The sequence below is a fragment of the Rickettsiales bacterium genome (genome assembly GCA_035765535.1).
Classification (GTDB): Bacteria; Pseudomonadota; Alphaproteobacteria; order Rickettsiales; family JABCZZ01; genus JABCZZ01.
This window is the reverse complement of sequence record DASTXE010000003.1, coordinates 114,172-344,857: the sequence shown is the minus strand read 5'-3', so window position 1 is coordinate 344,857 and position 230,686 is coordinate 114,172. Positions and strand designations below refer to the sequence as shown.

Genomic DNA, 230,686 nt, shown 5'->3' with positions numbered 1-230,686 from the left:
TGCGGCACCCCACTGCTCCAGCTGCTTTTTCAGGTTGATGTCCTCATGAACATCCGTGGAGTTGAAATCCGACTGGTTGTAAATATTCTCATCCAGCCGTGTATCGGCGCTGATGGAGGCAATCGGGGTCGTACTGCGCAGAATGAGCTCCGGCGAGGTCACCGAACCGAACAATGATTTCGCTCCGGTTGCAAGCATCAACGGGTTGGAATCCCACGATACGGTTTCCTTGCCTTTGATTTCGATATCCGGCAGCGGCGCGGGAGTAACCGCTACGGTATCCTGGTCGGAGGAATCGTCTGCATAAGAAGGAACAGAAGCAAGCAATGCCACGCCTGCGCATATGCCTGGCAGCATCATGGCTTTATGAAGGCGTTTGCCCTGCGCCGCACGGCGCTTATTGTGATGTATCGTCATAATTAAAACAATCCTGCTGTGGGCACGACAATGACGTCGCCCGGATAAAGGGTAATATCCTGGTTTAGTTTATGACCGGAAGTCACATCGCTGTAATCGAAGGGGATAACCATTTCCTTGCCGTTGCTGCGGCGAAGGATCTTGATATCATGTTCATCCGCATAAGGCGTAAGACCGCCTGCCTGGCTGATTGCCTGCATGACGGAGGTACCGTGTCCCATTACGATTTCGCCCGGCTTGGTCACCTGCCCCGTTACGTTAACCGTATGCCCCAGAGCCGCCTTTACCATGACGGAGACAGATGCGTGCGGGATAGAGTCCCGCAGTCTTTGTTTAATCGTTTCCTGTACCTGCTCCGGCGTCATGCCTCTGACGGTCAGAGAACCCACCAGCGGAAATGTGATCGTGCCGTCCGGCAGGACGAGCGTTTCCTTATCCATTCCCTCTTCTTTCCATACGGTGATCTGCAATACATCACCCGGTTCGATGCCATAGACATAACGGGGAGCCGTTTCGGCTTTATGCTCCGCAGTACAAGCGGAAACCAGCAGGACCACCGGTATAGCGGCCAGAAGCATTTTGCGTAGACCTTTTTTCATATCGTCCTCAATTCCTGTTGCCTTCGTTTGATGAAGGATGTTCTTCGTTTAGGGATATACACTGCTCCCCACTCGCTTACTCTGCGTCTCCATGAGGGACGCAATAGCGAGCTGACCAGCCCGTTTATAATTAAGAAAGATCGCTTTGCAAAAGCAATTGACTGCGTGTATTATTTTGGGATTTTATTCTGTTTTCTTTTATTTATTAATATATTACGCGGTGTTTCAGAGCTGGAATTTATGGCTTGCTTATACGCCTGTCGCAAAACATAATGCCTCTCTGATTAATGCTCTTATACCGATAGTTATGGCTTCTTATACAACCGGTCGTTACCTTGCCGACGCTTATGTGATTAACACCATAGGCCAACCCAATGCTCAGGGCACACCGCTACTGCTCGATAATGGAACAACCGTCACCGCTTCCCGCCTGCTGATCAGCCGTTTCTCCCCGCGACCCGGCGATTACTGGGTCATCCAGGAAGATGGCCGTATCAGTATTATTGCAAAATCGGTTTTTGAGAAAAACTACAAGCCGTCACACTGATTACTTTGTTGCACCAGGTGTATAATGCACCCAATCCACCCTGGCTTTAACCGGCGTAGTGTAATTAAACGCTCCCAGCCATGCGTTTTCATTCGCCGCTCCCGACCAGAGGCTCAGGTAAATATGCCCTGGGGTCTTGGGAATTTTGGCTCCGGCCGGAGTCTGATGCACCAGGCGTCCATCCACATACCAGCGTATGTAATTTGCTTCCCAGTCAAAACTGTAGATATGTTCGCTTTTGGATGCATCGAATCCTAACTGGATAACAGTTCCGTCCTGCGGCTTGCCATTGGTAAAGTAATTGAGCTGCACGGTTTGCGGATTTTTACCGAGAAACTCGAAATCGATTTCATCCCAGACAGGTGAGCCGGTAGACGGCCCATTATAGGTAAAGAAAGCTGTATTCAGACCGGCCCCTGTGACTGTTTGCATACGGGCTTCATAGATGCCATAGCCATACAGCGCCGTCGTGTTCACCTGCGCGCAACCGATGGGACGTACCTTTACACCGTTATTTTGCAATGTAAGCTGCAGCCCCTGATTTCCGGTAGCAGTTATGTTACGCCCCTGCCATTCGCAGGACTGGTAATTCCCGTTCGCCCAACCGTCCGATACATACCAGCTCCTTGTGTCCAGTTGCGGATATTGCGTAAAGAAATTAATATTCCGCGCCTGTGCACCCGCTGCCATGCCCACAGCCGCCAGCATGGCCAGAGCGTTTATCAGCCTGCGCCTCATGATATCCTCCATCGCTTGATTATCGCCGCGTATTTACGACAGCGCCCTATAATCCTTAGCCATGCATAAGAAATCCATTATGCACTTTCGTGTGTGTTATGAGAGTGACAACCCTCATCCAAAATGTGATCCTTTTCAAACGTTAGTAGACCCTCGCAGCAACCAATGATAGCGTTTGCCTGATAATCATTCACCTCTGAGATATGTATGAAATTTGCCTGTTACTCTCTTGTGCTTGCTCTATCCGCCGGATGCGCTTTTAGCGCTGCAACGGCATCTGCGGATAACTCTCCGACTGCTCCCACACCGGGTGCTCCCAAACATTATACCCTCACCGATTTTGCCGGAAGCACTGCACCGGAGCCGGGTAGTATGGCCGCCGCCATCATGAACGGCACCCCTTGGCTGGAAGCGCGTTACCGGCTGGAAGACGACTCGCAGGATCGGATCCATCGCCATGCGGTTGCCTCTACGCTGCGCACGCGCATCGGCTATCAGACCGCTGATTTCAATCATTTCAAGGCCGGATTTGAAATGCAGAATGTGCATGATATCGGCGCCGAACACTTCAATAACGGCATCAACGGCAAGACTGCATACCCGACCGTGACAGATCCCGAACAAACCTCGCTACGCCAGGGCTATCTGGATTATGACGGTGCTGCTTTGTATAAAACGGAAATCAAGGCAGGAAGGCAAATTATCAACCTCGATAACCAACGCTGGATCGGCCAATCCGACTGGCGCGATCTGGGCAATAATTTCGACGGCGTCAGTCTCTATAATACCTTCTTTAAAAACGCCGATCTCTTTTATGCCTATATCCGCCAGGCTAACCGCGGCGTTGGTATTCATAGTCCGACTGGCACGCTGGTGGGTAACACTCAGCTCTTTCACGCATCTTACACTGTTGCACCTGAGTTAAAAGTTGCCGGATATACTTACCTGATCGATGCACAAAGCAATAACCCTGCCGTGAATCTTTTTTCCACTGCTACTTACGGCGTTCGCCTCACGGGTGCGCATAAAACTACGGATGCACTCACGCTTTCCTATGCGCTGGAAGGTGCAAAACAGCGCAATTATGACAATAACCCCAACCATGAAAACAATAATTACTACCTGGTTGAACCGGGTGCGAGCGCTTACGGCTTTACCACCACGCTCGGTTACGCCATGATGGAAGGCGATGGGATCACGTCCATCCAGTCTCCGCTTAATACCAATCATTCGGTCAACGGCTGGGCGGATAAGTTCACCACCGTGCCTCTGAACGGCCTTCTGCACCGCTATGCCACCCTGACCTATAAACTGCCATGCGGCTCCGAATGGATTAAGGGCACGGAATTAACCGGTGCGTACCGCAAATTCGATTCCGATAAAGGTAGCCTGAATTACGGTCATGAGTGGGACGGTTTGATTTCCAAGACCTTCTTCGAGCACTACTCCGCTAATCTCGAAGTTGCCGATTACCGGGCAAGTAACATCGCTTACACTAACACTTATAAGTTTTACGCCTTCTTCGGAGTCAAATTCTAGCAGCCGTGCAAAGTAAGGTATCCATATGGCATTAGACAATGTTTCCATATCCCGAAAGGTTCAGCTTTCATTCCTGCTGATGTTCTGCATTATCAGCGGCGTGGGCGGTTTCAGTATCGATCGTCTGGGAACGGTTTATAAAAGCGCCGAAGAATTACATGCACAGTGGATACCGAGCATGTCAGCGGCCGGCGCGCTTCGCACCCAGCTTAAGAACTATACGATTGCCAAAACGCGTCTTATCATTGCAAACCTGCTGGCCAAAGATAATGCTGAGCTGATCAAATCAGCCGAAGCGCAGTTTGCCCAGGAGACGGAGGCGCTCAAGAAGAACCGGGACGCTTATACACGTTATATTGTTTCCGGCACGGCTTCAGAAAAACTTATGAATGATTTCGATATTGCACGTGCAACGTTTGAAAGCAGCAGTGTTGCCATTGTGAATGCCGCCAAAGCGGGAGATGTGAAAACTCTACTTAGCCTTTATCTGGCTGGGGAAGATGGCAAAGCTTTCTCCGATGCGGTGAGCGCTATGAACGGCATTGTCGATTTCGATAAAAATATGGCCAAGGCTACCGCTGAGCGGGGCGACAAGATCTATGAACAAACACGTCTGCTGCTTATCTGCACTGTCATCTGCGCTGCACTTGTGTGCGCCCTGCTCGGAGTGCTGATTATCAACAGCACTTCTAAACCCGTTACTATCATATCAGGCCTCATGAGCCGCCTGGCGCGCAATGATTTCAATATCACGTTGTTCGGCACTCAGCGGGGCGATGAGATCGGTGAAATGGCCAGGTCCGTTGAAGTATTCTATAATAACGGCAAAGAGAAGATCCGTCTCGAACAGGAGATCAAGGAGCGTGAACGCATCGCAGAGCAGGAGAAAAAGGCATTCCTGCGCAAGCTTGTCAATGAATTCGAGTCCAGTATCCAGGGCATTATCACTATCGTCGCTTCCGCTTCCACGGAGCTATACCAGACGGCCGAAAATATGCGTGACATTACCGACAAGGTCAGCACGCAGTCCGGCAAGGTTTCTTCTGCTTCATCGCAAGCATATTCCAACGTGCAAGGTGTAGCCGCCGCGGTTGAAGAGATGTCGACTTCGGTTAAGGAAATTTCCAGCCAGGTTTCCAAGACTTCTTCACTGATGCTGGAAGCTGTCTCCAAAACAGATCAGGCCGATAGATCCGCCCGCCTGCTTTCCTCTGCCGTTGTGCAGATCAGCGATATTCTGACCATGATCGAGACCATTGCCGGGCAGATCAACCTGCTTGCACTCAATGCCACGATCGAATCCGCCCGCGCGGGCGATGCGGGTAAAGGGTTTGCGGTAGTTGCCAGTGAAGTCAAAAACCTCGCGAACCAGACCTCGAAAGCGACGGAAACCATCGCGGGACAGATCGGAAATATTCGTTCGGTTTCGGAAGACGTCACCAAAATACTTGCTGAAATCCATGAGGCGGTTAATCACGTCAACCAGTATGCGGGTGGAATGGCCGCCGCCGTGGAAGAACAGTCCGCGACAACGGGAGAAATATCTACCAATATGCAGAGTGCTTCGCACGGTGTACAGGAGATTGCTTCCAATATCGTGCATGTGTCGGAAGGGATTCGCAATGCCGATCATGCCGCCAAGGATGTACTGGATGCTGCGCAGACGTTATCGAAACAGGCCGAGATTCTCAATACGCAGGTTAAACTGTTCCTTGAAAAGCTTATGGCCTAGGCCGCAACAGGAAGCGCTTTCAGCTCTTCCACAAGCCTCTTGCAATCCTCTGCACCAAAGGACCAGACTTCCTGCGGCACTTTTTCCACAGCCTGCGCCATGAATCGATATTGTTGCGGCGTCAGGTTGGCAAAGAATCCCTTCAGGAGATCAAGCCTTATGCCAGGCATGATGACTCCTATGCCGAGCGCATCCAGGAACCGGCCTGTCTCCACCCTGGCATCGGCAATCGGCACGGCGCCGTAAGCTCCGCCTTCATATATCCGGTTCGGCAGCAGCCAGGAAGAGTTCTGGCCTTCTTCAAACATATCTACAGCCCAGGTGAAATGCACATCACCATAAATTGCCGCAAGATCGTTCGGATTCTTATAAGGTCCATGAAAAGTAAGGCCCGGCACTTCATTCACGCTGCGGTCAAAGTCTTTAAACTGGTCATACGCAGGGCGGCCACGGATCACCACTTCAATCCGCCCGTCGCTCTGCTTTACCAATTCGGATAGAATCTGCAGACTTTTGCGGCAGCGTATTGCACCGAACCAGCCGATTCTCCATGGCGGTCCTGCCATGCGCGTGCCAGCGGGGCCCGGTGCAGGAGCGGCTGCATTCATCCGGTAAAGTTTATTTTCCAGCATCATGACCGGCAAGCGCACTTTCGACAGCGGTTTAAAATACGCACGCGTAAAAGCAGGCGAGCTTGTAATCAGCGCGGAAGCCTTGCGAGACAGCCAGCCTTCCAGCCACCGAAGGCTTCGGGCTGCAACGCCTGTACCCAGCAACAGCCTGTGGATATCCAGGCATTCATATATCACTTTCTTGCCGTCAAGCTGATTGCCACGCACCGCAAGCGCCAGCATTTCCAGATTGCGTGCGATCACAATATCGGCCTGAGCGCAAAGCGTACGCAGCTTTTCCGGCTGCGCTACTTCACGCAGCACCGACCAGACACGCTGGGCAAATTTTCCATTATATGTTTTTCCGAGGCTGACCGCCGGACACCGGGTTACATTATAGCCCGGCACTTCAGCGCGGCAAAACCCTGCCAACACTACTGACGCGCCGCCATCTCTCAACATCGCGACACGCTTGTGCACGGACGGATCCGCCAGATCATGCACAAGATACAGTATGTTCGGCGTACGAGAACGAAGCTGCATTACTTCGTTGCCAGGGGTGTGTAACGCACCCACTCGATCTGCGCATGTTCCGGCTGCTTGTAGCTGAACGTTCCCATATCCGCGGCGCTGCCGGACCACAGGCCCAGATAAATATGTCCCGGTGTTTGGGGTACAACGGCATCATCCGTGGATTCATACTGGCCAACGCCGTCAATAAACCACTGGACGCGAGCGGGCCTCCAGTAGATGGCGTAAGTATGGAAACCTTGCGATGCATCGAATCCAAGCTTCACCACATCCTTATCCCTGAGTTTGCCGTTCGTATAATAGGACAGAATTGCAGACTGCGTATTATTCCCCGGAATCTGGATGCTGATTTCATCATGCGTGGACGAACCCGACATGGGACCGGCATAGGTAGAAAACACCGTCTTCACGCCCGAACCCGATACTGCTTTCAGATGGGCTTCATACCTGCCATAGCTATAGGAATCGACAGAACTTACCTGGGCACAGCCTATGAATTTTTGCGCGTCCTGCCCTTCTCCCTCTTGATCCTCTACCAGCGCGAGTTGCAGCTCGTTACCATCAAGCGTTGCGTTCTTCGCCTGCCAGCGGCAGGATTGTCCGTCATAGCTCGCGCCATTGCTTGCAATAGACCAGTTCTTGGTATCAATATCATGATGTTTGGAAGCAAATGTCAGGTTTGCAGCTCCAGCGGCCCCGGCGCACCCGACGGCTATAAGTGCTGCGGCCAGCACTGGCATATAGCGGGATATTTGATAACTCATACTGTTTCTCCTATAGTCCGGGTTGAACTGGGGCTATGCGTAGCCATGCGCATATAAGGTTTCTATTATGCTCTAATTTGGATCCGGTGACAAGGGCTTATCCTTCTCTTTGATAACGCATTGTTGCCTGCAAAAGTCATGCAAAGAGCCGTGTTTCTGGCAAGCCACCAGACAAGTATAATCTTCCCTTTCAGGCTTTTTTGCCACTTTCGGTTGAGAAAGCACTATTTTTCCCTTCTCCACAGGCACCAATGTGCTGAATGGTTTTATACTGGGAGTTACCGAAGGCGGCGGCGGATCGTAAGCGCATTGCTTCATGCATTTGTGCGAGTCTTTTCCTTTATGAATACAGTCCGTTAGACATCTGTAATCCGTCTCGGCGCGGGCCTGACCGGAAGCACCGAATACGATCAGCGCCGCAAGCCCCATAAGCATAGCAATATGTTGGAGTTTATGCACTTTCTCTGAGCTCTCTGATTTCATTCATAATTCCCCTGAACTGAGCCAGCAACTGGTCTTCCGTCTGCCCTTTTACTTTGTTACAGAATGCGCTCAGTCCGGCGCTATCGCGATCGGCCACTACTTCGATCACCGTCTGGAACCTCACCTGTTCCATATCCTCGGCAAAGGCGTAAGCTAAGGAATGATCGCAGAGGAGATTAATCAGCCTCGGCACCCCACCGGTAAAGAAATATACTGCTGCACAGGCCGTATCGTCAAATAATTCGGGTGCCCCCCCTACCACGCCAAGACGATGGCGTATGTAGTTTGCCGTTTCGCGCGCTGAAAGCGGCGTCAGATGGCAATGGATAGCCACGCGCTGTACAAGCTGATGCAGATCCGGATGCTTAAGCGTATTCAGCAGTGAAGGCTGACCCGACAGCACAATCTGCAGCAGCTGGTCCTTATCGTTATTCACGTTGGACAACATGCGCAGATCTTCCATCATCGGGACCGTCAGATTCTGCGCCTCATCCATAATCAGGACCGTGCGCTTGCCTTTGGCATATTGCGCAACCAGGAAATCCACGAAGCGATTATAGAGTTTGACATCGTCTCCTGTATCGTCGAGCGCGAATGCCGTCACCACCCATTGCAGCATGGAGCCGAAGGACTGACTCGTATTTGTGATAAGACCGACCGCTACATCCTGGCCGAGTCCCTTGAGGTAGTAACGAATGGCAGTGGTTTTTCCTGCGCCGATCTCGCCACTGATCACAATAATACCCGCCTGTGTGACGGAGCCATATTCCAACAGGCTGATGACACGCTTGTGGCGTGCGCTCGGATACAGGAATGCTGCATCCGGCAACAATGAAAACGGCCTTCCCGAAAGGCCATAGAAACTTTCGTACATTGCGCTCAACCTCTTTACGTTCAGATTTCCCTGAGGCTATTCTTATACTCAGGGTCTCGTAATGACGCATATAAAGCCATGAGGGGATAAATAGGCCATACGGAAAATCTTGCATAAACCGTAATGGTGCGTTATGAGAATAAACGTATTTCACTTCCGGCAATATAATTTGCGTCCGCTTCCTGCTGCCTAGAGCGCAGGAATTTTCGGTGTTTTTCAATTTTTTAACTTTTTATTTTTTTCAGGATGCAGCGGGATGACCGGAGACGGCCTTGCTATTGATATCTGTATTTGCACGTTCCGCCGCCCCGGCGTGGTGGAGACGTTGCGCTCGCTTTCCCGGCTGCACCTGCTGCCGCAATGGGAAGTGCGTGTTCTGGTGGCCGATAATGACGACTGGCCGAGCGCGCGCGACTGGGTAATGGAGATTGCGGCAGAAACGGGACTGCAGATTGTGTATATTCATGCGCCTGCACGCAATATATCCACCGCACGCAATGCCTGCCTCGATGCGGCAACCGCACATCTGGTCGCATTTCTCGATGACGATGAACTTGCGACCGAGCAATGGCTGGTCTCTCTGGTGAATATAATGCAGCGCGAGAATGCCGATGTTGTGCTGGGTCCTGTGCTTGCCGTCTATCCGGATGAATGCCCGGCCTGGATGCGGCAGGGTGACTTTCATTCCACCCGCCCGACATATCAGGGCAGCGCAATCACTACCGGCTATTGCGGCAATGCTTTGTTGCGCCGTGAAGCTCCTGCCGTCTTTGGCAAACGGTTCCGCGCGGATCTCGGACGCAGCGGCGGCGAGGATACTGCATTTTTTGCGGATATTCACACCAGCGGCGGCGTGATCGCTTATGCGCCGGAAGCACTGGTCACGGAAGCCGTTCCGCGTGAACGCGCCCAGCTTGCATGGCTGCTGGCAAGGCGTTTCCGGTACGGCCAGACTTATGCCACGCTCTGGCTGGATACGACCGGAGCCGGAACAATGGCACGCTGCATGGCCGCGCTTAAAGCCGCAGCCAAAGCCCTGTTCTGTTTTGCTGCCGCTCCTTCCGGCGTCGCGGATGTTACCCGTGGCGCCTTCTGGCTGCTGCGCGGCTCCATGCATACAGGAGCCGTACTTTCCTTCCTTTCTTTTTCACGGATAGAGCCCTATGGACACAACGCATAACCCTACCATAGATGTTTCCGTCATCATCGCCGCTTATAATGTGGAAAATTATATACGGCATGCCATACGCAGCGCTCTGGATCAGGAGCATGTGCGCGTGGAAGTGATTGTCGTTGACGACTGCTCGCGCGACCGCACGGGGCAGATCGTCCAGAATATGCGCGACCCGCGCGTCCGCTACATCCGGCTTACACGCAATGCAGGGGCCGGAGCCGCTCGCAATGCCGCCATTGCAGCTGCGCAAGGCAAATGGATTGCCATACTGGACGGAGACGACCGCATGCTTCCCGGTCGGCTGGCGCGCTGCATTGAGCACGCCGCCTTACACCATGCCGATATCGTCGTAGATAATATTGTAGTACAGCGCGAGCAGGACGGGCGTGAATTCCTCATGTTCCCCACGGAACGTTTTACCAAGATGCCCTACATCACGCTGGCGGATTTTATCGCAGGCAACCAATCTTTCCTCGGAGGTTATTGCCTTGGATATCTCAAACCGATTTTTTCGGCGCATTTCCTGCAAAGGATGCAGCTGGCTTACCGCCCGGAAATTCGTATCGGGGAAGATTACATGCTCATGGCTGAGGCACTGGCAAACCAGGCCGTATGCGTGACCGAACCTACTGCAGGCTACGCCTATACTGCACGCGCCGGTTCCACCTCACACCGGCTGCGCCTTGAAGACGTCAACCGCATTGCCACTGCCGACCGTTTATTTCTTACCCATCACACGCTCGATCCACGCGCAGCGGCAGCGCAACAGCGGCGTGAGCGCCACCTGCAGCAGGCTTATCGTTTCACGCAGCTTGTGGATGCGCTGAAATGCCGCGACCTGAAGGCGGCACTCAAAATTGTCCTTTCTTCTCCCCAGGCCGCGTGGCCTTTGTGGCGCCCCGCCTGCGTACGCATACAACGGCTCTGGAGTTTTTCATGACCTCGCAAAGCGATACTCTCTCGCCTCCCCCTACCTCATTATCCGTGATTTTCGCGCAGCGGGAAGCAGAGCGCGCCGCGAAACGAGCGCATACACAGCACGATCATTTTGAAATCGCCTGTGTGGCAGCATCCGTCATTATCATGGCGTATTCGAGCCTGTTCAGCATTGTTCCCATTCTGGTGTTTTACGGACTCTGGCTGCCGCGCGTCCTGCATAAAGGCGTGGCCATATTGCTGCCGCCGCGTCGCTCTTCCCTTGGTATTCTGTTGCCGCTGCTTGCCTGTTTTTCGGCGTTCTGGTCCGGCTATCGCGGCATTACCCTGCATCACGGCGTCGAACTGCTTTCCATGTTACTGTGCGTCATTGTCATCGCACGCCATGTAGACGCAGAACATTTCGCTAAGGGCGTTTGTATCGGCGCAACATTGTCTCTGCTGGCCAGCCTTGCGAGTCGCCGTTACGGATTCGATTCTTTCAGTGGCACTTATTCACTCATCGGCCTGTTCGGCTCCAAGAACCAGGTCGGGTTCATGGCAGAAATCGGCATTGTTGCTACGCTTGCGCTGCTGCCCTCTGTCCGTGGCATTATCCCTGTCACTCTTTTCTGCGTCATTCCGTTCGCTGTTTATCTGGTATCGCTCTATCTGTGTAAATCCGCTACGGCGGTGCTGTCGCTCGCGCTTACCGTTGCCGTCATATCCTGTGTATATGCCGTTACGCGCTTCACGAAACAGTCGCGCCTGCCCATTATCGGCATCAGCGTCATTGCCATCGCTGCCGTTGTGCTGGCGGCGCTGAATCTGGATCTGGAAGATACGGTGCTGCATAAATTCGGTAAAGATACAACGCTCACCGGACGTACTTACCTGTGGCAAGAAGGCACGCGTATTGGCATGGAGCATCCTGTGCTCGGCCATGGCTATACTGCATTTTGGGTACAAGGCCAGAAGCAAGCGGAACGTTACTGGTTTGAATTCGGCATCCCCAGCAAATCGGGCTTCCATTTTCATAATCTGTTCGTGCAGACTTTTGTGGATCTGGGTGCTCTGGGCTGCCTGCTGATGGCGCTGCTGCTGCTCAGCGCATGCCGCAAATCCCTGCGCAATACACTGCAAAAGGGTCTTACGACCGAATGTATCCTGGCGCTTGGAATTGCGTTCATGTTCCTGGCACGTGCGTTCGTGGAAGTCGATCTGCTGGGACCGTTCGGTATCGGCCTGCTGATGTTTTTCTACCCTCTCTTCCGCCCCGCACGTTAGCAGGAATTTTTCGTTTCTCAATCCCATAGCCAGACTCTTTATGAGGGGTTTATAAATCGTCTCGATTAATCTTATCGAGAAAAAATCAAATTTCCCTGACTTTGCTTGGCACCTTATCCCTTTCTGGGGCATCTGCTTCAGAAATGTTTTTTATCCCCTACGGAGAGTCTTTATGCCTATTCATTCTTCAGTACAGTCTCTTCCCTCGCCCATACATTACGAGGAGCGCGATACGTCTTCCCGCACGCTTCATAACCCTTCCCGCCTGCTGCGCTGGTATGGCCTTACCGATGCGCTTGCGCTCGCGGCAGGTTTTCTGTGCGCCTGGGCGCTTTCGGCCATGATCAGTCATTTCTTCCTGCACCGCGCATTTGAGGACCGCTCCGTCAAGCTTATGCTGAGCGCCGCTATTGCAGGAGGCGTTCTGTTGTGGTTCCTGCATACCGGCCATTACCGTATGCGCATGCCTTTCTGGCTGGAATGCCGCCGCGTTGCAGGGGCACTGGCGCTTGCCATGATGGTGGACGGTTTTGTGCTACTCGCCCTGAAACATGAAGTCTCACGTCTCTGGCTCACGCTCGGCTGGGCTATTGCCGCCGTGTTTATCATCGGGCTGCGCAATCTCATGCGCGCATACTGGCGCAAGCGCAATCTTTACCAGATTCCTACGCTTCTGATTGGCGGTGGCGACACGGCTGCTTATGCAAAGGCAGCGCTGCGTTCCGAGCCTGATTTCGGTTACGAAATCGCCGCACAGGTTCATAACTTACCCATCGCTTTTCTGCAGGCAGGCGCTTCCTGGACAAATCTGTGCGCCCAGTATAATGCCGATCATATCATCATCGCACTGGACGGAGCCGATCTGGAAAAAGCCACCCGCCCGCTGGCGCAGCTCGCTCGCGACAGTGTTCCCTTCTCCCTTTGCCCACCACTCGGTCCACTTCCGGTGCACGGCATGCAGCAGCAATATTTCTTCAATCACGACACTCTCCTGCTGACGCGCAGCAGCGCATTGGAGCAGCCGGTGCACCGCTTCCTGAAACGCCTGCTCGATATTGCCGCTTCAGGAACCGCCTTGGTGCTGCTGAGCCCTTTCATGTTCGCGCTTGCATTCCTGGTGCGTCGTGACGGCGGCCCTGCCTTTTACCGCCACACGCGCATCGGCCAGAACGGCAAAGCATTTGGATGCCTGAAATTCCGTTCCATGCGCATTGATGGCGATGCCGTTCTGCGCACCTATCTTGCGCAGCATCCGGAAGCCCAGCATGAATGGCAGACGACGCGCAAGTTGCAGAACGATCCGCGCATTACCAAAGTGGGCAGGTTCCTGCGCCGCAGCAGCCTTGACGAATTACCGCAGCTTTTCAATGTGCTGCGCGGGGATATGAGCCTTGTCGGACCGCGCCCCATCGTCACGGATGAAGTCCACCATTATGACGGCGATATCGCGCATTATTACCGCGTACGCCCCGGGATCACCGGACTCTGGCAGGTCAGCGGCCGCAATGATGTCAGTTACCAGCAGCGCGTTCATATGGATAGCTGGTATGTGCGTAACTGGTCGCTGTGGCACGACATCGCTATTCTTTGCAAAACCTTTCCCGCTCTGCTTTCACGCAGCGGTGCTTATTAAATTTTTGAGATAGTGAGATAAAACAGACATGATGTACAAACAGGAAATCAGCGGTACGTTCGAAACGGTGATTGGCATAGGTGGCGCGAGCAAGGAAGATTTTGAATCCGCACTCGATCAGACCAAGGCAGCTGTTGAATTGCTGCGCGGGCATCACAAAGGCTTCACCTGGCCCGTGCTTACCGTACCGGAACGCATAGATGACCTGGAAGCTATTGAAGCCACTGCCAAGCACATCCGCGAGAATTTCGACACGATGGTCATCCTCGGCATGGGGGCTTCCAGCCATAGCGGCAGCTCGCTTGCAGCACTCGCACGCAATCCCTATAGTGGGCATACGGGAAGCATGAAGATGCACTTTGTCGACAATGTCGACCCGCATAGCTTCCTGCAGCTGCTGAACTCCATCACCCTCAAAACAACCATCTTTGTGGCCATCAGCAAGTCCGGCGATACGGCGGAGACCATTGCGCAGCTGCTGATATTACTGCGTCTCGTCAAGGCCAAGCTCGGAGGCTATTCCATCAAGAAGCATTTCCTTTTCATCACCGAACCGCGCGAGAATCCGCTGCGTCATTTCGGCAATGAATTTAACATCGCCATGCTCGACCAGGACCCGGATATTGAAGGACGCTTTGCCGTGTTCACGGCTGCCGGATTGCTGCCTGCACGCGTGGCAGGGCTTGATATTCATGCCATCCGCCACAGTGCGGCGGATGTCGTGCAGCATACGCTTATGGACAAAACGCCGGAGCCCGCTATTGGCGCTGCGCTGCATCACGCATTACGGCGCAAGGGTAAAACCGTTTCGGTCATGATGCCGTACAGCGATCGGCTTGACGCGTTCACCACCTGGCACCAGCAATTATGGTCGGGCAGCCTTGGTAAAGACGGGCAAGGCACCACAGCATTGCGTGCACTAGGCGCATGCGACCAGTACAGCCAGCTCCAGCTTTACCTTGAAGGTCCCCGCGATAAGTTTGTCACCATGATTGCGCCGAACAATAAACATTCGGGCACGGCCATACCGTTCTCGCGTCTGCCGTCCATTGATTACCTGAACGGCCATACGCTAGGCGATCTCATGGCCGCCGAACAGCTTGCCACCACGCAGACGCTTGTGAGCAACCACTGTCCGTTACGTATCTTCGCGGTTAATAAGCTGGATGAGGCCGCGCTTGGCGCGCTGATGATGCATTTCATGCTGGAGACCATCATTACGGCACAATTGTGGAATGTGGACGCTTTCGACCAGCCAGCGCTTGGAACCGGCAGACAACTGATGAAGAAATACCTTTCGCATTTCAGCCTGCTGCATAAAGAAGTGGCTGCATAATACGGGGTCGGGCCGGAGACGTATAGCCTTCCTTAAGAAGACACGTCTCCGGCCAGTCAATAATGAGGATTGGTATTACATATCCCCCGTGACGCGACAGATACTCAGCAAGGCGGAGTTCCGTGGGATCCGTTCGCTACCCATGCGGCATATACCTGATCCGCATACAAGCGATCTCCCGCCAGTGCCTGCTCACGCTGTGCATCTTCTCCCTCGCGCGTTTCCTTAGGTTCCTTGGAAGCTGCGTTTTCGGAAGAACTCGCGTCGGCCACTACATCACCTCCTCTCGAGAAACGAAACGTGACCGGGCTCTCTTTGAGCCGCAACCGCCAAACAACGGTCAATTACCAGAGACCTCCTTCAGGAATCTCTTTACGCTGTACTGCGTTAGACCGTCAACATACCACAACCTGCGATATATAAAAAGATGGAATTATCAACTCAAGCTTTCGGCGCTGTAGCGAGCGATGAGACCGGAGCGCACTGCGAGTTTATATACGCGCAGGAATCCCCAGCAGGCGAGCAGTATATACCCTACTGCAAGCGCTCCTGCTCCAATGAGTCCACTCGTTGAGACGGCATGACCTGCAACAATTGCGCGCATATTTTCAAACACGTATGAAGGTGGCAGCAGATGCGAAATTGCCTGCATCCAAGTGGGTAGCGTGCTCATCGGATAGAACACGCAGGCGAAGGGCGAGATCAGTGCAGGGATCGGCCAGATAAACCATTCCGCCGCCGGCCCCAGCCGCAGAACGATGGCACTGCCCAGAATGCCAAGCGCAATGCCGCAGAGAAATAATATAAACAGGAATGGTGCGAACATTACTCCGTATGCAAAACCTGAGAACCCGAACACAAGCCCGGCCATCAGCAGCATCACCGCAAGCCCTATCGCGCTGGTGACAATGCTGGAAAGCACCAGCCCGGCCAGATATTCCGCGATGGAAATCGGGCTTGCGAACATATTGAGAAAGTTGCGCGACCAGACATCTTCAAAGAACGCCATCGTCACGCCCTGCATCACGCGGCTTAAGAAATCCCACATCAGAATCGCGCCTAAAAATACCGGCACGGCGTGAAAGCCCGGCTCAACAATCTGGCCCAGATATTTCGTGATGAATCCCCACAGCACCATGTCGATCGCCACCCAGATGAAGAGTGAGAATAATCGCGCCTTGCTTTCCTGCAGGAGATAAAATTGACGCAATAAAATAGCGTATATGCGCGCAGCATTCATACCAGCTCTCCCCGTTGCAATTCCAGCGCTCCATTTGCCGCCGCAATGAATAACTCCTCAAGCGTTGCATGCCCATGCTCACGCGGCAACGCTTTAGGATCACCCGAAAGCAGTATTTTTCCCTTCAGCAGGAACAATACACGGTCGCACATCGTTTCCACTTCCACCATATTGTGCGATGTCCATAAGACGCCGCAACCTTCATTTTCCACCAGATCGCGAATCCTGAGGCGGATGTCGTGCGCCTTAGAGGGATCGAGCGAGCCGGTAGGCTCATCCAGCAGCAGAAGGCGCGGGCGGTTCAACATGGCTTTCGCGAGGCACACACGCGTCTGCTCACCGGAAGAAAGCACACCGCATTTGGTATTACGGAAACGCTCCAGATCGAATTGCCCGATCACTTCTTCGATCCGCTGCGAGAGCTGTTTTACCTCGTACAGCATGCCGAAGATGCGCAAATTCTGCACCACCGTCAGATTGCCTGGCAGCGGTGCATAAACGGCGGCAAAGTTTGTGCGCAGCAAGGCCTGGCTTCGATGCGTGGCAATATCAAGCCCATCAATGTGAATCGTTCCCGCGCTTGGCTCCAGCACGTTCATGACCATATTGATTGTTGTGGTCTTTCCTGCACCATTAGGCCCAAGCAGCCCCACGATCTCACCCGCTTTTACCTCGAACGAAATACCGTCCACGGCATGCGTAGCACTATATTGCTTGCGCAGATCTGTTACTGAAAGCACTGTCGACATGATAATCCCAATATAGCAGTTCCTTTTTCCGGGTATCTGCTATATTTGCTGCAATTACAACCCTAAACCTTACGAGGCATATAAATTATGGTGACTGTTCACATTACCTATCAGGGCGATCTGCATTGCGAAGCCGTTCATGAGCCTTCCGGTGCCGTTCTTGCGACCGATCCGCCGAAAGACAATCACGGCAAGGGCGAGCAGTTTTCTCCTACGGATCTCGTTGCCGCAGCGCTTGGCACCTGCATCCTGACGGTCATGGGAATTGCCGCGCGCACTCTCAATGTTGACCTGCGCGGCGCGAAAGCCACCGCAGTGAAGGAAATGACGGCTGTGCCGCTGCGGCGGATCGGCAAGATCGCCGTAACCGTCCGCATTCCCGCCACGGTCAGCGAAGAGCAGAAACAGAAACTCGAACGTGCGGCCCTCACCTGCCCCGTACACCAGAGCCTGCACCCGGATATTGAAATGCCGATTGAGTTTATCTGGGGATAAAATATATTAGGGGGCGAGTTTATCGCCCCCTACGCGCTAAAGCGCTACCCCCTCTAAAGGGGTCGTCGCTTCGCTCCTCCGCCTACTAACGTGAAGTCAACCTAACTTAAGGAGATCATTATGAAACCCAGCAAAGTTATCTTGATCATTGCCGTCATCGTGGCCATATGCGGTGTTGGCTATGCGCTGCTTACCATGCCTGATCAGCGCACGACAGGCCAGCGCATCGGCGATGCTATTGATGCGCTACCGCAAGGTGTCGATAAGGCAGGCCAACAGCTTGAAAAACGTACTCCCGGTGAGCGCCTGGGGGATGCAATGAAAGATGCTGGCGATAGCGTGAAAAAGAATACATCCAGACCGTAAATATTTGTTGCGAGCTGATGGCTGAAGCAGTGGCCCAGCCTTATGGATCGCTGTGGCGGCTTGTGATTACATGCTTTAAAACCTTGTTTCGGGATGAGTAAGATGAAAGCATTTCCCTGCCTTTTGATGATAGGAGTATTATTTATGTGGCCATTCACCAAATCCGTCGCTGCCGAAAAGGATAATGCGCCGGGTGCAGCCTATGAATACAGCTTCCATACGCTCATGGGTGACAAGCCACTGCCGCTTTCAGAATTTAAGGGTAAGGTGCTGCTTGTCGTCAACACGGCTTCGCATTGCGGGTTTACTCCTCAATATGACGGGCTCGAAAAGCTTTATAATACCTACAAAGACAAAGGGCTCGTCATTATCGGGGTGCCGAGCAATGATTTCGGTCAGCAGGAGCCCGGTTCGAGTGAAGAAATCGCTACATTCTGCAAGACTAATTACGGTGTAACGTTCCCACTCGCGCATAAGGAAACGGTGGTGGGCGACAAGGCGCATCCGTTTTATCTCTGGGCGCGCAAAGTGCTGGGCTTCGGCTCCGCGCCGAAGTGGAATTTCCATAAATACCTGATTAACCGCAAAGGCCAGGCTGTAGATTATTATTTCTCGACCGCCAAGCCGGATTCGCCGAAACTGACCAAGGAAATCGAGAAGTTGTTAGCTGAGTGATACTGCACGGCGTCTCCCCTCCTCCTTCCCGCTGGGGTTGGTGGTAGGGGAGACGCCGCCGACGGATGTCCGTCAGTCGCAGTAGCTTGCGACCGGGAACTCCGTCAGGTCGCACCAGTTGCCGTCGATGAGCACCTTGACGATCTTCGTGTGCGCCGGCGCTTCCATGATCGCCTCACCGTGGGCGAGGATGGAGAGTTCGACCTTGCCGAACTTCACCGTGACGGGGTTGTCGCCGTTGTTGTAGACGGTGGCAACCGCGATCTGGCTCGTCTCGCCTTCCCCCCTGGGCTCCAGGCGGTTGACCTGGGGGGTGATGTTGGCGAAGAGATCCAGCGGTGCGTGCAGTGCGTTCACGGGGCCACGTGCTCGTCCTTGGCCGTCGCGAAGCAGATAGACAGGACCGGGCATACCCTTCCTCCTGCTCGATGTGATCACCCGGAACCGGATGACCGCTTCGCCCAAGTGGCGGATAATGAAAACCTTCCTGCTCAACCTTTCATGAGGTGGTAGTGGAGTGAATGAATGGGCTTTCACTATACGTCAATACAGGACGAAACCATTATATTTTATCATGAAGCGCTGTTTTTAGCGAATGAAGCTTTTGTGACTTAAATGTTTTATATTCCATAATAGTGTTAATTTACAAAACATTAACTTGTGCATTGCAAAAAATTAACATTTACCTAACGTCCCGATGAGAGATTTTGTGGTATTATTCCTGAATATCCTTCAGGGAGAGTCCCATGCGCGCCGTTCTTGCCGGTTTTATCAGTTTTGCCCTGCTATTCTCCGTTTCGCAGACACAAGCCGCTGAAGTAAATCGCGCACAGGCATTGCACCTGCTGAATCGCATCACTTACGGTCCGACACCGGCGCTTATGCAAGAAGTAGAACGTATTGGGCTCGGACCGTTTATCGAACAGCAGCTTCACCCGGAGCAGATCCCTCCCTACACACAGCTTAACCAGTTGCTTGCGCCGATGGTCACCACGAACAGCACGCTTACGCAATTGACCGAGGCCTATATGCCGCCGGAGCATAAAGGCGTAAAGCTTACGCCGGAAGAAAAGAAAGCCGCTCGCAGACGCATGGCAATCATTACCGATGAGCTGCGCGAAGCCAAATTGCTGCGTGCGATTTACGGGCCTGCGCAATTGCAGGAACTCATGGTGGATTTCTGGTTCAACCATTTTAACGTGTTTGAAGATAAAGGCGCGGACCGCATCCTGATCGGCACGTATGAGCGCGATGCCATCCGGCCTTATGCGATGGGCAAATTCCGTGACCTGCTGCAAGCCACCGCCAAGCACCCGGCCATGCTGTTCTATCTCGATAACTGGCTTAACACCGCGCCGGACAGCCGCTTCGCCAAAGGCAAATTCAAGGGCCTGAATGAAAACTATGCGCGCGAGATCATGGAGCTGCACACAATGGGCGTAGATGGCGGCTATACGCAGCAAGATGTTACGACGCTGGCGCGTATTCTCACGGGCTGGGGATTTGGCGTTGGCAAAGGTAAGGATAAAGCTGAAAGGGTTGCGGAATTCGAATTCGATCCGCGCCGCCATGATTACAGCACCAAGGAGTTTCTGGGACATACGATTCGCGGCACCGGTGCGGATGAAGTCGAACAGGCGATTGATATCCTCACCCACCACCCTTCCACCGCGCATCACATTGCGTATGAAATCGCGCAGTATTTCGTTGCCGATGAGCCACCGGAAAGCCTCGTACAGCAAATGGCCGCCACTTTCACCCGCACGGATGGCGACATAAGAGCAGTGCTTTCCACCATGCTTTATTCCAAGGAGTTCTGGGACCCGCAATATGCGCAGAATAAATTCAAGCCGCCGCTGCGTTTCGTCGTCTCTGCCGTCCGCCTGAGCACCGTACCGCTGCGCGATATGGAGGGTGTGGAAAAAAGCATCAGCACGATGGGAGAGCCGCTCTATCACTACCTGACGCCGGACGGCTATCCGGCTACCAACGAACGCTGGATGAATTCAGACGCGCTGCTGCGTAGAATCGGTTTCGCCAAAGAGCTGGTGAACGGGCGTTTCTCGCGCAAAGATTCTTCGGGCATGAAACAGGTGCCGGATATTTCCGCCGATGCGATGCTGAGCGTCTTCGGCAGCCAATTCTCACCCCAGAGCCGCAGCGCCGTGGATAAGGCAGACGGCAAGCTTAAGCCTGTCATGATCCTGTCCAGCCCGGAAGTTCTTTACTATTAAAGGATTGCATTATGCTGACCCGCAGACATTTCATTAAATCGCTCGCCGCTGCTGCAGGCTGTTCACTGCTGCCGATGCGCGGCAATGCTTTCGCCCTCTATGGGCCCGATGTGGCGCAGCACCGACTCGTCGTGCTGCTGCTACGCGGCGCAGTGGACGGTTTGAGCGTCGTGGTGCCTTATCACGAGCGTGAATATTATAATGTGCGCCATAACATCGCGCTGCAGCCTCCAGGAACGCAAGATGGTGTGGTCGATCTGGATGGTTTTTTCGGCCTTCACCCTTCGCTCTCCAACCTGATGCCACTATGGCAGGATAAAAGCCTTGCATTCGTACATGCGAGCGGGTTCCCGACGAATGTGCGCTCGCATTTTGAAGCACAGGATATTATTGAAACGGCCTGTCTTAATCCCACCTCGCGCGGCTGGATGAACTCGCTCATCGGCCTGCTGCCGGATACGCGTTCCCCCATGCGCGCCGTGACGTTCAGCCGTACATTGCCGAAGATTTTTACAGGCCGTTATAACGTTGCCGTGGCGCCGCCGAATATGAATGCCAAGAGCAAGGAAATCTTTACGAACCCGCAAGTGGAAGGCGCATTCGACTCGCTTTACGCCAGCAACCCACAACTCAGCACATTGTTTAAGGAGGGCAAGGATTCGCATAACCAGATGGTGGGCGATCTGCAGAAAGAAATGGCTTCTTCAGGCCGCAACGCCCCTTTCCCCAATGGTTTCCCCGGCGAAGCGGCACGGCTTGCGGCGATGATCAAGCAGGACCCGAATATCGAACTCGCTTTCATGGATGTGGGCGGCTGGGACACGCATGTCGGCCAGGGCAATGCCAAAGGACAGCTTTCCGAGCATCTGCGGCATCTGGCGGAAGGGCTTGCGGCTCTCATTAACGGGCTTGGGCCGCAATACGGCAACACGACAATTATGGTGATGTCCGAGTTCGGCCGCACGGTTGCCGAGAACGGCAATAACGGCACCGATCACGGGCACGGTAACGTGATCTGGCTCATGGGTGGCGGCGTGCAGGGCGGCAAAGTGCATGGGCGCTGGCCGGGACTCGCGCGCAACCAGCTTTTCGAGCAGCGCGACCTTGCCGTGACGACCGACTTCCGCAGCGTGATCGGCTCCGTGCTTACAAGCCGCTTCGGCCTGGACACGGCCCGTATCGCACAGGCGATACCGGATTACCAGCCGGATAATGGGCTGAGCTTGTTTACATGAACTAAAGAGCAATTCATCTCATACCATGAGGGAGAATTATATTTGACAGCCTCAGCACGAAATGTGACTTAAGAAACATGAAAGTCATTTCTGATATAATAGCGTTTATAGCTTTATTATTCTTCGTAGCACTGCTCACGGTATTCCTTTCAACCGGCTCTCTCTCTCAGAGGAACTTTGTCTCTATGTTTGCAATGGCCGGCATCTGCGGCAGGTGGACAATAGAAAGAAAAAGGGAAAAGAAAACACTCTTAGCCCCCTCCCCTAAAAGAGGGTTACTGTATAACTTTCTAGTAACGCTATTCTTTATTGTTACTTTGCCTATATTGCTAGTTTTAGTGCTCGGCATCTTTCCAATTCACCGCTAATAGCGTTGGACTTAGCAAATATACAAATCCTCTTGTGCTGATGTCGCCCCATGCCCCTACGCACGCGTCATTGCGAGGAGGCTCGCCGACGAAGCAATCCAGCCTGGCTGGATCGCCACGCTACCTGCGGTAGCTAGCGATGATGGAATAACCTAAATCTCGCCAGCAAATCTTGTACCGCTACGCGTGAGTTCTTTCAGCACGCTGATGAATGCGCGCAGCTTCGGCATTTCGGATGCGCGGCGCGGGAAGTACAAGAACAATCCGGGTTCGTCCATGCTCGCATCCGGCAGCAGCCATATTAATTTACGCTCCCGGATTTCCTTACGCGCCAGCGGCTCGAACAAATAGGCGATACCGATTCCGGCAAGCGCCAGTTCCTTCGCATAGACGGAATCGCTGATGCGCGCGGAGCCGCTGACTTCAATATTCACATCCTTGCCGCCATCTTTTACATCCCAGGCATAGGCTGCGCCGCTTGCCAGCAGACGAAAGCCGATGCAGTTATGGTGTTGCAGATCGGCAAGCTTGCGCGGCTTTCCCCTTGTCTTCAGATATTCAGGCGAAGCGACCATGATCGCTTGAAACGGCGGCGTGATGCGCACAGCGACCATATCGGCTGCAATCATCTCCCCCAACCGCACGCCAGCATCAAACCCGCCTGCGATAATATCCACGCTTCTGTCGTCGGAAACCACTTCCACCGTCAGGTCAGGATGGCGCTGTGCCATGACCGCAAGCGCGGGTGTAATCGCCAGCGATAATGCCACATGCGGCACATTTAGACGCAGCACGCCGGTGACTTTACCTTTTGCTGCACGCACACGCTCTATGGTTTCTTCAATGGCGGTTAAGGCAGGCTCAATCCCGGCTAAGAAATCATTTCCCGCTTCGGTCAGCGCGACGCTGCGTGTCGTGCGGGCGAAAAGCGGCATTCCGATTCTGTCTTCTACCGTTTTCACCGCATGGCTCACTGCCGAAGCACCCATGCCGAGCCGCGCAGCCGCGGCGGCAAAACTGCCGCTGCGCGCAACCGCCAGCACTACCGGTAAATGGGATAACAGGTCACGATCCATTCATGAATTATATCGCATAACTAATGTTAATTAAACCATATTATCAAATAACCTGTTTGGTGCCATGATCCAAGACAAGCCGGGCAGCAAGGCACGGCGCTCACAAAAACCAAGGAGAATACACATGTCACAATCCACACAAACCTGGTTCATCACCGGCACTTCTTCCGGCTTCGGCCACGCTTTCGCAGAATATGCGCTCGCTCAGGGCCACAATGTGGTCGCCACGGCGCGCAATACCGCCAGCCTGGACAAGCTCGTGCAGAAAGCTTCTGAGCGCGTGCTGGCCGTTAAGCTGGATGTTACCAAGCCGCAGGATGCGAACGCCGCAGTAAAAGCCGCCATTGCGAAGTTTGGGCGTATTGATGTACTCATCAACAATGCCGGTTACGCCATTGTCGGCGCAGTGGAAGAAACACCGGATAATGAACTGCGCGCCCTGATGGATACGAACTTTTTCGGTGCGATGAATGTTATCCGTGCGGCGCTGCCGACCTTACGCGCGCAGAAATCCGGTGCTATCGTGAATATCTCGAGCATGGGCGGGCAGATGTCCTATGCCGGATACGGTGCTTATTCGGCTTCCAAATTCGCGCTGGAAGGCGCCAGCGAGGCGCTTGCGCTGGAACTTGCGCCGTTTGGCATTAAGGTCATGATCGTGGAGCCGGGTGCTTTCCGCACAGAACTCGTGGGCAAAGCCCTGCACGAAATGCCTGCCCTGGACGCGTATGAAGAGACGGTTGGCCAGACACGTGCTTTCACCCGCCAGATGCATCGCACGCAGGAAGGCGATCCGCGTAAGGCGGCAGAAGCCATCGCTCAGGCCATTGCATCGGATAACACCCCGCTCAGGCTGCAATTGGGATCTGATTCGGTGGAAGCAGTGCGCAATCATTCCGAAAAGCTGCTTTCTGATCTGAAACAGTGGGAAAAGATAGCCAGCGCTACCGCGTTCACTACACAGGCAGCCTGATATGTTGCATAAAAAAAGGGCGATACCGACACCGGTATCGCCCTTTCGCACTGATATATAGCTGTTTACTCTTTTTTACCCGGTTCCGCGCTGAAGAACTGGTCAAACTTATTGGCCACGCCCTTGAATTCATCGGCATCGGCCGGAGCGGGTTTCTTGGAGGTCAGGTTCGGCCACTGGGAAGCATATTCCCTGTTTAATTCCATCCACTTAACATTCTTGTCGCTTTCGGGCTGGATGGCTTCCGCCGGGCATTCCGGCTCGCATACGCCGCAATCGATGCACTCGTCAGGGTTGATGACGAGCATATTTTCGCCCTCATAGAAACAATCGACCGGGCAAACTTCCACGCAATCGGTATATTTGCACTTAATGCAGGCTTCGGTTACAACAAAAGTCATGGATTTTTCTCTTTAATTAGTTTAACTGCCATTTTACATATAACCAACGCGAACTTTTTTCAACCTTGTAAATGCTATGAAACCAATTGAACAATTGCTGGAACTGATGGCGCGCCTGCGCGACAAGGAGAAAGGCTGCCCGTGGGACGTAGCGCAGAATTTCGCCTCTATCGCGCCGCACACGCTGGAAGAAGCCTATGAGGTCGTGGATGCGATCGAGCGCAAGGACATGCAGGGCTTACGTGAAGAGCTGGGCGATCTGCTGCTGCAGGTTGTGTTTTATGCCCAGATGGCCAATGAACAGGGCTCGTTCGATTTCGACGCCGTGGTCAAAGGCATCTGCGACAAGCTCGTTAACCGCCACCCGCATGTTTTCGGTGATGCAAAGATCGGCAGTGCTGCCGAACAGAGCGAAGCGTGGGAGAAACATAAGGAAAAAGAAAAAACCCTTGCCGGGTTTAATCCCAATGACGATATCCTCGCCGGGGTAGCAACTACCCTGCCCGCCATGACGCGCGCGGTCAAGCTGCAGAAACGTGCGGCCCGCGTCGGATTTGACTGGCCGGATGTCAGCCTGATTTTCGATAAGCTGCAAGAAGAAGTCGGCGAACTTAACCATGTGCTGGCCTGCGACGGCCCGAAGGAAGCCATCCTGGAAGAAGTGGGCGACATGATTTTCACCTGCGTGAATATCGCGCGATTCCTGGACGTGGACCCGGAAGAAGCTGTGCGTTACTGCAACAGGAAGTTCGAGACACGCCTGCACTATATGCAGTCGGAGCTGAACCTGCAGCGCCAGAATATTAAGGATTCATCCTTTCAGGAACTGAACGATTTGTGGGATCAGGCCAAAATCGCGGAACATACGGACGGGAAGGACGAAGACGCATGAGAATCGGCGTATATCCGGGAACATTCGATCCCATTACGTTCGGCCATATGGACATCGTGCGCAGAGCGTTGCGCGTCGTGGATAAGCTCATTATCGGCGTGGCGCTGGATACCAACAAAGCCCCGATGTTCGACCTCGAGATGCGCGCTCGCATGGCGGAAAGCGAGATCAAGGCACTGGGCAGCGAAGCAGATGGGCGCGTGGTCGTGAAAACCTTCTCAGGTTTGCTGGTCAATTTCGCAGACGAAAACAAAGCGACTGTGCTTGTCAGGGGACTGCGCGCTGTATCAGACTTTGAATATGAATTTCAGATGGCGGCGATCAATTCCAAACTCAACCCTGCCACGGAAACCGTGTTCCTGACCGCATCGGAATCCACGCATTTCATTTCCTCGCGCTTCGTCAAACAGATCGCAAGGCTCGGGGGCGATATTTCAGGCTTCGTTTCACCGAGCGTCGCGGCGCATATCAAGCAGTATTTCAACCGATAACATGTCTTACGTCATCGCCGCCCTCTATCACTTCTTCGACTTCCCGAACTTTCAGGAAGCACGCGAGCCGCTGCTTGAAGAATTGAAGCGCAGAGACATCAAGGGCACGATTCTCGTGACGCCAGAAGGTATTAACGGCACGATTGCAGGCACCCGTGAAGCAATCGACAGCATGTTGCAGCACTTAAGAGAGCATATTACAGGCGGCGAGTTCGAACATAAGGAAAGCCTATGCGACACGCAGCCTTTCCAGCGCACCAAGGTGCGCCTTAAGAAGGAAACGATCTCCATTGGCGAGCCTACTTCCATCCACAAGACCGGCACGTATGTGGATGCCGAGCAGTGGAACGCACTACTGGATGACCCGGAAACGGTGGTTATCGATTCGCGCAATGCGTACGAAGTGCATCTGGGCACATTCGACCGTGCTATTGACCCCGATATCGCCACGTTCAAGGAATTGCCTGCCTTTGTACGCGCGAATCTCGATCCTGGCAAACACAAGAAGATCGCCACGTTCTGTACGGGCGGCATACGCTGCGAGAAATTCACGTCCTGGCTTCTGGATCAGGGCTTTCCTGAAGTGTATCACCTTAAAGGCGGTATCCTGAAATATCTGGAAGATATGCCGCAGGCGCAGAGCAAGTGGCAGGGCGATTGCTATGTGTTTGATGAACGCATCGCCGTTAATCATCAGCTTGAAGCCTCGGAAAGCTGCGGCCAATGCTCGCAATGCGATCACACTTTGACGGCAGAAGACATGCAAAGCCCGCTCTATATTAAAGGCGAGCGCTGCCCTTATTGTTAGTTATTTAATTGCTCCTGCTTCGGCCTGCTGACCTCCGCAATAAGCCTAACGCTACGCGACTAAAGGGCGCGATCTACTGACCGCGCCCTTTCATTCTTTCTAACGGCCTATTTCCTTCACCTTCTTCTCGGCGATCACAAGCTTCGGCAGGTTGGCCGCTTCGCCGGTTTTCAGGTCGTCCATAAAGGCGATGAAGCGTTCGATATCGCCTGCGCGTTCCTGCTGCCAGTCTTCCAGCGCCCCTTTGTCCAGCACGGAGAGCGTCAGGCGGCGCTGTTCGTCGAACAGGCTGCCGATGATCGACGCCACGGCCAGCCGATCCCAGTGCGAAGCGGCCACAATTTTTCCTGCCTGCTGACGCAGCCAATCCAGACGCAATGCCGCACCGACGCGGAAATACAGCTCGCCGACGGTCGCCAGCTTGCCCTTGCTTTCATTGCTGACCAGTACCACGTCCGGCGCGGAAGAAAGAATATCCAGCCTTGCGATTTCCGCCGCGAGTTCGGCAGGCACCTGTGCAGCAAGGAAGCTTTCCTGCCTTTCCTTGTAGCTTTCTGCAATCGGCTCGGAAATAATAGATTCACAGGAAGACGCGTATGACTTGATGCCAGCCGCAAATTCCTTAGTCGCCGCAACAACATCCAACGGATGTACGGTATTACGCAGGAACCACTGCGCCACCTGTTCCGTAAAGGCTGTGATCTGGCGGAACAGTTCCACCTGAGCGGCCACGCCGATTTTGCCGTCGAGTGCTTCCACCTTCTGCCACAGCGCACGCAGGCCGAATACTTCGTCCGTCACGGCCAGTGCTCTTGCTACATCTGCAAACTCCAGGCCGCTTTCTTCCGAAAGCCTGTGCACCAGCGTGATGCCGGTACGGTTGATGATGTCATTCGTCACGACGGTTGCGATGATCTCGCGGCGTAGCGGGTGACGTTTGATTTCAGCTGCAAATTCCTTGCGCATCGCTTCCGGGAAGTAGCTGATCAGGTCATTCGCAAAATACGGATCATCCGGTAATGAGGATTTAAGCAGTTCCGGATACAGTGCCATCTTGCTGTATGCCAGCAGCACCGCCAGTTCAGGACGCACCAGCCCTCTGCCCTCGTTCTTGCGCTCAACCAGTTGTTTGTCCGATGGCAGGAATTCCACCACGCGGTCCAGTTCGCCCCTGCTTTCAAACGTATGCATCAGGCGGATATGCTCGTCCAGCAGCTGCGGAGCCTGCATCTGCGCAATGGTGAGTGCCTGCGTCTGCAGCTGGTTATCCTTCAGCACGAGCATGCCTACTTCATCGGTCATGCTGGCAAGCAGCGTATCGCGCTTGTCCATTGCAAGTTTGCCGGATGCCACCACACCGCCGAAGCCGATCTTGATATTGACTTCATGGTCGGAGCAGTCCACGCCAGCAGAGTTGTCGATCGCGTCCGTATTGATGCGGCCGCCTGCCTGGGCATACTCGATACGGCCTTTCTGGGTCAGGCCCAGGTTGCCGCCTTCGCCGACCACCTTGCAGTTCAGATCCCTGCCGTTCACGCGCAACGCATTATTTGTGCGGTCGCCCACCTGTTCATTGGTTTCGTCTTCGGCTTTCACATACGTGCCGATACCGCCGTTCCACAACAGGTCCACCGGAGCCACCAGCATCGCACGGATCAATTCATCCGGTGAAAGCGCGTTCTTTTCGATGCCAAAGCATTTCTTCACTTCCGGGCTCAGCTTGATGGATTTGGCGCTGCGCTCGAAGATACCGCCGCCCTGAGAAATCAAAGACGCGTCGTAATCCTTCCAGCTGGAACGCGGCAGGTTGAACATGCGCTTGCGCTCTTTAAAGCTGCTGGCTGCATCCGGATTCGGATCGAGGAAAATATGCATATGGTTGAATGCGCCAACCAAGCGGATATGCTTGGAAAGCAGCATACCGTTACCGAACACGTCGCCCGCCATATCGCCGATACCGACGACGGTGAAATCTTCCTTATGGATATCGATGCCCATTTCACGGAAATGGCGTTCCACGGAGATGAATCCGCCGCGTGCCGTGATTCCCATTTTCTTGTGGTCATAGCCCACGGAGCCGCCAGATGCAAATGCATCGTCCAGCCAGAAACCATAATCCTTAGAAACGGAATTGGCATAGTCGGAGAATGTCGCCGTACCCTTGTCCGCCGCAACAACCAGATAGGGATCATCATCGTCATGGCGCACCACGTGCTTAGGCGGCACAACCTTGCCGTCCACGATGTTATCCGTGAGATCCAGCAGGCCGGACAGGAAGATCTTGTAGCAGGCCACGCCTTCTTCCATCATCGCATCTCGTGCCGTCGGCGCCTGCTTCAGTACAAAGCCGCCTTTGGAGCCCACCGGCACGATGACCGAGTTCTTGACCATCTGTGCTTTCATGAGTCCCAGAATTTCGGTGCGGAAATCGTCACGACGATCCGACCAGCGCAAACCACCGCGAGCTACTTTGCCGCCACGCAAGTGGATGCCTTCCACGCGCGCGGAGTAGACGAAAATTTCCGCATAAGGACGCGGCAGCGGCAGCTCCGGCACTTTCGACGAATCAAATTTGAATGAAATATACGGCTTATGCTTTCCATCCTTGCCGGGCTGGTAATAGTTCGTACGCAGCGTTGCCATGATGATATCCACATAGCGGCGCAGAATACGATCATCAGCGATATTGCTGACATCCGCCAGCAGGGCCTCGATCTCTGCCTGCAATTTGGCGATATCTTTCCCCTTCGCAGACGGATTGAATCGCGCGTCAAACAGCGTGAAAATAGCGCGTGCAATGGCCGGGTTGTTATTCAGCGCTTCGGCGATCGCACCGAAACCATATGCGAAATTTACCTGCTTGAGGTACTTCGCATAAGCACGCAGCACCTGCACTTCGCGCCATGCGAAACGCGCAGACAGCACCAGCGCGCCGAGCTTGTCGTTCTCCACCTCATGCTGCCAGACTTTAGACAAGGCTGCTTCAAACAGCGGTTTGAGGCCGTCAATATCCGCCAGCAGCTTCGCATCCGCCGAGAGAATGAAATCGCGGATCCAGACTTCTTTCAACGCAGCGCCCGCCGGTTTTACCTGATAAGGCTGCTCGTCAATGACTTTGAATCCAATATTTTCCAGGATTGGCATCACATCAGACAGCGGCACCTGAGCATTGGGATTATACCATTTCAGATGCACGATATTGGCGGGATCGCTATCCGAGCGGAACAGCTCGAGTGCAGCCGCGCCGGACTGCATCACATCGTTGATCTTGTTGATGTCATATACACAGGAACGTATGTCATGGCTGTGAACATATGCCTTGGGGAATGCATTGGCATAGACACGCATCATTTCTTCCGCCGCATCTTCTCCGAAATGCTCCTTCAAGCCCTCCGACAGCGCATCGCTCCAACGGTGGGTGGCTTTGGCAATACGTGCTTCCAACGCTTCAATATTGACTTTCGGAATATGGGCCGGGCGCGTGTTGATGATCAGCTGCAGGCGCACCAGCGGCGAATCCGTCATCTGCGTGTAGTAAGCACTCACCTTTCCGTCATAGCTGTGAGCAAGCATGTTCTGCACTTCCTCGCGCAGGTCGCTGCTATAGCGGTCGCGCGGCAGGAAGACCGTGCAGCTTACAAAACGTTCAAAAATATCCTTACGCGCGAACAGGCGGACGCGTGGGCGCGTTTCCAGCGAAAGCACACCCATTGCGTATTCATAGAGATCATCCTCGGAAAACTGGAACAATTCGTCGCAGGGTGTGAATTCCAGAATCGTTCGCAGGCTCTTGCCGTCATGGCTGGCGGGGTCAAAATTAGCATGGGACAGCACACGCGCAATCTTGCGGCGCAGGAATGGGATCCCCCCTGCGCCCTGCTTGTAGACGTTGGACGTAAACAGCCCCAAAAACCGGCGTTCGCCGATGACTTTACCCTGCGAATCAAAGCGCTTCAGGCCGATATAATCCATATGCACGGGACGATGCACCACCGCCTTGCGCATGGATTTGGTGATTTCGATCAATTGCGGAATAAGTGCAAAATGCAGCACTTCCGGCGGCAGCCCTTCCAGACCCTTCGGTTTCAGCTCGTCATCATCCATGCGGAAGATGCCCAGTTCCGAATCCGGCACGACACGCAGCGATTTGTTGCCTTTTTCATCGTAGAAATCATATTCGATATAACCGAGGAAAACGAAATTCCTCGCAGCAAGCCAGTCCAGAAAGTCAGATACTTCCGTAATTTCCTCGCTTTTGAAAGCAGGAGTGGTTTTCTGGATATCCTGGACGCTTTCAGCAATCTTGCCGCGCATAGCGGCCCAGTCGTGCACGGCAAGGCGAACATTATCCAGCACACGCGTCAGGCTTGCCTCCAGTTCATCGGCACTCATTTCTCCCAGACGGGATGCTTCAATGTAAATAAAAGATTCGCTGGTATAGCCGCTGCTTTTATTATCCACCGGTGCAACCGCCGTCAGTTCGCCTTTTTTACCGCGCTTGACACTAACGATCGGGTGAATGATACGGGTGATGGTCATCCCAAGACGCGCCAGTTCCACCGCTACGGAGTCCACAAGGAAGGGCATGTCGTCATTCAGCATTTCTATGACGGTCTGTGCCTTCTGCGATGAAATACGCACTTTAGGCCGATCCTGCTTACGTTCGCCCAGAAATTCGTAAGCTGTGGCAGCAATCTTTGCCGCGCGTTTCGGCTCCAGCCCAGCAAGATCAATCGCCGGCAATTTATCGAAAAATTGTTGGGCAAACGATTTTGCATCCGCAGACGCACCGGACGGAAGAAATCCCACTAATTCTTTTATATAACGATCAAAATCCTGTTTGTGATTCACCTGTTGCATGGGAAAGCCTTTTTGTGAGTGTAATTCTCTGAAGCGACCGAATGGTATAATTGATTTCCAAAGGGACTTATAAATCCAACGCCCGGAAAATTCCAACATTTTCCTGAGGTTTGTGCAGCCTGCCCGGGAAGGCCAAGCACACCATGAATAATATTATTCAATATCAATTGATTGCATTGCTCGAAGGCGGCATAATCATTGCCCGGTCGAGTAAAGAAGTGGCCGTTACCGGCTCTTTGCGCTGGCGCTCCTGAATTACATCCGCCGGGCTGAAGGGGCCGGACTTGGCAACGCGCGAGACGTGATCCTGTTTGGCGGCTGGTGTATCGCTGCCGTTTTTCTGCGTATCTCCCTGCTTCTGGGCAACCGTATTTTCAGGAGAAGCAATCGGATGCAGGGAACCGGCGATGGAGGTCTTTCCTGCAATATCGGCATAACCCGGTGCGGCTGCGTTATTTTCGCTCCCTGCCCCATTGGCAGCCGTCTGAGCTGCCGGTGCGGCAGATGCATTCGCATCCAAGCGGGCAAAGGTCGGACGCGCGATAGCAGCAGCCCCTAATTCTTCCTTGGCTGTATGATGCTCCTCATGGTGCAACCTTCTGCGCTCATATTGCCCCTGATACAAGCTGTAACCTTCGTTGGAAAGCTTATACCCTTCGTCATTCATCTCTCTTTGAATGATTCGCTCATATTTGGGAGAAGGCTGCTTCAGCATTGCAAGCCCTACTTCATTCATCCATTCGCGCGTATCGCCGAACGACGCTTTTATTCTCTCGGGATTGAATGAGCCTACCGCTTTCATGGAATCCCAGACGGAGCTAAAGAACCCGCTGAGCACAAAGTCGGAACGATGTGTATCCAGGAACGGCGACATGACGTCCGACTTCAATCCGAAATACAGGAAGTATGGAATACCGTTGATTGCCCACCTATGTGAAAAATCTCCCAGGGTGCTCTCATCCTGGTGTTCTTTCCCCAGTACCTTTTCCAATCCTACCTGATACTTATCCCCTAATTTGTGGAATCCTGCACCGATAGGATTCAAGATATGATTATACCATGGCTGTTTATTATCGCCTATATAGACAGAATGCGATTTCTCCGTCGCAAATACATCCTGCCCGGACAGGCTGAACCCTGACAAATGGGAGTCATCCTTTATCACTTCGCCGGTTTTATGATTAATTGCCACTCGCCTCTTTTTACTGCTAGGCACGCGTAGCGTTGCAAATAAGAACGCTGACGGCAGCATTGTAAATATGGTCTTGCTTGCATTCGTCAGAATATAGTTCACCGATCTGCCAACAACATTCCCCTTCTGCTCCTCCGTTTTTGGCGGTGGCGTTATGCCGTGCCTCCAGTCCAGAATCTTACCTTCGGTACTCGCATATAAATTACGGAAGAATTTGGTGCCGATATTATAAGCCGTAAACCTGCCGGTAATATCGATAATACCTTCGAGATTATAATTTCCGACCGCTTCCCCTTTGTCGTTCACCTTAATGCTGGTGCCGATCTTCCCCAGGTCAAAATCCTTTTTGAAGCCGGGGCTGGCTTTATCGATGATCCGGCTTTGCAATTCCGAATAATACGCATAAGGCAATGCAACAAACATATCTTCGCCTGCGGCGTAGGTAACGCCTTTAAATAACGCACCGCCCAGTTCCTTTAACCCTGCGGGCAAGTCCAGATGGCCTTTTTCATTCAGCCACTTTGTGTGCGCATGAGGATCAAAAACTCCGATCAGGTAACGCGTCATATAATCGGCAAAGCTCATGGAAGCGAAGTTAAATGTTACGTCTACCACTTCATGCCCGAGCGAGCGACCAAACACCGTACCGCCCATTGTTTCCCTGTATCTGAGGCGGTCATTTGTATCCCTGAATCTTACCGCTTTCAACCCCTTCACCGGGTCTTTGGTAATAGCCGTGACGCCTCCCTGAATCGCTTTACCGATGGTATTATCAAGCGCTCTGGCTGCATATTGTAAGGGATTCGTCGGAGTATGCTCTTTGGATGAATCGTATCCTTTCAGGGCATTCTCTGCGACTATACCCATTCCGGCAAATACGGCAGAACCGGTAATTATGCGCGATACGGAACGCATCGCCAGACGGCCCTTATAGGTTTCACCCCAGCTACGGGCTTCGTAATGGCGCTCGAAGCTCGGCGACCAGATACGCTTCATTTCGATAGGATCGGATGTAATACCGATTTCGCGGAACCAGGGTATCTTTCCCTGCTCTGCTTCAGCAGCCGCAATTTTGCTGGATGACAGCGACGCAGGGGCGGGTTTTTCATGCCCCCCTATGGGATGCTCTTCTGCCGTTTTTTCTGCTGCAGCCGCGATTCCCTGCTTATGCAACCAGTCTACGTCCTTTTCGGAAAATCCACGCTGTGCGGGTGAAGTACCTGAAGCGCTGTGCTGAAGCTGCTGCTGCCGTTCCGCAGGCGCATAAGACGCGCGGCTATAGGAACCGATCGGCTGGGCATCGGATGCTTTGGCGTCCTGCTTATTCTGCACGAGCACTTCTGGCACGAAAATCCTCTATATTTAATACGTTCAGCCTGTAGACAGACTTCTACAGCTTATACTTTAAAATATACCATCTCATGGTGTGGATTACATATTAAACTTTTGTTACAAATAGCCACTCACTTCTTTTTACTCTAATCCTTCAATTTCCTATAAAACGCCTTATTATATAATCACATACATGGCCAGGGACTATTAACGCTGGCGGGGGACAGGTTGTCGCTTGTGCTCTTTATCGACCGCAATCATCTTGATAAAATTCTCCGCTATTGTGGGTATTACCTCACCGAAATAGCGCTCGAAGCTTGCAAACCCCGGAGCAGAATTAGTTTCCAGAACACATAGACAGCTCATATCTACTTTGCCATCTGGACCGTCCACCAGCATTGCGTCAATGCCCGCCAACCCCTGCAGACAGGATTTGGCCGTATTCACTGCTATCTGTTTCTGCTCGTCACTTAACTCGAATACCGTCGCCTCTGCGCCCGTAAACTTCCCCTTGCGCATGGGCAGTACAGTATCCCCAACTTCCCCTAACCATTTTATGGCCCCCACCACTTCGCCATTCTGCACAATAATTCTTAGCAAGTGCGGACGGCCTTTATCCTCAACCAATGGAGGAATTTTCTCCTGAATATCTATCGAATGATATGAATCATATAGCCGCCGCACCTCCTGCATTGCCTCTTCCAGATCTTCGAAAGCGTTGACTCCATTCGCACCGCTTCCCAAAGCATCCTTAACCATCACAGGAAATTGAAGATCTGCAAAAAGACTTCTAATGTGCTCTTCATTAAACGGGCTATTCCTCTCAACTTCGAACCCTTTGGGAATCGGAATATCAGATGACCTGAAACATTTTGTAGAGCGCACTTTGTCCTTGGATATATTCATTGCGTTGGCAGACGTCAAAGGAAAGACCCCCATGTCTTCCATCTCTTTTTGCAGTCTTATTCCTGCATTCAGCTTGCCTGGATCTTCAGGGCGATCGCACATCAGGTTGACTCCGTCAACTCGCCTAATGTCCTGGTCAACTTCCGGATAGACTATATAAACGCCGTCTTCGCGCGTTTGCACCTGAATGCCGCTAAGTTCCCCGACCTCTTCTTTCGATGCACCGGCATCAAGGGCTTGCTTTTTATCGGCTTCACGCGCCTGATGTTCCATCAGCAATGCCATGAATTCCGGGTAGTCGCCAAAGCCCGGCAGACCCGTTACCTTGATTTCACAGCCATCTGCTTTAAGATGCGCACCGCCTCGCATTCCCTCTCTGTCAATGTGAGGATTGCCGCTTTGCCAGTGCACTGTATGCACCCTGTGGCCCTGGCTTTCAAGTTCCAATTGGAACTTTATTGCGGATATGTTAGGAAAATCTTCTATCGATTGATTAAGAATGACGATGTTATAACCGCTTGCTGGCTCATGCTTATTCGCCCTTAATCTACGCCTAAGATCGACGGCTCTCTCACCGATTATTTGTCGCCATCTCAAGCCTTGATCTACGAATTGTGCTGGCACAGGTACGCGTCGCCTTATATCATCCGCATGTATGCCCATACCCTACCCGAAACCTTCCATACAACATTAAGAGGGCGGCCTTGCTACAGAATTTGATAGTCATTTGCAACCGAATATGCTGTATAACTAGTTAAAATATACCAGCTAAGTGTTAAGATTTTATGAATGTGTTTTTTTTAATAAAATCCAATATATTGGAAATCCTCAAGCAATTGCAGGCGGAAGATGCGATTCCGGCAGGGGTTGCATTTGATGCCGTGGATGTCATGCCGCCGCGAGAGGCGGAACATGGGGATATGGCGACAAATGCCGCGATGATTCTTGCAGGCAAAGCCGGTAAGAAACCGCGCGAACTGGCCGAGTTGCTTTCGGAGCGTATTCGTACACTTCCGGGTGTCGCTTCAGTCGAGATTGCAGGGCCGGGTTTCATTAATATACGGTTTACCCCTTCCTTCTGGCATCAGGTCGTTGCTGCCATCCTGCGCGAAGGCGAACGCTACGGTGATTCGACGCTCGGCGGGAAACGTAAAGTCAATGTGGAATATGTTTCTGCCAACCCTACCGGGCCGATGCATGTAGGGCATGGGCGCGGCGCAGTATACGGGGACGCGCTGGCGAGCCTGCTTGCAAAGGTCGGTTTCGATGTCACACGCGAATATTATATCAATGACGCTGGCGCACAGGTGGATAAACTTGCCTATGCTGCGGGTCTGCGTTATCTGCAGGCGCTTGGCGAGACCATTACGGATGAAATGCTCGCAGGCTACTATCCGGGTGATTACCTGGTTTCCGTGGGGGAAGCGCTGAAAGCCAAATTCGGCGATTCTCTTGCTGTTAAGGAAAACGGGAAATACGTTTTGGCCAAGGACGAGAAATGGCTGCCTACCATCCGCGCCTTCGCTATAGAAGCCATGATGGAACTGATTAAAGGCGATCTTGCCGCACTCGGCATTGCGCACAACGTGTTCACGTCTGAACGCGGGCTGACGGAAGCGGGCCGGATCGAAGAGACGCTTGCCATGCTGGATGCCAAAGGGCTTATTTACCGCGGCATCCTGGAACCGCCGAAAGGCAAGACACCAGACGACTGGGAGCCGCGCGAGCAAACGCTGTTCAAGGCAACCGACTTTGGCGACGATGTAGATCGCGCACTCAAGAAGTCCGATGGAAGCTGGACGTATTTTGCACCTGACACCGCCTATCATTACGACAAGTTCAAGCGTGGCTTTCACCTGATGGTGGATGTGCTCGGGGCCGATCATGGCGGCTATGCCAAGCGCATACAGGCTGCCGTAAAAGCTCTAAGCGGCGGCGAAGCACAACTGACCGTCAAGCTCTGCCAGATGGTAAGCCTGTCGCGCGGCGGCGAACAGGTTAAAATGTCCAAGCGCAAGGGTACGATCATCACCGCACGTGAAGTGGTGGATGAAGTCGGCAAAGGCGTGTTCCGCTTTATCATGCTCACCCGCAAGAACGACGCGATGCTCGATTTCGATTTCGAGAAAGTCATGGAGCAATCGAAAGACAATCCTGTATTCTATGTACAGTATGCGCATGCGCGCGCCAAATCCGCGCTGCGCCTGGCAGCGGAAGAAATCGGCGTGGCGCTTGCTTTCTCTGAAAGCCCGACGAACGATCAGCTTGCGCGTCTCACCCATCCCGCGGAACTTTCGCTCATCCGCATGATGGCTTCCTTCCCCCGCCTGCTGGAGTCGGCGGCGCTGGGATACGAGCCGCATCGCGTTGCGTTTTTCCTGCATGAACTGGCCGCTGAGTTTCACGGTTTGTGGAATATGGGCAACAGCGATTTAACGCTTCGTTTTATCCAAAAAGATGATATAGATTTGACTGCAGCACGCTTGGCGATGGTAAGGGCTTGCGCCGCCGTAATCGCTTGCGGATTGGGCGTGCTGGGGGTTGAACCGTTGGAGGAGATGCGTTAATGGCCAGGGACGACGACGAACTCGAATACGATGAAGATGACGAAGACGAAAATGGCGGATTTTTTCGCTGGCTTCAGGCTGTAGTCGTGTTGTTCGCACTGGGCGGATTTTTCGGTCTCGCCTGGTATGCCTATAAGAGCGGCGGCGAAGTCGATGAGAAAGATATCGAAGTTGTCAAACCCGACAAAAATCCGATCAAGGAAGCCCCGGCTGATCCCGGCGGCATGCAGATCCCCAATCAGGATAAGACCGTCTATAATCTCGTCAATGGTGATAACCGCGAAAAGCAGGCGGCTGAGCGTATCGTTCCGCCGACCGAAGAGCCGGTGCAGAAGCATCCAGCTACTGAAACCTGGATGGATGAGAAGCTGAAGAGCCGTTCGGCAGATGGCACGAAAACGAGGCAGTTCTCACCGCCTTCCAGCGCTCCGCTGATCCACGAAGACGCGAAAGAATCGGCCAAGAACGAAGATAATAGTGCACAGGCCGCCTCTCCTAACAAGCCCGTGCTGGCTGCTCCGACTGCACCCGTAGCAGCTGCTCCTGCTGCGCAAACTGCAAAACCGTCTCAGACTGCTAAATCGGCCCCGGTAAAAGCCGCCGCTGCCGAACAGGCACCTGCGGATGATGACGCTGCGGATAACGATACCACCGAACAGGCCGCGCCACCGCCGAAAAAAGCGGCAGCCGCTCCGGCCGCACAGAATCAGGACCTTCCGAAAGTGCGCGTTCAGCTCGGCGCATATCAGTCCCAGGCCGAAGCGGATAAGGAATGGAAGCGCATTTCCGGCACCTATTCCGATGAGCTTAGCGGCAAGCAGCATTACGTCATTCATGTCACGGTGAACGGCAAGCATTATTACCGTCTGCAGGCAGGCCCCTTTGCCTCCTCCAAGGCAGCGTCCTCTGCTTGCGTTTCGCTAATGGGTGACGGTCAGGGATGTTTTCTGGCAAAGAACAAATGACGCCAAAAGCTGGTATATTCGGTCTTGAAGGCCTTACGCTGACTGAAGACGAAAAGCGTTTCTTTGCACAGGTTAATCCGCTTGGCTTCATCCTGTTCGCACGCAATTGCGACACTCCTCAGCAGGTTAAAAAGCTGACGCATGATTTGCGCGAGCTTCTGCAGCGCGAAGATGTGCTGATCCTGATCGATCAGGAAGGCGGTCGCGTTGCACGGCTTAGGCCCCCGCACTGGCGTAAGGCTCCTCCGGCAGCGTTTTTTGCGCGAATTGCGGATTCCTCCATTGCGGCGGCGAAGGCGGCCGTTTATGCCAATGCACGCCTGATCGCGCGTGAGCTTTATGAACTTGGTATCAATGTCGATTGTGCGCCGCTTGCGGATGTGCCGGTGAAAAACGCGCACGATATCATCGGCGACCGCGCTTATGGGGACGATCCCCATCAGGTCAGCATTCTGGCAGCTACGATGGCAAATGGCCTGATAGACGGCGGTGTGCTTCCCGTGCTCAAGCATATCCCGGGTCATGGCCGCGCACGCGCGGACAGCCATGAGCAATTGCCTGTCGTCAGTGAATCGCTGGAAGTACTGCAGCGCAGCGACTTCATTCCCTTCAAAGCGCTTTCCTTCCTGCCACTGGGCATGACGGCGCATATTCTTTATACCGCGCTTGATCCTGATAATACTGCGACGCTTTCCTCCAAGGCCATCAGCTATATCCGCAGCGAAATCGGCTTCGACGGAATGCTGATGTCGGATGATTTATCCATGAAGGCGCTCAAAGGCAGCTTCAGCGAACTGACCGAACGTACACTGCATGCAGGATGCGACCTGATTCTGCATTGCAACGGCAAGATGGATGAAATGCAGCAGATCGCAAGCGTCCTGGCACCACTTAGCGAGCAGGCCGAGTTGCGTTTCGAACGTGCCCTGGCGCAGCTTAAGATCCCGGCCGAGTATGATTACACCACGGCAGAAAAACTGGCTTCCAGCGAAATATAAACGCGGGGCGTATTATAGCCCCTTCAGGAACGCTCTATGATTAACTTTTTTGAAGTATCCTCTTTTGTTATCCCGCTTATTCTTGCTATCACACTGCATGAAGCGGCGCATGGTTTCGCCGCCAATATGCTGGGCGACGACACCGCCAAGCGACTGGGACGCGTCACCCTTAATCCATTGCGGCATATCGACCGGTTCGGCACCATTATCCTTCCGGGACTGCTGATCTTCACCGGCTCGCCGTTTATCATCGGCTGGGCGAAGCCTGTGCCCGTGCTGTTCAACAGACTGCGCCATCCACGCTCAGGCACATTGTGGGTATCGCTGGCAGGGCCCGGAACCAATCTCGTACTGGCCTTCTTAAGCGCGCTCGCGCTGCATCTGGAATCATTTGTCACTCCCGAGCAGGCTCCATGGCTTTACATGAATCTGTACCATTCCATCAATATCAATATCGTGCTCGCCATTTTCAACATGATTCCCGTGCTGCCGCTGGATGGCGGGCGCGTACTGGGTTCCCTGCTGCCACCCCGCATCGCCGCCGTATATGCACGTGGTGAACGTTTTGGCCTTATGGCAGTGTTCTTATTATTCCTGGCGGCAGGCTTTCTTTATAACCACCAGATCATTCCTTTCGATCTCATGCAGACGCTGGTTTATGGACCAGCCGACTGGCTGCGCATGGTCCTGCTGCACCTGGCCGGTATCGGAAATTCCGCGCAATAAAAAAGGGCAGCACCTTTCGGTGCTGCCCTAAAAGAGTTTTTATATAAGGGGAATAAGAATTCCCCTTCGCTTACGCTTACCCCCTCGCGCTTGCGCGCGGGGTCGTCGTATAGAACTCCTCCGCGTATCCACGCAAGTGGTCGAAGTTAATGTATCATGAACACGCCTTTAGCTGTGCTTTTAGCTCCTCAATGTAGGCTTTGCTCGTATCCATATCCACAAGCAGGGCTTTGAGTCGCTCTGTATCGCTGGCGTTATTTTCGAGATGCACCACGTTCCAGTAAGGCTCTGCGATTGGCGGTGGGCTGCATGGAATGGCAACCGGCACTTTCACCACTACCGGTTCCGGCACTGGCTGCGCATGCGTGCAGGCTGTCAGCAGAGATACTGCCAGCGGAATAATGCTTCTTCTCATGAGGATGCTCACTTAAAATAGGCTTCTATCAGTGCTTTTATATCGCGGCATTCATCACCGCTTTGCTGCAATGCCTGTAGACTCTTTATGTTTTTTTCGTTCCCGCTTCGGCCTGCTGGCCTGCGCGATGAACCTAACGCCTAACGGCGACTGAAGGGCGCGGTCTTCTGACCGCGTTTCTTGCTCTGCCGGCAAGTGGATGAGTTGTCATGCCAGCGAAAGCTGGCATCCAGAAACTACCAAGAAATTGGTTTCCTGCCTGCGCAGGAATGACAATAACAGGGCAGTTACAAGAATACCGAACTCATTCCGTCTGCAATATGGCCGCTCATTTCATCCAGCGAGGAGCGCAGGTAGGAATGTTCCGGAATAACGGAGCCGGGATGGTTGACCTGCGGCGCGAACATCAGCTTTCCGTCCATGCTGAAGGCCAGCATCTTGCCGTTCAGGGCCGTGATGATATGCGCTTTCGTCGTGCCGCCATATTCCTGAATCGCCGCGTAAGGCACATCACCATTTACAAACACGCTCGTGCTGACACCTGCATCCGTTTCCTGCACCTCGCTCATAACGCTGTTGCTCAGTAGGCCGGTCTTGCTTTGCAGCACGTCACCGCTCAGCTTTTCACCCACTTTCTGCTGCAGGCTATCCGCCAGTTCCTGCGATTTCATCAACAATGCCGCATGCAGCACATCCGGAATTCCGGCAAGGTGAGATTGCACCTCATCCAGATTGGGAAAGGAAAGAATAAACATAGTGAGCCGGTAAAAACTATTTGGGAAGCTTTGCCAGATTCTCAAGCTGCTTTCTGGGATTCCAACTCTGTGAAGGCTCTGAGTTTCCTTCATCCCATATCATACCACTCTTAATCCATCTTTCGCGCCATTGCGAGTAGCTGATATGTTCATCATCATCCGTCACACCGAACTGAAAGTTACAGCAGGGACATATCTCATAAGACCCTCCGCCCTCATCAGTACGAGGATGCTCATCCAGTTCAGGATAGCCACATACAGGACAAATCGCCATATGATTTACCTATGTAATATACCATACATCTCATTTATCACGTACGGTTTGTATTAAAAACTCTGCTCTTTTTTGAGTCAAAGGCTCTGTCAGAAACGGGTTTGCCAGCTCATGCATGATAGCACCGACAGTATCCTCATTACCGGGCTCGAATTTAATATCATCGCGCCCTTCAACGAGATTGGCCCACTCTTCAACATCTGCCGATGTAAGCTCAGAATGCACATAACGGCTCAATATACTTTCAATAAGCGGACGTGTCAGCGTTACAAGCGGCTCATTGCAATCCCAAGGGAATTGTTGGAGTGCAGCAGTAACATCCCGTAATCGTCCATGATCAGGGCATAGTAATAATTGTTCTAATACTGCTTTACGGTTTTGCATAATCTGTGCTTCTTATTTTATCTTAAGATGTACGATACTACCATCAGGCGCATAAGTAGTTTTAGTATAGCGTACCGTATTTCCCATTGAATCTATAGTTTTTTCATATCTTGCAAAAGAACCCGGAATATTATTGGCAGGGACATCCGCTTGAAATATTTTCCCTCCATCCGGCAATTGTGTAATTTTAGTCGGCTTTGCTTTCGCAGGCAATTTTGATTCAAATCTAGCAAGATTTTCTGCCTGTGCTGCGGTATTTTCTTCTACCGTAAGACTTGCTTCCGCTACCTCACCTCCCGAAAACAAACTTCTGATACGCGTTCCAACAGCAGCAACCCCTTCTATACCAATCGTTTCCATTGCAGCAAATGCTCCTATTGCCGGAATGACAATTCCACCAATCAGATCAGAACTAGCGGACTCATTATCAACTGGCAGATCAGGGCGCGGGTCTATCGCTCCACCTCCACTCGCACCTTTCGCATCGGTAAACTGCCCTCCTGTGCTATTGGGTGAGCCTGCAGGTTTATGATACGGGTTCTCCTTCGCAAGCATTTTATAAAGTGCCAGCGCGTTCGGATCATCAAGCACACGCTCGATACCGCAATGTTTCAGCAGCTCTAGTTCCGTGCCGCCTGTATTCAGGAATTCCTCGGCCGCAAACAGCTCATGCGCCTGCTCGATCTGTGTGAATCCATGCACGCCCGTCAGTGCGAGCGCCATGCTGCACATCAGCGCGTCGCCTTGCTGATAATGCTTTTCGGCATTGCGGATGTAGTTCAGCGTTTTCTGTGCAGGCACCCGACCATGGGCGACTGAAAGCAGAGTCATGACGCGTTTCTCATCCAACCGGAGTTCATCGCCTCCCCTTTTTGCCAGTATTGTTACACCCATCATCAGCCCGACATCATTAAGCACAAGATGGCGCTGCACAGCCTGCACAGCTTGGCGCGCGGCGAATTTTGCAAGCGACATGGGAATCATAAAATCAGGGCAATAAAAAACCCGCTCCGGCATGTCTGCTGGGCGGGGTGTGTCAGGCGCAATTACTCACCTTATGAATTACTATAAATTCTCTTCACGCTACAGTCAACAGGAAAAATCCCGCGAAGCGTATTTTTATTTTTCGACGATGCTGTCGAGCCCGATATCGACGTTCTTCACCGAGTTCGTCAGGCGGCCGATGGAGACGAAATCCACCCCGGTTTCTGCCACCTCGCGCACATTGTCGATATCCACGTTGCCAGAAGCTTCCAGCTTCGCGCGGCCTGCATTAATCCGCACGGCTTCGCGCATCATGGCGGGGGACATATTATCCAGCATGATAAGCGTGGCACCTGCCGCCAGCGCTTCCTCCATCTGCTGGAGCGTGTCGCATTCCACTTCGATCGGCAGGTTGTTCTTATTGCCCGCCTGCGCGCGCTGCAGCGCTAGAGCTACGCTGCCGCAAACGGCGATATGATTGTCTTTGATCAGGATGCCGTCATCCAGCCGCATGCGGTGATTGGTTGCACCGCCTGCGCACACGGCGTATTTATCCAGCACACGCAGGCCCGGCATCGTTTTGCGCGTATCGAGAATCACGGCCTTTGTGCCGCGCACGGCTTCCACATATGCCGCTGCGACCGTTGCCACCGACGCCATGCGCTGCAGCAGGTTCAGCGCCACGCGTTCTGCCGTCAGGATTGCGCGCGCATTGCCTTCCACACGGATCAGTTCCGTGCGCGCTTCTACTTTTACGCCTTCAGCCACATTGACGGTGGTTTTAATGGCCTTATCAACCTGCGCAAATACGCGCGGCACAAGGAAGCCACCGGCCATGACCATCGGCTCGCGATTGATGAATGACAGGCGCGCCGTAGCCGTTTCGGGGATCAGCAACTGCGCCGTCGCATCGCCCGTGCCGACATCTTCGGCCAGCGAAGCTGCAATGATACGCTCGACTTCCGCGAAATTTGGTTCCATAATGGCCTCTCTTACCACGTAATACGTATTATGGAAATCGTAAAACATCATTTCGACGTCGTGATCATCGGCGCGGGCGGAGCGGGTTTGCGGGCCGCCCTTGCCGCTGCCAGTAAGGAAGCAAGCGTCGCCGTCGTCACCAAAGTCCCGCCCACGCGTAGCCATACGGTCGCAGCACAGGGCGGCATTAACGCGGCGCTTGGCAACCGGGGCGAGGATGACTGGCGCTGGCATATGTATGACACGATCCGCGGCTCGGACTGGCTAGGCGACCAGGATGCCATTGCCGTCATGTGCCGTGAAGCGCCGCAGGCCATTCGCGAGCTGGAGCATATGGGCGTGGTGTTTACGCGCGATGAAGACGGCAAAATATACCAGCGCGCTTATGGCGGCCAATCCACGGAATACGGTAAAGGTGCCATTGCCTATCGCGCCTGCGCTGCCGCCGACCGCACAGGCCATGCTATCCTCCATACGCTCTACCAGCAGAATTTACGCTGCGGCACACGCTTCTTTGTGGAGTTCATTGCGCTCGATCTGATGTTCGACCGCGAAGGCGCCTGCGTGGGCGTATTGGCCCTTGAACTGGAAACGGGAGCGCTGCATCTTTTCCAGTCCAAGCAGCTTATCATCGCCACAGGCGGCTACGGCCAGGTTTACGCGCAGACCACAGCATCCACCATCTGCACAGGCGATGGCAACGGCATGGCGCTGCGCGCAGGGCTGCCGCTGCAGGATATGGAATTCATTCAGTTCCACCCGACCGGGCTTTATGGCGCGGGCGTGCTGATTACCGAGGGCGCACGCGGCGAAGGCGGTTTCCTGCTTAACGGCAACGGCGAGCGCTTCATGGAGCGTTATGCGCCATCTTACAAAGACCTTGCCTCGCGTGATGTTATCAGCCGCGCCATCATTCAGGAAATCCGCGAAGGACGCGGCTGCGGCAAACGGCGCGACCATGTGGAGCTGCAGCTTTCGCATATCGGATCGGATATTATTCAGGAAAAACTGCCCTCTATTAAAGATATCGCAAAGACCTTCGCAGGAATCGATATCACAAAATCCCCTATTCCGGTGCTGCCTTCCGTACATTACACGATGGGCGGTATTCCCGCGCTTGCCAACGGCCAAGTGCTCAATGCACATAACGCGCCGGTGGCGGGGCTTTATGTAATCGGCGAAGCAGCCTGCAATTCCGTGCACGGGGCTAATCGCCTGGGCTGTAACTCTCTGCTGGACCTTATGGTGTTCGGCAAGATCGCAGGTGAAGAAGCCGCTCAGCATCATAGTGCCACTTATTCTGCAGTTGACCCCGCTTCCCTTGATAAAGCGCTTGGCCGCCTGCAGCGTTTACGCACCAGTGCGGGGGAATTTACGCCCGCTTCTTTGCGCAAGGAGACGCAAAACATCGTGCAGCATCATGCCGGCATTTTCCGCGATGCGCATTTGCTGACTGCGGGCTTGAGTGCATTGCAGGCAGTGCGGGACAAAGCCGCTAATTCACTGCTGGTGCGTGATAAAAGCATGATCTGGAATACCGATCTTGTGGAAGCGGCTGAGCTGGATAATCTGTTGCGGCAAGCGCTGGCAACCATCGCTTCCGCACTTCACCGCACAGAAAGCCGAGGCGCACATTACCGGTCGGATTATCCCGCCCGAAACGACGCGCAGTGGCTTCAGCATACGACTTTTACCATGGGTGAAAACGGTGATTATACACTTGGTAAAAATGCTGTCAGGAAAGCCGGAGAAGATGCTCCCTCTTTTGAACCGGAAATGCGCCACTACTAAATATATTTAGCGGAATGCGGCAGGCGGACCATTCATGGCACTGGCCGCGCGTTGCAGCGCAATCCTCTCTGCAAACGAGATATTCTGCGCTTCCTGCTTTACTGCCTGATTAAGCCCTTTGATATGCACCGCCGCTCCCCCAAAGAAAGACAGAAAAGTAGTTGCATACAACGCTTGGGTTAGGCGAGAAAGCGGCCGGTTGCGTATACTGTCATTTATATCCGATACCCACGATCCCGTAAAACTTGCCAAATTAATATTTGAGAGATTGTGCTCCAGCTTAGTCGGAGTGTAGTGAAAATCCGGCGCACCGGTCTGAGCAAGTATATCGTATTGGATCAACGGAGAAGATTCGTAGCGGTTCAGCGTTTCCGCCTTGTAATTGTCGATGCGTGTTTTTTGGTACTTGTTATAACCGTAATATCCGCCAATCAGCGTTCCCGCCGCCATACTTCCCGGCAACGCTCCCCTTATCCCTGCCACCCTTGTGAGCGCATAGAGCAAAGCAGTGCTGATCGTTCCCGCTAACGCGACCGATTTCGTCGTCTGAAAGGCGACATTTTTTGTGGCGAAGTGATTTACGCTGGAATTGCCATATGGATTGTCCATAGGCCATTTATAGCATGAAGCTGTTACAGTATGATGACAATTGGGGATTTATTCGATCAGTCCGTCGTGTCGTCGTCATTATCGTCCTTGGGCGGCTCCGGCATGGGCGGCCCCTGCTCGCCTGCATCAAGCGATTGGATTTTCAGCAGCAGATCGCTCACCACCGGCGCTGCCGCAGACGCACCGCCGCCGCCATGCTCCACAATCACAGCCGCTGCATATTTTGGCGCATGCACGGGCGCAAAACCGATAAACCATGCGTGGTGGCGGTCTTCCCATGGAAGTTTGTTCTGGTCCATGCCGTGCCGGATGAGTTTCCTCACCTGCGACGTTCCGGTCTTGCCTGCCATTAGGAAGCGTTCATCCTTGATACGGTGCGCATAGGCCGTTCCGCCCTGTTCATTCACTACGGCATTCATGCCGTCGCATACCGCAGCGATATAGTCTTCCGCAATCCCGAGCGGCTTAATTTCCGGCTCCGTCTCCGGTACGATCAGGCGCGGGCTTACGGCAAACCCGCCATTAGCAATACGCGCCGTCATCGTCGCCAGCTGCAGCGGCGTGGCAATGACATAGCCCTGCCCGATGCCGACGTTGATCGTATCGCCCCCCTGCCATGCCTGGCCGTAGCGCGCTTCTTTCCAGTTATTATCCGGCACGATGCCTGGTTTTTCTCCGCTGAGACCGATTCCGGTCGTCTTGCCGAGCCCAAGCCTGCGAGCCATAGCAGCGATCTTGTCGATGCCGAGGCGCTGCGCCATCGTGTAAAAATAAACGTCACAAGAATTTTTCAGTGCGCCATGCAGATTCATCGGTCCGTGTCCGGCCGGTTTCCAGCAGGTAAAACGGTGATTGCCCAGCATGAAACTGCCATTGCAGTACACGACACTTTCCTGATCAACCACTTTGGCTTCAAGCGCTGCAAGGCCCATGCTCGCCTTGAAGGTCGAACCCGGCGGATATTGTCCGGAGATTGCTTTATTCAGCAAAGGATTCCGTGGATTCGCGCGCAGCTCACCCCAATAGCTGTTGGTAATGCCGTGGCTGAAACTGTTGGGATCGTATCCCGGAACGGAAGCCAATGCCAGGACGTTTCCATTATGCACGTCCATCACTACAGCAGCGGCGCTCTGCCCCGCCATCCGCGCCGCAGCATATTCCTGCAGGCGGCTGTCGACAGTGAGTTTCGTATTCTTACCGGGCTTGCCTTCCTTGCGGCTCAACTCACGCACTGCCACACCGTGCACGTTCACTTCGGTCTGCTTGACGCCTGCGGAACCTCGCAAGTCACTCTCCAGCATTTTCTCCACGCCATTCTTGCCAACCTTGAAATCCGGGAGATATTCCAGCGCGTTTTCATCCTCCTCGCTGGTTTCGTCTTTGGCGATCGCGCCGACATACCCGATCAGGTGGGACGCGCTTTCATTGAAAGGATAGTATCGCACCTGGCCGATATCCAGAAATATTCCGGGATAGTTCAGCTTGAAGAATTCAAACTGTGCGAGCTCATCCTGCGACAAATGTTCCTTGATCAGCACGGGCGGCGCATAGCGGGATGACTTAGCCTGGGTAAGCACCTGGTCGATTTTGTCCTGACTGATATCCAGCAGTCCGGCAAGATTGTGCAATGTCTGCTTGCGGTTGATGTTGGCTTCCGTGTCCAGAAACAGACGGAAGTTCTTTTTGTTCACAGCAAAGGGCACGCCGCTGCGGTCCAATAGCAGACCGCGGATGGGCGCGATAAGCTGCAACTTTATGCGGTTGCCTTCCGCCAGGGTCTTATATTCCGCAGCGCGCACGAACTGCAGGTAATATAACCGCCCGAGCACTACGCTGATAGCGGACAGATTAGCCGCACCGAACACGAAGGCCCGGCGGGTCAGCATTTTCTTATGGTCTGTGATATTGCTCATGAATTTCCGATCTTATCGTCGAGCCTGGCAAGCAGGAAATGGATAACCGGATAAGCAAGACATGAGCTTCCCCATTTCAGTAACGGAAACATAATTGGCAATAACCTGCTATAATAGAGCGACATGATGCACCACCCCATGGCAAGCAATAGCGCCGCCACGATCATAAACCTGAGCCAGACGGAGGCAAACGAGACGTTTCCCATCGTATGGAAACGATTTATGACCACCCAGGCCAGCACGATATCCATGAATGAAGACAGGCCCAGCGGCGTTCCGGCCAGCGTATCCTGCGCAATGCCTAAGAAAAAAAGGAATAAATACGGTAGGGAACCCGGCGCAACCATGCACCAGTAATAGATATTTATCATACAGAACAGCGGCATAACCCGTTCACCGCCCGGAATACGTTCCAAAGCGCTTCCCACCAGCAGCATTAAAAATGTAACTGCCGCCGGGGCAACTCTTGCCGCCCAATGCTCCGAAGACTGCCGAAAAGAAGGCGTTACCACTTGACTGAATCCTCCATCATAACTCCTTGATTAGCAGTCATTTAACATACCGGCAAGTCTCTATTGCATCTGTCGCTTTTCCTTGAGATAAGCGCCATTTCCTGCTACTTACGGCAATTGTGTCAACCCAATTATTGACATAAGTTTAAATTTGCCTTATTGGTACGCGCCTTGTCGTTATTCCAGATATAATGTCAGTATATAAATAAATTGAGAGAAAGAAACTGTCATGGCAGTACCTAAAGCGAAAACCAGCCGTTCGGCCCGCGGGATGCGCCGTTCGCACAACAGCCTGAAACCCACCAACGTGGTTGAAGACAAAACTTCGGGCGAACTCAAGCGTCCGCACCACGTATCGCCGGATGGCAATTACAATGGCCGTCAGGTAACGAAGTCCCGGGTAAACAAGTAACCTCCTTTACAGTAGAGGTTGGAATTGTCGGAAAAACTTACTATTGCGCTGGACGCTATGGGAGGGGACAATGCCCCCCATTGTGTCGTCCAGGGCGTAGAAATCGCTCTGCAGCGCTATAGTAATGTCCGCTTCCTTTTCTTCGGCAATAAAGCCGCCATCGAACCGCTTTTCAAACAGCATCCTGCCGTAGAGCGCGCATCCGAGATCGTCCATACGGAAGTCTCCATTGCTGCGCATGAAAAACCGTCCGTCGCTCTGCGGCGCGGTGCAGGCTCCAGCATGCGCCTTGCTATCGATGCAGTGAAAGAGGGCAAAGCCCATTGCGTTGTTTCCGCAGGCAATACCGGCGCATTGATGGCCATGTCCAAGCTGGTTTTCAGAACCCTTCCCGGCATATCCCGCCCTGCAATCGCAGCACTCGTTCCCACTATTAAGGGCGATGCCGTCATGCTCGATCTTGGCGCCAACATTGAAAGCAATGCCGCCGAACTCGTGCAGTTCGCCATTATGGGCGATGCCTTTGCCCGTATCATGCTTTCACGCCCCTCCCCTAAAATCGGCCTGCTGAATGTCGGCTCGGAGGAAATGAAAGGACATGACGAAATTAAGGAAGCATATACGCTCCTGCGCAATAATGCCGGCATTGATTTCCATGGTTTTGTGGAAGGCAATGATATTGCAGAAGGCACGGTCGACGTTGTCGTAACGGACGGATTCACTGGCAATGTAGCACTAAAGACTGCCGAAGGCGTAGGCCGGATGGTTAGCCATTATGTCAACAGCACGTTCAGAAGCTCCTGGCGTTCCAAGCTCGGCTACCTGCTGGCGCGTCCCGCAATTGCACGGCTGCGCAAATCCCTCGATCCGCGCCGCCGTAATGGAGCCATGTTCCTTGGACTGGGAGGCGTCGCCATTAAAAGCCACGGTTCGGCGGATGGGTATGGTTATTACCGTGCATTGCGCGTCGCCATCGAACTGGTTTCCAGCGATATTAATACGAAAATTCTTGAAGAGCTAAAAATTTCCAACCCGGCAGAAAGCAAATGATCTCCGTAATCAAAGGCTATGGCAGTTATCTTCCCGAGCGCATCGTCACCAATGACGAACTGGCGCAGCGGCTTGATACGAATGACGCCTGGATCACGGAGCGCACGGGCATCAAGCAGCGCCATATTGCAGCAGATACTGAGATGACCTCCCATCTGGGAGCGGAAGCAGCGCGGCGCGCACTCAAACAAGCCGGGCTTGCCGCAAACGATATCGATCTTGTTCTTGTCGCCACCTCCACGCCTGACAGCACGCTTCCCTCCACCGCTACAAAAATACAGCATCAGCTCGGTATGACGCGCGGAGCGGCTTTCGATCTCAATGCAGCCTGCTCCGGCTTCGTCTATGCGCTCATGACGGCAGATAGCTTCATCCGCAGCGGGCAGGCAAAACGTGTGCTCGTTATCGGCGCGGAAATCTTCTCACGCATTGTAGACTGGCAGGACCGTTCCACCTGTATTCTTTTCGGCGATGGCGCCGGAGCTTTTATTCTGGAAGCCTCTCCTGCTCCTGAAGGCAGTGGCGGCGTCCTGTTCGCCAGGATTTATTCCGATGGCGCTTATGAGGGTATCCTTCACTCTACGGGGGGTGTTTCTTCCACCCAGAATGCCGGAACTGTGGCTATGAATGGCAAAGAAGTGTTCCGCCATGCGGTCGCCAAAATGTCGGAAGCAGTCGAGGAAGGTCTGACCGCCCTGAAGATTAACGCTTCAGATGTTGACTGGGTCATACCGCATCAGGCGAATGTGCGCATTTTGCAGTCGGTGGCAAAAAAGCTTAATATCCAAGAGGATAAACTAATCTCTACCGTCTCTATCCATGCCAATACCTCCGCCGCCTCTATCCCGCTTGCCGCCTGCCAGGCGGTTGCAGAGGGCAAAATAAAGCCTGGCCAAATGCTTGTTCTTCCTGCACTTGGCGCCGGACTTACATGGGGGGCTTGCATTATCCGTTGGTAAATGTTAAATATTATAACGTATTAACCTATTAAAGAAGCAGAACAATGAGCAACAAAACCCTGACCCGTGCCGATTTAAGCGCCGCTGTATATCAGGCCGTAGGCATTCCGTTATCCTCAGCAACCACTATGGTGGATGCTGTTATTGACGAAGTTATCGACGCGCTGGCTGCCGGCGAAGCTGTTAAGCTTTCTTCATTCGGCACCTTCAATATGAACCGGAAGAAGCAGCGTATCGGACGCAACCCGAAAACCGGCGTTGAAGTTCCGATCAAGCCGCGCACGGTGCTTTCCTTCACTGCCTCCAATATCGTTAAGAAGGCTGTTAACAAAGCGCTGTCCGAGCAGAAATAATCTGCTGACTTTCGGCCGTAAAAACCGCTTGCGAGAGAAAAGCGCGCCGGTAGCATAATTGCTGCTGCCGGCCGGCATTGGATTACGTGATTTATTCCTCTCTCATCCACCTCCAATAACGGAACTCATCTGATGCAGGAAGCGGCACGGCTTAGCGCCAGTATCGAGCTATTGACGCAATGCGAATCGGCATGGAAAAGCGAACGCCCGCTCCCTTCCGATATTATCATCAGCCGCTATTTCAAAGAACGGCGTTTTATCGGCTCCAAAGATCGCGGCGCCATTGCTGCGTTCTGTTATCTTGTCATTCGCAATTTCGCTGCACTGGAATGGCATGCCGAACAGCATAATCTGTCAGGCATGCAGGCGCTCTCCATCGCGGCCTTGCTTCTGATTCAGCAGAAATCGCTGGGCGAACTGCACCTGCTCTTCAATGGCGAACGATTCTCTCCCGACAAGCTTTATCCCAAAGAAGCCGCGTTTGCCAAAGCCATTGCCGGGCATGCACTGCTTCATCGCGATATGCCCCACCATGTGCGCTATAATTATCCCGCCTGGCTGGAGGGCACATTGCAGTCCTCGCTCGGAGAATCATGGCGCGATGCTATCACTGCCCTGAATCAGGAAGCTCCTGTCGATTTACGCACCAATACGCTGCATGTCACGCGCGACGATTTACTGATTGCTCTGCGGAAGGAGGGCTTCAAGGTCGAGCCCACCCGCCTTTCTCCTCTTGGCATCCGCATGCAGACCCGCGCGCCTATTTTCACCAGTGAATATTTCAAGCGCGGATGGTTTGAAATGCAGGATGAAGGATCGCAGCTCGTCATCCAGATGCTGGATGCAAAGCCGGGCCAGAAAGTGATCGACTTCTGTGCGGGGGCTGGGGGCAAAACACTTGCGCTTGCAGCCATGATGCAGAACAAGGGGCGCATTCTCGCATGGGATACTTCTGAGAAGCGACTCGGCCAGATGGCGGAGCGTTTGCGGCGCGCGAAAGTGGACAATGTGCAGACGCATGTACTCGCTTCCGAGAACGATCCTTTCCTTAAACGCCACAAAGCTACCGCCGATGCGGTTGTCGTCGACGCTCCCTGCAGCGGAAGCGGGACATGGCGCAGGAATCCGGATCTGAAATGGCGCTTCCGTCCGCAGGATTTGCAGGAACTCATCGATGTGCAAAAACGCATTCTCGAAAGCGCATCGCGACTCGTTAAACAAGGCGGTCATCTGCTGTACATTACATGCAGTTTTCTTGAAGCCGAGAATGAGAGCCAGTTAGAGACATTTCTATCACAGAATAAAAATTTCAGGGTTGTCACGGCAAATAATTTATGCTCTAAGATTATTCACAGGACGATAGAGGACGGCATCATCAGACTAACACCGCACCAAGATGGGACTGATGGATTTTTTGCTTCCCTGCTACAGCGCCTGGAGTAGACGGATTTTGGTGGAAAGCGGCATTAGGCACCAAATGCTGCGTAGCAACAAAAGGCGAGGAATATGCAAAAAAAGGCAGGCGTTGTAAAAGCATTCGTACAAACTGCCAAACGTGTGTTCCATTCGCGAAGCGTCATCATCATCTCAGAGCATAAAGTCGATCACATCCCTCTCAGCAGCGTCATGCAGATTCTGCTGGCAGTGGGTATTGTAGGCTTCGTATCCGGCACCTCCTATCTCACCGGCAGCTATGTCACCGCGCGCTCGGCCATCAAGGAAAAGGACAAGAAACTTTTCAGCAGCACAATGGAAAAGAGCCGCATCAGCATGGAAGTCAATGCGCTGAAGCGCGATCTTGTGCGCCTGGACAAAAACGGCACCGAACTTGACGCTTATACCAAATTCCTTATCAGCCAGCACAGCAATGTATTGCCGGAACCTGCAGAGCTGAATGCTGCATCCGGCTCCATTGTCGGCGGCAACCTTTTCGGGCAAAACACTGCCCAATTGCTCGACAGGATTTCCTTTCTCGAAATGCGCGTGAACGAGGTTAAGAACGAGAACCTGCACCTTGTCAGCGCGATCCGCGAACGCACCGACAAGAAGCTTAACTATCTTGAAGACATCATCTCCATGACGGGCCTCAGTGAAGACCGTCTGGAGCGCATGGCAGAGGCCGACAGCAAAGCGGATGGTAAGAAACTTCGCGGTGCAGCGCTTAAAGTTAATTACACTCCCGATGAATCCGCACAGCAGGAACAGAATAAAACTGCTACAGGCGCCGACAATGAAGGTGGTCCCTACATTCCTTATGATGAGACGAGTTTCAATAGCACAGAACAATCCTTGCTTGCCGATGTGGATCGTCTGGTTACGCTTAACAGCATTGTAGGCGCATTGCCGCTTGCCAGGCCTATTCAGGGAGCTCATGAAGCAAGCCCCTTTGGAAAGCGTATGGACCCATTCAACCACCGCTGGGCTTTTCATCCGGGCCTGGATCTGGCAGGGCCATCGGGTTCCAGAATTTACTCCTCCAATGACGGAGTGGTCGTGAACGCGGAGCGCAAACCCGCTTACGGCAATATGATTGATATCGAACATAAGTTCGGCATCGTTACCCGTTATGGTCACTTGAGCAAAATCCTTGTTCATCCGGGCGACCACATCAAGAAGGGCCAGCTTATCGGCATTCAGGGCAGCACCGGCAGAAGCACGGGACCGCACCTGCATTATGAAGTGCGCGTTAACGATCGCCCTATCAATCCCCTCAACTTTTTACACGCAGGTGAATATGTTTTCCAGGAATAAAAAATCCGGTGCAGCCGATGCTGCAAATACCCCGTCACAAAGCAAAAGGGCTATTCCTTCGGTCATATCAAGCGGCACCCATATTCTGGGCAATATCGTAAGTGAGCTTACGGTGGATATCGACGGTACCGTGGAGGGTAATGTGCGCGCTGAACAGGCAACCGTGCGTGAGAATGGTAAAATCACCGGCGACATCGTAGCGAATTCTGTGCATATTTACGGTGAAGTGCGCGGCCTGATCCGTGCACATGCGGTTCATCTCTATTCTTCCGCTCATGTGACGGGTGTTATCGTGCATCAGTCGCTGACAGTCGAGGATGGTGCATTTATCGACGCGAAGTTCAAACGCATGCACGATGTATCCGATTATACGCCGGAAACCTCCGATAGCGAGAGCGATGATGACGGCCTGATCGAATCCGCTCCTGCTTTCGGCACCGGCACTCTGCGCCTGATCGGATAAAACGATCAGCCATACCACCTTCAAGAGAGCGTGATGCGGCAGTATCGCGCTCTTTTATTTTGCGCGCCCTTTCGCTTATTTTCGTTGCTGCTGCAGCATATCAAAGCTGTTGACGAATCACGGTACGCATTCTACCCTCCCTTGTCCTTTTATGAGAAAGAAGTGCAATGCTGATTCTGAGCGTCTTTATTACCTGCATGGTCATCACGGCGATGATGACGGATATATCGCGCTTTATCATTCCTAATCTACTTGTTGTTATTATTCTGCTAACCTACCCAACGCTGCTGTTCATTGCCCCTGTCATGCCTGACTGGAAGATCGCCATTGCCATCGGTCTGGCAACCTTCTTTGCTGGCTTCGTTCTTTTCGCCTTGAAAATCATGGGAGGCGGTGACGTAAAACTCATGGCAGTGATGGCGATTTTTGTCGGCAAAACCGCCTTCATTCAGTTCCTTACACTTATCGCTATTTTCGGTGGTGTGCTCTCCGTATTGTTACTCCTGCTGCGCCCCTTTACCGCATATGTCTTCTCTAAGCTGAACAAACCCGCGGCCTCCATTCCACAGATTCTTACAACTGACGCACCGGTTCCTTATGGCGTCGCTATCGGCCTCTCTTTTCTAGCCCTTTTGTGGGGCGGACAGATTCCCGGTATTGCGTTATAGTCACACGCTTTAGCGATGCGGCGTATCGTCGCGGAATGATATTTTTTAGTTTGAATATTTATTATAACTGCTATAGCTAAAGAATATGTTTTCTATTTGCGGTTAATTGGCAAATTATTGGGGCTACGGATTTATGCGTTTGATCATAATGTTTATTGCTATTGCCCTCTCTGCTGGCGCATTTTTCATTACGATGCATTTCACTTCCAACTCTCCGGCTCCCACGCAGCAAGCCATGCCGATCGTGGAAACCAAAACGGTGATGCAGACCGAGCCTACGGTTGACGTGTATACTGCCAAGCAGGATATTCCCATCGGCACTGTTGTCACACAAGATATGCTTGACTTGCGCCCCTGGCCCAAGAATCTCGTACTGCCAGATATGAATCTGGTTGACCCCTCCAAGCCGAGCGAAGCTGTTAACATGATTGCCCGTACGCCATTCCAGAAAGGTGAGCCGATCATCATGAATCGCCTCGCCAATGCCAACGATCCGAGCTTCCTCGCTGCGTCTTTGATGCCTGGCATGCGCCTGATCACCCTGGCAGTCGATACTATTTCCGGTGGCGGCGGCTTCATCTATCCGGGTGACCGGGTCGATGTATTGATTACTCACGATGTCTCTTCCGAGATTCGTTATGACACCAGCACCACAGGTATTACCCAGAAAACCATTGATAAGCAGCCGACCACTGAAATATTGATTGGCGATGTCCGTGTTATGGCCACTAACCAGAAAAGCACCGCCCATGGTGGCGATGCCCCGGTACCGCCGACGGATATTTCTCTTGAAGTGGCTCCGGAAGATGCCCAGAAGATTCGCCTTGCAGAAAACGGCAACGGTCGTCTGTCACTGGTATTGCGTTCGCTGAAAGACCAGCAGACTAAATCCGGTCCGGTTGCTCCGAGCGAACTTTCCAATCTATCCGCTGTAAGGTCGCTGCCCGCTCCGGATGATAACTCCATTCTTGTTGTGCGCAATGTGAAGGCTCAATCTGTAGGGATACCAACGCCATGATTTTTACACGTACCTTGAGTCATACACGCAGCCTTCGTTTGCTTGGTGCTTTTGTCTGTGCACTGACATTGACTGCGGCGCCTCAAATCACTAAAGCCGCTTCCATGGACAATCTTGTCGGCGGTCTGTTCGTTCCCGTCAGTCGTTCGGAGCTTGTGGTGGTGCCCACGGATATCTCCGAAGTGCTTATTGCCGACCCCAGCATTGCCGATGTGCATGTTATCGGCGAGCGTCGCCTCGCCATTATCGGCAACCAGATCGGCCGCACGAATGCCAAGATCTTCGATAAACAAAAACATGTCATTCGCCAGTTTGACGTAGTGGTGGGATATGATTTGCCTGCCATACGACGGGCGCTTCATTTCTTCCTGCCGCATGAGCATATTCACGTCGATCTCGTGAACACCAATATCGCCCTGACCGGTGAAGTAAGCGACGCCACTGTGGTCGATAAAGCCATGCGTATTGTCGGCCAGTTCGTCTACCAGGCCGTTAATGGGGGCGCTAATACCTTCAGCGGTGGCACCACTACCGCTGCCACACAATCCGGCGCAGCGGCATCACGTCCGGTCAGTCAAAACGTGAATAACGGTCTCAACCAATATTGGACCGGCGATACTCCAACAGTGTTGAACCTGCTTAAGGTTACCTCCGGCCAGCAGGTCATGTTACGCGTCCGCGTCGGTGAAGTTCAGCGCGATGCTCTTAAGAATCTCGGCATCAGCCTTAGTCATCTTGCTGATAATGGGCGCATCATTGGTGCCACCCAGAACAAGCTTAACATTTTCGATGGCAGCCTCACTAACAGCAGCGGCTCCACAACCACGTCTGCGCTCGGTGTGGGCGGTCTGTATCACAACTCTAACGATGCCGGCTTCCTGATGGGAACACTCACCAGCGGTGGTTTTGCATTAAGTGCTGCCATTGAAGCACTGGAAACAGACGGCTTGCTCAAGATTCTGGCCGAGCCTGACCTTGTGGCCATGTCCGGTGAAAAAGCCGAATTTCTTGCCGGTGGCGAATTCCCGATCATCGTTCCGCAGGTAGGCGGAACGGCAGGCGCCATCAATACAGTGCAGTTCCAGTCTTACGGTGTTGCCGTGCAGTTCGTACCGTATGTATTGACCGATGATCGTGTCCGTATTTCAGTGCAGCCAGAAGTTTCCGAAATCGACCAGTCTTCGCTGTCGATCACCAATGTCGCCCCTGCCCTGGTAACCCGTCGCGCAAAAACGACTGTAGAGCTGGCCCCGGGTGAGAGCTTCATGATCGCCGGTCTCATGAGCGACCGTCTCAACTCCAACATCAACCAGATTCCAGGTGCTTCCTCTATTCCGGTACTGGGTGCACTGCTTCGCAGCACAGCCTATCAACGCCACGAAACAGAGCTGGTCATCGCGGTTACACCGTATATTGTTGACCCGATGAAGAATAGCGATGTGCGCCTTCCTACGGATGATTTCCGCCCGGCCAGCGTTATGGAACAGTTTTTTTACGGCTCTCTCGGCGCCATGTCCGGCGAAGAATACAAGCAGGATCAGACTCCGAGCCTCGAAGGCCCGGTCGGTTTCATTACGGATTAATAGTTAGTATTGGTTTAAATTCTCAAGTCGTGTGAGCAAGGTGCAAAGATGATGAAAAAGATTGCATATATGATTCTGGTGCCTGGCACGTTGCTTTTTGCATGTACGCCTGCCCCACAGGAAGCATACTTCAACCGTGGCGAGCCTGAAAGCCTGCTGGATCTTGCCACCAAGGCTGTCAATCTGGATATTAAGTCTCCGGCATCCATTCAGCAGATGACTGAGGTTATCAGCAAAGAGCAACCGAATCACGCCAAGCTCAGCTGTGAGAAATCTTCGCCACTGTGCCGGGAAGCAAAACACGTACTGACGCAGTTTGATGTACCGGTGGAATATACAGATTCACTGCATAGCAAAGTTTCGCTGTATTATGAATCCATGAAAGTACGCAATTGTCAGAACCGCTATATCGATAATACAGCCGATCTCAACAGCATGAATTCCCCTACTTTCGGATGTTCCACGGCTTCCAACATGGTGCAGATGATAACCGACAAGCGTCAGATTCTTAGCCCAGCAATGACGGGGACGGCAGATGCCATAAAACCGCTGCAGGTGATGTCTGGATACGAAATGCCTAACTATACGGCAACTAATAATGCTTCAACAGAGCAAAGCACGCAGCTGCTTACTACCAACGCTGGCAGCAGCAGGTAACCTACTATTTTATGGTGACATTCTCCGTCGCAAATGTTATTTTACGCGTGCTTGGAAGCTGTTGAAAACTAATATAAAGGCTGAAGGAAGTTTTTCTCTATGAATACGCAAAGCCAGGTCATGTTGATTGTGCTGCACGAAGCAGACACGGAATTTGCATGCCAGATTGCCGACCGGGGAGACGGGATCGCACCGCATTTGGTTATCGGCACACCGATAGATGCCATAGAAGAGTTTACCAAGCGCCCTTTTTCACCTGATTACCTGCTGATTGATGTCGGAGAACGTTCCCATGACGTGCTACCCGAAATCGACACTATTGCGGAATATTGCGAAGTCGGAACGCGTGTAGTCGTGTTAGGCACTGTGAATGACGTCAGCTTCTACCGCGAATTGAAATCCCGCGGCGTCAGTGAGTATTTTACTAAACCCGCCAATCCTTCCGAAGTCAGAACCATCCTCTACTTCCGCCAGCCTGCCAAGAGCGGAGCGAAAGGGCAGGTTATTTCCTTCATGAGCGCTGCCTCCGGAGACGGTGCGAGCACCATCGCCCTCAATACGGCCTATGCGCTAGCCACAGAATATAACAAGTCGGTCGTGCTGGTGGATATGGATTACCAGTTCGGCATGATTGCCAAGAACCTCGATCTGGCCACGCAATTCGGCATCAAGGAACTGTTTGATAATCCGGCGCGCGGGATCGACTCCACGCTCATCGAGCATATGATTCTGGCCTATAAAAACAGTAAGCTGAAGATTATCGCTGCACCGAACCAGTTGCACCATATTCCGGATGTACCGGAGGAGCTGATTTCCAGCCTGATTTCCACTTTAAGCAGCGATTATGACTTCGTGCTGCTAGACCTGCCGCATATCTGGAATAACCTCACGCATGCTGCGTTAACGCAATCCTCCCATACCGTCATGGTGGCCCAGCTTTGGCTGCGCTCCATTACTCACTCTTCGCGCCTGCTGACCGCATGGCGCAAGGCGGGCATGAAAGACAGCCAGATATCCTTAGTGGCTAATCGCAGCGGGGCAAAGTTCAAGGAAGCGGTCAGTTTCGGCGATTTCGAGCGTATCTGCGGCCTTCCCTTCAAATGCCATTTCGATAACGACACAAAAAGCGTCATCGCTGCAGAAAATAACGGACGTACGATTCTGGAAGGCGGTGCCTCGGATTTGAGCCGTCAGTTCAAGCGTTTTGCGGGATTATTAGGTGGCGAGTCCAATCAGCCGCAACAAAGCGCAACGGCGGAACCTGCCGCCAGCGGAAGCGTTAAATCACGCCTCGCCGGAATCATGGGTAAGAAATAAGGCCTGTTTTCTTCCTTATATGTTTGCAAGGCGATAGCTGTGCCTGCTTTGTGAAGGAAGATGGTTATGCAAGTACTTCGACGGAAAATAATCTAAATATTAAGTTTAGAGCGATCTATACAGCCATGGAGCGTCCCTCCAGGTGCAATAACCTTTTCAAGCAGATCTTTCTTGGGAATAATGAGCATAGCTGCCGGAATACCAATGCCATCCAGGGAAATATTATTCTCGAGATAAGGGTAGAAGGGAAAGGAAATAAGTTGTTTCTTGAGCTGAGCACAGCCTATCAGATCGAAGATCGGATTTGTCGGATAGGCAAATATAAACACCAGTTGATCACTACCGTCCATAAGATGGCTTTGTTGTGCCTCGCTTATCGTATAGCTTAGCATATCCCAGGTTTTAAATCGCCGATAATACGGGTTAACAACAATACCTCCTGTATGGGCATAGGGTGCTTTCACAGGAGCCGCATTTTCTATAAAAGCGCCTTTCCCCTCGTAAGGGTGGATGTTCATTATTCGTGATATGTCGTCCCTTCCCCCCACCAGGACATAGTCGCTATTTAATGATTTCAGCTTTTCTTCGAAGATTGCCATGTTCTGCAATGTTATCTCGTATTCTGTTATTTCTGAAAAACGGTGTTTGCTGTCATATGTCATTATGCCGGCAAGCATTATAAAGACGGTAAGGACAGGCATCCAGGAGAACCGGGTTTTATTCTCTAATATCTCAGCTAACAAATGGATGAAATCAGAGAAAATTAACGCCGCAAGTGGCACGACGAACGGTATAACCCATAAGTCATACCGGGTCACTACAAAGGGATAATGATCCGTCAGGATCAAACATACAGGCACCATTAATGCGATTCCTGTTAACTGGAGCAGCATCCGTAATGTCTGATACCGCTGCCCGTTGATACAAAAAAGCCCTGCCAGCAATAACGGAGTGCTAAAATGTGGAAACACGTAATGCGATAACGAAAGCGGATATATCAGTGCCTTTAGAAAGCTAATGCGCCAGTCAGGATCAAAATGGACAAAATATATCGCTCCTTGAAAGGCCGGTCGCCAGAAGCTGAGCATATAAAGAAAGATAATGGCTATAACAATATTCAGCGTTATCCAATGAATGAGAGTCCTGTTCCTTTGCTTCCCATACCAAAGGGCAAGAGTTTCATATGCGGCTATTGAAAAGACAGCGCATATGGCTAAAAAATGCGTGCAACAACTTAGCAGTGCAAAAAGAGTGTATAAAAAGAGATTCTTGTATGAATAGCTTATCCGCCACTTACAAAAAAAATAAAAACAAAGTGAGAGAAGCAATAAAAGTAAACTGTAATTACGGGCGGTGTAAGATTGAATAATGCAGCCAAAGCTAAATGCAATCAATGTGGCCGCACATAAGCCAGTCATCTGATCTTTAAGCAAAGTCCCAATTCGGTAATACAGAGGTATAAGCAGTATTCCAAATATCAATGAAAGACTGCGCACGAAACCGATGTCGTCGGAAATCCTCATCCAATAATGGCGCAGTATGTTTCCTAAAGGGGGGTGGGTTTCATGAAGGGAGTAATGCAAAACTTCTGTTAGCGACTTCCCCTGCGAAATTCCGATAAAATATAATTCGTCCTGGCTATAGTAATAGTTACCTACGCCATAAACGCGAATAAAGAGTGCGATGATTATTAGAAGACCAAGCCATGCCAGAATAAAAAATGTGGAAAATGGCTTAAAGGATGACGTATTCATAAGATTCCGTTACTGCGGAAAGAATAATATTTATTTCCAGCAATGATCAAATGGTCGTGCACGTTTATACCAAGCGCTGCTGCAGCGGCTGCCACCTGTTTGGTGATCTCGATATCCTCGCGGCTTGGAGCCGGATCGCCGCTAGGATGGAAGTGGGTAAGTTCAATCTGCATAAGTTCGTTATTACCTATTATTTTTAGGTGACACTTCCTATTTAATCGTTATATTCCTTCAATGAAACACTGCACAACCAGTGATTGGCACACATTATGGCATAGGAGAGAGGCTTTGGCAAACCTGACTGATCCTTCAATTGCACTACGATCCTTCCAGGAAGAGCTTCTACGCGGCACTGTAGCCCTGAAACGCGGGGTTGTTGTCCCAGACCTTTATATCCATTGGGACGAACCAAATGGAGAAATCAGGCTTACTTACGTAAGACTAAAAGATAGAACCGTAACCGCAATTGTTATCTTCGCAAGGTGTGAGCCTATTGGAGGAGCGCCATGCTTCAATATTGGTTATGCTGTTCCTGAAGCATACCGCAACGAAGGCCGCGCCAAGGAAGTTGTCGAGGCTGCCATATCAGAAATGCGATATGAAGCTAAACAAAACGGAATCTCAACTTTTTATGTGGAAGCAATCATTGGGATAGATAACAAACCCTCTCAGCGTGTAGCTGAACAAGTCATCTCAGCTACACCCACTGCTGTAACAGACCACATATCAAAATTGCCTGCGTTTCAGTACATCCGAAAAATCGATATAAGCTAATCTGAGGAATAAAATGGTTGATAGCAATATAGAGCCAGGAACAGTCTGCTATAAGATTATCAAAACCTTTCTCGACGAGATTGCTGGAACGACTGGATTTGAAAAGGTTGCCGGTAAGCTTGAAGAAGCGATACTGGACCAGAAGCCGACCGAAGCATTGATACGTGCCGCTCTTTTTGATGAGGAAATATCGTGATCCGTATTCAGAAAGTCATTATCAACGAGTTCCGAGGTATCCGTAATTTCTCCTTCGATCTGAAAGGAGATAACTTTGCCGTCTGCGGGCCGAATGGGACGGGCAAGAGCGGAATCGTCGATGCCGTAGAATTCGCCTTCACAGGGAATATTTCGCGGCTTTCAGGGGAAGGTACTGGGGATCTATCGGTAACTAAACACGGCCCACATGTAGACAGTCGAGAGAAACCGGATCAAGCTTATGTTGAAGTGGCTTTCACCATTGTCTCTAGCGGCAAACAGGCCACCGTTCAGCGCACTATCAAGAACGTCACCAAACCCAAGATCACACCAAATGATGATGATGTGAAAGCTGTCCTCTCGCATATAGAGGAGCATCCAGAATTCGTGTTGTCTCGAAGGGAACTCATCCGGTACGTCATTTCTAAGCCGGGGGACCGCTCCAAGGAAGTGCAGGCTTTGCTCCGACTTGATAAACTAGAAACGCTTCGTACTCTCTTTCAGAAAATCTGGAATGCCTGTGAAAAAGAGATAAAACCGCTCGATAGCAATAAAAACATCGCACGGAATGAACTTGTGCAGGCACTGGGAGTTGCCCAGCTCTCAACCGCTGAGATACTAAGTGAAATCAACAAGCGTCGTACCTTGTTGTCTCTGCCGGAAATTCAGAAATTGGAGGCAAATACATCAATTAAAGACGGTCTTGCTACGATGGGCGGTGTCGGCGCAGCCTCTAAGATATCGAAACCGCAGGCGTTGGAGGACATCAAAAATTTGAATGCGGCTCTCAATGCAATCGCCGCACCGGAATTTCAGACATCTCGGAAATCAGTTCTGGATCAGGTAGTGGAATTAAATGCTAATGCCGCCACCTTGGAAAGCCTGTCCAGAGAAAGCCTGTTCAGAACGGCCCTAAACCTTTTCGATGAAAGCAGTTGCCCTGTTTGCGATACGGAGTGGGAGCCAAAAGAATTTCGTAATCTTCTCAATGGTAAGCTGGCACACTTGGCCTCAATCAAGAAAAAGAGAGGGGAATTAGAAAAAGCACTTGAGCCGATTACTGCAAAGATCGATGGCTTGCGTTCCGCTATGGTAGCCGTATCGAAATACGGTCCGCTGTTTACGGAGCCAGTCGATGTGCAGCCGCTCAAATCATATGAAGTCATGCTTTTAGAAAATACCCGACAATTGCGTGCTTTTCTGCCTCTGCAAAAGACTCTCGACGCTCTCCAGTCCGACTTAATAGTGCCGGACGCCGCGAAGATCATACTGGCCGCTATTAAAAATGCAGTCGAAATAATACCGGAACCTTCACAACAGGATGCCGCACGCGATTATCTGATTGTCGGACAAGAAAAGCTGGATGCCTACCGCAAGACCTCTCTTCAACTGGAGGCGGGTAACAAACGCACTACTACCGCCAAGCAGGTTCTTGATAAATATGTTGATGTAATGAATACGGAGTTGGAAAAAATTTATCAAAACGTCGAACATACCTTCCGTAATTTTTATCGTATTATTAACAATGATGATGAAAGCGCTTTTGAAGCGAAGCTCACACCGTCAATGGGCAAACTTGGTTTTGACGTAGATTTTTATGGACGCGGTTTTTTCCCACCGGGAGCTTATCATAGCGAAGGCCATCAAGATGGCATGGGCCTGTGTCTCTATCTTGCGCTCATGGAACATCTGCTAGGTAATAATTTTACATTCGCTGTATTGGATGACGTACTGATGTCAGTGGATTCCGGACATCGGCGCGAAGTTTGTACGCTTCTAAAACAGAAATTCCCGAATACGCAATTCATACTGACCACACATGATGACATTTGGCTGAAACACATGAAAACAGCAGGAATGGTCAAGAACAATAAATTCGTTCATTTTCGTACCTGGAACGTTGATACAGGACCGACTGAATGGAATGATCGGGACATCTGGAAGGAAATAAGTGATCACCTTAGTAAGAACGAAATTAAACAGGCGGCAAGTCTGCTGCGGAATTTCCTTGAATATTTCTCCAAAGAAGCCTGCCACCGCCTGCGCGCGCCTGTTCAGTTCCGGGGCGATGCCCAATTCACGCTGGGGGATTTATTACCACCAGCAATCAAGCGTTTCCGCGAACTACTTAAAGAAGGTCGAAAGGCTGCGGAATCGTGGGGACAGCAAGATAAAGTAGCACAGATCGAAGCACTTCAGGCAAAACTGGAGGCATCGGCGAAGAAATCCGAGGCGGAGCAATGGCAGGTAAACACGGCCATTCACTACAACGAATGGGCTAATTTTAGTAAGAATGATTTTATTCCTGTAGTAGAGGCGTTCAAAGCATTACTACAAGTGTTTGAGTGCGTTAAATGCAGCGAGGTGCTACGTGTGCTGCCGGAACGCGGCAAGAAAGAGGCCCTGAAATGCAGTTGTAACGAGGCAAGCATTAACTTAGTTACTAAACCTCAATAAGCTTAGGATTTAATATGCCATCCATTCACTACTTTCTCACATTGGGCGTCTTCTACGTCTTTATTGCATTTGCATTCAATGTTTATGTGGGCGTCAATGGTATGAATAATATACGTCGCAAAAATGCATTGATCCTCTATGCATTTGGTGCCCTACTCGCGTTTGGAGCCATGATTCAGATGGCTAATCAAGCACGAGAGGCTGATGAACAAAAAAATCAATATGAGTATATAAGAGGGCAATTCAAAACGATCTCTGACAAAATACAAAACATCCAAATCAGCGGAGTTCCGGTTAGCGGGGGATACGGTGAGGCTATTGCAAAGCTCGATGAAATAAAAACACAGATAGATAATCTCCTGATTCCGAAACCACCTCGCCATCTTACAGACGTTGAAAAAACATGCCTGAGCCATTCTCCTGTAGTGGACACTTTAAAAACATTAAAAATAAGTGCTCCTAGTGATGGAGAGGCTCAGTCTTACGCAAGCGAATTCATGGAGATGTTTAATACAATAGGTATAAAAGTAGATAGAGTTGGATTTATCATTCCTACAAGCGTTGAATCTTACGGGGTAATGATTGCTGTGCATGACCTGAAAGCAGTTCCACCGCTGGCAAATACATTGGCAGAATCCCTCCAAAATTGCGGTATAGATGTAAAAGGAAGTATCATGACTACACTGGGTAATAATGATTTTCAGCTTGTGATCGGCACAAAGAAATAATTGATAGTCACAATCCAAAACAATATAGCCATATATTGTCAAGCTGGCCTTTTTCTATTGCCCATTTGGCCTTGCAACATGGTTAAGTCTTTGTATGATCTTAATCATGATGGAAGATAAAATAGAGATAAGCATATCCGTTCAGGATCATAAAGACAGTTTGGAACACCGCAGTTCCACAAAAATCCAGGAGACGGAATGTAGCAAGGTTAGGGCCGCACGAAAGGCTTTTGCCCAGCTTCCACCTTCTGACAGATTACTTTCAGAAGAGCTGATCCGCGAGCGCAGAGAAGAGGCAACACATGAATAGTGCTCTTCAGCTAACTGCGCTAATAATGATAGTAAGTGCAATTCTTTATTCCTGTCCAGCAATCTCTTCGGAGAATAAAGCAAATGACTATCTTTTATCTCTATCACCGACAGGCCAAGCCCAAATGCTGGGAAGAGTAGTCGGTGAGGGATGTAAGGGTAGAAAGGCTTTTTACATGGGAAGCGCATATCTTCATACGCCAAAATCAGGGGAACTTCCGATACCGCCAGAAGACGAATATACTGCTTCTTGGAGCGTGAAGTGCGCTAATGGTAAGAACTATGTAGTGGGAGTTGATCCAACAGGTAAGGGAAAAGTTCTTGAATGCGCTATGCTCGAAAAAATGCACGCCGGAAAATGCTTTAAGAAATTTCCAACTGCTAAATAGTAATGAGTAAGTTTACGGTGAACCCCGCTTACATTAGATCTTAGAGCAGGATAGAGATTTACGAAGCAGAAATACTTACTGGGGTAAGCATTGAGGGAATTCGCTAAGTGCGTCGAACTGCAATAGAGCAGTATTATTAATCGTTAGGAGGGGCTGGAATTGCATGTAACCTTCCATATACATTCATAACTGCTTCATAGTAATCTGCTAATGGATGATCATGGCAATATTCGCGAATGTTTTTTCTTTGCTCATCCATAGGCATAGATTTAAAGTCTCTCACTTTAAAAGGATGTTCCGGCGTAGACAGTCCGGCAATAGCCAAATTCATGCCTGTCATAAACCCTTGCGCCCAATTAAAATATGAACTTTCAGCCCTTTGTTGGTTTATACGATAGGCATTAGCAAAATCTGTACAGTTACTAGCGCCGAGTCCCATCATAGTCGCTGGCTCGTCCTTTGCTAAAGCAAGAGCAGAGGATTGCCATAAGCATATAAGAAGAGAGCCAGCTAGAAATCGAAAAATCATTTCTTCCCCTTTTACTTTTTTATGGGCTTCAGCTTCACATTAGGGCTGGATTGATTACGCATTGGAATTAAGTTCTGGAATAGTCCTCAGCTTGCAGGATCAGAGCCGCAATTGCATTGAACTGACTGTCAAAGGTTTGCGTGGTACAATTAAACCGGATTTCAGAGGTTCCTCTAGCAGATGCATCTATTCCTTTTTCACTTAAGTTGTTTAGGATATTTTCTCGTTCCTCACTTCCTACTCGTAATCCAATTCGGCAGTGATCTTTAATTTTGCGGGGAGATAACCAGCAAAAATTATTCCCGCTTGTACCTAAAGCAATATAACGTCTTGTATAGGTAAGACGAGGTTCATAACCATACTTTGTTAAAGTTCCAATTATTTTATCAACGATGCTCAGGAAAGCGGGAACACCTTGCTTTTCCCAGTATTGCCGGTCAGCGCGTTCGGCCTGGTCAACATCATCGGGTTCAATGCTCTCTTCGACAACATCAAGCACCGTGACGGGATGCAACACTATCTTGTCGTCAACCTTAAATGCACTCAATTTTATTGCTATTAATGGGACAGCCCGATTTAGTAGCCGCAGTACATTAAAGAAACGTGAGGTAATATGTTCTGCAATACTAACAGCTCGATGTTCGGCAGTTGGTCGATGCTGCCTCTCTTTATCCCAATACTCAATAATATGTATAATGTGTTTTTCATCTAAACCGCCTAGCATGACTTCAACTTCATAATAGGTTTGGTCTTCGTCCCGATTCACCATCAGGAAATCAATTCTACCGCCATTTGGCTGTCGATATTCTCTCCCTACGATAACCAGCTCACCTAAACCCAAAATACTGGGATCAGCACTAATTTGGTCTTGCAGCCATCTTTCATCTTTGCCCAATGACCGCAAATCGACCGGCATGGCTTTCAAAATTTCCGAGGACATCTGGGATTCCTAATTATTTGTACTATCGGACAGCCCCGTTATAGTACAACGCCTAGTAGTGGTAAAACATTTTTATGACTTACATGCCCAACGCTATTAAATCCGCTTTATAGGGGCGACTATCATACAGAGGGTAGATATGGTAAGTCAGCGCCAGACAAGCAATTATTTTGGAAAAGCGGAAAAGTACCTACACATATGCAAAAAGAATCAGAACACAAACACGACCGGAGCATTGCCGAACTGGAGCGGGCATTGGGCCGAAAGACGCTGGAGAATGATATTCTGTGTGAAGTAATTGAGAAAAAGGATAAACAAACTGACCTTGCGACTGCCATTGTTGCCGAGGAAGGTGGGCAGTGGGAAAGAGGGAGTAGAATCTATCAGACGTTAAAATAATGGCTACCGCACATTGGGCTGTTAATCAACTGGTCAACTATCGGATTCATCGCTTCTTACTTTAGATATTTGCATTGAGAATTCATCACGCTGATGTTGCACCTCCTCTCCGATTAAGAAAGTCCTCATATTGCCGTAGTTCCATGCATGTGTTACTGACACACCAAATGCTTTTGGTAAATAATCAGCACCATTTCGCTCTGCTTGTGCAGCCAGACACGTTATTCTGAGTTGTCTGGCAGAGTAACCAGGTAACTAATCTTATATATGTATACAGATCGTTTATTATCGTTCTAACGGCAAGAGGACGGGAGGCATTCTGTTTTAAATGCCATTTCCTTAGGGAAAGCTTATGCTCACAGTATATTTTTAATAACTGCTTATATTTTTCTGGCGCTTCCTCAATCTTATCGTAAAGGACTTTTAGTTCTTTTTGTTCTTCTATTAATTCAATATTAAGAATTTTCTTGTTTATTAAAAAATTGCGGAAAAAACCTCTAGGAAAATGCTCCTTAAACCTTTTAACAGATTTTCGTACCCATTCATCCTGAATTTCTTTTGGAGAGGAAAATTGCTTCTCCATTTCCTGAAATATTCTCGTTCCATATACTACACCACTCATTTTAGTGGACCAGCGAACATCGTGTTGTACTAGGAACTCTATCCAATCCCTATATAGCTTCTTAATCCAACTTATTGTAAAGGCAGCTTCAATATGCTGATCTGATGAGAAGCAGTTAAATCGATGCTTAAAATAACAAATATAACAACTTTTTAATTTGTGCTTTTGCTCTGTAGGAGTCAGAGGAGTTTCGCAGCTTGCACAGTATTTGTGCCTTTTCTGCTCCTTTATTAGGTCTATGTTCAGAATTTTTTTATCTATTAAAAAAGCGCGAAAAGCTCCATGGGGAAAATGGTGTCCCAAACTTAGTGGGGGCTTCTGTAACCATGTTTGATGGATTTCCTCTAAAGAAGAGAATTCTCTCTCCATTTCTTGAAATAAGATTATTCCGTACCCTGCCCCATTCTTTTTAGTATTCCATGAATAATCATGTTGTAATAGAAAATCTGTCCATTCTTTATATAATTTTTTAATCCATGATGTTGCGAATGTAGCTCCAATATGCTCGGTTGATGCCAGAAGACCAAATCTATTTTTAGAACGACAAATGTAACAGTGCTTTGGCCTGTGCCTTTGCTCAGTAAGAGCCAAAGAAGTTTCACTGCATGCACAAAGTTTAGGAGACATAAATTATATTGGTGGTGGAACTCTTTTAGATATTTTCTTATTTGCCGTCTTCTTCAGCTCTATCTTCTCTGACTCTATTGACGGAGTTTTAATAATAGATGGTGTATGTTCCCATAAGTCCGAAGGACCACAATCTAATGCGGTACATAATGCATCCATAGTTAAACCTTTCACTTGTTTTGGTTCCTCTGTGAGGAGTGCACTGATTGCAGGAGAGGAAAGTTTATAACCCGCTTTGTGCTCCATTAGCCTTCCTAATTCGGCCCCAGACCAAATTTCTCTACTAGCCATCACTTGCCGTAGTTTCCATTTTAATGCCATAAAATGCCTTTATTCTTGCAAACTATTTCTCCAGTGATCCTGTGATAATCTTACACGCATTTCAAGATAATCTGTGCTCGCTTTCACATAATTTAATGTTGTAGTTGGAGATACGTGTCCCAACAATTCTTTCAGCGTGTACAGGTCCACCCCTTTTTGTGTAAGCCTAGAAGCATATGCATGTCTAAATTGATGAGGACTAAATATTTCATCTTCCGAAAATCCCCAAGCTCTCTGCCTTCTTCTGAGAGTGCCCCTCACAGTGTCACGTTTTATCCTTTTACCATCCTCAGCAAGAAATAATGGCCCATCTTTAGAATGAGGAAACAATACTCTGATGTGTTCTATATACCACTGCAACAGTTGTTCCAGTTCATCCATGATGGGGACCCAGCGTTTTTTTGGTCCTGCTCCCATTGACCCTTTTCCAAAACGCACATGGATCTTTCCCTTTGTTCCTAAATCAAACCGGCAATCCTTCATATCTAACTGGACCGCTTCATTTACTCTTAACCCCGCCAACTCTAGAACCCTGTAAAGTGCATAGTCGCGTGCTATAGTTGCAGGTTTTCTAGCAGTAGACATTTCCTGCTTCATATATGCCCAGAATTTGTCCAGTACCTCTGGGCGCGGAGGAGTAACAACCTCGTTTCCATCATCCTTGCGATGTACATATCTATTAAATTTATCAAGAACATTAGGAACGGCAATCTGATAACGTTGCCATATTTCGGTTCCATGTCTTGAGCGTAAATAATCCAGAAAGATTGCTATAGCAGACTGATATTTTCTTCTGCTTGAGTGGGACAATCTTTTTCCTATCAGGGTCTCATAAAAGAGATCAAGATCGACCTTTGTAATCTTCCAGATAAATACTCCAGATATTTTTAGAAATTCCTGTACACTTCTGATGTTGAGGGTAATGGATGCCTCAGCATATCCCAGTATTCGTTGTTGTCGTTCCCAAGCACCTAGTAATTGGGCCTGGAAATCCAATGATTCCTCCAAGCCAATATACTTATTGGCAGGCTCAATGCTTTTAACAAGATTAAGATAAGGAGTTTTATCCATTCTCAGCTCTCAGATTATTAAGTGCTACCTAATATATTTAGGTATTACTTATCTAAATCGAGCCTTTTGTCAATACGAACTTGCGCAATCCCCGGTGATTATGGGCGAGGATAATGGATGATGCCGCCAGATCCAGCGCGCGTTTCATTACTTCTCTGGGGTAAACCGATGCATGGTTCACCGTGCCTGCCTGCTGCACCTCATCCGCAATCAACACATTCTTATGGTTCATGAACAACACCCGGAATTCCTCGACCGGTTTATGCCCGAAACTCAGACGGCAATAATCGAGCAGCGCGGTCCATGACTGAATTACGGTTCCCTGCGACGCTTCCGCCTTCAGCATTCTTTCTGCTGCCGCATGAATTACGCGAATGCTGGCAATAGCCGCCTCCCCCACACCTTCCACTTTTGCCAATTCCACGGGCGTCGCATGCATGATTCTCGCAAGATTACCGAAATGCTTGATAAGGCGCTTCGCCAGCGGCTTAGTGTCGGAACGGGGGCTCGCCGCATATAACACCATTTCCAGCAGCTCATAATCCGCCAATGCCTGCGGTCCGCCTTTTAAGAAGCGCTCACGTAGCCGCTGACGATGCCCCGCATGCAGCGATGCTTCCGCTTCCTGATTATTGTCCGGATGGGTTTCCTGCAATGCGGGACCGGTCACTGTCTGCCTGTTATTTGTACGGCGGGTGGTTACGTCCCGTCGGCGAAAGCGTGAATATCTCGCAACCGTCTTTCGTTACCGCCAGCGTATGTTCGAACTGCGCGGAAAGCGAACGGTCACGTGTTGTCACCGTCCAGCCATCCTTTTCATTCAGGCGCGTTTCATAGCCGCCTGCGTTGATCATAGGCTCCACGGTGATAAACATGCCTTCTTCAAGCACCGGCCCGGTCCCCGGCTCGCCGTAATGCATGATGTTCGGCGCTGTATGAAACACACGCCCCGTGCCGTGGCCACAATAGTCCCGCACAACTGAGAAGTTATGCTTTTCCGCATAAGTCTGAATAGCATGTCCGATATCACCGACGCGCTTGCCTGCTTTCACCTGGTCGATCCCCAGCATCATGCAGTCATAGGCAACCTGCGTCAGGCGCTGAGCTTTAATCGAAACATCTCCCACCCAGAACATACGACTGGAATCACCATGCCAGCCATCGACAATCGGAGTGACGTCGATATTCACGATGTCGCCATCTTTCAGCTTACGGTCATCCGGCACACCATGGCAGATCACGTGGTTGACGGAAGTGCAGATGGACTTTGGAAAACCGCGGTAATTCAATGGCGCAGGAATCGCTCCCGCCTCAATGGTCAGCTTATGGCAGATGTTGTTCAGTTCGTTTGTGGTGATACCCGGCTTCACATAGTCCGCCATTGCGTCCAGCAGTCTGGCCGCCAGCCCTCCTGCTCTACGCATCCCCTCAAAATCGGATGGTTCCGTGTGTATAACGATATTACGTTTTTGTGCTGACATTCAAAACCCGCTGGAATAAAGTTACCGCGTAATTTATATGCAAGGCTCTGTTATGTCTACTGCTTGTGTGATTGTGATCGGCAACGAAATCCTTTCGGGCCGTACCCAGGATGTGAATCTGAACTGGCTGGCAAGCCAGCTCAATACCGCTGGCATTCGTCTGCGGGAAGCACGTGTTATCCCCGATGTTCCTGAAATTATTATCAAAACCGTTAATGAATGTCGGGCAGCCTATGATTATGTTTTCACGACCGGCGGTATCGGCCCTACTCATGACGATATCACCTCGGAATGTGTTTCCCAGGCTTTTGGCGTGCCTTATGAGCGCCATAAAGAGGCTGAAGCCCTTCTCGTGCAGCATTATAGCCCCGATATGCTCAATGAAGCCCGCCTAAGGATGGCCGATATGCCGCGTGGGGCCACGCTCATCCCCAATCCGGTAAGCACCGCTCCAGGCTATATTATCGGCAATGTATATGTCATGGCTGGCGTGCCCAGAATCATGCAGGCCATGTTTGACGGCATCAAGCATACGCTGAAAGGCGGAAAACCGGTTTTATCCACCACAATCAGTATCTTCCTTACTGAAGGCACGATTGCCAAAGGGCTTACCGAGATACAGAATCGCTTTCCCGATGTGGAGATTGGCAGCTATCCCTTTGTACGCAATAATAAACTAGGCACCAGTCTGGTCTCAAGACACACGGATCCTTCCCGCCTCGAGCAAGTTAAAAGCGAGCTGGTTTCTTTTCTTACATCCCTAGGTGGCGAGCCGCTTATAGAAGATGCCGCCTAACGATTTTTTCCATCTTATTTCTGTAAAATTCCTGCCTTTGTAACCATTTCGAAACAATTCTGTGCTATAGATTAGAGTGGGGATTACTCTGTGCAGGAAATGGAATGGCGCACACCAGCGAGATAACCAGCTACAAATGGCGCGAGACCGGCGATGTCGTGCAGGCGGATGTACGCAAGGATGATAAAGGGATTATAGCCTATCTCCATGCCTCGCCTAATGCCGCCCATCTGCATGAACTCCAGGAGATATTCCAAGGCAAAGGCTGGACGGGCTCACCGGACATCCATAATGGCAGGCCTGTTCTGCGCCTGGCCGGCCTACAAAATTCAGACGATCTGATCAATTTCCTGCAGCAGGCCGGTTACGCGCAAGGCCAGGCCGCTATTAGCGAGCCTACTCCGCCCGAAGAAGGCGAAAAGTCACTTTCCTCTGTTAAGCGCAACAGCCTTCACGCCTCCAGCGCCCTGTATCTCCTGGGCGACGTGCTGGCAGTTATCAGCGGCATCAAGCGTAACGACAAGGAGCAGATCGGCATTGGGGTTTCTTTTGCTGCTGGCGATGCGGGTTTTATGGCGTTCGGCGGGCATAACGAGCACAGAACGTTTAACGCGACGCTGAAGTCTCTCAGAAAGCATCTGGAAAAAAATAATATCGCCATTCCTCAGGATTCCGCAATTGACGCTGAACTACTGACCACACGCGGCGGCTTTCTGGAACAGGTTCATGATTATGTCAGCGAGCATATCAATCCGTTCAAGCTGCTGGCAGAAGTAGTTGGCGGCGTTTTTACCTTTCGTGCGGGCCTCAATCAGCACAATCCCGGTAAAACGGCTGCAGGCGCCGTACTGGTTGCCGGATGGCTTTCCGCATTGCTGATCAAGGAAAAGAAGATCGACCCGGAGGCTTATAGCCACGCAGGCGCAGCACAGAAACTCGCCATGAAAGTTCAGGCGCAGCCCCTGCTGCTTGCCGGCGGTTCCGGTCTCACCAATAACGCTTTTAATTATTATGGCGCCTGGGATGAGCGGCGCAGGCTGAAAGCAGGCGACCCAACCGCGACACCGCATTATGTGTGGGATCTTGCCATGCAGACTGCCATGGTAGGGGCAAACGTGCTGTTCTCCATCTCCAAGAAGAACGGCAAAGCCGTTTCACATGAAGATCCCCTGATTGACGATGTTTACGGGCTTGCTGCCAAAACCTTCAGCAGCCTGCCGGAAAATGTCCGTGAGCGCGCGCTGGAGCATACAGCGGAGTTTCTGGCAGAACGCCATAGCATCCCTGAGAATAAGACACAGGCCGTGGAAAAGCTGCGCAAGCACATGGAACTGATGGCGCATAATCCCTGGCAGAGCCCTGCTCCTGCGCAAATTGTCGCTGGCAGTCACCAAGATAAGCTGAATGCTGCGCGGGATGCCGCTACGCTGAGCGGCGCTCCCACGCGCTGAGCTTTACGAATTCTCGAGATACTGACGCGCCAGCTGCTTGCTCTGTTCCACCGCGGGCTGGCCAAACGCCTCAATATCCCACAGATGCGCCGTGATCATCGTCTCCAGCATAAAATGCATCATCAGTGCGCCAATCGCAGCCTCATCCAGCTTTTCGATCTTGAATACGCGGGTCGGGCAATTATTCGCGATCAGGGTCTTGCAGGTTGCATCCTGTTCCGCTTCCATCAGGTCGCCTACCGTATGGTTCTTGAGATAGCCCAGTGCCGTATCCTGCGACGGGGGAATCGGCGCTCCGGTGCCTTTCTGCGCCAGCAGGAGAAGCGTTACGAATTTATCACGCGGGCCGTCCAGGTAAAGCTGCAGCTGGCTGTGCTGGTCGACAGCACCGAGCGCACGCAACAGTGTTGTGCCGCGACCGCTTTTGCCCAGACTTTCTTCCCACAGCTGCTGGTGCCATGCACCCAGCGCATCCAGACGGTCGCAATAGGGCATGAATACGGAAACCGTTTTGCCTTTTTTCAGCAGCACATCATGTAGGGCCGCGCCGATAACCGGTGCAGAAGCCTGCGGCGCATTGAACATATCGCGGATCACTTCCGCTGCACCCTGCCTGACCGCGCGTATATCAAGTCCTGCGACTTTGGCAGGCAACAGACCGACTACTGTCAGCGCGGAAAAACGCCCACCGACATTGGGATCATGCTCGATCATTTCGATGCCGCGTTCCTCACCGATGCGGCGCATTGAGTTTTTGCCGGGTTCGGTCACAAACAAGAAATGCTTCTTGACCGCAGCTGCCCCCAGACGATCTTCCACTTCCTTCAGCAGCACAAGCAACTGTGCCATCGTTTCCGCCGTACCGCCGGATTTGCTGATCGCGAGGAACAAGGTCGTCTTCAGGTCCAGAGCCGCCCGCAGATTTTCGAATGTGAAGGGGTCGATATTTTCAATGAAATGAATCTTCTTACCGCCTGCACGTCCGGTGAATGCATTCTGCGCAAGCGCTACCAGCGTATTACCGCCGCGGCTGGAAGCTCCCATGCCAAGCACCACCAGCGTCTCGAATTCGTCGCAGATACGCTTTGCCGTGCTTTCAATGAGCGGCAGGTCTGCATCCCATTCCGCGCAATTGAGCACCGGCCAGCTATTATCTTTCTTATGGCCCTGCAATACGCCTACTGCCTTAGCGGCAGCTTCCAGCGCGGCAGAAAATTCTTTAGCGCCCGCGCCTTCCTTGCCTATCGCAAGTTCGAGCGTGCCGTCGATCGTTTGTGTAAATCTCATTTATGTACTCCTTCTGAAATAGGGCCGACCATTACCAACAGTGGTTTATGCGCCAGCAATTCTTTTGCTAATGTGTTTACCTGCTGAAGCGTCACAGCTTCCAGCAATTGGTTGCGTTTGGTCAGGTAATCAATGCCAAGGTGATAGCGTTGCATGGAATCCAGGTATTCGGCAAGCGAATTCTGGCTGTCCAGTCCCAGCGGAAACGAGCCGGTGAGGTAGCGTTTGGCCTCATCCAGTTCATCCTGCGTTACACCCTTATCACGCAGTTGCTGCAATATCGTTGTAAATACATCTATCGCGGTCTGCGCTTCAGATGCCCGCGTCGCGAAATTCATGGCCATGAAAGCGCCGTGCTCGAAACCGCCTGCTTCACTGTATGCGTAATAGGCCAGACCGCGCTTATCGCGTATTTCCTGCCCCATGCGCGAGGTCATCAGATTGCCGCCAAGAATATTATTGAGCACCACGAACGCATAATAACGCGGATCGTTGCGCATGACTCCCGGTACGCTGGCGCGGATAACCGCCTGCGGCACGTCATGGCTAACGGCAACAGGTTTTCCATCGCCGTCTGCGATCTGCACTTGCGGCACAGCGGTCTGCACGGCACCGCATTCACGTGACGGAAACAGCTTTGTGAGTAGTGTTTTGACCTCTGCAGGTTTGATATCACCCACTACTGCAATATCCTTTGCACCGCACAGCAAATGCGACTCCTGGAATGCTTGTAAATCGTCACGCTTGATAGCAGTGATGGATTCCTGCGTACCGATCTTGGCCCGGTGATAAGGATGGCCGGGGAATGCCCGCTCCTTCCAGTTCAGCGACGCCAGATAACCGGGATCTTCCTGCGCCTGCCGCAATGCTGTGAACAGTTCTGCGCGCACACGCTCCACGGCAGCTGCATCAAAGCGCGGTTTATTCAGCGCAAGCGCCAGCAGGTCGAAAGACGCATCCTTGAACTCCGAAAGCGTCTGCATGCTCACCGTCATCGTGTCTTCGCCCGCTTCCGCGGCAAAACGCACGGCGTGATCCTCCAGCTTGCGATTGAATGCGAGGGAGTCCATATCCCCTGCCCCTTCATTCATCATGCTGGCGGTGAAATACGCAACTCCCGGCAGAGCTTGCGGATCATAGACAGCCCCGCCGCGTTCAAACACGATCCTGAGCGTAACGAACGGCAGTTTGTGATCTTCGATCAGCCACGCTTTGCGATCGCCTTCCGCTGTTATTTCCTGAATCTGCGGCGCGGCATGCACCGGCTGGTTCCAAAACAATAATGCCGCACATGCGCAAATGAGCCTGCCTTTCCAGCTATGCATCATTTGCCCTCCTGCGGCAGCAAATATCCCGTCACGGAGTCATCAGGATTGAAGATCGCTTTTGCCGTCTTCATGACTTCTGCGTCTTTCACATTTGCCACAATGTCCGGCCACTGGTTAAAATATTCCACTGGCAGCCCTTCCATCACCAGCGTGCCTAAGAGCCGCGCCATGCCTTCTGAACCGTCACGTGCGAAAACCGTATCGGCTTTGAGCAATATTTTTGCACGCGTCAGATCGGCCGCATCATTGCCGTGTTCAAGGTACGCCTCGATTTCTTTATCCACCGCCGTTTCCAGCTGCTGCAGCGTTATGCCCGGTGCAGGCGTCGCATGAATGGTAAAAATACCGGGCCCCTGGCTCAGCCCGTCATAGCTTGCATCGATCCCGGTCGCGAGTTTCTGCTTCACCACCAATTGCTGGTACAGCAGGCTCGTCTGGCCGCCGCCTACGATCTGGCCTACCAGGAAAGAAGGTATCAGCAACTGCTTCTCTTCTCCACTTACAGAAGGAGCCATATACATTCTGACCAGCTCCGGCTGCTTTACATTTCTGTGATGCATGACCATATGGCGCGCGCCGCGCTGCGGCGGTTCCGTACGCCAGTGACGGATATTCTCTTCACCTCTGGGCAGGCTGCCATAATATTGCTGCGCCAGCGGCTCCAGATCTTTGCGCGTGACGTCGCCCGATACGACCAGCAGCGCATCCGCCGGATTATAAAAACGCTTATGGAATGCCAGCACGTCTTCGCGCGTCAGGCTCTGCATTTCATGCATCCAGCCGATCACAGGATTATGGTAGGGGCTGTTGCGAAACAGCATGGCGGTGAGCGCCTCCCCGAGCAGCGCTTCCGGCTGGTTTTCCACCGACATGCGGCGCTCTTCGATAATGACTTCGCGTTCCTTGGCAAAATTCGCAGGCGTTGGCGCGAGATGCAGCATACGGTCTGCTTCCAGCTTCATCACCAGCGGCAAATGCTCTTTTGCGATGCTGACATAATACGCAGTGAAGTCGCGTTCGGTAAACGCATTGAACTCGCCACCATTGCCGGTCATGGTGCGTGCGAACACACCTGCAGGCACCTGCTGCGTTCCCTGGAACATCATATGTTCATTATAATGGGCGAGGCCCGACTTGCCTGTAAAATCATCGGCTGAGCCTACACGATAGAACAGCATATGCGTTACGATGGGCAGGCGATGATTCGGGATCAGTATGACGTGCATTCCGTTTTTTAAAGCAAATGTCTCTACCGGCTGCCCTTCCGCATGCGCCGTCTGCGCAAAGCAGCTCAGCGTCACTGCGGCCAGCAGTATACGTGCAGCACGACTCAGCCTAGAAAAGATCACCGAAAATGCCTCTGCTTTGCGGCTGAAGAGTCGGCGTGTCGCCCCCTGCCGTTGGTGGCAGGTTTTGCTGCTTATCCTTCTTCAGGCGTTCTTTCTCCTTGGAAGGATCAACCACCGAATCGCTATTTGCTCCCGGCATGATCAGGTATTTGGTGTCCTGAGGAGGTGTCGCTGACGGATCGTTCAGCAGAGTGCGAATATTGGGGTTGCCCTTGTCCGCACCGGCATTGGCAAGAAAGCGCGAGTCGGCGCTGCTCGGCAGATCACCCGATGACACAGGCTGCACTGCAGTCGGCGCAATGCCTCCCGGCATGGGCTGGGATGTTCCCAAAATTGTGTCATGCGCCTGCTGCCGCATAGAAGTGCCCGGCACAAAGTTGGGGCTTTCGCCCTCTCTCGGCGGACGCAGGCTATAATCCGGCGGCAAAGTCAGCGGCGGCCTTGAAACCACCTGAAACTCATCCGGACCGTGGCGGTTCAGCCCCAGCGTTTCCCGCAAACCATCCCCGTTGCCGCAGGCTGCGAGCAACAGGCAGGTGAGGATCACCATATTCTGTTTTATCTTCATATTGTGCTATTGTCCTTCACCGCAATTTTTTCACCGATTATATTGGTAAATATGAATATCACAACCCCTATGAATATCGCACTGTCAGCAATATTAAATGCGGGCCAGTGATAATGCCCGATATGGAAATCCAGAAAGTCCGTCACCATGCCTGCGCGCGCGCGGTCGATCAGGTTGCCTGCCGCCCCGCCGATGATCAACCCCAGCGCCAATGACACGCCAATCGTTTCCGCCTGCACCAGCCAGACTACCAGCGCCAGCACAATTGCACTCAGTACCAGCGGCAGGAGCAGCGCGCCCCATGCATGGGTCTGCGATAACATTCCAAAACTGATGCCGCGATTGAAAACCAGCGCAATATTAAAGACCGGCAGCACCGTCACAGGGAACGAAGTCGTTTTGGCGGCTGCTATTATCAGCGCCTTGCTCCATTGGTCGAGGTACGCCGTGATGACCGCGAGCCCAAATCCGGCCAGACGCAATTGCAGAGGAGAAAATTTCATTCAGCCGACTTTAAAATGGTTATAGCCACGCTTCGATACATAAATCTCCTTGCCGCTTTTATCAACGACTTTTACCTCTTTTCCTTCCTTTACGACGCCAATGCGCGTCACCGGAACGCCGGCAGTAAGCGCCAGAGTATCGATTGCTTCCCGTTGCGTGACTGGCGCGGTAAAGAGTAATTCGTAATCATCTCCGCCTGCAAGCACGGTTTCATATGGCAGCGCTATCCGCGACAGAATTTGTTTTGCTGCCGCAGAAAGCGGTATGGCATCCCAGTTAATTTCCGCTCCATTCCCAGAAGACTGTGCAATATGCCCCAGATCCTGCAAAAGCCCATCGGAAACATCCATGCAGGCAGTGGCAATACCATGTAGCTTGGTGCCTATCTCCAAGCGCGGCTGAGGTAGACGATAACGCTCAAGCAGATATTCATCAATCGGCAATTCTGCGAGCGCAACCTGCAGCCCCAACGAAGCATCTCCGATGGTGCCAGTGACATAGATATCGTCCCCTACGTGCGCACCACTTCGCCGCAAAGCCTGCCCCGCAAGGACCGTGCCAAGCGCTGTAAGCGATAGACTGAGTGTAGGAGAGCGCACTGTATCTCCCCCTGCCAGTATGATTCCGAATTCTTTCTGATCGGCTGCCAGCCCCGCTGTGAATTCAGCGATCCAGGCTTCGTCTATGGTTTCAGGCAGCATCAGGGCCAGAAAGTAACTCTGCGGTTTTGCGCCCATGGAAGCCAGGTCTGAAAGATTGGTACGCAGCAGTTTCTGCGCTATCTGGTAGGGAGGCTCGTTGCCGATGAAATGCACGCCCTGCACGATAGCATCTTTCGTTACGACCAGTTCATACCCAAGCGGCACACTCAGTATGGCCGCATCATCTGTAAGACCAAACGCTCCCGGCTCTGCTGCCGAAAGCGGAGCGAGATAGCGTTTTATCAGGTCGAATTCATTCATGTTTTGTCCGGGTATTCACACCACTGCCGGATGATGCACCTGCCGCATTCGGGCTTACGCGCCTTGCATACGTAACGCCCATGCAGGATAAGCCAGTGATGGGCATGTTCCTTATACGCCTCCGGAATAGCTTTTTCCAGCTGCTTCTCGCACATCTCCGGCGTTTTGGCATTGACAAGGCCGATGCGGTTGGAAACGCGCAGCACATGTGTATCCACGGCAATAGTCGGTTCACCAAGCGCGCAGTTCAGCCAGACATTTGCTGTCTTGCGACCTACACCCGGCAGGGTCTGCAGCGTATTGCGATCATGCGGTACCTTGCCGCCGTATTCTTCCTGCAGCCGCGCAGACAGTGCAATAATATGTTTCGCCTTGGAGTTAAATAGTCCGATTGTCTTGATGTAATGTTTGAGCCCGTTCTCGCCAAGCGCCGCCATTTTCTTCGGCGTATCTGCTATCTCAAACAAGGCAGGTGTTGCTTTATTTACGCCTGCGTCAGTTGCCTGTGCGGACAGTACAATGGCAACGAGCAGCGTAAATTCATTGGTGTAATACAGCTCCGTTTTCGGAGCCGGATCCGCTGCTTTGAACGTTTCAAAAATGGCTTTGATACTAGTGCTTTTCATAAGCGTTTTCGACCTTATAGCGCCATACTCTGGCAGGTGGAAAATTGCGCCATACTCTTTTCGCGACCTGCCCTCGGATTCCGATAAGCCGCTGGTTCTGTTCCGACACCGGAGAAATCAGGCCGTAAGTATAGAGGATAAATGCCCCTTCCGGTTTTAATACTTCAAATGCCGCATTGACGATGGAAAGACGGACATTATCCGGCATGGCCAGCAGCGGCAGGCAGCAGACAACGCTGGAAACCTGCTTAATGTTATGCCGTTCCAGCAGTTCCTTGACGTGCCTTGCATCGCCTTGCAGAATCAGGGCCTGCGGAAAATCGTGCTTTAATTGTTCGACAAAGCGATGATCGCGCTCAATGACGATCAGTTTGCTGGGATCAATGCCGGAGTCGCACAGGGCACGGGTAATGACACCCGTCCCCGGTCCAAGTTCCACTACGTAGTCGTCTTTGGTAAGTGTGGCAAGCTGCGATGCCATCGCACCTGCAAGATGCCTGCTGCTTGGCACCGGAACTCCGACATGATGCGGGTTCCTCAACCAGCGCAGAAAAAAGAGCCGCTTTTCGCGGGACAGCACTTATTAGCCCTGACGTGCCTTGAAACGCGGATTTTCTTTGTTTATCACGTATACGCGGCCTTTGCGGCGAACAACGCGGCAGTTTTTATCACGCTTTTTAGCGGACTTAAGAGAGCTGAGTACTTTCATAACGTCTTTCCTATTCTATCGGAGTCGGTTTTTCTAACCGTAAGCGCAGTCTGTGTCAACTGGAAACTGCGAAACGGCTTGGTTTAGTGCAGTTTGCGCTCCAGTTCGGCAGCCGCCTGCTTAACAACATCGCTGTTGCCGCTACGCGCCAGATGTTCGGAGAGAATGGTGCGAGCCACCGAAACCGCAATATCCACCACATTGGCCTGCACATCCTGCAATGCCTTAGTTTCCGCCTGGGCAATCTTATCCATCGCCAGCTTCATGCGCTTTTCCAGCATTTTATTCAGTTCAGCTTCCGACTGCTGGACCATGTGCTCAGCTTCCTTGGCTGCAGCCGCCATCATCTGTTCGGCTTCACGGGCAGATTCCGCCTGCTTTTTCTGGTAGGCCTGCAGTGCTTCCTGCGCTTCCTCACGCAGTCTGCGAGCTTCTGCCAGTTCATGCGCTATCTGTGCAGAACGCTTATCCAGGCCTTTTGCCATTGCCTTAAACAAAGGAACGGCAGAAAACACAACCAGCGTACCGAATGCTACCGTTACCCAGCCTTCAGCTTCCAATGCGAACATTATGCAGCCTCCTTCTTAGCCAGCCCTGCGACTACGGATTCCAGATCCTTCGCTGCAGGTTTATAGCTTGCCAGCGCTTCAACAATCTGTCCGGCCAGTTCAGTGGCCACCGGCTTCAGCTGCTCCGTAACGCTCTGCTTTGCCTTCTGTATCCCGGCTTCGGAATCGGAAAGCTTCTTTTCAATTTCCGCGTCGAGTTCGGCCTGCTTTTTGCTGATCGTCGCAGCAATACGCGCCGCCGCTTCCGCCACTGCCGCCTGGGACTTTGCCTTGGCATCCGCCAGCGCATATTCGTAGATATCGCGCACACGCTCGGCTTCCGACTGCAGACGCTCAGCCTGCTCCACGTCGCTGCCGATCGTGCTCGCACGCACCTCAATCACCGACTGAACGCGCGGCAGGAGGAAGCGTGCAAGCACGATGTACAAAGACACGAAGAAAACCGTCAGCCAGAAAAGCTGCGACGGAAAACTGGACGGATCAAGTTGCGGCATCTGCCTTACCTAAATGATAAGCGGTTATTTTACAACGTAGAGGATCAGGATCGCTACAACGAAGGAGAGCAGACCCATGAATTCTGCCAGCGCCATGCCCATCAGTGCAAAACCTTTGATTTTGCCTTCCTGAGCCGGGTTGCGAGCGATGCCGTTCAGAGCAGCGGCGAAGATCAGGCCGATACCGACGGCTGCGCCAAGCATACCGATGGTGGTGAAACCAGCGCCGATGTATTTTCCAAGAAGTTTAAGTGCTTCTGCGTCCATGATGATAGTCCTTTCGTAGTTTAAGTTAGTTATGGATTAATGATGCAAATTCAGCGAATCATTCAGATAAATGCTGCACAGCATTGCAAAGATATAGGCTTGCAGGCAGGCAACAAATACTTCAAACCCCGCGAACAGCACGAGGAATGCGAACGGGAATACCCCGAGCAATCCGATTCCGACGAATGACGCCATGATCTGCGTCAGCGTGTGGCCTGCCGTCATGTTTGCGGCAAGACGGATGGAGAGGCTCACAGGGCGCGCCATGTAGGAAAAGAACTCAATGACCACCATGAAAAATCCAAGGAACAGGCCGCCGATTCCGCCCGGAAGACCTTTGGGCAGGAAGAAATGCAGAAAATGCAGGCCATGCTTGTAGAAACCGATGCAGGTCACGCCGATAAATACGAACGCCGCGAAAGCAAAGGTTACGATGATATGGCTCGTTACCGTAAAGGAATAAGGAACCATTCCCAGCAGGTTGCAGAACAGGATGAAGATAAACAACGCAAAAATGATCGGGAAATAGCGCGCGCCTTCCGGTCCTGCGCTTTCACGCACCATATCGTATACAAACTGGTAAAAGACTTCGACCATCGACTGGAAGCGCCCCGGCACCAGTTCGCGCTTACGCGTTCCAAGTCCCATGAAAAGGCACACCAGCAGCACCGCGATGCCCATAAACAAAGACGCGTTGGTGAAGGCGATATTATACCCTGCAACATGCGGCAGGTGGTACATCTCCCTTACGGAGAACTGCTCAATGGGGTTTATCACTTCTTCGGTCACGACTTTACTTACCCTTCAATACCTTACAATTCTTTATCCGCTCCCAGCGTCCGGTAGAGGGTCATAAACCCGCCGGCGCAGCCGAGGAAGAAACAAAGGATGAACAGAAACGGGGATGTTCCCAGCCATTTATCCAGAAAATAGCCGCAGCCACCACCGACCAGAGCGCCAGATACCAGCTCCAGCCCCGTGCGGAAGGCCAAGGCCAGACCCTGCGGAGGAGCTTTAGGCTTAGGGGCCAAGTGCTCCCGCATCCGGTGGATGTCCTTCTCGAGGTTTTCCAGTGAAGGCAGTTTTTCCTGTTCCGTCATCAGCCCCAGTTACCTAACATCAAACATTGCTGTGTCAAGTATTTTGCTGTTTTTGGCTTATTATTTTTTTACCGACGGGGAAAGTGCGCCCTCGATTGCCTTGCCCATACCGTCGATATTGCGGTCTCCCTGATACTCTTTCCCGTTAATAAAGAAAGTCGGGGTTGAGTTGACCTTGTATTCGTCCGCAGCCTGCTTTTCAATGGCAATAAGGGCATTTTCCGTTGCCGTGTCGCTCGTACACTGGTCAAATTTTGCCTTTTCCACCCCTCCGAGCGCCGCAATATTGGCAAGTGCATCCATATAATCCATATTATACGCCCACTTAGACTGCATCTTGAACAGCACTTCCACGAATTCATGACGGCGGTCGGGCTCTACGCAATGCACCAGCTGCGCTGCTTTCAGAGCCGGGGCATTCAGCGGGTAGTCGCGGTAGACCAGCCTGGCTTTGCCGGTATCAATATATTTTTCTTTCAGAGCGGGATAGGTATCTGTAAAGAAATGCGCGCAATGCGGGCAGGACAGCGATGCATATTCCACAATCGTGACCGGGGCGTTCTTCTTTCCGATGGTAATGTCGTATTCTCCCGGCACATAGACAAACGGCTTGGCAGGGGTAGCGGGGACCGGAGCCGGATTCGCCGAAGCCGAAGCTGGTGCGGAAGTATTCGCTGAAGGAGGTGACGGAGGAATTTCCTGCGCGCAGGCAGAAGCGGCGGTAAACATACAAGCCAGGGCAAGGCACAGTTTCTTCATAGCTACTTCCTTCTTTTTGATAGATTTTCTATCCTGATCCTGTGCTACTATACTGGGCGGTTTTATTTTTTCAACCGCCAGATGAGGGCAAGGCAAATTTTAAGCATTTGATTTTTCTATTATTTCTTCAAAATATTGTTTTACCGTTGCGATAGAATCCAACAATGCAGTACGAACCGCGGTAAAATCCTCCAGTTCAAGCCGGGCTGCAATGAGATGCTTTAAACCGTCTGGCGCTGTCGCTTCATCTAAAACACCGCCGCCGCATAGCCTGAGCAGGGCGAACAAAGACGTAAAGAACTCATGCGCCTCCCGCAGGGCACGCCCCATCTTTTCTTCTATGAGCTTACGCCCCATCAGGTTGCGCAGCACTACTCCGGTCGAACCGGCAATGACTTCCGGATTCTTTTCGGCATGTAGCAGCACGAAATATTGCGCAAGGAAGTCCAGATCCATCAGGCCGCCATGCACATATTTCAGATTCCAGATATTATCGCTGCCAAATTCCCGCGTTATTTTCGCACGCAGCGTCTTAATATCCTGCGCAAGCGCGGGGGCCGTGTGCGGGCGGCGGATATTTTCCGTGATGATCCGCTGCACCTGCTCCCTGAGCATGGGATGGCCGGTAATGACGCGCGCGCGGGTGAATGCCATCAGCTCGAATGTCCAGGCCGACTCGCGGAAATATTTTTCAAATGCGCCTACCCCAACAGCCAATGCTCCGTCACCGCCGGAAGGCCGCAGCCGTGTATCGATTTCATATAACCTGCCCTCGCGTGTGAGCGACGTCACGCTGCTGATGAAACGCTGGCTGAGCTTATTGTAAATACTGTGCTGTGGCGGCAGGAGCGGATTTTGCACTTCGGAATCGTAGACGAACACCATATCGATATCGGAACCGAAGGTCAGCTCGCGGGCGCCCAGCCTTCCCAGTGCGATAACCGCCAGACTGTTTTCCTGAAGGTCGGGTTGTTTGGCTGCGAAATTACGCTCCGTACAAAGCAGCATCGCTTCCAAACATACTTCCGCAATAGCGCTTAAATGACGGCTAGCGGTGAATGCATCCACGTGCCCCCCGATAAGCTGCACTCCCGCCTGAAATTGCTTTTCCTGCTTGAAGCGGCGGAGTATATCCATTTCTTCTTCAAAATCCCGGGCCAGGCGCAATGTTTCGGAGAGCTCCGCCGCTAACCTCTTTCCGCTTGCAAGCGCATTATAGAATCCCGTCGTGAGCACCGTATCCAGCAATCCCGGATTCTTGCTTAGCGATTCAGCCATAGCCGGTGCGGAGCCCATAATAAGCGCAATCAATTTCAGCAGGTGCGGATTGTTGCTGAATAGTGAGAAAAGCTGCACGCCCGCGGGAAGACGCGCCAGAAATTCGTCGAAATAAATAAATGCCTGATCCGGTGCCGTGGTTGCAGCAAGTTCTTTTAGCAAAGTAGGGGTCAGCTCCGTAATCAGCTCACGCGCTCTTTTGGTGCGTGTAGCCCGGCGCGAGCCGCGATGCCAGCCTTGGATGACTTCGGACACCGATGCAGGGTTGCGGTATCCCATCTTGCGCAGAGTTTCCAGCGTCTGGGGATCGTTTTCTACACCGGTAAATGATAATTTTCCTTCCTCACCGCTCAGACTGTATTGGCCGCGGAACGCACCGGCGAAATTATCGTGTACGAATTCCAGGTGCGCGAGCAGCTCTTTCTCAAACGCTGCGACATCGGCATACTCCATAAACCGGGCGAGCCGTACTCTGGCTTCCTGCTCCACAGGCATAGTGTGGGTCTGGTGATCATCCACCATCTGCAGGCGATGCTCCACACTGCGAAAAAAGCGATAGCTTGTAATCAACCTCTGCGCCAGTTCACTTTCAATCAGTCGGTTTGCGCTCAGCGCTTCAAGCGTTTTACATGTCGCCTGCTGTCTCAGTGCCTGTATACGCCCCCCCCAGATCAGCTGATGTATCTGTGCAAAAAACTCGATCTCGCGAATACCGCCAAGCCCTGTCTTGATATTGTGGCCCGCCACATTAATCTGCCTGCCCGTGCGCTCATCCATCTGGCGTTTGATGGACTGGATATCCGCAATCGCTGCAAAGTCCAGATGCTTGCGCCAGACGAACGGGGTAAGTTGTTTCAGGAAGCCTTCGCCGAGTACGGTATCACCTGCAATAACGCGCGCCTTGATGAACGCCGCACGCTCCCAGTTCTGCCCTACGGTTTCGTAGTAGGTCATCGCTCCGGCAACGGACATGGCCGGCGGCGTCGAAGCGGGATCGGGACGCAGGCGAAGGTCGACGCGGAATACATAGCCTTCCGCCGTGCGTTCCTGCAGCAGGCGCACCAGCTCGTGCGCTATTTTGGACAGGCAATGCTGTACGTCATTATTTCCGGTATAGGTGACACCATCGCGGTCAAAGAATACGATCAGGTCGATATCGCTGGAGTAATTGAGTTCATATGCGCCGAGCTTGCCCATCGCCAGCACGAATACACCCGATTCCCTTTCGGGATCGTCCGCGTATTTCAGCCGTATGTCACCTTTCGTCGCCGCAGCCTGCAGCAAATGCGCCAAGGTCAGCCGGATGCAAAGGCCTGCGAATTCCGACATTGCAAGCGTAACTTTTTCGAGCGGCCAGACACCGCCAATATCCGCCAGCGCAATGAGCAGAGAGGCCCTGCTTTTAGCAATGCGCATGGCCTTCATGAGAGAAGCCTGCGATGCCTGCGCTTGATTCTCCAGTTCCTGCCTCAGCATTGCGAACCCTGCATCTGCCCCTTGCGCGGCTACATGCAGCAGGAACTCCAATTCGTTCACAATGATTTTGGATAGAAACGGGGAATGTGCAAACACCTGCGCAAGCAATGCATCCATCTGCGGATGCTGCAATATCGCAGCTTCTGCCGGCTGCGGCAATTTCACCGCTTGCGCCGCGAGCGTTTCAAACCAGCGCAGCACTTGCGGTGTACGCTCCACTTGCAGGAGAGGTTTTATTTCATCCGTAAATGCAGTGGTTTCTGCCATCAGACCTCTTTCTGGCGGCCCGGTCCGGCAACACCTTAGCTCTTACGTGCAATCACGAATTCGGCCAGGCTGCGCAGTTCGTCGCCTTTTTTGCCGAATACTTCCAGATGGCCGATTGCCTGGTTCGCCAGGATACGTGCCTGTTCGCGCGCGCGGTCAATGCCAAGCACGGAAACCAGCGTCGCCTTGCCTGCCTGCTTATCCTTGTTGACTTCCTTGCCCACTTCCGAACGCGTGCCTTCGGCATCGAGCAGATCATCCGTGATCTGGAATGCGAGACCGATATCATGCGCGTAACCACGCAACGCACTACGCAGCGGACGCGCTGCCTTGCCAAGAATCGCACCGGCTTCGCAGGACATAGCAAATAGCTCGCCGGTCTTCAGGCGTTGCAGACGGATAATTTCGTCAATGCTGAGCTGTTTGTTTTCTGCTTCCAGATCCATCATCTGACCGCCTGCCATCCCACGATAGCCCGATGCGACGGAGAGGGTCTTAATCAGCTCGCAGCGCACTGCCGGATCCGGGTGAACGCGTTCATCGGCCAGCACCTGGAATGCGAAGGTAAGCAATGCGTCGCCCGCCAGAATTGCTGCCGCTTCACCGAATGCGATATGGCAGCTTGGTTTGCCGCGGCGCATGGCGTCATCGTCCATCGCAGGAAGATCGTCATGAATCAACGAATAAGTGTGGATGAATTCGATTGCAGCCGCCGTGCACAGGGATGCCTCGCGGCTGACACCGAAGAGTTTTGCACAGGCCACCGTCATAAACGGACGCAGGCGCTTACCGCCGGAAAGAGCGGAGTAGCGCATCGCCTGCACCAGCGTATTTTCACCGCCGATCGGCTGATAATCGCTGGGAGTATTGTCGTTATGGGGCTTGAACGCCACAACCGTATTGCCGCTGAACTCGTCACCATCCGACGGCAGCAGCTTTTCCATTTTCTCTTCAAGGCCTTCAGATACTTCCTGCAGCGCGCGCTGTAATTCTTCCATGATTCCGTTTCCTTATTTATCGCCGTCAAACGCGGCAGTGGCTAATTTTCCATCCGCCGCGCTGATGATCTTCTCAACCTTCATTTTGGCGTCGCTCAATTTTTTCTGGCAGTGATTTTTCAGCAGCGTCCCGCGCTCATAGTCACGGATCGAACTTTCCAGCTCCCCCTGCCCGGTTTCCAGCTTGCGCACGATTGTTTCCAACTCGCGCAGTGCCTGCTCAAAACTCATTGCTTCAATATTATTTTGTTGTTCCATTTTTACCCTTTTTGTCTTCTAAGGGGTGCTCCCCTTCGCTTACGCTACCCCTCGCTTCGCGGGGTCGTCGTATAGGACTCCTCCGCGTGCCACGATGGGTTTATTTTCTATTTCTTACTCCGCCGACCGCAATGCTTCAATCTCTTCTTCCGTCAGGTTTTCCCCGCGCTTTCCCGCCGGACCCGGCACAAGCACGAGTTCCAGCTTCTTGGCATCGCGGACATAAAGCCGTTCGCCCTGGATCATGCCCATCTGCGCCGGAATGTTGTTTTTTGCCAACCCCGCCACCGTGTGGATCCCCTCGCGATACATACCGATCACCACGCGCGGACGGTCAATAAATACCTGCGAACCGCGCAGAAGATCGTATATCTCCGAGACATGTTTCGGGCGTGCGCCCTTGGCAAGATGGTGCACGACCACCATTGCCGCGTGTTTCTGTATAGCAAATTCTTCGATAGCTTCAAAGAACTCACTGACGACACCCGCATCATTTTCATCGCCGGTCAGGTATTTTCGTGCTGGGTCGATCACCACCAGCGGGACTTCAGGTAACTTTCTCAGACGTTTAAGGAACGTTCCGAGATTGCCGCCTTCGCCAAAATCCGTACGCTGGAACATGATGCGCTCAGCGCGACCTTCCGGGTCGAATACTTTGGCGCGACTGTGAACGATAGCCGGGCCGTCTTCGCCGGAGAAATAAACGCAGATGCCTTTGCAGTTATTGACATCGATTTCCGAGCCGAGCCAGAGCGGCGGCTCTTCTCCCGCTTGGTAATCGATTGCCGCTTTGACGGCCAGATTATGCGCCAGCGAAGATTTACCTGTACCGCCAGATGCGCCGATAACCGTCACCGCGCCGCGCGGAATCCAGCCCTTAACAAGGAAATCGAAATTAACCGTAGTGGCTGCGTCCACATGCTTGGCGCCCACCGCGTCAAACAGCACAATATCACGTGCACACAGATTGTAAAATTTCAGGTTATCTTCCACATCCTGGGGATTAACTCCGAACTTGGTAAACAGCGAGTGATGGCGATCATAGGCATTGAAACAGAAAGCCGCGTCCGCGAGCAATTGCGGCGCGACCTGCTTTTTTGCCACGGCCTGCGGACCTTCCGGCACCAGTGTGGAAAAACCCTCGCTCTGGAACGCCCCATGCTTGCCGAGATAAGAAAGACCTGAAAGCAAATAAAACGCGGCATATTCATCGCTGCGGAAATTAGCGAGCTGGCATATTTCACTGCAGCCCTTGACGGTCTTTCCATCTTCCAGCGGCGGCAATGCTTCCGTAGAGAAAGCCAGCATTTTCATGCCTGCGCTCATCACCGGCCCGCGCTCCATGAGGCCCACCACCACGCCGAGCCCTTCTACGCGCTCTTTCTGTTCGGCATGCATCACGTCGATGCCGAGCGCAAGCCCGGTTCCCCACATAACGCCACTGCCGATCGGCTTATGATTTTCATCATGCACCAGGGGATTAAGCAGCAGAGGGGAGTTCGGCAGGTGGCCGTTATTATAATGTTTGCGGATTTCTTCAATGGCGCTGTCTATGTCATTCTCGCCAAACCAGAATGTCACTCCGGCATCCTTCGTACGCCAGGGCTCCTGCACCGCCATGGTATAAAGCGCCATCTGGCCGGATAACCCTACGGCGCGATGCGCGGCCCAGATTGTCTCCAGTTCGAGTTTAAGGCTGCTTACCGTCTTTTCATTAAATTCCGACATAGGGCCAGGGGCTTATTGTTCCTTACGATTCAGGCTGTAAACCCTAATTCACTCTACGCCCTCCTGCAAGTGTAAAGTCGTTAGCACACATGCCTGTGTAACCATTTCGGCTGACGCACCGAATATCCCGGTATGAACATTCTTGAAACATCCTCCGCCTTCCTGGAAGGCCTTGCCCTTATCGCTTCCCCCTGCATTCTGCCGGTGCTGCCGCTTGTGCTCGGCGCTTCCGCCGGGGGAGGTAAAAAACAACCTTTCGGTGTCATTGCAGGTTTTATCCTTACCTTTTCCCTATTTGCGCTGTTTTCACGCAAGCTAGTAGCGGTATTTGGCATCGATCTTGATATCATTAAACATATTTCTCTGGCGCTGCTGGCGGTATTCGGCCTTGTGCTGCTGTCCGGAAAGCTTTCGTCGCTATTCAGCAGCTGGACACAGAAAGCCGCTGCTATAGGCAATCTCGTACCTTCCGGCAAAGGTGACACATTGCTGGGCGGGCTGATGATCGGCGCGCTGATAGGACTGGTCTGGACACCCTGCGCAGGCCCTATACTGGCTGTGGTGCTCGTGCAGGTAATCCGGCAACAGACCGATGCAAGCGGTATGGCTATTCTTTTTGCTTTTGCCCTGGGAGCAGGCCTGCCGATGCTTGCGATTGCGCTTACGGGCCGCAAACTTATGGAACGGCTTGGTTTCCTGCACAGGCATGCCGAGACGATTCGTAAAGGTTGCGGGCTGGCTATATTGCTTGCTGCCATTTATATCGCCTCGGGAGTTGATTTCAGCACGCATTCGACTGCCTCATCTACGCCGATTTCTGAGCAGGCCGGGTTGGTAGATGCACTCTCCTCTCCCTATGAAGCACCGGAAATCGCAGGTATTACGGACTGGCTGAACTCTCCCCCGCTCACGCTTGCGTCGCTTAAGGGAAAGGTCGTGCTGGTGGATTTCTGGACCTACTCCTGCATCAACTGCATTCGCACGCTGCCTTACATCACGCAATGGGATAAATTGTACCGCGATAAGGGACTTGTAATCATTGGTGTTCACTCACCGGAATTCGAGTTCGAGAAGAAGCCTGAGAATGTCAAAGCCGCACTGGCACAATATGGCATTCACTATCCAGTCGCCCTGGACAGCCATCTCTCCACCTGGAGCAATTTTAACAATCTCTACTGGCCAGCCCATTACCTGATCGACCAGCAGGGGCGCGTGGTCTACACGCATTTCGGCGAAGGCGGATATGATGTAACCGAGCATAATATCCGCACCCTTCTGGGGGTGAGTAACAGCACCCCCAAATCTGCTGAGCAGGAAGCTGCGGATTTCAATCGTCCGCAAACACCGGAGACTTATCTGGGCTATGCACGGGCAGATCGATTTGGGGGCGAAAGCGAGTTGAAGGCCAACAGCATTTCCAGTTTCCACTTTCCCGCAACGCTGGATGCGGATCACTGGGCGCTGCAGGGACAATGGGATGTAAGCGCAGAGCGTATCACAGCGCAAGAAAACGGTGCGGCCATCCGGATGCATTTTCGGGCAGGGAATGTATTTCTGGTACTGGGTAATGAAGGCAGCACACCTGCCAGTGCGACTATTCTAGTGAATGGAAAACCTTATAAGACCCTTACCGTCGATCGCCATATGCTTTATACCATTATCTCACAGGATAAAGCGGGCGAAGGAATCGTGGATATTATCGCCGGGAATGCAGGACTGGAAGCGTACGCGTTCACGTTCGGCTGGTAAATTAGTGGCTCACCCCTGCACCGCTTTTGGGAGCGCCAACCCCTTCGCTGGGAAGGCCGTGCCCGGTGAAGACATCTCCGGATACGGACATATGCTGCGCGCGTATATTCCATGCTTCCTGATTGGCTCGCTGCATGTCTTCATGCATGCGCGCCATCACCATTTCGATCTTATTGGGCATCTGTTCACTGCCGAATAACCCGAGTATCCCGCCGGGAATTCTCTTAATCAGGCACCATACCCTGCTGCCGATGCCCCAAATCGCATCGCCTGCGCTATCAGGTACTCTGGGAAGCAGGTTCAGCAGAAAGCCGTTTTTTTTCGTGCCCTGGTCACCGGCGGCGTTACGCTGCGCCTGCCCTTCCATCATCATTCTTTGCATGTGGTCCATAACACTGCTCCGCTGATTCCTTAACGTTATGATTAATATAGCATAGAATTGTTACAGAATGATGACGATCAGGGTTGTTCGGTATAGCCAAAGAAGTAGCTTTTATTTTGCTGCTGTGCTTCCAGCTCTCTGGCTTTCACCAAGTCTGCCTGGTACTGCGCATTGCGTTTGGCGAGTTCCATCGCCTGTTTTTCTTTTTTCTTCTGTTTTTCAACCGCTAAGGCCTGAGCCTTTTCTTTCTTGATCTCTTTCTGCAGCTTCTGGCCGGCCAGGATCTTCAGCATCGTCTTGGTATTCTTGGAAATTTCGGGAGTATAGTTTTTCTCACCCCGCGCGGCGGCTGAAGCGCTTCTCGCCTTCAGATAATCACCGATATCTTTTTCCACCTTTGAATCGAGCCGCTGCTGGAAAGTCTGCTCTTTGCCGAGTTTGGCGCCCATTTTCTGTTTAAATGCTTCACTGGCCGGAGAGGACTTCTTGCCTCCGCTTTTATTGCCACCGAACAGGCTTGGAATAAGTGCCATAATCTGTCTCCCTTTCGCTATTATTATAGCAATAAAGGCACGCGGCTTCAGCAGCAATCTTACTGATTTACTTAAACTTCATGGAACTGTCATAAAGGGAATGCAAAAAAAAGGGGGCGAGTATAGATCGCCCCCTTTGCTTACGCTGTTACTTATAATCAGGCGTTTAGTATACCCTGGCTTTGGGCGGAACGGGCTGCACTTCGTTGGACAGCGTGTTCATATGTACAGGACGGTAGTCAATCGTGCTCTGGCCCTTATTATCCAGCCAGATCAGCGAGTGCTTCATCCACTTGACGTCATCACGCTCGCTAAAGTCTTCGCGTGCATGCGCGCCACGGCTTTCTTCGCGGTTCAGCGCGCCATCCATCGTAATGACGGCCTGAGAACGCAGGTTATCCAGCTCCAGCGCCTCTACCAGGTCGCTGTTCCAGACAAGGTTGCGGTCGCTGACATGCAGATCGTCATAGCTCTGCCAGACCTGTTTGATCTTGGTTGCGCCTTCCTGCAGATTTTTCTTGTCACGGAATACCGCCGCATGATTCTGCATCGTACGCTGCATGGCCTTGCGGATTTCCGCCGTGCGCGATTTGCCGGAAGCATGACGGATCTTATCGAAGCGCGTAAGGATGCTTTCCGAAACCGATTCCGCCAGCGGCTTATGCGGCGTATTCGGGCGGATCAGTTCTTTCGCACGCAGCGCGGCGGCACGGCCGAACACGACCAGATCCAGCAGCGAGTTGGAGCCCAGACGGTTTGCACCGTGCACGGAAACGCAAGCTGCTTCACCGATGGCCATGAGGCCCGGCACAACGCTATCCGGATTGCCGTTCTTCAGCGTTACCACTTCACCATGATAGTTGGTGGGGATACCACCCATATTGTAATGCACGGTCGGCAGTACGGGAATCGGTTGCTTGGTTACGTCCACACCGGCAAAAATCCTTGCCGTTTCTGCAATACCCGGCAGGCGTTCATGGATGATAGATGGATCAAGGTGATCCAGGTGCAGATAGATATGATCCTTTTCCGGACCAACGCCGCGGCCTTCGCGGATTTCAATCGTCATTGCGCGACTGACTACGTCACGCGACGCAAGGTCTTTCGCATGCGGCGCATAGCGTTCCATGAAGCGCTCGCCTTCCGAATTCACGAGATAGCCGCCTTCACCGCGCACGCCTTCAGTGATCAGGCAGCCTGCGCCGTATACGCCGGTCGGGTGGAACTGCACGAACTCCATATCCTGCAACGGCAAACCAGCGCGCACGACCATACCGCCGCCATCGCCTGTGCAGGTATGCGCGGAGGTGCAGGAGAAATACGCACGACCGTAGCCACCCGTAGCAAGCACCGTCGTGTGTGCATGGAAACGATGCATGGTACCGTCATCCAGATTCCAGGCGACAACGCCGCGGCATGCGCCTTCATCATCCATCAGCAGATCGACCGCAAAATATTCGATGAAGAATTTCGCGTTATGCTTCAGCGCCTGCTGATACAGTGTATGCAGGATCGCGTGACCGGTACGGTCGGCAGCCGCACAGGTGCGTTGCGCCGTGCCTTTGCCGTAATGCGTGGTCATACCGCCGAACGGGCGCTGGTAAATCTTGCCTTCCGACGTACGCGAGAACGGCACGCCGTAATGTTCGAGCTCGATGATCGCTTCGGGCGCGTTCTTGCACATATATTCGATTGCATCCTGGTCGCCCAGCCAGTCCGATCCCTTGATGGTGTCATACATGTGCCAGCGCCAGTCATCCTCGCCCATATTGCCGAGCGCGGCGGAAATACCGCCCTGCGCCGCGACCGTGTGGCTGCGCGTGGGAAATACTTTGGTTACGCATGCTGTGGAAAGCCCTGCCTGCGCCATGCCGAACGTTGCGCGCAAACCTGCGCCGCCCGCCCCCACGACTACTACATCATAATAATGATCGACGATTTTGTATGACTGTGCCATCAGGCGGTACCTCAGATATGGAAATGGAGTTTCAATACGGCAAGAATGCTGACCACGCCGAACGCGATCATGACGAAATAATTGATCAGCAGCGCCGCTATTTTGATGCAATGGCAATGGACGTAATCTTCAATAATCGTCTGCAGCCCGAGCTTCATGTGGTAAAACAGCGCGCCCAGCATAACGACCATCGCCGCCGCGTTGAAACCGGAGGAGAGCCACTGCGCCGGTGTCTGCCCGCCGGGCTGGATTGCCATGCGCAACATGCAGGAGATGAACCACCAGGTCAGCGGCATCAGCATCAACGCCGTGACGCGCTGGCCGATGAAGTGACCTGTGCCTGCTTTAGCGGAGCCTAACCCACGCACTTTGGCAAGCGGAGAACGAAGTTCGGATTTTTTCATTGTTTAACTCCCGAAAACACCGTAGCCCAGGTACAGGTGGTGAAAAATGCGGTGGCAAGAAATACAAGCCACGCGGTGCGGCGAGCGGTGGTCAGTTCAAAGCCTTTGCCCGCATCCCAGAACAAATGGCGAATACCGTTGCAGAAATGGAAGTAAAAAGCCGCCGACCAGCCCATCAGCAGCAATTTGCCTACCGTGCCTGCCAGGAATGACTGAATGGCAGCAAAACAATGCGCATCATAAGCCGCAGCCCACAGCCAGCCGACCAGCAGCACGGTACCTACGGCCAGCGCCACCCCGGTCACACGATGCAGGATGGAAACGACCATTGTAATATACCACCTGTAAATCTGCAGGTGCGGGGAAAGCGGGCGCGCAATGGCCGGTGCGGTTTTCTCAGTCATAATACCAATGATGCTATTAATAATAGTGCCTGGACTTATTACACAAATTTCCGCCTGCATGACAATGGGAAATTTTCTTTATAGGGGGATTTGGGGTATAAGGAATGCATTATTCTATTGCAATAGATATAAATATTCCATAAAATTGGGTTTATCTGCCGGTCTTTCCGGTAGATGAAATAAATGGAAAAGATGAGAGATTTATTTCTGCTGTTAATACTTTGTTAACACTTTCTTGTTATAAAAGTATCTGAAGCCTGCGATTCCTTAAAGATTTTCAGGTTATCTTATTCCCGGGCAAGTAGCCCTTCATCTTAACAACGTCCAAGTAGGAGTTATATACCATGTCTATTTCATCACTTAGCAATAACATTGCAGCACTTGTTGCCCAGCTTAATATCGGCACAGCAACCACCAACGTGCAAAACAATGTTACTGCACTTTCCAGCGGTAGCCGTATCGTAAGCGCCGCAACCGACGTGGCGGCATTGTCCACCGGTACTGCTCTTTCCGCTCAGGTGAACTCGATCAACACCGCACTGTCCGTATCCAGCCAGGCTTCGAGCCTGCTGCAGGTGGCTGACGGCGCACTGTCCCAGATCCAGACGATCATTCAGCGTCAGCAGACGATTGCTGCTTCCGCTCAGTCCGGTTCTTTGACCGACACGCAGCGCGGCTTCCTCGACCAGGAATTCCAGAACCTTAGCTCGCAGATCGACCAGCTGGCAAATTCCACCACGTTCAACGGTGTAAACCTGATCAACGGTAATATCTCCGGTAAAATCGGCTTCAACACCAATACCACAGACAGCACTGCAGCTGCTAACGCTTCTGCTGGTATCATGACGCTGAACGGCTCCGTTGCCAACGGCGACACAGTAACCATCGACGGCGTTACCGTAACCTTCTCCTCTTCTGCCCAGGGTACCACGGCAGCTGCTGGTAAAGTGGTTATCGGCAACAACGCTACGGGCTCTGCTGCAAACCTTGTTGCTTACCTCAACAACCTGAATGCTCCGCAGTTCGCCAACCTGACGTTCCATAACACCGCAGGCGTAATCACCGCTAACTACACCGGTGGTACATTGCTCGGTACGCAGAAGATCACATCCAGCACGAGCGACACGACCAACATTACCGGTACAGGTTCAGCTAACGTTTCCGCTACCACGACCCCGACAACGACCAACGCAGACGGCCTCAGCGTTGACCGTTATACGACCTTCGGCTCGGTCACCGGTTCGCTCCTCGTTAATGGTGATAAGACAGCTACCAACTACGGTGCAGCTATCGACGTCAGCTCGCTGAAGAACAACGCAAGCTTCATCGGCAATTTCGGCGGCGACAATATCAGCAGCATCTCGGCCACCTACAGCGGCACAGCAGGCAAAGCCTCGTTCACCGTTTCGGCCGGCGGCATCACCTATACGACGGGTGTTGTCGACCTTACCACAACGGCTGCGCCGATTGTCGCTACCTTCACCGGTGCGGACAGCACGGGTACAGCCAAAGGCGGTAGCTTTACGCTGAGCTTCAATGCGACCACTGCCCAGACTTTCGCCAGCCAATCCCAGCTTGATGGCATCACATCTCAGCTGAACCAGGCTCTGGCTGGAGTATCTGTTCAGCAGAACCGTACGGTCAGCGGTATCACCACCGGCAACGTTGTTACCGTCGGCGGCGTACAGGTGGCTAACCTGCAGGGTATCTCGGCTCAGTTCAAGAGCTCGGATTTCTCGAACCCGACCATTTCGTCCATCACGGTTGCCGCTCCGGGTACGGGCAGCACGGATGCCAAGATTACCGCTGTAATCAATGGCCATACGTTCACCAGCGTATCGGGTATCGGTACCAGCATCGGTCTGAATACGGTTATCGCGCTGCAGGATACCTCGGATCCGTCACAGACGTTCTCCCTGGTTACCGGCAACACGGCAATCGCTACTTCGACCACGACCGCTCTGGATATCAGCAGCTCCGATAAAGCTTCTGCCATCCAGGACGCTCTGCAAAAAGCGTTCGGTATCGACAAAGCCGGTGCTTCACTGAAGTTCCAGGCAGGTGCAGCTTCCACCGACACGATCGGCGTATCGATCGGCAGCGCGACCACTTCCTCGCTGTTCGGCGGCAAGTCTCTGGACGTGAAGACCCTGACGGATGCAACCAACGCTGCAGGCGTACTGGATACGGCTCTTAACACCGTAACCTCGCTGCGTGCAACGGTGGGTGCTCTGGAAGAAAGGTTCAGCTACGCTTCCAACGCTCTGCAGAGCGCAGCGCAGAACGAAGGTGCAGCTAAGAGCAACCTGCTCGATACCGACGTGGCCGCTACTTCGACCTCGTTCGCTACCTCGCAGGTACAGCTCCAGGCCGGTATCGCGGTTCTGGCAAATGCCAACCAGCTCCAGCAGTCCCTGCTGAAACTGATTCAGTAATCTAAGGACCAAACGCTGCAAGGGTGGAAACACCCTTGCAGCATTCTTTTTAGATAGAGAACGGCTATGGACGGCATCACAGATACAACGTCAGTAACAGCCCAGCTCTATAAAGCGCCGGCAGCCCCGGCTCCCCAAACTCAGAGCGCGGCTCCTGTCATCGGACAGCATGTTAAATCCGCACCTGTTTCCCCTGTACAGACTGATGCTCTCACCAAATACGCGGAAGCGGTTCACGAGCTTTCGCTTTCCTACAAAGATTTCTACGCGCTCGGCGATCAGACGTTTTCAATCTTCAAAGACGCTACCGGGCAATTTATCACACGCTATGTCAGCCTCCGGGATGGCAGCGTCACTTATGTTCCCGCCCCTGTTCTGGTGAAGCATTTAAGCCCGCCGGGGGGAATGCAGCTAACGATTAACGCATAAAAACCACATGGCATAATTATTGCTTTCTGTGGTATAATAGAAAATTATAGAGGCAGTTATGACCATACCGCTTATTAACCTCGGCAGCACTACCCAAAACGCCAACGGACAGACCGTGCTCAACGGTGTTTCCTCCGGGATGGATACTACCAGCATTATCAATGCCATGGTTGCAGGCCAGACGAAGCAGGTCAAAACCCTCACGGATCAGATTACGACCAATAACAGCCAGGCTACCGCCCTCACCTCTTTGAACCAGCTGCTCACCCAGCTTCAGAAAGACACTAAGGCGCTCAGCCAGCCCCAGAGCCCGGACTCTACCCTCAACGTCTTTGCGTCCGCCACCAGTCAGATCACTTCCAATACTTCGCTGTCGGCCACGAATTACCTGACAGCCAATGTCGCTCCCGGCACGGCCAGCGGAACCTATACGATTTCCGACATATCCTCGATTGCCAAGTCCGAAATTCAGGAAACGGGTGGTTTCACCCTGACCGACACCAGCGGCTCCGTGGTCGCTGCAACCCCCACCGCGGGCATGTTTTCCGCAGGCACCATCACTTTTGCGAGCGGCGCTACGGTGACGCTGACGGCAGGTGAAAGCCTCGCAGATGTCGCCGCCGCCTTCAACGCCGTTACATCCGGCACGAACGGAACCGGCATCAGCGCCAGCATCGTGCAGACCGCCACCGGTTCCGGCACAAATACCTATAAGCTGGTTTTCAACAGCACGAAAACAGGGCTCGCCAATGCTTTTGACTTCAGCACTACCGGCGCAGGTCATACCGTCACGAGCGACCCCAGCGGCGTTCTTTCCAGTGTGACCTATACTGTGGATCAGCCTGCGCAGGATGCCCAGTTCAAATTTAATGGCGTTACCGTTACGCGCTCTACCAATTCCGTCAGTGACCTTGTGAGCGGCGTAACCTTTAACGTATTGCAGGATACCACCAGTCAGGCAGGCGCAAGCTTCACCGTTTCCGTCAGCGCGGATGAGAGCAAGGTGGCAGGTGCCATTCAAAGCTTCGTTAATGACTATAACAGTTTCCTGACCTTTTATGCACAGCAGACGCAGATTGACAGTACAACAAATGCGCCTGCCAGTACGGCGGTTCTGTATTCCGATACGACGCTGCGCAATATCTATAACCAGCTCAGCGCTTATGCCTCTTCCATTGTGTCCGGTCTTTCCAGCGGCAGCCCGGCAAGCCTTAGCGATGTCGGCCTGAATTTTACCGACCAGCCAGCTTCCGGCACGACTCCCGCCATCCCTAACATACTCACCATCGACAGCACGAAGCTCGCTACTGCGATCGATACTAATATGAGCGGCTTGGAAGCGGTTTTTGGCTATGTGGCCACGACTTCCTCGAGCAATCTGGCGGTTTATTCCGAACCGACCGATCCCACCATGAAGAATTTCACGGTGAACGTGGATCAGACAAACGGAGTCTATACAGCTGTTTATACGGACTCCAACAACGTGCAACAGACGGTCAATCTTACCGCCACCACATTGGGTAGCGGCCTGTCACTTAAGGCCCCGTCCGGCAGCGCTTTGAGTGGGCTTGTGTTGATTTATGGCGGCACGGGCGACCAAAGCGGCATTACCGTCAGTGCCACGAATGGCATTGCCAACCAGATGGATAGCCTGCTTACCAGCGCCACCACTGTCAACACCGGCCTGGTTGCGCTGGCTCAAAAGGCCCTTCAGACTAAGAACACATCCACGCAGACGCAGATCACAACGATCAACACACAGATTGACAATACCAAGCAAGCTCTTTTAACTAAATTCAGTGCCCTTGAAGCTGCGATTGCCAGCGCCAACAGTATGTTAAGCTATCTGAACGCGCAGCAATTATCCAACAGCTCAGGCGGTTAACCGGAAGGAGGAGTTTACTATGTCATCATACACGCCGGCGCAGTACCGGGCCTATACAGCTGCTACAGGCACCGTTGCTAAGACGAGACAGCTCGTCATGCTGTATGATGGGATTATCAAATGCCTCAAATATGCGGAAATCGCCGCCCGCGAGAACCGCATTGAAGACCGGTATAATCAACTTATCAAGGCTTCTGAAATTGTGATGGCACTGCAGAGCAGCATCGATTTCGACAAAGGCGGTGATATTGCCGGTATTCTCCATGAATTTTACACGCAGATCGCACGGCGTATCATTTCCGTTAATTTTTTAAAAGATGCGGAAAAAGCGGGGCAGCTCTGTCTGGAGTTGCTCGAAGAAGTAAAACAAATGCGTAATGTATGGGATGATATAGACCGTTCCCTGACGCAAGGAACGCAGCCGAAGCAAGGGGAATCACAGCCTGTTCAACAATCCGCCCCCGCAAAGCCGGAAAGCAAGGACGGCAGCGGCATTACCATCTCCGCCTGAGCGGAACCACTGCCGTACCCCCATTATTGTACTGGTTTGCCCTCTGCCAGGGATTTAACGAGTTCAAATACTCTGCTGCGAACGTTCGGATCGCTTATGCGGTAGTAAGCCCTCATCATTTCCAGCGTTTCGCGACTTGCCATTTTATCGTGCTCAAGCGCTCCTGATTCTTCCGCCCCACCCGCAGCCTGCTGCGGAATATCCAATCCTTCGAAGAAATAAGATACGGGCGTCGTAAGGTATTTAGCAAACTCGTATAAACGGCTTGCCCCCATGCGGTTGATACCGCGCTCATATTTTTGTACCTGCTGGAAGGTGACACCGATTGCCTTACCGATAGTTTCCTGGCTCAGTCCAAGAATGACACGACGCATACGTAATTGTTTTCCTACATGTACATCAACTGGATGGGGCATATCTCACTCTCTCTTAAAATTCATTAATCTTTACAAGGTTCCCTTACGGCATCCCCTGTATAATACCACTAAGGCAGTTAGCAATAAAATTATAGAAATATTTGCTGTTTTCAGCAGAATTCGTATACAAAACGCTTTGGTCGCAACCCAAGCTAGAATGCACATTATACCACACTATCCAAGGTTTGACCAGAGGCAATTAGAAATAGAACATACCGTATAGTATGCAATTCCCTTAGCGGGAAAAAGCCTCATTGTTTCCCTCTTTTGAATTTTTACAAAATTCAGGCGTACTATATGATACGCCGCAATGCCTTTTTGGCACAACCCAAACTGGTTCTCTTTCTGCTTTCTACTATTGCGAGAATAAAAAGTAAATAAATGTTTATTATTTTAATGTATCTTTTTCGGTAAAAACGAATCGATCACACCGCTTTTATCTAACGGCAACGTCATTATGACACGCCCGTAGGCATCGATGACCGCTGAAATGCCCGTATTTGCCGCGCGTATCAACGGCATTTCGTTCTCCACAGCGCGCATTCGCGCCATTTCCAAACTTTGGTAAGGCCCCGAACTGCGGCCAAACCAAGCATCATTCGTAACATTCAGCAACCAGTCCGGTTTATGCGCTTTATCGACCGCCTCGTCAGGAAAAATGCTTTCATAACAAATAAGCGGGCTGAAGGGCGGCACTTTCCCTGCAGCAAGCGTTGCAGGCCCTTTTCCAGCTGAGAAATCCCCATGACCGCCGGAAATATTCTCCAGCGGCAAAATATGGCGCAGCGGAATAAATTCCCCGAACGGCACCAGATGGTGCTTGTCGTACTGCGTCACCACCTGTCCGCTGTGATCTATCACGAAGACGCTATTCCAGGCCAGCCACTCCCCGCCTGCATGCTCCTGCGCGCGAAGTCCTCCCGCCAGAAGCAGCGTTTTTGCGGGCACCAGTTCACCCAGCGTCTGCAGCAGCGGTGTTCCGGGCGTAATATAATCGGGAATAGCAGCTTCCGGCCAGACGACCAGATCAATCCCCTCCAAGCCCGGCGAGCGTGTAAGCTCAGCGTATTTCATGAGAATACCCACTGCTTCCTGCGGGTCCCATTTAGCGCTTTGTGCAATATTTCCCTGTACGATGCGCATACGCACATTGCTGTATTCCGTCGGATGGCGTTCCAGGCGCACTTCGCCCCAGAGAGTGAGTCCCACCACAAGCATAAGCGCTATCAGGTTTGGCAGCAGAGGTTTCTCTTTTTCCACAAATAACGCCGGCACCGAGGCCGCAAATACCGTCAGCCAGCTCAGGCCATACACCCCCATGAGCGATGCCGCCTGCAAAGGTGCTTCCGCTACCGTCCAGACATAGCCGATAAGATTCCAGGGGAAGCCCGTAAACAGATGCGCGCGCGCATATTCACTCAGTATGAACAATGTGGCGAAGACAAGCAAAGCGATATGCGGTTTTTTCAGCTTTGTATCCACCGCTTTAAAGGCGCATGTCACGATGGCGATATAGATCCCCAATACCGAAGGCAGGCCGAAGAGCGTAAAGGGCAAAAGCCAGGCGAATTTATCCGGCTCTACAAAAAGGGAGATGCATATCCAGTAAAGCCCCAGCGTGAAATAGCCCAGCCCCCACCACCAGCCATCCCAGAATGCCCTGCGCAGGCTAACTGCCTTTCTTACCATGAGAAACAGCCCAGCAAAGGAGGGAATCAGCAATGGCAGTGCGTAAACAGGCGGCAACGCAGCGGCTGAAAATGCTCCCAGCACCATCAGAGTTAGATTTCTGCGCCACCCGGTATATGCAGCTATATTCTCCCACATATCACTTCACCAGATTGAGGAATGTGGCCATACGGCCTTCTGCTTCCGCTTTGGCCTGATAACGGGTTCTTACCCAATCTGCAGGCGGTGTATCCCAGTCGGTATGATTATTTGCTTCCCATGTGAATTTCTTGAATGCCAGCAGGTTTTCCAGCATCCATATACCGTAATCCACATGGTCGGTTGCAATGCGCAGACGCCCGCCCGGTTTCAGTTTACGATAAAACAACTCCAGCGAGCCTTGCGAAATGATACGTTTCTTATGGTGACGCGCTTTGGGCCACGGGTCGGGAAACAGCACGAACATACGTTCGATGGATGCATCCGGAAGCTTTTCCAGCAGCAGGCGGGCATCTCCGTCAAAGAGTCGGATATTGGCAATCTTTTCCTTGTCGACCGATGCCAGTAAACTGGCCATGCCGTTGATATAGGGTTCACAGCCGATGAAATTGACATTCGGATTCCATCTTGCCTGCTGTGCCATATGCTCGCCACCGCCAAAACCGATTTCAAACCATAGCGGCTTTTCAGGCTCTGCAAAGAGCTCTGCGGGCGTCAGCGAGGAAGCCGGTTCAGGGATCAGCAGTTTCGGCAATAACGTTTCGAACAGGATGCTGCGGCTTGCACGCAATTTGCGGCCGCGCCGTCTTCCAAACGAGGGCAGTAGCGAATGGGATGATTCCATAGACCTTATACTGCCATGCCGTGCAAGGCTCAGGCAATGCTAAATTATTTCTTGTCCACCATCATGTTGCGGGTCGCAGAAGGCAGCGCTACGCGCAGGCCGTCCAGTTCGTCGCTCATGATAATCTGGCAGCCCAGACGGGAAGTATGGGTCAGGCCGAAAGCGAGATCCAGCATATCTTCTTCGTCCTCGGAAGCTTCTTTCAGCTTATCGTAATAAGCTTTATCCACGACCACGTGGCAGGTGGAACAGGCAAGCGATCCTTCGCATGCGCCTTCCAGCGGAATCTTGTTCTTGTGAGCGATTTCCAGTACGGAAACCCCGTTCGGCGCATCTACCGTCTTCTCGCTTCCGTCCGGGTATACAAACGTCATTTTAGGCATTCAATATCTCCTTGGTTACGCTCTGTTAACAGTAGTTAGGTGATATTGTCAACCTTTACGCCTTTGAGCGCCGAACGGATGGCCCTGTCCATGCGTTTTTCCGCGAATGGACGGCTGACATGGTGCAATTGCTCGCATTCGTAATCGATCCGGTCGCGGTCTTTGCTTTCCATGGCCTGCTCCAGAATGGAAATCTGGCGATTGATATCTGCAACCTCCTGTTCTTCCAGAAGTTCTCCGTCCACGGCAAAGGCTGAGTGTATTTCCTCTATAGAGCGCTTTGCCTCTACTTCCGCTTCGCGCAGCAGGCGTGAGGTTATATCCTCTTTCGCAAACTGCATGCTTTCCAGCAGCATTCTTTCGATTTCCTCTTCCTCCAGCCCATAGGAGGGCTTCACCTGCACGGACTGCTCCACGCCCGTGTTTTCTTCCACCGCGCTTACACTCAGCAGCCCATCCGCATCCACGTTGAAGGTGACTTTCACACGCGCAATGCCAGCAGGCAGATTCGGAATTCCGCTCAGTTCAAACCGGGCTAGCGAGCGATTATGTTCGACCATCTCGCGCTCGCCCTGCACCACATGGATGATCATGCCGGTCTGCCCGTCCTGGTAAGTCGTAAATTCCTGCGAGGCTGATACGGGAATGGCCGTATTGCGGAAAATAACTTTTTCCGTAATCCCGCCCATCGTCTCAAGCCCCAGCGACAGGGGCACCACGTCCAGCAGCAGGTTATCCGAGCCGGAAGTCAGCCCTTCCGCCTGAATTGCCGCGCCGACGGCCACGACTTCATCCGGATTGATATCACTCAGCGGTTCCTGGCCGAATAATTTCTCAATCCGCGCACGCACGTAAGGAATACGCGTCGAACCTCCCACGAGCACCACACCTTTGACATCCTGAGCTTCCAGGCCGGCATCTTCCAGTGCCTGTTCGCAGATATCCAGCGTCTTTTTCACGAAAGGGGCAATCAATGTATTGAATGTCTCTCTTGTGACCGTATGCGTCTTGCCTTCATGCTCCAGCACAGCTTCCTGCGCTTCGCTTAAGCGCTCTTTTGTAGCGCGCGCTTTGGCTAATAAAATTTGCGATGGGACCGCTTGATTGCCAATATTTTCTGCAATTGCCCGGTCGAAATCATCCCCGCCCAACGCAATATCGCCACCGGTCGCCAGCACCTGGAAAATGCCTTTTTCCAGTTTCAGTATTGAAATGTCAAACGTGCCTCCGCCCAGATCGTATACCGCGTAGATACCTTCCGCACCTTTATCGAGCCCGTAAGCGAGCGCGGCAGCGGTCGGTTCATTAATCAGACGTAATACCTCAAGCCCTGCAAGCCTTGCTGCATCCTTCGTGGCCTGGCGCGCCGCATCGTCAAAGTAAGCAGGTACGGTAATCACGGCCTGCGTAACGTCCTGCCCCAGCGCAGTTTCCGCCAGCTTTTTCATATGACGCAGGATATCGGCGGAAACCTCCACGGGCGTAAGCGTCCGGGAATCAACGGTAAAGCGGAACACCCCCTCACCCTGATCGGCCTGAGGATAGGGAAATGCTATTTTTCTGGCATCTGCGGCGCTACGCCCCATCAGGCGCTTAATGGAAGCAACGACGTTGTCTGCACCCTCATGCAGTCGCCCGACGGCTTCCTTGCCGACTTTTACTTCTCCATTGCTGCCATAATGCACGACAGAGGGCACCAGCGCACCGCCGCACAGATCACGCAGCACGGTCGCCTGCCCTTCGCTTGCCATAGCAACAACGGAATGGGTAGTTCCAAGGTCAATACCAACCGCAGCGCCTTGCGCATGCGGATCAGGCGTCTGACCGGGTTCGTGGATTTGCAACAGGCTCATTACAGGTGGCTACGCAGAAACCAGGCGGCTTTTTCATGTTCCTGCAAGCGGCGGATCAGCAGATCTGCAGTGCCTTCGTCCCCTGCCTTCTGGACGATTGCAAGCTTCTCACGCACTGCGCGGGTTACGGCCTCATGCGCAGCCGCAAGATTATACACCATCCCCTGCCAGCCATCCGGAAGGTACTTGTCTTCCTTCAGCGAGGTAAGGTCGAGGAAACCGGCCAGCGTGCCAGGCGTATTATGGCCCAGGGCGCGGATACGCTCTGCCACTTCATCCACGGCAGCAGCCAGTTCGTCATATTGCGTACCGAACAGCGTATGCAGCGCCTGGAAGTTTTCACCCGTAACATTCCAATGATAATACTGCGTCTTAACCTGCAGGGTGTAAGTATCGGCCAGCACCTGCGCAAGTGCCGCTGCCACGTCTTTACGCGCTTTGGTTCCCAGTCCGATATCGATATCGAGACTGGCCTGCTTCTGTTTTATCTTGGCAACTGCCATAAAATACCTCCTGCATGCCCTCGTTAATAATTTGACAAACTATATAACAAACCATAGCGTTTGACAATTGCCATTGCTTGCACCAATTTGATAAGAAATCCATATGTCTAAGGCATATCATACCCATAGCGGCACCAGCTTCGTCGAGGCTCTCAAAGAGTATTCCTCTTCCATTCTCTATGAACCGAGCATGGAAATTCAGATTTTCCTGTCGCTGCTTTCGATCGTGCTGGCATTTCCCGCCTCCATGCTGATCCGCCGCATTGCACGACGCAAGCTGCAGAACAGCGTTAAATACGGCAATCTGGTCAACAATATCCTGGCCTATATTACCCTGCCCAGCGTGGTTATATTCAACCTGGTCGCGTCCGGCTGGATTATGCAGGTCGTCATTCCTGCAGCTCAGACCCACCATATTATCACGAGCGTCACCCGTATCGCGCTGGTCTGGTTTATCGCGCGTGTATTACTGCTGCTCGCGCATGAGCATTTTATCGCCTACTTTGTCAGCTTCATCATGCTGATGCTGACGCTGCTCAGCGTAACCGGGTTGCTGGCCCCAACGCTGGAATCGCTCGGTGATGTCTCATTCGAGATGGGCAAAATCCAGATTACCCTGCTCGATATTATTAAGGGACTTTTCACACTGGTTATCCTGTTCTGGGGTGCCGGTGTCGTCTCCAAAACGGGTGAGAACTGGCTGCGGCGCTCCCATTTAAGTTTCAATGCACGCGAACTTGCCATCAAGTTCCTGCGCATCACGCTTTATTTCCTTGCCTTCGTATTCACCCTGACCCAGATGGGGGTCGACCTGACGGCGCTTACCGTATTCGGCGGCGCGGTTGCCGTAGGTCTGGGTTTCGGCTTGCAGAAAATCACTTCCAACTTCTTAAGCGGACTGGTTCTATTGTTTGAAAAAGCCATTGAAGCAGGCGACCTTATCGAGATCGGGCAGGAAAAAGGCTGGGTGCGCGAAATGGCTATCCGCCATACTTTGATCGAAACGTTCGACGGCCGTGAAGTGCTTATTCCGAATGAAGACCTTGTCATCGGTAAGGTAACAAACTGGACTTACACCAATACCCGCGCACGTATCGAAATACTTCTCACTGTTACCTATGATACAGATGTAGACCTGGCGCGTAAAATTCTAGTCGAAGCCGCCAAGGAACATCGCATGTGCATATCTGAGCCGCCGCCGCAGGCTAACTTACGCGAATTTAACGAACGCGGTATTCAGATCGTGCTCGTATTCTGGATCCCCGATGTCACGCAAGGTATGGTTTCCACCCGCAGCGATGTGATGATTAACATCGTACGCGCCTTCCGTGACGTAGGTATCAAATTTGCTGAAGGTGTATCGCTTCATAAATAGCAGCCGCTATTCTTTGCGCTCTTTAACTGCGGCCGGGCTCACCGGGAGTCGCACCGCTTTTACCTGCCAGAACGCTTTCTCTATGGCCCATCTGCTGTTGCTCTGCAGCTTTGTCAAACCACGGATTCTTACTGTTCAGTGTCTCTATTTCGTGATGCAGGCGTTCGATAATCTGCGTCTTCGTTTCCTTTATTTCCGGGCGATGCCCCAGAAATTCCGCTGTATCCTGCAATACCGCTTCACGGACTTTTTCCGGCTGATGGCTCAATACCTGTGCGGCCATTCCATATACATCATTAATCAGCGCATCATCTTGCGCATTGCTCCTGCCGGTTTTCTTGGAAATGGAGAAAAGTGAGTTGGCCAGTACCATCGCGCTGATTCCCGCCAGATCCCATTTGTAATTCGGCGTACCGCCTTCCAGCCCTTTATGGTATTTATTGCGTTCCTCAAACGCGCCGACAGTGCTGAGCGCATTATGGATCAGACCGGCACCGCCCGCCAGCAGCAAGGGCTGCGACTGAATCTTCATGGATATTTTCTTCAGCACACCCGCGTCCTGCTGTTCTTCTTCACTGAATTTCTTTTCGCGAACCAGCAGGGATGCCAGCCACCCCGTTACAATTACGGCACCTGCCGCCTGCTTGCGGGGATTCTGCTGCTTCCGGCCCGCATTAAAATAAAATGCTCCTCCGACCACTTCCGCCAGGATTTTAAAAGTATTGATATGTTCATGTGCGAATTCATTGATGCGCTCCAGAAATCCACCCGGCCTTGCCATAGTTTCTGCATTCAAAGCACTTTCCGCCGGAACCTCAACGCCGTGACGGTCGAGATGTTTCCTGAGCTTCTTCAGCATTCCATCAAACTGCCTGCGATCGCTATGACCACCCAACGCCATAAAGGCGGCGTCACCGGCACCGAACGCAATCCCCGTTCCCATCTGCGAGAGATCATTGCCGCGTTTAACACCCGACATCATGAACAACACGTCGCCAATCAGGTATAGCACCCCGGACAGGCGCATACTGTCATGCTTGATAGAGGCGGCGGAAAAGGAGCGCTCCGTTTCAGGCGGCGCATTCGAACTCATTGCTGGCTGGCCCTGTGCGTAACCACCGCGCTGCAGCAGGTTCAGCAAGTCATCTTCATTCTGGAGTCCGGCCAGGCGTAATACGGGTTTATCCTGCCTGGTATCAGGCGAGAGGGACCAGCCCTGTCCCCGGAATATCTGGCGCAATTGATGGAGGTTACCGGCATTTTCATTGGCGTAAATATAGGCGGTTACCCCACCGTGATCCTTGCGAATATCCACCTGCGCAATATCGCCGCTTTCAGCCCATTTATAGCTTGTGATATTACCCTGCTGCGCCATGTCTATTCTATCTTCCGGATTCTTCTTTGTTATAGCACATATTTATTGCAGAATTATTACAAATCCCGCCAAAACGCCGTTTTTCGTGATTCATGCCCGCGGATGGGCCTTATTGTAAGCTGAAAGCAGCCGTTCATGGTCTACTTTGGTATAACGCTGCGTGGTGGAAAGATCGGCATGGCCGAGCAGTTCCTGAATCGTACGCAGGTCGCCGCCGCCTGCCAGCAGATGGGTCGCAAAACTATGGCGGAAGGCATGCGGACTGGCGGAATCCGGCAGCCCAAGACTTGCGCGCAAGGAGCGGATTTCTTTCTGGAACAATTCCGGCCTGAGCGCACCGCCGCGAACACCGCGGAATAACGGCTCGTCATTTGCCAGCATGTGCGGGCATGTTTTCTTATATTCCGCAATAGCCTGATGTATCTGCGGCAGCACCGGCACGAGCCGCTGCTTTTTGCCTTTTCCGGTGACCGTCATGGTGGATACCCCTGCCGGAATATCCGCCGGGGTGAGCGAAAGCGCCTCGCTGATACGCAGCCCGCAGCCATAGATCAGTGTCAGCAATGCAACATCCCGCATCTGCACCCAGTGCTCTTTGTGATCCCCCCCCACTGCATCCAGCGCTTCCATTGCCTGTTCCTGAGGCAGCGCCTTGGGCAGCGATTTGGGCAGTTTGGGGGTACGCACATGGAAGATTGCCGGGTTCTCAAGGATTGCCTGCTTTTCCAGATAGCGGAAGAAGCTGCGAACGACCGATAAAGCCCGTGCCGTGGAGGTATTAGTGTATTTCTCGCCATGGCGGGCTGCCAGCCAGCTGCGCATATCGCGCAATCCCAATGATGACAGGGTGGCCATGCTGACTTCACCGCCTGTGTGGCGGCTGAAAAACGCCATGAATTGCCGCAGATCGGTTTCATAGGCGACAATCGTATGCGCGGAATACGCCTTATTATGCGCAAGCCATTCCAGCCATTTCGCCACTTCACCGCGCACGTTTTCGTCGGCAAGCAGAAGGCTATGCTGCGCCTGTTCTTCCATCAGCGCACTACCTGAACTTTTTTACGGTCCTTATCGACAGCAACGTAAACCAGCCTGCCTTCCGTTACCTTAAGACGTTCACCGCTTTCCCTGCGGTCTACGAAAATATCCACCTTGATGGTAATGCTTGTATTGCCCACTTTTTCAACGTCGGCGATACATTCAAGGCAATCGCCAATAAAAACTGGCAGATGGAATTTCACATTATCCATGGCAACCGTGACCACGCGCGTCTTTGCAATCCGGCGGGCAGGCACAGCGCCCGCAATATCCATCATGCTTAATATCCAGCCGCCGAATACATCCCCGTCCGGGTTGGCGTCTTTAGGCATAGCCACGATACGAATAACCGATTCCGTCATATAAAACAGCCTATTATTTATGGATTTATTGTTAGTATAAGCTCGCAATTCCCCTGTTGCAAGGTGCGGATTTAGGTGTTGCATATATTACAATATAAGATAGTATAATACAAAATTGTACATCCTTCTATGAGCAAATCTATTCTCTTAATTATCACGGGCAGCATCGCCGCATACAAGGCGCTCGACGTGATCCGACGGTTACGCGAGCACAATGTACGTGTGACCTGTATCCTGACCAAAGGCGGAGCGGAATTCGTCACTCCGCTTTCCGTTGCTGCACTATCGGGCGAGGCCGTTTATAGCGATCTGTTCTCGCTGAAGGATGAGCATGAAATGGGTCATATCCGTCTTTCGCGTGAACACGACCTTGTTGCCGTGCTGCCTGCGAGTGCGGACATTATTGCTAAAATGGCGAACGGCTTGGCGGACGATCTGGCAACCACCACCCTGCTTGCTACGGACAAGCCTGTCGTTATCGCTCCGGCCATGAACAGCCGTATGTGGGAACACCCCGCAACGAAGCGCAATCTTACGCAGCTACGCAAGGACGGTATCAGTATCATTGAACCGGCGAGCGGCAATCTCGCCTGCGGTGAAGTAGGCGAAGGAAGACTGGCTGATCCTGAAGTTATCGCACAGCGTCTTATCACTTTGCTGGAAGGTAAAAAGCCGCTGCAAGGTTTGCGTGCTTTTGTTACCAGCGGCCCTACTTATGAACCGATCGATCCGGTGCGTTTCATCGGCAACCGTTCTTCCGGCAAGCAGGGTAACGCTATTGCAAAAGCGCTGCATGAAGCTGGCGCGACAGTCACGCTTATCAGCGGTCCGGCTTCGGAGCATCTGCCGAAAGAATTCGACGTCGTGCGCGTGCAGACGGCGCAGGAAATGCTGGATGCCTGCAAAGCAGCATTACCTTCCGATATTGCCGTGTTCTGCGCAGCGGTCGCAGACTGGCATGTTGCGAAGCCGTTTGAGCAGAAGCTTAAAAAGCGTGCCAATGGCACGGCGCCTGCGATCGAGTTAGCACTGAATCCGGATCTGCTGCAGCATTTCTCCACGCTTAAGCGCCAGCGTCCGAAGCTGGTTGTGGGATTCGCCGCTGAAACGGAAGCGCTGGAAAAGCACGCGCGAGAAAAACTCAAGCGCAAGGGTTGCGACTGGATCATCGCGAACGATGTCTCGGAAGGCAAAGTCTTCGGCTGCGAGGAAACCAGCGCGCTGTTCCTTAACGCAAAACAGAAAGAAATATGGGACGCTGTCAGCAAGCAGGAGCTTGCAAGGCGTCTGGTACAGAAAATCACCCAGCATTTTGGAGAACGCAAAGCATGAATATCGACATTACCTTACTGCCGCACGCACAAGACCTGCCGCTGCCGCATTACGCTACGGAACACAGCGCCGGAATGGATTTGCTCGCCGCTGTTGATGCGGATGTAACGATTGCTCCGCAGCGTTATACCCTCATCAAAACCGGCATCGCCATTGCCCTGCCGGAAGGATATGAAGCACAAGTAAGACCGCGTTCCGGCCTCGCGCTGAAACACGGCGTTACGGTGCTCAATTCTCCCGGCACGGTCGATGCGGATTACCGCGGCGAAGTCGGCGTCATCCTTATCAATCACGGCAGCGAACCGTTTGTAGTCACGCGCGGCATGCGCATCGCACAGATGATTATCGCGCCCTACACACGCGCCACATGGCAGCAGGTGGAAACGCTTGCGGAAAGTGCACGCGGCACGGGCGGGTTTGGCTCCACAGGCACGAAGGTGAAACAGAGCGCATGATCCAGTTACCTAAAAAACTTTTCTACGCATTGGAAGCCGTGCTCTATATCGCCTATAATGGTGCGCATACCTGCGTCAGCAGCAAAGAGATCGCGCAGAAGCAGAATATGCCGCCACGCTATCTCGAACAGATCATGCAACGCCTGGTGCGCGAAGGCGTACTGAAAGGTGTGCGCGGCCCGAACGGTGGCTATCTGCTCGCACGCGAAAAACGCAGGATTACACTGGCAGACATCGCTAAGGCTGTCGGTGAGGAAGAAGATATTCCGTCTTCCACTCCACTGGGTGACAAGGTGATCTTGCCCGTTGTCAAATCGCTGCAGCAGCATATTGCCGAGCAGATGGCTGAGATCACCATCAACGATCTCTATCAGCAGGCCGGAACGCTTAATATCCGCAAAGCCAGCGATGAGAGAAACGATTTTGAGATTTGAGTTTTTGTTGCCAGGGGGCGAGTGCATCGCCCCCTACGGCTTCGCCTACCCCCTCTAAAGGGGTCGTCGCTTCGCTCCTCCGCGTATCCTCGTGAGATAGAGCGTAGCTTTTACACTAACAAGCAAAGGAGTATGTTATGACTGCCACCGCACTGAAAAACGAACCGGCTAAGCTCGACGAACCGGGCCGCGGCCGTATATATGAAAACATCGTCGCCACTGTCGGCAACACACCGCTGGTGCGCCTGAACCGCCTGGCGAAGGAAGAAGGCGTAGTTGCCGATATCGCCGTGAAGCTTGAATTCTTCAATCCGCTTTCCTCCGTGAAAGACCGTATTGCGCTTTCGATGGTGGAAGCAGCGGAAGCTTCCGGCAAGCTCAAGGCTGATTCCGTACTCGTGGAGCCGACCTCGGGCAATACCGGTATCGCGCTGGCATTTGTCTGCGCTGCCAAAGGTTACAAGCTGATTCTCACGATGCCGGAAAGCATGTCAATGGAGCGCCGCAAGATGCTTAAATTCCTCGGCGCTGAGGTAGAGCTTACGCCTGCCGCAAAAGGTATGCGCGGTTCCATTGAACGCGCGGAAGAGATCGTCGCGAATAATCCCAACGCGCTGATGCTCCAGCAGTTCAAGAACCCGGCCAACCCGGAAATCCACCGCCGCACCACGGCGCTCGAAGTCTGGAACGATACGGACGGCAAAGTGGATGTGTTTGTCAGTGGCGTAGGCACGGGCGGAACCATCACAGGCACCGCGCAGGTGTTGAAGCAGAAAAAACCGGGTATAAAAATCATTGCGGTTGAACCTGAGGACAGCCCTGTACTCTCCGGCGGAAAACCCGGCCCGCATAAAATTCAGGGTATAGGTGCCGGTTTCATCCCGGATATTCTGGATAAGAGCCTGATCGACGAAGTACTCACCATCGGCAATGAAACCTCGTTCGCCACTTCCCGCAAAGTGGCCAAGTATGAAGGTATTCCGGTCGGCATTTCTTCCGGCGCGACCATCGCCGCTGCGATTGAAGTCGGCAAACGTCCGGAGATGAAAGGCAAGCTGATTGTCGTCATCGCCGCATCAAGCGCAGAACGTTACCTCTCGACGGATCTGTTTGCAGAATAATTTGTATAATCGCTCCCGCAAAGGTCTCCTGGCCTTTGCGATGAGCCTAACACCTTCGGTGACTAAAGGGCGCGGCCTGCTGACCGCGCTCTTTTTCTATTGCTTCTATAGAGTGGGTAGCAGCTATCCCAACATCTTCTTTATAGCCAGCAGGTCCTGCCAGGTAATGCGTTTGGTCGCGGGCTGGCGAAGCAGGTAGGACGGATGATAGATGATCGAGACCTTATATTCCTTATCCGCGTAAGGCGTTCTGTAGGTATAATTCTTGCCGCGCAGGCGTGTAATACCCTGCTCTGTCCCAAGCACTGCCTTTGCCGCCACACCGCCTACCAGCACGATTAATTCCGGGTCGATCAGCGCCACGTGTTTTTCCAGGAACGGTTTGCACGTTGCGAGTTCTTCCACACTTGGCTGGCGATTGCCCGGCGGACGCCAGAACAGCGTGTTTGTAATGTAGTAGTTCGTACGGTCATAACCGATCGCAGCGAGCATCTTATCGAGCAATTTGCCGCTCACGCCGCAGAACGGAATGCCCTGCCTGTCCTCATCCGCTCCGGGCGCTTCGCCTATCAGCATCAGTTTCGATTCGGGATTGCCGTCGCCGAAAACCGTTTTATTCGCGGTCTTCTTGATCGAGCAGCCTTCAAAGGCCGTCACGGCTGCTCTCAACTCTTCCAGCGTCTGCGCACCGTCCGCCAGCGTGCGCGCTTCAGCAATGCTTGCCGCCTGCGAATGATGCACGGCTGATGCGGGAGCGGGCGCTTCCATCTGCTGCCGCCAGTCCGGCATGACAGGAGCATCTTCATGGGCAGATGCCGCCGCGGACGGCGCAGGCATCGTGAATGTTTCTGCTGCTGCAACAGCGGTGAAATAATTGCGTGGTTCATCTTCCGAGAGGTCTTCCACCCCTGCGTCAATGTACCATTGCAATATTTCAATCGGCTGCTGTTGCATCATACGATAAACGACGCTTCCGTTCTTTTTCTAATCTCATCCACATTCACATCCGGCGCCACTTCCACCAGTCTTAAGCCATCCTTGTCGATCACAAAGACGCCTAATTCGGTGATGATCATATCCACCACATTCACGCCCGTCAGCGGCAGAGAGCATTTCTTGACAAGTTTTGCGCTGCCGTCCTTCGCATTATGCTCCATCAATACGATAATCTTTTTTACGCCGGCGACAAGATCCATCGCGCCGCCCATGCCTTTGACCATTTTGCCCGGCACCATCCAGTTCGCCAAGTCGCCATCTTCGGAAACCTGCAGCGCGCCCAGAATACTCAGATCGATATGCCCGCCGCGAATCATGCTGAACGAAGTGGCACTGTCGAAATAGCTGCTGTCCGGCAGTTCACTCACTGTCTGCTTGCCCGCATTGATCAGGTCGGGGTCGACTTCAGCTTCCGTCGGAAACGGGCCCATGCCGAGCATGCCGTTTTCGCTTTGCAGGATGACCTTCATCCCCGCAGGCACGAAGTTCGCCACGAGCGTGGGCATGCCGATACCCAGATTCACATAAGCGCCGTCATAAAGTTCTTTGGACGCCCGTTTGCACATTTCATCGCGTGACCACATATCAGCTCCTCACCGTCCTGTTTTCGATGCGTTTTTCATAATGCGTGCCGACGAAAATACGCTGCACGAAAATGCCCGGCGTATGGATGTTGTCGGAGTCCAATTCACCATCTTCCACCAGTTCTTCCACCTCGGCCACGGTGATCTTGCCTGCCATCGCCATGATGGGGTTGAAGTTGCGCGCGGTCTTGCGGAAGATGAGATTGCCGGAACGGTCCGATTTCCAGGCTTTCACAATCGCAAGTTCAGCCCTCAGACCCGTTTCCATTACATAATGCTCGCCGTTGAATTCGCGCGTTTCTTTACCTTCCGCAACCACGGTGCCATAGCCCGTCTTCGTGTAGAAAGCCGGAATGCCTGCACCGCCAGCGCGGATGCGCTCCGCCAGCGTGCCCTGCGGATTGAACTCCAATTCCAGCTCGCCGGAGAGAAACTGCTTTTCAAATGTTTTATTTTCGCCGACATAAGACGAGACCATTTTCGAGATCTGGCGCGTCTTGAGCAACAGGCCGAGACCGAAATCGTCTACACCGCAATTGTTGCTGATGATTTTCAGGTCTTTGACGCCCGATTCACGGATCGCCAGGATACAATGTTCGGGAATGCCGCATAGGCCGAATCCGCCGGACATAATCGTCATGCCGTCTGACAGCAGACCGTCCAGCGCAGATTTCGCATCAGGATACAGTTTGTTCACAGTATTTTCTCCACTCAGAGCGTATAAAAAAGTCGCGCCAGAATACTATCGGATCGGCCTTTTTCGCAAGCAGAGATTGTCATGTAACCAGGGGGCGAGTGCTGTTGCTAGAACCCTGCCGGGCGTTCCATATTGGTCGTGATGGCCATGACCTTGAACAAGGTGCCCATCTTGGTGGGTGAAACGAGGCGCTCCACTCCGGCAAGCACGTTCTTCTGTTGCTCCGGATTAAGATGGCGGCATAAAGCGGCTGCACGCAATTCCGCACCCAGTCTTTTGAGAAATTGCCCCTGCCCTGTTATTTCGCTAACGCAGGCTCCCGTTTCCATTGCTGCGTTACGTAGCGCTGTAAAATCGACATGCGCCGTCAGGTCTGCTTCCCCCGGAGTTTCGAGCGCAGAGATATACTGATGATTCTTCACAGCCTGCAATGTATCCGCGTGCGTTGTGCCTGTGTACCCGTAATCAACGATCAGCGCAGCACCGCCGAAACGCGCTATATGGCTTGCAATATGACGAATGATATCGAGTGAGAGCGGGGAATCTTCGTATGTCACTTCACCTTCCGGTGTGAAGCGCAAGCCTTCTTCCGTATATTCCACCATGCGCTCCTGTTCGCCTACAAACTGGCGGATCGGCAGCGCGTCGAAAAACTCGTTTGCGACAAAGAACAGCGGCAGTTCAGGCAGGTTATCAAGATTGTCCTGCCAGCGTATGCGCTTGTGTGCATGACGCAGCGTGCGCTCCTGTATCTCACGCAGTACAGGGCTTGCTTCCACCATCATCACGTCCGTGCATTCGTGCAGGCCGGAATGACGCGTGACGCGCAATATATCTTTCATCAGCGTTCCGCGGCCCGGCCCTGCTTCGCAGATAATGGATTGCGAGGCACTTTCATTCTGCCACATATCCTGCAACCATGCGCCGATCAGCTCACCGAACACCTGACTGATTTCCGGTGCGGTGATAAAGTCCCCGTCTTTGCCGAAGGGATCACGCGAGCTATAGTAATGCGACACGCACAGCTCCATATAGCGCTCGACCGTGAGTGCGCCTTCCGACCTTATGAAATCAAAGAGCGTTTCGCTTGCTTCCATAGAAAAAGACAAGGTAAAGGCCAAGAAGAAGCATGGGCAGGCTGAGCAACTGGCCCATGGTGATAAAGCTCGGCAGAAAATGGATGAAAGAGTCCGGCTCACGGAACAACTCGCAGGTGCTGCGGGCAATGCTGTAGCCGATCAGAAACAGGCCGCTCAGCAACCCGGTGCGTTTGGGTGCTTTTGTGCAGAATGCCGCAAAGCATAAGATGAGGAATAATACGATTCCTTCAAGCGTCGCTTCGTATAACTGACTCGGGTGGCGCGGCAGGCCATCACTGTCGGGGAAGATCATTCCAAACTGGCTATTCGTCACACGTCCATAAAGTTCGCCGTTGACGAAATTTGCGATGCGCCCGAAGAACAGGCCAATAGGCGCTACGACCGCCAGCATGTCCATCAGCCGCATATAGGAGACCTTGAAGCTGCGGCAGAACAGGTACATCGCGACCAGCATGCCGATCAGCCCGCCATGGAACGACATCCCGCCATGCCATACCATGAACGCTTCCAGCGGATTCTGGAAATAATAATCGGGTTTGTAGAACAGCACATAGCCGAGCCTGCCGCCCAGGATAATGCCCATGACCGCCCAGATCATGATATCGTCATAAGCCGCCGTATTCAGCACGCGTGGCTCCGAACGCTGGTTCAGCCTGCCCACCAGTCCCCAGCCGAGCAGCACCCCCGCCAGATAGGCCAGCGCGTACCATCTGATCACAAGCGGTCCAAGCTGCAGCGCCACCGGGGAAATATGCGGGTAAGCCAGCATTACAGGTACGGGTCCTCTTTCATCAGGTAATTCTGCACATAGTCGCGGATACCGTCTTCAAGCGACGTGAACGGCGCATTATATCCGGCCTGGCGCAGGCGATCCATTTTCGCTTCAGTGAAATACTGGTATTTACCGCGCAGTATTTCCGGCATGTCGATATATTCGATCTGCGGCTCGCGCCCCAGTGCTGCAAAGATACCGCGTGCAAGATCGTCGAAGCTGCGCGCCTTGCCTGTGCCGACATTGAAAAGCCCGGACACTTTGGGGTTATCCAGCAGCCATGTCACTACGTCCACGCAATCGCGCACGTAAATAAAGTCACGCATCTGGCCGCCGTCGCGGTAATCAGGGTGGTATGACTTGAACAATGTTGCGGATTTCCCGGCCTGCACGCCCGGAAATTTTGTTGCAACGACGCTTTTCTGGCCTTCTTTATGGTATTCGTTAGGGCCGTAGACATTGAAGAATTTCAGCCCTGCATATTGCGGCGGCAGATTCTCGCCCATTTCGACGGACTGCGCGATATAGCGGTCCACCAAATGCTTGCTCCAGCCATACGGATTGAGCGGGCGGAGTTTATTCAGATGCGCGAGCGAGAAATCATCGTCGAAACCCAAAGTACCGTCGCCATATGTCGCAGCGGAGGAGGCATAAATGAAGCGCTTGGAGTTTTCAGCACACCAGCGGAACAAAAGCGTGGAAAGGGTCTGATTGTTTTCCAGAATGAGATCGACATTGGTTTCCGTGGTAGAGGAAATCGCGCCCATATGGATCACGGCGTCAAGCGATCCGGCATACATTTCCAGCCAGTAGAACAGATTGCCCGGCGGGATGATTTCATACACGCTTGCATTGCGCAGATTGCGCCATTTATCGTCACTGCCTAGCGCGTCGCATATCACAACACGGTGCGTACCGCGCGCGCAGAGTTTTGCGGCAATATTGGAGCCGATGAACCCTGCACCGCCGGTTATCAATATGGTCTGCATGATCATGACCGTTTCCGATTCGTTAAAACTTTTCTTTCTTCACCCTGCCAGGCTTGAATAGCCACTTGACATTGTTTTCGTACGCTTCACGGCTGCGCTTGCGTAATTTATAGATCCGCTCATTATCCTCCACGGAAAGCTCGCCGTGGGCCAGGATTTCATTAATTTCTTCGTCCGCCTTGGGATTGTACTGAATGCGTATCGGCAACCAGAGCAGAAAAATATAAAGCGCATTGAATGAGGTGAGGAATAAAGCCGCTTCGGATACCAGGCGCATTTCCTTCTGGAAGCGCATCGGCGCGGCGATTGCAAAGAATATGATGGCAGCCCCCAGATTTGCCAGTATCCGTATGCCGGGCCTGCGCTCAAACACACTGAGCGTTATCATACGTATGACGAATACGATGAATATCCAAAACAGGATTTTGTTGTAGCTGACATTGCTGAGTAAACCTAAAGACGTGGAACTGCCATACAGGAAAGTATGTATGCTGGCGATAATCCAGTCTATGAAGTCCCTCATCCGAGCTTCTCCACCCGGCGCTCATGCCGCCCGCCTTCAAATGCGGTCGTAAAGAATTGCTGCACGCATTCTTTTGCCACTTCCGTTGATAACAGGCGCGCGCCAAGGCAGAGCACATTCGCATTGTTATGCTGACGCGAAAGCGCCGCTGAAATACCGCTATGGCACAAGGCAGCACGGATGCCTTTATGGCGGTTAGCAGCGATGCTGATACCGATACCGGAACCGCAAATGGCAACGCCAAACTGCGCCTTGCCTGCAAGCACCGTTTCCGCCAGTTTATTGCCGTAATCGCTGTAATCCACGGAAACACCCGCGTCATCCGGCCCCAGATCGATTACGGTATCGGCATATTCTTTCAGCCATTGCTTCACCGCGGATTTCAATTCGACCCCGGCATGATCGGATGCTATTGCTATTACAGGTTTAGTCATTATAACTAATTGTTTCTGATATGGTTATATGTTCTTAGAGCTTATTGCCACCAATTGCGGATTTTTGCAACAAAATTAGGCTACAGACCGTTTATGACCTTTGCCGGATACAGCCCTTACCTTCTCCTTTCGCTGGTTTTTCTGCTCGGCATCTGCATCGGAAGCTTTGTGACCATGGCCAGCCACCGCCTTCCTCTCTCACAGGAAATCGTTTTCAAACCGTCCTATTGCCCGCACTGCCATACAAAACTTGGTCTGCTTGATTTATTCCCGCTTCTGTCCTGGCTGTGGAACAAAGGAAAATGCCGCCATTGCGGCGCGCCTGTCAGTATTCGCTATCCGCTGATCGAGCTGGCACTAGGCCTTGCGTTCTGCGGTATCGCGTTTTTTCACGGGCTTGATATTAATGCGCTGCTGCTCATGCTGCTGGCCACGGAACTTGCGATCCTCATCGTCACGGATCTGGAGCATTATATTATTCCTGACGGCGTGCAGATTGCCCTGCTGCTGACGGGTCTTGCCTACCGTTTTTATAACGGCGGAAGCAATGAAACCCTGGTTTCCGATCTTGTTGTGGGCATAGTATCCGGCCTTGCGATAGGGCTGGCGCTGCATTACGGCTATCTGTATTTGCGCAAAAAAGATGCGCTGGGGTTCGGGGATGTCAAATTCCTGGCCGTGGCTGGGTGCTGGCTGCCGCTCACGGCTTTTGTGCCTTTCCTGTTTTTCTCGGGGCTTATCGGTATTTTCACGGGATTACTCTGGCGGCTGGCCGGGCGCGGCGCTATTTTCCCGTTCGGGCCTGCCCTTGCTGTTTCTTTGTTTATCAATGTCCTGTTTCCTGATATGATGGAATTGCTACAGCGGGTTATACATCATGCTTCTTAGTTTGCCTGTTATGAAAGACTCCCTTTCCCGGTCACGTCAACGTGCCGGTTTCTCCCTCGTAGAACTTTCCGTGGTGCTGCTGATTATCGCGCTGATTACCGGCATGGCCGTTTCCAGCGGTATTTCCGTTATCGCCAGCGCCCGTCTCACCGCTACTTACAAAAAGATGGACGCGATCGAGCAGGCGCTGCTCGCATTCCGCAAAGCGAACGACCGTCTTCCCTGCCCGGCGAGTTTGACGCTGCTTCCTAGTGATTTGAAATACGGCTATGAAGCAGGCAGCACTTCCGGCACGGTAGGTAATGGTGCTTGTACGGGCGGTACCCCGGCAGCCAATGCCGTCGGGTATGGCACTGTCAATACGGGAGTTCAAGGCGCAGAAGGTGCCGTCCCCACTGCAACGCTCGGTATTCCCAGTGATTTCATGTATGACGGATGGGGACGCAGATTCCGTTACGCCGTCGACGTCAATATGACCATGACGCATGCTTTCAGCGGCACTCAGACCGGAGCTGTATGCGGCGCGATTAAAATACTTACCGGACCGCCTGCTGCCGCGGGTGCCAGCACTGTTAAAAGCTCGGGCGCTATCTATGCTTTGATTAGCCAGGGAGCTAACGGCCATGGCGGCTTCACACAGAACGGCACGGTTTATAATGCCGGAGCTCTCAATCTCGATGAACTCACCAACTGCCATTGCAGCAGTACCGGTACTTATAATAGCGGTTCTTATACGCCAGTCTACGTGCAGCAAACGCCTTTCACCTATAACGCCATCAGCAAAACCAGTTCGCTGTGGGATTTTAACGATATCGTAGAATATAGGGAACGCTGGCAGATGCAGGCCGACTGGGATCCTGCCGGACAAACCTGTCCCGGTATTTATGGTTTTCAAGCTAATCCTGGTATACAAAATGTCAAAAAGTTTGATTTTCAGCCCTATTCGCAAGGCACTCTCGGTACCGCCAATGCCGGAACCACGAACGGATATCTCAATGGTGTCACCAGCGTGGCTTTCGACAGCAGAGGGAATGTATATGTCGTAGACATAAACCACAACCGTGTGCAGGTATTCGATAAAACCGGCGCTTATGTCAGCGGTATCGGCGCGAGCTACAACGGCGTCAGCGGCGCGGTTGGCAGCAGCGGCAGCGGTAACGGCCAGTTCAATTCTCCCGTAGGCATTACTATCGATCCCAGCGGCAATATATGGGTTGTGGATACAGGCAATCACCGCGTACAGAAGTTTGACAGTAACGGCAATTACCTGCTTTCCCTAGGCTGCGGTTATACCGCGAGCAGCTGTTCGATAGGCGCAAGCAGTTACGCCAATGGCGCTTTTAAATATCCCCAAGGTATAGCGGCGGATGCTTCCGGCAATGTCTGGGTGGTAGACCGCAATAATAACCGGCTTGAGAAGTTCAGTAGCTCCGGAACATTCCTGATGGGCATCGGCTGCGGCTATAACGGCGTCACCGGCTGTTCTACCGGGGACGGCGGCGGAAGCACTATCGGCGGGTATGGCAGCGGCAACGGCATGCTGAACTGGCCGCAATTTATCGCTATCGACAAAGGCGGCAACATCTGGGTCACGGAAAGCAACTGGAGCATCCGTTACGGCAGCGGCTTCAGCATACAGTCTCCTGATAATGCGCGCGTACAAGAATTCAGCGCAGCGGGCGCTTATCTTGCCAAATTCTCTGTGGCTGCCGGCCCGGAAGGCATCGGGTTCGATCCGCGCGGCAATATCTGGCTGGGGACGGATGCCGTGCAGCTGCAGCAATGCACGACTTCGGGATCTTGCACCACCTATAGTTCCCTCGCTGCGGACGGGCTCGCGATCACTTTCCGTTAATACCGCCTCTTTCGTAAAAACATTGCCACAGCCGTAAGAATATAATACGCATTGCTTCCATGCGTCTTTTTCTTCGCCATACACGCCATTTCTGGACTGCACTGCATGACATGCTCATGGCAGGCCTGAGCTTTTATCTGGCGCTGACGCTCCGGCTCGGTAACGGACTCAGCCATTACACCAGCCTGAGGCAAGTCATTTTCGGCGTTGTGCTCTGCGCATTCGTGTCGTTCGGCGTATTTTATGTCATGCGTCTTTACCGAGGCCTGTGGCGCTATACTTCCATACCGGACCTCATCGCCATTGTTAAATCCGTTACCATCGCACTTTTGCTGTTTTATCTTGCATTGTTCATCTGCAACCGCCTGGAAGAAATGCCGCGTTCGGTTCCTTTCATCCAATGGCTCCTGCTGATTGCATTGCTGGGTGCGCCGCGTTTTGCTTACCGGATCTGGCGTGACAGAAGGCTTGGGCTGCACACCAGCCTGCGCGCGGAAAACCGCATCCCCGTGCTATTAATCGGATCGGGTGAACGGGCGGAGCTTTTCCTGCGCGATACGCGCTCCGGCGCTTCCGCGCAATATGTTGTGGTCGGCATGATCGACGATAAGGAAAACCGCATCGGCCGCACCATTCACAATGTGCGTATTTACGGCAATACCGACAACATGCCGCAGATTGTGGAAGAGCTGGCCGCCAAGGGCATGAGGCCACAGCGCGCCATCCTGACTTATGACACGCTGGACGGCGCTAAGGTTCGTCACTTGCTGGCGGTGACGGAAAAAATCGGGCTGCCTCTTGCACGACTGCCGCGCCTGAGTGAGTTCAAGCAGGGCATGGTAGAAAAGATGGATATTCGCCCTATCGCCGTGGAAGACCTGCTCGGCCGCGCGCAGAATGTGCATGATAAGGAACCGGTACGGGCCTTTATTACCGGCAAAGTCGTGCTGGTAACAGGCAGCGGCGGCACGATCGGCAGCGAACTGACCCGCCAGATCGCGGATCTTTCTCCGTCCCGCCTGATTATGTATGAGTTGTCCGAATATGCGCTCTACCAGATCGATATGGAACTCAGCACGCGTTTCCCGCATGTGCCGCGCACAGCCATTATCGGCGATGTAAAGGATCGCGCGCATCTGGACAGCGTATTCGCGCAGGAAAAACCGGAAGTGGTCTTCCATGCGGCAGCAATTAAGCACGTCCCTCTGGCCGAAGCCAATCCCGAAGAAGCTGTGCTCACCAACCTGTTCGGCACGCAATGCGTCGCGGAGGCTTGCGCCAAACATCATGCACTCGTCATGGTCATGATCTCTACCGATAAGGCCGTCAATCCCTCAAGCCTCATGGGTGCAACCAAGCGTGCTGCGGAGAGTTACTGCCAAGCGCTCGGAAGCGATCCTTCGTACAAAGGCAAGACGCGCTTTGTCACCGTACGGTTCGGCAATGTGCTGGGCTCTACCGGCTCCGTCATTCCGCTTTTCCAGCAGCAGCTGGCGCGTGGCGGTCCGCTGACCGTAACGCATCCGGAAATGGTACGTTACTTTATGACCGTGCGCGAGGCCGTGGAACTCGTCATGCAGTCCGCTACGCTCAGTTCACGCAGCGGCGAAATTTACGTGCTGGATATGGGGCAACCTGTGCGCATCCTCGATCTGGCGGAGCAGATGGTCCGGCTGGCAGGGCTCAAGCCGCATCAGGATATTAAAATCGAATTTACGGGGTTGCGTCCCGGTGAGAAAATGTTCGAGGAGCTTTTTCATTTCTCTGAAGAACACACTAAGACTGCACATGAAAGCATCTGGCTCGCCAATCCTCGCCATGCTTCACTTAAAGAAATCAATGTCTTGTTGAGCAAACTGCAGGATGCCTGCCTGAAACGGGATACTTCCTCCGCCATCGCGCTGGTTCAGCAGCTTGTACCGGAATATACCCGTACGGCCTAAGAAGTGCATTTGCTGTTGCCTGTAAGCACCGTCTCCTTTACAGATAAGCTGACCGAAAACAAGAAACCGGCTTGAATGCGCAATCTGTTTATTAAGAAATCCATCCTGCATATCCAGGAAGATGCGGAAAGCTGTACCCTGCATCGCTCGCTTTCGGTATTCAATCTTATCAGCCTTGGCATCGGCTGCATTATCGGCGCAGGTATTTTCTCGCTTACCGGCGAGCAGACCGCCGTCTATGCCGGACCTGCTATCATGATCTCCTTCGTGCTTGCCGCTGTCGCCTGCGCATTTGCCGCGCTGTGCTATGCGGAGCTGGCCTCCACCCTGCCCGTCAGCGGCAGCGCCTATACTTATGCCTATGCGACGCTCGGCGAACTTGCTGCATGGATTATGGGCTGGCTGCTCATCCTGGAATACGGTGTCGCTGCCGCTACGGTCGCGGTGAGCTGGGCGGGATATTTTGTAAGCCTAATGAAGGATTTTGGGGTTGTAATCCCAGAGATTTTTATGACCCCCACCATTTTATACGACCCCAATATCGGCGGCTGGCATGCTGTTGGTTTTCATGGCGCCTTTAACCTTCCTGCCGCCGCTTCCGTTGCGGTGCTTACTGTGTTACTGGTCATCGGCATCAAGGAATCGGCCACAGTCAATAATATCGTCGTGATGCTGAAGATCACCGTGCTGGTGCTGCTGGTAGTCGTGGGGCTGCCGCATATCAATACCGCGTTGTGGCATCCTTTCATTCCCCCGGCTATGGTTATCCACGACCCACAAACCGGCAGCAGTGTTACGCATTACGGCTGGCCGGGCATTCTGCATGCGGCGGCGGTCATTTCCTTTGCATTTGTCGGCTTTGAAGCCGTTTCCACCGCGGCGCAGGAAGCAAAGAATCCGCAGCGTGATATGCCGATCGGCATCCTGGCTTCACTCGCCATCTGCACGGTGCTTTATATTCTCGTAGGCGCAGTGCTTACGGGCCTCGTGCATTACAGCGATCTCAACGTTCCCGATCCGCTGGCACTCGCTGTGGACACGCTTGGAGTGGGATGGCTCAAATGGGTGGTGAAGGTCGGCGCGGTGATCGGCATGTTTTCCGTCACGCTTGTGCTGCTTTACGGCCAGACACGTATCTTCTTCAGCATGGGGCGCGACCGCTTGCTGCCCGCTTTTTTCAGCACGACGCATCCTCGCTTCAAAACGCCGCACTGGAACACGATCATTGTCGGCACGGTGACTGCGCTTATTGCAGGCCTCACCCCGATCGATATTCTGGGGGACCTAGTCAGCCTTGGCACCCTTCTCGCCTTTGCGATTGTTTGCTTCAGCGTTATTTACCTGCGATATAAGCGTCCGGACATGAAGCGGGTTTTCAGCGTACCGTTTTTCCCCTATACCCCGATTATCGGTATCGGCACCTGTATCTGGCTGATGGCTGGAATCATCAACATGATGATATTGCTGTTTATTTTTTATATCCCTATCGGGCTTCTCATTTATTTCCTGTATAGCCGCCATCGCAGCGTCGTACGCATCATGGCAAGAGATGCCGCAGCATAAATAGCTGTTTTTCCTTGATATAAGGATCCCCATCATACTGAATCGTCTTATTTTTCGCGTTTGTCATCATATTGACATATAATTCCTGTATACTTCAAATTGACGTAGTGTTTTTTGGAATAGAGCAGCGTAGCGCATGACTATATACAGTTTCCGCAATGACTCTTTGATAGACGAGGTGGCCGTCACCCATACTCGCGGCGGCGGAGTACGCGCTTATCTTCACGCCCGCGATGACGCCCCCCCGCAGAAGCTGGAAATGCTGCAGGAAGCGCTTACCGGCGCCGCCATGCGATGGACGCCTATTACCCATAACGGAAAAGCTGCTCTGGAAGTGCGCCATATCGGCAAGAATGGACAAAAACTCCTGAGCCTGCTGGAGCGCGAAGGCGTTACTTCCGGCCAGCCTGAACGCAAGGTAAATCCGGAAAATCAAATCTCGTTCAAGGATAAACTGCGTAGCAATACCCTGCGACTAAGCGGCCTTTCCTATACGGCCGGAGATATCGGCTTCGTGGTCTATGGCTATAAAGATTCGATAACGAAGGGGCCAGACGGCAAGACCAGAATAAAAGACCCGCAAAACCTGCTGGCCGGCATTTTTTATGCGCTGGGAAGCCCGATTATTACTTTCTTCGGCAAGGGTGACAAATCTGATATCCAGCTTCGTCACATGTCCTATAACACGATGAAGCTGCTTGAGCAGAAGGGCTTCAATGTTCCGCACGATGCTGCGCTACGTTCCATTACCGACCAACATAATTCTACAATCGGCCGCCGTATATTGAGCATGTGCAAGCGTTACCCGGCAGAGATCGGCAACTCCCTTTTCGGCGTTGCAGGAAGTATGGTGCTATGGGCGGGCATCCGGGATTACGGAAAGATAAAAGCAGGCACCTCTGCTAAAAGCCCCGTGACCGCTATCAGCGATATGTCGCTTGGTGTCGTGACCATGCTTGCAGGTGCGGCTTCCTTAATACCGGAAGAAGTCCCTAAGCCAGGTGAGCCCAAGAAAACCGGGATTGCTGGAGCATGGGAATGGGTGAAAGAAAAACCGCTCAGGACGGCCGGACTGCTGCTCGGACTCAGCACGATCGGACATACTACCAGTACCCTTGTTGAACAACGCAACTCTGCGCGCCAAGTGGCAAATGGCGCATCGGAAAGCCTGAAAGCAGACGCACAGAAGAATATAGGCGCGCTTCTCGGGCGCTGGGGATTCGTAGTCACAAACCTGCTTGCAGAAGTACTGATGTCGCTTTCCTCCAAAGGACACGGTGAAGGCGTGGAAAGCGATACCAGCCTGCATCCTTCCCTTTACTCCGCCATGGGCGATCTGATCCAACGCAGCCCTCCGGAAAAACGCGCTTCCATGCTGGAAACTATTGCCAGCTATCTTTCCGACAAAGATAATCTGAATCTGGACGAGGATACGATCAAGGAAGGCATACAGCGCCACATGAAAGACCTCACTAATAACCCATGGCTGATTAAACCAGCTGAACCGCAGCAGAATGCACAGCAGGCAGATGCCGCTCCGCGCAAAGCCTGGCGCGATGTGGTCACGCAACAGGCTCAAGCTGCCCCGGCCATGTCCGGTTCCCCTGCTCTTTAATATTCTATTTCAGTGAACGGTAAACTTGCGGCAGCATATCCGCAATGTCCTCCGCGATAAGCCCCGGTCCGAACTCCGAAGCCGCTGCACCATGCAGCCAGACCGCAGCCGCAGCCGCGAAAAATGCATCCATTCCCTGTGCCAGCAACCCTAGCACCATACCTGCCAATACATCCCCCGCCCCTGCGGTTGCAAGCTCTGCCGGAGCATTGCTGTTGATCACAACACGGCCATCCGGCGCCGCAATTACCGTGTCGCTTCCTTTGAGCACTATGACCGCACCGTAAGCTTTTGCTGCTGCGCGCGCACGGGTCAGTTTGTCACCTTGTATATCGCATATCCTTTTAAATTCGCCTTCGTGCGGCGTCATCACGCATGGATGTTTAATCGCATGCCGCAGGTTTTCATGCCTGCCTTCAAATAAAGTCAATGCGTCAGCATCCAGTACTGTGGCAACACCGCTTTCCAAAACCGTCAGCACTTCGTGGCGCATTTTATCTGTCACTCCTGCTCCCGGTCCCAGTAATGCAGCAGTGAAGCGTTTATCTTTTAATACTGCGCTGAATCCTTCCTCTGCTGCCAGCGGACGCACCAGAATGCTGGTAAGCGTTTCCGCATAGATGGAGAATGCTTCCTGCGGGCAAACGACCGTCACCAGCCCTGCGCCTGTGCGCGCGGCAGCGTGGGCAGCAAGACGCGCCGCTCCGGTCATCGGGTAACCGCCATAGACAAGCGCAGCCCCTCGCGTATATTTGTGATCCTCCACTTGCGGATGCGGAAAATGCGGCAGCCAATATTGCGGCCCGTTCTCGAATATATCCGGATGCAATTCTTCCAATGCGCGCTCGGGAATGCCGATATCGGCCACTACGATTTCACCGCACAGTTTCCGCCCGGGATGCAGCAGGTGTGCCGGTTTCTTGCAGAAGAACGTGACGGTGAGCGCTGCCTGAATCGCTCCGAAAGCCTCTCCTGTATCTCCCATCACGCCGCTTGGCACGTCGATAGCGATTACGGGCACGGCGCGGGATGCAATTTCTTCCAGCATCGCTTTCGCCGCCCCTTCCAAGGGCCGCGTCAGCCCCGCGCCGAATAAAGCATCCACTACCAGTTCCGCTCCTTCCAGAAGCGCAGGCGAAAGAGGTTCCGCCTTGCCTTGCCACTGCACTGCATGATGCGCTGCATCCCCGCGTAACTGCTCGCGGGCACATATCAGCCCCAGCCGCACAGGCCACCCTGCCTGCGCCAGCAACCGCGCCACGACAAAACCATCTCCGCCATTATTACCGGGCCCGCACAGCACACAAACCTGCCTTGGTGTCCAGCGCCGCTGGATTTCCTGTGCTATGGCAGCGCCAGCATTCTCCATCAGTGTAACTCCCGGCACACCCGCCGCAGAAGCCAGCCTGTCAGCCTCATACATGCGGCGATTATCGAGCACGGCCTGTGTGTACATGGTTCCATCTCCGGATGCTGAAAATATGCCGCCATCATCCCATGAAACCGCTTCCGCCCGCAAGCAAATTACATGGCCGCAAAAACCGCTTCGCATTCGCCGCGTATTTTTTGTATAGTGCCTGTATCTTCTTCAAAGGAAAAATTCGTGCTGGAATTTATTTTAACAGGTTTGCTCGGAATCGCGCTTATCTCCATATGTTCCCTGAACATCTACGAGTCCCTGCGCTTTGTCTGGAAACGGCTGCCTAGCCTGACATGGTCGCCGCGCATGCATATCCTCGGCGTAGTCTGGCTGCTGTTCTTTTCCCATATCATGAATATATGGCTGTTTGGTATTGTGTATTATCTGCTGCATTTTTTCGATCTCGGAACGTTCGGCGGCGCTGCGGTCGAACATGGCCGTTACACACTGGATTTCTTCGGATGCCTGTATTTTTCAGCTGTCATCTACAGCACGCTCGGGCTGGGTGATATCACACCTGAAGGCGCGCTGCGCATGGTCACCGGCGTTGAAGCGCTTGCCGGATTTGTCCTGATCGGCTGGACGGTTTCCTTTACTTACCTCGCGATGCAGAAATTCTGGGAACTTCCTCACCATAAGCATGAGCGCCCACGATCATGATTTCCTTCTTATCTCATGCCTTGCGAAACCGATTCGATATTTCCGGCTGGCTGCGCGAGCATGAAAGCCTGCAGAAGCTGCTGCGCGAAAACCAGCCTGTCCAGCTCGTGCTCTGCATGACGATGGGCGTTATCGTAGGTGCAATGACCGTATTGCTGCACCATCTCGTCGTTCTGCTGCATGGGGCCACATTCATGCTTGCTCCCGGCGAGCATTTAAGCAACGCCTCCTATATCAATACGCTGCGCATTATCTGCGTACCGGTGCTGGGCGGTGTTGTAACAGGGCTGTTCTTCATGCTGCTGGCGAAGATCAACCTGCGTGAGATTGTCGATCCTATTGAAGCCAATGCCATTCATGGCGGACGCATGTCGCTGCGGCAAAGCCTTGCCCTGCTTGCCTCCACGCTATTTTCCAATACGTCCGGCGCATCGCTCGGCATGGAAGCAGGATATACGCAGATCGGCGCGGGACTCAGTTCGTGGATCGGCAAGCGGCTGAATCTCCGGCGCGAAGATATGCGCATTCTCGTTGCCGCAGGCGCGGGAGCCGCCATCTCCGCCGCCTTCAATGCGCCGATGGCGGGCGCGTTTTATGGATTCGAGCTTGTACTGGGCGGCTATACGGCTGCCGCGTTGCCGCAAGTAGCGGTGTGCACAATTGCCGCTACCCTTTGCATGCGGCTGTTCAGTAATGGCGAGCCGATCTTCTCGCTCCCGCTCGACGTGCCGACGATCCATCTTGGGCTTTACCCTGTTTTCATCCTGATCGGCCTGCTTTCGGGTGTGGTAGGAATCGGCACGATGAAACTTGTTACCTTCTTCGAACACACCTTCCGCCGTCTTGCCATGCCGGACTGGCTTCGCCCAGCCTTAGGCGGCCTCGCCTTGGCCCTGCTCGCGCTGGCATTCCCGCAGGTGCTGGGCAGCGGCGAAGGTGCTATCGACAACCATCTGCACCATAGCTGGCCGTTTTTTGCGTTGATGGGCCTTCTTGCCGCCAAAATGACGGCTTCCGCGGTTTCCATCGGCTCGGGTTTCCGCGGCGGCCTTTTTAGTTCTTCGCTTTTCCTCGGCTGTATTCTCGGCCAGTTGTTCGGCGTGCTGAGCGGGGCATCCTCTGCGGAGCCTTCTGCGCTGATCGATACATTCATGCTGGTCGGCATCGGCGGCGTTTCCGCTTCCATCGTCGGCGCGCCCGTTACCATCATGCTGCTTGTGCTGGAGATGAGCGGAAACTTCTCCGCCACTGTCGCCGTGCTGGTGGGCATATTGTTCGCCACTGTCGTGACGCGCTACTGCTTCGGCTACTCCTTCTCCACCTGGCGTTTCCATTTGCGCGGCTTGCGCATCACGGGCGCTCAGGATATCGGCTGGGTTAATGAGCTTACCATGGCAACGCTCATGCAACCCGGCACGCAGACTGTTCCTTCCACCATGACGCTTGCCGCTTTGCGCGTGCTTATTCCTGCCGAAAGCGGCAAGCCTGCTTTCATCGTCGATCCGGAAGGGCGCTATATCGGCGTGGCGGATATTACCACGATCCACCGCACCGACCTTAACGAGAAAGTTGACAGTATTCAGGCGGGCGATATTGCCAAAGCCAAGGATTGCTTCCTGCTTCCGCGCGACAATATACGCCGCTCGCTTGAACTCTTTTCCTCCTCGCAGCAGGAAGATCTGCCCGTGCTCGATTCCGCTGATAAGCGCAGGGTGATCGGTCAGGTCAGCGAGTCGCGCATGCTCAGGCGTTACGCGCAGGAACTGGAAGCCCGCAACCTTGCGCATTCAGGCGCGGCAACTCCTGTGTAGTAGTATATTTTAAGGGGGCGACCTATGCTCGCCCCCTTCGCTTACGCTTACCCCCTCGCTTCGCGGGTCGTCGTGTAGAACTCCTCCACGTACCCATGAGAAGATTGGTAACGTCACTGCGAGGAGCGAAGCAACGCGGCAGTCCAAGAACTAGAATAGTTATTTCTGATTATTTGTATCCAGCAGCGCCAGCACTTTATGGTCCGCGCCGGAGAGCGGAAGTTCTTTAATCTCATTGCGTGTAGCGCACTGCAACCCCGCTGCTTTTGCCTCCTGTGCATCTACCTTTGCCAGATACACTTCCGCCTGAAGCGTGAAATGACTGTAAGTCTGTGTAATTTGTCCCAGCAGTGCTTTTCTTAGCAATGAGTACTCTGACTCCGCCAGCGTAAAGGTTTTTGTGCCTTCATCATATTCCGGGAACCCATATAGCCCGTGCAGAAAGCGCGTCGTGCGCTTATAGAGAAAATAGCCTCCCCGCCCATCGTGCAGCACGACAATGACGCGTTTACGCGTGGGCGTGATTTTGGCTTTTTTCGGCGCGGGATAACTCTCCGGAGCAATCTTGCCTTTGCATATGGCAGCAAGCGGGCATATCTCGCAGCGCGGCGCACGCTTCGTACAGACCATCGCGCCGATATCCATCATCGCCTGATTGTAATCGAACGGGTTCTGCTTATCGAGCAGCAGCTCCGCTTTCTCCCACAATACATCGTCACGCGCTTCCTTCATGGCAAAAACGCGGCACAGCACGCGCCGCACATTCGCCTCCATCACCGGCACGGCCTGCCCGAATCCGAAGCATGCCACCGCGCTCGCAGTATTGCGGCCAATGCCGGGCAGCTTCTGCAACTCTTCCCACGTACCCGGCAGCATACCACCACTTTGCTGAGCCGCTTTGTGCAGATTGGCCGCGCGTGTGTAATAACCGAGCCCTTCCCATTTCTTCGCCACGGCCTGATGATCCGCTGCCGCCAGCGCTGCAAGTGTAGGGAAAGCTTTCAGGAACGGTGCATAGAAACGCTCCAGCACGGTTTTTACCTGTGTCTGCTGCAGCATGATTTCGCTGATATAGACTTCATACGGATTGTTCGTATTGCGCCATGGTAAATCACGCCGCCCATGCGCCGCATACCAACGGTGCAGCGCTTTGTGAAACGCTTTGATTTGAGAATCGGAGGGATTATCTGCAGACAGCATAAATGAGATATAGATCGCCGCCAGTCGAGATGCAATGGCCTGAAACACGACAGGCGGCGCCTCCCCCAGAACGAATCTTGGGAGTGGCGCCGCCTGCGCTTGCCGGTTAAACCGGGAGGATGGCCTTCACGCGCTCACGCGCGCTTCAGCCTAGTCGGTCGCGGCGTTCTCGACCTTGCGAAGCCCGTCTTCACGGGTCCACAGGTAGGTCGCCGTACCGCCGTCGTGCAGCTCGAAGGTGACCGGGATCCCCTCCGTCATGGTGAGGATGATCTGCTTGCCGTCATCTTCCTCCGAGTCCCTTCCCAGAGGACCGCCGATGCGACCGCGTGCGTGCACGGTGCCACCGTCGAGCCTGCGGTCCTCGTCGTCCATCACGATCGGCAGGTAGCACACCACGAGCGCGGTAGTGCTCTCGCTGGCGTCCTCGATCGCGCACTGTACGAGGACGGGAAGCTGGCTCTTCCTCCACCGCGGCGCAGGGTCCTCTTCGTTCGAGGGCCTGAACGTCGCAGCGAAGATGCTGACCTCCAGCTTGCGGTCCCACCACGCGAGGGTCTCGGGCAGCAGGTCGACCATCACGTACTCCAGCCAGCCCCCCTCATCACCGATGTTGATGGTGGGGATGACTCCCAGGCGCCGCGTCTCGAAGTCCTCGACGACAGCCCCCGTGCTCACATCACCATTTTCGTCGATGGTGAGCACCGGCATGACTCGCCTCACAGCTTGTCCTTCCGTTGTTCCGGTTTGGGTCGTGTATACGCCATACGACCCTTACGCTGGAAGGCATCCGACCTTTTATTCCAGCGGTATCTTGTGCGACAACTGCGTGATGCAATTGCGGATGCCGCGATTGGCAAAAACCTCTTACCAAGTAAGACTTCTACCAAGATACACTATCGTTATAGCATAAAATCGTTAATAATTAAATAATTAGCCCTATATCGCTGTATTTGCTGGCAAACTTAAATGCCATCCCCGAGAAGGGCGCGCAGGCGGGGTTTTTTGAGCCAGCCTGTTTCCTGATAGATTTTGACGGAAAATTCGGGATCCGCCAGATGATCCATGAAGCGTGCGATACTTTGCACGGCACGGATGATTTCGTCCTGTGTGAGCGGTTTGGGAGAGAGGGTGCTTGCGCACATAAGCGCAAGTTTGATAGTGGCCAGCCGCACACCAATGATGGCAATACGCTGCGTTAAAGTGTCACCGAAACCGCAGAACGGAAACAGTGCCTGCGAGAGCTGCACGGCAAGATAACGCCGCAGAATATGCTCGTACTGTGCCGCATGCTCATTGCGCCAGCTTTCCAGCACGGTCTGCAGCGCATGGTCACTATCGGGCAGCGCCACGATTGCAAGATTATCCATCCGCACAGTGACATGCAACGCGTGCTGCATATCGGTCACGGTGTGCATCAGCCTGCCATCGCCCGTTTTCTTCGCCGCCACCATCAAACCGCAAAGCGCCTGCAGCAGGAAGCACTGATCGGTGGGCTTTCCTTCCGGCGCAGGCAGTCCGGAATCGGCATGGGCAAGGTAGAACGGCACAGCATCCGGCCAGGAAGCTACATCAATACGCTCGAGCGATTCGCATACGGTAAAGATCCGCATCAGAGCACGCTCGGCCGTCACCGATTCATCCAGCGCCGCTTCTATAAAATGCCGGTATATTCCGATAGCCGCTTCCGTCGAAAGCGATGCAGGCAGATAATCCTTTGCCTGTCCCATAATGTGGTCCATGTCCGATGCATCCAGCAGGAAGGGCGAATGATCGAACAGCGCCAGCCGCGCGATTTCCGGGCAGGAAAGCGTCGCCGTCATCATAACGGTATCGCCCAGTTTGCGTGTGACGCGCGGATAGAAATGGCAGGCATCGCCGAGGAATGCTTCGCCGTATTTATTCTGGATGCCGCACAGACCTTCGGTAAATTTTACGCAGTAGCTCGTCTTTACATCGCGCCGCATGACATATTGCCCCGGCTCACCTGCGACCGACTCTAAAAGCTCAGGCGCTTCTTTTTTATACTTCTCGTAATTCTCGTCCGAGACCTGCATGTTCCAGCCCTTGCAGCATGTATCGGGGCATTCTGCGCCGATGCAGCGAAACTGTTTCATGAATTCCGGTGCGATAACTGCCATCAGCCTATCACCTTTCCTACAATATCTTTCAAGGTCGGATAAATCGACAATACCAGCATCAGCGCCATGCACCAGTTAAACGGCTTCATGTAGCGTTCATGCGAAAAGACTTTTCTGAACATACTGCCGAAAGCCGCCCAGACCGCTACGCTTGGCACTCCCACGACACCGAAGATAAACGCAATAATCAGCACGTTCAGCAGGTAATGCTCATGCGGTGCGTAAAGGCTTACGGCACCGGCCACGATAATCCAGGCTTTCGGATTCACCCACTGGAACATCGCCGCAGACAGGAAGCTCATGGGCTTGCGCGTGGTATCTTCATCCTCCTGCCCTACCGTCATCGGCCCTGAAGTCGCTATCTTCCACGCGAGGTAAAGCAGATATGCCGCTGCCGCATACTGCATCCACAGATAAGACTGCGGATAGGCTGTGAATACCGCCCCAAGGCCAAGCCCCACTAATATGACCATCAGCATAAAACCGCCTACCACGCCCGCCATATGCGGCACGGTACGCGACATGCCGAAATGCAGGCCGGAAGTCAGCAGCATGATATTATTGGGGCCGGGCGTGAGAAGCGCCACGAGCGCATAGATGGAAAAGGCTGTTAGAAGCGAGGCGGTCATAATCATCACCAATAGAGGGAAATGAACCGAGCCTCACCATTTCACAAGCGCCACGAAATGTAAAGCGGGCCGCTACCCGCCTCCAGGGCTTTTTATGCAGTGATGTAATGCTGGACTTTGTACTTATCCGTCTGGAAGACGTACTGGGCTGCGAGACGCAATGAGGCGTCAATCAGAAGGGGCGCACGCGCATTGACGGAGATCGTCACCTTTTCCGGAGAGCGATGCACGGATGCAATCAGCAGTACGGCCAGGTTATCCGGCTGGATGCCGAGTTCAGTGCTCGCACGCAACAAGTCTTCAGCGGCTATGATACCGTTTTCGAGACCGATAGGGAATGTGATGAATGACAGGGCATAGTCATCGCAGCACTGCAGCAGCTTAAAGCGACGCAGTTTATCACTGGGAAATTCGGAAACCTGGAAATTTCTTTTTTCCGGCATGCCAAGCAAGCCGCGCGGGAAGGATACCATCTTATCCCTGTGCAATGTAACCTTGCCGAAGCGCGTCTCGATTTCTTCCGGAATTCCGGACTCAAGGCTGCCGGAACTTTTGTCCAGGAATACCATTTTCTCCAATTGGCTCACGGACACTCCCACCATCATAAAATTACCCTGCTTTCCCTATTATATTCCAGTTAACCACAAAAAACACTAAAAAATTACCCTGTCGCCAATGTCCCTATTTGAGAAAATTTACCAGCGAAAGCTGGCTGATACGCGCAAATGTCGCAAAACTTGCCTGCAGCACCGTTGTATCCTGCGCTACCTTGGCGGATAGCGAGATTTCATCCGCATTCGTAAGGCTGTTCACAATTCCCGTGTAATAAGTCTGTACAGACTGCGCCTGCGTATTGGACTGCTGGACCGTGAGAATGTTTGAATTTACCCTTGACTGCAGGGTAATCACCCCCTGCATCCCTTTATCTATAAGGTTTTCCGATGCTGTCAGTATATCTGAGCCACTTGCGCCATCCGGTGCTGTCAATGCCTGGTTCATGCCTGCAAAAAGCTGCTGGAAGGCCAGTTCGCTGCCATTTACGCCCGGAGTAATCAACTGGCTGTCGGAAATACGTACCTGCGGGTCCAGTGTGCTGCCTTGATAATAAGATGCATCCGGCACGCCCACCGCATTATTAGTCGGAACCGGGGTCTTAATCGGAGGCGCAGACGTTGCTGCACCTGCGAAGATGAAATTTCCGCCGTAATTGGTGTTCAGTGCTGCTGCCAGCGCTTCCACCTGCGACTTCACCTGCTGCTTGAAGGAAGCGCCGCTCAATGTGCCGCTGATCTGGCTCTGCACTAAGCTCTTGAGGCTGCTTGCGATATTCTGGATCTGCCCAAGCACGGTGGAAGTCGTCTGCATCTGGCCGATGACGGTGGCATTGCCCGACTGGTAATTGGTAATGCGCGTCACCTGAGCGCTGATCGAAGTCAGCTGCTGCACGTCCGATGCCATACCGTCGAAGGTCTGGCTTGCCTTGCCGCTGGAAATCGCTTCCTGGGAGGTGCTCAACGAATTCTGCACTTCCCCCATATTCTGCAGCAGTGTCTGCAGAGAACCGAAGGTGCTTACTGATTGGACCGATGACATATATTACTCCTTACTCTCCAAAGCCGTTCTTTACTGAATGCTGTTAATCAACGCATCGAACATGGTTCCTACCACCGAAATCACCCTGGCCGAGGCACTGTAGGCGTTCTGGTAGATGACCGTGTTAGCCAGTTCCTGGTCCAGGTTTACGCCGGAGACCGACTGTGCGCTCTTCGTGTAACCGTCAAGCAATGCCTGGCTGTTGTTCTTGGTGGTGGTGGCGTTCGCCGAATTGGTGGATGTGGCCGCAAGAATCTGTCCGGCATACTGCGCAAACGTGGTGCTGCTGGCCGGCAGGCCGCCTGATGTCGTAAAGCTTGTCAGGCTGGTGGACAAAGCTGCAAACTGCTGGCTGACCGTATTATCGCCGGAGGTCAGAACATAAGTATAGTTGGGCGGGCTGCTTGCATTTGTGGGCTGGGTCCCCAACGTCAGCTTACCGGTGCTGATAAGGCTGGGATTGTTTGTAATACGGCTTTCAACACTTAAGTTCAGAGCGCTATTGGTTACCGTATCGCCATTCTTCGACGAGGACGGATTGAAGAAGTTATTCAGTCCGAAATACTGGGAGAGACCCTGTCCGCTTCCGCCCGGCACTACTGTACCTGTGACTGTCGCAAGCTGCTGGCTGTCCAGTTCGTTAATGGCCACCGTATAGGAACTGTTCCCTGCAGCAATCTTCAGGTAGCCTGCCTGATTGCCGTAAAGCCCGTTCGTTTTGGGCAATGGCTTGCCGTCCGCATCCACCAGCGTGGCGGTCAGCAGGGGCTGCGTGGTAGTAGGCGCCATGATTTTGCCGTTCTGCGTAGCGCTTGCCGCCCCGATCAGCTCGTTGCGCGAATTGGCCTGATTATTAGGAACGCGGTAAGATACAACGGATTGCACCAGGTTCCCACCGCTATCAACAGTAGCAATAGTTGCCTGTACCGTGAAATAAGGCGAGGTAGACGCTGCCGCGCCAAGCTGCGCAGTGACGATCCCCTGACCGGCCGTACCAGTCGCTTTGCCTGCATTCACAGAGTCATATTTGCTGAAACCCGTAACGCCGGAAACACTAGCAGGCCCGGTGCTCGTAGCACCTGCCCCGGAGACTGTGATATCGAATGTATTACCTGTGACATTGCTGACTGTAAAATAGCCTCCGAGCTGCGAGCCTGAAAGGCCGTTCACCGAGCCGGAAGGTGCGTTCAGGTATACGATATCGCCATTCTTGAACGTATTGTTGCCGGTGGTTGTGACCGTTACCGTATTGCTTCCCGATGTTGTCTGGTAGGTATTCGTGCCGTTCAGCGTTAGGGCAGGCTGCGTGCTCGTCACCGTACCTGCAGTACTGCTGGCAATTACGCTGCCGCTGCTATCGAGCACCGTATAGCCGCTTGTATAAAAATCTGCGTTACCGGAGCTGATATTGTTCAGGTTGAAGGCAAAGTTCAGCGTGTTGCCGGTATCCGGAATATTATCGGACACCACATCGAGCTGCGCATTGTTGATATTACCGAGCTCCATCTTGTTCTGCGGCGGACCGTAAAACTGGTTGATGGTATTGATCAATCCATCCACCGAAAGTGTGCCGTTCCCTTTGCCGGTGTTGAGCGCCGAGAGATCCAGTGTCAGTGGCTGAAGGCCATTAGGTTCGTCCGTATAAGGAGAAGAGACCGGCGAACCGTTGCTGCCTAGCACGGCAATCTGCACGCTACCGGAATATTGCGATATATCGCTGCCCTTGATCAGCGTCGTACCCGTATAGGAGTTCGGCGGCGGAAAGCTCGTGCCTGCATTGTTAATGGCATTGACTTTATCCCTGAGGGTACCGGCCAACGTATCGAGCTGGCTTAATACGTTAGGGATAATGCTATCGCGCATATGCAACAGCCCAAGGATTTTCCCGCTCGTAAGCGACGTGGTGACGGCAGAGCTCGGTCCGCTGCTGACAATCGGCACTTTCTGGCCCAGCACGTTTCCATTAGCATCTGTTGTGACGACGTTGATCGCACCGATCGAGCTATTATTGATCAGTGTCGTGACAGAAGAAATTGGAGAATATTGCAACTCAGCGGAAGTGGTGTTGGTCAGAAGCGTCACACCGTTGGTGGTGTTGATCGACACTTCACCATCTTCGGCAAAGCTCGGTTTGATGTCCATATACTGGGACAGGTCGTTGAGCGATGCATCACGCTGATCGAGTAATCCAGCCGTATTCTGCCCTACTGCAGCCGCATGCTGCAATGCGAGGTTCGTCTGGATCAGGCTTTTCAGATCAGCATTGACGTTGTTGATCGCGCCATTAATGTCCGTATCGGCCTGCATTCTCAGGTTTTCAAGCGAATTAGCCAGCGTGGAAAGCTGATTGGCCATGGAAGTGGCTGCATTGATAGCGCTGGTCTGCGTGGTGGCGCTCGGCGAGTTCGCCAGATTCTGCATTGCCACGAAGAAAGAGGATATGCCCTGGTCTATGCTGTTCGTGGTGCCAGGCTGCCCGAGCAGGTTCTGTATCTGCGCATAATAATCCGTTACGACCGAAGCACCGCTTGCGACCGAAGACTGCGCATTGACCTGTGCGCTCAGATAATCGCTGACGCTGCGAGTAACGCTTGCAACCGTTGCGCCTTCGCCCTGACCTGCGATGAAGTTTGCCGCCTGGTGGACGACTTCCTTCGAGTAATTCGGCGTATTGGCATTACTGATATTCTGCGACAGTATGTTCAGGTTCTGCTGATTGACATTCAGTCCTGATACGGCGCTATTTAACGCAGATAACAACCCCATAACCCGTTCCTTGTGTATTTGTTAAGTGCCTGGTTTACCTGAAGACCTTTCTTTTCTATTCTGGTCTTCAGGTATCCCGGCACTTATACACAAGCATTTTCTATGCCATTTTATTCAGCGTCACAGAAACGGGGGGTGAATAGCTCTCGCTGGTATACATGGAGCCACGCGCATTATAGACTTTATTGCTGCGCCGGCTGGCGAAAATACCGGTTACACAGGTCACAATCGCATTATTAACGTTCTTGGCCACCAGCAGTTTTTCATAATTGGCCTTCATTGCCTGCTTGAGATTACGGTCTGCAGCCAGCATTTCAGTCTTTTCTTCCGGGGTCAGCGCCGCAATAATCTGCGGATTCTTGGCTACATGACGCATATAACGCTCCAGCAGCGCCGTTATTTTCAGTTTACGATCCTGAATCGCACTGACCATGTCAATCTGCAGGGAGTCCATATAACCGGATTCTTCCTCCAGCACCGCTGTCAGTGCATTTACCGTGCTTACCAGCATTGCCGCCGTCAGCGGCACTTCTTTCTGTTTTTCCTGGACCTGCTGCGTCATACGACCTCCTGCAACTTAAGAAGTTCCTTTTTTACCTGCTCTGCAATACCTATGCCACCTGCCTTAGACAGTGATTTACCATAAGCATCCATCAGAAAACTCTTATAAATTTCTCCTGTTGAGCCGCCGCCGAAGAAATCCGTCAGCTCATCGCCGGAAAACATGGCTCCCATCATCTGGGACAGGAATACCGCCTCGAAATCCTGGGAAACCGCGTCGATTTGTGATGTGGGCACCCGGGCTCCGCCATTTGCTGCCGCGGTATCCGCCAGTTTTGCGTTGCCTGAGGATGCCGTGTCGAGGCTCCCCGGCTGCAGGGCAGAGGTCAGATTCACGGGTGCGGTCATGGTAATATCGCTCATTCTGCCACCACCTCCGCCTGTAACGCCCCGGCCGTCTTGATTGTCTGCAATATTGTAATCAGGTCACGCGGGCCGACACCCAGCGCATTCAACCCCGCCACCAATTCACGCAACGTGGTGCCATGCGGCATAACGGCCAGTTTGGCGTTGCTTTCCTCCACCGTCACATTCGTGCGGGGTACGACTACGGCAGGCGTGCCCGGAGGCGCTAACGGCCCCGGCAATATCGCCTGCGGATTTTCTTCCACTTTTACCATCAGGTTGCCTTGCGCCACCGCCACTGTGTCAATGCGCACATTCTCGCCCATTACAACCGTACCCGATGCTTCGTCTATCACGACTTTAGCCACCTGGTCCGTATGCACCTGCAACTGTTCGATTTCTGCGAGAAGGCCGGAAGTATTTCCTTTAAAATCAATCGGTACGCGCAGATGCACGGTTCCTGCATCCACCATCTGCGCCGCATCCACGCCTAAATGCCGGTTAATCGCTTCTGCCATATGCTTGGCGGTCGTAATATCCGGGTTGCGCAGGCTGATATTCAGGGAAGACATGTCGTTGAGCGCAAAGTCGATTTCCTTTTCGATAATGCCACCATTGGCAATGAATCCGTTCGTCGGCACGCCCTTGGTGATGGTCGTTCCGGCGCCGCCCGCTTCAAACCCGGCAATGCTAATAGGCCCCTGCGCTACCACATAGACCTTACCGTCCGCGCCATAAAGCGCCGTTGCCAGCAGCATACCGCCCTGCAGTGATTTGGCATCACCCATCGCGCTTACATTCACGTTGATCCTGCTGCCTTCGCGTGAAAAAGGCGGCAAGGTGGCCGTCACCGTCACAGCAGCCACGTTCTTGCTTTTAAGTTCCGTGCCGCGCGTATTAACGCCCTGGCGCTCCAGAAACGCAATCAGGCTTTGCGAAGTAAATTCGTTATTTTTCAGCTTGTCGCCTGTGCCGTTGAGCCCCACTACCAGCCCGTATCCCATCAATACGTTGTCACGGACACCCTCAAAATTCGCGATATCTTTCAAACGAGAATCGGCGTGCGCCGCCTGCCCGAATACCACGCAAGCCGCAAACGCCACCAGACATGCCACCACCAGCAGCGTCAGCCTTTCCAGCCAATCCGCTACCATGTCCGCACCCGAGCGCACGACAGGCTGCACGCTATCCTGAAACAATCTGGACAGACTTCCTTTGCGCGGCATGGAATATCCGGCATTACCTGCCATCAGCTTATCAGCATCCTTCAACTCGATTGTCTGCATATTTTTTCCTAATTACGGCCGATATCCGACATTCTTCCATGCTATTATCATGCCAAAACGGCTTGCGGAAGCAGTACTTGATATATCAGTTGGTTAAGATGGGAGAATTCCGAGACCGCATTGATCAAATGCGCCAAAAAGGGAATTTATTGCCTGTCTGATGTAAAACAGACCACCGCCAGCTATCCGACCCCAGCAGAGGAAATTATTCCGGCTTGGAAAGTTTCTTACCGCTGCCCGGAGCACGTCCGCGCTTTTTGCGGCGCAATACCATCTTCTCGTCATCCTTGAGCACATCCATATTGCCCAGTTCGCTGATCATATGCGAGTTGACTTTCCTGACAGAGGCGATCATGTCGCTATCATTCGCCATGCCTGCCACTACCTGCAGCGGCACCAGTTCATCCTTCATGACGATGGCGGAAGCCTGCGCAGCCGTGTAGCCTTTTTCTGCTTCGAGCTTGTCCATTTTTTCTGCGACATATTCCATCAGGGCAACAGATTCCGGAGTGGCTTTTTTACCCAGCGGCGATTCTTCCTTTGTATCCATATGCGCAAGGATCTGTCCCAAATGCACCCTTACTTCCGCTACAAATCGCTCCGCCATTTTCTTGCTGGCAGTATTTTCCCGGACATATCCAACGGCAGCCTGAGTAATAAGGCTGATATCTATCATCTCGTCGGACTCTTTATCAGCAGCCATGTATTCGTTCTCCGTTTCGTCGCAAAATTGCATCTGACTGTTATATTAAACTTATGAGAGCTATATTTCCAGATTTTTTTGCTCTCGCCGCGCCGCGGCTTGCATTACTTCACTTCGCATGCACAGACAAGCAAAAACAGCACATATATATTTATTAATTCAGAATAAATGTCGTGACGGAATAAGGCGGCAATGTGGAGGCGAATCTGCCGTGATGCACTTGCCCCTCTCCCAAATAGGCCGGTGGTGAGAGCGGATTTATTTGTCCATTTTTCTGCCACACCTGCGCTCGTATATTTTCTGTTCCTTTTAGCGTAAAGATACCCTCTTCGGCTGCGGTCGGATTTTTATTGATCACCACAATGTTTTTCGGATTATCCGATGCGAAGACTTCCAGATCCGGCGCATCCACGGAAACCTGCGCAAGTGTATTCCCGAAATGACGAAACCATTTTCCGCCCGTAAACATCACATGTGCATAATAGACCGGCATAGGCTGGTCTATTGCAGCGATTGCCGCTGCGCCACTTGCCGGATGTAGCGATTCATATAAAGTTCCGAGCGGCCCGTTTTTGTCGCCGTATTGCAGCGAGATTCCGCCCGCGCGGAGGATATGGCCGATCACGCTTGCGCCCCACACCGTATTGAACTGTGTAAACATGGCATTCACCGCACCCTTGCCGTTCCAGTTCATGTTCCACTCGCCGACCTGTACATCGATCTGATCAGCGCGCGCCGGCACGATTTTACGAATATCCGCTTTCAGCGCGCTGATATGCTCTTCGTACCCCACTGTGTTTTTCAGCAATACGCTTTCCGGAAGATTTTCTTCTCCACCTTCGCCGTATTGATGAAAATCAATGAAGTCGATCCTGTTCCCACTCCCGGCCAGCAATTTCTGCAGGAATGCTTCATTAAAATAGGCCGTGCCGACGCCACCAATCTTTATCGACGGATCGGCAGCTTTCATCGCATCGTAGGTGCGGTTGAATAGTGTGATCTGTTCCGCGTCCGGCAGCGGCGACTCATTGCCGATGATCCAGTACTTAACCGGATTTCGCGTCTCCAGGTTGAAATGACGCACCATACTGGCCGCGTCCTGCACGGAGGTTGGAGGTGCCATCTGCAATATTACGACCGGCTCCGCTCCCATTGCCTTGATTTTGGTGATCCACACATCGCCCGGCACGTTCTTCGCACATCCCGCTCCACCGCATTGGATAGGGCTATGGGGATCACCGGGTGTTTTATATTTCAGATGCATGCGCATCTGGCCAAGCCGCAGATCGCCCATCATCTGCATCATTACGCTATCGTTGGTAATATCCCTGCCGCTGCCATAACCGGTCACATCGACACCGAATGCACGTGAGTTGATCGCTTTTCCAGCTTGCGTATAATCCACGATAATTTGTGCCGCCTGCGCATTTGCCGTGAGCGTTATTGCAAGCGCCATGCACATCACGGCCTTTTGAAATGCTTTACGCATTATGCTCCCTTCAACCAGGGCGAGGGATCGATCGGTTTATTATTACGCCGCACTTCCACATACAGGCGGCGCTGGTCACGCGAGCTGCCCATGGTTCCTATCGGCTCACCTTTCAGCAACATCTGGCCCGGTTTGCAGCTGACCTGCTCCATGCCGGAAAGCAGCGTATGGTAATGGTCGCTATGACGGATGATCACGATATGCCCGTAGTCGCGGAAACTGCCCGCATAGACGACTTCACCGTCATAAGGCGCGACAACCGTGGTCCCTTCACGCGTCTCGAGCGTCACCCCCCGGGAAAATACGCTGTCGTCTCCGCTGCCTCCGTAATGACGCACTACCTTGCCCGCCGCAGGCATCTGCATCTTGCCCTTTGCATCCGCAAATGAACGCATCTTCGTCTGCGTTTCTTCTTCCTCTTCTTCCTTAACAGCGTTTTCCTTGATGTTATCCTGCGGCGCGCGTGCTGCCTTACCCAATTCGTCTATCAGATCCTGCAGATTGTGCGATTTCACTTTCAGCTGCGCCAGCCGTTCCTTTTCCTGCTCGCTTTCCGTTCCCAGTTCGTCTTCCAGTTTACTGCGCTGTTTCACCTTTCCTTCCAAGGTCGCGCGCTTTGCATCCAGCTCCGCCTTGCGCGCCACAATCACAGCGCGGTCGCTGCGGATTTTCTCTTCCAGATTATCCAGCTCGTTCAGCTGCTGCCTCAGGCTTTGCGAATCCTCCTGAATAGCATGGGTAACGATATTCAGCGCACGTGAAGCCGCCAGGGTTTCATCGAGCTTGCCGGGCATGGCAATTACCGCTTCCGGCGGCATCTGGCGCAGCTTGATCATGGAGGCAATCAGCGTGGAAAGCTCGGCCTTGCGCTTATCCAATTCGTCGTTTTTCTGCTTTTTCTGGTCTTCCAGTATGGCGAGCTTATCTTCAAGGCCGGACAGGGCTTTTTCCTGATCGTTCATCTCATTGGCAAGGTCCACCGTCTCGCGCTTGAGGCCCTTGAGTTCATGCTCCAGCGAAGCACGCTGCTCTTCCAGCTTTTTCTGTTTTTTTCCAATGGCTTTCATCTCGCTTACGGTACCCGTAAGCTGGGCGCGCGCATCCTTGCCTGTCTGAGCAAGCGCGGCCGTGCATAGACATGCTGCGAGCAAGAAAAAAAATAGGCGTAGCAAAACAGGCCCAATGCTTAAAAATGTTGCGGAAATCCCTGTTATTCTCTATAAGATCGCAAAATTGTGGTAAACTCAAGAGAAAAAACATGTCCAACCATTCCGCATCCCAGAACTCCGAGCTCTTTTCCGCTAACGCCCCCTATATTGAAATGCAGTATGCCAAATGGCTGGCCAACCCGGAATCGGTCGATCCGCAATGGCGCAGCTTCTTTTCCACGAATTTCAGCGCTCAGGATGCGAAAACCGCCGGTGTAACACGCCCAAGCTGGTCTGAAAATGTTTCCCGCTTCGAAGACGAAACCCTGAACCGCGAACCCGCTGCTTCCAAAGACAAAAAAGCTAAACCGCAAGCTGCCGGCGCCTCACAGGAGCTGACGCCGGATGTCGAACAGGCCACGCGCGACACCATCCACGCGCTCATGCTCATCCGCAATTACCGTGTTCGCGGCCATATCATTGCCAATTACGACCCGCTCCAGCTGGAACGCCGCACGCACCACCCGGACATCGACCCGGAAACCTACGGCTTCACCGCGAAGGATTACGACCGCAAAATTTTCCTCGACGGTGTACTCGGGCTGAAGTTCGCAACATTGCGCGAAATCCTGCAGATCCTCAACGCAACCTACTGCACGAATATCGGCGTTGAGTTCATGCATATCCAGTATCCGGAACAGAAGAACTGGATACAGAAACATATCGAAAGCCGCCAGAGCCGCCCGGACCTGACGCTCGAAGAAAAGAAATACATCCTCAAGACACTGATCGAAGTTGAATCGTTCGAAGAATTCGTACAGCTCAAATATGCGAGCACCAAGCGCTTCTCCATTCAGGGCGGCGACTCCGCGATTGCGGGTCTTGAAGCCGTGATTGAAACCTCTGCGCGTCTTGGCGTTGAAGAAGTCAATATCGGCATGCCGCATCGCGGACGCATGAACGTCATTACGACCGTCATGGGCAAACCGTGGACGGAACTGCTGTCGCTGTTCCAGGGCAATATCGATTTCCCGGAATGGGTGGATTCCTCCGGCGACGTGAAATACCATCTCGGCGTTTCCAACGTCCGTACGATGGCGGACAGCGGTCGCAAGATCCATCTTTCGCTTGCCTCCAACCCCTCACATCTCGAAGCCGTGAATCCGGTCGTCATGGGCAAGGTCCGCGCGAAGCAGGATCGCAAGGGCGACGTCAATCATAACGAAAAAGTGACCGCCGTTCTGCTGCACGGCGATGCCGCATTCGCAGGCCAGGGCTCGGTTGCGGAAACGCTCTCCTTCGCTGAGTTGCGTGGCTATACCACAGGCGGCACGGTCCATATCATCGTCAACAACCAGATTGGTTTCACCACAAGCCCACGCTTCTCGCGCTTCACGCCATACCCGTCGGACGTTGCGAAGATGGTGCAGGCCCCGATCTTCCACGTGAACGGTGACGATCCGGAAGCCGTTTTCTATGTCTGCAAACTGGCTGCCGAATTCCGCCACATCTTCAAGCGCGACGTGGTCGTAGATATCTTCTGCTACCGTAAATACGGCCATAATGAAAGTGATGAACCGATGTTCACGCAGCCGCTGATGTACAAGGCGATCGCAAACCACAAGCTGCCCGCGCGTATCTATGCTGAAAAGCTCGTTTCCGAAGGCACTGTGACGCAGGAAGAAGTGGATGCACAATTCGCTGAATTCCGTGCAACGCTCGATAACGCTTACGAAGCTGCCAAGACCTTTAAGCCCAATAAGGCTGACTGGCTCGAAGGCGCATGGGCAGGATTTGAAAAGCCGAAGGGCGAGCATGCCATTGTCGATACGGGCGTGGATGTTGAGAAGCTCAAAACCATCGGCAACGCGATCTCTCGAGTTCCCGATGAATTTACGATCAACAGCAAGATCGCACGTCAGCTTGAAGCCAAGCGTAAGATGATGGAAACCGGCACGGGGCTTGACTGGTCCATGGGCGAAGCGCTCGCATTCGGCACGCTGCTCACGGAAGGCCATCCGGTGCGCCTGTCCGGTCAGGATTCCTGCCGCGGCACATTCTCGCATCGTCATGCCGTTCTGGTCGACCAGAATACGGAACAGCGCTACACGCCGCTCAACAATATCGGCGCTCCGAAGAACCTGGAAGTGATCGACAGCTCGCTTTCCGAATTCGCGATTCTCGGTTTCGAGTACGGTTACTCGCTCGCTGAACCGCAGGCCCTCACCATGTGGGAAGCTCAGTTCGGCGATTTCGCTAACGGCGCTCAGGTGATCATCGACCAGTTTATCGCGTCAGGTGAAATCAAGTGGTTGCGCATGTCCGGTCTCGTCATGCTCCTGCCGCACGGTTATGAAGGCCAGGGTCCGGAACATTCCTCCGCACGCCTGGAACGCTTTCTCCAGCTTTGCGGTGAAGATAATATGCAGGTCGTTAACTGCACGACTCCTGCAAACTTCTTCCACGTGCTGCGTCGCCAGATCTACCGCAAGTTCCGCAAACCGTTGATCGTCATGACGCCGAAGTCGCTGCTGCGTCACAAGCTCGTTGTGTCGACGCTGGCGGATTTCGCCCCGGGCACGCACTTCCAGCGCGTATTGCCGGAAACGAAGCAGCTTCTGGACGACAAGAAGATCAAGAAGCTCATCATCACCTCCGGCAAGGTCTATTACGACCTGTACGAAGAGCGCGAAAAGCTTGGGCTGGACGATGTCGCCATCATCCGTACGGAACAGTACTATCCGTTCCCGGCGCGCGAGCTGGCACAGGAAATCAGCCGCTACAAAAACGCTGAAGTGATCTGGTGCCAGGAAGAGCCGAAGAATATGGGCGCATGGCAGTTTATCGCTCCGCGCATCAGCGACGTGCTCGACGAGCTGGGCCGTAATAGCCGCCTGCGTTATGTCGGCCGTCCGGAATCGGCTTCCCCGGCTGCAGGTTACCTGCGTATCCATGAAAAGGAACAGCGCAAGGTGATCGAAGATGCATTTGCTACCGGCAGCGGCAGCGTGCTCAAAAAGGTGGCTGGCTAACGATTGCTGAGAACTATTGCAACGCCCTGCCGCCTTACGGTGTGCAGGGCGTTTTTATTGAAACTTGAATGATAGTGCGCAATTCCGACTGGTGGCGTTCCTGCTTGTAGAGTAGGTCTCGGTTCCCGCTACGCCGTTATTATCATAGCAATTCGTTGTTGCGTAGTTCGTTACAGTAGCAGAAGAGGCCGGGATACACCCGTTGGTTCCCGCTCCTGTGGTGCCGTTTGCCGCCCATATAATGGCAAAGTTTACGATATCGTAATTGACATAGCAGGCCACAATGGAGCCGGTCTGCGGCAACCCGTCATCCGCTTTCTTGTCTATCATGTAGGATTGCTGCACCGTCATGCCGGGGCTGCTTGTGGATTCTATCGTACACCCCAGTTTGGTGACCGTGGAGATGGCGAAATAATTCGTGGAAGTGGAATTAAGCGCATATACATATACAAAATTGCCATTGCCTACTTTAGCCGTAGGCAGCCATCCAGAAAGCGGCGGAGTCGTTGTTAATGTCACGTTAGGGCTCACGGCGTGTGTGCTGGGGTACCCTGCCCCGCCGTTATCTGCACCGAGTATGGTTGTGTCCAGCAATGCGGCTTTGCTCAAATCCGCCCAGAACGCCGCCAGTTCACCGCTTCCTTCATGATCGCCAGCATTGTCATTGCTGGTGTCACTGCAGGTCCCTTCCAGCACACCATTACCATCCCCCTGTCCGGCATAAGCACCGCGCGCTTGTAAACCGAATTGAGTCGCATAAGGTTCCGGAATGTCCCCAGGGAAATAACCAAATTTACCTTGGAAAGTGCGGACCGCCGTCTGGTATTTTTCGATCTGGGAAAGCTGCGCACGCGCCGTTGCAGCATCGATAAGATCCTGGCCTGTTAATATGCCACCGACAATCAAGCCGATGATGACCAGTACGATGCTAAGTTCAATGAGTGTGAAGCCTGATTTCATGTCTTGGAATTATACGCTGCAGGACGCGAAGCGTATTTATTATACACCCTGCATACCATATGATGCAACCGGCGAGGGAGTAAAAATACTTATAATTTATTCAGTAGCTTGGCAAACAGGTCGTATTACCAGAATACATCACCCGCGCTGATGGCCATGCGCTTTTTACCGGCGGATTTCAGCAGCAGATGGCCGCTTGTATCGATGCCTTCAAATATCCCGGTATAGGTTTCCTTGGGCAGGCGAACCTCGATGGATTTGCCGATACGGAAAGCATGTTTAAGCCACAATTTGCGAATCGGCGCGAAGCCCTTATTCGCCCACATGTCATAAAGCGTAATAAAGTGGTGTATGAAGCGTGAAAGCACGATCTTGGCGCTAATGATCTCGACACCTGCTTCTTTGAGGTAGGTGGCGGGAATATCGGTGCTCCCGGGGCATGAATCCACATTGATGCCTACGCCGACCACAACCCAGCGCACCATCTTATTGCTGCCGGTGGTCATATCCGCTGTTTCAAAGGATTCCAGCAATATACCGCCGATCTTCTTTTCACCCAGCAGAATGTCGTTAGGCCATTTGCAATGAATGTCATCACCGTCGGGAATAATGGAGCTCAATGTTTCCGTTGCCGCAAGCGCCGCCACGAAAGAAAGCTGTGCGGCCACATCCTGCGCACAGTCCGGCCTCAGCAGGAGCGAGCAGAACAGATTGCCTTCAGCCGACACCCAGAGACGCCCCATGCGTCCCCTGCCCGCCGTCTGGCGCTTGGCCCAGATGACCGCGCCGTGGGAACCGCCGCCTTCCGCAATCCGTCTTGCTTCCTCGTTCGTACTATCCAGCTCTTCGTAGGAGAGCAGATGGTAGTCGTTGAGCAGATTGGGCTTGGCGAATGATTTCATTGAAATAATGCCTTTGCAGCTATATGCGCCTGGTTAATGAGCGGGCTGGGCATGACAAAGAAGAGCACCGTTACTGCCGTGCAGATATACATCGCAAGGTTCAGCAATGCGGGAACTTCTTTATCGAAGCTTTCAGCCGGTTCGTCAAAATACATGACCTTGACGACTTTCAGGTAATAGAAGCAGGCCACGACGCTGCTCAGCACACCGATGACGGCAAGCGTCACCAGACCTGCATGCATCGCCGCGAGGAACACATACAGCTTACCGAAGAAGCCGGCGAGCGGCGGGATGCCTGCCATGGAGAACATGAAGACCGCAAGCGCGAATGCCATGCGCGGCGAGCGGCTGGAAAGACCGGCCAGATCGCTGATCGCTTCCTTTGCCTTACCGTCACGCTGCATCATCAGGATGCAGGCGAATGCGCCAACGCTCATCAGCACATAAAGTGCAAAATAGACGCCGATCGAGCTGATGCCCTCTTCGCTTCCTGCTGCCAGCCCCATAAGGGCGTAGCCGACATGGCCGATGGAGCTATAGGCCAACAGGCGCTTGATATTGGTCTGCATCAGCGCACCGAATGCGCCCACGATCATGGATGCGGCGGATACGAACACGACGATCTGCTGCCATTCATGCAGCATCGGCCCGAAAGGCTGCACGAGTACGCGGACCAGCAATGCCACTGCAGCTACTTTGGGAGCGGTGGAGAAGAAAGCCGTGATCGGCGTGGGAGCGCCTTCATAAACGTCGGGCGTCCACATATGGAAAGGTGCAGCGGAAATCTTGAAGCACAGTGCGGTAATCACCAGCACGAGGCCGAACAGCATGCCTTTATCCACGCTGCCGCTTGATTTAAAGAGCCCTGCCAGCGCATCGAAATCCAGGCTGCCCGCAAACCCGTACACCAGCGACATGCCGAACAGCAGCATGCCCGAAGCCAGCGCACCAAGCACGAAATATTTAAGCCCGGCTTCGGTGGATTTCAGCGATTCGCGGCTAAAACCGGCCAGCACATAAAGCGGAAGGCTTGAAAGTTCCAGCCCCATATAAAGCGCGAGCAGATTGTTCGCGGAAGCCATCAGCATCATACCCAGAAGCGAGAACAGTACCAGCACGGGATATTCAAAGCGCTGGTTATCGTCACGCACGAGCCATGCGTCCGAAATCAGGAGCACCAGCAGCGTCGCCGCCAGCAGCAACATTTTAACAGCGGTAGAGAAGCCGTCCGCCACGATCATGTGCGAGAAGAAATACTGCGTACCCACGGCAGAGGGGAAGGCCACCATGATGCCGAGAATGGATGCCAGCACGAAGATGCTCAGGAAAAGGAACAGCCTGTCGGTCAGACGGCTTTTGGCATATACACCGCCGATGAGCAGGATAATAGCCGAAACCGTAACCACCATTTCAGGCACGAGGCGTGAGAAAGCAACCAGATCCATAATATTGAACGTCTTACCGAGAATTGCGACCGAAGAATAATCAACCATGTGTCCCTCCGACCTGGCTCAGAAGATGAAGCACCGAACTGTGCATAGCATTCAGGAACGGATGCGGATAGATACCGATCCACAGCACTGCCAGAATCAGCGGCAGGAAGATGGCCCATTCACGGCAGCTCATATCTTTCATCTTCATCAGGTCTTCTTTTACAAGCTCCCCGAATACCACGCGGCGGTAGAGCCACAGCGCATAGGCCGCGCCGAGGATCAGGCCAGTGGCGATGAAGAAGGCCAGGTAAGTCTGTGCTTTGAAAGCCCCTACCAGCACCAGGAATTCACCGACGAAACCGCTCGTGCTCGGAAGACCTACAGAAGCCATCGTGAAGAACATGAAGGTGAATGCATAATACGGCATGATGTTCACCAGGCCACCGTAACGGGCGATTTCACGTGTATGCAGGCGGTCATAAACCACGCCCACGCAAAGGAACAGTGCGCCGGAAACCACACCATGGCTGATCATCTGGACGATAGCACCTTCCATACCCTGCTGGTTGAAAGCAAACATACCAGCGGTGACAAATCCCATATGCGCGACCGAAGAATAGGCGATCAACTTTTTCATGTCCGTCTGCACGAGCGCCACGAGCGAAGTATAGATCACGGCCACAATGCTAAGCCAGTACATCAGCGGTGCAAAATAATGCGAAGCTTCCGGCAGCATTGGCAGCGAGAATCGCAAGTAACCGTAACCACCGATCTTCAGCAGGATACCTGCCAGAATTACGGAACCGGCTGTCGGCGCCTGTACGTGCGCATCCGGCAACCAGGTATGGACCGGCCACATCGGCACTTTCACGGCAAAGGATGCAAACATTGCCAGCCACAGCCAACGTTGGACGTTCAGCGTATAATCCGGCGTTTTCTGCATTAGTGCGGGAATGTCGAGCGTACCTTGCGTATAATAGATATAGAGCAGCGCCAGCAGGAACAGCACCGAGCCCAGCAGTGTATAGAGGAAGAATTTATAAGCCGCATAAACACGGCGATCACCGCCCCAGACGCCGATGATGATATACATCGGGATCAGCACGGCTTCGAAGAATACATAGAACAGCAGCAGGTCGAGCGAAGCGAATACGCCTATCATGAGCGTTTCCAGAACAAGGAACACTATCATATATTCGCGCACGCGCTTGGTGATCGCTTCCCAGCTGCACAGAATGCACAGCGGCATCAGGAAGGTGGTCAGCAGCACCATGAAGAGCGAGATACCGTCAATGCCCAGATGATAGCTGATATGGGCTCCTTCAAACCAGGAATGCGTTTCCTGAAACTGGAAACCGCTCGTGCTGTTGTCGAAATTCAGCCATAGCGGAATGGACAGTGCGAAATCCACAAGCGTAACCAATAACGCAACCGTCTTGCTGGTCTTTTCGCAAGCGCCGGTCAGCAGGATGAACGCAACGCCCACCAGCGGCAGGAAGATCAGTACGGAAAGCAGGTGAGAAGTAATAAAATCCATAGTGATTAATGTCCCCCTGCCATAAACAACACGCTGCTAGCAATAAATACAAGCCCGATCAGCATGGCGAAAGCGTAATGATAAAGATAGCCGGTCTGCAGCCTGCTGGCACATTTGCCAAACTGGGCAGATACCCATGCCGCGCCGTTGGGTCCCAGCCCGTCGATCACTTTTGTGTCCCAGAACTTCCACAGATGTGCGCCGAAGCGTTTTGCCGTCTGCACGAAGATCACGTCATATGCTTCATCGAAATACCACTTGTTCAGCAGGAACAGGTAGATTGGACGGAAAGCCTCTGCCAGCTTATGCGGAATGGAGGGAGCCAGAATATAGAATACGAATGCCAGCGTGATACCGGAGATACCGACCAGACCCGGCAACTGACCGGCCCAGTGCGGAATATGTTCTGCCGCTTCAAGCACATTATGCGATTCGCTGAATTTGATCGCCCCTGCCCAGAATTCACCTTCCGGCGCTACCATGCCCAGCATGTTGCGGCCAATGTAACCTGCGGCAATCGCACCGGCTGCGAGCAGCAGCAGCGGAACGAGCATTACGGCCGGGGATTCATGCACATGGTGCATGACATCATGCGAAGCGCGCGGCTTGCCGTGGAACGTCATGAACAGCAGGCGCCAGGAATAGAATGCCGTCATGAATGCAGCCACAATGCCCATCCAGTAAGCAAACTCACCGACACGGGTTCCTGCAGCATAAGCCGCTTCGAGAATCATATCCTTGGAATAGTAGCCTGCGAAGAACGGCATACCGGCCAGCGCGAGCGAACCTAGCCACATATAGATATAGGTAACGGGAATCTTTTTCCAAATACCGCCCATATTGCGCATGTCCTGTTCGCCGGACATGGCGTGGATGACGGAACCGGCCCCAAGGAACAGCAGCGCCTTGAAGAAGGCGTGCGTCATCAGGTGGAATACGCCAGCGGAATAAGCACCGACACCGCAAGCGAAAAACATATAACCGAGCTGCGAGCAGGTGGAATAAGCAATCACGCGCTTGATGTCGTTCTGTACGAGGCCGACGCTGGCCGCGAAGAAAGCTGTGAGCGCGCCGATGACAGTCACGAATTCCAGCGCGGACGGAGCCTGCTCAAACAGCGGCGAGCAGCGAGCCACGAGAAATACGCCTGCGGTTACCATCGTCGCGGCATGGATGAGGGCGGAAACCGGAGTCGGGCCTTCCATTGCGTCCGGCAACCAGGTGTGCAGACCGAGCTGAGCCGACTTACCCATCGCGCCGATAAACAGCAGGAAGCAGATCAGCGTCAACGCGTGATAGCTATTGCCGAGGAAGTTCATTGTGTCGCCCGCATGCGCAGCTGCGTTGCCGAAGATCACGTCGAACTGCACGGAGCCGAACAGCAGGAATGTTGCCGCTACGCCGAGCGCGAAACCGAAATCACCAACACGGTTGACGATAAATGCTTTGATCGCAGCAGCGTTAGCTTCCGGCTTCTTGTACCAGAACCCGATCAGCAGGTAGGAGCAGAGACCTACACCTTCCCAGCCGAGGAAGAGCTGGATCAGGTTATCGGAGGTCACGAGCATCAACATGAAGAAGGTGAACAGCGACAGATACGCCATGAAACGCTGGCGGTGTTCGTCATGGCTCATATAGCCGACGGAGTAAATATGCACTACGGAGGATACCCAAGTCACGACGACCAGCATTACCGCCGTCAGCGCATCCACGCGGATGGCCCAGCTGACATTGAAGTCACCGGAATCGATCCATTCCAGCAGTTTGATTTTCTGCACATGGCCGAGCAATGCTACATCATGGAATACGAAGCCAGCGCACACAGCGCTTGTGACAAGCGCACCGCAGGTGATGAGCTGCGCGAGGCGCGCAGGTATCACGCGCACGAAGACGCCCACAAGCACCGCAGCAATCAGCGGGAGAAACAAAACGGCAGTGGCCAGACAGCTTGTTTCCATTATCCCCTCATCGCATTAATATCTTCCACCGCAATCGAACCGCGGTTACGGAAGAACACCACTAGAATCGCAAGGCCGATCGCCGCCTCGGCTGCCGCTACGGTCAGCACGAACATCGCAAAAATCTGGCCGCTGATATCGCCCAGGTAAACCGAGAACGCCACCAGATTGATATTGACGGCGAGCAGCATCAGCTCCACCGACATCAGGATCGTAATGATGTTTTTACGGTTCAGGAAAATTCCGCAAATCCCAAGTACGAACAGCAGCGAGGATACAGCGAGGTAATGAAAGATACCTATCGAGCCGAAAAATGTATGTTCCATATTATGCTCCCTGCCCCGGCTTTACTTTTACGAGTTCTACCGCGTCGGAACGCTTGCGGTCAATCTGCGCGGCGATCTTCTGACGGCGCACACCCGGACGCGTACGATGCGTGAGCACGATCGCCCCGATCATCGCTACCAGCAGGATCAGCCCTGCTACCTGGAACGCATATATATAGTCTGTATAAAGAACATTGCCGATTGCCTGCGTATTGGGAACGTCTTTTACAATCGGAGTTGCTTTGGCTGCCACATCATGAGTGTTGTGCAGCGAGGACATGACCGCGAAGATCAATTCGCCGAAGAGTACTGCCGCTACCGTTCCGCCCACAGGAAGGTAACGCAGGAAGCCTTGTTTCAAGCTTGCGAAATCGACATCTAACATCATGATAACGAAGAGGAACAACACCGCTACCGCGCCGACATAGACAATGACCAGCGTCATCGCGAGGTATTCCGCGCCGATCAAAAGAAAGAGCCCCGCCGCATTAAAGAATGCCAGGATCAGGAACAACACCGAATGCACCGGGTTGCGCGCACCGATCACCATCAGCGCCGAGAAGACCAGCACGATAGCGAACAGGTAAAACACCAGGGTTGCTATTATCAATTTTTACATCCTCTTAGGTTCAGAAGTATACACAAATAGCAAAGAAGGCACGAAGTGCAACTGAAAACAAAAAAATTGCGTTTTCTTGTGGTAGCCTGCTATTGCCTGCAACTTTGAGGCGTTTGTTATTGGATTACGCGCGGATTCAGCAGCGAATTCGCAATAGCGTCGAAAGCGGAATTGAGCTTGCCGTTTGTGGGCGCGAAGAAATACATGCGCGGGCTGGTGGCGCAATCCTGCATCAGCTTGCCGTTTACCTCTGCCTGCGCGCCGGCAGGGGCAAAGCTGTTAATATTGTCAGACTGGCCAAAGGCAACCGTATAAATCTGGATTCCCTGCTCCTTCATGGCACTGCAGAGAGCCAATGTGCGGCGGTCGAGTTCCTGCTCGGCTTTTGCCTCGTCTTTTGTGCCGAGCTGTCCGTCGGCCAGCTTGCCGTACGCCGTGTAACTGCCGGGGAAGAAGTAATTATAGCCGTCGGTAACGAACACCAGCGCCTTTTGCTTGCCCTTCTGGTTATAATCATAAGGCAAGCCATACTGTCCCATTTCGCCTCCCCAAGCACCGCGCCATTTGGGCGACAGCATACGCCAGCCCCAAGCCAGCGCGACCGGGATAATCGTCTGCCCGCCGGGCTGCATGGCACTGATGCCGGTCAGTAGTGCAGTTCTGTCATGGGTAAGTGGCGTGACGGCGGGTGGACAATAAGCATTCGGTCCCAGCGGATAAGGAGAAGCCGGTGGCACTGTGGCCGGATTGACGACATTGAGCAGCAGAGATTTATATTGCGTGCCGGACATGGTGGTGCCATCCGGATTACGAATGGGGCTGAATTTCCACTCATTGGCAAGCTTATTTATATAAGTAGCGTCCTGGTATAATTGCGGATAAGACGACTGGGGATAAGCATTGGCAACATCCGCTGCCGACTGGCTTAAGAACTCGTAAACTGGAAACGGTGCAGCGGAGGCAGTGTCATCACTCGTATCATAAGGTTCAGCCCGTGCGCCCACGCAGCCATACCAGTGTGTAGCTCTGAAATGCGTCGCCGTGCCCGGATAGGTGCAATAGCCGCTATTGCCCGATGTTGTGGATGAACGGCCATTATACGCATCGCAAGTCGTATTATACCCCTCCGCCGGACCAAAATCCTCATTATTATTATCATGCTTTACCCAGCCTGCGTTCCATGTGCTGGCGGGACTTCCTGTGCCACCGATATTCACGGCCTGCGAGAACGGCACGATCCCGATCCATGCATTGGGAGTAGCCGCATTACGCAGATTCAGCTTATTAATAAGCATCCGCGTCGCACTCTTAAGCGCATCGATCTTCTTGGCGGAACTTGTCTGCGACGGATCCACGCGCATATCCATCGACCCGGTATTATCCAGCACCAGCGCCAGCTCGATACTGTCACCGGCCGCGCGCCGGACAACGGAATGGGCAGTAACGGTTACAGAATCAATACCCGCAATCGACATAAGTTTCGTGGGCTGGCGTGTTACGGCATCGAGCGTCAGTTCATTACCATCGGCGCTTAAGGCTGCGCCTGTTACAATCACTCCCATGCCCATATAGCCGAACCGGCAGTTGACCGAGAAATATTTATCCACGTTGTGCTGAATCCAGTGTTTGACGGTCATATTATTCGGCGTATCGCCGATTTTGGAGATGGCGGCTAGCCCTGCCGTATCCAGGCATTTCTCCAGCTTATCCTTTGCGCTTTCGACTCTTGCCATATCGATGGCCACGCCCGCCGCTGCAATCAACGCAAACAACACAAACGCAATAATGACGATCACATTGCCTTCCTGTGAGGTCAAAAACCGAAGGAAGGTGTTATTTATTATATATAGGGGGGCAAGAAATTGCCCCCCTCGCTTACGCTTCCCCCCTCTAAAGGGGTCGTCGCCTGCGGCTCCTCCGCGTTCCCACGCAATCGCTTTCCCTTCTACTCGCCGCATCATCCGCAGTTCCCTTTGAACGTGGTGCCGACCAGCCCGTTCAGATGCGCAAATCGCGGAACGCTGAGCGCCGAGAAATAAAGCCTTCTTGCAGAAATCACGCCATTGGTGATGCTGTTTTCTATGATAGGATGAAAGTCGTAAAATACTTCCGCGACAACAATCTCATCGCCTGACTCCAGCGTAAAGGGAGCGGAAGAGGTATGGGCATCGATTGCAGAGAGGCTGCTCAGATCCGCAGGCGCGCCGACATTGCCGAAACGACTGGCAATCAGCAGCGTGCTTTTATGAGCGCGCGGTTCCAGATTCATCTCACCGCCGCAGTAGCGCCATTTCACTGTAGGCGTTCCGGGAGAAGTAGCATCGGGGTCGGCATAAATATCACTGATAATTACAAACGCATTTTTTCCGTTGGCATAGGGGCTGATCGTGCGCAGAAAAGCCCCGGTTGCGATTGCATCCATATCGCTCTTTGTCAGCGTGGTCTTTACGGGATCGGTGCTGGTGATGATGCTTGCGACCTGAGTGGCGGAATCCTGGAGCTTCTTTACAATTAACAGATACCGCGCCACTTCTACGCCGCCGTAAAACAGCAGTAGGATAATCGGCAGGCATATGGCAAATTCTACCAGTGCACTGCCCTCATTACTCGTTATTATAGTGTGGATCGCGCCGCGCAGTTTCTTCCCATGAACCGCAGTTTTGCGCATAGAGTCTCCTAACAAAGCGGCGTGCAGGCGCGCATATGCGCGGTCGGAACGATCGTCGCTGCAGGCACTACGCGCGGCACCGCCGCTGCAGCAGGCTGGGCCTGTGGCTGCGCGGAAGAAGCTTGCGATGCTCCTGCGGAAGACGATGACGATTGCGATGCGGATGAACGGGTTACGGCAAAGGCTTCGTTCTTCACGAGCGCGGTGGCAAATATCCTGCCGCGACTGCCGAAGAGTGACTGCATGAAGGGCAGCATGGGATAGGGATAGGAAACACTGTAAGCAACCACTTCATTGGGCGCACCAAGACTGCCCGCCCTTCCCTTGCCATTCGCGCCGACACTTGCGAAATCTGGGTAAGCGGTTGCTGATACTTCTATATTATGGGGATCGAACATACCGCCCGCGCGTTCCAGCAGCAATGTGCGCATATTGTTCCAGCGCTTGCCGCCCACGACACCGCTGTCGCTTACATCCGGCGCGCCCGTTGCACCTTCACGGGCAGCTAGCGTGAGGGCCCCGTCCAGCGTGGTGATCTGATACGAGACAATACAGCATTCAATAATGCCGAATACTAAAACCAGAAGTAGTGGGATTATAATCGCAAACTCAACCGCCGCGGCCGCTTTTTCGCAAGAGATGAGCCGCGCCAGTAGAGCGCCCTGCTGCTGCACCGTCTTGCGACCGGAAACTAATCCGGCATTTGCGATCATCATACGCCATCACCTTCTGCAACGTCTAAGACATTGCCCGGTTCAGTTGGTTGCGCCGCGCTCTCCAGAAAACATTCGCTCCAATATTATTCGTGAGCTATAGTGATGTCATCCGGCAAGCACGTTAACTTATTATTAACTACATTTTCTTTGGAATTACAACCACAACTATCATGACTCCTTCTTTTGTTCATTTACGGGTCAGAAGCACCTACTCCCTGCTGGAGGGAGCCATCCGCATCAAGCAGCTTACCGATCTGGCTGCCAAGAATAACATGCCTGCGGTTGCGCTTACCGATCATGATAATCTTTTTGCATCGCTGGATTTTTCAATGGCCGCTTCTTATGCGGGCATCCAGCCGATTATCGGCAGCATACTTTCCTTCTCGCCGCTGGATAAAAATGAAAGCTCACAAAACAACCTCTCCACGCCCGATCAGCTTCTGCTGCTTGCTAAGAGCGATGAAGGCTATCACAACCTGCTGAAACTTTGCAGCAAGGCATATACGAATCCCGACGGCGGTATTGCGCCGAGACTGAATTATAGCGATCTGAATGGCCATACAGACGGGCTGATCGCGTTGACCGCCGGCATTTACGGCGCGATAGGAAGAAAACTTCTGATCGGCCAGCAGGAAGCGGCGGAACAGGCGCTGCTGATGCTCAGGGATTTGTTCCCGAACCGGCTCTATATTGAATTGATGCGCCATCATCTTGACAGTGAACGGCGCATTGAAACAGGGCTTATCGGACTCGCGCAACAGCACAATATCCCGCTTGTCGCTACGAACGATATCCATTTCTCCGATGCAGGCATGTATGAAGCGCATGACGCATTATTATGTATCGCGGACGGAAGATATGTCTCGGAAGCGGAACGCCGCCGCCTGACGCCGGAACACCGCTTTAAAACGCCGGATGAAATGTGCGCGTTGTTTGCCGACATTCCAGAGGCGCTGGAGAATACCGTCGCCATCGCGAAACGCTGCGCTTCCATGTCGCCTTCGCGCAAGCCTATCCTGCCGCGCTTTGCTGAAGATGAGGCGGAATCCCTGCGTGAACGCGCAAGGGCCGGTCTGCAGATGCGACTGGAAACGCATGTGTTCACCGAAGGCATGAGCGAGGAGGAACGCGAAAAAGTTGCCGCACCGTACCGCGAGAGGCTGGAATTTGAGATCAATGTCATCACGAAGATGCAATTTCCTGGCTACTTCCTCATCGTCTCGGACTTCATTACCTGGAGTAAGGAACATGATATCCCCGTAGGGCCGGGTCGCGGTTCGGGCGCGGGTTCGCTTGTGGCATGGGCGCTGCAGATCACCGACCTTAATCCCTTACGTTACGGCTTGCTGTTCGAGCGATTCCTGAACCCGGAACGTGTGTCGATGCCTGACTTCGACGTGGATTTCTGTCAGGACCGGCGCGACGAAGTTATTCGCTATGTGCAGGATAAATACGGCAATGACCGCGTGGCGCAGATCATTACGTTCGGTAAATTACAGGCACGCGCGGTGCTGCGCGACGTAGGCCGCGTACTGCAGCTGCCTTACGGTCAGGTGGATGGCATCTGTAAGCTCGTGCCCAACAATCCCGCTGCTCCGGTCACGCTTGCGCAGGCGATTGAGATGGAACCGGCGCTGCAAAGCGCCATCGATGCCGATGAGACGGTCGCCCATATGGTGGGTATCGCGCAGAAGCTCGAAGGACTGAACCGCCACGCTTCCACCCACGCGGCGGGTGTCGTGATCGGCGACCGGCCGCTTAACGAACTTGTGCCGCTTTACCGAGACCCGAAATCGGACATGCTTGTCGTGCAGTATTCGATGAAATATGCCGAAGCAGCCGGGCTTGTGAAATTCGACTTTCTGGGTTTGAAGACACTCACGGTGCTACAGAAAGCCGTGGAGATGGTGGCACGTACAGGCGTGCAGATCGACCTGCTTAAACTGCCTGAAGGCGACCCTAAGACTTACGCAATGCTCGGCACGGGCGATGCGATCGGCGTGTTCCAGTTAGAAAGTACAGGCATGCGCGATACGCTCAAGCGCCTGAAGCCTGACTGCCTGGAAGATATTATCGCGCTTGTATCGCTGTATCGTCCCGGCCCGATGGACAGTATTCCCACCTATATCGCACGTAAACACGGACACGAGAAGGCTGAGTACCTGCACCCGGCGCTGGAACAGGTGCTGAAGGAAACGTTCGGCGTTATCATCTACCAGGAACAGGTGATGCAGATCGCCCAGCTGCTCGCCGGGTACTCCCTCGGCGAAGCGGATCTCTTACGTCGCGCGATGGGTAAGAAGATCCGCGCCGAAATGGAAGCGCAGCGCGATATTTTCGTAAACCGCGCCGTCGAAAACGGCGTGAAGAAGGAGCAGGCAAAAAGCATCTTCGACCTGATTGCGAAATTCGCCGAATACGGCTTCAACAAATCGCACGCTGCGGCTTATGCGCTGGTTTCTTACCAGACGGCCTATATGAAGGCCAATCACCCGGTCGAGTTCCTTGCTGCGTCGATGAATTACGATATGCACAACACGGACAAGCTTGCCGTGTTCCGCGAAGAAGCTGCGCGCAGCGGCATCAAGACGCTCCCGCCGGATATTAATGCGTCCGGCGTGCTGTTCACACCGGAAGGCGATAAGGCGATCCGTTACGGCTTGGCCGCAATCCGCAACGTAGGTGACGCGGCGATGCGCATGCTGATCGAAGAACGGGAAAAGAACGGTCCGTTCAAGGATATCTGGGACGTAGCCGCCCGCACACCCTCGCATGCAATGAACCGCCGCCAGATGGAATATCTCGTCAAGGCCGGTGCATTCGACAGCCTGCATAAAAACCGCAATCAGCTCCTGCAGTCGCTCGACGTGGTGCTGGCTTATAACAACACGATTGCACGCGATAAGGAAAGCCAGCAGGTGAGCCTCTTCGGCGGTAACGATAACGCCGCTCCCGCCGCCATGCCCGCGCTGGCGCTATGCGATGACTGGACCCCGATGGAGCGCATGGAGAATGAAAGCGAAGCGCTTGGCTTCTTTCTTTCTTCGCATCCCATGCAGGGCTACCGCAGTTCACTGGCGAAGCTCGGCGTTGTGCCCTCGGGACAGTTCATGAAACGGCTCACCACGCAATATGCGCCGATGAAGATTGCAGGGCTCGTAAGCAAGATCAAGGTGCGCAGCGGTGAGAAAGGCCGGTTTGCATTCGTCAGCATGTCCGATGAAGGCGGTGCGTTTGAAATCTCCATCTTCAAGGAAGATATCCTGAACCGCTACCGTGCACAGCTGGAAGGCGGCCAGATGATCGTGGCGGTCGTGGACGGCAAACGCGAGGAAAATGGCCCCAGACTCATCATGCAGTCCATGCAGCTGCTGGAGGAAGCGATTGCAGGCATTCAGGCTTCGGCTATGCCCAAGCATCTGCTCATTACGATAGATACACCGGTAGCGGCGGAGAAACTGCGCAATGTGCTAGGCAAAGCAAATGGCTCGGGAAGCAAAATCACCTTGCGTACGCTCATAGAAGGCTCCAAGCTTGTGGATATCGCCCTGCCAGGACGTTACTCCCTCACCCCCAACAGCCTGATGCAAATTCCGACGCTTGAAGGTGTTATGGCCACCGAGGAAGCAGCTGCCTAGGCAACCGCTGAAGGTTTCGGCGAGCGGACAGCACTTTGGAATTTTGCAAGCAGCTGCGGATCATCGATAGAGCCGTGATGATGGACCTGTCTCCATCTGCCATCTATCAGCCGGAATAACCGGCTTGTACGAATGGTCAAGTCATGGGTGTTACCACCCTCTTTATATGTCCCCTTTTCAAACCCAACCGCCCAGAATACATCGCCAGCCCGATCGATAGTATAGTCCGAGAACGTTACATGGACATCCGCCGGGCTTTGAAAAATACTCTTATACATTTTGCGGGGCTCTTCAGAACCGCGCCTGATTCCGCCCAGAGGATTATCAATGACGACTTCATCCGTCGCCGCAAAATTTTGGTCTATCAAGTCCAGGTTACGCGTATTGAATGCCTTATAGAATTCAATAAGGGCCTGCTGAGGCTGGCTTAAATCCGTCAGGGGTTCGTCGCCGGTAATGGGCTCTTCGATTGGTTTCATCGCCTCTCCTTCATAGGCATTCATTTGCGGTCAGGAGAGATTAAAAAGCTATTACGATATTGCAGATGGACTATTCCCGCAGTCCGCAAAAGCCAGTTTCAGAGACCGTTTCAGCTTCTGCCGTTGCATTTTTGTATCAAAATCAGTAATCTATCAGGCTAAATATACACTATAACGCTAAAGAATTTATTATGGACAATGACAGTCAGAAGCGCCTGGACGAACTTTACGACAGGCTGAATTATAAAAGTAAGGAACTGATGGGATATCCCATCGCACATAGCTTCGATTATTCCTCACTCTACCGGTTTCTCGAATTCCCAATCAACAATATCGGCGATCCGTTCCAGCCCAGCACCTACCATATGGGCACGCGTGAGATGGAGCGCGAGGTCGTGGATTTCTTCGCTGCGCTTTTCAAAGCCGAGCCGGGCAGTTACTGGGGTTATGTCACCAATGGCGGCACGGAAGGCAATCTCTACGGGCTTTACCTTGCACGCGAGCTTTATCCTAACGGCATTGTCTATTTCTCCGAGGACACACATTACAGCGTCGCCAAGAACGTACATCTGCTGGGCATGCGCCATATCATGATCAGTTCGCAGGCGAACGGCGAAATCGACTATGACGATCTCAAGGAAAGTATCCGCCTACACCGCGATGTTCCGGCCATTGTCTTCGCCAATATCGGCACCACGATGAAAGAAGCGAGGGACGATACACTGCGCATTCGCGGCATACTGGACAGCCTTGTCATCCACCAGCGCTATATTCATAGCGACGGCGCATTCTGCGGCCCCTATGCTCAGTTCCTGACGCCCAAGCCTGCATTCGACTTCACCGAAGGCGCAGACTCCATCGCCATCAGCGGGCATAAATTCCTCGGCTCCCCCATCCCCTGCGGCGTCGTCATCGCCCGCAAGGATAACGTAGAGCGCATCGGCCAGAGTATCGGCTATATCGGCTGCCGCGATACGACCATCACCGGCTCACGCAATGCCTTTTCACCCTTGCTGTTATGGCACGTCATCAAGACATACGGTGTGGAAGGGTTGAAGGAACGTATCGGTATCTGTCTCGACGTTGCCGATTACACGGTCAAAACACTTAACGAGCACGGTATTCCCGCATGGCGCAATACGAATGCGTTGACCGTCGTTATCCCCAAGGCAAGCGATGCCATTAAACTCAAATGGGCGCTGGCGACGCAGGGGGAAGAAAGTCACATCATTCTCGCGCCCGGCGTCACAAAAGAGCGAGTGGATGCGCTGGTGCGCGATCTTGTAACGGATAAGAAGGAGAATGCAGCATGAAATCCATTAAGCTGATGGCGGAAGACCGCCCCGGCCTCGCTGCCGATATTACCGAAATCCTTGGCAGCCATAACATCAATATTGAAGATCTGGACGGCAGAATCATCGACAGTCAGGCGATTGTAGAAATGGTTGTCGATAAGCCGCATGATGCCGTCATGGCACTGCGCCAGAAAGGCTTCAAGGTGGTGTCCAATGAACTGGTGGTCATCCGTATCGTGGATGAGCCCGGCGCTTCCGCCAAGATTACCCGCGAGTTAAACGATGCGAAGCTTTCTATTCGCGGCATCAGTACGATGCACCGGCAGGACGGTTATTGCTACGTGGCGCTCAGCACGGATAATGATGAAGTGGCCCGTAAGCTGCTGCACGACGTGTTGATTTAGTTTCAGCAGGTTCCCGGTTTGGCATCTGCGGGGCAGGATTTATGCCAGTCTTCATAAGGCATGAATTCGACACCTGCCAGCGGGTCCTCTGAGGGTTTTTCCACCAATATATCCCTGCTTGCCTGCATAACGCAGAAATACTTCAGGACCTTGGAATTCTCGTCTTTGGTCCGGGCCACCGCCACTTCCCAGCATTTACCGTCTTTGGTTTCCTGAATGGTGTCTCCCCATGCGGTAAGGGTGCTTCCGTCATTCTTGGCCTCGATATGGCGTTGCCATGCCTGCAACTCAGGCAATTGCAGCACGATGCTCACCGCAGAATCCGGCAACGGTTTTGCGGGCTGCTTGGCTTTCTTGTGTTCTCCGCCTTCTCCTGCCTCTTCTCCTTCTGATGCACTGGCCGCATGCGATACCAGTAACAATATTGCTAACAGGACTGCTTTCACTTTCACTGTCTGCTCTCCTTTTGCATGATCTCCTACAAAAGAAAAAGGGGACATTGCTGCCCCCTTCTTCCGTCTTAGCCTGCGCCAGTATTACTGGGCGTTCTTAACAACGCTTTTCACTTCGATGTCTACGCGGCGGTCTTCCTGCATGCAAGCATGCAGTTTGCCATCTTTCAGGCCTTTGCAGGATGCATCGGCATCTTTCTTGCCCAGCGCGTGCATTTCGGTGTCAGCATGCTTGAAGCCGTGAGCGTTCAGGTAATGCTTAACTGCTTCAGCGCGCTTCTTGGACAGCGCCATGTTGTAAGAGTCGGAACCGAGTGCATCCGCATAACCGCTGATGGTCACTTCTTCGATCTTCTTGTTACGCAGGGTGCGCAGCAGTTTGTTCAGGGTCACGCGGCCCTTTTTGTTCAGCGTGGACTTGTTGAAGTCGAAATAAACAGAAGCGAGCCTGGTGTGCGCTACCGGTTCCTGTACAACCTGAGCCACTGCAGCACCGCAGTTTTCGTTATGGTCGCCGTAGGTGGTACGGATGCAGTTACCGCGTTCGTCCTTCACCTGATTGCCACGGGAATCATGCACGATGGCATTCGGGATCATGTCCTGCGCGAAGGAAGCCACCGGCAGCACAACTGCGGCCGCAAAGGCAATCGCAGAAACTATGGAAATACGTTTAGTCATAATTATTCGCTCCTGAAGTTAATTATCTAAATTTTACGCGATATTAATTCGCCTCATAAAACAAACAACCTCGCGTTTTTGCAATGACTAATTCGCTAGTATTATTAATATCACAGCCTATGTGACAATTTTGCAGCATCGCCAAATGCTTTAATTGGTGTATGTTCTTTTAACATCAGAAAGTCAGTCGCTTCACTGTTCGGAGCCTTGCCCACCTCATGCTCAAACCGTCCGCTTTTTTTTGCTTCAGCTGTTTTTTCGTTATGGTTATCCTTGGGTTAGGTGGCGCACCGGTGTTTTTTGACCCGGATACGGCCTGGCATCTGGCGGCCGGTGATCTTATCCGCACCGCACATCGCATCCCTTTTGCAGACAGCTGGAGCTACACTGCAGAAGGGGAAATCTGGTATAACCTGTCCTGGTTGTTCGATCTGGGATTGAGCGCCTTGTTTCGCATAGGAAGTTTTAGCGCTGTCTATGCCGCGACCATTATTACCTTCGCTGCCTGCATTGCCTTCATGGCAACGCATTGCATCCGTCGGGGAGCGGATCATTTAAGCGTTCTGCTGCTGTTGTTTCCGGTGGCAATGGTTGTGTTTACCGGCACGCTTGCCCGCCCGAATATGTGTTCTGTGGTGCTGACCTTAACATTCTACCTGCTGCTCCAGCAATACCGCGTCACCGGAAAGCTTTTTTACCTCGCTCCACTGCCTGTGCTTATGGCCCTGTGGGTCAATCTGCATGGCGGCTTCCTGTTCGCATTTGTACTGTTTGCCCTGTTCATGCTGCCCGCGCTCCTGGATAAAGACCGCAGGATGCTGCGTGAATATGGCATGATCGCGGCGCTATGCCTGCTTGCAACACTCGTCAATCCTTATGGTTTCGGTATTTATTACGGTGCATACCGCACGCTGGCAGCACCGTTCAGCCATATGCTCATTGAATGGGAGCCTGTGGAAGTGGGCCATAACCTACCCGTTACCCTGCTGCTAGCTATCTTCCTGTGCACAGCTAATCTGACAGACAAGAAAATCCCGCTGCCGGACCGGGTGCTGGCGCTTTTCGTGATCCTGCTGTCGCTTTCCAGCCTGCGCCATTCGATCCTCGCTTCCATCCTGCTTATGCCTTACCTGAGCCTGCGGCTTTCGGCCATTGCTGCAACCAACCCTTCCTGGAAGCGCATAGAACATGCCATCGCCGGAGATATGCAGAAACATGATATCCGCGCACTGGCATGGATACTGGCGGCAGCAGGCTGCCTGCTGATGTACTCTCCTTATCCGCGCGATGCCATTTTGAAAGAACCTGCAGGTTTCCCGGCCAAGCGCTTTCCGGCAGCGGAGGCGGCTTATGTCGTTGACCGCTATCCGCAAACGCGCTTTTTCACCGATTATAATATTGGCGGTTACCTGGATTATCTTTGGCGCGGGCGTGTTAAAGTGTTTGTGGACGGGCGTGCCAACAGCCTTTACAGCGACACGCTGCTTGCCGATTACAAGGATTTCGCCGAGTATCACGGCTTCGGCGGAAAAGCGCATATGGTCGAAGAAAAATACGGCTTTAACGGCCTTATCATCGCCAATGAAGAAGGCAAACAGGCGCTGTGGGACTGGAACCCGGAATGGAAACTCGTCTATCGTGGCAAAGCGGCGAGTGTTTATATAAGGCAAAAACAATAGCTTTTCGTCGTAATATGACAGCAATGTCATATAAGTTTGCTTGAGCCCCTCCACGCGTAATGGTAGAATAACCTTGCACAACCCCATCATCGGTCATTTTGCTTCGTATTCGTACGGTGCATATCCGATTTTGGGCCGTTATGGGTGCCGGGATTCACTTTTTATCCTTATGCACCCCCACCTCGATCCCCCATTGGAGGGACTCATGTCGGAGAACCCCGACACCACCGACGAGCAGCAGGGCCCCGCGGCTCTCGCCCTCGCCACCACCGGCCCGACGTACCCCTACACGCCGCACGTCGACAACCGCAACTGGTTCCAGCGGCACCTCTTCGCGATCGGCGTGGTCGCTGCCATCGCGGTCGTCGTCACGGTCATCGTGCTCACCTGGCCCTCGCAGCAGGAGCAGGCTGAGAACCGGGCGATGATGGCGCACATCGGGCGCTACCTGTGGAGCTTCCCGGTGGACCTGTACCACTGGACGCTCGACACGGCGCTCCCCTGGATCAACGACCACATCTTCCAGGGTCGCTGGCACCGCACCGCCTGAAGCCCCAACGCCCGGCCGGAAACAGCTGAGCGGCCGGACTGAGAGGCACTGAGACGGGCGGGCGGCGCAGAACAACATCCTTCGTGGATGCTGCGCCGCCCGTCCCGTGCCGCGAACTTCATCTTCTCATGGAAGGATTTCAGTGAACCCCACCTGGCTCACAGGATGGCCCCGCCGCCTTCGCAAGATCGCGACTTCGTCCCTGCGCCACGGGCGCGCGGAGATTGTGCGAATCCTCGACCTGACGGGTCTGGTCATCGCCATCTACTTCACCCTGCACATGCTGGGTTTCCTGCTTCTCCACATCGGCTCCGGCATTCACAGCCGGGGTTTCTCAGGTGAGGGGAACTGGCTCGTGCACCACCCGCTCCACGTCGTCATCATGCTGTGGGACGAGTTCATCCACACGTGTGAGCGCCTGCCCCGGTGGTTGTTGCAACACTGACAATCGCCGCAAGCAGACGGGCGAGCGGCGGAGCAGATAAATCCCTTACGGGTACTGCTCCGTCCGCCGGCACTCTATTTTCCAATACAGAAACTGCTGAATATATGCCCGAGCACTTCATCCACGCTGATGCGGCCGGTGATCTTGCCGATCTCGGTGGCTGCGCGGCGCAATTCCTCACAGGCCAGCTCCAATGCGCGCATGCGTGCGGCTTCGTATTTCCCAAGATGTTCTAATGCTGCTACCAAATGAGCGCGGTGACGGCTGCGCGTGATGAAAGACGCTTCCGGCGGCACGGAAGCTGCTATTTTCGTTTCAATGGCTTCTATCAGCTTTTCCAGCCCTATACGCTCCTTTACCGAAACCGCAATAGGTTTGATATTGTCAGCCAGGGCCGCACCCGGTGACTGTGCAGCATCCACTTTATTCCACAGCACAATGGCATTTTCATCAATCAGCGTCGAAACATTTTGGGCTGCTGCGGCCTGCGTTGCATCCAACATGACGAGCTTGATATCCGCCGTCCGAGCACGCTCAAAGCTGCGGCGGATGCCTTCGCGCTCGATGGTTTCCGCCTGTTCGCGAATACCTGCCGTATCGGCCAGAATGACGGGATAGCCTTTGATATCCAGCTGCACCTCGATTACGTCGCGCGTCGTGCCTGCAATGTCGGAAACAATCGCTGCCTCGCGTTTGGCCAGCCAGTTCAGCAGGCTCGATTTACCGACATTGGGCGCGCCGAGAATGGCGATATAAATCCCCTCGCGTATTTTTTCGCCTGCGCGGTTATCCGCAAGCTGTGCGCTGATACGTGCCGCCACTTCATTGATCTCTGACGTGACTTCCGCCAGCACGCTTTCGGGAATATCCTCATCGGGAAAATCGATATAGGCTTCCAGAAAAGCGAGGCTATGCAGAATATCGGCGCGAAGCGCCTCAAAGAATGAAGCCGTCTCCCCTTCCATCACGCGCAAAGCCTGCTTGCGCTGCGCTTCGGTATCGGCGTCGATCAGGTCCGCCAGCCCTTCCGCTGCCGTCAGATCCATCTTGCCGTTCAGGAAGGCGCGGCGCGTGAATTCACCCGGCTCGGCAAGGCGAAAGCCCGGCAGGGAAGCCAGCACCTGCGTCAATTTGTGCAAGGTTGCGCGGCTGCCATGGCAATGGATCTCCGCCACTTCCTCACCGGTAAAACTATGGGGGGCATTGAAGTATAGTACCAGCGCTTTGTCGATTGCCTCGCCTGCATGCTGCAGTGAAGCAAGCGCTGCTATACGGGGAGTAAGGGATTGCGGCACTCCCAAAGCGCAGAGCGCTGTCTTTGCCTGTTCGCCGGAAATACGGATAACCGCCACTCCCGATTTTCCGGGCGGCGTGGCGACGGCAAAAATCGTCTGCATCGGGAATCAGCCTTTTATTTGCTCAGGAGAATCAGCTGACCGCTTCTGCGGTCTGCTGTACCGGAGCCGGTTCAGCCGCTGCTTCAGCGGTTTCAGCCGTCGCAGCTGCCGGTTTTTCCTGCGACTGCGTGCGCAGGTTATTGATGCGCTCGTCAATGGCCGGGATGTGCAGTATTTTCAGCAGATCGCGCACTTCCTGACGGGCAGCGACATGCGACAGCGACAGGCTGGCGGACGTATTCGGGCCGTCCATAATATCGAGCACGGTCAGACCCTGCAGGAACATTTCGCGAAAGATCACGCGCTCGCTGAAACCGGGGGCCACGCGGAACCCGATGCGGCGGGAGAGTTCACCCAGCACATTGGTCATATGGCGTTTGTTGCGCGCGTCGATGTTGCTTAGGCGGTTACGCATGACGATCCATTCAATCGAACCACCGTCACGCTTGGCGCGTTCGAGTTTCTGTTCCCACATCATTTCGCTGTAGATGCTCGGGCGGACGATCTTCATCGTTTCGCCGTCGATATTAGCCAGCACGTCCAGATCGACGAAACTGTCGTTGATCGGGGTGATGACGGTATCGGCAAATGCGTGCGCCAGGCGCGAGAGATAGGTATCGCTGCCCGGAGTGTCGATCACGATGAAATCGTTGTTGTAATAAATGCGTGCCAGGCCTTTGAGGAAGCGTTCACGCTCATCGGTTTCGGCTTCCTTAAGCTGCGTGAACGGGCTTTTCTGGATGATGATATGATGCGGCAGCGGCAAAGCCTGCTTTTCGCGTTCGATCGTCTGGCGGCGGTTTTCAATATAGCGCGAGAGGCTGCGCTGGCGAGCGTCGATATCCATGCTACCTACGGTGAAGCCCAAACGCAGAAGCGCTACTATCAGGTGCATCGTGGTCGTGGTCTTGCCGGACCCGCCTTTTTCGTTTCCGACGATGATGACATATCCCGGTTTACGGGAGCCTTGTGCTTTGTTTTCGGGATCTTGACCGCTGATGGGGGATGAAAAATTCATAACACCGCTCTTTCCTATGACCCTGTGATAAATTTACACATACCCGATTGCGGCATGCGTGTCAAACATTCAAGCCCTTTGCTTTTGACCGGCAAGTAACCGATTGTGAAATCGCGGTGTATGCGGTATTATAAAAGGACCATTTGCGGGGCGCCATGTCGAATGAATTTTATCCCTGGCTGAGTTCCTATCCTGAGAATATCCCATGGGACTGCTCCATGCCTGCTCGCCCGCTGTTCGACCTGCCGGATGAAGCGGCGCGAAAATATCCGAACGTTACCGCGATCGACTTTCTCGGAGCCAAAACAACTTACGCGGAGCTGGCTGCGAGCGTCGAGCGATTTGCCGCGAGCCTTCAGGCAATCGGCGTGGGAGAAGGTGTGCGCGTAGGCCTGTTCATGCCGAACTGCCCGCAATTCGTTATCAGCTACTACGCCATCCTGAAAGCAGGGGGCACGGTCGTCAATTACAATCCTCTTTATTCCGTGCCGGAAATCACGCACCAGATCAACGACTCTTCCACTTCCATCATGATTACGCTGGCGCTGGAAGCGCTCTATCCGAAAGTTGCGGCATGTCTTGGGAGAACCGCTTTACAGCGCATTATCGTCAGCCGCTTCGATGAGGTATTGTCACCTTTCAAAGCCCTTGCCTTCCGGTTCCTGCGGCGCAAAGACATTGCCCGTATTCCGCAGGACGAGCACCATTTAAGCTTTCGTGCGATGACCGTTCCCGGCGGCGCACCGCTGCGGCCCATCAGCATTCAGCCCGAACGCCATATCGCCGTGCTGCAATATACGGGAGGGACCACCGGCGTGCCCAAAGGTGCGGTGCTGACCCATGCCAATATTTATGCCAATACTGTGCAATGCGGCATGTGGTTTACGGGCCTGCGGCACGGCGAGGAAATTATCGTAGGCGCGCTGCCGCTGTTTCATGTCTTTGCGATGACAACGGTCATGAATCTGTCGCTGCATACCGGCTCGACCATGCTGCTGCATCCACGCTTTGTGCTGGAGAATATCCTGCGCGATGTGCATCGCAAGCGCCCGACACTCATGCCGGGGGTGCCCACCATGTTCGCCGCGATAAACAATTTTCCGAATATTGGGAAATACGATCTTTCCTCGCTGAAAATGTGTATCTCCGGCGGCGGTCCGCTGCCGCTTGAGGTTAAAGAAGTTTTCGAGGGTCGTACGGGCTGTAAGCTTGTGGAAGGCTATGGGCTCAGCGAAGCCTCCCCCGTGGCTGCCGCGAATCCGCTTTTCGGGGTGAATAAACCGGGCTCCATCGGCCTGCCTTTTCCGGCGACGGTGATGAAGATTACGGATCTTCAGGAACCAGGCAAAGACCTGCCTCCCAACACGGTCGGGGAGCTTTGTGTGCGCGGGCCACAGGTCATGCAGGGTTACCTGAACCAGCCGGAGGAAAGCGGCAAGGTGTTGCGCGACGGGTTCCTGCATACCGGCGATCTGGCTTATATGGATGCAGACGGATATTTCTTCGTGGTGGACAGGCTCAAGGAAATGATTATTTCCGGCGGATACAAGATTTATCCGCGCAATCTGGAAGAAATACTCTACCAGCACCCGGATATTCTGGAGGCCGCCGTGATCGGCGTCCACCACCCGCAGCGCGTGCAGGAACCCAAAGTTTTCATCGTCATGAAGGAAGGCCGCACCCTTACGGAAGAAGCGCTGCGCAGTCACTTGAAGGACAAAGTTTCCGCCTACGCCATGCCGCATTTATTCGAATTTCGCACAACGCTCCCAAAATCGGCTATCGGCAAGATATTGAAAAAGATCCTCATTGAAGAAGAAAAAACCAAGCAAAAAAAGTGAGCACCAAACTTTAAACGCACGTACGGCACGCGTTCGACTCCCCACCGGGAAGAAGAACGCGTGCCGCGATCACGCACCGACGTGAAGCGTCAGCAGGGTTGCTGTTGCAGCCCTCCCTTCATGATCTTGCCACTTGCGGCATAGCCCATGTACAGGTTGTCCCCCATCCCGACCGGCTGGCCGTAGAAGACGGCGACCGTGACGATCTTGGCAGACACGCTCCCGTTGGCGTCCTTCACGAGCAGCGGCACGTCTCGCGCTCCCGGCTGGTTCGGGTCGTTCACGCCGGGCTTGTCGACCGAGTAGCCCTTGTAGGGGCCCGCGAGAGTCGCTGCGCCATCGCCGACCTCGTTCATGCCGGCGGTGTCGTAGGTGGTGTAGTCGGCGATGAGGTCGATGCTCCTCACGCCGCTGAACACACTGACCTTGAGAATCCCCGGCTGCCGCTCGACATTCCCGGGACGGGCCGCGATGACCTTACCCTCGGGCGTCTTGAAGCAGACCATCTCGTCTCCCTTGTTACCGCTGGAGACGAACTTGGGAACGATGACGGCGACGAAGGCGGAAAGCAGTACTCCTGCGATGAGCAGTGCCCGCATGCGCCTGCTGGACGGCAGTTTGATCCTGACCATCCTTAAGACTCCTAGTCTATCTGGCTACGCATTTCTGCGCAGCGTCCGAACTTGCTCTGAAAGCTTCCGCCTTCAGTAATAAGTTACTAGCTCCTCTCTTAAGAGGCAGTCCTCATTTAAGAACTGCAATGAGCAAAACATCTCTATTCTAGTGATTTTTAGCAGTGCTGTCATGTGAAAGCTTTATTTTCCTTCCATTTAAACTGTCACAAAAACTTCACTTTATGAACAGGTTAGCTTGGAATATAGTGAGTTCCAGTCAGCAATAGGAGGCCTATATGCCGCATTTCCCTGCCGTTGTCCGCCAGAAACTTTCCTCCATGGTACGCCGCAAGAAACGCTCGCTGGAGAAAATGCAGCGTCTTGGCATGGAGGAATATTTGCGCTCCAAGATCCGCGCTTATGCTTCCAGCCCCTCCATGGTGCGGCATTTCGAGCATGAACTTGCCATGCTTATGCACGGTTCGCATTAAGAGGGGTAGTACTGACGTTTCGTCCTAGCCCTTAAGCCTTTGATGCAAAATTTCCGTAATATTTTCGCGGCGGACTTCCTCCTGCACGCCGTCATCGAGATCCTTCATTACCACGATTCCACGGGTTAGCTCTTCGTCACCGATAATCAGAGCGATTTTCGCATGCGCTTTATCCGCTTTTTTCATACGGTTTTTCAGGTTACCCTTATAGCCCAACTCCACATGGAAGCCTTCACCGCGTAAATGGTCGGATAGGAAGATTGCTTCTTTTTCCGCCATTTCACCGAGCGGAATGATCGCTACCGGACGCACAGGCGGCGTAAAATTTGGGTGGCTTGCAAAATCCATCAGCGATACGAGGCGTTCGATCCCTGCCGCAAAGCCGATGCCCGGCGTGGGCTGGCCCCCCATAATTTCAATGAGACCGTCATAACGCCCACCTGCGAGCACTGTGCCTTGCGCGCCGAGCATATCGGTCGTGAACTCGAAGACGGTGTGATTATAATAATCCAACCCGCGTACGAGTCGCTCATTCGTGACATAATCAATGCCAAGTGCCGAAAGTCCTACTTTCACGGCAGAGTAATAGGCGGCTGCTTCAGGCGTCAGGTGATCGGCCATGCGCGGTGCATCCACGATGATACGACGATCTCCTTCATCCTTGGAATCCAGAATGCGCAACGGATTACGCTCCAGGCGCTTGCGGCTGTCTTCTGAAAGCTGCGCTTCATGCGCCTTGAAGAATTCCACCAGCGCAGCGCGGTAATTAGTGCGGCTTTGTGCATCGCCCAGCGTATTGATTTCCAGCTTTACCTTATCCCCGAGCCCGAGTATCGACAGGATACGCCATGCCATGGAGACGACTTCAATATCGCCCAGCGGTTCAGCCACGCCCAGCAACTCCGCACCTAGCTGATGGAACTGGCGTTGGCGGCCTTTCTGCGGACGCTCATAGCGGAAAGCGGGGCCGGAATAGAAGAATTTGAGCGGCAGCTGGTCCTGCAGATTGCCGGAAATGAACGCACGGGCGATGCTTGCGGTGAATTCGGGGCGCAGTGTAAGCTGCTCGCCGCCGCGATCCGTGAAGCTATAAGTTTCCTTTGTCACCACGTCGGACGTATCGCCCAATGTGCGGTGAAACACCTCGCTGAATTCAAACACAGGCGTGGCGATCTCCCCGTAACCATAACGTCTTGCCACGGCGAAAGCCTGGTCGATGACGAAACGGAACTTGCGGCAATCTTCACTCAATAAGTCATGGGTGCCGCGCACCGGCTGCAGTTTCTGGGACATTTTATCTCTCTGTTATTCTTCTTTTATTTCCTGATTATCCCGGATGAATCCAGTCTGCGCGACCGCAAACACCATTGTGAGGCCCAGGATGCCGAACACTTTAAAATCCACCCAGATGGGCGTGGGAACATTGCGCCAGACACATTCATTCAGCACCGCCATGCTCAGAAAGAACAGCCCCCAGCGGCGCGAAAGCGCAAGCCAGCCCTGCGGCGTGAGGCTAAAAGCCGATCCGAAGACATGTTTCAGCAATCCCTTTTTGGCCGCACAGCCTCCAAGCAGGATAGCCGCAAATACCAGATTCACCAGTGTCGGCTTGACCTTGATAAAGGTCTCATCATGCAGGTACAGGGTCAGGCCGCCGAAGATCGCCACGACGATTGCCGTAATCAGCGGAGCCAGCGCAATACGGCGCTCCACCACATAAATAATGGCGAGGGAAAGCAGCGTCAGCACAATAATCACTGTGGTTGCAGCGAACAGCCCATAGAGCTTATAAGCTGTAAAAAATGCAGCCAGCGGAGCAAGATCGAGGACAAGCTTCAGTTGTGGATTTAATGTCACTGTCAGATTATTCTTTCTTTTTTCGTGTCAGTTAAGTAATTATTTATCATTTCCGTGTAGTAAATACCAATACCGAATTAGCACTTTTTGAGATTGAGCACAAATATGAGTGGATTACAAGGCATCGAAACCAAAGTCCTGATTGTCGAGGACGAGGCCGCCATTGTCACGATGTTACGTTATAACCTGGAGCGTGAAGGCTTCACGGTCTATTACACCGGAGACGGCGATGAAGCCGTGGGCCTCGTAAAGGCACATCATCCGGACGTTATTGTGCTGGACTGGATGCTTCCGGGTATGTCCGGTATTGATATCTGTGCGGAACTGCGCCGCCAGGAAGAAACCAAGACGGTGCCGATCATCATGCTTTCCGCACGCGGCGAAGAAGGTGACCGTATTCGCGGTCTGGATGCCGGTGCCGACGATTATATGGTCAAACCGTTCTCGCCGAGCGAGCTGATCGCTCGTATCCGCGCGGTACTGCGCCGCCTGCGCCCCGCCCTTTCGGAAAAGGTGCTGACGTTCGGATCGCTGAAGATGGATATGGTCAGCCACCACGTGACCCGTGATGGCAAACCCGTACATTTAAGCCCGACGGAATTCAGCCTGCTGCGTTACCTGATGGAACATCCGGGAAGGGTATTTTCCCGCGAACAGCTGCTCGACGCTGTCTGGGGACATGATATTTATGTGGAACTGCGCACCGTGGACGTTCATATCCGCCGCCTGCGCAAAGGCCTCGCCAATGGCACCAACCAGCCGGAACTTGTGCGTACCGTGCGCTCGGCAGGTTATGCGCTGGAAGAAGTGCCTGTAGGCCAGCCGCAGGCTGAAGTGCCAGATTAGGAAGAGAATTTTTTAAGTGTAAGGGGGCGAGAAATCGCCCCCTTCGCTTACGCTTACCCCCTCGCTTCGCGGAGGCGTCGCACTTGCTCCTCCACGCATCCACGCAAGTTCTTGGTGAAGTGAAGCCAGCAGGCTGAACCCTTCAGTCTCCGAAGGCGTCAGGCTCATTGCGAAGGCCGGATGAGCCGGAGCAGGAGCAATCCAATAAGACTTCTTAACTAATCGCTTGCCACTTGTAGCAAAATCCTCTATAAAGCCCGTCCTTGTCTGATGGCCGGGTATTGGCATACCTTGGCGGTCACTGATTCAATTCTCTTTCTAAAGGATAGAAAAATGCCAAAGATCAAGACCAAAAGCGGCGCCAAGAAGCGCTTCTCCCTTACGGCTACCGGCAAAGTGAAAGCCGGCCAGGCTGGCAAACGCCACGGCATGGTAAAGCGCACGCAGCGCTTCATCCGCAATGCACGCGGCACCACGACGCTCTGCGATGCAGATGCAAAAGTGGTTATCAAAATGTTCCTGCCCAACGGCTAAGCGATAAAAGGAGAGAAAAATGGCACATGTTAAACGCGGCGTCACCACCCACGCTCGTCACAAAAAAGTCCTTAAAATGGCGAAAGGTTATCGTGACCGTTCGCATACCTGCTTCCGTGTAGCGATTGAAAAGGTCGAAAAAGGCCTCCAGTACGCTTACCGCGACCGTCGCGCTAAAAAGCGCACTTTCCGCGCTCTGTGGATCCAGCGTATCAACGCTGCGGTTCGCGAACACGGCCTGGTTTATTCCCAGTTCATCAACGGCCTGAACAAAGCCGCTATTGAAATGGACCGTAAAGTGCTGGCCGATATCGCCGTGCACCAGCCGGAAGCGTTCAAAGCAATCGTTGAGCAGGTTAAAACTGCGATCAAGGCTGCTTAAGTAATTTTTGGAGTGGATGCCGGCAACGCTGGCATCCACTTTAAGATTTCCCAAAGTTCACAGTTCTTGTGATCTTTTTCTGGATGCCGGGTTCACCGGCATAGCTCTATAAGATGTTATCCAGATGTCCGATTTAAAAGACCTCATCAATACCGTTCAAATTGCCATTAACAGCGCGGAAAGCTCCGCTGCACTCGAAGCATTGCGTGTTGAATATCTGGGCAAGAAGGGTATCTTCACCGAACAGCTTAAAACCCTCGGCGCATTGCCGCCGGAAGAACGTAAAGCGCGCGGACAGGCGCTGAACGAAGCCAAACAGCAGGTCACGACCGCGATTGAGGCCAAAGCCGAAGTGCTGAAACTTTCCGAAATCAACGCACGCCTTGCGACCGAATGGGCTGACGTTACGCTTGCGCCGCGCCCGGAAAACAAAGGCTATATCCACCCGATTTCGCGCGTGCTGGAAGAAATCACCGCGATCTTTGCCGCGCAGGGGTTTGCCTCCGCATACGGCCCGGAAATCGAAGATGACTATCATAATTTCACAGCGCTGAACTTTCCGGAAAACCATCCTGCCCGCCAGATGCATGATACGTTCTTTATAGACGCCAGCGCGTACGGCCAAACGGGCAGCGACAAAGTTCTCCTGCGCACACACACCTCGCCTGTACAGATCCGCACGATGCAGGCCGGTAAGCCGCCGTTCCGTTTCATCGCGCCCGGCAAGACCTTCCGCTGCGACTCCGACCTTACCCACACGCCGATGTTCCATCAGGTGGAGGGATTCTGCGTCGGCAAAGATATTAATATGGGCCACCTGAAAGGCTGCATCGAATCCTTCCTACGTGAATTCTTTGAACTCGATAAAGTACCTGTACGCTTCCGTCCGAGCTTCTTCCCGTTCACGGAACCTTCTGCTGAAGTGGATATCGGCTGCGCGCGCAGCCGCGAATCCATCAAGATCGGTGCGGGTGAAGACTGGCTGGAAGTCATGGGCTGCGGTATGATCCATCCCAACGTGCTGCGCAACTGCAATATCGATCCGGATGAATGGCAGGGCTTTGCCTTCGGCATGGGCGTAGAGCGCCTCGCGATGCTTAAATATGGCATCCCCGACCTGCGCACCTTCTTTGAATCCGATATTCGCTGGCTCAGGCATTACGGCTTCTCGCCGCTGGGAGACGCTGCATGAAATTTACGCTGAAATGGCTCAAAGAACATCTGGACACGAGCGCCACGATCAAGCAGATCACCGACACGCTGACCGCCATCGGCCTGGAAGTGGAACAGGTGACGGATAATTCCGCTGCGCTGAAAGACTTTATCGTTGCCGAGATCAAGGAAGCTGTGCAGCACCCGAATGCCGACAAACTGCGTGTCTGCCAGGTCAATGACGGAAGTTCCGTGCGCCAGGTGGTCTGCGGTGCGCCCAATGCGCGCGCTGGCATCAAGGTCGTGCTGGCGACGGAAGGCGTGAAAGTACCCGCTAACGGTATGGTGATTAAAAAGTCCGCCATACGCGGTGTGGAAAGCAACGGCATGCTTTGCTCGGCAAGTGAGCTGGGATTAAGCGAAGACAGCGAAGGTATTATAGAACTGCCTGCAGCTGCCGTTCCCGGCGCTTCACTGGTGGCTACGCTCGGTCTCGACGATCCCACCATCGAAATCGCTATCACGCCGAATCGCGCTGACTGCCTTGGCGTGCATGGTGTTGCACGAGACCTCGCAGCAGCCGGTCTTGGCACGTTGAAAGATGAGAAGCATGCTTCCGCTGCTTTCACTGGAAACGGCGCTTCGCCCATTACCGTTACTCTTGCAACGCCCGCTTGCCCGCTCTTCATCGGCTGTTATATTAAAGGTGTCAAAAACGGTCCAAGCCCCGAATGGTTGCAGCAGCGGTTGAAAGCCATCGGCCTGCGCCCGATCTCTGCACTCGTGGATATCACCAATTACATGACGTTCACCTATGGCCGTCCGCTGCATGTGTTCGATGCAAAGAAGCTCAAGGGCAACATCACCGTGCGCTACGCGAAAGACGGTGAAAAGCTTGCCGCGCTGAACGACAAAGAATACAGCCTCACATCCGATATGGTCGCCGTATGCGATGAAAGCGGCGTCGTGGGACTTGGCGGTATTATCGGCGGCACGGCAACCGGTTGCTCGGATGACACCACGGATGTGTTCCTTGAAGCCGCGCTTTTCGACCCCATTCATGTTGCCTCCACCGGCCGCGCACTGGCCATTGATTCCGACGCACGCTACCGTTTCGAGCGCGGTGTAGACCCGGAATTCGTGCAGAAAGGCGCTGAAATCGCCGTTGCGATGATCCTTGAATTATGTGGCGGCGCAGCCAGCAATCTTACCATTGCCGGAGCTGTTCCGCAGTGGAAGCGCGACGTAACTTTCGCTTACGACAAAATCGCATCGCTCGGCGGAATGGAAATGCCAAAAGATAAAGCCATTTCCATCCTGAACGCGCTTGGTTTCACCGTGCAGGGCGACAAAGCTTCTGTGCCCTCTTGGCGTGCCGATATTGACGGCCCTGCCGATCTGGTGGAAGAAGTCATCCGTATCGCCGGCTATGATGCCATCCCTTCCCGCACACTCCCGCCCGCGCAGAGCAAGCCGCCCGTACAGCGCGCTTCTGTCGTGCGCAAGACGCTTGCCGCCACAGGCATGACGGAAGTCTGCAGCTGGGCTTTTCTGCCGGAAGCACAAGCCAAGCAATTCGCTGCCAAAGACCGTGCGCCCATCAAGCTGCTGAATCCAATCAGCGCCGATCTCGATGCGATGCGCCCGAACCTGTTGCCGAACCTGCTTTCCGCACTTGCACGCAATACGGCACGTGGATTCGCATCGCTCGCTTTGTTTGAAACCGGCAATGTATTTGAAGGTATTACCCCGCAAGGTCATGTTTCCATGGCGGCCGGCATCCGTTCAGGCGACGCTATCATTCGCAATCCTTTAAGCAGTACACGCACCGTTGATCTCTTTGATGCAAAGGCCGATCTCTTTACCGCTCTGGAAGCGTGCGGACTGAATCCTGCCAAGCTACAGGTAGACCGCAATGTTCCTGCCTGGTATCACCCCAGCCGCTCGGGCCGTATTTCATTAGGCGGAAAAGTGACACTCGGTTACTTTGGGGAACTGCATCCGCTGACACTAGCTTCGTTCGATATTAAGGGCTCTGTTGCTGCGTTTGAATTGCTGCTGGACAATGTGCCCACGCCGAAGGCCAAAGGCAAAGCTAAGCCTGCCCTGACGGTTTCCAACTTCCAGGCTACGCAGCGCGACTTTGCGTTCATTGCCGATGCACGCACCAGCGCCGCCGATATCATTAAAGCCATCGAAAGTGCGGACAAGCAATTGATTCAGTCGGTCGATATTTTCGATATCTATAGCGGCAAGGGTGTTGAGGAAGGCAAGAAGTCCATTGCGGTTTCCGTTACGCTGCAGGCTGCCGACCGGACGCTGTCGGACAAAGAGATCACGGATATTTCGCAGAAGATCCTGCAGGCGGCGCAAGCGCTCGGGCTTAGCTTACGCAGTTAGGCCAGTTGCTCAAGGCAATTTCCACCACCTGTTTGAGCCGTTTTCTGCTCACACCGCTTTTGGCCTGCACTGCAAGCCCGCTATTGAGCGTCATGAGATAGCAAGCCAATGCGGCTGGGTCAGCGTCTTGCGGCAGGTCACCTTCCTTCTTAGCTTTTTTGAATCGCTCACACAGCCATTGTTCCGCCATATTGCGCATATCGCTGACCTGGGCGCGAATTGCCTCGGATTCGGGACTGGTTACCAGTGCCCCCTGCACCACAAGGCAGCCGTTCGGATGGTCGCGCTTGGTGACGAGCTCTACCTCCTCTTCCAGCATTTTGCGCGCGACATCATATGCGGTTTTCTGGGCAAGCACTTCGGGATAAAAAGCGCAATGCATATCCCCGTAACGCTTTATGGCTTCTATAAATAAGGCTTCCTTGCTGCCGAACGCTGCGTAAAGACTGGGAGGGTTTATGCCTATTGCTTCCGCAAGCCGTGCTACGGAAGTTCCCTCATAACCATGCTGCCAGAACAGCTTTAACGCTATATCCAGCGCCGCTTCCCGCTCAAACTTCCGTGGCCTTCCTGAACGCATACTTCAAAAACCGTATGTCCTATTTATGTTCAGCCTATTAACATTGACAACGCTTTTCAAGACATATATAGCGATCACTACAATAATATCGTTTCAACCTCTTATACCGGAGAAGCCTATGCTTAAAGTTCTCGCCGTTATCGCTGCTGTCTGCGTTGTGTTCGCAGCCGCTGTTTCCATGCAGCCTGATGAGTTCCGTGTTTCACGCACGGCAACCATTTCCGCCCCCGCCAATATCGTTTTTGATCTGGTGAACAATCAGCATGCATGGGCAAGCTGGTCGCCATGGGCAAAACTCGATCCCAACGCTACCTTTACGTATGAAGGCCCGGATGCAGGCGTAGGCTCCACGGCAAAATGGTCCGGCAATAACCAGGTTGGCGCGGGCAGTAGCACCATTACTGAAAGCACTCCCAGCGCACTGGTGAAGTTCAAGCTCGACTTCGAAAAGCCGATGAAGGGAACCGATACCGCTCAGTTCGACTTTAAGCCGGCAGGCGACAAGACTGAAGTGACCTGGAGCATGTACGGCGAGAACAGCTTTATGGGTAAAGCCATGAACCTGGTATTCCACTGCCAGAAAATGGTGGGCGATCAGTTCGATGAAGGCCTCGCTAACCTGGATAAAGTAGCCCAGGAAAAAGCCAAGGCTGTGCAGGCCCAGGCGCCTGCTCCCGCTGCTGCGGCTCCTGCTGCAACCGCGCCTTCTGCTGCTGCTCCGGCACCCGCTGTAACTCCGGCTCCTGCCACTGCAGCACCGGGACAAGCACCTGCAGCTGCTCCGGCGCAACCTGCCCCGGCCCCCGCGCAATAACATTTGAGCAATGCGGATACAAGACGGGCTCCTTCACTGAAGGAGCCCGTTTTTATGAGTAGTGATTATTGAAAGCGAAATGACAGTGCGCAGTTCATACCACTGCCACCGTTCTGGTTTATGGAATACTGGCTGAGTGTGGTGTCGAAGCAGGTTGTGCTGCTCGGCGCGGCTAATGCAATCGGGGCGAATATGCCGTTGCCCGTGGAGAAAAACGCCACCACATTACCGCTCAGCGGTTTACCGTCATCGAGTTTCTTGTCGATATTATAGGCCTGCAGCACCGTAAGGCCTGCATTGGACATCATCGTCCATCCATTGCCGGAAGTGCCTGTTACCCGTGAGATGCCGAACCAGTTATCGGAGTTCACCGGATACGTTATGGCTGTGGAAGAATCGCTTGTGTATCTGGCCGCGGGTACTGAATCGCCAGTATAGGCATAAACATAATTACCATTGCCTACTTTAGCGGCTGGAATGAAATTGCCTACGGCATAAGCTCCGGTCGACAATGAAATCTGTGTGGTATCGGTAATGCTGCAATTGCGCACCGCACCGCCGCCGGAAGGAAAAGCGCCATCCACGAGACTGGCCTGTGACAAATCTTCCCAGAATAATTCCGTTTCACCAATGAACTGATCCTGATTCGTCGTCCAGCCTCCGGGATAGCCTTCCAGAAGGCCATTGCCATCGCGCCTTGCCTGTCCACCGTCACATGAGCCGGTCTGGAAGCCGAAACTTGTAGCGAGGCTGAGCGACAAATCGCCCGGTATGCCACCATACTTGCCTTGGAATGCGCGCACAGCCGTATTATATTTTTCGATCTGGGCAATCTGCGCACGGTTGGCGGCTGCCTCAATCAGGTCTCGCCCCGTCAGAACGCCGCCGACAATCAGCCCGATAATCACGAGCACAATACTCAATTCGATTAAGGTAAACCCACGGGTGGTCTGAACAGGCATATTTCTCAAAGCTTAAGTAGCGAATTCTCTATTATACGCATCTTTATTGGCCCAATCCAATACAAATCTAAGGTTGTATAGCAACTTACGGAACAACTGTGATTTTTAGCGCATGAAATGCAGCGCTATGAACGCTGCCAGCGCTATCCACCCCAGCAACAGCCATTGACGATGGAATGCCCGCCTCTGCGCCGCCATATGCTCTCTTAGCCCTTCCCCGGCATTTATACGTGCCAATGTGGCCTCCGCCCGGCTTACCAGGGTAGGAAGAGTTCTAAACAGTGCAACGCCGTCATTCAGGTGCTCTTTTATCCGTGCCCGCGCACCGAGGTTTTCCTTCGCCCAATGTTCAATCAAAGGCTGCACGACCTGCCACATATTGACTTCCGGGTTCAGCATACGCCCCACCCCTTCGGTCAGCATCATGTTCTTCTGCAGCAGCAGCAGGTGGGGCTGCGCTTCCATCTCGAATGTCTCTGCCGTGGTAAATAGCTGACCGAGCAGGCGGGCCACGGAAATCTCGCTGAGTTTGCGGCCGATAATCGGCTTGGTAATTGCCATCATCGCCAGTGCGAAACTTTCCACGGATTTATGCGGCGGCACAAAACCCGCGTCGAAATGCACCTTTGCGAGGTTATAGTAATCTTCCGTCAGGAAACCGTGCAGGATCTGGGCAAGATAGATGCGGCTCCTCTGGTCGATACGCCCCATAATGCCGAAATCCACCACCGCAATGCGTCCGTTTGGCAGCACGAACATATTGCCCGGATGCATATCCGCATGGAAATAGCCGTCACGGAAGACCTGGTTGAAGAAACTGACTGCGGCGATATCCACGAGCTTCGCCGGATCGTGACCTGCGGCCTGCAACGCCGCCACGTCGCTGATGGGGATGCCGCGGATGCGCTCGATTGTCAGCACGCGGTGGCCTGTATAGTTCCAGTGGATATTCGGCACGTAAAGATCCGTGGGACCTTTGAGATTATTTTTCAGCTCCACAGCCGCAGCAGCCTCGAAGCGCAAATCCAGCTCGAAGCGGATCATATCCTCGAAAGTACGCGCGACTTCCGCCAGCTTGAAGCGCAGCAGCGATGGAAACCCATATTCCACAAGATCGGCCATCCAGTAGAGCAGCGAGACATCGCGCGCGAATGCTTCCTCGATATTCGGACGCAGGATCTTTACAGCTACCTCCTGCCCGTCATGTAGCGTCGCAAAATGTACCTGCGCAATCGAAGCAGCCGCAGCCGGCGCATCGTCGAATGTAGCAAACAGCTCGCCTGTCTTCCTGCCCAGCTGCTCTTCAATGATCTGATGCACCTGCGCGCTCGGGAATGGCGGCACGCGGTCCTGCAATTCCGTAAGTGCAAGCGCCACGTCCTGTCCGATCAGGTCCGAACGCGTAGACAGGATCTGGCCGAGCTTGATGAAAGTCGGCCCGAGCTGTTCCAGCGCGCGCGCAAAACGTTTACCCTTCTCAAAGCTTGGCTCGCCGCGCCAGATAAACAGTGCATTGTGACGCACAAGCGTCAGCACAATCACCAGCAGGCGTGAAGTATTTTTGATCGTCCTGAACAGCATTATATCTTATACCCTGAATGAATAGCGACCGCGCCGCCTGCGAGATTGACATAGCGCACCTGCTCGAACCCTGCTTCGCGGATCATCTGCGAGAATGTGCCTTGCGTCGGGAAGCGGCGGATACTTTCCACGAGATACTGGTACGGTTCCGCCTTGCCTGCGATTAATTTGCCCATCTTTGGAATCAGGCCAAATGAATAGGCATCGTAAGCTTTAGCGAGTAGAGGATGCGTGACATGGCTGAATTCCAGGCACATGAACCGCCCGCCCGGCGCCAGTACACGGTGCGCCTCGCTTAGCACTTTGTCGATATGCGTTACGTTACGAATCCCGAACGCAATCGTATAGAGATTAAAGCTGCTTGCGGGCAGCGGAAGATTCTCCGCATCCGCGCAGAGGAACTCGATGCCTTTCAGACGGTTTGCGTTATCGGCGCGTGCGCGGCCTTCGGTCAGCATTGCCTCGTTGATGTCGCATACCGTTACGCTTTCCGCGCCTTTATCCAACAGCCGGAACGCGATATCACCCGTGCCGCCCGCCACATCCAGGCAACGCAGGTTAGGGCGCATATCCACCATACCGACAAACTCGCGTTTCCAAAGGCGGTGTGCGCCGAAGCTCATCGCATCGTTCATAATGTCGTAACGCGACGCAACGCTGTCGAACACGTCGCGCACGAGGGAAGATTTTTCCTCTTCGGCAACCGTCTTGAACCCGAAATGCGTATTGCTCATTTTATCGCCTCAATCACTGTTGATTCCGTCAGCACCTGCGGCAGCACGACCGGCTCTTTTCCGCCTGCGGGATAATACACATAAATCGGCACACCCGCCCTGCCGAAGGATTGCAGATAGGATGTAATATCCTTATCCCCGTTCGTCCAGTCCGCTACCATATACACGATCTGCCGCTTTGCAAACGCTTCCTGCACTTTACGCGAGGAGAGCGCCACGCTTTCGTTGACTTTACAGGTGATGCACCAGTCCGCCGTCGCATCCACAAACACCGCCTTACCTTCACCACGCAATTCTGCCAGATGCGCAGGTGAAAATTTTTCCACTTCCGTTTTCGGCTTGCCGCCGGACGTGGAGACTTGCGCAAATCCGATTACCAGCAGCAGCGACGCGATGCCGACCAGCAGCCCCAGAAGCGTGGTAAACCGTGCTTCCAGCTTACCCAGCCATAAGGCAAATGTCAGGAATACGTTAATCAGCAAAGCCATGAACACTGCGCTTAAGCCTGCCTCACGCCCTAATACCCATAATAGCCAGAGCGCTCCCAGATACATGGGAAATGCTGTTGCCTGCCGGAAGGTCAGCATCCACAGGCCGGGCTTTGGCAATAATGTCGCGAGCCTTGGAAACAGGCTCAGCAGTAGGAACGGCATAGCGAGCCCCGCCCCCATGCCTGTGAATATTGTCATAATGACCGGAAGCGGTTGCGTAAACGCGAATCCTACGGCAGTCGCCATAAACGGTGCAGTGCAGGGTGTAGCCACCATAACGGCCAGCACTCCTGTGATGAAGCTACCTGTCAGGCTTTGCTTGCCTGCCGCATACCCCCCGACATTGCCAAACAGTGAAGGCAACTCAAAGAAGCCGGACAGGTTCAGCCCGACGAGGAAGAACACAATCGCCAGCACGAACACAAAGACCGGCGACTGCATCTGGTACCCCCAGCCAATAGCGCGGCCGCTTTCGCGCACAGCAATGAGTATGCCCGCCAGTGCAAGGAAGCTTAAGATTACGCCTGCCGTATAGGCAAGGCCATGCAGCCGCACCTGAGTTGCATTCTTTTCCGCTTTCTTTGCTACGGCCAGCGCTTTGAGCGCCAGGATGGGGAACACGCAAGGCATCAGGTTCAGGATCAGTCCGCCCAGCAGCGCAAACAATACCGCGCTTAAAACGCCATCCGTATTGTGTACGACTGGTGCCGCTGCGCCGCGTTTAAAGCTTATCGCTATGTTCTTATGCTCGCCGTTTTTCATCACCAGCGAGACGAGACCGCGCACGTCCTCCGGCAGCGTACCTTTTTCCGCTGCGATGCTGAAAGAGACAGCACCGCCTGCAATATCCACCTGCTGCGGCGCATTATTCGGAATGAAGCCTTGCGTTTCCGGCAGGAACTGAGCGGAATCGACAGCACCTGTTTCCGTGCCCTGCAGCGGCACACGTATATGCACCTGTTTGTCCTGCACGCTATATTGCAGCGGCTCACCTTCATACGGCACAGGAATAGTGCGCGCCACGTCCGCAATGATCTGGGCATCCTTCCCCGGCACATCTTCCATGACGGGTGTTTCCGGCAGGCTCAGGGAGAAAGAACCGGAATCGGGAATGCAGACATCCTTGCACACGAGCCAGCGCGCTTTGAGCATGAAGATGGCAATCGTATTGGCGCTTAATATCTGCGGCGCCGTCATCGGCACAAGGAGCCAGGCTTCGTCATTATAGCCGTAATCTACCATGCCCGCTTCTTCCATGCGAGTGGGCGCAGGGAATTGGGGCTCACCGGCAGTAAATCCCTTTGGCAGTGTCCAATTCAGTTCCGGCGCCATGCCGGAATCGCCCGGATTCTTCCAATAGGTGTGCCAGCCCGGCTGCATTTTCAGGTGGAGCGCCACCGTGAATTTCTGCCCGGCATGGATCGTATCCGCGCTGCTTACGAGCGCGCCTTCGGTGTGGCTGGCGGGCGGTTCGGCACGGCACGGCTCATGCAACAATGCCAGCGCGAATAGTGCAACGAGGATGATGTTTCTTACCATCTGCATAACTCCTCCCGGCTTGGTTAGTTCCCCAGCAATTTATCCCAGAACGACTGCGGCGCGTTATATTCCGGCACCGGCTCGTCTTCCGGCGCTCTGTTATCCTGCGGTTGCGCGGGCTGTGCCTGAGGCTGGGACTGAGGCGGCTGTTGCGAGGGCTGCTGCGCAGGATGCGGCATCGGCGTAGGCTGCGGCACTGCATTTGCTGCACCCGGTGGCGTCAACGGCTGCGATGGGCTCAGCCAGGGCAGCAGGCGGTTCAGCAAATCGGGGCCGCCCTGCATCGGAATTTCCATCACGGGCTCTTTCTTCAGCGAAGCGCTCATAAATTCACGCCAGATGGAAGCGGGCAGACTGCCGCCTGAAACCTTCTTCATCGGCTTGGAGTCGTCATTGCCGACCCACACACCCGTCACTAAATTCGGCGTGAAACCGATGAACCATGCATCTTTATAATCGGAAGTCGTACCGGTTTTACCCGCAATCATCCTGCCGAAGCGCGCGCCACGGCCCGTACCCGTCGTCGTCACGGCTACAAGCATATCGTTCATCATGCGCACAACCGGCTGGGACAGCACTTCCCCGCCTGCAACCGCATTGCGGTCATAGAGCAGCCTGCCGTCGGTCGTCTGGATGCGTTTGATCGCATAAGGCAATACGCTGACGCCGTTCGATGCCAGATGCGCGTAGGCGCGCGTCATATCCAGCAGCGTCACTTCCGTAGTACCGAGCGCGATGCTCGGGTCGGCCTCGATCTCCGAAGAGATGCCGAGCCTGTGCGCCATGGCCACCACTTTCTCGCGCCCGACCGCTTCGGAAAGCTGCACGGCAATGGAGTTGATAGATTCGGCAAAGGCATGTTCCAGCGTCATATTCCCCTGGTATTTGCCGGTGTAATCCCTCGGATGCCATTTGCCGATACTGACAGGCTGATCCACCATCTCGCTTTGCGGCGTATAGCCCGCTTCAAGCCCCGCCAGATAGACAAACAGCTTGAATGAGGAACCGGGCTGGCGCAGCGCCTGCGTCACACGATTGAACTGGCTGGCGCGGTAATTGCGACCGCCGACCATTGCCTTGATCGCGCCGTCCGGCGCCATGGAAACCAGCGCCGCCTGAGATGCATTCTTCTTTTTACCGCTTGCATCCATGATCGTATTGATGGCGTCTTCCGCATTATCCTGCCATTGCGGATTCAGCGTCGTGGTGACGACAATATCGTCCTGCTGCTCGCCAATGAATTCCGGCAATAGCCCGACCACATAATCGCTGAAATAGAACGAGCCGAAACGGTGATGATCGCGGTAGCTGGAATCTTCATCGCCGAAATTATCTTCGGCCTGTTTGACCTGCTCATCCGTCAGATAGCCCGCATCCTGCATATTCAGCAGCACCTGGGTCGCACGTTTTTCCGAGAGGTCCGGATTGTTTGTCGGCGCGTAACGCGTCGGCGCTTTCAGCAGTCCCACGAGAATTGCATCTTCCGACAGGTTCGTTTCACGCACGGAATGGCCGAAATAACGGCGCGATGCCGAATCCACCCCGTAATTGGCCGCGCCCATATAGACGCGGTTCAGGTAAATCGTCATGATTTCCTGCTTGCTGTAGCGGCGCTCAAGTTCGATCGCGAGCATCATTTCTTCAAGTTTGCGCTTGAAGGTACGCTCCGGCGTCAGAAAGACGTTCTTGGCCACCTGCTGCGTGATCGTGCTGCCACCCTGCACGACGCGGCGCGCCTTCATATTCACATAAGTCGCGCGCAGCATCCCCAGCGGGTCGATGCCGAAATGATGGAAGAAATTGCGGTCTTCGGTTGCCATAACGGCATTTATCAGGTTCTGGGGCAACTGGTCGTATGGCACGTAATCGCCGTATACGTCACCGTAAGCGCCCAGTACCGCGCCATCTTCCGCCTTGACGATGATGCTCGGTTTCTTCTTGAACTGCGACAGTGTGCTGATATCGGGCAGGTTCAGGTATAAGAAGCTGAGGAATATCGCCATGATAACGCCTGCGGCCAGTCCGATGCGAAAACAGAACCAGAACAGCCAGACAAAAAATTCTTTCGCCGGTGTCCGCCCCTTGCCGCGAGCGGGCTTTTTCTTCTTTGCAACGCTTCTGCCTTGCGCTGCCGGCCCTGCCAGGGGGCGGCCACCGGAATTATCGTCGATATCACTGAAAAACCTGGGCTCGCCCCGGCCGCGAGACGGGGATTTCTTCTTGCCGGATTTGCCTTTTAGAAAATCAAACACTTGTATAACTCTTCAAAATCAAGAATATACTTAAGAAACCCAAAAAATTGCTTAAGTATATTCACATTTGCGGCGATTATGTATAAATCTTTTTTAGGCAGAATATAGTGAATAATGGCGCCGCAGTTTATATACGCCCATATTCATCTTTATACAAGGAACGTGTATGACCCTATCCGAAACCACTTTTGTGACGCTTGCAGAAGCCACACTCAACCGCTTGTGCGGCATGGTCGAGGCGCTGGATGCTGAGGATTTGCTGGAGGTGGAGCAAACCAGCGGCATGCTTTCAATTGAGCTGCCTTCGGGCAAGCAGTTCGTGCTGAACCGCCAGATTCCTACGCGACAGATCTGGCTTTCCTCTCCTTTGAGCGGAGGGCTTCGCTTCGATTATGACGAAGAAGACCAGAGCTGGGTATTGCAGGACGGGCGACGGCTGGACACGCTGCTGAAAGCCGATCTCGAAACCCTGCTGGATGACGAGCAATGAAAGAGAAGGATACGCTTGGGGAAAAGGGCAAGCTTTCAAGCCTTCAGCGTCTTAATACATATTTGCGCCCCTATAAAACCCAGCTAATCGGCGCGCTCATAGCGCTGGTGTTCAGTTCTTCGGTCGTTCTGGGGCTTGGCGGTGCCATTAAATACCTGATCGATTACGGTATCAGCCGCAATGACGTGCATCTGCTTGACCGCTCTTTCCTGATGTTCATCGGCCTGACGCTGGGGCTCGCGGTCGCGACTTACGCACGTTACTATCTCGTTTCCTGGATCGGGGAAAAGGTGGTGGCCGATCTTCGCCGTGACGTTTATAGCCGTCTGCTGCGACTGCATACGGCGTTCTTTGAAACGGCCCGCACTGGCGAACTGCTTTCGCGCATCACAACGGATACGACGTTACTGCAAAGCGTGGTAGGCAGCACGGTTTCTGTGGCGCTTCGCAACCTAATCCTGTTTTTCGGCGGCGCGGCAATGATGCTGCATAGCAGCCCGCGCCTTTCCGGCTATGTCGCATTGATCGTTCCGCTGGTGATCTTCCCGATCGTGGTCATCGGCAGGCAGGTGCGCAGATTATCGCGCGTAACGCAGGGTAAGGTAGCCGATCTCAGCTCGCATGCAGAGGAAACCCTCGCTGGCATCCGCACGATTCAGGCTTTCGCGCTGGAAGAATATGAGAGCAAACGCTTTGTGAAGCAGGTGGATATCTCCATGAATGCCGCGCTTTCGCGCATCCGTGTACGCGCTATGCTTACCGCCCTTGTCATTGCGCTGGTGTTCGGCGCGATCATGACGGTGCTGTGGATCGGCGGGCGCAGCGTGATGCAGCATCATATGTCTTCCGGCGAACTCACGGAGTTTATCTTCTATTCCATTATTGTTGCTTCTTCCGCCGGCGCGATCAGTGACGTAGTGGGCGAGTTGCAGCGCGCGGCAGGGGCAACAGAGCGCCTTATGGAATTGCTCTCTTACCAATCAGACATTGTGGAATCAGCAAATCCGGTCGCACTGCCGAAACCTTTACGCGGTGAGATAAATTTTGAAGATGTTATCTTCCATTACCCTTCCCGACCGGACAAACCCGCTATCGAGAAGCTTTCCCTGACCATCGAGCCTGGTGAAACGATTGCACTTGTTGGCCCGAGCGGCGCAGGCAAGACCACGCTCTTCCAGCTTTTGCTGCGCTTTTATGACCCTGCAAGCGGACGCATTACGATTGACGGCGTCGATATTCGCGATACGAAATTTACCGACCTGCGTTCGCATATCGCCATCGTACCGCAGGACCCGGTTATCTTTTCCGCCAATGCGTGGGATAATATACGCTGTGGCAAGCAGGATGCTCCGACGAAAGACGTCATTGCCGCGGCCGCTGGCGCAGGCGCAATAGATTTTCTGGAAAAACTGCCGGACGGGTTGGATACGCATCTGGGTGAAAAAGGTGTACGGCTTTCCGGCGGCCAGAAACAACGTATCGCCATTGCCCGCGCGATGATCCGCAACCCGCGCATTCTGTTGCTGGACGAGGCCACGAGTGCGCTCGATTCCGAAAATGAACATAAAGTGCAGCAGGCGCTGGAGCGGCTCATGCAGGGCCGTACGACACTCGTCATCGCCCACCGCCTTTCCACTGTGCAGAATGCATCCCGCATCGCTGTTATCAACGAAGGCAAGCTGGAAGCCATCGGCAAGCATGAAGAGTTACTTGCAAAAAGTCCGCTTTACGCGAGGCTTGCCAAGTTGCAGTTTAAAGTGGCCGCTTAGAGATTTTGTAAGGGGGAATAAGCATTCCCCCTTCGCTTACGCTTACCCCCTCGCGCTTACGTGCGGGGTCGTCGTATAGACTCCTCCGCGTACCCTCGCCACGATGCTCAGAGCGAAGCCAGAAGGCTGAGTCCTTTAGTCGCCGAAGGCGTTAGGCTCATCGCGAAGGCCAGCAGGCCGAAGCGGGAGCAATCCAACTAGACAATCTCCTGCTGGCTGGCGCAGTGGATGGTGCCGAGCCCCAGAATAAAATCACCGCAATGGATGCCGATGACATCATGTTTCGGGAAGGCTTCGGCAAGGATATTCAATGCCACGCGGTCGTTCGGGTCGTTGAAGGTCGGCATGAGCACAATTCCGTTCGCAATGATGAAGTTCGCATAGCTTGCAGGTAAACGGTAATCCTCAAACATGATTTTGCGCGGCATCGGCAGTTCGATCACGTTCAGCCCAGCTTTTTTCAGCCGCTTTGCGTTATCCTTCAGCGGAGTATGATTCGGATCGTTCTTATCCTTTTCCATCACGGTTACGACCGTATCCGCATTCACGAAGCGTGCAAGATCGTCGATATGTCCATGCGTGTCGTCCCCGGCAATGCCGTTACCAAGCCAGATCGCGTTCGAGATGCCCATATATTTTGCAAAGACCTGTTCGTAATCTTCGCGTGTGAAGCCGGGGTTACGGCATTGGATGTCACTGAGCAGGCATTCTTCCGTCGTGAGCAGCAGGCCTTTGCCGTTCACTTCCAGTGCGCCGCCTTCCATGACCACGCGTTTTCCCTTATGCATGGGCTGCACGCAAGGCAGTTTCAGGAAATCGCCGACGATGGACGGAATCTTATCGTCATTGCGCCAGTTATCGTATTTCGCCCAGGCATTAAAACGCCAGTCAAGCAGCACGCGCTTCTTGCCTTCATACACAAAGGTCGGGGCGGAGTCGCGCAGCCAGGAGCGGTTTGTGACGGCGATGATGAAATCCACTTTGCCAAGATCCACATTCGCCGTTTCCAGCACAACGCGCGCTTTCTCCTGCTCGCTCGCATTCTTCACCACGAGCCGCACGCGCAGTTCCCGCGTGAGATAACCTATAATGTCGGCATAGGCCCATTTGATAGCATCGAACTTACCCGGCCAGTCGTTACGGTTATGCGGCCAGGCCAGCCACACGGCTGCCTGTTTTTCCCACTCGGCAGGCATGCGGAACGTCATTTGCCGAACCTCTCGGTAATGCCGCCGTAAGCGTCAATCCTGCGGTCGCGGAAGAACGGCCAGTTGCGGCGCGTATATTCCTGAATCGCGGGGTCGCAAACAGCCGTGATGATTTCTTCCTTATCGGACGATGCCTTCGCGAGGATACGACCGAACGGGTCGCAGATGAAGGAGTTACCGAAGAACTCGATTCCGTCTCCCTGCCCTTTCGGCGAAGGCTCATGGCCGATGCGGTTGCAGGCTGCAACATAGATGCCGTTGGCGATGGCATGGCCACGCTGCACGGTTTCCCATGCATCTGCTTGTGCCACACCGAATTCCGCTTTTTCACCCGGATGCCAGCCGATCGCCGTCGGATAGAACAGCGCGTGCGCTCCCTGCATTGCGGTCAAGCGTGCCGCTTCCGGGTACCACTGGTCCCAGCAGACGAGCTGGCCGAGCTTGCCGAATTTCGTATCGAACGCTTTGAAACCAAGATCGCCGGGTGTGAAATAATATTTTTCATAATAAAGCGGGTCATCGGGGATATGCATTTTGCGGTATACACCAGCCTGCTCCCCGTCAGCGTCGAACACGACGGTCGTATTGTGATAGATACCAGCCGTGCGGCGCTCGAACAGTGAGGCGATAACCACAAGTCCATTTTTCTTCGCGACATTGGCGAGCGTGCGCGTCGTATCGCACGGGATCGGCTCGGCGAGGTCGAATATGGAAGCGTCTTCAATCTTGCAGAAATAAGGCGAGCGGAACAGTTCCGGCAGGCAAGCCACCTGCACGCCCTGCTTGGCTGCTTTTTCCAGCATGTCGCACGCATGCGCCAGATTCGCCGCCGGATCTTCGCTCATGCGCATCTGGATCAGGCCGATCGTAAATGGTTTGGTCATAGTTTAGTCTCCTTCTTTATCGTTCCCGCTTCGGCCTTCTGGCCTACGCGATGAACCTGACGCCTTCGGCGACTGAAGAGGCTCAGCCTGCTGGCCTCGCTTCTTGTCCCATATTTTTTGGGGGATTCTCCCCCTTCGCGTATCCACGAGAGGCTGCAAGTTTTTCTTACAACCGCTCTCTTATCTTGCCGCTTGCCACCGGCTACTTTCTATTATATGTTTTCCGCTGAATATCATACACTCGCAGAAAACCCTATATGAAAATAGTCATTGAACGCGCGAACCTCCTCAAAGCCCTCGGACATGTACAGTCGGTCGTTGAACGCAGAGGCACTATACCAATTCTCTCAAATGTCAAGATCGAAGCTGCAGGGGACACGCTCCACCTGACGGCAACTGACATGGACATCGCCGTTGTAGAGAAGGTCGCCGCCACGGTCGCTGAACCGGGCCATACCACGGTTCCCGCCCAGACATTCTATGACATCGTGCGTAAGCTGCCGGACGGCGCACAGGTTGAAATCACCCGTGCGGATGACGCTTCCAAGCTCATCATCCGCGCCAACTCCTCCCGTTTCTCGCTCGCCACGCTGCCGGTGGAAGATTTCCCGGTCATGACGGAAGGCGATATGCCGCACAGTTTCCGTATCACCGCAGCAGAATGCACGGCACTCATCGACAAGACCCGCTTCGCGGTTTCCACGGAAGAAACCCGCTACTACCTGAACGGGATTTACCTTCATGCCGCTGAAACCCAGGGCATCGGCGTACTGCGCAGTGTCGCAACCGACGGCCACAGGCTCGCCCGCATCGAAATCGCCCTGCCCGCAGGCGCATCCGGCATGCCGGGCGTCATCATCCCGCGCAAGGCTATCGGCGAAATCAAGAAACTGCTGGAAGACGGCGTTCCGCACGTGGATATCGCCCTTTCGGAAAGCAAGATCCGCTTCACCTGCGGCAATGCTGTGCTGGTGTCCAAGCTGATCGACGGCACATTCCCGGATTATGAGCGCGTTATTCCTACCGGTAACGACAAGATCATGGAAGTGGAAGGCCGTGCCTTCACCAAAGCCGTGGACCGCGTTTCTACTATCGCTTCGGAAAAGACCCGCGGTATCAGGCTTGCCATCAACCAGGGCAAGCTCACCCTCTCCGCTGACAGCCCCGAACATGGCACGGCGAACGAGGAAGTGGACGTCACCTACGCCGCTGATCCGGTCGAAATCGGCTTCAACTCCCGCTATCTGCTGGAAATGATGGGCCAGATCGAAGGCGATATCGCCCAGTTCGTGCTGGCGGACAGCACCTCCCCGGCGCTCGTGCGCGACACGGCGGATGTGAGCGCTTTGTATGTCGTCATGCCGATGCGCGTGTGATTTGTTAACAACTTGTTAACCTGAATATGTTTTACTTAAGCCAGTGAATTCTCACATGGCTTAGTATGGATAATCTGCCAGATCACTTCGAAGCATTTGAACCTCCCATAGAACTCATAAGGTTAGGTGAAGAAGATTCCGTATTGGCGGAAACTATCAGCCGTTATTCCGTCTGGTCCGCGGTGGATTGGTACGGTCAGGCATATGGCGGCAGATTAATGTCCCATGATTTCGGCAAGGCAAAAGAGTGGATACAGAAAAATCAGAAAGCACTGGCGAGTAGCGTCCTCCATGCCCGCACTCCCGAACAAAGAACCAATGCAATTCATCATATATGTTTGCTTACCGTGGACCATATCGATCCGCCATTAGCTAAAGCGATTGATGCCATTATCGCTGCGGTAGGGCAGGTAACGACGGAAGGGCGGCCACGTAAGCAAACGCGCATGCTGGAGCAGTTGCAGAATTCATTATCCGAACGGACTTCGGCCTTTATCACGGAAACCTTCCCCAATATACGCCCTACTGGCGCTGGCCCACTGCGCGGTACACTTGCAGAAGCCGCTATACGTGACCCTGCTTATGCTCAAATCCTGATGGAGGAATCCCTTTCTATTGGCCAACAGGCTGAACGTTCCGGATTTACGCAGCGTTTCGGTTCACGAAGTTCCTTACCTCCGCGGCGTTAATATTCTACTACTTCATTTTATCCTTAACTTCCCGGATGCAGTCAGGTATTGATTCTGCCTTATAATGCATATTCTTCACCTCCAGACCCTGGCCCTTTCCAATTTCCGCAATTATGCGTATGCGCGGCTGGAGGTCAGCCCTGCCCCGATTGTCCTGCTGGGGGCGAACGGCGCGGGCAAGACCAATATACTGGAAGCGATTTCCCTGCTCACTCCCGGGCGTGGTATACGGCGCGCCAAGATTACAGATATGGATAAGGCAGGTAGCCCTGCCCCTTGGGCGATTGCGGCGGAACTCACCGGCGAGCAAGGCGAAGTCAGCGTCGGTACGGGCCGGGAAGCAGATACGGACAAACGGATCGTGAAGATTGACGGCAAAATGGCGCGCGCGCAGACAGACTTAGGCCAGATTCTCGCCGTATTGTGGCTTACGCCGCAGATGGATAATCTCTTCATCGAAGGCAATTCCGAGCGCCGCCGCTTCATCGACCGGCTTGTTTTCAGTTTCGACAGCGAGCATGCTGCGCGCGTCAATGCGTACGAGCAGGTCATGCGGGAGCGGAACCGCCTGCTGCAGAATGGCAATTCCGATGGCTACTGGTTTGCCGCGCTCGAGCAGAAGATGGCCGAAAATGCCGTTGCCATTGCCGTAGCGCGCAGCCATACGATCGATCATCTCAACAATGCGATGCAGTTAAGTACAAGCCCCTTTCCCAAAGCGCATATCGCCTTAAGCGGAGAGACCGAAACCCTGCTTGCGCAAGGGCCTGCACTTGCGGCTGAAGAGCAGCTGAAAGAATTGCTGAGAATGAATCGCGCGCAGGATGCTGGCGCCGGGCGCTGCCTGATAGGGATTCACCGCACGCAAGTGGATGTGCTGCATATGGGCAAGCAAATGGCAGCCGAACTTTGCTCCACAGGCGAGCAGAAAGCCGTGCTTATTTCCATTATCCTTGCACAGGCACGCGCAGGTGCACTCTGGCACGGCCATGTGCCCGTGCTGCTGCTGGACGAAGTGGCAACCCATCTCGATATTTCCCGCCGGGAAGCGTTGTTTGCCGAGCTCACTGCCATCGGCGCGCAAAGCTGGCTTACCGGCACGGACCGTAATGTATTCGACGGATTGGAAGCACAATATTTCCTGGTAGAGAGCGGAAAAGTAGAGCGAAGTGAATAATCACACACTGACTGTGCCTGCCCCCTAACAAAAATTTGCCTCCTTAACCGTATTTGCTGTACTGTGACGTGAGAGCACCAATATCACCCAAGGATTAGCATGTCCTCTGTTCCCACCTCCAATCCCCAGCGGAAAGAACTGGTCGTTCCAGAAGGATTTCATGCTCCCGAGACACTTCATTTTGAAGATCTCAAGGCTGTTCCATTTAGTATAGAGCATGTCAATCCCGACCTGGAAGCCATCAATTCTAATTATGAATTTATTCGCCGCACTCGCGGCGGAACATGGCCGGAAGGAATAACGAGCCTTGAAGATAATCAACTGGATGCAACACGGCATCGTAATGAGTTTAGAGATAACCGGGCATTTGCCTATTCTGTTTACAACAGCCAGGATGAATATATAGGCTTCATGTATTTATACCCTATTGGCGAGCGGACAGAATTGACTCCCGAAACCATTAAATACGATGTTGATATGAGTTTCTGGACAACAGAATCAGCAGCCCAACGCGGTTATTATGAGAAATTGCATAGCGCTGCCAATCAGTGGCTGCACGACGAGTTCCCTTTCTTTAAAAATGTGTACTGCTCGAATGCCGTGATTCCTCAACACGAAAAAACAAGCGGCGGTACAGTTGAAAATCCGGGATCGTGGGTGGGAAAAACCACCTCCCAAGGTCGCGATGATATTGCCAGATAGGCTTTTATAATACGCTTTAGGCTCACTGTTTGGCTATCCACGCATGGCTTGTCATTTGCCGCCAGTCCCCCTATACTGCCACCATGGACCAGATGACAATCATGGAAATAGGCCGTCAGGCGCTGATCGTGTTTTTCAAGGTGGCGATGCCGCTGATGGTGATCTCGCTTGTGGTGGGCCTTATCATTTCCCTGTTCCAGGCGCTCACGCAGATCCAGGAACAAACCCTGACCTTCGTGCCCAAGATATTCATTATTTTCGTATCGCTGATCTTCCTGATGCCGTTCATGCTTAGCACGATGACCGATTTCAACACGATGCTGTACGGGCATATCGTGGATATCGGCCATGGCAGCGACGAATGATCCGCGCCGTACGGTGCAGTGTAAGCCGGAGAAAATAACATGCTTGAGCATTTTCTCGTTTCGCAGATATTTGCCTTCCTGCTGATCTTCTGCCGTGTCGGCAGCGGCATCATGGCACTGCCCGGCTTCGGGGAGAGCTATGTACCGGTCAATATACGCCTGTGTTTCGCGCTGCTGATCTGCCTTATACTCACGCCTGCGCTGGGGAACAAAATGCCTCCGCTCCCCTCCTCTTCCATCATACTGGCGCTGCTCATTGCCAACGAGGTACTGGTCGGTATCTTTATCGGCAGCCTGTGCAAGATTCTTATTTCGGTCATGCATATAGCAGGCTCGATCATCGCCATGCAGGCGGGGGTCTCTTCCGCCGTAGTCTTCGATCCCAACCAGCGCAGCCAGGGCCCCATTATCGGCAATTTTCTCAGCCTGGTAACGCTCGTTATGATATTCGGGATGGGCCTGCATTACCTGATGCTGCGCGCTGTGGTGGAAAGTTATGTGGTGTTCGTGCCGGGGCATTTCCCCCCGCTTAATGATTTCGTAGGCACTATCGTCCGCCTCACCTCCCAGAGCTTCACCATGGCCGTGCAGCTTTCCGCGCCGCTGATCATTGCTGGTACGCTACTGTTTCTGGGTGCAGGCATCCTGGCGCGACTCATGCCGACGGTACAGATATTCTTTCTCATCACTGCTCCGCAGGTGCTGATCGGCTTTTTCATACTGATCACGGCGTTCAGCGCCCTGATGCTGTTTTATATGGATTTTTACCGTGAGAAGATTATGTCTATTTTAGGGTATCTTTAGATTATGGGGGGCGCGCCGCCCCCATCCGGGCTCTGCCCGGATTCCCCTGCGGGGTCGTCGCAAGAGCTCCTCCGCGTGCCCTCGCAATGTTATTAACCTACGATTGTTTTTATGGCTGACGAACAGGACGAGTCACAAAAAACCGAAGAGCCTACCCGAAAAAGGCTGGAAGAAGCCGCGGAGCGAGGGCAAACCGTCACGTCACGAGAGGCCACAAGTTTCTTTATTCTCTTTACCTTCACGCTGCTGCTGGGCTGGATGCTGCCCGGTTCCTTCCACAAAGTACAGACATCGCTCTCCGTCTTTATCGAGCGTCCTGAAAGCTTCCTGTTCGACACGAATTCGCTGGGCATCCTGTTCAAACAGGCGTTGTGGCTTTGCGCCGCCGTGCTGTTCGTACCGTTCGTCGCCTTCATCTGCGCCATCATCTTTTCCAGCGCCGTGCAGAACCGGTTTGTATTTTCCGTAGAGCCGATTATTCCGAAGTTCGAAAAGATTTCCCCGCTCAAAGGCATCGAGCGGCTATTCTCCACGCGCTCGCTGGCGGAGTTCGGCAAAGGCGTCATCAAGCTCATCGTGGTCGGCGCAGTCGCTTATTATGGCGTAGTTCCTTACCTGCCGCATATCAAGCAGCTGCCGGACGTCAACACTTTCGGCACGCTCGCCTTTCTCTTCACGACCGCTAAGCGCATGATGATCGGCATCTGCATCGTGATGTTCATCATCACCGTATTTGATTATCTGTACCAGCGTTATGAGTTCATGAAATCCCTGCGCATGTCCAAGCAGGAAATCAAAGACGAATACCGCCAGCAGGAAGGTGATCCGCAGGTCAAGCAGCGCATTCGCCAGATTCGCGTGGAGCGCTCACGCAAGCGCATGATGGCCGCCGTTCCGACCGCAGACGTGATCATCACGAACCCGACCCACTATTCGATTGCGCTGAAATACGACCAGACGAATATGCGCGCACCTACCGTGGTCGCCAAGGGTCTGGACAATATCGCGCTTAAGATCCGAGAGATCGCGAAGGAACACGGCATTCCGCTGGTGGAAAACCCGCCGCTCGCCCAAGCGTTGTATGCAACCGTTGATATTGACAAAGAAATTCCCGCCGAACATTATAAAGCAGTAGCGGAAATCATAAGTTATGTTTATCGTCTTAAAGGAAGATTCAAATAACGTCTTGAGAAACCGATATGGCATTCCGCTTCAGCGATAATATTCTGAATAATTTCGAAGGCACCGGTTTTGTGGTGCGCAACCGGGTTCCCCGCACTCTCTTTATCGTTATCATCTTTCTGGCCGCGTTCGATCTCATCTGCTTTACCGCTTACCTCACGAATGACACTTCCGTTAACGCTATCTTCCTGACCGTGCTGCTGCTCAGCATCAGCGCACTCTGCGGGCTCACCTTTTATTTTATCAACCGGTTCCGCCGTCTAATCCTCGTGACGGAATTCCAGACCGCGATGCTTGCTTCCGCCGCCCAGATCGGCACGCGCTTCTGCTTTATCGTTAATACCGAAGGCATGATTTTCTATGTCGATCCCGGATTCCAGAAAACCTTCCCGGCTTTCATGGATAGCGGCGACCGCACATTGTGGGAACTGCTTGCCTTCATGGAAACCCCGGCCGATCTCACTCAGAAAGTGCTGAACTCGCTGAAGGGCGGCAAGAGCGATCATATCATTCTTTCCTTCAAGGATAGGGAAAACCTGCCGGTGACGGCGGTGATGAATATCGACGTCATTACCCGCCCGCGTGGTTATTTCATTATCCGCGGTCGCAATTATATTGAGAAGCGTTCCGAAGTTAAATCCAACGAAGGTAACCAGGACCTGCAGTATGTAGCCCAGACGCTCGCTCATGCCGTCTCCACCCTGCCGCAATGGCTGCTCGTGGCTGACAGTGTCGGCAGGATCGTCAGCATCAATGAAACATTCGAGCAGTGGCTCGGGTATGGTTACGGCGAGATTGCTGCGGCAAAGCTTCCGATCCGGCAGATATTCCACCAATACGGCCATAACGATACCGGCGTGATGCTGTTGGAAGACTATCAGGGCGAAGTCGTGCTGCGCAAAAAAGATCTTACGCTGCTTGCCGCCAGGCTGCATCAGAAGGTGCTGATGGCTGCAGGTAAAACGCTTGGCATCAGCGCAACTGTCGACCTGCAACAACCGTAACCGATAAGCCCATATGTCAGAGCATTCCATGCTGAGCCTCGCCGATTTCGTAACCGCCTCCCCGCTTGCCACTGCCATACTGAATGCGGATGGCACTGTAGCTCACAGCAACAGCCTGCTGCATGGGCTTGCACGTATTCAGCCAATTGCACCGGGCTGGCCGTTCGCCAATGTATTCCATGACACCTGCCGGACCGATGCCATGCAGCGCATCGCCGCGGCGGCGTCCGGTGCGGCTCCCGATCAGCATCCGATGGAGGTGACGCTCAATACCGACGAGCTCATCACGGCCTCGCTCTATATTCGCAGCCTCGGCGAAGGACGCAGCGAGATTCTGGTTCATCTTATCGACACCACGGAACAGAAGAATCTGGAGCAGCGATTCACCCACTCCCAGAAAATGCAGGCAGTCGGCCAGCTCGCGGGCGGTATCGCGCATGACTTCAATAACCTGCTGACCGCCATGATCGGCTTCTGCGATCTGCTGCTGATGCGCCACCCTGCGGGCGACCAGTCATTCGCCGATATCATGCAGATCAAGCAGAATGCCAACCGCGCTGCCAACCTTGTGCGCCAGCTGCTCGCATTTTCGCGCCGCCAGACGCTTCAGCCCAAGATGCTCGACATTACCGACGTGCTGGCCGAGCTTTCCAACCTGGTGCGCCGCCTGATCGGTGAGAATATCGAGCTCAAGATGACGCATGGCCGCGATCTGGGCATGGTCAAGGCCGATCAGGGCCAGTTGGAACAGGTGTTTATCAACCTCGCCGTCAATGCACGCGACGCCATGCATAAGGGCGGAAGGCTCACGATCCAGACCAGCCATGTGACGGTGGACAGCCGACACCGCATCAGCCGCGACCTGATTTCCCCTACGGAGGATGAGGCCATTGCCGATGGTGAGTATGTGCTGGTCGAGGTGATCGACACCGGGACCGGCATTCCCCGCCAGCTCCTGCAGAAGATTTTCGAGCCGTTCTTTTCCACGAAGGAAGTGGGCTCCGGCACAGGGCTTGGCCTTGCGACCGTTTACGGCATCATCAAGCAGACCGGCGGCTATATCTATGTCAAAAGCCAGGAAGGCGAAGGCACGACCTTCAGCATCTTCTTCAAGCGCTATCAGGCGGAAGAAGTGCGTCCTGCCGTCGAGCATGCCGAACGCGCTGCGACCGACGATCTGACGGGACGCGGCACATTGCTGCTGGTGGAAGATGAAACGCCGGTGCGTGCATTCGCAGCGCGTGCCTTACGCAATAAAGGCTATACAGTTCTGGAAGCCGATTGCGGGGAAATGGCGATCGAGGTTATGGAAGAACAGGGCAACGATGTGGACGTCATCATTACCGACGTCATCATGCCCGGCATTAACGGGCCGACGATGATTGAAACCGTCGCGCCGAAATTCCCGCGCGTGAAGGTGATTTTCATCTCCGGCTATGCTGAAGACGTGTTTGTCAAAAATTACGGCAGCGAACGGCAGTTCAATTTCCTCCCCAAACCCTTCACGCTGAAGCAGCTAGCCAGCAAGGTGAAGGAAGTGATCGGAGGATAGGAGGGTATTGAATCGCTCCTGACGCCTTCAGCAACTGTAGGGTTCAGCCTGCTGGCTTTACTGCGCAAGATACTTCGCGCCGTGTGTCATCGTATAGAACTCCTCCACGTACCCAAGAAAGGCTTGGGAATGTCTTGGCGATGGCTTTTTATTTTTTATGTAACTATCTTCGTAAATCCTACGAATCTACCTAGTGAGTCCGCTTCCGGATTCACCACCCTAACCTAATGGAGATTTTATGAACAAAGCCCTTATCACCGCCGCTATTGCCGCTCTCGCCGCTTCCGGCGTTGCTGCTTCTGCTCTGGCAGATGCTCCTGCCATGACCGCCCAGAAAGAAAAATGCTACGGCATCGCTAAAGCAGGCAAGAATGACTGTAAGAGTGCAAGTCACTCGCATTCCTGCGCCGGCCAGTCCACCAAAGATAACGATCCCAGCGACTGGAAGTTCGTGGCTAAAGGCGATTGCGCAAAAGAAGGCGGAAAGCTGCAGTAGGCCTCATTTTACCGTTCCTTCGTCAATCAAGACGGAGGGACGGTCCTATTTATATCTTAACAATCCTATCTGTGGCTGAAAAAACACTTTGGCTATTTTTGTTAATTTCTGCCGAAGGCTCACTTTATTTTTACCATTTATTAACCCTATGATGTGATATTAAACGGGTTTATTCGTTAATCACTTAGGGGATTCATATGCGTATCAGGGGAACCTGCTTTTCCGCTCTGCTTTTTACAACAGCGCTTGTAGCGGCCGCTACTCTGTCACAAGCCGCAGCAGCAGATGATACCGCACCGGTGCAAAGCGGCCCCACCCTGCATGCGCAGGCAGCCGCAGATAGCGCCGCCGCCGGACAGGAAAACTCCTCCCCTTACCGCCTGCACCTGATGTATACGGGTGAAGAATGGCACAATGACGGTTCCCATAAAACCGGCAATGTTTATATGCAGAACGTCTATGCTGCGATGAACGTGGATGCTGACAGGGCATTCGGCTGGAAAGGCGCAAGCTTTCAGGTGGCTGGTTTTTATAATACGGCCAAATCCCTCGATGCCAACTATGTTGGCGGTTATATCGATCAGAGCCTGATCGATACGGGCGGTACAGAGATGGTTCGCCTTTATCAGGCTTATTATAAGCAGGAAATCGGCACGCAGGATGGTTTCGTGCTCGGCATTTACGATTTGCAGACTGCTTTCGGAAACACCAAGCCGATGGGTCTGTTCATGGGCGGTTCTTATGCATGGACCTCCACGCTCGACCAGTCGGAAGACCGTGTTTCTACCTATCCCAGTACGGCGCTTGCCGCTCGTTACTGGCATACGTTCGACAAGAACTGGAGCGTACAGGCTGCTATTGCGGACGGCATACCTGACAGCCCCAAATATCCGAAAGTCACCACCATCAATTTCAACCGCAATTACGGCGCGTTCATGATCGGCGAAGTCGATTACCGCACGACGAACCGCACGAAACTGATGGCAGGCTACTGGGGCTATACCGGCAAGTTTGACGATCTGGATACGACAGCAGCGGATGGTTCCGTTGAAGAGAAGTTCGGCAATTCCGGTGGCTATGTCGGCGGTGCAACCCGCATTTTCGATCAGGGCGAAGGCCGCGGCATTGACGCATTCACCACGATCGGCTGGTCGGATTCCTCCGTCAACCAGGCAAACCGCACGATCAATCTGGGCCTGACCTATACGGGACCGTTTGCCGTCCGCCCGGATGACCGGGCAGGTATCGCATTCAGCACCTCCGGCACCAGCAATGCCTACAAGCACAGCCAGACCGTGCAGGGTCTTGGCGTGGAAAATTACGAAAGCAATTTCGAAGCCACCTATCGCGCACAGATATGTGACTGGTTAACGGTGCAGCCGGACGTGCAGTATTTCATCGATCCGAACATGGACCCGACGCTTAAGAACGATCTTGTCGTCGGCATTCACTTTGAGATCGGACACGTGTTCGGCTTGTGATATACTTAAGGCATAGGTGCAAAAATTCATGGAGGCTTAGCGTGCGCAAGATTATTACTCTTTTAGTTCTTCTGGCTACCGTCTTTACCGTTACCGTTGCGGAAGCGCGCGGGGGGCGGTCGGATGACTGCACTCCGGGCAGCACCGATCCCGACTGCGCCGGCGCAGGAGGCAGGTAATTCTGCCGCTGATGCGCGGAGCATCGTCAATACAATAGGAAGTTTATGGTTAAGCTGGCACATTTTAAGATATTGACGAAGATTCTGGCACTTTTGGGGCTTATGGCCCTCGTTGCGCTTGGCGCCACATTCTTTGCCACGACGAAGATGCGCTATATTGACGATACTTACGGCAATCTTCTGGATGGACCATCCTGGGCAAGCATCTCCATTGCCCGTGCCAACCGCGATCTGGTGTATGTGGACCGTTCGATCTACCGGCTGATCACGGAAACGACCCCGGACGAAGACCAGAAGGCTTCCAAGGAAATCAGCGATTCTCAACAGTTTTTCAAAAAGAAGTTCAAGGATGCCGTGAAGGGCATGCCTGCGCAGAAGGAGACGTTTGCGGCTATTGAAGCTAAGTTTGATGCTGCAATGACCGGCCCATGCAGCGAAGTGATACGGTTAGCCGCCTCCCCTAATCCGGACGACACTAAAAAAGCGATGACGCAGATGCACGAGCAATGCGATCCCGCGCTTCACGATGTGATGGTGGATATCTCGGCGCTGAATAATAAGCTCCTCAAAATCAGTGACAAAGCGTCCAATGACGCCATGGAAGTGACGAACAGCACGATTCGCAATACTTATATTTTTGTTCTGGGCGGACTGCTGGGCGTTGCTCTGCTGGCAATTCTGCTTACCCGTATCGGAATCACCAAGCCCATCAACAATATGGTTGAGGTGTTGGACGAACTTGCAAATGCCAATTTCGACGTGGAAATAGAAGGTATTACACGCAAAGACGAAGTAGGCGATATTGCCAAAGCCGCTCTGGTTTTCCGCGATCAGGGAAAAGAAACCAGGCGTATGCGTGCCGAGCAGGAACGTGCGAAAACCCAAACCGAGCAGGATCGCAAAACCATGATGCGCAAGCTGGCCGAAGATTTCGAATCCGGCGTGCAAAGCATCATCACCACGACTGCCAGCGCTGCCACAGAGCTTTATCAAACTGCCGAGAACATGCAGATGATCGTCGCCACCGTTACAGAACAATCCGAGACCGCAAGCAATGCATCGCAGCAGACTTCCGGCAACGTACAAAACGTGTCGGCTGCGGTGGAACAGATGTCTTCCTCTATCAAGGAAATTGCCTCTCAGGTCAGCAAATCCGGTTCCCTGGTCAATGAGACCGTTGCTCGCGCAAGCCAGGCCGATAAAACCACCCAGGTGCTCGCCAATGCCGTCGCTCAGATCAGCGGCATATTGGAACTGATTCAGAATATTGCCGGACAGATCAACCTGCTGGCGCTCAATGCCACTATTGAGTCGGCCCGCGCCGGGGATGCAGGTAAGGGTTTTGCCGTTGTTGCATCGGAAGTTAAAAATCTTGCCGGTCAAACCACTAAGGCCACCGAAGAAATTGCCAGGCAAATTGCCAACGTTCAGCAGGCTTCGCAGGAAGTGGTGCAGGTGCTTCGCTCCATCCGTGAGGATATCAGCAACGTGAATCAATATTCTTCCGGCATTGCATCCGCAGTAGAGCAGCAGTCGGCCGCCACGGGCAATATCTCGCTCAATATGCAGCAGGCCTCGCAGGGTGTCAGGAATATTACCGGGAACATCACGAATATTAACGTCGGCGCATCCGAAGCCGGGCATGTGGCCAAGGAAGTGCTTAATGCCGCCCAGGAACTTTCGAAGCAATCCGAAATGCTCCAGCAGAAAGTTGGTTTATTTCTGGAAAATATTAAAAATTAACACTTTCATTTATTTCGGTTTTATAACCGCTTGCCCTCAACGCAATCCTACGGCCTGAAGCCGGTAAATAAAAAATTTTTACGATTTACAAAAAATTCCTTTGCATTCGGGTAAGTTTACGCTATAAAGCACCACCTTGTTTCAGAGTCAGTCTGCCTCAAACGGAAAACCGCCTGAAAAATCTTGAATAAATTATAGAGGTGAACCAAATGTCTGCCAATCTCGCACAAATCGTTGATAACCTGTCGGCTCTGACTGTTATCGAAGCTGCTGAACTTTCCAAAATGCTCGAAGAAAAGTGGGGCGTTTCCGCTGCTGCTCCGGTAGCTGTTGCTGCTGCTCCGGGCGCTGGCGCTGGCGCTGCTGCCGCTGAAGAAAAGACCGAATTCAACGTGATTCTCGCTGATGCAGGTCCGAACAAGATCAACATCATTAAAGAAGTTCGCGCTATCACCGGTCTGGGCCTGAAAGAAGCTAAAGACCTCGTTGAAGCCGCTCCGAAGCCTGTCAAAGAAGGCGTAAACAAAGAAGAAGCTGCCAAAATCAAGAAAGTTCTTGAAGATAACGGTGCAAAAGTTGAAGTTAAGTAATCTTTTGTAGATTATGCTTATGCCGGAGTGCGCTGCCACGTTCCGATAGGATTGTGGTGTGTCGACTCCGGCGTTTCAACTTGTAGTGTTTTTGATCGATTTAAGTATTAGATACCGGATTCCGCCATCAATCCGGGTGTAAAGATATATATAGAAGGGCTTACCATGGTGCAATCCGCAGTCTCCAGCCATTCCTTCACTTCTCGCAAGCGTATCAGACGTTCCTTCGGGCGCATCGCTTCCATCACCGCAATGCCGAATCTTATTGAAGTGCAGAAGAACTCTTATGAACAGTTCCTCCAGCGCTTCGTCCCCAGCGAAAAACGTAGCGAACAGGGTCTCCAGACCGTTTTCAAGAGCGTCTTCCCGATTAAGGATTTCGCAGAAACCTCCACGCTCGAATTCGTAAAATATGAATTCGACGAACCCAAGTATGATATTGAAGAGTGCCGTCAGCGCGGCATCAACTTCGCCGCTCCCCTGCGTGTCACGCTGCGCCTGATCGTCTGGATCGTGGACGCGGACACCGGCGCGCGTGAAATCAAGGACATCAAGGAACAGGACGTTTACATGGGCGACATTCCGCTCATGACCGACAATGGCACGTTCATCATCAACGGCACCGAGCGCGTAATCGTATCGCAGATGCACCGTTCGCCGGGCGTATTCTTCGATCATGACAACGGCAAATCGCACAGCTCGGGCAAAATCCTGTTCTCCGCCCGCGTCATTCCGTACCGTGGTTCCTGGCTCGACTTCGAATTCGACGCTAAAGACGTCGTCTATGTTCGTATCGACCGTCGCCGCAAGATTCCGGTTACGTCCCTGCTGCGCGCACTGGACATGTCCACGGAAGAAATACTCGACACTTTCTACAGCAAAGTGATCTACAAGCGCCACAAGAACGGCTGGACTGCGAAATTCACGCCGGAAAGCTGGAAGGGCATCAAGCTCACCCACGATCTCGTAGACGCGAAAACCGGCAAGAAAGTTCTCGAAGCCGGCAAGAAGATCAATGTCCGTATGGCTAAGAAGCTCGCGGAAGAAGGTCTGAAAGACATCCTGTTCTCTGACGATCAGCTGATCGGCAAATATTTCGCCACCGACCTCATCAACGAGAAGACGGGCGAAATCTATGTTGAAGCCGGTGACGAGCTGACCAAACAGAAGATTGCCGCGCTCGATGCAAGCGACGTGAAGGAAATTCCGGTCCTGGATATCGACCATGTCAATATCGGTGCGTATATCCGCAATACGCTCGTGCTCGACAAAAACACCAGCCGCGAAGATGCGCTGATCGACATTTACCGCGTAATGCGCCCGGGCGAACCGACCACGCTCGAAGCTGCTGAAGCTTTGTTCAAGTCGCTGTTCTTCGAAATCGAGCGTTATGACCTCTCGGCTGTCGGCCGCGTGAAGCTCAATGCACGCCTCGACCTCAGCTTCCCCGAAGATCTCGGCACGCTGACGAAAGAAGACATCGTAGGCGTCGTTAAAACGCTCGTACAGCTTAAAGACGGTATCGGCGAAATCGACGATATCGACCATCTGGGCAACCGCCGCGTACGTTCCGTCGGTGAATTGATGGAAAACCAGTACCGCATCGGCCTGCTGCGTATGGAACGCAGCATCATCGAACGCATGAGCTCCGTGGACATCGACACCGTCATGCCGCACGATCTCGTGAATGCGAAGCCGGTGGCTGCTGCCGTACGCGAATTCTTCGGCTCCTCGCAGCTGTCGCAGTTCATGGACCAGACGAACCCGTTGTCTGAAATCACGCATAAGCGTCGTCTTTCGGCGCTTGGGCCGGGCGGTCTTACCCGCGAACGCGCAGGCTTCGAAGTGCGCGACGTGCATCCGACTCATTACGGCCGTATCTGCCCGATCGAAACGCCGGAAGGTCCGAATATCGGTCTGATCAACTCCATGGCTACCTATGCCCGCGTGAACAAGTACGGTTTCATCGAAACCCCGTACCGCAAGATCAACAATGGCAAGGTAACGTCCGAGGTTGTGTATCTGTCCGCTATCGAAGAAGGCAAATACACCATCGCTCAGGCAAACTCTGTGCTGGATAAAAACGGCAGCTTCGCTGACGATCTGGTTTCCTGCCGTAAAGCCGGTGACTACATCATGGCAACGCCGGACTCGATCGATTATATCGACGTTGCGCCGAAGCAGCTCGTTTCCGTTGCAGCATCGCTGATTCCGTTCCTTGAGAACGACGACGCGAACCGCGCGCTGATGGGCTCGAACATGCAGCGTCAGGCCGTACCGCTCATCCGTACCGAAGCGCCGCTCGTCGGCACCGGCATGGAAGACGTTGTGGCACGTGACTCCGGCGTAACCACCGTTGCGAAACACAGCGGCGTGATCGACCAGGTAGACGCAGCACGTATCGTTATCCGCACCACGGAAGCCGGTAAAGACGGTTCCCCGGGCGTAGACATCTACAACCTGCTCAAGTTCCAGCGCAGCAACCAGAGCACCTGTATCAACCAGCGTCCGCTGGTGCGCGTAGGTGACGTTGTGAAAGCCGGCGACATTATCGCTGACGGTCCGTCCACGGATCTGGGCGAACTCGCACTCGGCCATAACGTGATGGTCGCGTTCATGCCGTGGAACGGTTACAATTTCGAAGACTCGATCCTGATCTCCGAGAAGCTTGTAGCTGAAGACGTGTTCACTTCGATCCATATCGAAGAGTTCGAAGTCATGGCACGCGACACCAAGCTCGGCAGCGAAGAAATCACTCGCGATATTCCGAACGTCGGTGAAGAAGGCCTGAAGAACCTGGACGAAATCGGCGTTGTGCATATCGGCGCTGAAGTGAAAGCCGGTGACATTCTCGTCGGGAAAGTCACTCCGAAATCCGAATCCCCGATGACGCCGGAAGAAAAGCTCCTGCGCGCCATCTTCGGTGAAAAGGCTTCGGACGTACGCGACTCCTCGCTCCGCCTGCCCCCGGGCGTAACCGGAACGATCGTCGGCGTGCGCATCTTCTCCCGCCGCGGCATTGAAAAAGACGAACGCGCTCTGGCAATTGAAAAGGCGGAAATCGAACGCCTTTCGAAAGACCGTGACGACGAACGCGCCATCATCGAACGCTATGCTTACAGCCGCCTGAAAGAGCTGCTGCTGGGTAAGAACGTCACCAGCGGTCCGAAGAACTTCAAAGCCAAGACCGTGACCGAAGACGTATTCACCACGACGCCGAAGCACCAGCTGTGGCACATCGCGGTGGATGACGACAAAGCGATGCAGGAAGTTGAAAAGCTCAAGAAGCAGCTCGACAAAGTTGTCGGCCAGCTCAATGCCCGCTTCGAAGAAAAAGTCGGCAAAGTACAGAGCGGAGACGATCTGCCGCCGGGCGTGCTCAAAATGGTCAAGGTATTCGTGGCCGTTAAGCGTAAGCTCCAGCCGGGTGACAAAATGGCAGGCCGTCACGGTAACAAGGGTGTTATCTCCCGTATCGTGCCGATCGAAGACATGCCGTACCTCGAAGACGGCACGCCGGTTGACATCGTGCTGAACCCGCTGGGCGTACCTTCGCGTATGAACGTGGGCCAGATTCTTGAAACCCATCTGGGTTGGGCGTCTGCAGGTCTCGGCCGCAAGATCGGTGCTATGCTGGACAACATGAACAGCAAAAAGGCTGCCGATTCCGTCCGCGATACGCTCGTCGAAGTTTACGACGAAAAGGGCATCAGCACGGAAATCAAAGGCATGAACGACTCCGAAGTGCTCGAACTTGCCGGCAATCTGCGTAAGGGTGTTCCGTTCGCAACCCCGGTATTCGACGGCGCGAAGGAAGATGACATCGTCAAGTGGCTTGAAAAAGCAGGTCTGGATTCTTCCGGACAGGTGACGCTGATCGACGGTCGTACCGGCGAACAGTTCGACCGCAAGGTAACCGTGGGCTACATCTACATGCTCAAGCTGCACCACCTTGTCGACGACAAGATCCACGCACGTTCCATCGGGCCGTACTCGCTCGTTACCCAGCAGCCGCTGGGCGGTAAGTCCCAGTTCGGCGGACAGCGTTTCGGGGAAATGGAATGCTGGGCACTGCAGGCTTACGGCGCTGCTTATGCGCTGCAGGAAATGCTCACTGTCAAGTCGGACGACGTGGCAGGCCGCGGCAAGGTTTACGAGTCGATCGTACGCGGCGACCACTCTTTCGAGTCAGGCATACCGGAATCCTTCCACGTTATGGTCAAGGAATTGCGGTCGCTCTGCCTCAACGTGGAACTGGCTGAACGCGAAGCATAAGAAACAGGTCTCAGGGGGTGGATTACGTCAGGGCAATAGGGCCCGCGGAATCTGCCTCCCGGCACTTTAAGAACCTCAGAAGAGAGAAAACACATGAACGAAATGATGAGCTACTTCGGTCAAATCTCCGCTACCAAGCAGTTTGACGAAATCAAGATTTCCATCGCAAGCCCGGAGAACATCCGTTCCTGGTCTTTCGGCGAAGTCAAGAAGCCGGAGACGATCAACTACCGTACGTTCAAGCCGGAACGCGACGGCCTGTTCTGCTCGCGCATTTTCGGCCCGATCAAGGATTACGAATGCTTGTGCGGCAAATACAAGCGCATGAAGTACCGCGGCATCATCTGCGAAAAGTGCGGCGTGGAAGTTACCACTTCCAAAGTGCGCCGTGAGCGCATGGGCCATATCGACCTGGCTGCGCCGGTCGCTCATATCTGGTTCATGAAGTCCCTGCCCAGCCGTATCGGCGGTCTGCTCGACATGACGCTGAAGGATCTCGAAAAGGTTCTCTATTTCGAAAATTACATGGTCGTTGAACCGGGCCTCACCCCCTTCTCCAAGGGCGAGCTGATGACCGAAGACCAGTATTACGACGCACAGGACCAGTACGGCGAAAACGCTTTCACCGCCCAGATCGGCGCGGAAGCGATCCGCACGATGCTGTCCGCCATCGACCTGAAGACGGAAAAAGCAACCCTGCGTGCCGACCTTTCTGAAACCACTTCGGAAGCCAAGCGCAAAAAGCTCGTAAAGCGCCTGAAGCTCGTTGAAGCGTTCATCGAATCCGACAACCGTCCGGAATGGATGGTCATGGAAGTGATTCCTGTGATCCCGCCCGAACTGCGCCCGCTCGTTCCGCTGGATGGCGGCCGTTTCGCGACCTCGGACCTGAACGATCTGTACCGCCGCGTGATCAACCGTAACAACCGTCTGAAGCGCCTGATCGAACTGCGCGCTCCGGACATCATTGTGCGCAACGAAAAGCGCATGCTGCAGGAAGCTGTGGACGCGCTGTTCGATAACGGCCGCCGCGGCCGCATCATCACCGGCGCCAACAAGCGTCCGCTGAAATCCATGAGCGATATGCTGAAAGGTAAGCAGGGCCGCTTCCGTCAGAACCTGCTCGGTAAGCGCGTCGACTATTCCGGCCGTTCGGTTATCGTGGTCGGTCCGGAACTCAAGCTGCACCAGTGCGGCCTGCCGAAGAAAATGGCGCTCGAACTGTTCAAGCCGTTCATCTACGCGAAGCTTGAACTGTACGGCATCTCCACCACCCTGAAAGCCGCCAAGCGCATGGTTGAATCCGAGCGTCCGGAAGTATGGGATATCCTCGACGAAGTCATCCGCGAGCACCCGGTCATGCTGAACCGCGCTCCGACGCTTCACCGTCTGGGCATCCAGGCGTTCGAGCCTGTGCTGATCGAAGGCAAAGCCATTCAGCTGCACCCACTCGTCTGTACGGCATTCAACGCGGACTTCGACGGCGACCAGATGGCCGTTCACGTTCCGCTCTCCATCGAAGCGCAGCTTGAAGCACGCGTGCTGATGATGTCGACCAACAACATCCTGTCGCCCTCCAACGGTAAGCCGATCATCGTACCGTCGCAGGATATCGTGCTGGGTCTGTACTACCTGTCGCTCGTCTCCGAAGGCGAACCGGGTGAAGGCATGGCATTCACCGACGTTGCCGAAGTTCAGCAGGCGCTCGATAATAAGGTCGTCACGCTGCATACGAAGATCAAATGCCGCTTCCGTTCCATCGACGAAACAGGCGAACCGAAAGTTGAAATCGTAGAATCCACCCCCGGCCGCATGCTCATCTCCGAACTGCTGCCGCGCAACCGCCAGCTGACTTTCGCGCATGTCAACAAGCTCATGACGAAGAAGGAAATCAGTAACCTGATCGACGCGGTGTACCGTCACTGCGGCCAGAAGGAAGCCGTGATTTTCGCCGACCGCATGATGGGCCTGGGCTTCGCTCACGCCTGCCGCGCCGGCATCTCGTTCGGCAAGGACGACATGATCGTTCCGGAAACCAAAGGCAAGCACATTGCGCATACGCTTTCCGAAGTGAAGCAGTTCGAGCAGCAATATGCTGACGGTCTCATCACCACGGGTGAAAAGTACAACAAGGTGATCGACGCATGGTCGAAGTGCACCGAAGTGGTTGCCGACGACATGATGAAGCAGATCGCAGGCACGAGCCCCAACGCCGTTAAAAAGCGTGCACGTGACATCAACGCGATCTACATGATGGCGAACTCCGGTGCGCGTGGTTCGGCTGCCCAGATCCGCCAGCTGGCTGGTATGCGCGGTCTGATGGCCAAACCGTCGGGCGAAATCATCGAAACGCCGATTATCTCGAACTTCAAGGAAGGTCTGACCGTACTTGAATACTTCAACTCTTCGCACGGCGCCCGTAAAGGTCTGGCCGACACGGCGCTTAAGACTGCTAACTCCGGTTACCTGACCCGTCGTCTTGTAGACGTTGCACAGGACTGCATCGTGACCGAAGACGATTGCGGCACCTCCAAAGGTATCGTAGCGAAGCCGGTTATCGAAGGCGGTGAAATCATCGTTACCCTGTCAGATGGCATTCTGGGCCGTACCTCGGCTAAGGACGTTCGTCACCCGGTTAACGGCGACCTGATCGTAACCGCTGGCGACCTGATCGAAGAAAAGACCGTTGAGCAGATCGACGAAGCCGGTATCGAATCCGTGCTGATCCGCTCGGTGCTGACCTGCGAAAGCGAATCCGGCGTGTGCGCACGCTGCTATGGTCGCGATCTCGCACGCGGTACTCCGGTCAATCACGGTGAAGCAGTCGGCGTTATTGCCGCTCAGTCCATCGGCGAACCGGGTACGCAGCTTACGATGCGTACGTTCCATATCGGCGGTGCGGCACAGCGCGGCGCGGAAGTTTCCAGCGTTGAAGCTACGCATGATGCCAGCCTGCATCTTTCCAATAAGAACGTTGTGAAGGACAGCCAGGGCCGTCAGGTGGTGATGAGCCGTACGTGCGAAATCATCCTGAAGGACGAGCAGTCCCGCGAACGTGCACGCTTCAAAGTGCCTTACGGCGCACGCGTACTGGCTGCCGAAGGCGCGAAAGTGAAGAAAGGCGAGAAGCTCGCTGAGTGGGATCCGTATACGATTCCGATCATCACGGAAAAGTCCGGTATCGCTCATTACCGCGACCTCGTGGAAAGCGTTTCTCTGCGTGAAGTCATGGACGAAGCAACCGGTATCGCAAGCAAGGTCATTATCGATTGGCGCCAGCAGACCCGCGGTGCGGATCTGAAACCGCGCATCGCCCTGCGTGACGATGCAGGTGAAATCCTGACGCTCGCCAACGGCCTCGAAGCCCGTTACTTCCTGCCTGTGAACGCGATCCTCTCCGTCACCGACGGACAGCGCGTGCATAGCGGTGACGTACTGGCACGTATCCCGCGTGAATCGACCAAGACCCGTGACATCACCGGCGGTCTGCCGCGTGTGGCCGAACTGTTCGAAGCGCGCAAGCCGAAGGATCACGCGATCATCAGCGAAGTGGAAGGCGTTATCGAGTTCGGTAAGGACTACAAGACCAAGCGCCGTATCATCGTTCGTCCGAAAGACGCGAACCTTGAGCCGATCGAATATATGATCCCGAAGGGCAAGCATATCACCGTGCATGAAGGCGATTACGTCATGAAGGGTGACCTGCTTATGGACGGCAACCCCGTTCCGCATGACATCCTGCGCGTCATGGGCGTCGAAGCGCTTGCTCGTTACATGGTCAATGAAGTGCAGCAGGTTTATCGTCTGCAGGGCGTAGCCATCAACGACAAGCATATCGAAGTTATCGTGCGCCAGATGCTGCAGAAGATCGAAATCACCGAACCGGGCGAAACCACCTTCCTCACGGGAGAACTGGTCGACCGCGAGGAGTTCGAACATGTGAACGCGAAGACGATTGCCGAAGGCTTCCGCCCCGCCAGCGCCATCCCGGTTCTGCAGGGTATCACGAAAGCCAGCTTGCAGACACGTTCGTTCATCTCGGCCGCATCGTTCCAGGAAACCACCCGCGTGCTTACCGAAGCCGCAGTGGCAGGCAAGATCGATACGCTCACGGGCCTGAAAGAAAACGTGATCGTAGGTCGCCTGATTCCGGCCGGTACGGGTGCGCAGATGATGCGCATGAAGAAAATCGCCAAGGCACAGGACAAGCTGCTGGACGATCAGAATGCCGCAAATCAGAACGATTCCGGCGACGATCATCCCGCTGCTCTTACCGGCAGCTAGGTGATTGCTTAACGCAAAACGAGAAAAGGCCGCTTCGTGCGGCCTTTTTTCATGTTCGGATAATATATTGCATAATCGTGCCGGTTTGCTACATGTTGGCGAGATCGACAGATAGGATTAGTAATGAATTTTAGATTCGCCTTCTCTAACCGCCAGTTTTTTGCTCTTCTTTTTTGCGTCGTTCTTATTGGATGCGCTCCACACAGTACTCCCCCTTCAGAAGATTCATTGTCTGAATATATGCCGCCCGCTCCCAGCGCAAAAAACGCGACCATCACCGGTTCACTTGTCAATCCAGGCCTTATACAGGCGAATCAATATTGGCATGTAACAGAAATTGACGGTGTATTTGTTAAGGATAAGGAGTGCTCGTATGTGCAAAGTATGCGGAATTGTTATAATCATACCATCTTGTTAGAGCCGGGCATGCATACCGTTACCGTATTAGCCACAAACGGTTACGGTGTTACCAGAAGTCTCATCGTGCTCGATGCAAAACCAGGTGCACACTATATTGTAAAGGGTAGCATGACTGCGTACTGGACAATTAATCTTACAGAACGTCCTTATTCCATAAGCTGGATCGAAGACACTGCAGATAATTCCGTTGTTACGGAAAAAGAGAAAGCAACGCTTACCCCGCTCCCCCCTCCTGTCGTTATCGTACGATAGTATTCAATGAGGGCAGCAGATTATGACTGACTTGCGCGCAGCTTACTCATCTCCTCTGTTATAATTGCAGATATACCTGCATCTGAGCTTAAAGTGCCGATATAGCTCCATTCCTCGAGCGCCACAAGCCGCAGCGCATCGTCCAGCACCTCATTCAGGCTCTCTATCCTATTCTGATATATGCTGAATTCTTCGCTCGAATAATGGATTTCCCCGTGCCGGTCGCAGAAAACATTGATGTAAAAAATCCGGTCCATATACCTTGCCGCTGATTTATATCAATAATTTTACAAGCAACCTGCGGTTTTGTTAATAGGTTCTGTTCAGAAATCATTTGCTTTTGGCGGATAGCGCTTGTTATAAGGGGTGTGGGAAAATCATCGTTTATTTTTGGAGACGTCATGGCCAAGGCCGCAATTGAAAAAATCAACCAGAAATCCACCCCCGCCGCCCGCAGCAAACCGGACCTACTGAAATACTACCGCGAGATGCTTCTAATACGCCGCTTCGAGGAAAAGGCCGGCCAGCTTTACGGCATGGGCCTGATCGGCGGTTTCTGCCATTTGTATATCGGGCAGGAAGCTGTCGTGATCGGCATGCAGAATGCCATCGGCAAGGGTGACTCCGTCATCACGAGCTACCGCGACCACGGCCATATGCTCGCCTGCGGCATGGAAGCGCGCGGCATTATGGCAGAACTGACCGGCCGTATCGACGGCTTCTCGCGCGGCAAAGGCGGCTCGATGCATATGTTCTCGGTAGAAAATAACTTTTACGGCGGCCACGGCATTGTCGGCGCGCAGGTTCCCATCGGCACCGGCATCGCATTCGCCAATAAATATAACGGCACTGACCGCGTATGCCTTACCTATTTCGGTGACGGCTCCGCCAACCAGGGCCAGGTGTATGAAGCCTTCAACATGGCCAGCCTGTGGCATTTGCCGGTGATCTACGTGATCGAAAACAACGAATACGCGATGGGCACTTCGGTAAAGCGCAGCTCTTCCACCACGGAACTCTACCGCCGCGGCGAAGCGTTCGGTATTCCCGGCAAGCAGGTGGACGGCATGGATGTCATCGCCGTGAAGGAAGCAGCGGACGAAGCCGTGGCGCATTGCCGCGCAGGCAAAGGTCCGTTCCTGCTGGAAATGAAGACCTACCGTTACCGCGGCCACTCGATGTCCGATCCTGCAAAATACCGCAGCAAGGAAGAAGTCGAAATGTATAAGGAACAGCGCGACCCTATCGAACGCCTGAAGGCTAAAATTCTGGGCGGCAAGGTAGCTGACGAAAACAAACTCAAGAGCATCGAAGCCGAGATCAAGGAAATCGTCAACGACGCAGCTGAATTCGCCAAGACTTCACCGGAGCCGGATGAATCCGAACTCTGGACGAATATCACCATCGACTAATTGCAACTCAAACATTACAGAGACCGACACATGGCTACATTGACCGTAAGAGAAGCACTGAGAGACGCAATGGCGGAAGAAATGCGCCGCGACAAGGACGTTTTCGTCATGGGCGAAGAAGTTGCCGAATATCAGGGCGCGTACAAAGTAACGCAAGGCCTGCTGCAGGAGTTCGGAGACAGGCGCGTAGTCGACACCCCGATCACTGAGCACGGCTTTACCGGCCTTGCAGTCGGCGCTTCGATGATGGGCATCAAACCGATTGTCGAATTCATGACGTTCAACTTCGCCATGCAGGCGATGGACCAGATCATCAACTCCGCCGCCAAGACGCATTACATGTCCGGCGGCCAGATACGCTGCCCGATCGTGTTCCGCGGCCCTAACGGCGCGGCTTCACGCGTAGCTGCACAGCACTCACAGTGCTATGCAAGCTGGTATGCGCATGTACCGGGGCTGAAAGTCGTCGCTCCCTACTCCGCTGCCGATGCAAAGGGCTTGCTGAAATCCGCGATCCGCGACCCGAATCCCGTAATCTTCCTGGAAAATGAAATCCTGTACGGGCAGAGCTTCGACGTGCCGGATGACAATGACTACACGGTTCCCATCGGCAAAGCTGCGATCTTACGCGAAGGGACCGATATTACGATCACGGCCTTCTCCATTACCGTTGGCCTCGCGCTCAAGGCTGCTGAAGAACTGGCACAGCAGGGCATCAACGCGGAAGTGATCGATTTGCGCACGCTGCGCCCGCTCGACACGGACACGATTGTCGAATCCGTCCAGAAAACCAGCCGCTGCATTTCCGTTGAGGAAGGCTGGCCGGTGGCGGGCATGGGTTCGGAAATCTGCGCCATTATCATGGAAAAGGCTTTCGACTATCTGGATGCGCCAGTGGAACGCGTTGCGGGCAAAGACGTTCCGCTTCCTTACGCCGCTAATCTGGAAAAGCTGGCCCTGCCCCGCGTCGAGGATATCGTGGAAGCTGCAAAGAAGGCCTGCTACCGTAGCAACTAAACTTTGGTGAGGAACATCATGCGCCTGTTGATGCTTTTGTTACTGCTGGTTCCGTTTTCTTCCGCTGCTCTTGCAGAGGGAGTAAAGGACGATAAGCTTGCCACGCTGACCGTGCACGGCGAAGCGGTGACAAAGGTTGCTCCCGATCAGGTGATGCTGCCGGTGACCGTGCAGGAGCAGAATGTAAAGCTGAAAGCAGCCAAGCAGAAGCATGACGAGAAACTGCGCGCATTGCTGAAGCTTGCAGAACAGCAAGGCATCGCGAAGGACGACATGCAGACCGCCTCCACTTCTGTCAGCCCAATGTATGATTATACAAACGGCAGGCAGCACCTTACCGGTTATCAGGTTTCGACCACCATCGATTTCAAGATTAAGGATCTGCTGAAACTTGCCGATTTCATGGATAGCGTGGTTAATCTGGGCATCAACGAAGTGGGCAGCGTTTCCTATTCGCTGCAGCATGAGGAAAAGGTGAAGCAGGATACTCTGGACCAGGCCCTGCGCAATGCGCATGACAAAGCGACACAGCTGGCCTCCGTTGCCCAGATGACGCTGGAAAAGCCTCTCGATATCCAGGAAGGCGCCTCTGTAACACCGCCACGCCCGATGCCGATGATGGCGATGCGCGCGATGTCAGTCGCCAGCGCCGATGCCGCTCCTAATCTTCCCGCAGGCCTGATGGAAGTCCGCCAGGAAGTGACCGTGACATACCAGATCAAATAACAAGGGATAACTCCGCATGAAATATTTTTATTTCTCCATTTCAGCTCTCGTTATCACCCTGATGCTTTATGCTACTGCCAGCACAGCGAGGGTTATGGCGCCTTCCCCGACCGGCAACTGCCTTAGCGAAAACGCCTCTATTTCCCTTCAGTTTAATGATAGCGATGCCGATATTGATGTCATTAAGCAGCAGTTTGACCGTGAATTTTCCGGGCTTGAAAAGATTGCAAAGGATGCAGGCGCAGAAGAATTCACCATGCAATCGCTGAATTATAATATTAATGCGCAACGCCCTTATGGCTACAATAATCAGAATGGCGGGCGCTATAACCTGAGCGGCAACGCCAGCTTTAAAATCGCCCCTTCCGATAAAGCTATCGGCGTAATGGCCGCCTTAGTTAAGAAAGGCTACCAAGCTAGCCTGAACGTCAACACCTACAATCGTGGTGGCTGCAATCCCGTAGTTAATCCGCCCATCGTCCAGTAACCGATTATTTATTTATTGATAAGAGAGTCCTATGCCGATTGAAATTCTGATGCCCGCCCTTTCGCCCACCATGACCGAAGGCAATCTCGCTAAATGGATCAAGAAGGAAGGCGACAAGATTAAGGCCGGTCAGGTGATCGCTGAAATCGAAACCGACAAGGCGACGATGGAAGTCGAAGCCGTCGATGAAGGCGTGCTCGGCAAAATTCTTGTGGCTGAAGGCGCACAGGGCGTTAAGGTGAATGAAGTCATTGCGCTGATGCTTGCGGAAGGCGAAGACAAGAAAGCATTGGACAGCTACAAGCCCAAAGCAGCAGAAAAGAAGGAAGAGCCGAAGAAAGAAGCCGCACCGCAGACCGCAGCTGCTCCTGCAGCTGCCCCTGCACCGTCTCTCCCCTCCGCGCCGAGCTTTGCACCGCCGCCGCCAGTTTCCATGCCCGCTCCGAGCTTCCAGCAGGGCGGCAAAGTATTCGCTTCTCCGCTGGCCAAGCGCATTGCCGCTGAAGCAGGCATTCCGGTCGGCATGATCCAGGGCACCGGCCCGCATGGTCGCGTGGTACGCGCAGACGTGGAAAAGGCTAAATCTTCCGGCGGCGGCGCTCGCGGTTTCGTGGTGCGTAATCCGCAGGAATATGTCACGCTTCCGAACAACAATATGCGTAAGGTCATCGCGCGTCGTCTGACTGAATCTAAGCAATTTGTGCCGCATTTCTACCTGACGGTCTCGGTCGAGCTCGACAAGCTGCTCGAAGTGCGCAAGGAACTCAACACCGAAGCCGAAGTGCTGGCGGGCAAAGAAGGCAAACCGGCTTACAAGCTTTCGGTGAACGACCTCATCATTAAAGCGACGGCACTGGCGCTCAAGCGCATTCCGGGTGCAAACGCCATGTGGACGGACGAAGCGATCTACCGCTTCAACAACGTGGATATCTCCGTTGCCGTTGCGACCGATGGCGGTCTTATCACCCCGATCGTGCGCAATGCCGACCAGAAGAGCGCCATGCAGATTTCCAGCGAGATGAAAGACCTCGCAGCGCGCGCACGCGCAGGCAAGCTTAAGCCGGAAGAATTCCAAGGCGGCGGTTTCAGCATCTCCAATCTCGGCATGTACGGCGTGAAGCATTTCGCCGCTATCATCAACCCGCCGCAGGGCTGCATTCTGGCCGTTGGCGCGGGTGAAGAGCGTGTGGTCGTGAAGAAGGGCCAGATGGTGGTTGCTAACGTTATGGATGCCACGCTTTCGGTCGATCACCGCGTGGTGGACGGCGCGCTCGGTGCGGAATTCCTGGCCGCTTTCAAGCGCTATGTGGAAAGCCCGAGCCTTTTGCTGCTGTAAATTTTACAGCAGTCTCATTTCGAAAGGCGGTTTCTTTGGAAGCCGCCTTTTTTACTGAAACTGGAATTGCAGCCCGCAATTCATACCGGAGCCATTGTTGATTTCTGTTGAGTACCGGTTTGTGGTTGCAGCGGTATACCATCCCCCGCCATTTCCTCTTGCGTCCGCGCAGGTGGCAGCGGTGCCGCTTACAAGCACATTGCTTCCCCAGTCCGTGGCAAATATCGTCACCGTTCCGGTGACGGGAATTGCGTCATCTATTTTCTTATCAATATTATAAGCCTGAATCACACGTATACCCTGATTCGACGCGGTATCTCCCTGATAATTGATGGAGGTAAGGGCCGTGACGCCGAAGAAATTCACTCCCACAGGCAAATACCATACCGTATCGTAGTTACCGCTGCCGATATAACCTCCCGACCCGCCGCTCCTCACATACACATAAGTGCCGTTTCCAATTTTTGCCTTAGGAAAATACGCATCCAGCCCCGCTCCCGTGATAGGCGTTGTAGCCGGTCCTACAGTTGAGCTTGCCGTACTAAAACTTCCATCAATAAGTCCGGCCTGACTTAAATCCACCCAGAATACTGCGTTCTCGCCTGTGCCCTGCGCATAATAAACCCAATTAGGAGCATTATCACCCTGAACACCGTCCAGCACGCCATTGCCATCCCCCGTTGCCGGAGTCGTGCCTCTTGCCTTGAAACCGAAGCGGCTTGCAAATGGATCGGGTATATCTCCGGGAAGATAACCGTATTTTCCCTGGAATGTGCGTACAGCAACCTGGTATTTGTCGATCTGCGAGATCTGAGCGCGCGTCTCCGCAGCATTAATGAGGTCCCGCCCCGTCAGAATACCTCCCACGATCAGGCCGATAATCACCAGCACGATGCTAAGTTCGATCAGCGTGAATGCCGCACCGCTTTTAGATATCGCCCATTTCCTGCTATGTTTATTGATAATCATCTCAACTACCGAAATTTAAATGATAAAGCGCAATTTCGGCCATTGCCTCCGTTGATACGCATGGAATAGGTGTGGTTCGTACTATTAAAACAGGAAGTGGCGCTATCGCTTGCCTGCATATTTGTCTGATATACGTACCATCCGGTAAGGTAGTTCGCCTGGACAGAACCCGCATCAGGAACGCCGTCATCCATCTTTTTATCTATATTGTAGGCTTGTGCGACCGACAATGTTGTGTTGGAAGCGGTGCCGCCCGTAGTATATACTGTAGTGACCGCTGACAAGCCGTACCAATTATTGCCGCCGCAGCAACTGTCCGCTGGCAGCTGCCCGTTATAGACATATATAAAATTCCCGCTGCCGATTTTGGCCGCAGGAAAGTAGTTTCCTATATAGCTGCTGCCTTGGGCAAGCGTCAAATCGGCATTATATCCGCCGCACCAGCTGCCCGCATAAGCACCTCCGCTACCCGGAAACGAACCGTCTATAAGTCCGGCCTGACTCAGATCCGCCCAGAACAGGCTCGTTTCCGTATATTGGAGAACATAGGAAGTAGGATAATAGCCATCCACCAGCCCATTGCCGTCACGGTTGCCATAAGAGCCATCGCAGGCGGCTGTCCAGAGCCCGAACTGGTTTGCAAGATTAAGCTGCAGGTCTCCCGGCAGACCACCATATTTAGCTCGAAACGTGTAGACTGCCGTATTGTACTTCTCCATCTGGCTTATCTGCGCACGCGCCTCCGCTGCACCGATGAGATCGCGCCCTGCCAGAATACCCCCGATAATCAGGCCGATAATGACCAGCACAATCGATAGTTCGATAAGGGTAAAACCCTGAATATTCTTGCGTTGTTGCATATGCGAATAATAGTATGACGGGAGTCATGCCTGCCCCTGCAACTTATTGTAGCACAGCGTCAGGGTGGAGTCTTTATTTAAGCTTATGGTGCAGAGAAACCACCCGGCCTATGATAATCAGCACCGGCGGTTCCAGCCCGGCATTCTTAACATCCTGCGCCCCATTTTCAAGCGTACTGATGACAATACGGCTTTGCGGGGTCGTACCGTTTTCGATAGCCGCCATCGGAAAATCGCGCGGGAGGCCCTGCTTGATTAGTTTGGCCATGATAATCGGGAGATTGGCTAAGCCCATATAGACAACAATAGTCGTATCCGGATCGGCAAGGCTCTGCCAGTTCAGCTCCAGTTCCGGCTCCTTGGAGTGGCCGGTGATATAACGCACCCCCGTGGCAAGCCCCCGATAGGTCAGCGGTATGCCATTGATAGCACTGATGCCGGTTGCCGAGCTGATACCGGGAACGATTTCAAAGGGGATATCATGCTGCACGAGATATTCGGCTTCTTCGCCGCCACGGCCGAAAATCAGCGGGTCACCGCCCTTGAGGCGCACTACGCTCAAACCGCGCTGTGCGAGCTTCACCAGCAGCGCATTAATTTCGTCCTGCGTCATGACATGCTGTTTACATGATTTACCTGCGAAATAGCGCTCCGCTTCCGGCCGGATCATATCCAGAATGGCCTGCGGGATCAGGCGGTCATACACCACCGCATCCGCCTCGCGCAGCAGACGCTGCGCCTTCAGCGTAATTAACTCCGGATCGCCGGGACCTGCTCCCGCTATATATACTTTGCCCGTCATTTCAGGTCAGACACTCCAGGATATAGCGCATGATGGCGCGTTTTTGTTCATATTCCGGCTCCAGGGACGCCATTTCTTCCACATGAATGCTCATCAGCAGCACGGTCAGATCCGAGAGGCTAATATTATGCGGATGCAGCGCATAATAAATACCTTTCACAAGCTCCTCGCACTGCCAGGACTTCCCCAGCAAGCCCAGCACTACCTTTATCTCGAACAGCAGCTTGCTGCCGGACAGGATCACATCGTCCAGCGCTTCCAACCTCACCAGCGGGTTACTGCTATCAATATTATCATTCGATGCGACAAACAGCTCAATGTCTTTTTCCTGCAGAAAAGCCTTCAGCCTGCTTTCGATCTCCCGCTTCGCTTTCTCGATAAATGTACCGTACATATATAGTTAACCTTTGCGATTGTATATTATTAATTGGTTAGTGCAGATGAGCAACACTCTGGTCTTATTGGCACATAATTATTAACAAATGACTAACAAATGTAAACTTTTATTCATTTATTTTTGTTCCTATCCAAAAGGATAGGTATGTTTCGTACACGCAGATTTCCCGCCTTTTATGCTATTATCTGCTTTTAAATAATATCCTTCTCCGTGCGAGGAGCGTTCATCGCCTTGATCTTCTACAATCATTAAGAAGAAATCTGGGGTTGTGTTTGTGGGAAGCAAATATGCGAATCATATTTAATCCGCAAAATAATGTTCAAGCAGTAAGCGATATGGCTTTTACCGTGTCAGGTATTGTTCTGCCTGCGCCACCAGCTCGGCGATAATATCCGCCGCGGGTTCGACCTTGTTTACCATGCCAACGCTCTGGCCTGCCATGAGCGAGCCGTTTTCCACATCGCCGTCAATCACGGCACGACGTAGCGCTCCGGCCCAGAAATGCTCGATCTGCAATGACGCGGCTGCCTTGTCCACTTCCCCGGCGCGGTAACGCGCGATCACTTCATGCTGGAAACGCATAAAATCTTTGGTCGCCTTATTCTCAATGGCGCGTACGGGAATCACCGGAAAATCTTCATCCACCTGGATGGATGCTACCGCATTGCGCGCATGGCTATGAATGAAAGCCTGCTTGAATTTCTCATGTGCGATCGATTCGCTGCAGCAGACAAAGCGCGTGCCAAGCTGCACACCGGAAGCTCCCATTTCAAGGTAAGCCGCAATCGCTTCACCGCGGCCAATGCCGCCTGCTACGAAGACCGGTACATCGCGGATTTCCGGCAGGATTTCCTGCGCGAGCACGGAAGTGGATACGGGGCCGATATGGCCGCCTGCTTCCATGCCTTCAATCACAAGCGCATCCGCGCCCAGCTTGATCAGCTTCTTAGCCACCAGCGCAGAAGGTGCAAAGCAGATAAGCTTCGCGCCGTAGGATTTTACTTTTTCCGTAAACGCTGCTTTCGGCAGCCCGCCCGCGAGCACGATATGCGACACTTTCCGCTTGCCGCAAATATCGATCAGCGCCTCAATATCAGGGTGCATGGTGATCAGGTTCACGCCGAACGGCTTATTTGTCAGCGCGGCCGTCGCCTCGATTTCCTTATCGAGCAGCGCGGGCGGCATGGAACCGCAGGCCAGCACACCAAACGCCCCGGCATTGCTGAGCGCTGCTACCAGGTTGCGCTCCGACACCCAAGACATCGCACCGCCCATGATAGCGTATTTGCATCCAAGAAAATCCGTACCGCGGCGCCATAGCGCCTGCAATTTTTCCGTTCCGGCGGGGGATTGCGCCGGTGTATGTGCGTTCTGCTGCGTCATAAATCGCGTCTCTTTGATCTTAACTTTATTTACCAATGATGGGAGGTTTAATCAATATTTCTTACTGCAACCTGGGCAAGCGTCCGGGAGTGGCGCCAGCGAAGCGCGCCGGAAGAAAGCGACACGCCGAAAGATACGGCGGCGATTCCCGCCCATTCCATGGCGGATGGATATTCATGCAATATAGGAATCGCCAGCAGCGTGGAAAGCGCCGGAATGAGCGGGATCACCGAACCGGCCCGGGCCGCGCCCAGCAGGTGGATGCCTTTATTGAACACGACCAGCGCCAATACGCCGGTAATTACGCCCTGATAGACCAACTGCAAGAGCACATCACCCCCATGTTGCATGCTGATATGGCTGTCTGCAAAATACAGGTAAAACGGCATATAGGTCAGCATGGAGAGTACACAGATCACGGCTGCCGCATGCAGCGCATCAATGTGCCAGGCACGCGCCAGCACCACATACACCGCCCACATGGCCCCTGCCGTGATAAAACAGAGATGGCCAAGCCATTCTTCCGAAGTCATGGCATTGCTGCCGCTTTTGGCTGCGAGCATAATCCCAATACCGGCGAGCGTACAGAAAACACCGAAAAGCCGCGTTTTCGATACATGCTCGCGCAGACCATGCATCCCGATCAATGTAATGATTGTGAGGAACGCACCGTTATTGACCGTACTTGCATGGGAAACCGGCGCATAGCGCATGCCGATAAACATCACATTCGTATAACAGGAGCCCATCAATATGGATATTAACAGCCCGCTCCATATGCCCCAGGGACCGATACGAAAGCCTTTGCGTAGCACGATGGGCAGCATTAAAAGACCGGATGTCGTAAAACGGATAGCCGTGATATCATAGACCGAAAGCGCACCTTTGACTCCGTAGCGGCTCACCACGACCCATCCGGACCAGATGCAGACGGAAAAAAGTACGTATAAAAATCCTTTAATATGGTTCCGGCTTTCCATCATCATTCCATTTGCGCTAGGTCCAGCCATACTGGCCAGTGTAGTGTTCTACAACAGCCGCACGGCTCGTGCAATGCAATGATGGTATTTGGCGCGAAAAGCGCTTGATTAGCCTTCCGGCGGGCTATATGCTTACGTGTTGACCGCCTGCGCTTCCACGCGCTATAAGGGCGGTCGCTTTTTCACCGGGAGACGGAAACGTATGAAAAACCTGTTAGGTGGGGTGGCGCTGGCCGTGCTTGTTTCGGCCTGTTCCAATACACCAAGCCAGAACCAGTACAGTTCGAACGAGGTGGGTCAAGCCATCACGATCAGCTATGCGTTGGTCGTGGGTGTCAAGCAGGTTGATATTGCAGGCAGCGCTTCCGGCGCACCTATTGGCTCTACGCCGCTAGGAAGCACGCCTTACATAGGTTCGCAGATCGACGGCATCATCCAGAGCGCAGGTTCGGCAGCACAACAGGCGGAATCCACGCGCAAAGGTTATGAATATACGGTCGTGACGGAAGACAAGGCTACGAAAACCGTCGTGCAATGGCAGAATCCCGGCGATATTATCTTTGAAAATGGCGATATCGTCATGCTGCAGGACACCGGCACATTCCATCGCCTGCTGCCGACCAGCGATCTTC

The 230,686-nt window shown here is 53.3% G+C and carries 220 protein-coding genes (2 of these 220 running past the window's edge); 98 read left to right on the top strand and 122 right to left on the bottom strand.

Annotated elements, in window-relative coordinates; all coding sequences use genetic code 11:
• Positions 1–417, bottom strand: the 5' end (the start) of a protein-coding gene (locus VFT64_04650; GenBank protein HEU5047116.1) for an outer membrane beta-barrel protein. The gene continues 843 nt to the left of window position 1, outside the view; the window shows 417 of its 1,260 coding nt (coding positions 1–417); it begins with the start codon at positions 415–417; the stop codon falls past the left edge of the window.
• A gap of 2 nt (positions 418–419) precedes the next feature.
• Entirely contained in the window at positions 420–1,016 is a 597-nt protein-coding gene (locus tag VFT64_04645; GenBank protein HEU5047115.1) for a polysaccharide biosynthesis/export family protein, read from the bottom strand.
• A 307-nt stretch (positions 1,017–1,323) separates the two neighbouring features.
• Between VFT64_04645 and VFT64_04640 the strand changes: the two genes are divergently transcribed.
• On the top strand, positions 1,324–1,563 hold the full coding sequence (locus VFT64_04640; GenBank protein ID HEU5047114.1) for a hypothetical protein: 240 nt from the start codon (positions 1,324–1,326) through the stop codon (positions 1,561–1,563).
• Here the strand turns inward: VFT64_04640 and VFT64_04635 are convergent, their stop codons facing one another.
• Positions 1,564–2,301: a family 16 glycosylhydrolase gene (locus VFT64_04635; GenBank protein ID HEU5047113.1), complete on the bottom strand. Its 738-nt coding sequence runs from the start codon at positions 2,299–2,301 to the stop codon at positions 1,564–1,566.
• Between the two features lie 207 nt (positions 2,302–2,508).
• Here VFT64_04635 and VFT64_04630 point away from each other — a divergent pair, with 207 nt between their 5' ends.
• Positions 2,509–3,840: an alginate export family protein gene (locus VFT64_04630; GenBank protein ID HEU5047112.1), complete on the top strand. Its 1,332-nt coding sequence runs from the start codon at positions 2,509–2,511 to the stop codon at positions 3,838–3,840.
• 25 nt (positions 3,841–3,865) lie between these two features.
• The gene (locus VFT64_04625; GenBank protein ID HEU5047111.1) at positions 3,866–5,572 is read left to right on the top strand and encodes a methyl-accepting chemotaxis protein; all 1,707 of its coding nucleotides are present in this window, start codon (positions 3,866–3,868) and stop codon (positions 5,570–5,572) included.
• Here the strand turns inward: VFT64_04625 and VFT64_04620 are convergent.
• The 4 genes from VFT64_04620 to VFT64_04605 all read right to left on the bottom strand — a co-directional run bounded on the left by VFT64_04620 (position 5,569) and on the right by VFT64_04605 (position 8,835).
• Positions 5,569–6,726: a glycosyltransferase gene (locus tag VFT64_04620; protein HEU5047110.1), complete on the bottom strand. Its 1,158-nt coding sequence runs from the start codon at positions 6,724–6,726 to the stop codon at positions 5,569–5,571. The genes VFT64_04625 and VFT64_04620 overlap by 4 nt on opposite strands.
• Positions 6,726–7,478: a family 16 glycosylhydrolase gene (locus VFT64_04615; protein HEU5047109.1), complete on the bottom strand. Its 753-nt coding sequence runs from the start codon at positions 7,476–7,478 to the stop codon at positions 6,726–6,728. Before VFT64_04615 ends, VFT64_04620 begins: the two co-directional genes overlap by 1 nt.
• 72 nt (positions 7,479–7,550) lie before the next feature.
• Complete coding sequence (locus VFT64_04610; protein HEU5047108.1) at positions 7,551–7,961, bottom strand: hypothetical protein; 411 nt, start codon at positions 7,959–7,961, stop codon at positions 7,551–7,553.
• Positions 7,930–8,835, bottom strand: coding sequence for an AAA family ATPase (locus tag VFT64_04605; GenBank protein ID HEU5047107.1), 906 nt, complete (start codon positions 8,833–8,835; stop codon positions 7,930–7,932). Before VFT64_04605 ends, VFT64_04610 begins: the two co-directional genes overlap by 32 nt.
• A gap of 256 nt (positions 8,836–9,091) precedes the next feature.
• On the opposite strand from VFT64_04605, the gene VFT64_04600 reads away from it, so the two are divergent.
• From VFT64_04600 to VFT64_04580, 5 genes are all read left to right on the top strand, one after another.
• Positions 9,092–10,015 (top strand): glycosyltransferase family 2 protein, encoded by a 924-nt coding sequence (locus VFT64_04600; GenBank protein HEU5047106.1) that lies wholly within the window; start codon positions 9,092–9,094, stop codon positions 10,013–10,015.
• A complete protein-coding gene (locus VFT64_04595) occupies positions 9,999–10,949 on the top strand; it encodes a glycosyltransferase family 2 protein (protein ID HEU5047105.1) in 951 nt (316 codons plus the stop codon). The genes VFT64_04600 and VFT64_04595 overlap by 17 nt, the downstream gene beginning before the upstream one ends.
• Positions 10,946–12,211, top strand: coding sequence for an O-antigen ligase family protein (locus VFT64_04590; protein ID HEU5047104.1), 1,266 nt, complete (start codon positions 10,946–10,948; stop codon positions 12,209–12,211). Before VFT64_04595 ends, VFT64_04590 begins: the two co-directional genes overlap by 4 nt.
• A 172-nt stretch (positions 12,212–12,383) precedes the next feature.
• Complete coding sequence (gene wbaP, locus VFT64_04585) at positions 12,384–13,844, top strand: undecaprenyl-phosphate galactose phosphotransferase WbaP (GenBank protein ID HEU5047103.1); 1,461 nt, start codon at positions 12,384–12,386, stop codon at positions 13,842–13,844.
• Between the two features lie 28 nt (positions 13,845–13,872).
• Positions 13,873–15,180 (top strand): hypothetical protein, encoded by a 1,308-nt coding sequence (locus VFT64_04580; protein HEU5047102.1) that lies wholly within the window; start codon positions 13,873–13,875, stop codon positions 15,178–15,180.
• A 104-nt stretch (positions 15,181–15,284) separates the two neighbouring features.
• Here VFT64_04580 and VFT64_04575 read toward each other — a convergent pair whose 3' ends face one another.
• The 3 genes from VFT64_04575 to VFT64_04565 all read right to left on the bottom strand — a co-directional run bounded on the left by VFT64_04575 (position 15,285) and on the right by VFT64_04565 (position 17,169).
• Positions 15,285–15,452, bottom strand: a complete 168-nt coding sequence (locus VFT64_04575) for a hypothetical protein (GenBank protein HEU5047101.1) — start codon at positions 15,450–15,452, stop codon at positions 15,285–15,287.
• Positions 15,453–15,616: 164 nt separating this feature from the next.
• Positions 15,617–16,420, bottom strand: a complete 804-nt coding sequence (locus tag VFT64_04570; GenBank protein ID HEU5047100.1) for an ABC transporter permease — start codon at positions 16,418–16,420, stop codon at positions 15,617–15,619.
• The gene (locus tag VFT64_04565; protein HEU5047099.1) at positions 16,417–17,169 is read right to left on the bottom strand and encodes an ABC transporter ATP-binding protein; all 753 of its coding nucleotides are present in this window, start codon (positions 17,167–17,169) and stop codon (positions 16,417–16,419) included. Before VFT64_04565 ends, VFT64_04570 begins: the two co-directional genes overlap by 4 nt.
• 87 nt (positions 17,170–17,256) lie before the next feature.
• On the opposite strand from VFT64_04565, the gene VFT64_04560 reads away from it, so the two are divergent.
• The 3 genes from VFT64_04560 to VFT64_04550 all read left to right on the top strand — a co-directional run bounded on the left by VFT64_04560 (position 17,257) and on the right by VFT64_04550 (position 18,705).
• On the top strand, positions 17,257–17,664 hold the full coding sequence (locus VFT64_04560) for an OsmC family protein (GenBank protein HEU5047098.1): 408 nt from the start codon (positions 17,257–17,259) through the stop codon (positions 17,662–17,664).
• Positions 17,665–17,784: 120 nt separating this feature from the next.
• Positions 17,785–18,030 carry a hypothetical protein gene (locus tag VFT64_04555; protein HEU5047097.1) on the top strand — a complete coding sequence of 82 codons (246 nt, stop codon included), beginning with the start codon at positions 17,785–17,787 and terminating at the stop codon, positions 18,028–18,030.
• A gap of 144 nt (positions 18,031–18,174) precedes the next feature.
• Positions 18,175–18,705 (top strand): glutathione peroxidase, encoded by a 531-nt coding sequence (locus tag VFT64_04550; protein HEU5047096.1) that lies wholly within the window; start codon positions 18,175–18,177, stop codon positions 18,703–18,705.
• 72 nt (positions 18,706–18,777) lie between these two features.
• Here the strand turns inward: VFT64_04550 and VFT64_04545 are convergent, their stop codons facing one another.
• On the bottom strand, positions 18,778–19,116 hold the full coding sequence (locus VFT64_04545) for a hypothetical protein (GenBank protein HEU5047095.1): 339 nt from the start codon (positions 19,114–19,116) through the stop codon (positions 18,778–18,780).
• A 335-nt stretch (positions 19,117–19,451) separates the two neighbouring features.
• Here VFT64_04545 and VFT64_04540 point away from each other — a divergent pair, with 335 nt between their 5' ends.
• Positions 19,452–20,939 (top strand): DUF1800 domain-containing protein, encoded by a 1,488-nt coding sequence (locus tag VFT64_04540; GenBank protein HEU5047094.1) that lies wholly within the window; start codon positions 19,452–19,454, stop codon positions 20,937–20,939.
• A gap of 11 nt (positions 20,940–20,950) precedes the next feature.
• Complete coding sequence (locus VFT64_04535) at positions 20,951–22,174, top strand: DUF1501 domain-containing protein (GenBank protein ID HEU5047093.1); 1,224 nt, start codon at positions 20,951–20,953, stop codon at positions 22,172–22,174.
• Positions 22,175–22,694: 520 nt separating this feature from the next.
• On the opposite strand, the gene VFT64_04530 is transcribed toward VFT64_04535, so the two are convergent.
• Positions 22,695–23,618: a LysR family transcriptional regulator gene (locus tag VFT64_04530; GenBank protein ID HEU5047092.1), complete on the bottom strand. Its 924-nt coding sequence runs from the start codon at positions 23,616–23,618 to the stop codon at positions 22,695–22,697.
• A 124-nt stretch (positions 23,619–23,742) separates the two neighbouring features.
• Here VFT64_04530 and VFT64_04525 point away from each other — a divergent pair, with 124 nt between their 5' ends.
• Positions 23,743–24,591 carry an oxidoreductase gene (locus tag VFT64_04525; protein ID HEU5047091.1) on the top strand — a complete coding sequence of 283 codons (849 nt, stop codon included), beginning with the start codon at positions 23,743–23,745 and terminating at the stop codon, positions 24,589–24,591.
• A gap of 65 nt (positions 24,592–24,656) precedes the next feature.
• Here VFT64_04525 and fdxA read toward each other — a convergent pair whose 3' ends face one another.
• The gene (fdxA, locus tag VFT64_04520) at positions 24,657–24,992 is read right to left on the bottom strand and encodes a ferredoxin FdxA (protein HEU5047090.1); all 336 of its coding nucleotides are present in this window, start codon (positions 24,990–24,992) and stop codon (positions 24,657–24,659) included.
• 76 nt (positions 24,993–25,068) lie between these two features.
• Here fdxA and mazG point away from each other — a divergent pair, with 76 nt between their 5' ends.
• The 3 genes from mazG to VFT64_04505 are packed head-to-tail and all read left to right on the top strand — an operon-like array spanning position 25,069 to position 27,183.
• Positions 25,069–25,884, top strand: coding sequence for a nucleoside triphosphate pyrophosphohydrolase (gene mazG, locus VFT64_04515; GenBank protein ID HEU5047089.1), 816 nt, complete (start codon positions 25,069–25,071; stop codon positions 25,882–25,884).
• Positions 25,881–26,375, top strand: coding sequence for a pantetheine-phosphate adenylyltransferase (coaD, locus tag VFT64_04510; GenBank protein ID HEU5047088.1), 495 nt, complete (start codon positions 25,881–25,883; stop codon positions 26,373–26,375). The genes mazG and coaD overlap by 4 nt, the downstream gene beginning before the upstream one ends.
• Position 26,376: 1 nt before the next feature.
• Positions 26,377–27,183, top strand: coding sequence for a rhodanese-related sulfurtransferase (locus VFT64_04505; GenBank protein ID HEU5047087.1), 807 nt, complete (start codon positions 26,377–26,379; stop codon positions 27,181–27,183).
• A gap of 99 nt (positions 27,184–27,282) precedes the next feature.
• Here VFT64_04505 and VFT64_04500 read toward each other — a convergent pair whose 3' ends face one another.
• From VFT64_04500 to VFT64_04490, 3 genes are all read right to left on the bottom strand, one after another.
• On the bottom strand, positions 27,283–32,043 hold the full coding sequence (locus tag VFT64_04500; protein HEU5047086.1) for an NAD-glutamate dehydrogenase: 4,761 nt from the start codon (positions 32,041–32,043) through the stop codon (positions 27,283–27,285).
• 163 nt (positions 32,044–32,206) lie between these two features.
• Complete coding sequence (locus VFT64_04495; protein ID HEU5047085.1) at positions 32,207–34,582, bottom strand: hypothetical protein; 2,376 nt, start codon at positions 34,580–34,582, stop codon at positions 32,207–32,209.
• A gap of 192 nt (positions 34,583–34,774) precedes the next feature.
• Positions 34,775–36,097, bottom strand: a complete 1,323-nt coding sequence (locus VFT64_04490; GenBank protein HEU5047084.1) for a hypothetical protein — start codon at positions 36,095–36,097, stop codon at positions 34,775–34,777.
• Between the two features lie 161 nt (positions 36,098–36,258).
• On the opposite strand from VFT64_04490, the gene argS reads away from it, so the two are divergent.
• From argS to VFT64_04470, 4 genes are read left to right on the top strand one after another with little or no spacing between them, the layout of a single operon-like run.
• Positions 36,259–38,040, top strand: coding sequence for an arginine--tRNA ligase (argS, locus tag VFT64_04485; GenBank protein HEU5047083.1), 1,782 nt, complete (start codon positions 36,259–36,261; stop codon positions 38,038–38,040).
• Entirely contained in the window at positions 38,040–39,005 is a 966-nt protein-coding gene (locus VFT64_04480; protein ID HEU5047082.1) for an SPOR domain-containing protein, read from the top strand. Before argS ends, VFT64_04480 begins: the two co-directional genes overlap by 1 nt.
• A complete protein-coding gene (gene nagZ, locus VFT64_04475; GenBank protein HEU5047081.1) occupies positions 39,002–40,003 on the top strand; it encodes a beta-N-acetylhexosaminidase in 1,002 nt (333 codons plus the stop codon). Before VFT64_04480 ends, nagZ begins: the two co-directional genes overlap by 4 nt.
• A 36-nt stretch (positions 40,004–40,039) precedes the next feature.
• Complete coding sequence (locus tag VFT64_04470; protein ID HEU5047080.1) at positions 40,040–40,729, top strand: site-2 protease family protein; 690 nt, start codon at positions 40,040–40,042, stop codon at positions 40,727–40,729.
• Positions 40,730–40,883: 154 nt separating this feature from the next.
• Here the strand turns inward: VFT64_04470 and VFT64_04465 are convergent, their stop codons facing one another.
• The 5 genes from VFT64_04465 to nadC form a co-directional block, all read right to left on the bottom strand.
• On the bottom strand, positions 40,884–41,144 hold the full coding sequence (locus VFT64_04465; GenBank protein HEU5047079.1) for a hypothetical protein: 261 nt from the start codon (positions 41,142–41,144) through the stop codon (positions 40,884–40,886).
• A 287-nt stretch (positions 41,145–41,431) separates the two neighbouring features.
• Entirely contained in the window at positions 41,432–41,899 is a 468-nt protein-coding gene (locus VFT64_04460; GenBank protein HEU5047078.1) for a hypothetical protein, read from the bottom strand.
• A 304-nt stretch (positions 41,900–42,203) separates the two neighbouring features.
• Complete coding sequence (locus tag VFT64_04455; protein ID HEU5047077.1) at positions 42,204–42,557, bottom strand: hypothetical protein; 354 nt, start codon at positions 42,555–42,557, stop codon at positions 42,204–42,206.
• Positions 42,558–42,569: 12 nt separating this feature from the next.
• A complete protein-coding gene (locus VFT64_04450; protein HEU5047076.1) occupies positions 42,570–43,532 on the bottom strand; it encodes a hypothetical protein in 963 nt (320 codons plus the stop codon).
• 144 nt (positions 43,533–43,676) lie between these two features.
• On the bottom strand, positions 43,677–44,522 hold the full coding sequence (gene nadC, locus VFT64_04445) for a carboxylating nicotinate-nucleotide diphosphorylase (GenBank protein HEU5047075.1): 846 nt from the start codon (positions 44,520–44,522) through the stop codon (positions 43,677–43,679).
• Positions 44,523–44,552: 30 nt separating this feature from the next.
• Between nadC and sdhA (VFT64_04440) the strand changes: the two genes are divergently transcribed.
• Positions 44,553–46,313 carry a succinate dehydrogenase flavoprotein subunit gene (gene sdhA / locus VFT64_04440; GenBank protein HEU5047074.1) on the top strand — a complete coding sequence of 587 codons (1,761 nt, stop codon included), beginning with the start codon at positions 44,553–44,555 and terminating at the stop codon, positions 46,311–46,313.
• Positions 46,314–46,319: 6 nt separating this feature from the next.
• Here sdhA (VFT64_04440) and VFT64_04435 read toward each other — a convergent pair whose 3' ends face one another.
• From VFT64_04435 to mreD, 3 genes are read right to left on the bottom strand one after another with little or no spacing between them, the layout of a single operon-like run.
• Positions 46,320–46,922 (bottom strand): hypothetical protein, encoded by a 603-nt coding sequence (locus VFT64_04435; protein ID HEU5047073.1) that lies wholly within the window; start codon positions 46,920–46,922, stop codon positions 46,320–46,322.
• Positions 46,923–46,978: 56 nt separating this feature from the next.
• On the bottom strand, positions 46,979–48,835 hold the full coding sequence (gene mrdA / locus VFT64_04430) for a penicillin-binding protein 2 (GenBank protein ID HEU5047072.1): 1,857 nt from the start codon (positions 48,833–48,835) through the stop codon (positions 46,979–46,981).
• Positions 48,832–49,272 (bottom strand): rod shape-determining protein MreD, encoded by a 441-nt coding sequence (mreD, locus tag VFT64_04425; GenBank protein HEU5047071.1) that lies wholly within the window; start codon positions 49,270–49,272, stop codon positions 48,832–48,834. Before mreD ends, mrdA begins: the two co-directional genes overlap by 4 nt.
• 304 nt (positions 49,273–49,576) lie before the next feature.
• Between mreD and rpmF the strand changes: the two genes are divergently transcribed.
• The 12 genes from rpmF to VFT64_04365 all read left to right on the top strand — a co-directional run bounded on the left by rpmF (position 49,577) and on the right by VFT64_04365 (position 60,578).
• Positions 49,577–49,759, top strand: coding sequence for a 50S ribosomal protein L32 (gene rpmF / locus VFT64_04420; protein ID HEU5047070.1), 183 nt, complete (start codon positions 49,577–49,579; stop codon positions 49,757–49,759).
• Between the two features lie 24 nt (positions 49,760–49,783).
• Positions 49,784–50,809: a phosphate acyltransferase PlsX gene (plsX, locus tag VFT64_04415; GenBank protein ID HEU5047069.1), complete on the top strand. Its 1,026-nt coding sequence runs from the start codon at positions 49,784–49,786 to the stop codon at positions 50,807–50,809.
• Positions 50,806–51,768, top strand: a complete 963-nt coding sequence (locus VFT64_04410; GenBank protein ID HEU5047068.1) for a beta-ketoacyl-ACP synthase III — start codon at positions 50,806–50,808, stop codon at positions 51,766–51,768. Before plsX ends, VFT64_04410 begins: the two co-directional genes overlap by 4 nt.
• A 44-nt stretch (positions 51,769–51,812) precedes the next feature.
• Complete coding sequence (locus VFT64_04405) at positions 51,813–52,121, top strand: integration host factor subunit alpha (protein HEU5047067.1); 309 nt, start codon at positions 51,813–51,815, stop codon at positions 52,119–52,121.
• A gap of 132 nt (positions 52,122–52,253) precedes the next feature.
• The gene (locus VFT64_04400) at positions 52,254–53,564 is read left to right on the top strand and encodes an RsmB/NOP family class I SAM-dependent RNA methyltransferase (protein HEU5047066.1); all 1,311 of its coding nucleotides are present in this window, start codon (positions 52,254–52,256) and stop codon (positions 53,562–53,564) included.
• 63 nt (positions 53,565–53,627) lie between these two features.
• Entirely contained in the window at positions 53,628–54,872 is a 1,245-nt protein-coding gene (locus VFT64_04395; protein ID HEU5047065.1) for a M23 family metallopeptidase, read from the top strand.
• Positions 54,856–55,335 carry a polymer-forming cytoskeletal protein gene (locus tag VFT64_04390; GenBank protein HEU5047064.1) on the top strand — a complete coding sequence of 160 codons (480 nt, stop codon included), beginning with the start codon at positions 54,856–54,858 and terminating at the stop codon, positions 55,333–55,335. Before VFT64_04395 ends, VFT64_04390 begins: the two co-directional genes overlap by 17 nt.
• Before the next feature lie 167 nt (positions 55,336–55,502).
• Complete coding sequence (locus VFT64_04385; GenBank protein ID HEU5047063.1) at positions 55,503–56,003, top strand: prepilin peptidase; 501 nt, start codon at positions 55,503–55,505, stop codon at positions 56,001–56,003.
• Between the two features lie 133 nt (positions 56,004–56,136).
• On the top strand, positions 56,137–57,021 hold the full coding sequence (gene cpaB / locus VFT64_04380) for a Flp pilus assembly protein CpaB (GenBank protein HEU5047062.1): 885 nt from the start codon (positions 56,137–56,139) through the stop codon (positions 57,019–57,021).
• Positions 57,018–58,604, top strand: a complete 1,587-nt coding sequence (locus tag VFT64_04375; protein HEU5047061.1) for a type II and III secretion system protein family protein — start codon at positions 57,018–57,020, stop codon at positions 58,602–58,604. The genes cpaB and VFT64_04375 overlap by 4 nt, the downstream gene beginning before the upstream one ends.
• Positions 58,605–58,652: 48 nt before the next feature.
• Positions 58,653–59,261, top strand: a complete 609-nt coding sequence (locus tag VFT64_04370; protein ID HEU5047060.1) for a hypothetical protein — start codon at positions 58,653–58,655, stop codon at positions 59,259–59,261.
• Between the two features lie 99 nt (positions 59,262–59,360).
• The gene (locus tag VFT64_04365; protein HEU5047059.1) at positions 59,361–60,578 is read left to right on the top strand and encodes an AAA family ATPase; all 1,218 of its coding nucleotides are present in this window, start codon (positions 59,361–59,363) and stop codon (positions 60,576–60,578) included.
• A gap of 92 nt (positions 60,579–60,670) precedes the next feature.
• Here the strand turns inward: VFT64_04365 and VFT64_04360 are convergent, their stop codons facing one another.
• Positions 60,671–62,332, bottom strand: coding sequence for a glycosyltransferase family 39 protein (locus tag VFT64_04360; GenBank protein HEU5047058.1), 1,662 nt, complete (start codon positions 62,330–62,332; stop codon positions 60,671–60,673).
• A complete protein-coding gene (locus VFT64_04355) occupies positions 62,329–62,505 on the bottom strand; it encodes a JAB domain-containing protein (GenBank protein HEU5047057.1) in 177 nt (58 codons plus the stop codon). The genes VFT64_04360 and VFT64_04355 overlap by 4 nt, the downstream gene beginning before the upstream one ends.
• Positions 62,506–62,620: 115 nt before the next feature.
• Between VFT64_04355 and VFT64_04350 the strand changes: the two genes are divergently transcribed.
• The 5 genes from VFT64_04350 to VFT64_04330 all read left to right on the top strand — a co-directional run bounded on the left by VFT64_04350 (position 62,621) and on the right by VFT64_04330 (position 67,184).
• Entirely contained in the window at positions 62,621–63,106 is a 486-nt protein-coding gene (locus VFT64_04350; GenBank protein HEU5047056.1) for a GNAT family N-acetyltransferase, read from the top strand.
• A 13-nt stretch (positions 63,107–63,119) separates the two neighbouring features.
• Positions 63,120–63,302, top strand: coding sequence for a hypothetical protein (locus VFT64_04345; GenBank protein HEU5047055.1), 183 nt, complete (start codon positions 63,120–63,122; stop codon positions 63,300–63,302).
• Positions 63,299–65,758 carry an ATP-binding protein gene (locus VFT64_04340; protein HEU5047054.1) on the top strand — a complete coding sequence of 820 codons (2,460 nt, stop codon included), beginning with the start codon at positions 63,299–63,301 and terminating at the stop codon, positions 65,756–65,758. The genes VFT64_04345 and VFT64_04340 overlap by 4 nt, the downstream gene beginning before the upstream one ends.
• Positions 65,759–65,772: 14 nt before the next feature.
• Positions 65,773–66,486, top strand: coding sequence for a hypothetical protein (locus VFT64_04335; protein ID HEU5047053.1), 714 nt, complete (start codon positions 65,773–65,775; stop codon positions 66,484–66,486).
• Positions 66,487–66,788: 302 nt separating this feature from the next.
• Complete coding sequence (locus VFT64_04330) at positions 66,789–67,184, top strand: hypothetical protein (GenBank protein ID HEU5047052.1); 396 nt, start codon at positions 66,789–66,791, stop codon at positions 67,182–67,184.
• 136 nt (positions 67,185–67,320) lie between these two features.
• Here the strand turns inward: VFT64_04330 and VFT64_04325 are convergent, their stop codons facing one another.
• Both VFT64_04325 and VFT64_04320 read right to left on the bottom strand, forming a co-directional pair.
• The gene (locus tag VFT64_04325) at positions 67,321–67,713 is read right to left on the bottom strand and encodes a hypothetical protein (GenBank protein HEU5047051.1); all 393 of its coding nucleotides are present in this window, start codon (positions 67,711–67,713) and stop codon (positions 67,321–67,323) included.
• Positions 67,714–67,780: 67 nt separating this feature from the next.
• Positions 67,781–68,653 (bottom strand): hypothetical protein, encoded by an 873-nt coding sequence (locus VFT64_04320; GenBank protein ID HEU5047050.1) that lies wholly within the window; start codon positions 68,651–68,653, stop codon positions 67,781–67,783.
• 198 nt (positions 68,654–68,851) lie between these two features.
• On the opposite strand from VFT64_04320, the gene VFT64_04315 reads away from it, so the two are divergent.
• A complete protein-coding gene (locus VFT64_04315) occupies positions 68,852–69,052 on the top strand; it encodes a hypothetical protein (protein HEU5047049.1) in 201 nt (66 codons plus the stop codon).
• A 184-nt stretch (positions 69,053–69,236) separates the two neighbouring features.
• Here the strand turns inward: VFT64_04315 and VFT64_04310 are convergent, their stop codons facing one another.
• The 5 genes from VFT64_04310 to map are packed head-to-tail and all read right to left on the bottom strand — an operon-like array spanning position 69,237 to position 73,174.
• Positions 69,237–70,301 (bottom strand): hypothetical protein, encoded by a 1,065-nt coding sequence (locus VFT64_04310; protein HEU5047048.1) that lies wholly within the window; start codon positions 70,299–70,301, stop codon positions 69,237–69,239.
• Positions 70,302–70,304: 3 nt separating this feature from the next.
• Positions 70,305–70,622 (bottom strand): helix-turn-helix transcriptional regulator, encoded by a 318-nt coding sequence (locus VFT64_04305; GenBank protein ID HEU5047047.1) that lies wholly within the window; start codon positions 70,620–70,622, stop codon positions 70,305–70,307.
• A 9-nt stretch (positions 70,623–70,631) separates the two neighbouring features.
• A complete protein-coding gene (locus tag VFT64_04300) occupies positions 70,632–71,693 on the bottom strand; it encodes a site-specific integrase (protein HEU5047046.1) in 1,062 nt (353 codons plus the stop codon).
• A 52-nt stretch (positions 71,694–71,745) separates the two neighbouring features.
• Complete coding sequence (gene radC / locus VFT64_04295; GenBank protein HEU5047045.1) at positions 71,746–72,363, bottom strand: DNA repair protein RadC; 618 nt, start codon at positions 72,361–72,363, stop codon at positions 71,746–71,748.
• Positions 72,364–72,373: 10 nt separating this feature from the next.
• Entirely contained in the window at positions 72,374–73,174 is an 801-nt protein-coding gene (gene map, locus VFT64_04290) for a type I methionyl aminopeptidase (GenBank protein ID HEU5047044.1), read from the bottom strand.
• Between the two features lie 52 nt (positions 73,175–73,226).
• On the opposite strand from map, the gene VFT64_04285 reads away from it, so the two are divergent.
• Together VFT64_04285 and VFT64_04280 are read left to right on the top strand one after the other, a co-directional pair.
• Entirely contained in the window at positions 73,227–73,970 is a 744-nt protein-coding gene (locus VFT64_04285) for a molybdopterin-binding protein (protein ID HEU5047043.1), read from the top strand.
• Between the two features lie 104 nt (positions 73,971–74,074).
• On the top strand, positions 74,075–75,421 hold the full coding sequence (locus VFT64_04280; protein HEU5047042.1) for a hypothetical protein: 1,347 nt from the start codon (positions 74,075–74,077) through the stop codon (positions 75,419–75,421).
• 3 nt (positions 75,422–75,424) lie between these two features.
• Here the strand turns inward: VFT64_04280 and VFT64_04275 are convergent, their stop codons facing one another.
• The 19 genes from VFT64_04275 to VFT64_04185 all read right to left on the bottom strand — a co-directional run bounded on the left by VFT64_04275 (position 75,425) and on the right by VFT64_04185 (position 91,948).
• The gene (locus VFT64_04275; protein ID HEU5047041.1) at positions 75,425–76,708 is read right to left on the bottom strand and encodes a hypothetical protein; all 1,284 of its coding nucleotides are present in this window, start codon (positions 76,706–76,708) and stop codon (positions 75,425–75,427) included.
• A complete protein-coding gene (locus VFT64_04270; GenBank protein HEU5047040.1) occupies positions 76,705–78,036 on the bottom strand; it encodes a pitrilysin family protein in 1,332 nt (443 codons plus the stop codon). Before VFT64_04270 ends, VFT64_04275 begins: the two co-directional genes overlap by 4 nt.
• On the bottom strand, positions 78,033–79,385 hold the full coding sequence (locus VFT64_04265) for a pitrilysin family protein (protein HEU5047039.1): 1,353 nt from the start codon (positions 79,383–79,385) through the stop codon (positions 78,033–78,035). Before VFT64_04265 ends, VFT64_04270 begins: the two co-directional genes overlap by 4 nt.
• The gene (locus tag VFT64_04260) at positions 79,372–79,953 is read right to left on the bottom strand and encodes a DUF3035 domain-containing protein (GenBank protein HEU5047038.1); all 582 of its coding nucleotides are present in this window, start codon (positions 79,951–79,953) and stop codon (positions 79,372–79,374) included. The genes VFT64_04265 and VFT64_04260 overlap by 14 nt, the downstream gene beginning before the upstream one ends.
• Entirely contained in the window at positions 79,950–80,456 is a 507-nt protein-coding gene (gene lspA, locus VFT64_04255) for a signal peptidase II (protein ID HEU5047037.1), read from the bottom strand. The genes VFT64_04260 and lspA overlap by 4 nt, the downstream gene beginning before the upstream one ends.
• Complete coding sequence (thiL, locus tag VFT64_04250; protein HEU5047036.1) at positions 80,457–81,419, bottom strand: thiamine-phosphate kinase; 963 nt, start codon at positions 81,417–81,419, stop codon at positions 80,457–80,459. It abuts the gene before it with no gap.
• Positions 81,416–82,045: an endonuclease III gene (gene nth / locus VFT64_04245; protein HEU5047035.1), complete on the bottom strand. Its 630-nt coding sequence runs from the start codon at positions 82,043–82,045 to the stop codon at positions 81,416–81,418. The genes thiL and nth overlap by 4 nt, the downstream gene beginning before the upstream one ends.
• Positions 82,032–82,556 carry a methyltransferase domain-containing protein gene (locus tag VFT64_04240; protein ID HEU5047034.1) on the bottom strand — a complete coding sequence of 175 codons (525 nt, stop codon included), beginning with the start codon at positions 82,554–82,556 and terminating at the stop codon, positions 82,032–82,034. Before VFT64_04240 ends, nth begins: the two co-directional genes overlap by 14 nt.
• A gap of 72 nt (positions 82,557–82,628) precedes the next feature.
• Positions 82,629–82,754 carry a type B 50S ribosomal protein L36 gene (ykgO, locus tag VFT64_04235; GenBank protein ID HEU5047033.1) on the bottom strand — a complete coding sequence of 42 codons (126 nt, stop codon included), beginning with the start codon at positions 82,752–82,754 and terminating at the stop codon, positions 82,629–82,631.
• Between the two features lie 83 nt (positions 82,755–82,837).
• Positions 82,838–83,323 carry a hypothetical protein gene (locus VFT64_04230; protein HEU5047032.1) on the bottom strand — a complete coding sequence of 162 codons (486 nt, stop codon included), beginning with the start codon at positions 83,321–83,323 and terminating at the stop codon, positions 82,838–82,840.
• Entirely contained in the window at positions 83,323–83,817 is a 495-nt protein-coding gene (locus tag VFT64_04225; protein ID HEU5047031.1) for a hypothetical protein, read from the bottom strand. Before VFT64_04225 ends, VFT64_04230 begins: the two co-directional genes overlap by 1 nt.
• A 24-nt stretch (positions 83,818–83,841) precedes the next feature.
• On the bottom strand, positions 83,842–84,084 hold the full coding sequence (locus VFT64_04220; protein HEU5047030.1) for a F0F1 ATP synthase subunit C: 243 nt from the start codon (positions 84,082–84,084) through the stop codon (positions 83,842–83,844).
• A gap of 36 nt (positions 84,085–84,120) precedes the next feature.
• Positions 84,121–84,873, bottom strand: coding sequence for a F0F1 ATP synthase subunit A (locus tag VFT64_04215; protein ID HEU5047029.1), 753 nt, complete (start codon positions 84,871–84,873; stop codon positions 84,121–84,123).
• 23 nt (positions 84,874–84,896) lie between these two features.
• Entirely contained in the window at positions 84,897–85,184 is a 288-nt protein-coding gene (locus VFT64_04210; protein ID HEU5047028.1) for an AtpZ/AtpI family protein, read from the bottom strand.
• Between the two features lie 60 nt (positions 85,185–85,244).
• Positions 85,245–85,943 (bottom strand): DsbA family protein, encoded by a 699-nt coding sequence (locus VFT64_04205; GenBank protein ID HEU5047027.1) that lies wholly within the window; start codon positions 85,941–85,943, stop codon positions 85,245–85,247.
• Positions 85,944–86,042: 99 nt separating this feature from the next.
• A complete protein-coding gene (locus VFT64_04200) occupies positions 86,043–88,964 on the bottom strand; it encodes a bifunctional [glutamine synthetase] adenylyltransferase/[glutamine synthetase]-adenylyl-L-tyrosine phosphorylase (GenBank protein HEU5047026.1) in 2,922 nt (973 codons plus the stop codon).
• A gap of 35 nt (positions 88,965–88,999) precedes the next feature.
• The gene (locus tag VFT64_04195; protein ID HEU5047025.1) at positions 89,000–89,962 is read right to left on the bottom strand and encodes a farnesyl diphosphate synthase; all 963 of its coding nucleotides are present in this window, start codon (positions 89,960–89,962) and stop codon (positions 89,000–89,002) included.
• A gap of 12 nt (positions 89,963–89,974) precedes the next feature.
• Positions 89,975–90,220, bottom strand: coding sequence for an exodeoxyribonuclease VII small subunit (locus tag VFT64_04190; protein ID HEU5047024.1), 246 nt, complete (start codon positions 90,218–90,220; stop codon positions 89,975–89,977).
• Between the two features lie 114 nt (positions 90,221–90,334).
• On the bottom strand, positions 90,335–91,948 hold the full coding sequence (locus VFT64_04185; protein ID HEU5047023.1) for an AAA family ATPase: 1,614 nt from the start codon (positions 91,946–91,948) through the stop codon (positions 90,335–90,337).
• 132 nt (positions 91,949–92,080) lie between these two features.
• On the opposite strand from VFT64_04185, the gene VFT64_04180 reads away from it, so the two are divergent.
• Positions 92,081–93,697 (top strand): cytochrome c biogenesis protein DipZ, encoded by a 1,617-nt coding sequence (locus tag VFT64_04180; protein ID HEU5047022.1) that lies wholly within the window; start codon positions 92,081–92,083, stop codon positions 93,695–93,697.
• Position 93,698: 1 nt separating this feature from the next.
• Here VFT64_04180 and VFT64_04175 read toward each other — a convergent pair whose 3' ends face one another.
• The 5 genes from VFT64_04175 to sdhC all read right to left on the bottom strand — a co-directional run bounded on the left by VFT64_04175 (position 93,699) and on the right by sdhC (position 97,377).
• Positions 93,699–94,088, bottom strand: a complete 390-nt coding sequence (locus VFT64_04175) for a hypothetical protein (GenBank protein ID HEU5047021.1) — start codon at positions 94,086–94,088, stop codon at positions 93,699–93,701.
• Between the two features lie 68 nt (positions 94,089–94,156).
• Positions 94,157–94,612 carry a hypothetical protein gene (locus VFT64_04170; GenBank protein HEU5047020.1) on the bottom strand — a complete coding sequence of 152 codons (456 nt, stop codon included), beginning with the start codon at positions 94,610–94,612 and terminating at the stop codon, positions 94,157–94,159.
• Between the two features lie 166 nt (positions 94,613–94,778).
• Positions 94,779–96,569 (bottom strand): succinate dehydrogenase flavoprotein subunit, encoded by a 1,791-nt coding sequence (gene sdhA, locus VFT64_04165; protein HEU5047019.1) that lies wholly within the window; start codon positions 96,567–96,569, stop codon positions 94,779–94,781.
• Between the two features lie 11 nt (positions 96,570–96,580).
• Positions 96,581–96,973, bottom strand: a complete 393-nt coding sequence (sdhD, locus tag VFT64_04160; GenBank protein HEU5047018.1) for a succinate dehydrogenase, hydrophobic membrane anchor protein — start codon at positions 96,971–96,973, stop codon at positions 96,581–96,583.
• Positions 96,970–97,377 carry a succinate dehydrogenase, cytochrome b556 subunit gene (sdhC, locus tag VFT64_04155; GenBank protein ID HEU5047017.1) on the bottom strand — a complete coding sequence of 136 codons (408 nt, stop codon included), beginning with the start codon at positions 97,375–97,377 and terminating at the stop codon, positions 96,970–96,972. The genes sdhD and sdhC overlap by 4 nt, the downstream gene beginning before the upstream one ends.
• 344 nt (positions 97,378–97,721) lie before the next feature.
• Between sdhC and VFT64_04150 the strand changes: the two genes are divergently transcribed.
• From VFT64_04150 to VFT64_04135, 4 genes are all read left to right on the top strand, one after another.
• A complete protein-coding gene (locus tag VFT64_04150) occupies positions 97,722–99,812 on the top strand; it encodes a flagellin (GenBank protein ID HEU5047016.1) in 2,091 nt (696 codons plus the stop codon).
• A 66-nt stretch (positions 99,813–99,878) separates the two neighbouring features.
• Positions 99,879–100,241 (top strand): hypothetical protein, encoded by a 363-nt coding sequence (locus tag VFT64_04145; GenBank protein HEU5047015.1) that lies wholly within the window; start codon positions 99,879–99,881, stop codon positions 100,239–100,241.
• A 58-nt stretch (positions 100,242–100,299) separates the two neighbouring features.
• On the top strand, positions 100,300–102,126 hold the full coding sequence (gene fliD, locus VFT64_04140) for a flagellar filament capping protein FliD (GenBank protein HEU5047014.1): 1,827 nt from the start codon (positions 100,300–100,302) through the stop codon (positions 102,124–102,126).
• Between the two features lie 19 nt (positions 102,127–102,145).
• On the top strand, positions 102,146–102,637 hold the full coding sequence (locus tag VFT64_04135; GenBank protein HEU5047013.1) for a flagellar export chaperone FliS: 492 nt from the start codon (positions 102,146–102,148) through the stop codon (positions 102,635–102,637).
• A gap of 23 nt (positions 102,638–102,660) precedes the next feature.
• Here VFT64_04135 and VFT64_04130 read toward each other — a convergent pair whose 3' ends face one another.
• The 6 genes from VFT64_04130 to VFT64_04105 form a co-directional block, all read right to left on the bottom strand.
• Positions 102,661–103,053 (bottom strand): helix-turn-helix transcriptional regulator, encoded by a 393-nt coding sequence (locus VFT64_04130; protein HEU5047012.1) that lies wholly within the window; start codon positions 103,051–103,053, stop codon positions 102,661–102,663.
• Between the two features lie 393 nt (positions 103,054–103,446).
• Positions 103,447–104,880 carry an apolipoprotein N-acyltransferase gene (gene lnt, locus VFT64_04125; GenBank protein ID HEU5047011.1) on the bottom strand — a complete coding sequence of 478 codons (1,434 nt, stop codon included), beginning with the start codon at positions 104,878–104,880 and terminating at the stop codon, positions 103,447–103,449.
• A 1-nt stretch (position 104,881) separates the two neighbouring features.
• Positions 104,882–105,565 (bottom strand): tRNA (guanosine(46)-N7)-methyltransferase TrmB, encoded by a 684-nt coding sequence (gene trmB, locus VFT64_04120; protein HEU5047010.1) that lies wholly within the window; start codon positions 105,563–105,565, stop codon positions 104,882–104,884.
• A 44-nt stretch (positions 105,566–105,609) separates the two neighbouring features.
• On the bottom strand, positions 105,610–105,948 hold the full coding sequence (locus VFT64_04115; GenBank protein ID HEU5047009.1) for a ferredoxin family 2Fe-2S iron-sulfur cluster binding protein: 339 nt from the start codon (positions 105,946–105,948) through the stop codon (positions 105,610–105,612).
• A gap of 35 nt (positions 105,949–105,983) precedes the next feature.
• A complete protein-coding gene (hscA, locus tag VFT64_04110; GenBank protein HEU5047008.1) occupies positions 105,984–107,801 on the bottom strand; it encodes a Fe-S protein assembly chaperone HscA in 1,818 nt (605 codons plus the stop codon).
• Positions 107,801–108,304 (bottom strand): DNA starvation/stationary phase protection protein, encoded by a 504-nt coding sequence (locus VFT64_04105; GenBank protein HEU5047007.1) that lies wholly within the window; start codon positions 108,302–108,304, stop codon positions 107,801–107,803. The genes hscA and VFT64_04105 overlap by 1 nt, the downstream gene beginning before the upstream one ends.
• 103 nt (positions 108,305–108,407) lie before the next feature.
• On the opposite strand from VFT64_04105, the gene VFT64_04100 reads away from it, so the two are divergent.
• A complete protein-coding gene (locus VFT64_04100; protein HEU5047006.1) occupies positions 108,408–109,679 on the top strand; it encodes a mechanosensitive ion channel domain-containing protein in 1,272 nt (423 codons plus the stop codon).
• A 22-nt stretch (positions 109,680–109,701) separates the two neighbouring features.
• On the opposite strand, the gene VFT64_04095 is transcribed toward VFT64_04100, so the two are convergent.
• The 3 genes from VFT64_04095 to VFT64_04085 form a co-directional block, all read right to left on the bottom strand.
• A complete protein-coding gene (locus tag VFT64_04095; protein HEU5047005.1) occupies positions 109,702–111,054 on the bottom strand; it encodes a hypothetical protein in 1,353 nt (450 codons plus the stop codon).
• A gap of 90 nt (positions 111,055–111,144) precedes the next feature.
• The gene (locus VFT64_04090; GenBank protein ID HEU5047004.1) at positions 111,145–112,092 is read right to left on the bottom strand and encodes a tyrosine recombinase XerC; all 948 of its coding nucleotides are present in this window, start codon (positions 112,090–112,092) and stop codon (positions 111,145–111,147) included.
• Complete coding sequence (locus tag VFT64_04085; GenBank protein ID HEU5047003.1) at positions 112,092–112,454, bottom strand: acyl-CoA thioesterase; 363 nt, start codon at positions 112,452–112,454, stop codon at positions 112,092–112,094. Before VFT64_04085 ends, VFT64_04090 begins: the two co-directional genes overlap by 1 nt.
• A gap of 129 nt (positions 112,455–112,583) precedes the next feature.
• Here VFT64_04085 and coaBC point away from each other — a divergent pair, with 129 nt between their 5' ends.
• From coaBC to cysK, 4 genes are all read left to right on the top strand, one after another.
• Positions 112,584–113,786, top strand: a complete 1,203-nt coding sequence (gene coaBC / locus VFT64_04080; protein ID HEU5047002.1) for a bifunctional phosphopantothenoylcysteine decarboxylase/phosphopantothenate--cysteine ligase CoaBC — start codon at positions 112,584–112,586, stop codon at positions 113,784–113,786.
• Positions 113,783–114,241 (top strand): dUTP diphosphatase, encoded by a 459-nt coding sequence (gene dut, locus VFT64_04075; protein HEU5047001.1) that lies wholly within the window; start codon positions 113,783–113,785, stop codon positions 114,239–114,241. Before coaBC ends, dut begins: the two co-directional genes overlap by 4 nt.
• Positions 114,238–114,675 (top strand): Rrf2 family transcriptional regulator, encoded by a 438-nt coding sequence (locus VFT64_04070; protein ID HEU5047000.1) that lies wholly within the window; start codon positions 114,238–114,240, stop codon positions 114,673–114,675. The genes dut and VFT64_04070 overlap by 4 nt, the downstream gene beginning before the upstream one ends.
• 137 nt (positions 114,676–114,812) lie before the next feature.
• Entirely contained in the window at positions 114,813–115,796 is a 984-nt protein-coding gene (gene cysK, locus VFT64_04065) for a cysteine synthase A (GenBank protein ID HEU5046999.1), read from the top strand.
• A gap of 123 nt (positions 115,797–115,919) precedes the next feature.
• On the opposite strand, the gene VFT64_04060 is transcribed toward cysK, so the two are convergent.
• The 8 genes from VFT64_04060 to rpiB form a co-directional block, all read right to left on the bottom strand.
• On the bottom strand, positions 115,920–116,753 hold the full coding sequence (locus VFT64_04060; GenBank protein ID HEU5046998.1) for a uracil-DNA glycosylase: 834 nt from the start codon (positions 116,751–116,753) through the stop codon (positions 115,920–115,922).
• The gene (locus VFT64_04055) at positions 116,750–117,376 is read right to left on the bottom strand and encodes a CoA transferase subunit B (protein ID HEU5046997.1); all 627 of its coding nucleotides are present in this window, start codon (positions 117,374–117,376) and stop codon (positions 116,750–116,752) included. The genes VFT64_04060 and VFT64_04055 overlap by 4 nt, the downstream gene beginning before the upstream one ends.
• Position 117,377: 1 nt before the next feature.
• A complete protein-coding gene (locus tag VFT64_04050) occupies positions 117,378–118,016 on the bottom strand; it encodes a CoA transferase subunit A (GenBank protein ID HEU5046996.1) in 639 nt (212 codons plus the stop codon).
• A gap of 164 nt (positions 118,017–118,180) precedes the next feature.
• A complete protein-coding gene (locus VFT64_04045) occupies positions 118,181–119,170 on the bottom strand; it encodes an SAM-dependent methyltransferase (GenBank protein ID HEU5046995.1) in 990 nt (329 codons plus the stop codon).
• Entirely contained in the window at positions 119,145–119,939 is a 795-nt protein-coding gene (gene lgt / locus VFT64_04040; protein HEU5046994.1) for a prolipoprotein diacylglyceryl transferase, read from the bottom strand. The genes VFT64_04045 and lgt overlap by 26 nt, the downstream gene beginning before the upstream one ends.
• A gap of 2 nt (positions 119,940–119,941) precedes the next feature.
• On the bottom strand, positions 119,942–120,940 hold the full coding sequence (gene rfaD, locus VFT64_04035) for an ADP-glyceromanno-heptose 6-epimerase (GenBank protein HEU5046993.1): 999 nt from the start codon (positions 120,938–120,940) through the stop codon (positions 119,942–119,944).
• Positions 120,941–120,956: 16 nt separating this feature from the next.
• Positions 120,957–121,457, bottom strand: coding sequence for a hypothetical protein (locus VFT64_04030; protein ID HEU5046992.1), 501 nt, complete (start codon positions 121,455–121,457; stop codon positions 120,957–120,959).
• Positions 121,454–121,891: a ribose 5-phosphate isomerase B gene (rpiB, locus tag VFT64_04025; protein ID HEU5046991.1), complete on the bottom strand. Its 438-nt coding sequence runs from the start codon at positions 121,889–121,891 to the stop codon at positions 121,454–121,456. Before rpiB ends, VFT64_04030 begins: the two co-directional genes overlap by 4 nt.
• Positions 121,892–121,984: 93 nt before the next feature.
• On the opposite strand from rpiB, the gene VFT64_04020 reads away from it, so the two are divergent.
• From VFT64_04020 to VFT64_04000, 5 genes are all read left to right on the top strand, one after another.
• A complete protein-coding gene (locus VFT64_04020) occupies positions 121,985–122,779 on the top strand; it encodes a prepilin peptidase (protein HEU5046990.1) in 795 nt (264 codons plus the stop codon).
• Positions 122,780–122,789: 10 nt separating this feature from the next.
• Positions 122,790–124,634, top strand: a complete 1,845-nt coding sequence (locus VFT64_04015) for a 6-bladed beta-propeller (protein ID HEU5046989.1) — start codon at positions 122,790–122,792, stop codon at positions 124,632–124,634.
• Positions 124,635–124,693: 59 nt separating this feature from the next.
• Positions 124,694–126,577, top strand: coding sequence for a nucleoside-diphosphate sugar epimerase/dehydratase (locus tag VFT64_04010; protein HEU5046988.1), 1,884 nt, complete (start codon positions 124,694–124,696; stop codon positions 126,575–126,577).
• A 75-nt stretch (positions 126,578–126,652) separates the two neighbouring features.
• Positions 126,653–128,140 carry an amino acid permease gene (locus VFT64_04005; protein ID HEU5046987.1) on the top strand — a complete coding sequence of 496 codons (1,488 nt, stop codon included), beginning with the start codon at positions 126,653–126,655 and terminating at the stop codon, positions 128,138–128,140.
• A gap of 136 nt (positions 128,141–128,276) precedes the next feature.
• A complete protein-coding gene (locus VFT64_04000; protein ID HEU5046986.1) occupies positions 128,277–129,755 on the top strand; it encodes a hypothetical protein in 1,479 nt (492 codons plus the stop codon).
• 4 nt (positions 129,756–129,759) lie between these two features.
• Here the strand turns inward: VFT64_04000 and VFT64_03995 are convergent, their stop codons facing one another.
• Complete coding sequence (locus VFT64_03995; GenBank protein ID HEU5046985.1) at positions 129,760–131,211, bottom strand: NAD(P)H-hydrate dehydratase; 1,452 nt, start codon at positions 131,209–131,211, stop codon at positions 129,760–129,762.
• A gap of 72 nt (positions 131,212–131,283) precedes the next feature.
• Between VFT64_03995 and VFT64_03990 the strand changes: the two genes are divergently transcribed.
• Both VFT64_03990 and VFT64_03985 read left to right on the top strand, forming a co-directional pair.
• A complete protein-coding gene (locus VFT64_03990) occupies positions 131,284–131,835 on the top strand; it encodes a potassium channel family protein (protein HEU5046984.1) in 552 nt (183 codons plus the stop codon).
• Positions 131,832–133,646, top strand: a complete 1,815-nt coding sequence (locus VFT64_03985; protein ID HEU5046983.1) for a chloride channel protein — start codon at positions 131,832–131,834, stop codon at positions 133,644–133,646. The genes VFT64_03990 and VFT64_03985 overlap by 4 nt, the downstream gene beginning before the upstream one ends.
• 159 nt (positions 133,647–133,805) lie before the next feature.
• Here the strand turns inward: VFT64_03985 and mutY are convergent, their stop codons facing one another.
• The 13 genes from mutY to VFT64_03920 form a co-directional block, all read right to left on the bottom strand.
• On the bottom strand, positions 133,806–134,894 hold the full coding sequence (gene mutY, locus VFT64_03980; protein ID HEU5046982.1) for an A/G-specific adenine glycosylase: 1,089 nt from the start codon (positions 134,892–134,894) through the stop codon (positions 133,806–133,808).
• Positions 134,895–134,996: 102 nt separating this feature from the next.
• Positions 134,997–135,557 carry a hypothetical protein gene (locus tag VFT64_03975; GenBank protein ID HEU5046981.1) on the bottom strand — a complete coding sequence of 187 codons (561 nt, stop codon included), beginning with the start codon at positions 135,555–135,557 and terminating at the stop codon, positions 134,997–134,999.
• A gap of 254 nt (positions 135,558–135,811) precedes the next feature.
• Complete coding sequence (gene fliB / locus VFT64_03970) at positions 135,812–136,987, bottom strand: flagellin lysine-N-methylase (GenBank protein ID HEU5046980.1); 1,176 nt, start codon at positions 136,985–136,987, stop codon at positions 135,812–135,814.
• Positions 136,987–137,616 (bottom strand): LysE family translocator, encoded by a 630-nt coding sequence (locus VFT64_03965; protein HEU5046979.1) that lies wholly within the window; start codon positions 137,614–137,616, stop codon positions 136,987–136,989. Before VFT64_03965 ends, fliB begins: the two co-directional genes overlap by 1 nt.
• 92 nt (positions 137,617–137,708) lie before the next feature.
• Complete coding sequence (gene fliW / locus VFT64_03960; GenBank protein HEU5046978.1) at positions 137,709–138,221, bottom strand: flagellar assembly protein FliW; 513 nt, start codon at positions 138,219–138,221, stop codon at positions 137,709–137,711.
• Between the two features lie 76 nt (positions 138,222–138,297).
• A complete protein-coding gene (locus tag VFT64_03955) occupies positions 138,298–139,209 on the bottom strand; it encodes a hypothetical protein (protein HEU5046977.1) in 912 nt (303 codons plus the stop codon).
• Positions 139,210–139,239: 30 nt separating this feature from the next.
• On the bottom strand, positions 139,240–141,975 hold the full coding sequence (flgK, locus tag VFT64_03950) for a flagellar hook-associated protein FlgK (GenBank protein HEU5046976.1): 2,736 nt from the start codon (positions 141,973–141,975) through the stop codon (positions 139,240–139,242).
• 100 nt (positions 141,976–142,075) lie between these two features.
• Positions 142,076–142,537 (bottom strand): hypothetical protein, encoded by a 462-nt coding sequence (locus VFT64_03945; protein ID HEU5046975.1) that lies wholly within the window; start codon positions 142,535–142,537, stop codon positions 142,076–142,078.
• Entirely contained in the window at positions 142,534–142,899 is a 366-nt protein-coding gene (locus VFT64_03940; GenBank protein HEU5046974.1) for a rod-binding protein, read from the bottom strand. The genes VFT64_03945 and VFT64_03940 overlap by 4 nt, the downstream gene beginning before the upstream one ends.
• Positions 142,896–144,167 carry a flagellar basal body P-ring protein FlgI gene (locus tag VFT64_03935; GenBank protein ID HEU5046973.1) on the bottom strand — a complete coding sequence of 424 codons (1,272 nt, stop codon included), beginning with the start codon at positions 144,165–144,167 and terminating at the stop codon, positions 142,896–142,898. The genes VFT64_03940 and VFT64_03935 overlap by 4 nt, the downstream gene beginning before the upstream one ends.
• Before the next feature lie 205 nt (positions 144,168–144,372).
• A complete protein-coding gene (locus tag VFT64_03930; GenBank protein ID HEU5046972.1) occupies positions 144,373–144,870 on the bottom strand; it encodes a hypothetical protein in 498 nt (165 codons plus the stop codon).
• A 154-nt stretch (positions 144,871–145,024) separates the two neighbouring features.
• A complete protein-coding gene (locus tag VFT64_03925) occupies positions 145,025–146,359 on the bottom strand; it encodes a hypothetical protein (protein ID HEU5046971.1) in 1,335 nt (444 codons plus the stop codon).
• Positions 146,359–147,510: a peptidoglycan DD-metalloendopeptidase family protein gene (locus tag VFT64_03920; protein ID HEU5046970.1), complete on the bottom strand. Its 1,152-nt coding sequence runs from the start codon at positions 147,508–147,510 to the stop codon at positions 146,359–146,361. Before VFT64_03920 ends, VFT64_03925 begins: the two co-directional genes overlap by 1 nt.
• A 107-nt stretch (positions 147,511–147,617) precedes the next feature.
• On the opposite strand from VFT64_03920, the gene VFT64_03915 reads away from it, so the two are divergent.
• On the top strand, positions 147,618–150,539 hold the full coding sequence (locus tag VFT64_03915) for a 2-oxoglutarate dehydrogenase E1 component (GenBank protein ID HEU5046969.1): 2,922 nt from the start codon (positions 147,618–147,620) through the stop codon (positions 150,537–150,539).
• 54 nt (positions 150,540–150,593) lie between these two features.
• On the opposite strand, the gene VFT64_03910 is transcribed toward VFT64_03915, so the two are convergent.
• The 10 genes from VFT64_03910 to VFT64_03865 form a co-directional block, all read right to left on the bottom strand.
• A complete protein-coding gene (locus tag VFT64_03910) occupies positions 150,594–151,499 on the bottom strand; it encodes a prepilin-type N-terminal cleavage/methylation domain-containing protein (protein ID HEU5046968.1) in 906 nt (301 codons plus the stop codon).
• Between the two features lie 125 nt (positions 151,500–151,624).
• On the bottom strand, positions 151,625–152,401 hold the full coding sequence (locus VFT64_03905; protein ID HEU5046967.1) for a biotin--[acetyl-CoA-carboxylase] ligase: 777 nt from the start codon (positions 152,399–152,401) through the stop codon (positions 151,625–151,627).
• Positions 152,398–153,894: an NADH-quinone oxidoreductase subunit NuoN gene (gene nuoN, locus VFT64_03900; protein ID HEU5046966.1), complete on the bottom strand. Its 1,497-nt coding sequence runs from the start codon at positions 153,892–153,894 to the stop codon at positions 152,398–152,400. The genes VFT64_03905 and nuoN overlap by 4 nt, the downstream gene beginning before the upstream one ends.
• Positions 153,887–155,371 carry an NADH-quinone oxidoreductase subunit M gene (locus tag VFT64_03895; protein HEU5046965.1) on the bottom strand — a complete coding sequence of 495 codons (1,485 nt, stop codon included), beginning with the start codon at positions 155,369–155,371 and terminating at the stop codon, positions 153,887–153,889. Before VFT64_03895 ends, nuoN begins: the two co-directional genes overlap by 8 nt.
• Before the next feature lie 5 nt (positions 155,372–155,376).
• Entirely contained in the window at positions 155,377–157,329 is a 1,953-nt protein-coding gene (gene nuoL, locus VFT64_03890) for an NADH-quinone oxidoreductase subunit L (GenBank protein ID HEU5046964.1), read from the bottom strand.
• Entirely contained in the window at positions 157,329–157,655 is a 327-nt protein-coding gene (gene nuoK / locus VFT64_03885; protein ID HEU5046963.1) for an NADH-quinone oxidoreductase subunit NuoK, read from the bottom strand. The genes nuoL and nuoK overlap by 1 nt, the downstream gene beginning before the upstream one ends.
• Before the next feature lies 1 nt (position 157,656).
• On the bottom strand, positions 157,657–158,265 hold the full coding sequence (locus VFT64_03880; GenBank protein HEU5046962.1) for an NADH-quinone oxidoreductase subunit J: 609 nt from the start codon (positions 158,263–158,265) through the stop codon (positions 157,657–157,659).
• Between the two features lie 125 nt (positions 158,266–158,390).
• The gene (locus tag VFT64_03875; protein ID HEU5046961.1) at positions 158,391–160,070 is read right to left on the bottom strand and encodes a Tad domain-containing protein; all 1,680 of its coding nucleotides are present in this window, start codon (positions 160,068–160,070) and stop codon (positions 158,391–158,393) included.
• Positions 160,071–160,231: 161 nt separating this feature from the next.
• Positions 160,232–160,942, bottom strand: a complete 711-nt coding sequence (locus VFT64_03870; protein HEU5046960.1) for a TadE/TadG family type IV pilus assembly protein — start codon at positions 160,940–160,942, stop codon at positions 160,232–160,234.
• An 8-nt stretch (positions 160,943–160,950) separates the two neighbouring features.
• Complete coding sequence (locus VFT64_03865) at positions 160,951–161,658, bottom strand: TadE family protein (protein HEU5046959.1); 708 nt, start codon at positions 161,656–161,658, stop codon at positions 160,951–160,953.
• 170 nt (positions 161,659–161,828) lie between these two features.
• On the opposite strand from VFT64_03865, the gene dnaE reads away from it, so the two are divergent.
• Positions 161,829–165,296 (top strand): DNA polymerase III subunit alpha, encoded by a 3,468-nt coding sequence (gene dnaE, locus VFT64_03860; GenBank protein HEU5046958.1) that lies wholly within the window; start codon positions 161,829–161,831, stop codon positions 165,294–165,296.
• Here dnaE and VFT64_03855 read toward each other — a convergent pair.
• Entirely contained in the window at positions 165,293–165,775 is a 483-nt protein-coding gene (locus VFT64_03855) for a nuclear transport factor 2 family protein (GenBank protein ID HEU5046957.1), read from the bottom strand. The genes dnaE and VFT64_03855 overlap by 4 nt on opposite strands.
• Positions 165,776–165,966: 191 nt before the next feature.
• Between VFT64_03855 and VFT64_03850 the strand changes: the two genes are divergently transcribed.
• Positions 165,967–167,088 (top strand): histidine decarboxylase, encoded by a 1,122-nt coding sequence (locus VFT64_03850; GenBank protein HEU5046956.1) that lies wholly within the window; start codon positions 165,967–165,969, stop codon positions 167,086–167,088.
• A complete protein-coding gene (locus VFT64_03845) occupies positions 167,085–167,474 on the top strand; it encodes an ACT domain-containing protein (GenBank protein HEU5046955.1) in 390 nt (129 codons plus the stop codon). Before VFT64_03850 ends, VFT64_03845 begins: the two co-directional genes overlap by 4 nt.
• A 2-nt stretch (positions 167,475–167,476) precedes the next feature.
• Here the strand turns inward: VFT64_03845 and VFT64_03840 are convergent, their stop codons facing one another.
• Both VFT64_03840 and VFT64_03835 read right to left on the bottom strand, forming a co-directional pair.
• Positions 167,477–167,974, bottom strand: coding sequence for a hypothetical protein (locus tag VFT64_03840; GenBank protein ID HEU5046954.1), 498 nt, complete (start codon positions 167,972–167,974; stop codon positions 167,477–167,479).
• Positions 167,975–168,010: 36 nt separating this feature from the next.
• A complete protein-coding gene (locus tag VFT64_03835) occupies positions 168,011–168,604 on the bottom strand; it encodes an OmpA family protein (GenBank protein ID HEU5046953.1) in 594 nt (197 codons plus the stop codon).
• Positions 168,605–168,867: 263 nt separating this feature from the next.
• Between VFT64_03835 and VFT64_03830 the strand changes: the two genes are divergently transcribed.
• The 3 genes from VFT64_03830 to VFT64_03820 all read left to right on the top strand — a co-directional run bounded on the left by VFT64_03830 (position 168,868) and on the right by VFT64_03820 (position 171,278).
• Entirely contained in the window at positions 168,868–170,283 is a 1,416-nt protein-coding gene (locus VFT64_03830) for a hypothetical protein (protein HEU5046952.1), read from the top strand.
• 205 nt (positions 170,284–170,488) lie between these two features.
• Positions 170,489–170,833: a hypothetical protein gene (locus VFT64_03825; protein ID HEU5046951.1), complete on the top strand. Its 345-nt coding sequence runs from the start codon at positions 170,489–170,491 to the stop codon at positions 170,831–170,833.
• A gap of 142 nt (positions 170,834–170,975) precedes the next feature.
• On the top strand, positions 170,976–171,278 hold the full coding sequence (locus VFT64_03820) for a hypothetical protein (GenBank protein ID HEU5046950.1): 303 nt from the start codon (positions 170,976–170,978) through the stop codon (positions 171,276–171,278).
• Between the two features lie 74 nt (positions 171,279–171,352).
• Here the strand turns inward: VFT64_03820 and mnmE are convergent, their stop codons facing one another.
• Complete coding sequence (gene mnmE / locus VFT64_03815) at positions 171,353–172,675, bottom strand: tRNA uridine-5-carboxymethylaminomethyl(34) synthesis GTPase MnmE (GenBank protein HEU5046949.1); 1,323 nt, start codon at positions 172,673–172,675, stop codon at positions 171,353–171,355.
• A 31-nt stretch (positions 172,676–172,706) separates the two neighbouring features.
• Complete coding sequence (locus VFT64_03810; protein HEU5046948.1) at positions 172,707–173,693, bottom strand: division plane positioning ATPase MipZ; 987 nt, start codon at positions 173,691–173,693, stop codon at positions 172,707–172,709.
• A 155-nt stretch (positions 173,694–173,848) separates the two neighbouring features.
• Here VFT64_03810 and VFT64_03805 point away from each other — a divergent pair, with 155 nt between their 5' ends.
• Complete coding sequence (locus tag VFT64_03805; GenBank protein ID HEU5046947.1) at positions 173,849–175,534, top strand: long-chain fatty acid--CoA ligase; 1,686 nt, start codon at positions 173,849–173,851, stop codon at positions 175,532–175,534.
• A gap of 89 nt (positions 175,535–175,623) precedes the next feature.
• On the opposite strand, the gene VFT64_03800 is transcribed toward VFT64_03805, so the two are convergent.
• Entirely contained in the window at positions 175,624–176,166 is a 543-nt protein-coding gene (locus VFT64_03800) for a hypothetical protein (GenBank protein HEU5046946.1), read from the bottom strand.
• Positions 176,167–176,444: 278 nt separating this feature from the next.
• Between VFT64_03800 and VFT64_03795 the strand changes: the two genes are divergently transcribed.
• Entirely contained in the window at positions 176,445–176,639 is a 195-nt protein-coding gene (locus VFT64_03795; GenBank protein HEU5046945.1) for a hypothetical protein, read from the top strand.
• Between the two features lie 24 nt (positions 176,640–176,663).
• On the opposite strand, the gene hisS is transcribed toward VFT64_03795, so the two are convergent.
• Both hisS and VFT64_03785 read right to left on the bottom strand, forming a co-directional pair.
• The gene (gene hisS / locus VFT64_03790) at positions 176,664–177,932 is read right to left on the bottom strand and encodes a histidine--tRNA ligase (protein ID HEU5046944.1); all 1,269 of its coding nucleotides are present in this window, start codon (positions 177,930–177,932) and stop codon (positions 176,664–176,666) included.
• A gap of 12 nt (positions 177,933–177,944) precedes the next feature.
• Positions 177,945–178,496 carry a septation protein A gene (locus VFT64_03785; protein ID HEU5046943.1) on the bottom strand — a complete coding sequence of 184 codons (552 nt, stop codon included), beginning with the start codon at positions 178,494–178,496 and terminating at the stop codon, positions 177,945–177,947.
• A gap of 105 nt (positions 178,497–178,601) precedes the next feature.
• On the opposite strand from VFT64_03785, the gene phoB reads away from it, so the two are divergent.
• Positions 178,602–179,342, top strand: coding sequence for a phosphate regulon transcriptional regulator PhoB (gene phoB, locus VFT64_03780; GenBank protein HEU5046942.1), 741 nt, complete (start codon positions 178,602–178,604; stop codon positions 179,340–179,342).
• Between the two features lie 12 nt (positions 179,343–179,354).
• Here phoB and VFT64_03775 read toward each other — a convergent pair whose 3' ends face one another.
• Positions 179,355–179,630 (bottom strand): hypothetical protein, encoded by a 276-nt coding sequence (locus VFT64_03775; protein ID HEU5046941.1) that lies wholly within the window; start codon positions 179,628–179,630, stop codon positions 179,355–179,357.
• Positions 179,631–179,675: 45 nt separating this feature from the next.
• On the opposite strand from VFT64_03775, the gene rpmI reads away from it, so the two are divergent.
• From rpmI to pheT, 4 genes are all read left to right on the top strand, one after another.
• Positions 179,676–179,876 (top strand): 50S ribosomal protein L35, encoded by a 201-nt coding sequence (gene rpmI, locus VFT64_03770; GenBank protein ID HEU5046940.1) that lies wholly within the window; start codon positions 179,676–179,678, stop codon positions 179,874–179,876.
• 19 nt (positions 179,877–179,895) lie between these two features.
• Positions 179,896–180,258: a 50S ribosomal protein L20 gene (gene rplT / locus VFT64_03765; protein ID HEU5046939.1), complete on the top strand. Its 363-nt coding sequence runs from the start codon at positions 179,896–179,898 to the stop codon at positions 180,256–180,258.
• Positions 180,259–180,382: 124 nt separating this feature from the next.
• The gene (gene pheS, locus VFT64_03760; GenBank protein HEU5046938.1) at positions 180,383–181,450 is read left to right on the top strand and encodes a phenylalanine--tRNA ligase subunit alpha; all 1,068 of its coding nucleotides are present in this window, start codon (positions 180,383–180,385) and stop codon (positions 181,448–181,450) included.
• Positions 181,447–183,810, top strand: coding sequence for a phenylalanine--tRNA ligase subunit beta (gene pheT / locus VFT64_03755; protein HEU5046937.1), 2,364 nt, complete (start codon positions 181,447–181,449; stop codon positions 183,808–183,810). Before pheS ends, pheT begins: the two co-directional genes overlap by 4 nt.
• Here the strand turns inward: pheT and VFT64_03750 are convergent.
• Complete coding sequence (locus VFT64_03750) at positions 183,794–184,390, bottom strand: TetR/AcrR family transcriptional regulator (GenBank protein HEU5046936.1); 597 nt, start codon at positions 184,388–184,390, stop codon at positions 183,794–183,796. The genes pheT and VFT64_03750 overlap by 17 nt on opposite strands.
• 118 nt (positions 184,391–184,508) lie before the next feature.
• Between VFT64_03750 and VFT64_03745 the strand changes: the two genes are divergently transcribed.
• Positions 184,509–185,204, top strand: a complete 696-nt coding sequence (locus VFT64_03745) for an SRPBCC family protein (protein ID HEU5046935.1) — start codon at positions 184,509–184,511, stop codon at positions 185,202–185,204.
• Between the two features lie 65 nt (positions 185,205–185,269).
• Here the strand turns inward: VFT64_03745 and VFT64_03740 are convergent, their stop codons facing one another.
• The 5 genes from VFT64_03740 to VFT64_03720 form a co-directional block, all read right to left on the bottom strand.
• Entirely contained in the window at positions 185,270–186,166 is an 897-nt protein-coding gene (locus tag VFT64_03740; protein ID HEU5046934.1) for a prepilin-type N-terminal cleavage/methylation domain-containing protein, read from the bottom strand.
• A gap of 105 nt (positions 186,167–186,271) precedes the next feature.
• Positions 186,272–187,747 carry a 2-polyprenylphenol 6-hydroxylase gene (gene ubiB / locus VFT64_03735; GenBank protein HEU5046933.1) on the bottom strand — a complete coding sequence of 492 codons (1,476 nt, stop codon included), beginning with the start codon at positions 187,745–187,747 and terminating at the stop codon, positions 186,272–186,274.
• A complete protein-coding gene (ubiE, locus tag VFT64_03730; GenBank protein ID HEU5046932.1) occupies positions 187,747–188,481 on the bottom strand; it encodes a bifunctional demethylmenaquinone methyltransferase/2-methoxy-6-polyprenyl-1,4-benzoquinol methylase UbiE in 735 nt (244 codons plus the stop codon). Before ubiE ends, ubiB begins: the two co-directional genes overlap by 1 nt.
• On the bottom strand, positions 188,478–190,517 hold the full coding sequence (locus VFT64_03725; GenBank protein ID HEU5046931.1) for a protein-disulfide reductase DsbD domain-containing protein: 2,040 nt from the start codon (positions 190,515–190,517) through the stop codon (positions 188,478–188,480). Before VFT64_03725 ends, ubiE begins: the two co-directional genes overlap by 4 nt.
• A 17-nt stretch (positions 190,518–190,534) precedes the next feature.
• Positions 190,535–192,763, bottom strand: coding sequence for a PBP1A family penicillin-binding protein (locus VFT64_03720; GenBank protein HEU5046930.1), 2,229 nt, complete (start codon positions 192,761–192,763; stop codon positions 190,535–190,537).
• 166 nt (positions 192,764–192,929) lie between these two features.
• Here VFT64_03720 and cyaY point away from each other — a divergent pair, with 166 nt between their 5' ends.
• Together cyaY and VFT64_03710 are read left to right on the top strand one after the other, a co-directional pair.
• The gene (gene cyaY, locus VFT64_03715) at positions 192,930–193,253 is read left to right on the top strand and encodes an iron donor protein CyaY (GenBank protein HEU5046929.1); all 324 of its coding nucleotides are present in this window, start codon (positions 192,930–192,932) and stop codon (positions 193,251–193,253) included.
• Positions 193,250–195,022, top strand: a complete 1,773-nt coding sequence (locus VFT64_03710) for an ABC transporter transmembrane domain-containing protein (protein ID HEU5046928.1) — start codon at positions 193,250–193,252, stop codon at positions 195,020–195,022. Before cyaY ends, VFT64_03710 begins: the two co-directional genes overlap by 4 nt.
• A 197-nt stretch (positions 195,023–195,219) precedes the next feature.
• On the opposite strand, the gene VFT64_03705 is transcribed toward VFT64_03710, so the two are convergent.
• Positions 195,220–196,230 (bottom strand): agmatine deiminase family protein, encoded by a 1,011-nt coding sequence (locus VFT64_03705; GenBank protein ID HEU5046927.1) that lies wholly within the window; start codon positions 196,228–196,230, stop codon positions 195,220–195,222.
• On the bottom strand, positions 196,227–197,114 hold the full coding sequence (locus VFT64_03700) for a carbon-nitrogen hydrolase (protein ID HEU5046926.1): 888 nt from the start codon (positions 197,112–197,114) through the stop codon (positions 196,227–196,229). Before VFT64_03700 ends, VFT64_03705 begins: the two co-directional genes overlap by 4 nt.
• A 257-nt stretch (positions 197,115–197,371) precedes the next feature.
• Between VFT64_03700 and dnaN the strand changes: the two genes are divergently transcribed.
• From dnaN to VFT64_03620, 16 genes are all read left to right on the top strand, one after another.
• Entirely contained in the window at positions 197,372–198,490 is a 1,119-nt protein-coding gene (dnaN, locus tag VFT64_03695; GenBank protein ID HEU5046925.1) for a DNA polymerase III subunit beta, read from the top strand.
• Positions 198,491–198,555: 65 nt separating this feature from the next.
• Positions 198,556–199,179 (top strand): hypothetical protein, encoded by a 624-nt coding sequence (locus VFT64_03690; protein ID HEU5046924.1) that lies wholly within the window; start codon positions 198,556–198,558, stop codon positions 199,177–199,179.
• A 64-nt stretch (positions 199,180–199,243) separates the two neighbouring features.
• Positions 199,244–200,356 carry a DNA replication/repair protein RecF gene (recF, locus tag VFT64_03685; GenBank protein ID HEU5046923.1) on the top strand — a complete coding sequence of 371 codons (1,113 nt, stop codon included), beginning with the start codon at positions 199,244–199,246 and terminating at the stop codon, positions 200,354–200,356.
• Between the two features lie 99 nt (positions 200,357–200,455).
• Entirely contained in the window at positions 200,456–201,058 is a 603-nt protein-coding gene (locus VFT64_03680; protein HEU5046922.1) for a hypothetical protein, read from the top strand.
• Positions 201,059–201,087: 29 nt separating this feature from the next.
• Positions 201,088–201,423, top strand: coding sequence for a flagellar biosynthesis protein FliQ (fliQ, locus tag VFT64_03675; GenBank protein ID HEU5046921.1), 336 nt, complete (start codon positions 201,088–201,090; stop codon positions 201,421–201,423).
• Between the two features lie 39 nt (positions 201,424–201,462).
• The gene (locus tag VFT64_03670; protein HEU5046920.1) at positions 201,463–202,227 is read left to right on the top strand and encodes a flagellar biosynthetic protein FliR; all 765 of its coding nucleotides are present in this window, start codon (positions 201,463–201,465) and stop codon (positions 202,225–202,227) included.
• 111 nt (positions 202,228–202,338) lie between these two features.
• On the top strand, positions 202,339–203,409 hold the full coding sequence (gene flhB / locus VFT64_03665; GenBank protein HEU5046919.1) for a flagellar biosynthesis protein FlhB: 1,071 nt from the start codon (positions 202,339–202,341) through the stop codon (positions 203,407–203,409).
• A 17-nt stretch (positions 203,410–203,426) separates the two neighbouring features.
• Entirely contained in the window at positions 203,427–204,413 is a 987-nt protein-coding gene (locus tag VFT64_03660) for a PAS domain-containing protein (GenBank protein ID HEU5046918.1), read from the top strand.
• Positions 204,414–204,426: 13 nt separating this feature from the next.
• On the top strand, positions 204,427–205,965 hold the full coding sequence (locus VFT64_03655) for an ATP-binding protein (protein ID HEU5046917.1): 1,539 nt from the start codon (positions 204,427–204,429) through the stop codon (positions 205,963–205,965).
• Positions 205,966–206,203: 238 nt separating this feature from the next.
• Positions 206,204–206,461 (top strand): DUF2282 domain-containing protein, encoded by a 258-nt coding sequence (locus tag VFT64_03650; protein ID HEU5046916.1) that lies wholly within the window; start codon positions 206,204–206,206, stop codon positions 206,459–206,461.
• A 197-nt stretch (positions 206,462–206,658) separates the two neighbouring features.
• The gene (locus VFT64_03645; GenBank protein ID HEU5046915.1) at positions 206,659–207,942 is read left to right on the top strand and encodes a carbohydrate porin; all 1,284 of its coding nucleotides are present in this window, start codon (positions 206,659–206,661) and stop codon (positions 207,940–207,942) included.
• A 224-nt stretch (positions 207,943–208,166) separates the two neighbouring features.
• Positions 208,167–209,864 carry a methyl-accepting chemotaxis protein gene (locus tag VFT64_03640; protein ID HEU5046914.1) on the top strand — a complete coding sequence of 566 codons (1,698 nt, stop codon included), beginning with the start codon at positions 208,167–208,169 and terminating at the stop codon, positions 209,862–209,864.
• Positions 209,865–210,073: 209 nt separating this feature from the next.
• Positions 210,074–210,454, top strand: a complete 381-nt coding sequence (gene rplL, locus VFT64_03635) for a 50S ribosomal protein L7/L12 (GenBank protein HEU5046913.1) — start codon at positions 210,074–210,076, stop codon at positions 210,452–210,454.
• Between the two features lie 165 nt (positions 210,455–210,619).
• Positions 210,620–214,729 carry a DNA-directed RNA polymerase subunit beta gene (gene rpoB, locus VFT64_03630; protein HEU5046912.1) on the top strand — a complete coding sequence of 1,370 codons (4,110 nt, stop codon included), beginning with the start codon at positions 210,620–210,622 and terminating at the stop codon, positions 214,727–214,729.
• Positions 214,730–214,822: 93 nt separating this feature from the next.
• Positions 214,823–219,013, top strand: coding sequence for a DNA-directed RNA polymerase subunit beta' (gene rpoC / locus VFT64_03625; protein HEU5046911.1), 4,191 nt, complete (start codon positions 214,823–214,825; stop codon positions 219,011–219,013).
• 426 nt (positions 219,014–219,439) lie between these two features.
• A complete protein-coding gene (locus tag VFT64_03620; GenBank protein ID HEU5046910.1) occupies positions 219,440–219,685 on the top strand; it encodes a hypothetical protein in 246 nt (81 codons plus the stop codon).
• A gap of 20 nt (positions 219,686–219,705) precedes the next feature.
• Here VFT64_03620 and VFT64_03615 read toward each other — a convergent pair whose 3' ends face one another.
• Positions 219,706–219,942: a hypothetical protein gene (locus tag VFT64_03615; GenBank protein HEU5046909.1), complete on the bottom strand. Its 237-nt coding sequence runs from the start codon at positions 219,940–219,942 to the stop codon at positions 219,706–219,708.
• A gap of 144 nt (positions 219,943–220,086) precedes the next feature.
• Between VFT64_03615 and pdhA the strand changes: the two genes are divergently transcribed.
• Genes pdhA through VFT64_03590 form a run of 5 tightly spaced genes read left to right on the top strand, consistent with a single transcriptional unit; the run spans position 220,087 to position 224,663 of the window.
• Positions 220,087–221,097 carry a pyruvate dehydrogenase (acetyl-transferring) E1 component subunit alpha gene (pdhA, locus tag VFT64_03610; GenBank protein HEU5046908.1) on the top strand — a complete coding sequence of 337 codons (1,011 nt, stop codon included), beginning with the start codon at positions 220,087–220,089 and terminating at the stop codon, positions 221,095–221,097.
• A gap of 30 nt (positions 221,098–221,127) precedes the next feature.
• Positions 221,128–222,114: a pyruvate dehydrogenase complex E1 component subunit beta gene (locus tag VFT64_03605; protein ID HEU5046907.1), complete on the top strand. Its 987-nt coding sequence runs from the start codon at positions 221,128–221,130 to the stop codon at positions 222,112–222,114.
• 18 nt (positions 222,115–222,132) lie between these two features.
• A complete protein-coding gene (locus VFT64_03600) occupies positions 222,133–222,840 on the top strand; it encodes an SIMPL domain-containing protein (protein ID HEU5046906.1) in 708 nt (235 codons plus the stop codon).
• Positions 222,841–222,856: 16 nt separating this feature from the next.
• On the top strand, positions 222,857–223,327 hold the full coding sequence (locus VFT64_03595; GenBank protein HEU5046905.1) for an SIMPL domain-containing protein: 471 nt from the start codon (positions 222,857–222,859) through the stop codon (positions 223,325–223,327).
• 31 nt (positions 223,328–223,358) lie between these two features.
• Positions 223,359–224,663, top strand: coding sequence for a pyruvate dehydrogenase complex dihydrolipoamide acetyltransferase (locus tag VFT64_03590; protein ID HEU5046904.1), 1,305 nt, complete (start codon positions 223,359–223,361; stop codon positions 224,661–224,663).
• A gap of 51 nt (positions 224,664–224,714) precedes the next feature.
• Here the strand turns inward: VFT64_03590 and VFT64_03585 are convergent, their stop codons facing one another.
• From VFT64_03585 to VFT64_03560, 6 genes are all read right to left on the bottom strand, one after another.
• Complete coding sequence (locus VFT64_03585) at positions 224,715–225,632, bottom strand: prepilin-type N-terminal cleavage/methylation domain-containing protein (protein ID HEU5046903.1); 918 nt, start codon at positions 225,630–225,632, stop codon at positions 224,715–224,717.
• A gap of 5 nt (positions 225,633–225,637) precedes the next feature.
• Positions 225,638–226,492: a prepilin-type N-terminal cleavage/methylation domain-containing protein gene (locus VFT64_03580; protein ID HEU5046902.1), complete on the bottom strand. Its 855-nt coding sequence runs from the start codon at positions 226,490–226,492 to the stop codon at positions 225,638–225,640.
• A gap of 73 nt (positions 226,493–226,565) precedes the next feature.
• Entirely contained in the window at positions 226,566–227,294 is a 729-nt protein-coding gene (gene cobA / locus VFT64_03575) for a uroporphyrinogen-III C-methyltransferase (GenBank protein ID HEU5046901.1), read from the bottom strand.
• 1 nt (position 227,295) lies between these two features.
• Positions 227,296–227,688 carry a hypothetical protein gene (locus VFT64_03570; GenBank protein ID HEU5046900.1) on the bottom strand — a complete coding sequence of 131 codons (393 nt, stop codon included), beginning with the start codon at positions 227,686–227,688 and terminating at the stop codon, positions 227,296–227,298.
• A 345-nt stretch (positions 227,689–228,033) separates the two neighbouring features.
• Complete coding sequence (locus VFT64_03565; GenBank protein HEU5046899.1) at positions 228,034–229,074, bottom strand: nitronate monooxygenase family protein; 1,041 nt, start codon at positions 229,072–229,074, stop codon at positions 228,034–228,036.
• Between the two features lie 47 nt (positions 229,075–229,121).
• Complete coding sequence (locus tag VFT64_03560; GenBank protein ID HEU5046898.1) at positions 229,122–230,084, bottom strand: DMT family transporter; 963 nt, start codon at positions 230,082–230,084, stop codon at positions 229,122–229,124.
• A 172-nt stretch (positions 230,085–230,256) separates the two neighbouring features.
• On the opposite strand from VFT64_03560, the gene VFT64_03555 reads away from it, so the two are divergent.
• Positions 230,257–230,686, top strand: partial view of a hypothetical protein gene (locus VFT64_03555; GenBank protein ID HEU5046897.1) — the 5' portion only. Its footprint extends 239 nt past the window's final position; the window shows 430 of its 669 coding nt (coding positions 1–430); it begins with the start codon at positions 230,257–230,259; its stop codon lies beyond the right edge, outside the window.

Bases quoted from the DNA above. Each gene is read 5' to 3' on its own strand.
- VFT64_04645 (HEU5047115.1), bottom strand. From the start codon at position 1,016: ATGAAAAAAGGTCTACGCAAAATGCTTCTGGCCGCTATACCGGTGGTC.
- VFT64_04640 (HEU5047114.1), top strand. From the start codon at position 1,324: ATGGCTTCTTATACAACCGGTCGTTACCTTGCCGACGCTTATGTGATT.
- VFT64_04635 (HEU5047113.1), bottom strand. From the start codon at position 2,301: ATGAGGCGCAGGCTGATAAACGCTCTGGCCATGCTGGCGGCTGTGGGC.
- VFT64_04630 (HEU5047112.1), top strand. From the start codon at position 2,509: ATGAAATTTGCCTGTTACTCTCTTGTGCTTGCTCTATCCGCCGGATGC.
- VFT64_04625 (HEU5047111.1), top strand. From the start codon at position 3,866: ATGGCATTAGACAATGTTTCCATATCCCGAAAGGTTCAGCTTTCATTC.
- VFT64_04620 (HEU5047110.1), bottom strand. From the start codon at position 6,726: ATGCAGCTTCGTTCTCGTACGCCGAACATACTGTATCTTGTGCATGAT.
- VFT64_04615 (HEU5047109.1), bottom strand. From the start codon at position 7,478: ATGAGTTATCAAATATCCCGCTATATGCCAGTGCTGGCCGCAGCACTT.
- VFT64_04610 (HEU5047108.1), bottom strand. From the start codon at position 7,961: ATGAAATCAGAGAGCTCAGAGAAAGTGCATAAACTCCAACATATTGCT.
- VFT64_04605 (HEU5047107.1), bottom strand. From the start codon at position 8,835: ATGTACGAAAGTTTCTATGGCCTTTCGGGAAGGCCGTTTTCATTGTTG.
- VFT64_04600 (HEU5047106.1), top strand. From the start codon at position 9,092: ATGACCGGAGACGGCCTTGCTATTGATATCTGTATTTGCACGTTCCGC.
- VFT64_04595 (HEU5047105.1), top strand. From the start codon at position 9,999: ATGGACACAACGCATAACCCTACCATAGATGTTTCCGTCATCATCGCC.
- VFT64_04590 (HEU5047104.1), top strand. From the start codon at position 10,946: ATGACCTCGCAAAGCGATACTCTCTCGCCTCCCCCTACCTCATTATCC.
- wbaP (HEU5047103.1), top strand. From the start codon at position 12,384: ATGCCTATTCATTCTTCAGTACAGTCTCTTCCCTCGCCCATACATTAC.
- VFT64_04580 (HEU5047102.1), top strand. From the start codon at position 13,873: ATGATGTACAAACAGGAAATCAGCGGTACGTTCGAAACGGTGATTGGC.
- VFT64_04570 (HEU5047100.1), bottom strand. From the start codon at position 16,420: ATGAATGCTGCGCGCATATACGCTATTTTATTGCGTCAATTTTATCTC.
- VFT64_04565 (HEU5047099.1), bottom strand. From the start codon at position 17,169: ATGTCGACAGTGCTTTCAGTAACAGATCTGCGCAAGCAATATAGTGCT.
- VFT64_04560 (HEU5047098.1), top strand. From the start codon at position 17,257: ATGGTGACTGTTCACATTACCTATCAGGGCGATCTGCATTGCGAAGCC.
- VFT64_04555 (HEU5047097.1), top strand. From the start codon at position 17,785: ATGAAACCCAGCAAAGTTATCTTGATCATTGCCGTCATCGTGGCCATA.
- VFT64_04550 (HEU5047096.1), top strand. From the start codon at position 18,175: ATGTGGCCATTCACCAAATCCGTCGCTGCCGAAAAGGATAATGCGCCG.
- VFT64_04545 (HEU5047095.1), bottom strand. From the start codon at position 19,116: ATGCCCGGTCCTGTCTATCTGCTTCGCGACGGCCAAGGACGAGCACGT.
- VFT64_04540 (HEU5047094.1), top strand. From the start codon at position 19,452: ATGCGCGCCGTTCTTGCCGGTTTTATCAGTTTTGCCCTGCTATTCTCC.
- VFT64_04535 (HEU5047093.1), top strand. From the start codon at position 20,951: ATGCTGACCCGCAGACATTTCATTAAATCGCTCGCCGCTGCTGCAGGC.
- VFT64_04530 (HEU5047092.1), bottom strand. From the start codon at position 23,618: ATGGATCGTGACCTGTTATCCCATTTACCGGTAGTGCTGGCGGTTGCG.
- VFT64_04525 (HEU5047091.1), top strand. From the start codon at position 23,743: ATGTCACAATCCACACAAACCTGGTTCATCACCGGCACTTCTTCCGGC.
- fdxA (HEU5047090.1), bottom strand. From the start codon at position 24,992: ATGACTTTTGTTGTAACCGAAGCCTGCATTAAGTGCAAATATACCGAT.
- mazG (HEU5047089.1), top strand. From the start codon at position 25,069: ATGAAACCAATTGAACAATTGCTGGAACTGATGGCGCGCCTGCGCGAC.
- coaD (HEU5047088.1), top strand. From the start codon at position 25,881: ATGAGAATCGGCGTATATCCGGGAACATTCGATCCCATTACGTTCGGC.
- VFT64_04505 (HEU5047087.1), top strand. From the start codon at position 26,377: ATGTCTTACGTCATCGCCGCCCTCTATCACTTCTTCGACTTCCCGAAC.
- VFT64_04500 (HEU5047086.1), bottom strand. From the start codon at position 32,043: ATGCAACAGGTGAATCACAAACAGGATTTTGATCGTTATATAAAAGAA.
- argS (HEU5047083.1), top strand. From the start codon at position 36,259: ATGAATGTGTTTTTTTTAATAAAATCCAATATATTGGAAATCCTCAAG.
- VFT64_04480 (HEU5047082.1), top strand. From the start codon at position 38,040: ATGGCCAGGGACGACGACGAACTCGAATACGATGAAGATGACGAAGAC.
- nagZ (HEU5047081.1), top strand. From the start codon at position 39,002: ATGACGCCAAAAGCTGGTATATTCGGTCTTGAAGGCCTTACGCTGACT.
- VFT64_04470 (HEU5047080.1), top strand. From the start codon at position 40,040: ATGATTAACTTTTTTGAAGTATCCTCTTTTGTTATCCCGCTTATTCTT.
- VFT64_04465 (HEU5047079.1), bottom strand. From the start codon at position 41,144: ATGAGAAGAAGCATTATTCCGCTGGCAGTATCTCTGCTGACAGCCTGC.
- VFT64_04460 (HEU5047078.1), bottom strand. From the start codon at position 41,899: ATGTTTATTCTTTCCTTTCCCAATCTGGATGAGGTGCAATCTCACCTT.
- VFT64_04455 (HEU5047077.1), bottom strand. From the start codon at position 42,557: ATGCAAAACCGTAAAGCAGTATTAGAACAATTATTACTATGCCCTGAT.
- VFT64_04450 (HEU5047076.1), bottom strand. From the start codon at position 43,532: ATGTCGCTTGCAAAATTCGCCGCGCGCCAAGCTGTGCAGGCTGTGCAG.
- nadC (HEU5047075.1), bottom strand. From the start codon at position 44,522: ATGGAACCAAATTTCGCGGAAGTCGAGCGTATCATTGCAGCTTCGCTG.
- sdhA (HEU5047074.1), top strand. From the start codon at position 44,553: ATGGAAATCGTAAAACATCATTTCGACGTCGTGATCATCGGCGCGGGC.
- VFT64_04435 (HEU5047073.1), bottom strand. From the start codon at position 46,922: ATGGACAATCCATATGGCAATTCCAGCGTAAATCACTTCGCCACAAAA.
- mrdA (HEU5047072.1), bottom strand. From the start codon at position 48,835: ATGAGCAATATCACAGACCATAAGAAAATGCTGACCCGCCGGGCCTTC.
- mreD (HEU5047071.1), bottom strand. From the start codon at position 49,272: ATGCTGCTGGTGGGAAGCGCTTTGGAACGTATTCCGGGCGGTGAACGG.
- rpmF (HEU5047070.1), top strand. From the start codon at position 49,577: ATGGCAGTACCTAAAGCGAAAACCAGCCGTTCGGCCCGCGGGATGCGC.
- VFT64_04410 (HEU5047068.1), top strand. From the start codon at position 50,806: ATGATCTCCGTAATCAAAGGCTATGGCAGTTATCTTCCCGAGCGCATC.
- VFT64_04405 (HEU5047067.1), top strand. From the start codon at position 51,813: ATGAGCAACAAAACCCTGACCCGTGCCGATTTAAGCGCCGCTGTATAT.
- VFT64_04400 (HEU5047066.1), top strand. From the start codon at position 52,254: ATGCAGGAAGCGGCACGGCTTAGCGCCAGTATCGAGCTATTGACGCAA.
- VFT64_04395 (HEU5047065.1), top strand. From the start codon at position 53,628: ATGCAAAAAAAGGCAGGCGTTGTAAAAGCATTCGTACAAACTGCCAAA.
- VFT64_04390 (HEU5047064.1), top strand. From the start codon at position 54,856: ATGTTTTCCAGGAATAAAAAATCCGGTGCAGCCGATGCTGCAAATACC.
- VFT64_04385 (HEU5047063.1), top strand. From the start codon at position 55,503: ATGCTGATTCTGAGCGTCTTTATTACCTGCATGGTCATCACGGCGATG.
- cpaB (HEU5047062.1), top strand. From the start codon at position 56,137: ATGCGTTTGATCATAATGTTTATTGCTATTGCCCTCTCTGCTGGCGCA.
- VFT64_04375 (HEU5047061.1), top strand. From the start codon at position 57,018: ATGATTTTTACACGTACCTTGAGTCATACACGCAGCCTTCGTTTGCTT.
- VFT64_04370 (HEU5047060.1), top strand. From the start codon at position 58,653: ATGATGAAAAAGATTGCATATATGATTCTGGTGCCTGGCACGTTGCTT.
- VFT64_04365 (HEU5047059.1), top strand. From the start codon at position 59,361: ATGAATACGCAAAGCCAGGTCATGTTGATTGTGCTGCACGAAGCAGAC.
- VFT64_04360 (HEU5047058.1), bottom strand. From the start codon at position 62,332: ATGAATACGTCATCCTTTAAGCCATTTTCCACATTTTTTATTCTGGCA.
- VFT64_04355 (HEU5047057.1), bottom strand. From the start codon at position 62,505: ATGCAGATTGAACTTACCCACTTCCATCCTAGCGGCGATCCGGCTCCA.
- VFT64_04345 (HEU5047055.1), top strand. From the start codon at position 63,120: ATGGTTGATAGCAATATAGAGCCAGGAACAGTCTGCTATAAGATTATC.
- VFT64_04335 (HEU5047053.1), top strand. From the start codon at position 65,773: ATGCCATCCATTCACTACTTTCTCACATTGGGCGTCTTCTACGTCTTT.
- VFT64_04330 (HEU5047052.1), top strand. From the start codon at position 66,789: ATGAATAGTGCTCTTCAGCTAACTGCGCTAATAATGATAGTAAGTGCA.
- VFT64_04325 (HEU5047051.1), bottom strand. From the start codon at position 67,713: ATGATTTTTCGATTTCTAGCTGGCTCTCTTCTTATATGCTTATGGCAA.
- VFT64_04320 (HEU5047050.1), bottom strand. From the start codon at position 68,653: ATGTCCTCGGAAATTTTGAAAGCCATGCCGGTCGATTTGCGGTCATTG.
- VFT64_04315 (HEU5047049.1), top strand. From the start codon at position 68,852: ATGCAAAAAGAATCAGAACACAAACACGACCGGAGCATTGCCGAACTG.
- VFT64_04310 (HEU5047048.1), bottom strand. From the start codon at position 70,301: ATGTCTCCTAAACTTTGTGCATGCAGTGAAACTTCTTTGGCTCTTACT.
- VFT64_04305 (HEU5047047.1), bottom strand. From the start codon at position 70,622: ATGGCATTAAAATGGAAACTACGGCAAGTGATGGCTAGTAGAGAAATT.
- VFT64_04300 (HEU5047046.1), bottom strand. From the start codon at position 71,693: ATGGATAAAACTCCTTATCTTAATCTTGTTAAAAGCATTGAGCCTGCC.
- map (HEU5047044.1), bottom strand. From the start codon at position 73,174: ATGTCAGCACAAAAACGTAATATCGTTATACACACGGAACCATCCGAT.
- VFT64_04285 (HEU5047043.1), top strand. From the start codon at position 73,227: ATGTCTACTGCTTGTGTGATTGTGATCGGCAACGAAATCCTTTCGGGC.
- VFT64_04280 (HEU5047042.1), top strand. From the start codon at position 74,075: ATGGCGCACACCAGCGAGATAACCAGCTACAAATGGCGCGAGACCGGC.
- VFT64_04275 (HEU5047041.1), bottom strand. From the start codon at position 76,708: ATGAGATTTACACAAACGATCGACGGCACGCTCGAACTTGCGATAGGC.
- VFT64_04270 (HEU5047040.1), bottom strand. From the start codon at position 78,036: ATGATGCATAGCTGGAAAGGCAGGCTCATTTGCGCATGTGCGGCATTA.
- VFT64_04260 (HEU5047038.1), bottom strand. From the start codon at position 79,953: ATGAAGATAAAACAGAATATGGTGATCCTCACCTGCCTGTTGCTCGCA.
- lspA (HEU5047037.1), bottom strand. From the start codon at position 80,456: ATGAAATTTTCTCCTCTGCAATTGCGTCTGGCCGGATTTGGGCTCGCG.
- thiL (HEU5047036.1), bottom strand. From the start codon at position 81,419: ATGAATGAATTCGACCTGATAAAACGCTATCTCGCTCCGCTTTCGGCA.
- nth (HEU5047035.1), bottom strand. From the start codon at position 82,045: ATGAAAAGCACTAGTATCAAAGCCATTTTTGAAACGTTCAAAGCAGCG.
- ykgO (HEU5047033.1), bottom strand. From the start codon at position 82,754: ATGAAAGTACTCAGCTCTCTTAAGTCCGCTAAAAAGCGTGATAAAAAC.
- VFT64_04230 (HEU5047032.1), bottom strand. From the start codon at position 83,323: ATGTTCGCATTGGAAGCTGAAGGCTGGGTAACGGTAGCATTCGGTACG.
- VFT64_04225 (HEU5047031.1), bottom strand. From the start codon at position 83,817: ATGCCGCAACTTGATCCGTCCAGTTTTCCGTCGCAGCTTTTCTGGCTG.
- VFT64_04220 (HEU5047030.1), bottom strand. From the start codon at position 84,084: ATGGACGCAGAAGCACTTAAACTTCTTGGAAAATACATCGGCGCTGGT.
- VFT64_04210 (HEU5047028.1), bottom strand. From the start codon at position 85,184: ATGACGGAACAGGAAAAACTGCCTTCACTGGAAAACCTCGAGAAGGAC.
- VFT64_04205 (HEU5047027.1), bottom strand. From the start codon at position 85,943: ATGAAGAAACTGTGCCTTGCCCTGGCTTGTATGTTTACCGCCGCTTCT.
- VFT64_04200 (HEU5047026.1), bottom strand. From the start codon at position 88,964: ATGGCAGAAACCACTGCATTTACGGATGAAATAAAACCTCTCCTGCAA.
- VFT64_04195 (HEU5047025.1), bottom strand. From the start codon at position 89,962: ATGGAAGAATTACAGCGCGCGCTGCAGGAAGTATCTGAAGGCCTTGAA.
- VFT64_04190 (HEU5047024.1), bottom strand. From the start codon at position 90,220: ATGGAACAACAAAATAATATTGAAGCAATGAGTTTTGAGCAGGCACTG.
- VFT64_04185 (HEU5047023.1), bottom strand. From the start codon at position 91,948: ATGTCGGAATTTAATGAAAAGACGGTAAGCAGCCTTAAACTCGAACTG.
- VFT64_04180 (HEU5047022.1), top strand. From the start codon at position 92,081: ATGAACATTCTTGAAACATCCTCCGCCTTCCTGGAAGGCCTTGCCCTT.
- VFT64_04175 (HEU5047021.1), bottom strand. From the start codon at position 94,088: ATGGACCACATGCAAAGAATGATGATGGAAGGGCAGGCGCAGCGTAAC.
- VFT64_04170 (HEU5047020.1), bottom strand. From the start codon at position 94,612: ATGGCACTTATTCCAAGCCTGTTCGGTGGCAATAAAAGCGGAGGCAAG.
- sdhA (HEU5047019.1), bottom strand. From the start codon at position 96,569: ATGGCACAGTCATACAAAATCGTCGATCATTATTATGATGTAGTAGTC.
- sdhD (HEU5047018.1), bottom strand. From the start codon at position 96,973: ATGAAAAAATCCGAACTTCGTTCTCCGCTTGCCAAAGTGCGTGGGTTA.
- sdhC (HEU5047017.1), bottom strand. From the start codon at position 97,377: ATGACTGAGAAAACCGCACCGGCCATTGCGCGCCCGCTTTCCCCGCAC.
- VFT64_04150 (HEU5047016.1), top strand. From the start codon at position 97,722: ATGTCTATTTCATCACTTAGCAATAACATTGCAGCACTTGTTGCCCAG.
- VFT64_04145 (HEU5047015.1), top strand. From the start codon at position 99,879: ATGGACGGCATCACAGATACAACGTCAGTAACAGCCCAGCTCTATAAA.
- fliD (HEU5047014.1), top strand. From the start codon at position 100,300: ATGACCATACCGCTTATTAACCTCGGCAGCACTACCCAAAACGCCAAC.
- VFT64_04135 (HEU5047013.1), top strand. From the start codon at position 102,146: ATGTCATCATACACGCCGGCGCAGTACCGGGCCTATACAGCTGCTACA.
- VFT64_04130 (HEU5047012.1), bottom strand. From the start codon at position 103,053: ATGCCCCATCCAGTTGATGTACATGTAGGAAAACAATTACGTATGCGT.
- lnt (HEU5047011.1), bottom strand. From the start codon at position 104,880: ATGTGGGAGAATATAGCTGCATATACCGGGTGGCGCAGAAATCTAACT.
- trmB (HEU5047010.1), bottom strand. From the start codon at position 105,565: ATGGAATCATCCCATTCGCTACTGCCCTCGTTTGGAAGACGGCGCGGC.
- VFT64_04115 (HEU5047009.1), bottom strand. From the start codon at position 105,948: ATGCCTAAAATGACGTTTGTATACCCGGACGGAAGCGAGAAGACGGTA.
- hscA (HEU5047008.1), bottom strand. From the start codon at position 107,801: ATGAGCCTGTTGCAAATCCACGAACCCGGTCAGACGCCTGATCCGCAT.
- VFT64_04105 (HEU5047007.1), bottom strand. From the start codon at position 108,304: ATGGCAGTTGCCAAGATAAAACAGAAGCAGGCCAGTCTCGATATCGAT.
- VFT64_04100 (HEU5047006.1), top strand. From the start codon at position 108,408: ATGTCTAAGGCATATCATACCCATAGCGGCACCAGCTTCGTCGAGGCT.
- VFT64_04095 (HEU5047005.1), bottom strand. From the start codon at position 111,054: ATGGCGCAGCAGGGTAATATCACAAGCTATAAATGGGCTGAAAGCGGC.
- VFT64_04090 (HEU5047004.1), bottom strand. From the start codon at position 112,092: ATGGAAGAACAGGCGCAGCATAGCCTTCTGCTTGCCGACGAAAACGTG.
- VFT64_04085 (HEU5047003.1), bottom strand. From the start codon at position 112,454: ATGACGGAATCGGTTATTCGTATCGTGGCTATGCCTAAAGACGCCAAC.
- coaBC (HEU5047002.1), top strand. From the start codon at position 112,584: ATGAGCAAATCTATTCTCTTAATTATCACGGGCAGCATCGCCGCATAC.
- dut (HEU5047001.1), top strand. From the start codon at position 113,783: ATGAATATCGACATTACCTTACTGCCGCACGCACAAGACCTGCCGCTG.
- VFT64_04070 (HEU5047000.1), top strand. From the start codon at position 114,238: ATGATCCAGTTACCTAAAAAACTTTTCTACGCATTGGAAGCCGTGCTC.
- cysK (HEU5046999.1), top strand. From the start codon at position 114,813: ATGACTGCCACCGCACTGAAAAACGAACCGGCTAAGCTCGACGAACCG.
- VFT64_04060 (HEU5046998.1), bottom strand. From the start codon at position 116,753: ATGATGCAACAGCAGCCGATTGAAATATTGCAATGGTACATTGACGCA.
- VFT64_04055 (HEU5046997.1), bottom strand. From the start codon at position 117,376: ATGTGGTCACGCGATGAAATGTGCAAACGGGCGTCCAAAGAACTTTAT.
- VFT64_04050 (HEU5046996.1), bottom strand. From the start codon at position 118,016: ATGACGATTATGTCCGGCGGATTCGGCCTATGCGGCATTCCCGAACAT.
- VFT64_04045 (HEU5046995.1), bottom strand. From the start codon at position 119,170: ATGGAAGCAAGCGAAACGCTCTTTGATTTCATAAGGTCGGAAGGCGCA.
- rfaD (HEU5046993.1), bottom strand. From the start codon at position 120,940: ATGATCATGCAGACCATATTGATAACCGGCGGTGCAGGGTTCATCGGC.
- VFT64_04030 (HEU5046992.1), bottom strand. From the start codon at position 121,457: ATGAGGGACTTCATAGACTGGATTATCGCCAGCATACATACTTTCCTG.
- rpiB (HEU5046991.1), bottom strand. From the start codon at position 121,891: ATGACTAAACCTGTAATAGCAATAGCATCCGATCATGCCGGGGTCGAA.
- VFT64_04020 (HEU5046990.1), top strand. From the start codon at position 121,985: ATGACCTTTGCCGGATACAGCCCTTACCTTCTCCTTTCGCTGGTTTTT.
- VFT64_04015 (HEU5046989.1), top strand. From the start codon at position 122,790: ATGAAAGACTCCCTTTCCCGGTCACGTCAACGTGCCGGTTTCTCCCTC.
- VFT64_04010 (HEU5046988.1), top strand. From the start codon at position 124,694: ATGCGTCTTTTTCTTCGCCATACACGCCATTTCTGGACTGCACTGCAT.
- VFT64_04005 (HEU5046987.1), top strand. From the start codon at position 126,653: ATGCGCAATCTGTTTATTAAGAAATCCATCCTGCATATCCAGGAAGAT.
- VFT64_04000 (HEU5046986.1), top strand. From the start codon at position 128,277: ATGACTATATACAGTTTCCGCAATGACTCTTTGATAGACGAGGTGGCC.
- VFT64_03995 (HEU5046985.1), bottom strand. From the start codon at position 131,211: ATGTACACACAGGCCGTGCTCGATAATCGCCGCATGTATGAGGCTGAC.
- VFT64_03990 (HEU5046984.1), top strand. From the start codon at position 131,284: ATGGCCGCAAAAACCGCTTCGCATTCGCCGCGTATTTTTTGTATAGTG.
- VFT64_03985 (HEU5046983.1), top strand. From the start codon at position 131,832: ATGATTTCCTTCTTATCTCATGCCTTGCGAAACCGATTCGATATTTCC.
- VFT64_03975 (HEU5046981.1), bottom strand. From the start codon at position 135,557: ATGCCGGTGCTCACCATCGACGAAAATGGTGATGTGAGCACGGGGGCT.
- fliB (HEU5046980.1), bottom strand. From the start codon at position 136,987: ATGGCAGTTATCGCACCGGAATTCATGAAACAGTTTCGCTGCATCGGC.
- VFT64_03965 (HEU5046979.1), bottom strand. From the start codon at position 137,616: ATGACCGCCTCGCTTCTAACAGCCTTTTCCATCTATGCGCTCGTGGCG.
- fliW (HEU5046978.1), bottom strand. From the start codon at position 138,221: ATGATGGTGGGAGTGTCCGTGAGCCAATTGGAGAAAATGGTATTCCTG.
- VFT64_03955 (HEU5046977.1), bottom strand. From the start codon at position 139,209: ATGTCATCGGTCCAATCAGTAAGCACCTTCGGTTCTCTGCAGACACTG.
- flgK (HEU5046976.1), bottom strand. From the start codon at position 141,975: ATGGGGTTGTTATCTGCGTTAAATAGCGCCGTATCAGGACTGAATGTC.
- VFT64_03945 (HEU5046975.1), bottom strand. From the start codon at position 142,537: ATGACGCAGCAGGTCCAGGAAAAACAGAAAGAAGTGCCGCTGACGGCG.
- VFT64_03940 (HEU5046974.1), bottom strand. From the start codon at position 142,899: ATGAGCGATATTACCATGACCGCACCCGTGAATCTGACCTCTGCCCTG.
- VFT64_03935 (HEU5046973.1), bottom strand. From the start codon at position 144,167: ATGCAGACAATCGAGTTGAAGGATGCTGATAAGCTGATGGCAGGTAAT.
- VFT64_03930 (HEU5046972.1), bottom strand. From the start codon at position 144,870: ATGGCTGCTGATAAAGAGTCCGACGAGATGATAGATATCAGCCTTATT.
- VFT64_03925 (HEU5046971.1), bottom strand. From the start codon at position 146,359: ATGCGTAAAGCATTTCAAAAGGCCGTGATGTGCATGGCGCTTGCAATA.
- VFT64_03915 (HEU5046969.1), top strand. From the start codon at position 147,618: ATGTCCAACCATTCCGCATCCCAGAACTCCGAGCTCTTTTCCGCTAAC.
- VFT64_03910 (HEU5046968.1), bottom strand. From the start codon at position 151,499: ATGAAATCAGGCTTCACACTCATTGAACTTAGCATCGTACTGGTCATC.
- VFT64_03905 (HEU5046967.1), bottom strand. From the start codon at position 152,401: ATGAAATCATTCGCCAAGCCCAATCTGCTCAACGACTACCATCTGCTC.
- nuoN (HEU5046966.1), bottom strand. From the start codon at position 153,894: ATGGTTGATTATTCTTCGGTCGCAATTCTCGGTAAGACGTTCAATATT.
- VFT64_03895 (HEU5046965.1), bottom strand. From the start codon at position 155,371: ATGGATTTTATTACTTCTCACCTGCTTTCCGTACTGATCTTCCTGCCG.
- nuoL (HEU5046964.1), bottom strand. From the start codon at position 157,329: ATGGAAACAAGCTGTCTGGCCACTGCCGTTTTGTTTCTCCCGCTGATT.
- nuoK (HEU5046963.1), bottom strand. From the start codon at position 157,655: ATGGAACATACATTTTTCGGCTCGATAGGTATCTTTCATTACCTCGCT.
- VFT64_03870 (HEU5046960.1), bottom strand. From the start codon at position 160,942: ATGCGCAAAACTGCGGTTCATGGGAAGAAACTGCGCGGCGCGATCCAC.
- VFT64_03865 (HEU5046959.1), bottom strand. From the start codon at position 161,658: ATGATGATCGCAAATGCCGGATTAGTTTCCGGTCGCAAGACGGTGCAG.
- dnaE (HEU5046958.1), top strand. From the start codon at position 161,829: ATGACTCCTTCTTTTGTTCATTTACGGGTCAGAAGCACCTACTCCCTG.
- VFT64_03855 (HEU5046957.1), bottom strand. From the start codon at position 165,775: ATGAAACCAATCGAAGAGCCCATTACCGGCGACGAACCCCTGACGGAT.
- VFT64_03850 (HEU5046956.1), top strand. From the start codon at position 165,967: ATGGACAATGACAGTCAGAAGCGCCTGGACGAACTTTACGACAGGCTG.
- VFT64_03845 (HEU5046955.1), top strand. From the start codon at position 167,085: ATGAAATCCATTAAGCTGATGGCGGAAGACCGCCCCGGCCTCGCTGCC.
- VFT64_03840 (HEU5046954.1), bottom strand. From the start codon at position 167,974: ATGTCCCCTTTTTCTTTTGTAGGAGATCATGCAAAAGGAGAGCAGACA.
- VFT64_03835 (HEU5046953.1), bottom strand. From the start codon at position 168,604: ATGACTAAACGTATTTCCATAGTTTCTGCGATTGCCTTTGCGGCCGCA.
- VFT64_03830 (HEU5046952.1), top strand. From the start codon at position 168,868: ATGGTTATCCTTGGGTTAGGTGGCGCACCGGTGTTTTTTGACCCGGAT.
- VFT64_03825 (HEU5046951.1), top strand. From the start codon at position 170,489: ATGTCGGAGAACCCCGACACCACCGACGAGCAGCAGGGCCCCGCGGCT.
- mnmE (HEU5046949.1), bottom strand. From the start codon at position 172,675: ATGCAGACGATTTTTGCCGTCGCCACGCCGCCCGGAAAATCGGGAGTG.
- VFT64_03810 (HEU5046948.1), bottom strand. From the start codon at position 173,693: ATGAATTTTTCATCCCCCATCAGCGGTCAAGATCCCGAAAACAAAGCA.
- VFT64_03805 (HEU5046947.1), top strand. From the start codon at position 173,849: ATGTCGAATGAATTTTATCCCTGGCTGAGTTCCTATCCTGAGAATATC.
- VFT64_03800 (HEU5046946.1), bottom strand. From the start codon at position 176,166: ATGGTCAGGATCAAACTGCCGTCCAGCAGGCGCATGCGGGCACTGCTC.
- VFT64_03795 (HEU5046945.1), top strand. From the start codon at position 176,445: ATGCCGCATTTCCCTGCCGTTGTCCGCCAGAAACTTTCCTCCATGGTA.
- hisS (HEU5046944.1), bottom strand. From the start codon at position 177,932: ATGTCCCAGAAACTGCAGCCGGTGCGCGGCACCCATGACTTATTGAGT.
- phoB (HEU5046942.1), top strand. From the start codon at position 178,602: ATGAGTGGATTACAAGGCATCGAAACCAAAGTCCTGATTGTCGAGGAC.
- VFT64_03775 (HEU5046941.1), bottom strand. From the start codon at position 179,630: ATGCCAATACCCGGCCATCAGACAAGGACGGGCTTTATAGAGGATTTT.
- rpmI (HEU5046940.1), top strand. From the start codon at position 179,676: ATGCCAAAGATCAAGACCAAAAGCGGCGCCAAGAAGCGCTTCTCCCTT.
- rplT (HEU5046939.1), top strand. From the start codon at position 179,896: ATGGCACATGTTAAACGCGGCGTCACCACCCACGCTCGTCACAAAAAA.
- pheS (HEU5046938.1), top strand. From the start codon at position 180,383: ATGTCCGATTTAAAAGACCTCATCAATACCGTTCAAATTGCCATTAAC.
- pheT (HEU5046937.1), top strand. From the start codon at position 181,447: ATGAAATTTACGCTGAAATGGCTCAAAGAACATCTGGACACGAGCGCC.
- VFT64_03750 (HEU5046936.1), bottom strand. From the start codon at position 184,390: ATGCGTTCAGGAAGGCCACGGAAGTTTGAGCGGGAAGCGGCGCTGGAT.
- VFT64_03745 (HEU5046935.1), top strand. From the start codon at position 184,509: ATGCTTAAAGTTCTCGCCGTTATCGCTGCTGTCTGCGTTGTGTTCGCA.
- VFT64_03740 (HEU5046934.1), bottom strand. From the start codon at position 186,166: ATGCCTGTTCAGACCACCCGTGGGTTTACCTTAATCGAATTGAGTATT.
- ubiB (HEU5046933.1), bottom strand. From the start codon at position 187,747: ATGCTGTTCAGGACGATCAAAAATACTTCACGCCTGCTGGTGATTGTG.
- ubiE (HEU5046932.1), bottom strand. From the start codon at position 188,481: ATGAGCAATACGCATTTCGGGTTCAAGACGGTTGCCGAAGAGGAAAAA.
- VFT64_03725 (HEU5046931.1), bottom strand. From the start codon at position 190,517: ATGCAGATGGTAAGAAACATCATCCTCGTTGCACTATTCGCGCTGGCA.
- cyaY (HEU5046929.1), top strand. From the start codon at position 192,930: ATGACCCTATCCGAAACCACTTTTGTGACGCTTGCAGAAGCCACACTC.
- VFT64_03710 (HEU5046928.1), top strand. From the start codon at position 193,250: ATGAAAGAGAAGGATACGCTTGGGGAAAAGGGCAAGCTTTCAAGCCTT.
- VFT64_03705 (HEU5046927.1), bottom strand. From the start codon at position 196,230: ATGACGTTCCGCATGCCTGCCGAGTGGGAAAAACAGGCAGCCGTGTGG.
- VFT64_03700 (HEU5046926.1), bottom strand. From the start codon at position 197,114: ATGACCAAACCATTTACGATCGGCCTGATCCAGATGCGCATGAGCGAA.
- dnaN (HEU5046925.1), top strand. From the start codon at position 197,372: ATGAAAATAGTCATTGAACGCGCGAACCTCCTCAAAGCCCTCGGACAT.
- VFT64_03690 (HEU5046924.1), top strand. From the start codon at position 198,556: ATGGATAATCTGCCAGATCACTTCGAAGCATTTGAACCTCCCATAGAA.
- recF (HEU5046923.1), top strand. From the start codon at position 199,244: ATGCATATTCTTCACCTCCAGACCCTGGCCCTTTCCAATTTCCGCAAT.
- VFT64_03680 (HEU5046922.1), top strand. From the start codon at position 200,456: ATGTCCTCTGTTCCCACCTCCAATCCCCAGCGGAAAGAACTGGTCGTT.
- VFT64_03670 (HEU5046920.1), top strand. From the start codon at position 201,463: ATGCTTGAGCATTTTCTCGTTTCGCAGATATTTGCCTTCCTGCTGATC.
- flhB (HEU5046919.1), top strand. From the start codon at position 202,339: ATGGCTGACGAACAGGACGAGTCACAAAAAACCGAAGAGCCTACCCGA.
- VFT64_03660 (HEU5046918.1), top strand. From the start codon at position 203,427: ATGGCATTCCGCTTCAGCGATAATATTCTGAATAATTTCGAAGGCACC.
- VFT64_03655 (HEU5046917.1), top strand. From the start codon at position 204,427: ATGTCAGAGCATTCCATGCTGAGCCTCGCCGATTTCGTAACCGCCTCC.
- VFT64_03650 (HEU5046916.1), top strand. From the start codon at position 206,204: ATGAACAAAGCCCTTATCACCGCCGCTATTGCCGCTCTCGCCGCTTCC.
- VFT64_03645 (HEU5046915.1), top strand. From the start codon at position 206,659: ATGCGTATCAGGGGAACCTGCTTTTCCGCTCTGCTTTTTACAACAGCG.
- VFT64_03640 (HEU5046914.1), top strand. From the start codon at position 208,167: ATGGTTAAGCTGGCACATTTTAAGATATTGACGAAGATTCTGGCACTT.
- rplL (HEU5046913.1), top strand. From the start codon at position 210,074: ATGTCTGCCAATCTCGCACAAATCGTTGATAACCTGTCGGCTCTGACT.
- rpoB (HEU5046912.1), top strand. From the start codon at position 210,620: ATGGTGCAATCCGCAGTCTCCAGCCATTCCTTCACTTCTCGCAAGCGT.
- rpoC (HEU5046911.1), top strand. From the start codon at position 214,823: ATGAACGAAATGATGAGCTACTTCGGTCAAATCTCCGCTACCAAGCAG.
- VFT64_03620 (HEU5046910.1), top strand. From the start codon at position 219,440: ATGCATACCGTTACCGTATTAGCCACAAACGGTTACGGTGTTACCAGA.
- VFT64_03615 (HEU5046909.1), bottom strand. From the start codon at position 219,942: ATGGACCGGATTTTTTACATCAATGTTTTCTGCGACCGGCACGGGGAA.
- pdhA (HEU5046908.1), top strand. From the start codon at position 220,087: ATGGCCAAGGCCGCAATTGAAAAAATCAACCAGAAATCCACCCCCGCC.
- VFT64_03605 (HEU5046907.1), top strand. From the start codon at position 221,128: ATGGCTACATTGACCGTAAGAGAAGCACTGAGAGACGCAATGGCGGAA.
- VFT64_03600 (HEU5046906.1), top strand. From the start codon at position 222,133: ATGCGCCTGTTGATGCTTTTGTTACTGCTGGTTCCGTTTTCTTCCGCT.
- VFT64_03595 (HEU5046905.1), top strand. From the start codon at position 222,857: ATGAAATATTTTTATTTCTCCATTTCAGCTCTCGTTATCACCCTGATG.
- VFT64_03590 (HEU5046904.1), top strand. From the start codon at position 223,359: ATGCCGATTGAAATTCTGATGCCCGCCCTTTCGCCCACCATGACCGAA.
- VFT64_03585 (HEU5046903.1), bottom strand. From the start codon at position 225,632: ATGATTATCAATAAACATAGCAGGAAATGGGCGATATCTAAAAGCGGT.
- VFT64_03580 (HEU5046902.1), bottom strand. From the start codon at position 226,492: ATGCAACAACGCAAGAATATTCAGGGTTTTACCCTTATCGAACTATCG.
- cobA (HEU5046901.1), bottom strand. From the start codon at position 227,294: ATGACGGGCAAAGTATATATAGCGGGAGCAGGTCCCGGCGATCCGGAG.
- VFT64_03570 (HEU5046900.1), bottom strand. From the start codon at position 227,688: ATGTACGGTACATTTATCGAGAAAGCGAAGCGGGAGATCGAAAGCAGG.
- VFT64_03565 (HEU5046899.1), bottom strand. From the start codon at position 229,074: ATGACGCAGCAGAACGCACATACACCGGCGCAATCCCCCGCCGGAACG.
- VFT64_03560 (HEU5046898.1), bottom strand. From the start codon at position 230,084: ATGGCTGGACCTAGCGCAAATGGAATGATGATGGAAAGCCGGAACCAT.